This window comes from Nostoc linckia z4, from assembly GCF_002608075.1.
Classification (GTDB): domain Bacteria; phylum Cyanobacteriota; class Cyanobacteriia; order Cyanobacteriales; family Nostocaceae; genus Nostoc; species Nostoc linckia.
In genome coordinates this window covers 57,672-263,600 of record NZ_LAHA01000011.1, presented here as the reverse complement: position 1 = coordinate 263,600, position 205,929 = coordinate 57,672, and the positions used below count along the sequence as shown (strand labels likewise).

The window sequence follows — 205,929 nt, the reverse complement described above, 5'->3', positions numbered from 1 at the left end:
AGTAGATGCTATTTCTGAACGCAACAAGGAGCTAGTTGAATGGCGATCGTTACTGTTTCTAATAAATCACTGACGGTTAATCCTCTCAAGCAAAGCCAAGCTTTGGGCGCGTCTTTAGCTTTTTTGGGATTGAAGGGGACGATGCCTTTATTCCACGGTTCTCAAGGTTGTACTGCTTTCGCTAAAGTTGTGTTGGTGCGGCATTTTCGGGAAGCGATTCCTTTGGCTACCACGGCGATGACGGAAGTCACTACGATTTTGGGTGGCGAAGAAAATGTGGAACAGGCAATTCTGACTTTGGTGGAAAAGGCGAAACCAGAAATTATCGGTTTATGTACCACTGGGTTGACGGAAACTAGAGGAGATGACATTGAAGGTTTTCTCAAGGAAATCCGCGATCGCCATCCAGAATTGAATGATTTGGCGATTATTTTTGCCCCAACTCCCGATTTTAAAGGCGCGTTGCAAGATGGTTTCGCCGTGGCTGTGGAAAGCATAGTTAAGGAAATTCCCCGCGCAGGTGGAATTAAAACCGAACAAGTAACGATTTTACCGAGTGCGGCTTTTACGCCAGGGGATGTCCAGGAAATTAAAGAGATGGTAACAGCTTTTGGCTTAGTGCCTATCTTTGTACCTGATATTGGCGCTTCCCTTGATGGACATTTAGAAGATAATTACAGCGCGGTTACAGTTAGCGGAACTACCTTAAAACAGCTGCGAGAAGTTGGTTGTTCTGCTTTCACCTTGGCTTTGGGCGAGAGTATGCGCGGTGCAGCCAAGATTTTGGAAGAAAGATTTGGTACTCCTTACGAAGTGTTTGGGGAAGTGACTGGATTAGAACCGGTAGACGAATTTCTCCAAGCATTGGCAATTCTCAGTGGTAACAGCGTTCCGGAAAAATACCGCCGCCAACGCCGCCAGTTGCAAGATGCAATGTTAGACACGCACTTTTATTTTGGTGCAAAGCGAATTTCTTTAGCACTGGAACCCGATTTGTTGTGGTCAACAGTCCATTTTCTGCAATCAATGGGAGCGCAGATTCATGCTGCGGTGACAACGACGCGATCGCCTTTACTCGAAAAACTCCCAGTTAAAAGCATTACCATCGGCGATTTAGAAGACTTTGAGAGTTTAGCAGCAGGTTCAGATTTGCTAGTTGGTAACTCAAACGTCGGTGCGATCGCCAAACGCCTTAATGTTCCTCTTTATCGCTTGGGATTGCCCATTTACGACCGCTTAGGTAACGGTCAATTTACCAAAGTTGGTTACAGAGGCACAATGGAACTTCTGTATGGCATGGGCAACCTGTTATTAGAGGCAGAAGAAACAAGAGTTAAGAAGTTACAAGAATTAGGAATTGTGGGCGCGGATTTTTGAAATCAGAATTCAGAATTCAGAATTCAGAATTCAGAAGTTAGAAGACAGAATGTGACCGCACGAATTTAGTCTTAGTTTTTCTAAAAGTTATACCACTAAAGTGTGAGCTTTTAGCTTTATTATTCACCACAATTAACTCCTGAATTCTGACTCCTGACTCCTGAATTCTGAATTCTGACTCCTGAATTCTGGACTTAAAGAGGAGAAATACGATGAAAATTGCCTTCACTACGAGCGACCGAGTTCATATTAATGCTCATTTTGGATGGGCGAGATTAATTGATGTTTATGAAATTTCCGATGAGGGATATCATTTTGTAGAAACCCTCAACTTTGAAGGTGAACTCAAAGAAGATGGAAATGAAGATAAAATCACACCCAAACTTGATGCGTTAGCTGATTGTACTATTGTTTATGTCACAGCCATTGGCGGTAGTGCTGCGGCTCGGTTAATCAAAAAAGGTGTTACCCCGGTGAAGGCGCGATCGGAAGAAGAAGAAATTAGTGAAGTGCTAAATAAATTAGTACAAACCCTCAAGGGTAATCCTCCACCTTGGTTGCGTAAAGCTTTACAACAAAAACCTGCAACCTTTACAGATGAAGTTGGAGATGAAGCCACAGTATGACTATCAATAATAGTGTGAACGGAACTGCTGCCGCTGAAGTCTTGAACTCGCCTTTTATTAAGGTATTAATCAAACAGATTCGGGGTCAAGACAGCTATGGAGTTTATCGTAGTTGGTCAGATGAGCTAATTCTCAAACCCTTTATTGTTACCAAACAAAAGAAACGGGAAATTTCCGTGGAAGGTGAAGTAGATCCAATAACTCAAGCTCGGATTATGGCATTTTTTCGGGCTGTAGCTGCCGGAATTGAACAAGAAACAGGTTTGATTTCTCAAGTTGTGATTGATTTGAGTCATGAGGGATTTGGCTGGGCGTTGGTATTTTCTGGTCGTCTTTTGTTAGCTGTCAAAACTTTACGCGATGCCCAAAGATTTGGCTTTGATTCCCTAGAAAAATTAGCCCAAGAAGGAGAAAGCTACGTCCAAAAAGGTATTAATTTGGCGAAGCGGTTTCCGGAAGTCGGCAAGTTGTAAAAATTTTAGATTTTAGATTTTGGATTTTGGATTGAATATCAAATTCATGTTGCGAACGTGGATTTTTATCACGCAGAGAGGAAAGCTGAGAGAAATATTGAGTGTTTGCAAAGCAATATTATCCAATCCAAAATCGAAAATCTAAAATCGAAAATCCAAAATTGATTGTGGGGTTGTTGATGGTGCAAGCCAAAGAAACACAAATTGAAGAATTAAAGGGACAAATTAGACGGCTAAATAGTAAAGCAGGTCAAATGAAGATGGATCTGCATGATTTAGCGGAAGGTTTGCCCACAGATTACAAACAACTTATGGATGTTGCAGCTGCAACTTATGAAATCTTTCGTCAGTTAGATGAACTTAAGCAACAGCTGAAAGAATTGGAGAACGCTAAATGACTGGAACTTTGGAAGAATTCAAGAAACTTGTAGATGCAGAAGAATTTTTGCAGTTCTTTAATTTGCCCTACGACCAACAATTTGTGAATGTAAATCGTCTACATATATTGAAAAAATTTTCTCAATATATTCGGGAAGTGGATGATAATTCTCCGGATTTGAGTCCTGAAGAAAAACTAAATCAATATTCTTTGGCTTTGCAAAAGGCTTATCAGGTATTTATCGAGTCAACACCCCACGAACAAAAGTTGTTCAAAGTGTTTAACGACAAGCCGAAAAATGTAGTCACACTGACAGAACTCACTTCTGATTAGGAGGTATAAATTGGTAAACCTAACGCCTACCGAATTAGAACGCTATCATCGCCAAATGATGCTGCCTAATTTTGGCGAAGCAGCCCAGAAGCGTCTAAAGTCAGCAACAGTTTTGGTTACGGGTGTAGGGGGATTGGGCGGTACGGCGGCGCTTTACTTAGCAGTAGCGGGCGTTGGGCGGCTAATCTTAGTCCGGGGTGGTGACTTGCGGCTGGATGATATGAATCGTCAGGTTTTGATGACGGACGATTGGGTAGGTAAGCCAAGGGTATTTAAAGCTAAGGAAACTCTGGATGCAATCAATCCTGATGTCCAGGTGGAAGCAGTTCATGAATATATCACCCCGGAAAATGTGGACGCGCTGGTGCAATCCGCTGATATGGCTCTTGATTGCGCCCATAATTTCACCGAGCGCAATTTATTAAATGAAGCTTGCGTGCGTTGGCGTAAGCCAATGGTGGAAGCTGCAATGGATGGGATGGAAGCTTACCTGACAACGATTATTCCTGGTGTGACTCCTTGTTTGTCCTGTTTGTTTCCAGAAAAGCCTGATTGGGATCGGCGCGGCTTTTCGGTTGTCGGTGCTGTTTCTGGGACGCTGGCTTGTTTAACCGCACTGGAGGCGATTAAGTTAATCACTGGTTTTAGTCAGCCTTTATTGTCGCAATTGCTGACTATGGACTTGAATCGGTTGGAATTTGCTAAACGCCGTTCTTATCGCGATCGCTCTTGTCCAGTATGCGGTAATAGTGCGCCCTGGAGATACGCTCAACCCAATTCAATGGAAGCCAGCAGTATTGCACACAATGGCTAATATTTTAGATTTTTAATTTTGCGAAAAGTTTGAGCGCCGGCTTCCGGCGATCAAAGCTTTTCAAGACGGATTTTGGATTGAAAGAGAAATCCAAAATCTAAAATCTAAAATCCAAAATTCCCAGAGGACGAACAAAAAATTAGGAGATCTAATGTCTGTAACTTTATCAGAAAAAGCAGAATTTCATCTGTGGGCATTTCTTAGAGGTTCCGCACCGGAAGCTAATGGCGCAACTAAAGGTGTCCGTTTCTCTGTCAAAGATGGTGGTTGCAGTGGCTACGAATATGCAATGGATATCACTAGCAAACCCCAACCAGACGATTTGGTAATCCAGCAAGGGAAAGTACTGGTTTACGTTGACGCCAAAAGTGCGCCGTTATTGGAAGGAGTAATAGTTGATTTTGTTGAGGGTGTGATGGAAAGCGGCTTTAAGTTCATCAACCCCAATGCAACTGAAAACTGCGGTTGCGGAAAGTCTTTCAAAACAGGTGACTGTACGCCTAACGGTGTACCTTGCAGCTAACACCATTGTGTTGAGCGATCGCATTGCACAGCGATAACTAACCTAATCCTATAACGTTTGAGGAGAACCGGAAAATGGCTACCTACCAAGTTAGATTAATCAACAAAAAAGAAGACATCGACGCCACAATCGAAGTTGATGAAGATACTACTATCTTAGAAGCAGCAGAAGAAAATGGTATTGAATTGCCTTTTTCTTGTCATGCAGGTTCTTGCTCTAGCTGTGTTGGTAAAGTTGTTGAAGGTGAAATTAACCAAGACGATCAAAACTTCTTAGATGATGACCAAGTTTCTAAAGGATACGCTTTACTTTGTGTAACCTATCCTCGTTCTAATTGCACAATTAAAACACACCAAGAAGCATATTTGGTCTAAATTTCTACTTTGATTGCTGTTATTAGCAATTAAATAAAAATGAAGGATGGAGTATATTTTCATCCTTCATTTTTTATAATTCATAATTTATAATTCATTTATGTTTACACCTTTTAATGTAACTGGCTGTTCGTTAGAATTGTTGAAAATAGGGGAACAAGGAATTATTATTTTCTGTAAAAATAAGGATAAAAAAAGTCTCAATCAATTGCTATCAAAGGGCATAACACCAGGAAAATATATTACTGTACAACAAAAGTTTCCCTCGTTAATTATTCAAGTAGAAAATACATCTCTATCAGTAGATATAGAGACTGCCCGTGCTATTTATGTTAGGATAATTCATGATTAAATTATTTATAAAAATTAAATAGACGTTGGTAATTTAATGTATAAAAACGATTGTGCATGATATGAAAATGTAGAGACGTTGCAATGCAACGTCTCTACACGTGTATTCATGTTGCAATTCAGTAATAAAAATACGAAAAATTGTAGGGTGCGTTATGCCGTAGGCTAACGCACCGCCAACACCAACAATTTAAGGTGCGTTGCGCTGGGCGACAACACACCCTACATCTAAAAATAAGCTCTAATAAATTTTCGACCTCACTCCTTTGTTAACTAATTTTAGGAGTGAGGTCACTAATTTATAGATGATGAATGTAATTCGATATCAGAAGTGAATTGGCTATTTTTTAATCAACAGCGACTATCACATCTGATGATTTAATCACTGCATAAGCCTCTTTACCTTCTGCAAGTCCCAGCTTTTCTGCTGAGGATTTTGTGATGATTGACACTAGCTCTACTCCTGGTGCTAGTTCTAGGGTTACTTCAGTGTTAACTGAACCATGTACAACTTTTTTAACGGTACCTTTAAGAGAATTACGAGCGCTAATTTCCATTTTATTTGTGTTTATTTTATTATGGATACCCAGATAATGTAGCAAATGATGTTTGAAAAATCAAATTTTTTGGTGTTTCTTAATAAGGTATAAGAAAAATACACAAAAATCCATCAGCATATCTCTGTGGCATATTGATTTTTATTTTTTTACTATTGACATCAACGTGTTTAATTGCTAGATACTACTTGCCTACAATATATAGTTATATCACCTATCTGCTAATAATCTAATTTCTAAAATAAGACTATTAAAAATACTCAACCTTTCTGTATTTTCACAATTTTTTAAGCTTTTCCTTTCAATATGTCTGGGGATCTTTATAAATGATTCATAATTCAAACTTATCATAGTGATAATATATAGATAAGCTAAATTGTTGCTAGTCAACCTAGACTTCAATCAAAGCGATTACAGGGTGATTTCAGACATCCCTGCCTTAATTCTGGTAAAGCTTGAAAATGGTAGTAAGTAACATTTACTCAACAGGAAAACAACGGGAAAAGCGTAAGTCAATTCGCAGAAACTAGCCAGATTTATTAAGGTATCAAATAGGTTCAATACATCTAAATAGGTATGTCTAATTTCCCTAACCGCTTTTGACGGCGGCAAATATAATTCCTCACAATTCAACTTGAATTTGAGTTAAGCATCTTTGCGTTCCGCGCAGACTAAGCAATGCAGTTTGGGAAGAATTGCAGCAGTTTAGAACAAATTCGCTTACTTGCAACAACGAATTTAAGGAGCAGCAATTATGAGAGCCAAACAGATCATGACTCAAGATGTAGCTACTATTCGCGGTTCCGCTAGTGTAGCTGAAGCAGTTAGATTATTAAGGCTCAAGCAATTACGGGCGTTGGTTGTAGAACCCCGTCACAGTGGCGATGCTTACGGTATGGTTACTGAGATGGATATAGCCAGCAAGGTTGTTGCTTATGGAAAAGACCCCGAAAAGGTGCATGTCTACGAAATAATGAGTAAACCCTGCATTGTTGTAAATCCTGACCTCGATGTGGAATATGTTGCGCGGTTATTTGCTAATACTGGTGTGTGGCGTGCGCCTGTGATTCAAGGTGAATTACTTGGGATTATTTCTGTAACTGATATTATCACTAAAGGTGACTTTGTAGAGAAACCAAAACTAACATTCTTACACAAAGAACTCCAAAAAGCTATTTCTAATGCTCGCTCAATTTCTGCTAATTATGGTTCAATGTCTAAACGAGCGATCGAAGCTTGGGATTTTGTAGATGAACTAGAAGCAGAAGCTGGTTTCTATGGCGCACCAAAACCTGAAAAATCAGCAAGAGAATTATTCTCTGATAAAGAAGAGTTAGTTGCTATTGCTTAGCAGAATTCAGGAGTCAGAATTCAGGAGTCAGAATTCAGGAGTCAGAATTCAGGAGTCAGAATTCAGGAGTCAGAATTCAGAATTCAGAATTCAGGAGTCAGGAGTTATTTCACTTTTGTGGAAATCTGCTGTCTTAGGCAATTAGCACAAATTAGAGCATTGATTTACTAATCACAAAGCTCAAGTTTAGGCTATTACATAGCTTGTGAAATGATGGTGGGCATTGCCCACCATTACGTTTTGCAAGCAAATTTTTGCTTGTTAATTAATGAAAGTTGTGGGATTTGAAGGGTAATTATGAGTCAAGGTTTGAGTGAAGGAATAACCCAATGGTTAATAGCAAAAGGCTACAATCCTGAAGAGTTAAATCAAGCAGGTGAAAATGGCGATACAGCTTTAATGAAGGCTACGAGAGAGGGAGAGTATGCTGTCGTTAAAGAACTGATTGATGCTGGTGCGGATGTCAATGCTAGAAACAGCGATAGCAATAATGCTTTATGGTTCGCTTGTTTTGGCAACCACTACGATTTAATTCATTTACTGCTGGCTCACAACATTAACATTAACAACCAAAATGATAACGGTGCAACTGTTTTAATGTATGCAGCATCAGCAGGAAAGACAGAAGTTGTTCAGTTGCTCTTACAATACCATCCTAACTTAAATTTACAAAACTTAGACGATTATAAAGCAATTGATTTCGCCAGTAACGTAGAAGTTCTAAGGATACTCAAAAATGCCACAAAATAAAATATCGAGCAATGCCTATCATGAGGCTACCAAGCATTCTTACTTATCGGTACAGATAGATCCAAATTATGTGGATGCTTCAACTCAACCATCTGCATTTAAATTCTATCCAAAATTCTATCGAAGAGTGAAATTAAATGTCAATAATCCCGTTCACTCTTTTATATCTTTAACTAGTGCGATAACACTAGAAAAAATGTATAAAGATAGTCTCGATAAATTGCGGGTGAATCCATCAGCAGGCGCTCTATATCCTACGGAAGTTTACGTACAGCTTCGCAAAATTCCGGGAATACTAGATGGAATTTATCACTTAGAAGTTGAGAATAATTGTCTAACACTTATCTATGAATTAATAGATGATGGGCTAGAGAGTTATATTATACCGGATAAAAGTATCAACGGATTCATATTTTTAATTAGTTGTGTTTATTATAGGTCTAGCTGGAAATATCAAAATAGAAGCGCGAGATATTGCTTTTTAGATAGCGGACACCATTTAGGTGCAATCGCAGCTTCGGCTTATCTCCATGAAAAAGATATACAAGTAATTTTTGATTTTGATAAACTTGGTCTCAATTTAGCTTTGGGATTTGAGAATAAAGAGTTTATCACAGCTTGTGCGGTGTCGGGAGAATTACAGAAAAAGCAAGTCAGACCGTTAAGGATGAAAGTTCCTTTTGTTTGCGGTACTGATTACTTTGAAGCTAATCAATTCATTGAAGATACTTATCAAGCTACGGCTGTAGAAAAGAGTAATCAGCAAATACTCAAACAGCCTCACTTTAGCTTTGACAAGGATAAATTTCTTCACACTATTTTGCATAGGCGTTCTATTCGACGTTTCCGGAAAAAATCTATTTCTCAAGAAGATTATCTATATATAATGCAGCAACTTCAGCAGCCAATACCAACAGAAAATCATGAGGAAATAGATATTTACTCGGTGGTACATCGAGTAGAAGAAATGCCATGCGGATTATATAAAGGTACATATTTGATTAAGACGGGTGATTTTAGCGAGCAGACTGGTTACTTATGTATTAATCAAGCTATTGCCAGAGATAGCGCTGTAACTTTATTTTTTGTTTCTGATTATTTAAACTACCAAACTGCTATGCAAATAGCTGGTTTTCTAGGACAGAGACTTTATTTAGCTAGTAATTATTTGGGAATTGGATGTAGCGGAATTGGTGCTTTCTACGATGACGAAACCCAAGAATTATTAGAGACAAATAAAGATGTACTTTACGCAATGGTAATTGGAATATAAGCAAGGAAGGAAAAAGATATGGCTAGAAATATGTATTACTTAAATGGTGATGATTCGCATCCAGTACAACCGACATCGGCAGATATTATATTACGGCAACAACTAGAGTATTCTATTAGTAGATACTTTTACGATGGTTGCGATCGCACAATTCAAAGTCTGTTATCTAATTGCCGGTGGTACGTAACAACCCACGCCAGCGCCATGACATTAGTAATTGAATGTCCCGACCAAGTTACCAACTGGCGCATCTTACAAAAAATCGTCCCAATGGGAACATTACTTCACCAAATTATCAGCAGCGCCAAAATTCGCGTTTGTCCCCCAGAAGGACAAGGCGTACCTTTTGAAATGAGGGTAGATGAGTTGTCTGTGTACCGTGATATGGCGGGATGAGGGAGTGGGGAGACGCGGGGACGCGGGGATGCGGGGATGCGGGGACGCGGGGACGCGGAGACGCGGGGACGCGGAGAATAACCAATGCCCTATGCCCTATGCCCCATGCCCTATGCCCTATGCCCTATGCCCACATTTTTAATCAGTGCAGCTACCTCTTCAAAGACCAAATCAGCTGAATGTTTCACAACAGGACTTAATTCTAGTCCTAAATCAAGATTTGCTGCTTCAATTAAATAAACTGTCACATCTTCAGGAAAATCATTTTGAAAGATTTTCCGTCCGGCGGCTAAAGCATTATCCCAACGAAAATCATGCAAATTATAACTAGGTTCTGGTAAAGCTTCTAGTTCTTTTCCTGGAACTTTAAATACAGCACCAGGCTCAGAATTAGTTGAACTGGCATCAATAATTATTAATTGTTTACTACCTCTAGCTTGAAACATGACTTCCATTCCTGCTGTGCCACAGTCATAAACTCGCACATCCGAATGAGGGTTTTGAGCTAGATATTTTTGTAGGCGTTGAGCGATAATTACGCCTACTGCATCGTCACTGCGATTGAGATTTCCACAACCAATAATAGTGAGCATGAGATAATATTTTATATTTTTTGGTTCTTATTCTAATTCTCGATTCTAAACTTCTTGGCGCGGGTCAGAACGGGGAGGGTGAAAACCACCTTTTACCCAAAGTTGCCGAGATTTTTGTATGAAGCGATCGCTCCGGCGTTCATCATTTAAATCAATTCGGTTGCAAGTAGCTCGGCCTGTAGGTGTGATACCGATAATTTTTGTACCATCCGCCGACCAGATAAAGTGGTCAGCCCACTGCTGCTGACGAGGATTAAATAAGGAGACTTCTTGTTCTGTTTCTGGGTCGATTCCTGCTGTAAAATTATAGTGACGTTCATTGCACCGACGACAAGCTGAAGCCAAATTATCTACATCATCCGAACCCCCCAAAGATTGCGGCTTGATATGGTCGATTGTCAGGGGAGACGTACTGAGAAATTCTGGATAATGGCAGTATTCGCACCTAAAATTAGCACGATTTCTTACAAATTCTTGGATACTGTTAGGAATTGTCACGACCCAGATGCAATAGTGGCATTTATGTAGCTAAAAATTGTATCTAATTCTCCAATAGCTTCTAGTTCAATAGCTTCTTCTGATGTCAGTGAATCAGCTTTTTTCTTATCCAGAAGTTCTTGCAAACGCGAACCTAATTCTTCAGTAAATTTGAAAAGATTGAGATTATTGACTTTTTCGACTCGGATACCAGTCGTTAATAAAGATGAGGGTTTAATTACTACTTGATTCATAGCGTTATTATGATTCAATATAATAGTATTGTACTTACTTTAAAAGAGTTAGCAGCATATCCAGATTATAATATAATGTCCGCTATCAACTAGAAATTTTGCTGTTACAGCATATACATCTCGATCTAGTAATAATCTCATGCTCAAATGGATACTAGGCGAATGTCTTCAGCCGCCACTAGTGCGATCGCATATTGTAAGCAAGCACGAATATCCTCTATTTGTAGCTCTGGATAGTAGTCTCGGATAATTTCTTCAAAAGAAAGTCCTTCGTTAAGGAGTTCAAGAATACTTTGTACTGTGATGCGTGTTCCTGCTATACAAGGTTTACCGAAATGAATTTGTGAGTTAACTATGATTTTATCCATATAACTATAAAGTTAAATCTGTTTTCTCAATTTTAAGATAAATAATCGAATCGCCTTGCTTAATCACTAGGATGTGTTTTCAAATTTTGTTTTTGTTTCAGCTAATTTGGCAAAGCTGGAGGAAAGGGTTGTGAAATAATTTAGGTGACTCCAATGCTAGCAAACTGCTAGCATAAAGGTAATAATCCACTAGTCGCATTAGCAAAACAGGCAGTATGGCAACAATTACCATTCGCAATATATCTGATGAGTTAGTCGATCGCATTAAACGCTTGGCCGAACAAAAGGGGATTTCGATGGAGCAAGAAGTCCGCGATTTGTTGCAAAAACGCTATGGACAACGCGATGAAGTGCTTGCTCGGATTCGCGAACGGGCAAAGGCGTTACCGATGGAATCAGAAAGCCAAGTGCAGAGTTGGAAATCAGAGGGGCGACTCTGATGGTGATTGATACGATGGTATTTGCCTATGCACTATTACATGTAGAGGATAAGTTTGAACAGGCGATCGCTGCTTTAGAAAGCGTAAATCAAATTATAGTGCCTGATTCATTGTTTGCCGAGTTGGGTAATGTTGTTTGGCAATGGATACAATTTCGGCAACTTCCATTGCAAATAGGTTTAGATGTGCTGCAAGATGCTGAGGCATTGGTTGATATAATGATTTCTAGTTCTCAAATTCGAGATGTTGCTCTACAACTGGCAGTAGAAGCGAGTCATTCGTTCTACGATACGTTATTCGTAGCAGCAGCAATTCAATCTGATACTCAGGTGCTAACTTACGATCGCATACTAGCGGCTAAGTTTGGCGATCGCGTTGTATTGCTGGAATAGGGAATTTAGGTAAATAGAAATGACTAAAACAGAGGCTCTGAGTAATAGTACAGACAAAGCCTCTGAAAAATAATTTATCAGCAGTAAACTAAAACTCTACACCATGTTTTTTGGCAATTTCAGTGAGTTTTTCGTACTGATGTTGTGATGCTTTAGTTAATATTGTTTGTGCATCTTCTGGAGTTGTGCCTTCTTTAGGAATTAAATATTTTACATAAAGGGACACAAAATCAGCTACGACAGCCATACCAGATAAACCATGTTTGTCAGCTTCCTTACCAGCGATCGCTGCTACTAAACCTGCTTTAATTGGATCTGGTTTAACTTTCATAAACTGATCCACAAGCTTGGGAATATAATCTGCTGGTGGCAAATTAGCTAACTTAGTTTTATCTGGAGTAAAGTTACATTCTGCGGCTTTTGCCTGTTCTAAAACACACCACTCTATGAATTCTTGCAATGCTGCATCGGGAACGCGAGGGAGATAATTATGTAGCGCTAAATCAGACACAAGCTTACCGTGTAAATTTATGTTTTATGCAAGTGCATTAAAGCAAGCCTAACGCACTGTTTCTATAAGTTTTAGTATGTTATGCTACGAGTTTTGAATAATTAGTTATTAGTCATTAGTTATTGGTCATTAGTCATTAGTTATTCCCCATGTCCTTGCGTTTCCGTCACTCCCGGCTTCATAATTCTTAAGATGTTCTTGTCCCCAGTCGCAAAGAGCTTTCAAGACTGGTATAAGAGTTTTGCCATATTCTGTGAATGAATATTCTACTTTTGGAGGTATATCTGAGTAAACTTTTCGGTTAACAATTCCATCGTTTTCTAGTTCGCGCAGTTGTTGAATGAGCATTTTTTCTGTAATTTCTGGAATCAATTTTTTCAATTGACTGTATCGCTTAACTTCATCTTTCAAGTGCCAGAGAATTAAAATCTTCCATTTGCCACCTAAAATTTTGAGCGTTGTTTGCACAAATAATGTGCCTTCAGTTTGCTGTTCGGGCATGTAATTTGCGGAATTCTGGCTTATACGTACTTACAAAAAAGTAAGTACTTTTCAAAAATTAAGTATAAGTATACTTTTGGATTGGAGTAATTTCTATCTCAATGTTGTAGAGGAAAATCATGGAAGTTTCAGGTGCAATTGCTTTGGTAACTGGCGCAAATGGAGGTTTAGGTAAGTACTTTGTAGAAGGGTTGAAAGCGCAAGGTGCAGCTAAAATTTATGCTGGTGCTCGCAAGGTGGAAGCGCTCAAAGAACTGGTTGCAACTGACCCGGAGCGAATTATCCCGATTCAGTTGGAAATTACTGATGAAGAATCTGTGCGCCAAGCTGCATCAAAATGTCAGGATGTCAACTTATTAATTAATAATGCTGGTGTGGGCTTGAACAAAGGATTGATTGCTGCACCTGATTTATCGTCTGCTAGAGCAGAGATGGAAGTTAACTATTTTGGGACGTTGATTATGTGCCGTGCCTTTGCCCCGATTTTAAAACAAAATGGAGGTGGAGCGATCGCCAACATGGTGTCAATGGTGGCGCGGGTAAATCTTCCTTTTAATGGTAGCTATGGCGCTTCTAAAGCAGCAGTTTTGTCCATGACTCAGGCGATTCGCGCAGAGTTAGCGGCTCAGAAAACGCTGGTAGTGGCAGTTTTACCAGGAGCGATAGATATTGGCATGGGTAAATCTTTCCCCGACCCGAAAGTACCTCCTCAAGAAGTGGTTCGGGATACACTGCAAGCTGTGATTGATGGTACAGAAGATGTTTATCCAGGCGAACAAGCTAAGCAACTTAACCAGCAGCTACTACAAGACCCCAAAGCAGTTGAAAAGATGATTGCAACATTTTTACCAGATTAAAACAGTTAGTGGGGCAGTTGGCGTAGCCCGCCCCAGGCATCGCCAAAATAGCAAATGTAGTCGTCGAAGTCGAAATTGTAGTGCCAAAAGTCGAAATTGTAGTACCAAAAGTCAAAATTGTAGTACCAAAAGTCAAAATTGTAGTACCAAAAGTCGCAATTGTAGTGCCAAAAGTCAAAATTGTAGTACCAAAAATCGCAATTGTAGTGCCAAAAGTCAAAATTGTAGTACCAAAAGTCGCAATTGTAGTGCCAAAAGTCGCAATTGTAGTGCCAAAAGTCGCAATTGTAGTGCCAAAAGTCAAAATTGTAGTGCCCAAAATAGCAAATGCTTGGCTGTAAGCAACTGTAGGCATCACTGAAACAGCATAAGTGGCATGATAAAAGTAGACGAAAAAATTATCAATGACAATCCTATAATATTTTTCAGGATGGAGAAATATTAGATAAAATTAAACGATATTTTGATTTTCAATAAAAATCCACTTAGACGGGTATTCATCACGCAGCCATGGCCACAGCGCCCCACAATGGTGCATCATCACCCAACGCCGCCGGTACAACTTCAAAATCCACTTCCGGTAAAGCCGTTTCCCGCGCCACTCGTCGCACCACACGCCAAAAATCTTCCCCCGCCTTCGTGACACCACCCCCCAATACAAAGCGCTGTGGATTTATTAAATTCGCCACATTCCCAATACCCACACCAAGCGCCCAAGCAGCTTTATACAAAACTTCTTTAGCCACATCATCCCCAGCCGTCGCCGCCTCACTCACTAACTGTCCAGTCAGTAGCGTTAAATCATCCGCGACTAAATTTCTCAATACTTTCCCAACTTTGTGAGGTTGATTTTCCAAAACTTCCCTGGCGTTTTGCGCCATATAAGGCCCTGAAGCCAACCGTTCTACACATCCCCGCTTTCCACACAAACATATCGGCCCAGTAGGATCTACAACCACATGTCCAATTTCACCAGCCATCCCGCCTACACCCCGCCAAGGCTGGCCGTTGAGTATCCAACCACCACCCACGCCGGTACTAACAGTTATGTAAAACAAACTATCGTAACCTTGTCCTGCACCAAAGCGATGTTCTCCCAAAGCAGCAACGTTAGCATCGTTATCGACACCAACACTCACGCCAAACTCCTCTTCCAATAGGTTTTTCAGGGGAATATTTTCCCAGCCAGGGACATGATGAGATAGTCGCACTGTGCCGGTGGAAGCATCTACAGGGCCGCCGAAACTGACACCGATGGCACTTGGTTTTGTATCTTCTAGTAAAGAGTAAATTAGCGATCGCATTATTTCCAAGTCAGTACTAGCATCTGCATTCCCTGGCGACAGGTGGCGTTGGTAACGCAACCAGTTTCTCGAACCGATGTTTACTAATGCAGCCGCTAGTTTAGTTCCGCCAAAATCGAGAGCTAAAATTAATGACATTCATTCACCTGTTTTGAATTGAGTACTCCATCAATAAACTGTTGCAATCGTTCATAATGCGAACCTTTCCAATAAATGCGCTGACAACTTTGGCAACGTTGGAATTTATCAACCTGCGACCGCACATTTTCTGGTAGTTGTTCAATAATCAATTGCTTATCTACAGATTCTAATAATCCATTGCAGCGCAAACACCTTTTAAATGGCGAAACTAATTTAAATAAGTCGAAGCGCTGTAATACTTCCAGGATTTGTTTTTCGGGGTTAGTATTTCTCACATAATACCCATAGGTTACCAAACTACGCATCAATAAACCTTTATCACGAGTTAAGAGAATCCGTGTTTGGTTGTAAGATATCTTTGCTAATTCCTCATCCTCGTAATCATTGCGATATAAAGTATCAAACCCTAAAAGTCGTAGAGATGTTGCTAGTTTACCTAAATGAATATCTAAAACAAAGCGAATATTACTGAGGGGTTCTGGTAACAAATAAATACTTGATGTAATATTACTCCTACTAGAAATTGGATAAACATCGATAATATCTCCATCTGTAACGATGTAAGAAAAATCTACATACTCATCATTAACTTTAATAAAATCAACTTCTGGGTGAGGAACGCCCAATGACTCGATGGTGTCCTTAATCGAGGCTCTCTCCTCAAAAGCATGGGAAATTCTGACTTGTTTTTGATGCCGTGGTAAAAAATGATTCAATTCTGCGTGAAAGTAGAAGTATGCGATCGCCATAGCTAGAAATTTTAGGATTAGTCAAATAAATAGCTGATTGTTGGCTTTAAACTATCAAAGAAGCAATATCTGGGGACAAGAAGCGTAGCACTCTTGATGATGGGGTTGATTTGGGCGATCGGCTGCCAATACGGTTCGGATAAGCAGTATGAACTTCCCTTGTGGTCTGGGAAAAGCTTAAGAGGTAAGGGGTAAAGGATGTATTTGAAACCTTTCCCCTTTCCCCTTTAACCGAACGTATTGGATCGCCTCTAGTTAGTATTAGTGTTTATATCATCCCGCTATCAACTCTATTGTGTTAGAGTATCAAGTTTAGCTAATATTCTTAAACCTTCTTCTGGGTTGCCAGTTGTAGCCATTGCTTTAAATCTTGTATGGGTATCAAATTCTGCCAAAGCTATGGTAGAAAGTTCTTCAATCAATTTATTAACACTGATACCTTTGGCTTGAGCAAGTTCTTTCAATCTATTATGCTTATCGTCTGGTAAACGAATAGTTAAAGTTGCCATTTTTGTTTAACTCCTAATAATTTCTTCGGGTTTTAATATTGATAAGTTAGGAAATAACAATTCAGCATTGTAGAAATCTCTGACATTGTGAGTGGCAATAATCTGAGCATTTCCCGCAACTGCTAATTCAATTAAGTGATTATCAGCTTCGTCTTTTAAATTCGGTCGCCATAAATAGTAGATATAAACCCATTGGCTTATGCTCATGAATGATGCTAGTAAAACCGAAATTTCTTCACTCGTTAATGGGCATTTGGCGAGAATCTCTGAGCGTTGAATGACTGATTCATATTCGGAAAATAAAGCATTTCCCATCAAAGGCTGATATTCTCTTTTCAAGCAGCGTCGAATGAGTTCTCGACTGGAGCCTTTAGAGCTAATCAGCGCACTAATAAAAACGCTGGTATCAACTACAATTTTAATCGCCATGTATGCATGGTAGCATATACGCTGTCATAAAAGTCTTTGATATAACTAAACAACGATTCTTTGCGCGGCAGTCGCTCATGGGAGAGACCCCAAGACCGCGCTGCCTTGCCTTTGCGCGAGACTAATTCATACTTTCAATCAGTAACGCCTAATTCTTGGATGTCCCCAAAGAATCATTGCTCCTTAGTTACGTTCGTAGGGATACAGAGCTATACACTCTGAACCCAGTTGCCACAATTGAGAAAGATTATCTATTATTAAAGAGGATTAATCCTCCCTCTAGTAACACTTCCCTAAGATGAATTGCCAATTTACCTTAATTTCAGCAACCTGCTGGAGACTAATAACTGTAAAGAAAATATAATAATTGTCAAGTGCTTACATTTATTATTGACTTCAGTTTAGAGTCAAGGCATATACCTAAAATCAAATCCTGATGTGATTTTCAGGAAGTTAGATTAGGTAACAGGGTAAATACTAGTGGTCTGCCAACCCAAAAATGCGCTTGTGAAGGCTGGGGAAGGGGTAAAGGGTAAGGGATTTAAAACCTTTCCCCTTTTCCCGACTTCTCTTAGAAGTCTATTGTGTTGGCGAAGGCTACCCAATCTATCGCTCCTAGTCGGCTGACTAGTCCAAGGCTAATTACTTTTCTTTTTCTAAAAATATTGAGAATAATTCGCAATATGTATACCTAGATAGATACATTAGAATATTTGATTTTGCTAGAAAAAATGAACTTGACAATAGCTGAGTTTCAGTAAGGGAAAACAAATGAAATACCAAATAACAATAAAACTAAATACAAAATTAACGTTGCTCCTACGGAAAAATGTCTCTTGACACTGTTTATCTCTATTGGAGAGAATTGATTAATTGCCACCACATTAATCAACAATGATGTTATGAAGTGGCTACCTAGTTAAAACTAGGAAATACATATTGTTCTTTTTTATTTCCTGAAATCAAGGATATTGTAGCGAAGAACACAACTGTAGTGACCAACACATTTTGTCCATAAAATACACTAATGAGTATAGTTAGATGAATACCTTTTTTTGTTCTGATTATTCACGGCAAGCGGGAGAAGATATTATTGGTAGCGCCACCAATTACCAAACTTATATTTTAGTAGAGTGTCCTCCGCCTTGGACATCAGAAGCGTTTAATTCTAAATGGGTGCCTGAGAATTTGAGGATATTAATAGAGGAAGTCAAACGTGCGAAACTGCCAATTAGATTCCTCTTAATTGCCAATGATTTATCACATAAAGTTAATCAGACTACCCTTTTGATTTACCAAAAAAAAGAGGGTTTAAGCAATGGATATCATAAACAAGAGTTTATACTACAAAATATTGAACAGGTAGCAGCCGTTGTACAAAAATGGTTATGGGGTATCGGCTCTAATTCGGAAGTTGAAACTACTGCAACTAGAGATATTTTAGTGTGTACCCACGGTAGTCATGATAAGTGCTGTGCCAGATACGGAAATCCCTTTTATTTTCACGCTACAGCAACTATTTCCAATTTAGATTTAGACAATGTGCGGATTTGGAGATCCTCACACTTTGGCGGACATAGATTTGCGCCAACACTTATAGACATGCCAGAAGGAAGATACTATGGAGCTGTCGATGGAGATTCATTCACATCGATTTTGACTCGTACTGGTGATATTCAATGCTTGCAAAAAGTCTATCGGGGTTGGGGAATTTTACCTGCTGCACTTCAGATTTTGGAAAGAGAATTAATCCTGAGTCAAGGATGGGATTGGTTTAACTACAAAGTTGCAGGTAAAGTTTTAGAACAAAGTTTAGATAATAATACAATTCTAGCTGAACTAAGTTTTGAAAAAACCTCTGGTTCTCTCTACACTTACCAGGCGAAACTTGTAAAAGATATCACCAAGACTCAAAAACTTAAAAGTTCATGCAATGCTGCACAAGAGACAGTGATTAGTAAATACACTGTAGCGAGTCTTTGGCTGACTTCAACTAAGGTAATGAGTTATAGTGCATAAAAAGGAGTCAGAATTCAGGAGTCAGAATTCAGGAGTCAGAATTCAGGAGTCAGAATTCAGGAGTCAGAATTCAGGAGTCAGAATTCAGAAGTCAGAATTCAGGAGTCAGAATTCAGGAGTCAGAATTCAGGAGTTAGGAGTTAGGAGTTAGGAGTCAGGAGTCAGAATTCAGAATTCAGGAGTCAGGAATGCTGGAAGCAGGAAATTTAGATTTACCAGCTAGAAGCACCACCAAATTTTTGATTTGGTGTGATATTTCAGCTGTTATTTATCCACAAGTCACACAAAATTTATTCTGAATTCAGAATTCTGACTCCTGAATTCTTCTCCTTAACCCATATTCAAGACTTTTCGCAATAGTGCTTGGTCTTCTAATTTGGCTTTTAAACGACCATTTTCGATATCTCGAATCCAGCTTTGGCTTTTACCTGCTAGTTTGGCTAATTCTCTTTGGGAGAGATTCAAATTTTTTCGCGCTTCTAAAATTTGTTCCCCCAACAAATCGCCTGTAACTGGGGACTTTCTTTTATTCTTAACACCTCGTCGCTGCTTTTTGTGTGATTCTGAGATTTGTTGTTCCCATTCTGATGGAAGTTCAAAAGCCAAAATCCGCGCATTCATGAGTAGATTCCACTTCCCACGAGGGCCTGTGTCTGTGAGGCGAGTTTCAGCACCACCGTCATTTGTCCAAAATTCTAACGCTTCATCTGGATCTTCGGGAATATCCATTAACTTGGCCCACAAAGGTTGAATTTCTGGCGGGTAAGTAATTGGATCGAAAATTGGTTTCATTCCATAATGATTGAGGATTTCCAAATCGCTTTCAAAAGTTCGTAGTAGGCGTTTGCGTTCTTCGCGTTGTCTGGATGCAACGGCGATTTTTTCTTCACCGTAAGCAATACGCATTAATGTCGGAACGGTGATGCGTTGTTCTTTACCCATTTTGGTTTTGAACAACAACCACAACATGAGTCGCACTGCTCCTTCATGTTGTTGCCAAATGCTCATGACTGTGGTTAGCAGAGTTTTAGGAAGACTACCATATTGATAGAATGCGGTTCGTTCAGTAAGTGCTTGTTTGTTTAAGAAATATTGCGCCCAAATACCCGCTTTGACTTTAAAAGTTAGTCCAATGAGATATTTGCATCCCAGAGCATCTTCTTGAAAGTGGTGTTGAATGTCCACTAAGTGCCATAAACGACTTTGTGTGATAGAGAATCCGTTAACTCGGCCTTGTTGAGGCCAGTCGATGGAGATAATCAACGAGCAAGCTTGCTGTACAAGATTTTTCATTAAAGCCAGCTTGGCAGCTTTGTTTAAATCTTTGCGTTTCTCCATCCCCAAATACTTCTCGATTTGGCGTTCATCGATGGTAAATTCTTGTTCCCAAGGTTTATCTAAAGCTGTGGCATAAGCCGCAAAAATTAGATGTATGCAAGCGGCTCTAATATCTAGTCCCTCAATTGCAGCTAAATCTGTGGCTTTGTCATTCACTTTAAAGGGATCTTGGATATGAAAAGCGATCGCTCCTTTGCCTTGGTTGACTAGTCTGTTGTAGGATAAGTAACCTTGTTCGTCGATTTCCCAATTTAAGGATGTACGCTGCGCCAATACATTGCAAGCTTCCCAAATGGCGATCGCTGAAGCAAATGGATTATTCTTGCCATTAGAAAACAAATCTAAGCTGCTAGCTTCTCTCGGCTCAACTTTACATCTCCCCTTTTTTGCCTGCCAAGGAATGGGAGAATTAGTGGGACAGGCAATTACACATTGTGGCTTTGGATAATAACCCTCACAATTGTTACAAAGATAAGGATCGATCCAATATTCATCGTCCTCTATTTTGATTGCACCCGTAGGACATTGGGGGCGGCAGTTGTCACATCCAACGCAACTGTTGTTAGGAATCGTGTAAGGCATAATGGCTCTGTTCCCACTCTAATCGTTGAGATGTCTGGCTCAGGTCTCCCCTGGATGAGTCCTGTTTATCAAGAAGGGGAAGGGGAAAGGTAAAAACCTCGCTCCTTTTGTGGATTAGCGCTAGTGTCTCGTAAGAGAAGAGTTCATTCCTTTTCCCTTTTCCCTTTAACCTTTTCCCCTCTTGTTTTATCAGTCGCTACCAATTATCTTGATGGCGAGAATAATCTTTTCTCACCACACTAAATTCCCCACATCCATATTTGACTTTGCATCCAATTGAAAGCTATGTAAGGCTTTCAAGCCGAGCCTAAGATTACTTCTTTATTAACTATACATTTCATAAATAAAATAATTAAGTTGTTCGTAATGAGCTTAGAAAAAATCTTAACAATTATGGAAATATGTACCAAACGAACATATTATCTTTAACCATAAAACCTTAACCAAAATCTTTTTAGTCATCATTTCAATTTGCGGCAGTTCCTTTGCGACTGATTTATTAATAATTTTAATATTTATTGCTTCATAAAATTCTGCCATCAACTTTACAGTTTCTTTATGATAATCTCTATTTCTGCTAGATAACTATGGAACACAAGTAATCTTTACTTTGTCAGCATTCATCTAAATATTCAATAAAAAGATAAATCCAAAATTGTTGCTTTTAAAAATACATATTCTACATATCAAAATGTAACTCATAAACATTAGATTTTGTATATGTTGATACGAAATATATATATTTTATTGCTTGAATATCAAAATATTTGCAAATAAATATCATCGCTTTTACACTCAAATTTTTCTATCTAGTAAACAATAAATATCTGTGAGCCAGACTCAACAGATATTTAACTCATAAATATAGGTGAATAATTATTGGTAATAAATTGCATTTATGAAAATGCAAACAAAAGCAATGTGTTTTTGTATTTAAAAGTCATCAAATATTGATGGAATAAATCATTATTGAATATCAAAAAAACAAAATATTAGGATAATATAATGATTAAAGTAGGAACAAATTTTCAGGCACAATTGCCGAGGATTAATTCATGGCACAACTAACAGGATTGACATTTGGTGGTAACAGTTGGACACCGAAATTTGCTCAAGAAATTGACAAAGATAAATGTATCGGCTGTGGCAGATGTATTAAAGTATGCGGTTACAATGTACTAGGTTTGAAAGCACTCAACGAAGAAGGTGAATTTGTAGAAGACGAAGATGATGAAGAAATTGAACGGAAAGTAATGACAGTTACTTATCCAGAAAACTGTATTGGTTGTGAAGCTTGTTCGCGGATTTGTCCTAAGAATTGCTACACCCATGTTGCATTAAACAATTAAGGTTTTTGGGATTAGTAAATATTGTTGTTCGTTTTAGGAGGTACTGTTTGTAGAAAGGGCAAATATACTCAGCAAGGTAACTAGAGGGTAATGTATATATTTACTTGGACTAGATAAAAAGTTCATAGTAGACAAATGCGTAAATCGTAATATGTTAGTTATTGACAAATTTAAACTTGCTAGTAGTATGACCCCATTGATATGAAGACAAACAGTGTCCTCTCGAACAACTAGCTGTTTGTAAAGCTGCGAGCCTTCTTTGTCATAGAAGTTGAAATATAATTGAAAATTTTCTGGGGGAAAGATATGAAAAAAATCTGGAAGTTTCCCCCATTTTTTATAGCTACACGTTAGAAAGTTAATTAAGTGAAAACAAAAAACACTGCCCTGTGAAAGGGAATCGGGAAATGTAGCTTTAGCTTCTCTTTGGAAGACGCTAGCGCGAACCCGCAGGGTGGGAGTAAGGGAGACGCGGGGACACGGGGACGCGGGGACGCGGAGAATAATTAATGCCCCATGCCCGATGCCCAATGCCCAATGCCCAATGCTCAATACCCAGAAAATCACACCTTGAAAGACGGTTTACAGAGCAGGTAGTATGTATGCAACAAGTTCCTGTTTCACTATGGACTCTGGTTGCTGGGATAGTAGTCACAGCAATTAGCATTTGGATTGGTCAAAACCACACTCTACTACCGGTACAAGCATCACAACAAGCGCCTTTGGTAGATGGTTTTTTCAATGTCATGTTTACCATCGCCATTGCTTTGTTTTTGGTGGTAGAAGGAACAATTGTGATTTTTTTGGTTAAGTATCGTCGGCGCAAAGGAGATGACACCGATGGCTTACCAGTGGAAGGCAATTTGCCTTTAGAAGTTTTTTGGACAGCAATTCCCACAATTATTGTCGTGTGTTTGGGCATCTACAGTGTAGATGTTTTTAACCGCATGGGAGGTTTTGAGCCTGCGGGTCATCCCCATTCAGTAGCTCATGTTCATCAGATGAGTGGAAGTGCCATTGCAGCTACCCTCAATGATACCCCCGAAGCCACAACAGCCCCAACAATTGGTTTTGGCGCGTCTCCTTCTGCTGAAGGTAAACCAGCTGACTTAGTTGTTGATGTCCAAGGTATGCAGTACGCTTGGATTTTTAACTATCCAAAAAGTGGCATTACTTCGGGAGAATTGCACATTCCCGTGGGTGCTGACGTGCAACTCAACTTATCAGCAACTGATGTAATTCACTCATTCTGGGTGCCAAACTTCCGCATCAAACAAGATGCGCTTCCTGGAATTCCCACCGAATTACGATTTGTCGCCACCAAACCAGGCACATATCCCGTAGTTTGTGCTGAATTGTGCGGTGGTTACCACGGCTCAATGCGGACACAGGTAATTGTCCACACACCAGAAGAATATCAAACCTGGTTGACAGAAAACCAAGTTGCTCAAAAGCAAAACCCACATCAAGTAGTTGCTGTTAAGCCTGCTGAGTTATCAACATCAGAGTTTCTTGCTCCTCATGTACATGATATGGGGATTAGTGCTGCAACTCTAGAGTCAGTTGTTATGGCAGGCAATAAGCAATAGTCAACAGTTAACAGTCAACAGTCAACAGTCAACACTTTGGACATTTGACCGTGAACTCTGCATAGCAGGAAAAAATATGACACAGGTAGAATTTCCACCGAACACTCCACCAGAGGAAAAGAAATCGGAAACTCTGGCCATGGCCCACACCTCTCATCAACAGGCGTGGAAATGGCAAGACTATTTTACATTTAATATCGATCACAAGGTTATTGGTATTCAATACCTGGTGACGGCGTTTGTGTTTTACCTCATCGGCGGACTGATGGCGATGGCTATCCGCGTCGAATTAGCAACACCTGATGCAGATTTACTCGATCCCAATCTGTATAACGCTTTCATGACCAACCACGGGACAATTATGATTTTCCTGTGGATTGTGCCTAGCGCCATTGGGGGTTTTGGTAACTTCTTAGTACCGCTGATGGTTGGTGCTAGGGATATGGCTTTCCCGAAGCTAAATGCCATCGCCTTTTGGTTAAACCCACCAGCCGGATTACTGTTATTAGGTAGTTTTCTGTTTGGCGGTTCGCAATCGGGTTGGACAGCTTACCCTCCTTTGAGCTTGGTGACAGCACCCATCGCCCAAACCATGTGGATATTGGCGATCGTTTTGGTGGGAACTTCTTCAATTTTGGGTTCGCTGAACTTTACGATCACCATTTTGATGATGAAGGTTCCCAGCATGAAATGGGATCAAGTACCTTTGTTTTGCTGGGCAATCTTAGCAACCTCCATCCTCGCACTACTTTCCACACCTGTGTTAGCAGCAGGTTTAATTCTGCTATTGTTTGACCTCAACTTTGGTACTTCCTTTTTTAAACCAGATGCAGGCGGTAATGTAGTAATTTACCAACACTTATTCTGGTTTTATTCCCACCCGGCAGTATATTTAATGATTCTGCCCATCTTCGGTATTATGTCCGAAGTGATTCCAGTTCACGCCCGCAAGCCGATTTTTGGTTATAAAGCGATCGCTTATTCCAGTGTGGCAATTTGCGTCGTTGGTTTATTTGTCTGGGTACACCACATGTTTACCAGTGGTACACCCGGTTGGATGCGGATGTTCTTCACCATTTCCACCTTACTGGTTGCCGTTCCCACTGGCGTCAAGATTTTCGGCTGGGTTGCTACCCTCTGGGGCGGCAAAATTCGCTTCACCAGCGCGATGCTTTTCGCCATTGGCTTGTTGTCGATGTTTGTGATGGGCGGCTTAAGCGGCGTCACAATGGGCACAGCCCCCTTTGACGTTCACGTCCACGACACCTATTATGTAGTCGCGCACTTCCACTATGTTCTCTTTGGCGGTTCCGTGTTTGGCATTTACGCCGGTATTTATCACTGGTTCCCCAAAATGACCGGGCGGATGTTGAATGAAACCTGGGGACGCATTCACTTTTTCCTTACCTTCATCGGCACGAATTTAACTTTCCTACCGATGCATGAATTGGGTTTACAAGGAATGCCCCGCAGAGTCGCAATGTACGACCCCCAATTTATCGACCTCAATCAAATTTGTACCTTTGGTTCATTTGTTTTAGGGATATCAGTGATTCCCTTCACCATCAATATTATTCAAAGTTGGATTAAAGGACAGCCAGCAGGGGATAATCCTTGGAATGGTTTGACTTTGGAATGGACAACTACTTCGCCACCTGCCATTGAAAACTGGGAAGTGTTGCCAGTTGTGACTCATGGCCCTTATGACTACGGTAATGGTCATAGTCATGAAGTAGAACCAGCAGCGACACCGGAAGCTAGTGTTTAAGCTTTTGTGGTGAATTGAGGGTTGAAATTTAAACGCAAAGGGGCGCTGAGGTAAGCGCAGAGGTACGCAGAGTCATTTGAGAAGTTGGAGTTTCAAGCTTAGGGATTTGCAAATCAAAAAAAATTCAACTTTTCTTGTGGGGTGGGCGTCTCGCCCGCCTGTAAGGAGGGGCGGACAAGATGTTTATCTCACAAGATTGGGTAATTTATTTGTTGGTAATCCCTTAGAAGTGGAAGGTTCTCGTTTCAAACCGGAAGGTTCTCGTTTCAAACCGGAAGGTTCTCGTTTCAAACCAGAATGTTCTCGCTTCAAACTAGAAGGTTTTCGTTTCAAACCAGAATGTTCTCGTTTAGAACTTGGAACTCCAAGCTTAAAACTCGGAACTCCAGCTTTAAAACTCGCAACCCCTGATTTATTTCTGGGTGGGCTAGTTAAAAATCATGGAAGATATTAGCCCAATTCCCAGTCCCCAGTCCCCAATACTTTTTTGCCAACAAATCTATGACTATAGCGACAACAGAACATGAAAGTGCAGGACATCACGAGGAACATCCAGATTTAAGAGTTTGGGGACTGTTGACATTCCTCGTCTCTGAATCTCTAATGTTCGGAGGATTTTTTGCCACCTATTTGTTTTTCCGCAGCACTACGGCGGTTTGGCCGCCGGAAGGAACGGAAGTTGAGTTATTTGTGCCGACGATTAACACCATTATTCTGGTGTCTAGTAGTTTCGTGATTCACTTCGGTGATACAGCGATTAAAAAGAATAATGTCAAGGGAATGCAACTGTGGTACACAATTACTGCCATCATGGGAGCAATTTTCTTGATTGGTCAGGCTTATGAGTACGCAACTTTAGGATACGGCCTGACTACCAATGTGTTCGCCAACTGCTTTTATTTAATGACAGGCTTCCACGGTTTGCACGTATTTGTGGGACTGTTGTTAATTTTAGCTGTGTTGTGGCGATCGCGTATTCCCGGTCTATACACTGCCAAAAATCACACCTTCATCGAAATGGCAGAAATTTACTGGCACTTCGTAGACATTATTTGGATTGTGCTGTTCACTTTAGTGTACATTCTGACACTGTTTTAAATAGGGCATGGGGCATGGGGCAAAGGGCAAAGGTGAAAAGAAAGATCCCTCTCTTTTCCCTTTCCCCTTGGCGAAGCCATCTTCCTCATCTCCCCATCTCCCCACCTCCCCACCTCTCCATAATCCAATATGCAACTCAATACAAACAAATTCTCATGGTTTCAGGTTCCTGATGATGTCAAAAATTTATTAATTCTAGCTGCACAAAGTTGGGAAAATACATCAGAATCGGAAAAATATATTCAACAAGCCTTGGCTAAAACTGGTGACAATACAGATGTTTTAGTAGCAGCGTATAGATTTTTTTACTATAAAAATAATTATTCTCTCGCACTGCAAACAACAACGAAATTATTAGATAAAATTAAAGAACTAGAAAAATTCCCTGACGACTGGGAGCAACTTAAGCCCATATTAGTCAATCGCAAAGAAGATCCACAAATTCGATTGTACTTAAATGCTTATGCTGCTTCTGGATTAGTTCTAGCAAAGTTAGGAGCAATAGACCAAGCAAAAGAAATCAGCACTAGAGTCAAAGAGATAGACGAAAAGCATGATTTCGGAGCCGGAATTCTCCTGGATATTTTGACTCGTCCAGCAGAAGAGGATTAATTAATGTGTGGGGAGATGGGGAGATGGGGAGATGGGGCAGTGAAAATAACTCCTAACTCCTAACTCCTAACTCTTAACTCTTAATTCCCCAATGCCCTTTTCCAATCAAGGTGAACATTCATGAACAATTGGTTTTCTACTTCATCTTCGTCTTTTCCTCTTTTAGGAAATGCGAGTAATAATAATCCAATATTTCCTCCGATTTACATACCTACTACGCCAGCGATAGGTACTCTTCCCAATGTTTCGCCGATTATTATCATCCAATCTTCTCAGATGAGATTTTAAAAGTTATGCAAGGTAGGGATTGGCTATTAACGGGAGACGGTCGGTATCAAGCTTGTAAATCTGTGAGGGCATGGGATTTATTGAGAGATAATTACCGCGTTTATCGGTTTTTAACTGAGGTGGAAGATGTTCTCAATAATGTAGAAGATGAATCTAGTTGTTTGCCAGAAATTCGGATGCTCGTTAGGCGCTTGATCGTCAATTCCTACTGGGTGCGGAGTCAGTATTTAGAACCTTCTCCCAAAACTGGAACCTCTGTTTTACTCCTATACGATGAATTGGGTTTTCCGTTGACGGTGCAAACAGTAACATTTGCACCAGGAACCAAATCAACTATTCATAATCATGGAACGTGGGGAGTAGTGGCGGTGTTAAAAGGTGAGGAAAAAAATACTTTTTGGCAACGCACTCATAGTTCAGAATCTCAAGACAAAATTGAATATACGGGAGAAGTAACTCTGTTTCCAGGAGATATTATTAGCTTTACTCCCGATGCAATTCACTGTGTAGAAGCGTTAGGTGACGAACCTACTGTAACTTTTAACATTTACGGTGAAACCGATCCAAAAGAAAGATTTGAGTTTGACCCGGTTACCAATAACGCGAGGAAATTTTAAAAGAGAATTCTGAATCTAGAATTCAGAATTCAGAATCCCTTGTAGAGACGCGATGAATCGCGTCTTCTTCGCCCAAATTGCGAATTGATATCAGAGGTAGTAGCATGGCAAGAGTAATTTTTTATAGTAAACCAGGCTGTAAAGGTGGTACTAAGCAAAAAGTTTTGCTCACTGCTGCTGGTCATGAAGTGGTAGCATACGATTTGCTAACAGAACCTTGGACAGTTGAGAGGTTGCGTTCATTTTTTGGCGATCGCCCCGTTGCCGACTGGTTTAATCGTTCCTCTCCACGGGTAAAATCTGGTGAGATAGTTCCGGAAAAAATTGATGCTGACACTGCTGTAATACTAATGCTGAGAGATCCGCTGTTGATTCGCCGTCCTTTATTAGAAGTAGGCGATCGCCGTGAGGTAGGATTTGATGTTGAAAAGATTGATGCTTGGATTGGCTTGAAGCCTGTGGATGAATCTTTCCGAGAAATGAGCGAAAATCTCATGAGTCAGGATTTACAAGGCTGCGCCCACAATGCTAAGCACGGTCATCACCATCATCACGAACAAGGTGGTTGTAAGCATCATGGTGAAGAACAGCAAAAGCAAGGTAGTTGTAGTCATTAGACCTCTTGCTTTCATTGCTTTTTGCAAGAGATGGGAAAAGGGGTGCATCTTTATTGGGGAAAGGGCAAAGGGGAAAGGGGAAAGGTTTTAAATCCCTTACCCTTTACCCCTTTACCTTTCCCCAGTCCTCACAAGCGCATTTTTGAGTTGTCAGACTACTAGCCTTTATTATTTTTAACGGGCGGTGGCTGTTTCTAAGGATAAATCTTGAAACATGGGGGTGCTGAGGTAGCGTTCGCCGAAGGAAGGTTGAATCATCACGATTAATTTATCGGCGTTTTCTTTGCGTTTACCTACTTGAATTGCAGCACACAAGGCTGCACCAGAGGAGATTCCAGATAATAGGCCTTCTTCTTTTGCTAAGCGTCGCCCAAATGCGATCGCCTGATCGTCGCTGACTCTAATTACTTCGTCAATCAATTCTAGACGAAGAACATCTGGAACAAATCCGGCTCCAATGCCTTGAATTCTATGGGGGCCTGGTTCACCACCTGAGAGAACTGGGCTGTTGCTGGGTTCAACTGCGATCGCTTGAAAACTCGGTTTGCGGCTTTTAATTACCTCTGCAATCCCAGTAATCGTCCCACCAGTACCTACTCCCGCAATCAGAATATCTACCTGTCCGTCTGTGTCAGCCCAAATTTCTTCAGCGGTGGTTTCGCGGTGAATTTTGGGGTTGGCAGGGTTGCGGAATTGTTGCAGCATATAAGCATTGGGGGTATTAGCTACAATTTCTTCGGCTTTTCTGATTGCTCCTCGCATTCCCTCAGCACCCGGTGTCAACTCTAAAGATGCCCCATAAGCTCTGAGCATAGCCCTTCGTTCGCTGCTCATGGTTTCTGGCATTGTCAAAATTAAATTGTAGCCCCGCGCAGCTGCCACCATTGCTAAAGCAATTCCTGTGTTACCAGAGGTAGGCTCTACTAAAATGGTTTTTCCTGGCTGAATGAAACCCTCTGCTTCTGCCGCGAGTACCATATTTAAGCCAATACGGTCTTTCACTGAAGCCGCTGGGTTCATACCTTCGAGTTTGACAACTATTCTTGCTAAGACTCCCTCGGCTTGGGGAATTTTGTTCAGTTCAACTAAAGGAGTTCGTCCGATGAGTTCTGTTACGTCTTTAGCAATCCGCATTATTTAACTCCTAAAATCCTAAATCCTAGTGCAAAGTATCTATTTATAACAATAAGCTTTTGTGTATTGGTTTTGTAGTTTAGTGCAAGTGAGTGTATATGCTATGTATTTTAACTAAAACACACAATATATAAGTTTCAGAAGAACTTTTCCAAGATGTTTAGTCAAGATAATTCAGTTTGTTATGAAAATATAAATTAATCTCAAAAATTTTAATTGTTTTTTTGATTGATTGAGTTTATCCTTATCAACAGACATTAATCTTTTGTTTTGAGTACAAATTTAATTCACTCAAAATGTCAAAAAAAAAGCCTGAAATCCTTATCTACATTGCTTTACCATTGAGTACTCCACACACCAGCACCCCACCTCGAAAATACTAGAACCCCATCCCAAAAACACTAGCACCCATACCCCAATGAATTTTTAAAATTACCATCAGGCAATCGTTACAGGCGTTGAGTACTATTTTAATGAATTTAATAATCTTAACGAGGCTGGGATAAACTATTTTATGGGAAGGTGGCTGATATAAATCGTATAGGATTTACGCAGAGATTCCCCTCTACCCCCCAACATTCCTAAGCGAAAGCTTAGCGAACTAGGGGGGACTTCTTAATCTCTTCTTTGAGAGGAAGATAAAAACACATTCCAGGATATGAGGGTGTTATTTCTCAGTAAAAATTCCTATTTTTTGTGAAAAGTTTGGTAGTTTCTCAATGGTTAATGGTCAGCGATAATTAGACAAATAACTGACAATTAATAATTATAAAATTACCTTCTACACATATTTTAGCATCAGAATTGTTTGAAAAGTAGAAATATAACAGATTACAGGTAAACAAGATACAAACTTTAAAAACAAAGTCATAATCTCAAGAGACTTTTAATTCTGTTCCCTGTTCCCTGTTCCCTGCTTGATAAAGATATTTTCTTACTGGGTGCATACTACCTAGCAAGGGAGAGCCAAAATGAAAGCCAAATTTTTAAACTTTCTTACAGTTTGTGTAGTTACTTTAGCGGTGCTTTCTCCAGAACTAGTAGTATTTGGCATTATTTGGGAGCGACATATTGAGTTATTAGAATCACAGAATAAGACATGTGAAGTGAGTAAAACTGATGTAGCTACCCAAACAAAAAATATACCATTACCTCAGACTAAAGTACAAACTTCTGAGCCAAATCTAGTTAATAAAATGCTAACTGTTACTGAGCAATATAAACTTGGCACAATCCTACAATGGTTCTTCGTGTTAACCCCCATTTGTGTTGGGTTAGCTATTATCTTTTATGACAGATATCTTGTTTATCGCGCTGCTGTTTTAAAAGAACAAGTTGAAATGTTGGAAAGACTGTGGCAGCAAAGTATTGAACAGTAGTTTGGGCATTATTAGATTTATGTAAATATTTCTAATTCTCTGGCAAAGCTTCAATTTTTTCCCTTCCAATCTAGAAAATTATCATGACAGAACAACGCCAAAACTTGTATTTTAACCTAATCGATGAATTACTAAGATGCCCTAATGGTCAAGAACCAGAAATTTTAGAAACTCAGCCAGAATTAATAGATGCTGGTTTAGTAGAAACAATGCTACAAGTAGCAACGATGTTCGCCCATGAAGGCAATCAAGATGGTGCAAAATTTTTATTTTTTGTAGCCCGCGAACTAGCGAAACAATTAGGTTTATATCCTGAAGTTCCCAACTCGGAAGTTGCTAATAAGGAGTAAAAATGCTGTTGACTTCAACTGATGCCGGACAAATAGCTTTAGAGCTACTTATGGCAGATTGGAACATTTCAGAAGAAAATAGAGAGTGGTTTACAATCTTTAACTCTCGTCTCATGGGCGAGAGTTGGTACATTGTAGAACTAGGTGTAGAAGGATTTCCCGATCGCTGGTTTATTCAAGTGTATGACAATGGAGTTTGCGATCCAAACTATACCTTTATTTCACCAATTCATGGCTCTGAAGGATTTACAGATTTAGTAAATCTGCCGGATATTGTCGCTGAAGTTTTAGTTTGCGAACGCAATGCCAGATAATAACAATTAAAAATTAAAAAGAAGAATTCAGAATTCAGAATTCAGAATCCAGAATTCAACAATCAGAATTAAAAAGAGGTGTACCACATCGGTATATCTCTTTTTGTTTAATATGCAACAAAATTTAGAATTTAGCACCCAGAAAATTGAAGCCGCGTTAGTATACCGGAGGCTAACGCACATCAATAAATACTCATCACAAAACACAACCTAAATTATGAATTCTGAGTTCTGAATTCTGAATTCTGAATTCTCATTTAATATTTTTTTCCATTACATAACGTAAATTGTCATATTTAATTGACAAGATTATGTTATATTAAATTAGAGTGACCGACGCTACAGAAATATCAGTTGAAATGATTGCTGAAGACATCTTAGCTAAAGAATTCACAAGAGTCGTCAACCACTACTATCCCAAAGTTGGAGAATTACTAGACGGGTGTTATGTGAAAGTGATTACCTGTTTTTGGGGACGACCTGCAAGACGTTTGCAATATATAGGAATTTATTGCTCAGATCAAATGATTCCTTATGTGCAAGCTCAAAAAGAAATACTGCGAGAAGTAGCAGACAACATGGGTCTAGTGCAAGTAGTTTGCATCAATAGCAAGCGATTATTACGCGACCCAATGTCGAAACTCAAAGAAAATAATCCACGCCTATGGTTAGAGTTGCAGTGGGTTGCTACTTAACAGAAGTTGACGCTCTGACAAGGGAGAGATTTGAATCACAAGTGATTAGTTGGACATGAAATCAGAATTTACTAGGAGTCCAATACGATATTCTAACTCCTGAATTCTGACTCCTGACTCCTCAATTCTGAATTCTGACTAGACTACTAAAACAGCCAGCACACACGGTGGGTAAAAAGTATCAACGCAAGTAATGAAAACTGGAATTTTCTGCAATTACGACAATCATCACCAAAATGCTCATCGTGCCATTTTTGAGCAAGTAACGCTGATAAAACAGGCAGAAAGCTTAGGTTTTGAAGAAGCCTGGGTGAGCGAACATCATTTTAGTGAATCCAATCTTAGCCCATCTATGTTAGTGTTAATGGCACACTTGGCGGGATTGACTTCAAGTATCAAATTAGGCACGGCGGCGGTGTTATTGCCATTTCATAACCCAATTCGGGTAGCAGAGGACATCGCCACTTTAGATAACTTGTGCAATGGACGATTATTATTTGGAGTTGCGAAAGGAGGGCCTTTCCCTCAACAAAATAAGCATTTTGCAACGCCAACTAATGAATCGCGTCCGAAAATGTTAGAGGCAATGGCATTGATTGAAAAGCTTTTATATGAAACTAACGTATCATTTAACGGGCAATATTATCAATGCGATCGCCTAACAATTTATCCCAAACCATTGCAACAAAAAATTCCCGTCTACGTTGCCACTGGTGGTGATGATGGTATTGAGTTTGCCGCCAAACATTCCTTCAGTTTGATGGGTGGCCCGCCGTTTTCCCTACAGAGATTAAAAAGTACCATTGCCAAATATCAAGCGTTAAATGCTAGGGGTGCAGAAAATTTTGTGCTGGCACGCTTTTTTTATGTTGGCAAAACTAATGATGAGGCAGTGAGTGAAGCGTTACCTTTCATTCGCAAATTCAGCCAAAAAATGAAAGCTAATTCGGCCGAAGTCATGCAAAATAGTGCGAATCCCAACCAAAAAGCATTCGATCGCACTAACATTTGTTTCGATGAAGATTATTTGATTGAGAATTCAATTATTGGTGATGTGGAGACTTGTCGAGACAAAATCAAGAAATTTCAGGACGAATTAAACTTAGGTACGTTAGCACTCAAACCCTCATCTTTAGATGTGCAAAAAAACCTAGAGAGTTTGACGCGCTACAACCAAGAGGTGCGAAATTATGTCTTCTAAATTACACCTGCTACCTCCCGATGATTTGCCTCCAACTGAGGTGACAAGGGAGGATGGAATGTTGCAGATGGAATTAGAACAGTCCGTAGGCAAATGCTTTTATTTAGCCTGCGATCGCATTACGCGAGTACTGTTATCTAATTGTCAGTGGTATCTGACAACAAACGCTAACATTCTCACATTAATTATTGATTGTCCTGACATAGTATCCTACTGGCATATTGTTAGCAATATTCCCCAGTTAGGTAATCGCTTAGAGAGGTTTTCTACTAACGCCAAAATTCGCGTTTATCCACCATTTGGTAAAGGAATGCCCTTTGAAATTGGTGTCAATGAAATCTCTGCTTATCGAGATTGGCTTTAGGTCAATAGACCTCTTGCAATCAATTGCTTTTTGCACTCTTGTGGGAAAAGGTTAAAGGGGAAAGGGAAAATAACAAACCTTTCCCCCTTTTCCCGACTTTTGTAAGAAGTCTAATAAACATCATATTGTCTCACACCCTGTACTCTTAGAGTGCAGGGTGTTGCTATTTTAAAATAATTATTTACTTTGATATTTTGACCTTTCCAAGTTATAAAATTTTTTTGTGCGTCTACTTTCTTTATAACTGGCTTATGTCCAAACCTGCTGACATCAGTACTAAACGCCTAATTAGTCTTGCACCCGATAATTGGGTAAAATGGGTAACACAAATACCCGACGTTATCGTAGGCGAAATTCTCAATTCAGAATTTCAATGGCTGAGTAGACAAAGCGATGTACTTATCCGTGTGGAAAATCCGCAGTATGGCAAGTTTCTTGTTATCAATGAATTACAACTGCGTTATAAACCTGAAATGCCACGACGGATGCGTGCTTATACAGCACTGGCTGAAGAAAAATATAATTTACCTACCTATCCAGTATTAATTAACATTCTTAAAGGAACTAACGCAGAAATACCGACAACATATACATCAAATTTCGCAGGCTTGAAAGCAACTCAAGATTATCGAGTAATTAACCTTTGGGAAGTTGATGTAAATACTGTATTTGATACACCATTACCATCCTTACTTCCCTTTGTACCCATCCTCAAAGGTGGCGAAAACGAAGTTATAATTCGAGAAGCTTTACAAGTTCTCCGTGGCGACGAACAACTAAATCAATTAGAAACGGTTTTGGCGTTTTTTGCTACGTTTGTAATAGAAAGTGCCCTAGTCCAAGAAATCATGAGGTGGGATATGACAGTCTTACGTGAGTCGCCTTGGTATCAAGAAATTTTACGTGAAGGAGAAGCGCGAGGAGAAGCGCGGGGAGAAGCACGCGGAGAAGCGCGGGGACGACGAGAGGAATTATATTCAGGTATTGAATTAGCACTGGAAATTAAATTTGGGAATACTGGCTTAGATTTAATGCCAATGATTTACCAAATTACAGATTTACAGCGATTAAAAGAAATTCAGCAGGCTATTAAAACCGTGAGTACAGTGGAAGAATTACAGCGAATTTGTGAGTAATTTGCTAGTGAACAACACTGGCGGCTATTTTTGTAGTTTCATCAAAAGTGTGTAGCCCCAGTTGACAAATTTGCGAATTTTTCAGTCAGCCATTTATACCAATTATCTAACCCCGCCCCAGTAGTTGCAGAAATTTGAAAAATTTGAACTTTCGGATTAACTTGCTTGGCGTATTTTATGCACTTTTGCACATCAAATTCTACGTAAGGTAGCAAATCAATTTTTGTGAGAATCATGATGTCACTAGCGCGGAACATGTGAGGATATTTTATCGGCTTATCTTCGCCTTCCGTGACGGAGAGAATTACGACTTTAGCAAATTCTCCCAAATCAAATAAAGCTGGACAAACTAAATTTCCCACATTTTCAATCATCACAACGGAATTTAGTGGTGGATTTAGTTGTTGCAAACCCCTGTCTATCATTGATGCATCTAAATGACAGCCTGTTCCGGTGTTTATTTGGATGACTTTACAACCTGTTTCTTGAATTTTTTGAGCATCATTAGTAGTTTCTTGGTCGCCTTCAATGACACTAATAGATAGCTGATGTTTTAAATCATTGATGGTGCGAGTTAAAAGAGTTGTTTTCCCAGCGCCAGGAGAACTCATTAAATTTAAAGCGAGAATATTGCGACCTTTAAACCAGCCACGATTTTGGGCTGCAATTAAATTATTTTTTGCTAATATATCTTGTTCTAATGAGATAGTTGTGCCATGTATTTTAGCATGAATTTGAGATGCTTCTGTGTGAGTATCGTGACTGTGGGAATGAGTAATCACAGTGCCATCAGCTAAAGTATGAGTGTGAGTATGGTGATGATTGTGTTCGGTTTCACTTACTTCTAAATTTGTAATTTTGCTTTCGCCGTCATCAGAACAACCGCAGGTTACACACATAATTCCTCTATTTCGATTTCTTTAATTTTAAGTTCTTCACCAGATATTAAATCTAATTCCACGCTACCGCAGTTACAGATACCAAATGGTTTATCTAGATAAATTTCTGCATTGCATTGGCGACATTTCGCTAAACCAGGAATTTCCAAAATTTCTAATGTCGCCCCTTCTAAAACTGTACCTTGAGTACAAATATCAAAACAAAATCGAATAGCATCGGGCATAATAGCTGAAAGTTTGCCAATTTCTAAGGAAACTCGTTGTACTTTTGCACCTTTGGCGTGTTCGGCTACAATTGCTACGATATTTTGGGTAATTCCTAGTTCATGCATATAAAAAAGTATCTTAAATATTAACAAATTCGTGGTAACTGGTCGCCTACTAACATATCAACAATACGTTCAGCACCAAAAATTGTTTTTAACAATACAATACCTGGGTGTGAAGTTATTACTTCTCCAATCACACAAGCATCTTTTCCTGCTGGATGGGATTTCATAGCTGATACAATAGATTCAGCATATTCTTTTTTTGCCACTACAACTAACTTACCTTCATTAGCTAAATAAAATGGATCTAAACCTAAAATTTCGCAAAAACCTTTGACTTCTTCACGCACTGGAATAGATTCTTCATAAAGGCGAATGCCTACATTTGAAGTGGTAGCAAATTCATTTAAAACTGTAACTAAACCTCCACGTGTTGCATCCCGCATTGCATGAATTTGGGGACAGATATTGAGGATATGTTGTACTAAATCATGCAAGGGTTGACAGTCACTTTTAATATTAGTTTCTAAAGCTAATTCTCCACGGGCAATTAAAATTGCTGCCCCATGATTACCTAATTCACCATTAATAATTACAGCATCTCCTGGTTGAATATTGTGGGCAGAGATGTTAATTCCTCTTGGAATGATCCCAATACCAGCAGTATTAATAAATAGTTTATCAGCAGCGCCACGATGTACAACTTTTGTGTCGCCGGTGACAATTTGAACGCCAGATTTTATTGCGGCTGCTTTCATACTAGTTGCAACACGTCGCAATGTTTCTACTGGTAATCCTTCTTCTAAAATAACGCTACAAGTTAGATATAAAGGTTTAGCGCCGCTGACGGCTAAATCATTAATTGTGCCGTTGATGGCTAATTCTCCGATATCGCTACCGGGAAAAAATAAAGGATCTACAGTATATGAATCTGTGGTAAAAGCGAGTCTATCTCCTTGTTGTAAAAGTGGGGCTAAATTGAAGGTTGCTTGGTCTTCTAATTGGGAGAGAATTGGGTTATTAAAGGTATTAACAAAGATGTCATCAATTAAATCGCGCATGGCTTTACCACCGCTACCATGTGCGAGGGTTATGTGAGTGTCTTGGATTTTATGGCGATGGGGGAAAAGATTCATGTTAAAGTGGGTGATTTTTTAAACGCAAAGTAACGCAAAGGAAAGCGCAGAGGTTCGCAGAGGATTTGTCTGAGGTGTTAGTCTAGAGAGAAGCCACAGGCGGGGAGAGGTTCTTGGGTGATGGTTACTTTTGGTTTTTCAGCTATTAATTTTTTAGACATTGTAGAGAGGCGTCCATATTTGTAATAGGCTGCACAAGCACCTTCAGAAGATACCATACAAGTACCAATTGGTGTTTCAGGAGTGCAGGCTGTACCAAATACTTTGCATTCCCAAGGTTTTAATATTCCTTTGAGAATTTCTCCACATTTACATGCTTTATGGTCGGGTACTTTGAGGTTAGGAATGGTAAATTTAAGTTCGGCATCAAATTGAGCGTATTCAGGTTGAATTTTTAATCCTGAATCAGGAATATTGCCCAAACCACGCCACTCGAAAGTATCTCTTACAGCAAATACTTTGTTGATGGCTTGGAGTGCTACTTTATTGCCGGCTTTTTGGACAATTCGATTATATTGGTTTTCAACTTGGCAACGATTTTCTACTAGCTGTTGCAACAGCATCCAAATTGATTGGAGAATATCTAATGGTTCAAATCCGGAGACAACAATTGGCTTATGATATTGTTGGGAAATAAATTCATAAGGGTCAGTACCAATTACCATGCTGACATGGCCAGGCCCGACAAATCCATCGAGTTGTAAATCAGGGTTATCTAATAATGCTTTGAGGGCGGGAATCACAAGAACGTGATTGCAAAACATACTGAAGTTAGCAATTCCTTCAGCTGCGGCTTGCAAAATGGTGAAGGCGGTACTGGGGGCGGTGGTTTCAAAACCTAAGGCGAAGAAAACTATTTGTTTGTTGGGGTTATCTTTGGCAATTTGCAGGCTATCTAGGGGAGAATACACCATCCGAATGTCTGCGCCTTGTGCCCTGGCTTGGAGTAAACTTGTTTTGGAACCAGGAACTCGCATGGCATCGCCAAATGTGGTGAAGATGACGTTAGAATTTTGAGAGATAGCGATCGCATCATCTAACCTCCCCTTTGGCATCACGCATACTGGACAACCAGGCCCGTGAATTAATTCAATGCGATCGGGTAAAATTTCTTCAATGCCATATTTAAATATAGAGTGAGTATGCCCCCCACATACTTCCATAATTTTGAGAGGTTTTTCTATTTCTTCGCACAATTTTGCAATTTCCCGACGTAAAGCTGAAGCTTTTTCTTTTTCACGGAATTCATCAACATATTTCATAGGAATAGAACCATAGTTTTTTGAAAGGAAACACAAACAAGGCAAAAGATTATTAGACTTATTGTCAAAATTCTCTCTTTCCTCTCTGCGCCTCTGCGCCTCTGCGTGAAAAAAATTCTTCCCCTCAATTACTAATCTCCACCTGTGCTGCTGCTAACTCTTTCAACAACTCTAACGTTTCTGCTGCTTCTTGTTCGTTAATTCGATTCATCGCAAAGCCAACATGCACTAACACCCAATCTCCAATACAAGCTTCAGGTGGATGTTCTTCATCAACGATACAAGCAATATTTACTTGTCGCTTCACCCCACCAACATCAACAATTGCTAACTTATGATTAACATTGGTAATTTCGATAATTTGCCCAGGAATTCCTAAACACATTTTTATCTTCTTCGCGCCTTTGCGTGAGTAAATTTATCCTATTAATTGTGCTGCTGTAATCACTGCTTGCCCTAAAGATAACCCACCATCATTTGCTGGAACTAAACTGTGAGTCAATACTTTTATACCCAACATTTCTAATGCTTGACTAATTAGCTCTAACAATACACAATTTTGAAATACTCCTCCTGTTAAAACAACCTGATGAATTACATTTTTTTGACACAGACGTTTCACCATCACAACAATTATATGAGCTAAACTTTTGTGAAATTTAGCAGCTATAACTTCTTTAGGAATCTGTTGCTGCAAGTCATCAAGTAAACCTTGCCACATTGGACGCGGGTCTATACAATAAATACTATCTAAAAAGCTAAATTCAAAAGGATATATTAGCATTTCTTTATCATTATTTAAGCTGTTAACATTGACTAGAGCTTCCATTGCGATCGCTGCTTGTCCTTCATAGCTACATTCATCTCTATAAATACCGATAGCCGCCGCCACCGCATCGAACAATCTCCCTACTGAAGACGCTGGAGGAGAGTTAATTCTTTTCTCAATCAGTTGATTAAGTAATTTGATTGGCTTATTTTTCAGAAATTTAATTATTTCTAAATCGGCATATTTTTCTTCACATTCATTCCAGAGATTAGCAGTCATTAATTGGGCATAAGTATTGCGCCACGGCTGATATATTGCTTGTTCGCCACCAATCATTGCCACTGGTTGAAATGTTGCAAGTCTCTGGAATTTGCAATAATCTGCTAACAAAAATTCTCCACCCCACAGATTACCATCTTCGCCATAACCCAAACCATCTAAAGCAATACCTAATACTGGAGGCGAATCTAGAGGAATATTATTTTCCGCCATACAAGCGGCAATGTGGGCGTGATGATGTTGAATTGCATTAATTTTAATTTGATTTTTATCAGCAATTTCTTTACCAATTTTACTGGAAAGATATTCAGGATGTTTATCAATGGCAATTACTTCTGGTTTGTGTTCAAATAAATTAAAGTATAAATTCAAAGCTTTTTGATATCCGTCAAAAGCCGCACCATTTTCTAAATCTCCCAGATGTTGCGAAAGAATTGCTTCTTTTCCTCGCAACAAACAAAAGGTATTTTTTAACTCACTACCCATTGCTAAAATTGGCGACACATTTTCAAATCCAGGCGGTAAATTAATCCCTGCTGGTGCGTATCCTCTTGCACGCCGAATTGTTTGCACTTTATCGCCAACAACCCGTACCACCGAATCATCTACCCGATTAATAATGTCTCGATTATGAAAAAGAAAATAATCAACTATTGTCCCTAATTTTTCTCTGGCTTCGTCATTATCAATACATTGCGGTTCATCACTAATATTGCCACTAGTTAAAACAATTGGACGATTCATCCGCCGTAAAATTAAATGATGTAACGGCGTATAAGGTAACATAAAACCAAGACGATTTTGCCCCGGTGCAACCGAAATAGCAATCTGACAATTCTGAGAAACATTTTTCCCCGCGTCCCCGCGTCCCGGCGTCCCCGCGTCCCTTTCCAGTCCCTTTTTCTCCAATAAAACAATCGGTGCAGCAGGACTTTTTAATAATTCTTTTTCCTTAGGGTTTACAGTACAATATTGTTCAATTACTTCAATATCTCGTGCCATTAAAGCAAAAGGTTTATGATAACGTCTTTTACGATATCGCAATTTTTCTACAACAGCTTCTTGAGTTGCATCACAAGCTAAATGAAAACCACCCAAACCTTTAATTGCGACAATTTCACCTCTTTGTAATAGGGTACAAACCGCATCAACATCATCTAACATCGAGAACATAGAAGCAGTAACCGCTTTTCCATCAGCGCGTTCTAACCAAGCTGAAGCACCGCAAGTATGACAAGCTACAGGTTGGGCGTGAAAACGGCGATTTTCGACATCATTGTATTCCTTTGCACATTCCGAACACATGACAAACGCAGACATACTGGTATTGCATCTGTCATAGGGAATGGCACGAATAATACTCAGGCGAGGGCCACAATGAGTACAGTTAGTAAAAGGGTAACGGTAAAAGCGGCTAAAAGGATCGAAAATTTCTTTTTGACATTCTTGACAAGTTGCTGCATCAGGAGCAATTTCTGTTTTAATTGCAGTATTGACGCTACTAGAAATCACGAAATTATCAGCATTCAAATCACCTGTGTAAGGAGTTCTGATAAGTTGATTAATTTTTGCCAACGGCGGACATTCTGTTTGTAATTTAGTAACAAATTCTGTTATCGCTTCTTCACTACCAGATACGCGAATTAAAACACCTCCGCCATCATTACAAACATCTCCACCCAAACCGCAAATTTTAGCCAGACGATATACAGTAGGACGAAATCCCACTCCTTGAACAATACCACGAACTCTAATTTCTTCAGCCACCATATAAATCTGACTTTTAAAAATTACGAATTATTAATTATCAAATTGCCACAGCAAAATTCGATTATTTCCAGAATCAGCTATAACTCCCGTTTTGCCAGAAATTTTTATGCCGTAACACCAATTTAAACTATCTCGTTTTGGTAATCCAAAATCACGATTTTCACTTTTACTTTGAAAACTAATTTGTCCGGTAATGGCATCTGCTGTTGCACCTTGCAGTGATAAAATTGACTCTGGCTTTCTCCATCCTAACAATCGAGAATTTGCAGTATCCGCAACTACTAACCACTCTCCAGCTACACCGACACCATAAGGCATACTCAAACTACTAGCATTAGGATAATAAACCCCTTGATTCATTTCCACACAATCAAAGTTTTTTTGCCCTAAAACCACTGCACAAGGAGTATTATTTTCTGTTGGTATTCCTTGCCAAATCATGACGCGGTTATTCCCCGCGTCGCTGACAACTAAATTTTCTCCCCAAAAAGTAATATCATGACACCAACGCATACTCGCTGCGGTGGGAGAACCGCCGTTGTTTTCATTGCGAGATATCATATCTGGCTGTCCCAAAACTATATCAGCAGGTTGGCCGTTTTCTGTGGGTAATTGCTGCCAAATTAATATCCTGCGATTTCCTGTATCAGCAACAAATAACCATCCTTGATGATAGAAAACACCATAAGGCCAGTGCATTGTACTGGCAGATGCTTGTTGACTTCCTCTATTTGGTTCGTTGTCGATAAAATTACCTTGTCCTAATACTAAATCCGCTGGTACATTGCTATCTTCTGGTAAATTTTTCCAAATTAAAATTCGATGGTTCCAAGCATCTGCTACAGCTAAACCTTTGCCGCAACTACAAATTCCAGTTGGTACGTTTAAAGTAGTTCTTCCAATTGCACCTTTAGCATTTTGTCCTTCATGATAAAAGTCAGGTTGCCCAATTACCCAATCAGCTGGTTGACTATCTTTAGTCGGTAAATTCCGCCATCCCAATAATCGATGATGTCCTGTATCTGACACCCATAATGTCCCATTTGCGAACAAACAAGCGCCACGGGGCCCAAACATTGTAGTCGGACTTGGCGCTACAGGTATTACTAATTGTTCTGCTTGAATAATATTCCCTAAAATTACCTCTGCACCCTGAGATGAAAAAGGTAGCTTTTGAAGAGTTTTTGTTGCTTCTGGCGGTAATTGTGATATGGGATGAATTATAATTGGGATATCCATGAACCGCAAATAAAGGCTGATAAATATTTAAAAACATTAATGTTTAACAGCATGTAACAACAGTAACATTTTGATATTTCTGATATAAAATAATCAACAAACTTATTGTCCAATTTTTTCTTTTCGTCCTCTTTTCTGGGCCTTTATCTTGAAAAGTTATGATTGCGGCGGGCTGCGCCAATGGAGGAAACCTTTGCTCATACTTTTCACTGCGCTTCTGGGTGAGACAAAAAAATATTGTAGCCTAATACGGTTCGGTTAAAGGGGAAAGAGGAAAGGTTTCAAATACATCATTTACCCTTTAAACTTTTCCCAGACTACAAGGAAAGTTTATACTGCTTATCCCAACCGTATTGTATTGTAGCCGATCAATTTTTATTCAAATTTTTGCAATCTTACAAAAATATTATCACCTTTGATTTTCACTGGATATGACTGAAGTGAAATATCCGGTACAATCAAACATTTCCCTGTCTCTAAATTATACTCAAATCCGTGGAAAGGGCAAGTAATAATACCATTTTCAACTTTACCATCTTCTAAAGGATTTCCTAGATGAGCGCAAGCATTACGATAACATTTAAACGTAACACCTTGGCGATATAAAATTAGCGAAGTACCAGCAAGTTGTACTGCTAACACACCCAATTCGGGAACTTGTTCGATAGTTGCTACTTTTACCCAACTAGAAGTTAACTGCGAAGAAAATGGACTGATAAAACTAGAAATTTTAGTGTTAATACTAGAGTTTTGATTGACAGCAACAACATTGGTAATTTCAGGACAATGGTTTTTAATTGCTTGTTCTACTCCCTGAGATAAGGTTAGAGTAGAAGCCGGACAACTGCTGCAAGTTCCTATTAACTTAACTTCTACTGTATCTGGTGGTTTAATTGCCACTAATTCTATGTCTCCGTTATGACTTTTTAAACCTGGGCGAACTTCTTCAAAGGCGGTTTGAATGCGTTGTTCTAGTGATGCTTTTGGTGGTTTAACTAATTCGTGATAAAGCAACACTGCATATACTACTTCATCGCAAGCAGCATGACGTAAAGCCGGCATTGACTCTTCTTTTAAACTTTTAATCAAATTAGTCAATGCTACTTTGTGCAAAGCTTCAATTGCTCTTTTTAAGCCTACTGCTACACACCTTTGGCTTTCATCCCACTCGGATATAATTGCCTCAAAGCGGTTAATTTCCTGAACTAATTCTTCAAGGTTAGACATAGAATATGGGCATGGGGCATTGATTATTTACAAATGTCTAATGACCAATGACAAATAACAATTTACTTGGTTTTGAAATCTTTGAGAAGAAATGGCATCATCATGCCTGTTACGAAGCTAGATATTGTTACTGGTAAGCAGAAAGGGATTTCAGCCTGGGCAAATAACACTAATAGTAAAGAACCTACAGTAGTAGCAATAGCAGTTCGCTGAACAAAATATATGGGGTCGCGCAGTAACTTTCCTTTGAAAAATAATTTAACAGAATACCAGCCAAGTTCTAACATTTTTGCTCCTAATAATTAGTTAAGAAATTTAGTATGACTAGACCTAGAATAATGGCGGGAATTACACCAGCAGGAGCAAATAAAGCACCAAGTATTGCTGAAAATTCATAGCCTATATCTTTTCCTGCTAATAGCATCCCGCCGATAGCACCGCCAATCATAGATAAAACTATACCTGTGATTAGCCAGATAAATTCTGTCGTAATATTGAGTTCGCCTGCTGCTAAATTGGTGAGAAAATCTCCCGTAAACAGGGTTAGTAAAATGTGTTGCATTCTCTGTTTTCTCCTTAATTGAGATGGAAATACGGAGAGGTAGCGGTCACAGTAAACACTGATAAAATAATCAATGCCCTATGCCCTATGCCCTATTTCTAATTGTACGTCTTGTAACGCTTTAGCTACTATTTCTGCTTGTTCCATCTGTTGATATTTGGTAAATATTTCTAAAGCTTGTTGATAGTATGCATGTGCTTGTAAAAGATTTTTAAGATTACCATTTTCTGGTTTTTCTGGGTCATCGGGTAAGTTGAATAAAGCGTTAGCTTTGTTTGAAATTGTGTTAGCATACTCTAGGGGTGTATCTTTGGAATTACGCACTTTTAAAGCTTCGTCATAAGCGACGATCGCTCTTAAGTTATTCTCCACAGCATGAGAACTCACTAAATATTGCAAAGCATTACCCAAATTATTTTGCAACATTGCATATTCTCTGGGATGCTCAATTAAATTAATATGCTTTAGCGCAGTTTCAAATGATTGCACTGCTAATCCTTGACGCAAGTATTCCCGTTCCGATGCTAAAGGCATGGAAAGATAAGCGATCGCAATATTATTGTATAAAATTGCATATTCTTGTGGGTAATCCTGCCAAATAAATACCCGCAAAGCCTCATGATAAGCTTGGATACTATCAGTTATCCGCGCTAAATTATACGGCACAAGTGACTGTAACACCAGCCCAAAATTCATTTGTGCTTCTGCCACTTCAGAGGGCGAAGCTAATCGTTGTAAAGTTGGTAGTGCTTCTTCATAACCGACTTTTGCTTGTATTAGCAGTTGCGTGCTAACATCTGGTATTGCCTGTAACGTCCCTGACATCCCCACTTGTGCCCTAGCTTTCAACAGGGGATACTCCTCACCACACATCTGGTAAGCCTGGTAATATAAGCTAACTGCATTCCGTAAATCTTGGGCTGTTTTGGGCTTTTTTTGAAAGCCTTGGGCTATTTCAATCAGCATTTGAATTTTTTCATCTGCTGAAGCTGACTCCGATACAACAGCTGCGATCGCAGCCTTCACTGCTGAATCTGTAATGCTAGGGGTCATAACTCTGCCATACTCTAGCCAATTGAAATTTGAGTTTCTTGACACCCACGAATGATGAAGACACGATGAATCGCATCTCATCACGGGCCATACTGATTTACGCAGGCTTCGAGTCCTTTTGGCGGAATTCCCCTTCAGATTAGGGACTGGGGAGATGGGGAGATAGGGAGATGGAGGGAAAGAGGTAATTTTTCATTCTTCCTCATACCCAATGCCCAATGCCCTCTTTGCCCAATGCCCAATCTCTAAAATATAAAACACCCTATTTCTCAAATTCTAGGGGGGAATTGCCAATATTAATGTCTGTTTTAAACACCTGAGATTTAGAAAATATTGTTTGTATCACAAGTACACAAAATAGCGTTGAAAAGATATCAAAAATTACAATCAGCCTAAGCCTACCCAAATAAACCAGAAGGGAAAAGGTTAAAGGGAAAAGGGCAAACTGCCTGAACAGGTCGCCTACAATTCCACTCGCTTTTTACCTTTCCCCCTTCCCCTTCTCGATGAACACCGCAGTGTAAAAGCCGATCGTTGAACCCGAATCAACTGCGACAACAAAGGCTCTAGAAATAGTCAACACTGCTAGAGAGCAAATTTTAGATGTCACTGCTGTTAGTGAAATTATACAATTAATAGAGACGATATTAATCTATAAGTTGCCGAGATTGAGTCAGGAGGACATAGGAAAAATGTTTGGATTAAATGAGTTAAGGCAAACTAGATTTTACCAAGATGTTTTTGCTGAAGGTAAAGAAGAAGGTAAAGAACAAGGTAGACAAGAAGCTAAGTTAGAAACCATACCTCAGTTATTAGCATTGGGTTTAAGTATTGAGCAGATAGCTCAAGCTTTAGGTTTGGATGAACAAGTTGTTAGGGAAATTACACAACTAAAATCTTAAAATAATCAGGTGGTAGGTTGGGGTACAATCTGTTGTGCCCCTACATTTTGCTGTGTTCAATTTACTGATTGCACAATACAGTTAAATTAAGTATTTATTCCTGATTTTTACATCCTTAGAATTATTACACTTCTGAGTAAATAAAGCTACCTTTTAAACAATCACAAGTCTTGATTGGTGAACTTTTTAACTTTCGCGTAGCGGTATTAGACTATTAATTAAACTCATGCACATCTAAATTAGATAACTACTCATGGTATTCATTGACTGTCAACAGGTGCTGACGAGTCAATGTGCAATTTTTATGTAAGTAAAACGACTTAAAAAACAAACTATGTAAACTAATGTAAAAAGCTTGACATTTAGTTCGTAGTGATAACTTTAGTCCTCTAGTAAGGACTAAAGTTATCACTACAAACCTTTAATTTACACCGTTCTACTTAGAACAGGTGATTGCTAATAATTAATTTTTTTTTAATAAAACAGAGTTGAATCGAAAAATACTTTATGTTTAAAAATAAACAGCAATAAGGAAACTCCCAAAAATAAATTATTCAGCTTCAAATTGTTTACTGTCAACTATCAACCGTCAACAGTCAACAATAGCAATGGAATATTTTTTTACTTGGAAGTCCCTCAAATAGGTGATACTCTACAAGCTTTATCGCCTAAATCGTGCATGGTAAAAATTAGAAAAAGACATAGCCGATGACTAACGTACTGTGGCTACAAGGTGGTGCTTGTTCCGGTAACACCATGTCATTTCTCAACGCCGAAGAACCGACAGTCTGCGATTTAATTGCTGACTTTGGCATCAAGGTACTTTGGCATCCATCCTTAGGATTAGAACTAGGTGATAATTTACAAACACTGCTACGGGATTGTATTTCTGGCATAATTCCCCTAGACATTTTGGTCTTTGAAGGCAGTGTTGTCAACGCTCCCAACGGTACTGGGGAATGGAATCGGTTTGCCGATCGCCCCATGAAAGATTGGTTAGCAGATCTGGCCAAAGCTGCTAAATTTATCGTCGCTGTGGGAGATTGTGCCACTTGGGGAGGAATTCCCGCCATGTCGCCCAACCCAAGCGAATCGGAAGGTTTGCAATTTCTCAAGCGTCAAGAAGGTGGCTTTTTAGGTAAAGATTTCGTTTCCCAAGCCGGATTACCTGTAATTAATATTCCCGGATGTCCCGCACATCCCGATTGGATTACGCAGATATTAGTGGCGATCGCTACTGGACGCATAGCAGACATCGCCCTGGATGAATTGCATCGTCCGCAAACGTTCTTCAACACCTATACCCAAACAGGTTGTACTCGCAACGTCCACTTTGCTTACAAAGCATCAACCGCCGAATTTGGTCAGCGTAAAGGCTGCCTATTTTATGACTTGGGTTGTCGCGGCCCCATGACCCATTCCTCCTGCAACCGCATCCTATGGAATCGTGTCTCCTCCAAAACCCGCGCCGGAATGCCTTGTTTGGGTTGCACCGAACCAGAATTTCCCTTCTTTGACCTCAAACCAGGAACCGTATTTAAAACCCAAACAGTTATGGGGGTTCCCAAAGAATTACCGCCAGGAGTCAACAAAAAAGACTACGCCATACTCACAATGGTGGCAAAAGACGCAGCACCACCTTGGGCGGAAGAAGACTTTTTTACAGTTTAAGGAATGGGGCATTGGGCATGGGGCATCGGGCATTGGTTATTCCCCGCGTTTCCCTATCTCCCCATCTCCCTACTCCCCTTACCAATTATTAAAGGAGAAGAGAATGGGAATTCAAACATTAGATATATCGCCTGTTGGTAGAGTTGAAGGCGATTTAGATGTCCGAGTTGATATCGAACACGGAAGAGTAGTCAACGCTTGGACACATGCCGAATTATTTCGCGGATTTGAAATTATTCTACGCGGTAAAGACCCCCAAGCCGGATTAATTGTCACGCCTCGAATTTGCGGAATTTGTGGCGGTTCTCACTTAACTTCTGCATCTTGGGCATTAGATACAGCTTGGGAAACAGAAGTTCCACGCAATGCAATTTTGGCAAGAAATCTCGGTCAAATTGTGGAAACAATCCAAAGTATTCCTCGTTATTTTTATGGATTGTTTGCCATTGATTTGACTAATAAAAAATATCGCAGTAGTCGCTTTTATGACGAAGCTACCAGACGCTTTGCCGCTTTCACTGGTAAATCTTACGAATTAGGCATAACAATTTCCGCCAAACCTGTAGAAATTTATGCGCTATTAGGCGGCCAATGGCCCCACAGCAGTTATATGGTGCCTGGTGGTGTGATGTGCGCCCCCACCCTCACGGATATTACCCGCGCTTGGGCAATTCTGGAATATTTCCGCACCAATTGGTTAGAACCAGTTTGGTTGGGTTGTTCTTTAGAACGTTACGAACAAATCCAAAGTTATGATGACTTTTTGGATTGGTTAGATGAAAACCGCAATCATCGAGAATCGGATTTGGGTTTTTATTGGCGCATGGGTTTAGACATCGGTTTAGATAGATATGGCGCTGGTGTTGGTAAATATGTTACTTGGGGATATTTAGCCCACGAGGATAAATACCAAAAACCGACCATCGAAGGACGAAATGCAGCGATGATTATGAAAAGTGGAGTTTATGACAGCTTCACTGATACTCATGTCTTAATGGATCAGTCCTTTACCCGCGAGAATACAACTCACTCCTGGTACGATGAAGGGAGTGCGGATATTCATCCTGGCGATCGCACCACTAAACCCATCGCCAATAATACCAAAGACTTCGATAACGCCTATTCTTGGGCAAGTGCCGTTCTACACAAAGACTTCGGACGTTTAGAAGCCGGCCCCTTAGCGCGTCAGTTAGTCGCAGGTGGCAAACATGGCGAATCTTGGCAACACTATGACCCCTTCATCCTCGATGTCTTCAAACGCATGGGTGGTGCTAGTATTCATGTCCGTCAGTTAGCACGACTTCACGAAATTGTCAAGTTATATCGTCAAGCCGAACATTGTTTGCGCGAATTCAAATTAAACGACCCTTGGTATATCAAACCCAAAGAAAAAGATGGCAAGGGTTGGGGTGCAACGGAAGCAGCGCGGGGTTCTTTGTGTCACTGGGTGGAAATAGAAGGCGGTAAAATTAAGAATTACCAAGTGATTGCCCCTGGTACCTGGAATATAGGCCCCCGTGACGGTGAAGGAATGCGCGGCCCCATTGAAGAAGCTTTAATTGGCACACCCATTTACGATTCTAGCGACCCGGTGGAAGTTGGTCATGTGGCGCGATCGTTTGATTCATGTTTGGTGTGTACAGTCCACGCCCACGATGCGAAAACGGGTGAAGAGTTGGCGCGTTTTCGGACTGCTTAATTTAGTTATTTATCAGGTGCGTTAGTCGTAGGTAGAACTTACGCAAAAACTCTCTCTTGCTCTTATTTCTCCGTGCCCTCTGTCTTGAAAAGTTCAGATGCCTGCGGCAACCCCTTCGGTGTACGCCGGAAGCCGGCGCTCCGACTTTTCGCTGCGTCCTCTGTGGTAGCCTGCGGCAAGCCGCTGACGCTCCTTCTCTGCGAGACGCTGCGCGAACGTCGCTACCGCGTCTACGATTCTCCGTTACCTGTGCGTAAGTCCTGCTTAAGTTAAGCTAATCGTCATTCAAATTGCATCTCCGTGTCCCCGCGTCTTTCTAACGAGTTGAGTTATGCAATTTAAAAGCGCATCAGCTTAGTAGCCACTAAATTTTTATCCTAAGTCAAAACCAAATTATCCCGATGAATCACAGTTTCCGCACCGGCGTAGCCTAAAATTGTAGCAATTTCTCGTGAATGATAGCCACGAATTTTTTGCAGTTCATTGCTGTTGTAATTCACAAGTCCTCTGGCAATTTCGTTACCGTTGCTGTCACACAATTGCACTGCATCTTGTGTATCAAATTCTCCTTCTATTGCTTTAATTCCAGCTGCTAATAACGATTTTCCGGCCAAAGAAATTGCAGCGATCGCACCTTCATCTAAATATAATTTTCCTGTTGGTACAAGTCCGTAAGCTATCCAACGTTTACGTGCAGAAGTTGGTTCTGGTTGCGGCTCAAAATGTGTGCCAATCAATTCACCCTGGATAATTTTTTCTATATTCTGGGGAAATCGTCCTTGGGTAATTACAGTGCGGACTCCAGCTGCAATGGCAATTCTCGCAGCGGAAATTTTTGTTACCATACCGCCAGTACCCCATTGAGAACCTTGGGAACTTGTTTGGATTTGTGATTTAACTAGTTCTTGAATGTTACTAACTAAAGCGATGGGCCGTGCATCTGGTACGGAACGGGGGTCGGCTGAGTAGAGGCGATCGACATCAGTGAGTAAAAATAACCAATCGGCTTCTACTAAACTTGCAACCAAGGCCGAAAGAGTATCGTTGTCACCAAATTTTAATTCTTCTACCGCTACAGTATCATTTTCATTGACTATGGGAATCACTCCCAATCCCAATAATTCTTGAAAAGTATTGTAAACATTGAGATAGCGGCTACGTTGTACTAAATCACTGCGAGTCAATAATACTTGAGCGATCGGCTGTTGTAGCGTATTAAATAAATCATCATATACACGTATTAATCGCCCTTGACCAACAGCTGCTACAGCCTGTTTGAGGGCGATGGCTTTAGGACGTTCTGTTAACCCTAACCGCGCACAACCCACCCCAACAGCACCAGAAGAAACTAAAATTACCCGATGTCCCTGGCGTCTTAAATGACAGAGTGTCTCCGCCAAGGTGGCGATGGTAGAAAGTGCTAATTGTGCCGTTTCTGGTTGGGTGAGGCTAGAAGTGCCAATTTTGACAACAATCGTTAGTGACATCAAAAAAGTTAGGAGTTACGAGGCATTGAATTTTAGATGTGAGATTTTTTCTTTAATCCCAAATCCAAAGTTGTCATCATAACTCATTATGGTACTGCAATATACTTCCCTTCTTTTACCTCTAATAAAACTGGCTCAATTTCCCGTTCTCCTTCAGAACTAAATTTGAGTGGATAGCCTGAAGTTTGTTTGACCAAAAAATTGGCATTTTCTAAACTGGCGAGGATTGTTTTGCGACTGGAATCAACAGACAAATCTTGAATCAAAGCTTGTGTAGCATCATAGCTACTAGCAGTACGCCAACTGACATCAATTGTCCATAATTTTTTAGCTGTTTGAGCGTATTTTTTTGCTTTTTCGGCGTCTCTAAACCAAGGAACCACTGTAATTAAACCTTCTACCGCCTTTCCACCTTGCGTTAAGGTTTCGTCGCTATAAAGAGGATTAGTACTTAATAATTTTAGTTTGCGTTGTTTTTGATTTTGATAATTATGAATTGTATTATTATTTGCTTTAGCAATGTCTAAAGCAACATTACTATATTGTTGATCTGTAATTAAAACTGCTCCTTGTGCTTGCTTATCTAAACTTAGATTAACTTCTTTTTGGGCATTGAGCGTGCTTTGTGTTAAGTCTACCTGACGAGTAATTTTACCTCCTAGCTTTTGAAATTTATTTTGAAATTCTTCCGTCATACTTTGACTAAATAAACTTGTAGATTTAAAGATAACTACTCTTGTTAAATGCAAATTCTTTATAGCATATTTAGCTAATTTATCTCCCATTGCTGCATTTGAAGGTATAGTCCTAAAGAAATTCTTATTCTCCTGCAATGAAGTAGTACTACTAGCAGGAGAAATCAGCGGTATTCTTCCCTTTTTATATTCTGTTAAAGCTGCTTGTGTTGCTTCGCTAAAATTATGTCCAATCACTCCTAATATAGATTTAGTTTTGACTAATTCAGCAGCAATTTGTTTTGCTTTTTCTCGTTGCTTACCATCACCATCGTTAGCAATAATAATAGAAAGTAGCCTACCATTTAAGCCGTTTTTTTGATTAAACTCTTGTTGTGCGTGTGCCACACCGCGCAATATTTCTTCAGCAAAGTTAGTATTATCTACTGGTACAACTACTGCTAAGGTAAAATAATTTTTTCTTTGCTTAGCAAGAGCATTATTATAGTATATTAATACCTCTGGATCTGTGCGATCGCTTTTTCTTGCTTGTTCAAATAATTCAGTAGCAGTTGAATAATTAGCAAGTCTAAAACTTTCAATTGCTTGGTCTCGATATGTGTTATTTTTAATAGGAAAAAAAGTGCGATCGCCACTACTGAAATTACTACTGGGATTGTCTACACAAAAAACACCTAATATTTTATTTTCGCTTCCGCTTGCCAAACATCGTGTTGACATACCAATGAATGTACCTATTACGGCCGCAGAAAACGTCATTCCTCCTGCTATTACAAGGTAACGAATACCTTTAGATAACCTCGATTTAGCTGGAGAAACTATTTCTATATTCGAGATACTTACAGCTTTTTTTGATTCTTGTATAATTTCAATTTCTTCTGTCTTTTTTGGTCTGGAAAATCTCTGTAAAGGCAAAGATTTTTCAGTTACATTTAAAGTAAAACTAGGCTTTTGATCGTTAGCTATGCTATTGTGTTTTTTTTCCTCTGATAAAAACTTTTTTCTATCTTCATCAGTGAAATAATTTTCGGCTTCCTTGAATTTTTGTAATTCTTTAATTTCTTGTCGCAATGGATGACGTTGCAGTAACCAACGACCTACTAATTCAATTTTTATTTTATTACCTTCTGCATCTAAAAACTTATGGTCAACAAGTTCTTTGATAGCTTTTTCTATAACTTCCCTCTTAAATACTCCATATTTTTGCAATATTTGAAATGGAGTTTCTCCAACTGCACCTATTTTCTGAGACTCTGCAATTGCAGAAAATACAATTTTTTCTGTAAAACTCAAACCATCCCAAAACCATGCTAGTCCTGCTTCTGCATTTTCAATTGCTTTATCAACAATATTATCTATATCTTCACGACCGATATGTGATTCGTCTAATTCTCTAGCTCTGACAAAAATCGCAAAACAGATGACTTGGATAAAATAAGGATGTCCTGCTGATAGTTCAATAATGGCTTTAATCGCTTCCTGGCTATACTCTAAAATTCCCTGAGCAGGCTGAGTAATTAGCTGTGTTGCACTATGTTCATCTAAAAAATCAATTTCATGAATATAAGCATCTTGAAAAGAATTGAGTAAATTTGGTATGTTTGCTGATTGCCTACCAGTAAATATAATTAAAAATAGCTTTTGTTCTACTTCAATTAAAGAATGTAAGTAAATGAAAAAGTTCTCCAAAAATGAAGCAGAATATTGATCGCTTAATGCTTCAAATTCATCTAATAAAAAAACTAATTTTTTACCATCTAATTGGTTGATAACTTTTGCCAAAAATTGACTATAAAAAATATATGGTTCATTGTCTAAATCTTGAATACTAGGCGGCTTAATTTTTTGGTTATTTATTTCCAGTTGTTCAATAATTTCTTGAGCCAAGTCTGCTAATATCTTACAAAGATTCTCACGAGTGTAATCTTCTAAATTGAAAGCAATAAAAACAAAGTCTTCTAATTCAACAGATTTTGCAATGTTACGAATGATTGACGACTTACCGATACGTCTTTGACCATGCAACAAAGTAACTTTTATATCTTGGCTGAGATTATCTTTCAGAACATGAAACAAATCTTGCCGTCCAAAAAGTAGTTTTGGGTCATCGATTGGACGACCGATTATATAAGGGTTTCTCCGAGATACTAACTTTGCCATGATCTTAAGAGTATATTACTAGATTACTGTATTTTATTTTACACTAGAGCGAAGCCCGATCGCTGTATCCTACCTCACTTTTCACCTTGTATTTGAACTCAGATTGGCTCTGTTTGTCGTTCTCCTTCAGGACTAAGTTGAATTAAATCTCCAGAAATATTTGTATGATTTACGACAAAATTAATATTTCTTAACTTTTAGATAACTGTTATGCGACCAGAAATATTATTCGTTCAAGAGGAAAGGCGATCTGGTCAAGCTATGGCTGCGATCGCCTTAATTAATCGCTATTTAGCTGGTGGGCAAGCCTCCTTTTTGAGTTGGAATTCATTAATAGAGAATGACAGTCTAAAGTTTAATGAACCTCCGCAGTTAGACGAGCCTATGACCCACATGGCCATAAAAGCAACTAACCCGCCAACAATGACAACAGCAGGCGTTGATTTCAAAGCTTTTGCCAAACTACTTTTCATCCCTTTGACTATTGACTTATCATTAGATTGTCTGGAGTTGGTTGCTTTAACCATAAAACTAGCTCCTTTCATTGTTTTATCTTGAACAGCTGGTCTGGTCGTTTCTCAGGCCACCAGACTGGCTTTAACTAAACATACTAGCTTGCAACTAACTTGTAACTAAGTTTACAGAGACAGCATAGATTTAGATTATTATTGCGGTAGCATAACCCACCTCCCACCTTGTATTTGAACTAAAACTGGCTCTGTTTGCCGTTCTCCCTGAGAATTAAATTGGAGTGTATCTCCAGAAGTTTTTGTATTATTTACAACAAAACTACTATTTCTTAAATTATCGATAACTGTTGTCCTTGTAGAATTCGCAGACAAAGCATGAATAAGCGCTTGGGTAGCATCGTAGCTGGTTGCAGTTCGCCAACTCACTTCTCCTCGCCATTGCTCTTTTGCTTTTTTGCCAAAGTCCTTTGCTTGCTGAGCTTCACGAAACCAAGGAACGACTACAGTTAGTCCTTCTACAGTTACACCTTTACTTAAAGTTTCATAGCTGTAAAGCGTATCTCCGCCTAAAAGCTTCATTCCTGATATGTTTCTGTTTTGATTTCTGATTCTACTAACTACATCGTAGTTAAACTTAGCAATTTCCAGAGCAGTATTAATGCGTTCTCTATCTGGAATTAATACCGCTGCTTGTGCTTTGTGTCTAAAAAGACTTCTAGAAACTTGTGCATCCATATCCAGTGATTTATCTGCTAAGTTAATTTCTGGTTTAAGCACTTTACCTCCCAGATTTTCAAATGTCTTGCTAAATTCCTCTCTCATGCTGTCGCTGTATGAACTCTCAGGATTAGAAAAAATAGCTACTGTTTTTACCTTCAAGATATTGAAGGCATATTCCGCTAATTTCTTACCTCCAGCAGCATCAGAAGGTAAACTTCTAAAAAAATTCTTTTTACCCAATAATTGTGTGCTGGTGCTAGTGGGAGAAATCACAGGTATTTCTGTTTTGCTATATTCTTGCAAGGCTGCTTTGGTAGAGTCAGAGCTATTGTGACCAATAATTCCCAAAATAGATAAATCTTTCACCAACTGTGCAGCTACTTCTGTGGCTTGTTCCGATTGATTTGCATCGTTGGCAATTTTAATCTCCAGCAACCGACCGCTTAAACCATTATTTTGATTGAATTCATGCTGTGCTTGTGCTACGCCACGCAATATTTCTTGAGCTAAATTATCATTATTTGCTGGAACAGCTACCGCTAAGGTGAAAGGATTTCCTTGTTGTTTAGCACGAGCGTTGTTATGGTAAATTAATACTTCTGGATCTTTGCGATCGATTTTTACAGCTTCTGCAAATAGATTGCTAGCTTCTTGATATTTTTGTTGTTTAAAGGCTTGAATTCCTTGGTCGCGGTAGCTATTTTTAATAGTAGGAAATAAAGTGCGATCGCCATTACTAATTTTAGTGTCATCATCTATACACAAAACCCCAAACTGTTTCTGCTTCCCTGAAGGACACTCAGATGAAAAGCGGTAAGCACCATAACCTACACTTACCACAAGCAAAGATGTAATTACTGCTAGTATTTTTTTTAAATTTGAATTTTTTGGATTTCTTTTTCTCTGATTACTAAGAGAATCATTTACTTCTGGGGTCGTAATTTGATTTTCATAAGTCTCAATTTCTAAAATTTTCTGTATTGCTACTTTTGTGTTAGGTTCAATTTCTAAAATTTTGTTATATTTTTCCTTGGCTAGTGAGTATTCACGTTGAATAATTAAATTATGCCCATATTCTGACAAAGCATCTAAATATCCTTCTTTATAAGAATTATCATCTGCTTGAAAAAGTTCCTTGTGAAGTTCTAGAGATTTTTCAAAATCTTTTGCTTTCAAATACTCTTTAGCCAAAGATGCTGCAATATTATAATTACTGGAATCTCTTTCTAAAGCCTGCTCATAATGCTGTATTGCCAGGTCGTGTTTTCCCTGTTCAGACCAAAAGTTTGCTACTTCAGTCAGGTATTTAACAATCTCTTGAACGTTTTCATTTTCTTGGGTTTTTAATTTCTGTGTTGTTAAATTTTGTATTTCATTTTGTAGTGAATGATATTCTAGTAACCATTGACGAATTAATTCTACGGTGATTTTACGTCCGTCATCAGATAAATAATGGTTTTCTATTAACCTCTCCCAAGATTCAGATAACTCCTCTGTCTGATTTATACCATTTCTACCAAGCATATCTAATGGTTCTTCTGGAAATCTTTTTCCTTGCTTAATAGCTATCTTTTGAGCTTCAGCTACAGCTGACATAATGATTCTTTCTTCTACCGTAAGTACCTGCCAAAAACTTAGTAAGAAAGAATCAGCTTTTTCAATTGCTTTTTTTAAAATGTCTTCTACATCAGCACGTTCAACAATCCACTTTTCATTTTCTCTTGCTTGTTCAAAAATAGTAAAGCAAATAACTTGAGTAAAACATGGATGCCCTGCTGAGAATTGCAAAATTTCTTTTATTGCTTCATTTCGATATGTTAAAATATTTTTAGCAGGTTCAACGATCATTCGTTCAGCACTACTCTCATCTAGCAAACCAATATTTTGGTGTGGTGCATCCTTAAATAAATTCAATAAACTTGGTAAGTCGTTAAGATACCTTCCAATTACTGGAATAATAAATAATTTATCTTGATCTTTTAAAAGTTTTTTTAAGTAGGGGAATAATGTTTGTTGCTCAACAATATTTATCTCACCGTTATCATTACTTGCAACATCGAATTCATCAAGTAGTAATACTATTTTTCGATCCTGTATTTCTTGATAAACATTCAGTAAAAAAACTTCAGAAAATAAATTGATATTTTCTTCCAATTGTGCATTTGTTGGTGTTTGTAATTTATCTGCATCTATGCCAAGTTTATCGATAATCGTCATAGCCAAGTCATAGATAATATTACTTAGACTTGACTGACTTTGGTGTTGCAGGTCAAATTGAACAAAAATAAAGTCATTAGATTGAATAAAATTTGAAACTTGTTTCAGTACAGAAGACTTACCAATGCGTCTTTGACCATGTAGCAAGATAACTTTTACACCTTGGCTGAGATTATCTTCAATAAAATGGAATAGACTGTCACGACCAAAAAATCTGTGGCGCTCATGTATTGCACGACCAATAATGTAAGGATTTCTTTTAGCGTTTGTCATTTTATTTACCCATATTAATTACTTGGTAAAATAAGTCCTTTGGGTAAAGCAGCCATTAACTTTCCAAACCACTCCATAATCTGTGGAATTTTGTCTTTGTTTTTCCATAGCCACTTCACGGCTGTAATGAATTTATCCATTTGTTGCCTACTCATTAAATTGAGAAAAACTTTTTCTCGTGCTTGCAACCACTTTTCATCTGTTTGCCAAAGTTGTTGAATTACCCAACGCTCCATTGTCGATGAAGTGAAAGAATATATATTTTTCTCTTCATGAACAGTATGAGTTACTACACCTTGTTCTTCCAGTTTGATTAATTCTGCTTCTCTTTGACTAAAAATTAATTCAATACCACTCACATCAAATTGTTTTTGTTTGTGTAGGCGACCCTTTAAACTAGAAAGAGCCATGAGCATCAATAAAGTTTGTTCGACTTCACTACATCTTTCCCAAATATTTTGAAAAATTTGTTGCGTCACACTTTCAAAATCACTAACAAATTTATCTGCATTTGGCGCATTAGCAGTAATTAAATCTCTATGTAGAAGAAAGCCAGATATTTGTAACAAAGATGGATGTCCGCCTGTGATTTCTTTAATTGCTTCCCGTAAATCTGGTATTCTTAAACTTTTAAATATGTCGTCAATTTCCGTATTATTAAATGTTTTCAGCCGTAAAAATAAATAATGATTGTACCACGGTGAAGCGTTGGGATTGAGCTTGGGCCCTAGTTCGTTGAGACGCTTTAGGGAAGTAACAATCATCGACATATTTTGTCCTTCCGCAGAGTGAACAGCCAAATTACGGCACTCACTCAAAAACTTTTGCATCGCATCTTCATCGTATTCCTGGTTAGTATCGAGTGCTACATGAAAGTCATCTATTAGCAACACGAGATATTTATCTTGTACTTTCAGCTTTTTTAATATTTGTCGCAGGCTATCTTTAGTCATCGGCTTTACTGCTTGGAGAATTGTATCAATTTCAGCTTCCAATGCAGATTGACCTGCTACTTTTTCTTTCACAAGAGTGAGTATTTCTTGCCAAAAATCTGAGGGAGTGAAAGGAGTAATATTCTCGCAACTGAAACGAACAATTACAGCTTGGGATGAGTCCATCCCGTGTTCTTCCCAAGCTTGCGATGATTCTAGTTTCTGCAAAAATGAGGTTTTTCCCATCCCTGGCCCTCCCCAAATCGCTAGATGGCTGCGGTTATAAATTTGATCGAAAGCTGCGGCAATTTCTGATGCTCGTCCTGCGAAATGCTCTGGACGTACTGGTTTTCCTATAATAAAAGGATTTTGTTGTAACATTATTTAATACGAGTTTCAGTAAAATCTAGTAATCATACTATCACTCTTATGTAGCATAATGAAATAATTGCGCTGTTTGATGTAATATGCTCGTGTATAGACGGAGTTCATCGTGTCTTTAGGCGCTTCTTACTTTGTGCAAACAGAAAGTTACGATTTAGGGAACTGCAAAAATCAATTATTTCGTTTCAAGTCGTTGACTGTTGACTATGAACCGTCAATAGTTAATAGTAGTATTTATACTCACTAATTCATAAGTGTTGCAATATGTAAAGCGCCAGACATCCTATAGGTGAACGCTGACGCTTTACGAGTTTATATTTATTTACTATGCGCTAGAGTCTTTTTTAGCTGACTCCATGTTATTAATACTTATGATCCCCGATTTTTAGATTCCAGCAAGATTCCTTAATCATTTCTTTAGATTTACTTTCCTGATGATTTCTCAAGTTTTGTGAATTTTAGTTTTCTTTGGGGTGATAGACGCTCCAAGGATTTCAGATACCCAAACTTCAAAATTTCGCACTGGATGAGAGCGCAAAGCAGCGTCTGGATGAATAATCGGTTCCACTAAAATGGTAAACATTCCCAAGCGATTACCTGCTAAAACATCAGTAAACAAGCGATCGCCTACCATTCCTACTTGATGCACTGGTAAATTCATTGCTTGCAATGCGGCTCTAATTTTACGTCGGGAAGGCTTAGCTGCACCCAAATAATAAGGTAAATTGAGCGATCGCGCAATTCCACCAATTCGCGCTTCACTCAAGTTATTGCTCACCAACCACAATGCAGTACAAGTACGAATTTCCTCTACCCAACTTTGTAGTTCTGGGGAAGCCATCCCCACACTAAAGGGTACTAAAGTTTCGTCTACATCCAACACCAGCCCCTTGAGACCATACTGTTGGATGATATCCGGTGTCAGATTTAATACTGAACCTTCTAAAATTAAATCAGGCTGTAAAAGATTGTTCCAGGTCATAGTCAACAGGCAAAATATAAATAGCTCCAGACAAAAGAGCGTAACCCAATATAGTTTAGTTAGTCGAACTCCATCCTGGAATATCTCCACGAACACTTTGAGATAAAATCCCTAAAATTTTATCTATCTCTGTAATATAAGAATTATTCAAATTAATAAATATCTCGTTTGCTTCTAAGTTCAAAAACTCCCAAATATCTCCAGTAGTCACAGCATCAAAAAATTTTTTAATTTCATTTTTCTCTTGTTGATTAAACAATTGTGCTGCTAAAATTGCTGCTGCACATTGGTCTAATCCACCTTTAATATTTTCATTTTTTGCTTCAATAATAATCACCACAGGCGCATTAACCGTTAGTTTTTCTTTAGAAGGACTGATAATAAAATCACAATAAGCATTCAGACTTCTTGCTTCATCTACATTAAAATCTACACCTGAAAATAAACTAATTGGATAATTATCCCTACGTCTTACCTCCAATAATATCGGTGTAATAATCATTTCTGAGCGAGCTTTTTCAGTGTTAATTGCTAAAGCCAGTTCCGTAGTTTCTTCTAAAGTATTTGTGAGTTTTTCACTAAGCTGTAGAGGTTCTACATCCGCACACAAATCAGCTTCTTCATCAATAGTGATGGGAAATGACTTTTTAAATTTACTTAATGCAAAATCGCTATAAGCCATTTTCAGTATCTCATAGCAATTTGGGATTATAAATCGCCCAATGTCCTATTTTAAAGCTAGACGGTGATATGACAAATCACACACAAAAGACAGAAAAATATTTCTTTCCCAGTCATCAGTCATCAGTCAACATCCAACCTTATTTTTCAGACAGGTTGAAAATTGGATTTTACTCTACTTCATTAAAAAGATGTTCTTCAAGGAGTGGTTGTACTTGACGAAACTCTTCTGGAGAAAGTAATTCCGGTTCGCCTGTTTTCGATATGCGTGCAAAAAACAATAGCGGATCTAAAGGTGTATAGATTGCATATTCTTGATGTTCATCATAGAAGCTAGCCAATAGCTGTAATTGCTCTGGTTCTAAATCTGCTTCTTCGTCTTCAATTTCTAAAGTAAAAAGTTCTGATTCTTCAACAGGTGGTAAATCACCTGCAACTGTCAGAGCATAAGCTGTATTTTTCAGTGTTAAGTTTTGCTCAGATAATACAGCCTGAGCAGTGCTAAAAATTTGCTCAATAATGGCGTCATCTTCTACGAGAACTGCTTCTTCTTCCTCGTCTTCACCTTGCCAAGAGAAGATTTCTACAGGTGAGTCTACAGGAAGCAGTAAAACATATTCTTGCCCATCTACTTCCAAGGTATGCTCTATGTAACATTCGAGCGATCGCCCTTTTTCATCAGTCAAAGTGATGGAACCGGCATGAGCGTTATCATTTTCTTCAGGAAATTCAGAGGAAAACATGGTCAAAATTTACAAACTCAATAAATACCAGCAACTTTGTAAATCGTTAAGCTATCAAATAGCTTTACACGTAAATCCAAATGCTGGCTAATAGTTTTCAGAATATCATGTTAAAAGGTATCAATACTCGATAGTTGCCACTGAAGTGTGAGAATTAGCACGCTTCATATCCAGCCATTGTTGCAAAATTAAAGAAGCTGCCTTGCGGTCAATTAAACCTTTGTGGCGTGATGGAGAGCGATTCTCAGCTATTAGCAGTTGTTCTGCTTGAAATGACGTTAACCGTTCATCTACGTATTCCACAGGCAAATTCAGCGCTTTAGCAAGTCTTTTGGCAAATTTTTGGACTTGACGCGCTTGAAATCCTAACGAGCCATCCATTGAATAAGGTAAACCTATAACCAGGACTTGCACCCGGCGTTCATTAATTATTTGCCGGATTTGCTCTACATCTTGTTCAAAAAATGTACGTTCAATTGTAGTGAGACCCGTAGCAATTAAACCAGTGCCATCGCATCCTGCAACACCAATGCGTTTGCTACCGCAATCTAATCCCAAAGCTGAAATAAATGGTTTTGCTTGCTCTTGGGGTATCACACTACTTCTCCTGCTGTGCATCTGCTGATTCGGAAATCGGTGATGCTTCCATGTTATTGTTTTTTACCGAAAAATTAATCGGTTCTGACTTGCTTGGCTGTGGTCTATCTGGGGATGGTGATTTTCCTGGCTGTATCCAAGACATTCCCCCTGGTATAGGTTTTCGAGCCGGTTGTAGACCTTGTAGCATATCAGTCCACTGAATTCCTTCTAAGGAGACGAATTTTGACTCCCGTAGCTTGTGCCACACAGAGCGAGACATGATTAGTGTATGTTCTACGCGTTTTGCCCCAATTCGCTCCAAATATTCTTCTCGCTCTGCCTGATAATCTGAGGAAGCTAATTGTAAGCCTTGCTGAGGAAAATCTTGGGCAATACGAGCTAGTTGAGATAGTAATTCTGGATACAGCCAAGTATAGGCTGGGTGAACGGTTAGTGTAGCAACGTGGGGGACTTCCCCTTTGCGGTCAAGTTGCACCTGAAAATAGCCGATGGCCGCTTTGCGTTGCGGTTCAAACACGTAACCGCTGACTACTTCTGTTTTAGTTACCCATTGTTTGACGGCATCCATTAAAGCACCGAACAAACTGGTTTTAAAGTCGCGGGTATTCCGGTCAAAAACTTGACGCACCAAAGGTGGCATCGATGCCGTATCTAATTGATATAACAACTGAGCATCAGCATTGCTTACTGGTAACAGGTTGGGCAAATCTGGCTCTGCTTGCGCCAATTCAACCAGTAATTCCGGCTCGATTTCCCAGTATGTCATTTCTGCCAAACGCTGAAATCCATTTTGCCGATACAGTGCCAGCGCTTCTATGTCATTGATATTAACTTCCAATAGCCAAGTGCGAGCTTCCAAAATCGATTCAAAGCAATGACGTAAAAGCTGTGAGCCAATTCCTTGTTTATCAGCACCACCTTCTAGTAGCACTCGGTCGATGCGCCAAGTGCTGCGCGTGCGGTTAAAAGGTGACACTTGAATCATCCCTAGAAGCATCCGCCCTTGCTCTGCTACATAAGCACAGAGGCGATACTGTAGCGGGTTAGGAAACCAACTCAAAAATTTGAGTAATCCATACCAGCGACGTAACCACTGCATCTGGCTGATGGCAAAATTTGCTCCCTTGGGAGTCAGGGCTGCGAATGACTCTTGAGTTATGCGCTCAACTCCGTCCAGATCCCGGTATTGGAGTGGTCGGATAACAACGCTGAGATTTCGGGGAAGTAATGAAGTCATTTTAATTCGAGCCGCCATTTAGCCTTAACTAACTGCTCTTTGTCAGAACTGCTGCAATCATCTTAACTACTTTCTGCTCTTGACTATTGCGTCAAAAGGGTGATTTCAGTAACTTAATACTTAAAAAAGCAGAAAAAGCAGATTTTGTGAGAACGCCAATGGCGTTAACTCGACAACATCTGCCTTTATTTTATTTGAAATTTGATTAAAGTATGTGTATATTTATAAGCCTTGTCGAGAAACTAGCTTTTCATAGTTAGCTTGGCTTTGAAGGAGTAGTTGCTGGCGGCTATCGAAGAGTGTTTGTTTCAGGGGTGGAACAAGATTACGAGCTTGCAGAGTCATGTGTAATTGTAGATTAGCGACATATTCACTGAAATCTTGATTCATTTCATCTGCGATCGCATCTGTTAACAAGTTTGATTCCATTGCCACTGTGTTCTCCTGTGTTAATCCTTTGCTGTCTCTGGACACCATCAAAAATTATCACGTTGCGTGGACTAACTTTTTAATTTGCAATGAACTTTAACGCTTCTTTAGAGATACCGATGTCTAGCTTGAAAAGTTCGCAGCTGCGCCGCCGCTACCAAACCAGAAGATTCCGACGCAAGGCAACAGCATCACACCGACTCGACTTTTCGCTACAAGCAGCTACACCAACGCCAACCCATCAAAATCTTAAACCAATGCCACCTTGCACAGAAATAGCTGTACCACCACTATCACGGTAAGCATCAAAAGCGATGATCGCGTTACCAAAAAGCACAGTATTGCTATTGGGAATCACATAATCAATTCCCGGCTGTAAAGCAAAACTAATCTTGTCGCCCACAGGAGAATCATCACCAGCTAACACCAACCCAGCACCCAAATAGGCATCAGCTTGCCAATTCAGGGGTACATCATAAGAAACCGTTGGTACAACTGCCGTACCATTACCAATTAAAACTTGGGCACGCAGAGAAATTGGCGCTTCCAAAAGCTTGTAACGCCCAGCTATCACCCCCCCAATTTGGACACCATCAGTAATACCGATGCTTGGGCCGATACCAATATAACTGCCATACGCTACTTGAGCCTGTGCTGGTTTAGCACTCAAAGCTAAACTCAACACCAAACCAGCCCCCAAAACAGAAAGCGAATATGGAACATATTTCATAGCCCAATTCCTCACACCATTTTTTTGTAATTTGTCGTCGGGCATAGGGCATAGAGCATGGGAAGAGGACAAGGGAACAAGGGTAAAAAATTGTTGCAATTTGTCTACTTGTCTCCTTGTCTCCTTGTCTCCTTGTCTGTCTCATCTCCCCACTCCTCATTCCATTCTACGGGCAACGGGGATGAATGCCACCTTGTGTACAAATATACGCTAGCTGTTTGGAATCTAAATTTTTGGCTTGAGAAAAATCAACGCCTTGGACTACGGCGGATACCGAGCCTAAGTCTGGGGTTTGGACAAATTGATCGGCTGGATCTTGTTTGGTGGGAGCAAGAATTGTTCCTTGAAAATTAGCTCCTGCTACATTCGCTCCCCGTAAATCTGCAAGACTAAGGTCGGCATTTTGCAAGTTAGCGTTTTCCATCTGGGCAGAACGCAAAACAGCACCAGTCAAACGAGTAGCACTCAGGTTGGCATTGCTAAGATTAGCTCGATCCAAATATGCCCCTGATAAATCTGCCCCTTCCCAATCGGTGTTAGTTAAATTAGCAAAGGATAATTGTGTTCCTATGGCACTGACGCGACCTAAGCGCGCAGCGTACAAATTTGCTTCGTTCAACTTGGCGTCACCTAAATCTGCTCCGGTTAAGCTGGCTTGTTCCAAAACTGCATTTCGCAAATCGGCTCCCACTAATTGGGTGCTGTTGAGCCTAGCTTCATACAAACGGGCATTGGATAAATTAGCTCTGTTGAGGGTAGCGCGGCTTAAATCAGTACGATTCATCATCACCCGGCTGAGGTTGGCATCAGTGAGATTAGCTTGCTGCAACTGAGCTTGACTTAAATCAGCCATCACATCGTCGAAGGTATCCCAGCGGCCATCCTCTCCCATACCCCGAAAACGGGCACCCTTGAGATTGGCTTGGTTCAAATTTGCAGATTTTAATTTCACTCCTGACAAATCAATACCATCTAGAGCCAAGTTGAATAAGGAAGTACCTGGAGTACCGCTTTGACCTAATTGGATGCGACTCAGGTCAACGCCCTCGATTTTCCCAGTGTAAACAGATAGTATTTTATTGATTGTCCGCTGATTTCTTTGTAGCCGTCCTTGGCGCAGTTCTCGTTCTTGAGTTGCGCTGCTGCTCAAAGACTCTAATTCACTCACTAGAAACTGATTCTTATTTTTTAATTCGGGAATGGCTTTCGGGCCGACACTTGTCAAGGCTTGTTGAATGGTATCCACCAAACTGGGATTGGTTTCCTTCACCAAAAGATCCGCAAGAAATTGAATTGATTGCGGGTCTTTGAGACCACCCAATGCTAAAATTGCGCTTTGACGTTGCTCAGTGGTAGCTCCAGAGTCGGGACTCAGTTGTTTGACAAGTTCTAGGAACTGTTGACCGTTGATTTGTTTGGTTGTTCGCTGGGATTGTTGGATTTGGATATAGACTTGAGTACCTATTAAAGTTGCTAACACCGCAGTCATACTTGTTAGCCCTACACCAAACAAAGTCAGATTGGGATTTTGCTGTATCCGTCGCCATAAACGAGATATCTGAGTTGGTGCGGCGGAGGCTAGTTCTTCATTTCCCTGTGGCCATTCCTGTGCTTGTTGGTCGCTATCCCCAACAGACTGGGCTTGTCTGTTAGTTAACAATGGAGAAGGGCGAGTTGCATCTATAGTATAAGTACCTGCTAGTCGATTGTGGAGGGCGCGACGCCTTCCCCGACGGGACGGTAAAGCTACTCCTTCACCTAGCACCATTAACACAGCCAAAAAAGTGAATAGTCCTAAATTCGGAAAAGCGAAACTGTAACGCCACAACAGATAAGCAATGGAAACGGGTACAGTCCAACGACCAATTCCTTCTCTGATCACAACCGCTCCCAAACCAGGGGGCGCTCCTTGCGCGTTGACAACCCGTATTCCTAACCAACGTTTGGGAATTGTGCTACCAGTCTTAGCCAGTAAATACAATTGCCACCAGGAAAGGGTTACAGGCGCTAATAAGGCTATTGTCCACAAAAAATTAGTCGGCCAGGCTACGTTACGGATACCATAGCTAACAGGTAAAGCCAATGGTCTGGCGATCGCTCTTTCTGTTGTTACCAGCACAGGATTGAGCGGCACTCGATTGAAATCACTCCTGGAATTGAGATAGACACCAATGCCAAAGGGAATCAACCCACTGGTAACCACTAGTGTGATTTCAGCCGCCCAAGCAGCAAAACGCCTGCTAGCTAGCATTAGCGAATTGGCTTTTTCCGGTTCTTGTGACTGACCAGATTGATTACTTCTCCTCACAGTTGGTGTCGTCATTGCATAATTCCCTTTGACATTATTTCTAGGTCTGGATTGGCAAAATTAAAATAGACTATTGCTTACGTTGAAAGCTACTAGATACAAAAAATTTGTATCCAAGATACACTAACACTGCTAAAAGTGCCAGACTGATTACAGATGCAACCAGTTTAAATACCACTTGCACTATCGCCAAGCCCAACAGCACTGCTACACCCGAAAATACCAGCTTTTTTGTAGCTGATAAACCGCTAAACCAAATGCGAAATCGCTCCAGTTGCAAGTTGAAGTTAGCAAAGCTAAACTCAAATGTCTGTTTTTGCTCTTCTGGTGATTGAGGAACCACCTGTGGTGAAGCATTAATTTCTGCCTCTAGCTTATCGAGGCGACGTTGCAAGTCTTCTTCTCTTTGAGGATTCATAAATTTTTCTACCCCACCTAGGACACTTATTCAACAACATACCAACCAAATTTTATTTTGGTGCTTGTGTTAGTGATTTTAGCTAATGTCTGTGCCTGCAAGACCTTTATCAGTGGGGAGAAATTATGTTTTTTTCTTCTTATTTTTCAGTCTGCTTTCTGCACACAGTATTATTACTATTAAAATGTAATAAACATTACTTATTAAACATTATGTCAACGATGAAGTCCTAATTTTCCATATTAATAGTGATTGATTAAATCAATTCATTAACTATACGTTTATACTTCAAATTTTTCTCAATTCTATAAATAATCCTTTATTTGGGAGTATTAAAAGATACGATAGCTTAGGGAACAAAATAGAAATTACTGTTGTCTATTATGTCAGTGTATATATAACTATATTGCTCTAGAAAAATCTGGAGCATTGATTAAAATGAAGACTTTTAGTCTATTGACAATTATTCCTATAGCTTTAGTGATGAGTTTAACGATCGCTGAGGTGAATTTAGCACAGACACCCAAGATAGAAATTAATCGGAATCTGCAACCAGATCCGGTAATTTTGAACGGAAAATCTGGGGGGTCTGTCAAAAGTAATTGTGGTAATATTACCACTACACCCAATCAAATTATCCAAGTTACCGAGTCGCTGCCTTACTTACGATTATCAGTGGAGAGCCAAGGTCAGCCAACACTGTTGATTGATGGCCCTGGAGGAAAGTTTTGCGTACAACCAGATAGTTACTCTGGGGGCAAGCCAGAACTTTCTGGTTACTGGCAGGCAGGAAGGTATTCACTGTATGTAGGCGAACTCTCTGGGCAACAGTATAACTACATCCTTTCAATTTCGCAACAAAAGAAATAGTCATTTGTCCTTTGTGAGTTCACAGCAACTAATAACCAATGACCAATGACTAATGACTAATCTTCCAATGATTGAGTTGGTACTTCCACTGCTTTGACATCAATAGTACCTGCTGGTGTGAAGCGCTGAAAATGACTATTTTGTACTAACAACGACTCACCACAGTTAGGACACTGCACTTGGCTGTTGTTTAAACCTGTAAATTCATATTTACAGACGGGACACTGGTCAGCAACCAAGTTTCGTTGCAACCACCAACGAAAACCAAAAAAAGCGACAACGGGTGCTACCAACAGCAACCCAAAAATAATTAGCAACGAATTAACCAACCAACCCAAGCCCAGTGATGCTAACAACCAAAAAACTGCTAGCAGAGTCAGCCAAGGTCGGAGATTTAAAAGATTCAATTGAAATGACTTAAAGCTCATTTTTGAAATTTCGTCCTGCTCTCCCTCTAGGATAGCGATTTTGGCCATTAGTCATTAGTGATTTGTCACTGGGACTGAGAACTGGCGATGAAAGCAGGTGTTGTAACTTTTGTTGGAACGCATCCAAGCCAAACAAAGCGATCGCTTGTTCTCTTAGCCATTGTCCATTACACCGCTGGTCGTTACCTTGCAGCATTTCTATACAAGCTGCTGCAACAGCATCAGGATTGCGGTGTGGTACTCGCCATCCCAGTTTACCATCCTGCAAGGGGTCAGCTGACCCATCATCATCACCAGATAATACAGGTACTTGACAAGCCATTGCCTCTAAATAAACGATGCCGAAGCCTTCTTGGGAAGGCATAATATAGGCATCAGCAAGGCGATAATGTTCCATTAATTCTTCTGTGGCAACGAAACCAGCAAATACAACGCGATCGCTTACACCTAAATCTTGGGCAAGTTGAGCTAATCGCGGTTGGTCGTCACCACGACCAATTACCAAATATTTGACTTGTGGGAAAACCTCGGTAATTTTTGGTAAAGCCCGAATCGTGACATCTACGCCTTTGTAAATATCCCCTGACCACAACCGCGCCACTGTCATTAAGACTTTAGCGCCAGTTAAACCATACTTTTCGACTAATTCTGGCTGTTTGTCGCCAGGGGTGAATTTATCCCCATCAATGGCACAAGGCATCATCTGGATGATTTTGGGGTCTAGACCATTGGTAAGACAAGCGCGATCGCGGCTATAGCGACTAATTGCCCAAATTCCAGCCGCTGATGCTAAAGCACGGCGTTCTTGATTTTTCAGTGGTTCCCAAACTTCTTTACCATAAGTTAGCACCGTGTAGGGAATCCCCAAGGGCTGGCAAAGGGTTTGGATTAATACTGCTAAGTTAATGTGACCGCAGAAAACTTGTTGCGGACGATTTTGCAACAGACACTTCAGTAAAGCCACTGCCATTTTGACTCTCCCCAGTTGGGGGGATTTATTTTGAAAGTAATGAAATTTTAAATTTTCGTCTTCAAAAGAATTTAGGCAATTGGGACTATCCCGCAGCAAAAACACTTCTGCTTTATAGCCTGGATTTAATTTCAAATAAGCTCGAAAAATATCTTTTATATATGATTGAATACCGCCTTCGCGAGCAAAAATTTCTAAGAACACGAAGACGTGGTGAGTTTTTTTGTTAACTTTATTACTTAATTTTCGATTTTCTGTCACTGTAGTAATGAGCATGTTTGGTTATTTACACTCTTGGCAATGGGGCGATGGCACCGCTTTCTAATCGTTCTAAATCTGTTTTCACCATCGTTTCTAAAAGTTCTTCAAAGCTTAATTGCGGTTCCCAGCCAAGGTTTTTTTGCGCTTTACTAGGATTGGCAACTAGTTGAAAATGCTCATCTTGCCGCAATAAATCAGTATTTATAATTACATGATTTTTCCAATTTAATCCCACAGACTCAAAAGCTGTAGCCACTAAGTCTCTGACGCTGTGTAGCTTACCTGTACCAATCACGTATTCTTCTGGTTCGTCTACTTGCAACATCCGCCACATTGCTTGTACGTAATCGCCTGCGAAACCCCAATCGCGTTTGGCATCTAGGTTACCCATTTCTAAAGTGTCAGCTAAACCCAATTTAATCGATGCAACTGCTAATGAAACTTTGCGTGTGACAAATTGAGGCGCGCGTAGGGGAGACTCGTGATTATATAAAATTCCGCTACAGGCAAATAATCCATAGCGTTGTCTGTGATGCACCATTGTCCAATGGGCGTGCATCTTAGCCGCAGCATAGGGATTTTTGGGACGGAAAGGAGTTTCCTCATCTTGGGGTGAAGAGAAAACATCGCCAAACATTTCTGAACTACTGGCTTGATAAAATCTGGTAGACAAACCAACGTGTCGCACTGCTTCTAAAAGTCTGGTAGCAGTACCAGTGATCAAATCTAAAGTCCCCAAGGGATTGTTCCAGGAATCTGGGACGAAACTCGGAGCTGCCAAATTATAAATCTCTTGGGGACGCAGCTGTTCAACGGCCGTTAATAGCGCCGTACTATCCCTCAAGTCTACTGTAAAAATTTCTACTTGAGTTGCTAGGGTTCCTAATTTTGTCAAATTAGGCTGTCGATGCGGGGGTACTAATCCTACAACTCGGTAACCCTGATTAAGGAGCAAATGGCTGAGATAGTAGCCATCTTGACCAGTGATTCCTGTAATTAGGGCTGTCTTAGTCATATTTTCTCCCCTATGTATTCTATCTCTCTATTAAGCACCAGATGGCAGTTGTTGGAGAACAAAAACAAGACTCTCAACACTGCTGACAAATCTTAACAAGGGAGCTTCTACAACTCGAATGCTATCTTTACTACATTCAATAATTCTTTTTATACAAGAATACTCTTTTTTCTTTCATCAAAAAATCATAATAGTTAGGCAATTTTACCTAAAAAATACATGAAGTTGATTTACATATTCTTGAAAAAGTAGTATATTTATGTCAATCAAATAAGCATTTGCTTAAGCAATTATTGGCTATGATAATCCAGTTAAAGACGCATCTTGGCGTCAGCGCTGCTCATAGCTCTGTAAAAAGAAAAAAGTAAAACGGCGGTTAGTTCTTCACTTTTGCAACACGTGAAGGCTAAGCGATTACTACGTACTTTCCACAAAATCTCAAATTGGCATCGATAAGTATTTTTGCTTTAGCTTACCCTTAAAAAGGCTTCACTTTGACTTTAGTACTTTTGTAGAATATTTGACAATTAGCAGACAATTTCTACCATCTGTACCGCGTTCGTACACCACACGGTCAGCCAAGCGCCTGAGGAGAAACCATCCATATCCGCCTACGATCAGACTACCTGGCTTTGGCTCTGGGATAGCATCTGGATTGAAAGGTTTTCCATGATCCCAAATTCTAATCTCTAGCCTATCGACCCACAGATAAACGTCAATGTCAATGGTTGTTTCCGGTGGCAAAGCATGATGGGCATGACGAACAGCGTTGGTAAAGCCTTCTGCTAATGCTAAATTCAGGCGTTCGAGTTGAGTTTGTGGCCAGCCAAGTTGAGACAAATGTTGAAGAAAAAATTGCTCAAACCATTCTTGCACATCGTCTAGGAGGCTGAGTTCGCTCCTGACCGTCAGATGGTCTTGCTGCACTACGGTAAGCATTAACTGTGACTTGAATGAAAGTAAACCCAAGTTGCTAGCGATCAAATTTTGCAGTTTTTGCAAAATTTTTCTGACATCTATTAATCTAAATTGACATATTCTGCGTAAAAAAATACAAAACATGAACAATTTTGGCATTCAAGGGTTAAACTGGCAACTTAACATTGGAGCTAAATGAAAAGTATTTGTATTGTTGACGATGCCAATTTTAGATTTTAGATTTTAGATTTTAGATTAAAAATTATTTTGGTAGTCCTGCAAATCAGCAGGTTACATACCATGCCACTAGCCAGCTAAACCAATCCTTCGATCCAAAATTTAAAACTTCCAAGCCCCTATCCAGAGTACTTGGGGTTAATCCAAAATAGGCAATCCTAAATTTAATGATTGATTTTTAGTGATTTGACATTTTGGAAGTTCCACCTCAGCTTTTTAGCTGAAAACTTCAAAGGGAATGTAGACAAAAGTAGCAGTCATTTGAAGTTCCAGAATCAAAAGAAGATTGTGATGAATGACTATATCAATCATACAAAATTCCTTATAAATTCGGAATTTTGACTGTTTTATATTTAATTTTGACGCTTTTCCACCTCAAAGGTCAAATCCAAAATTCAAGTCGGATTATTAAAATTGACGCCTGTTTATTTTTTCAAAAGCACATCTGCATATGCTCTAAAAATTCACAGGCGTCAAAGCACTTTCTGGTGACTAATTTTAGAATAGTCCCAAGGTCAAAGATTTATCCAAGGGGAAGGCAGCACCAATACCTAGCCACAGGGTAACAAGGGTGCCAAAGAGGAACACTGTGGTTGCAACTGGACGGCGGAAAGGGTTTTGGAACTTATTGACGTTCTCAATAAAGGGAACGAGGATTAGTCCCAAGGGTACAGCTGCCATTGCTAACACTCCTAAAAGTTTGTTAGGAAGCGATCGCAAAATTTGGAAAACTGGATATAAATACCACTCTGGTAAAATTTCCAATGGAGTGGCAAAAGGATTTGCTGGTTCGCCCGTCATTGCTGGGTCGAGGACAGCTAGAGCCACAATTGCTGCGAAGGAACCCATAATTACGATGGGAAACACGTAAAGTAGGTCATTAGGCCAAGCTGGTTCACCATAGTAGTTGTGACCCATGCCTTTAGCTAGTTTGGCTCTCAACTTGGGATCGCTGAGGTCAGGTTTTTTCTGTGTTGCCATTTTTAAATGTGCTCTCCTGCTTAAGTTGAATTAAAGCATTTGTGAAAGCTATGAGGTACTAGACAACCCTAGCAAGCGGTAGGCGGCGATGTATCTTTTTGCGGTCAGCCGCTTCCAGGGCGTCTAAAGCTTTCGCCTAAGGATGCAAGTGTTTGTTTTTTGTAACTTATGTAGAATTATTTTCTTGTGTTCCATAAGTTTAAAACAAACAACTTCATCTGGAAACTGACAAATGTTGCCTTTTGCTAATTTTTGGAATTACAAAGGCCCAGAAATACCTTGTTTGCGGATCATCAAGAAGTGAAACAGCATGAAGACTGCAATTAACCAAGGCAAAACAAAGGTGTGTGCGCTATAGTAACGAGTCAATGTTGCTTGACCAACGCTAGAACCACCACGCAATAGGTCGGAGATTAAAACACCAACCACCGGAATTGCTTCTGGTACACCACTAACGATTTTCACAGCCCAGTAGCCTACTTGATCCCAAGGTAGGGAGTAGCCAGTAACTCCAAAGGAAACAGTGATTACAGCCAGGATGACACCACTTACCCAGGTCAATTCGCGGGGTTTTTTAAAGCCACCAGTCAGATAAACCCGGAAGACGTGCAAAATCATCATCAATACCATCATGCTGGCAGACCAGCGATGGATGGAGCGAATTAGCCAACCGAAATTCACTTCATTCATGATGTATTGAACTGAGGAGAAAGCTTCAGCGACTGTTGGCTTGTAGTAAAACGTCATGGCAAATCCAGTGGCAAACTGGATTAAAAAGCAAGTTAGGGTAATTCCACCCAGGCAGTAAAAGATGTTGACGTGGGGAGGGACGTACTTGCTAGTAACGTCTTCGGCGATCGCTTGAATCTCCAGGCGTTCCTCAAACCAGTCGTAAACGTTGGCCATACAATCTCAAGTTCCTAAGAATCGGTTGCGTTTGATAAATTCCGAAGTTCTAAATCGGCGACGAAAGTTTTTAGGGTTTCTAGCCTCGGCATTTTACGAGTTCAGCTTTAGGCTCTCCCCCACCACATGCCACAGTCTAGAGTAGCAGCATAACCCTTTGTGGACTTTCCAGAAGCCGCCGAGTCGTGACTTCTCTCCCAATTAGCAATTTTGGGATTTTAGTAAAGGGGACTTTTTTGTTTGTCAGCTTTCAGAGTGCTAAAAGTTTTTAGAAACTTTACACTCTGTAAAGATGGAATGTATTGCGATCCCTTTATGCTCCAACACGGAAAATGGTGGACACAAAGTAGATTTTATCGTTTGCTGAGTGGGATGAACTGCATCAGTTGAGTAAACAACTTGATGAGAATAATGCACCACTTCTATAAAAAAAGTAACATAATCGAGAGATAGATTTCATCAACAACGAGACAACAGGGCATTTCTAGGCAATTTGGGTTGAGGTGGAATTGATAATGGGGTTCATGAACAAACAGTTTTTTCGAGTTGGATTTTCACTGCTAATGGCCTTTTGCTTGGCTTTGAGTATAATTACTCAGCCTGCAATGGCTTTGACAGCACAACAAAAGCTGGTTTCTGAAGTTTGGCGAATCGTCAATCGTACTTACCTAGATGAGACGTTTAACCATCAAAATTGGGCGTTAGTCCGGCAACAAGTTCTCGAAAAGCCGCTGAGCGATTCCAATGCGGCTTATGGTGCGATTCAGACTATGCTCAAGAGCCTGGACGATCCTTTTACCCGTTTTTTAGACCCAGAACAGTACCGCAGCTTACAGGTAAACACTTCTGGGGAATTGACGGGGGTGGGATTGCAAATTGCTCTGAATGCTGAAACAGGGAAGTTGGAAGTCGTGGCTCCCATAGCCGGTTCACCGGCGGAGAAAGCGGGGATTCGACCACGCGATCGCATTCTCAAAATTGAAGGTATTCCCACGGAAAATTTGACTTTGGATGAAGCTGCGACGAAAATGCGCGGGCCCAGTGGCAGCCTTGTGACTCTCCTCATCGAACGAGACGGAGAAGCAGAAACGGAAATTCGATTGACGCGCGATCGCATTACTCTTAATCCTGTGATTTCCCAATTGCGTGTTTCAGAGCAGGGTACGCCCATTGGCTATCTTCGTCTTACTCAATTCAATGCAAACGCCTCCACGGAATTGGCAAACGCTATTTCTAGTCTAGAAAAAAAAGGAGCTGCTGCCTACATTCTAGATTTGCGAAATAATCCTGGAGGACTATTGCAAGCCGGAATTGAAATCGCCCGTTTGTGGTTAGACTCTGGCACTATTGTCTACACAGTGAATCGACAAGGCATTCAAGGTAGTTTTGAAGCCTATGGCCCAGCCCTCACGGACGATCCTTTGGTAATTTTGGTGAATCAAGGAACTGCCAGCGCTAGTGAGATTCTTGCTGGTGCCCTCCAAGACAATGGGCGTGCCAAACTTGTAGGAGAAACAACTTTTGGCAAAGGCTTAATTCAATCTTTGTTTGAATTATCAGATGGTTCTGGTTTGGCAGTGACAATTGCTAAGTATGAAACTCCTCAACATCGGGATATTAACAAACTGGGTATTAAGCCAGATAAAGTAATTTCCCAAGCACCCCTGAATCGCGAACAAATTGGCACAACTGCCGATGTGCAATATCAAGCAGCCCTGGAAATATTGAATGAAAACTCCGTTGTGGCTGGAAAAACTTAAAAATATGGGCAATAGGCAATAGGTAATAGGCAATAGGCAATAGGCAATAGGCAATAGGCAATAGGCAATAGAAACTACCAGAATCTTCGGACTGTTTGCCGTAATTTGAATTAGGGAGAAAATTACACATTTGAAATCTGATGGTTAACAGTTAACTGTTAATCATCTAAGCTGAATAGTTTTATCTATTGCCTATTGCTTTAAAACATAATTTAGAACAACAACAATTTATTTTTCTCAGAAACATAAATTGTTGATTTCTAGTTGTTGCCCACACATGGTAACTGAATTATAAATTCAGTTCCTTCACCAAGTTGAGAATTGACACTGATGGAGCCGCCGTGTTTTTCTAAAATAATTTGACGGGCGATGGCTAATCCTAAACCAGTACCTTTACCAACGCCTTTAGTAGTAAATAAATTATCAAAAATCTTTTGTTTGACTTCTTCTGTCATTCCCTTACCATTATCACTAATGATAACTTTGACGGAGTTATTTTCTAGAAAGGTTTTAATTTTAATTAAATTGCGATTGAGTTTAATTTCCTCAAAACTACGTCCATTATTGGCATCTTCTAAGGCATCAATAGCATTGGCTAAAATATTCATAAACACTTGATTTAATTGACCAGGAAAACATTCAATTTGTGGTATTTTTCCATATTCAGTCAATACTTCAATGGCAGGACGTTGTTCGTTAGCTTTGAGACGATGTTTCAAAATTAAAATTGTGCTGTCAATGCCTTGGTGGATATTAAAAGAAACTTTGTAATCTCGATCGCCACGGGAAAATGTGCAGAGACTAGTGCTAATATTTTTCAATCTCTCACAGGCCATCGTCATGGAGTCAATTGCTTTAGGCAAGTCTTCTAGGATGTAATCCAAGTCAATTTCTTGGGCATGGTCAAGGATTTTTTCACTCTTGTGGGATAGACTTTCTTGATATAGTCTCAGATGTTCAACAAAATCAGCAAAAGTGGGTTTAGCTTGTTTGAGAGTGGCAGCAATAAAACCAAGGGGATTATTCATTTCGTGAGCGACACCAGCCACTAAATTGCCCAAAGCAGACATTTTTTCACTTTGAATAATTTGTAATTGGGCGTTTTGCAAATTAATTAAAGCTTGTTCTAAATCTTGTGATTTTTGCTGCAAAGCAATTTCAGTCAGTTTGCGATCGCTAATATCTCGCATCACAACTACTGCACCGAGTTTGTTACCCTGACTATCAAATATCGCTTGTCCGCTGGATAATAAAATTCTCCTCAAACCATGCTTCGGTGCAATTACTATTTCGAGATTTTCCACAATTTCTCCTTGAAAGGCGCGAACCAAAGGAATTTCTGTGGTAGACAAAGGGGTTTTAGCATCAGGTTGATAGAGATCGAAATGTTCTGCCCATGCTTCTGGTGGTAATGACTGTATTGGTAAGCCATGAAATTCACAAGTTGCTTTATTAAATAAAGTCAGGTTGCCAGTAGCATCACAAACAACAATGCCATCAGTAATATTGTGAATTATGGCATTTAAAAACTCTCGTTCTTTGGCTAGGGATGCTTCGATTTGTTTGCGATCGCTAATATCAATTACTACCCCATCCCATACAATTGCACCATCGGCTTGTCGCTCTGGACGAGCAGCAGATTGAATCCATTTGATGCTTCCTGAAGGTAAGATAATCCGCCATTCTTGTTTAAAAGGTGTCAAAGTTTGGGCAGAGTAGATCATTGCTTTGGCGATAGCTGTGTCGTCTTCAGGATGATGCATAGCATAAAGACTATGCTTTCCGGCCATCACGGATTCTGGTTCCAAACCATACAAATCCAAACAGCCAGAACTGACGTAGGGTGTTGAATTTGAACCATCTGCCGCTAGACGGAATTGATACACCATACCAGGAATATTATTTGCCAAATTTTGAAAGCGGGTTTCACTAGCCTGCAATTTTGCTAAAGATTGTGCCAATTGTTGGGCGTAGTTCTGGGAATTGGCATAAAGTCGAGCATTTTCCAGAGAAATGGCAGCTTGGGCGCAAAGTAAGTTGAGCAGCTTGACGCGATCGCTGGTAAAGGCTCCAGTCACAAGATTATTTTCTAGGTACAATACACCAAGCAATTGACCCTGATGCAAAATCGGGCTGCACAAGATACTCTTGGGCTGTTGTCGCTGGATGTAAGGATCGTTAGTTAATTGCCGATTTACTCTAGCATCAATAATTACCGCAGGTTCTAGGGTGCGTTTGACGGTATTAATCAAACTTATGGGCACATCCTCGCTGTCTTCAAGAAATTGTGGTTTGTGCAGCATCGGGCAAAAATCACTACCAGTGACGGATTGCACCATCAACTGTTGTTCGTGGGATAGCAGCAACACGCATTTCTCGGCTCCAGAATTTTCAATCAAAATATCCAGCAATGTTGAGAGCAATTTTTCCAGTTCGATTTCGCCAGAAAGGATTTGAGAAGCTTTGAGAACCGCAGCTAAATCTAAAGCCACAGAGACGTTGCTACTACTGGAACTGGCGGAATTGGTGGAGGTGATAGTTCCTAAGTTGAAGATGGTTTCAGACGTGGAGAGGAGAGAGTGGGTTTGCTGGAGGATGGGGGCGAGTAGTTGGGGATAGCGTTTTTCTAAGTCGGCGACTTTGGCTTTGGCACCCCAATGAGCATAGCCATAATAAGCTTCGGTGATGTATTCTTGGGCGATGCGCTGTTTACCCCAATCTAGGTAGAATTTAGCAGCTAGTTCGTTGGCTAGTGCTTGTTCTTGGATGTAGCCGTGTTCTTTGGCTAGAGTTATGGCGCGATCGTAATAGTCAATTGCGTCAGCTTTGTTGCCTAGAATCCGATACTGTTCTGCTGCAACCAAATCAAATTTATGTTGAAAATTCATTGGTGCATCGCTAGCCCATTGTTGCATTTTTTCCTGATTATTCCTAACTCGATTCAGGAGGTTTTCTCTTTGCGAATCTGCTACGGATGGGTAAATTGCTAAGTGCGCCAAAGAATCATAAAAATAAGACACTGGTACAACCACAAGACCTGGCACTCCATCTAAATATTCTTCAGCTTGTAGTGCATTTGTCTGTGCTTGTGAATAGTCTCCAAACAAGTAGTAAAGAATCAATTTATTAAAATAAAAGTGATGCAATCCTGTTCTATCATGAGCATTTATAAGCTTTGGTAAACCTATTTCCTCGTTGTAAACTTCACCTTGCAAGATGCATGGATTTTCTGAGATATTCAGTAAATTTAAGACTGATTGTTGAAAGATTTGATGAAAGTTTAAAGCATTTTCTTGCTTGAGCCGAGTTAGGACATGACTCATGGTTGCCATTTCTTGGGCAACTATTGTTAGCTCTTGTCCCATTAGGTAAGTGTGCTGGTATTTATGGATGGCAGCATGGGTAGCAAATACAAAATTTCCGCCTTCCAAACCACTTTGGTAAGCATCCCAGAGAATTGGTAAAGTTTCTTTCAGATGGACTTTGGCATGAAGTATACAAACTCCCACCACAAAAAATGTAGAGCCTTTGATATCTGGAACATTGAAATTTTCTGCTAAATTTAAAGCTAATTTTCCAATTTGATAAGCTGATTTAATATTTTTAAATATTGCATTTAAAAGGATACCGTAACAAGCGTAGCCATAACTTGAAAAAGGAGAATTACCATAGGTGATTGATAAGTTTACCAATTCAGATATCACCAATGGAAATAGTATCGGTGCAGCTTGATAGGTAGCAGGGCCGATAGTGGCTAACATTCTGGCAGCAGATAAATGTTCGATATCTGTCATTAATGGTAAGTTAGTCAATTCTTCAATATTCTTCGTCTCCAAATTACTTGCAACTTGACTCAGTGCTTGTTGAATATCTGAAGGCTGCGGTGATTCTGGTATGGTTACTCCTACAAGTTTTAGAGCTTCTAATCCAATTTTGACTGCTTCTAGCTTTTTAACTTGGGCCATAGAAGCTTGGATTTTGACACCATAAACTTTCATTTTGTCAACAGCGGTTTTTGCCTGTTGGATGACAACATCTGCCCATTGCTCCATCTGCCTAAAATCACCGCTTAAGTATGCAGTTTCCGCTGCTAATTCGTGCAATTCCAAGGTGGGGTCGTAGTGTGTTTGCCAGCAGTTATCATCTAGAGATGGAGAAAAATTGAGTAAAGCAAGACCTGTAGTTGAGTACTGATAAGCAGCTGCATAAGCTGTGGCAGCTTTAGCTTTTTTTCCTGCTTGTAAATTGAGTGCAGCGATTTCGATTTGTGGCAATCGCTCAATAATCAAGGATTTACCAATGTTGAGTTGATTGACAATCTCAAACAAATTTGCATCTAGTTCTGTAATTGGTGTGTTGTTAAGCAACAGTTGTCCAATTTGCAAGTGTGTTGCTTGTTTTTGCTCCTCAGGTATCAGAGAATAAGCCGCTTGTTGGATGCGATCGTGCAAAAATTTATAAACTGTTTTTTGTCCGTTATCATGAGTTGTTGGTAATGATGCATCTTGATAAAATTTGTAAACTTCATTGATGGGAATTACAAATCCTTCTTGCAATGCTTTCCATAAATCCGCCGCAGTTTCTGTCTGGGATTTTTGATAAATAATTGCCAATGTATTTAAATCAAATTGATTCCCAATACAAGCTGCTAGTTGCAAAACTTCCTGAGTTTTGGGCGACAACTTTAAAAGTTGAATTGCCATAAACTCAACAACATCATCAGTGAGAGCCAGCGATCGCACTTGTGCCACGTCACACTGCCAAAAACCGGCATCCCAATTAAAGTTAATTAGCCCCTCCTCGTGTAATGCCTTGAGAAACTGAGTTGTAAAGAACGGATTGCCTTTGGTTTTTTGATAAACTAGTCCAGCCAATGGTAGGGCAATTTCTGTGGAACAACTCAATGTATCTGCAATCAAATAGTTGACATCTCTTTGACTCAAGTTCATCAACGTCAGAGTGTTAACCGTCGCCACCTTCCGAATATCTTCCAAGATCAGCAGTAACGGATGAGCCGCAAACACTTCGTTATCCCGGTACGCACCAATAATAAATAAGTAGCCGTTTACAGTTTCATCCATCAGCAGTTTCAGTAAATTCAGTGATGCTGAATCTGCCCATTGCAAATCATCTAGGAACACAACCAAAGGATGTTCTCTTGTGGCAAATACCTGAATAAACTTGACAAACAGCAAATTAAAGCGGTTTTGGGCAGCACTACCTGATAGTTCTGGTGTAGGTGGTTGTTTGCCAATAATCTGTTCTAATTCCGGAATCACCTCAATTATTACCTGTCCGCTTTCACCCAAAGCAGACAGAATTTTAGTTCGCCATTGTTCGAGTTGACTGTCGCTCTGGCCGAGTAATTGTGTCATCAAATCGCGGCAAGCTCGAACAAAAGCAGACAGGGGAATGTTGCGGTTGAATTGGTCATACTTACCTTTGATGAAATACCCACTCCAACGGACAATTGGCTTATGTACTTCATTCACCACCGCAGTTTTGCCAATACCGGAGAAACCAGCCACCAACATCAACTCAGCTCCTCCATTGGCAATTCGCCCAAATGCTTCTAGTAAAGTTTGGACTTCTTGCTCTCGTCCGTAGAGTTTTTCTCTGATGAGAAAGCGAGAACTAATATCGTGCTGTGCCAAATCAAACCAGGTATGTTTGCCTGTTGCTTGCCATTCCCGGCAACATTTTTCTAAGTCATATTTCAGTCCCAATGTACTCTGATAGCGGTCTTCAGCGTTTTTGGCCATCAGCTTGCCAACAATCTCTCCAAGCATTAAAGGCATTTTGGGGTTGAGGTCACAGATGGAGGGGGGCTGTTTAGCGATATGAAAATACACTAATTCCATTGGCTCATCGGATGTAAAAGGCAGTTGTCCGCTCAGTAACTCAAAAAATGTCACACCCAATGAATAAAAGTCGCTGCGGTAGTCAATACCTCGGTTCATCCGCCCAGTTTGCTCTGGGGATAAATACGCTAGAGTGCCCTGGAGTCCATTGATGCTCTGAATTTCCTGAGTTTCTCTTGGTAAGAGCGAGGCAATACTGAAGTCAATTAGTTTGACTTGTTTGCTGTCAGGGTGAATTAGAATGTTGGCTGGTTTAATGTCCTTATGAATGACGCGCTGTTGGTGCAACTGGTGTAAAGTGTCTAGCAGTTGCAGGGCAATGGGTAGAAATTCTTCTAATGGCAGTGGTTTTGCACAAGTAAATTCCCGTAGGGAAACACCGCCAAAGTCTTCCATTACCAAGGCATAGCCATTATTATAGGCTTCGAGACTGTAGGGTTTGATGATGCCAGGAATATCGAGATTTTTGGCGATCGCATATTGGTTGCGAAACTGTAGTAATTCGCCCAAAGTCGGGTATTCTCGTTTTAAAAGCTTGATGACAACTGGCTGGCAATTGCATTCTCGTATTGCCCGATATACTTTGGTGCGAGAACCTGAATAAAGTTGTTCCACAATCTCGTAGCTAGCGATCTTTACAGTTTCAACAACTTTCCCGCTCATAAATTTTTACCAGAATTCCTTGTCTCAGGCTTAGAGTTCCCCAGCCAGTGTCCTGGTTAACAAATATGAGAAAATTTCAATTGAGAATGTTGGCTGTTGACTGTTAATAGTTGACCAAAGTCAGTCCCGATGAAAACATTTTTCATCACTATGCATGTAAGTAGTTATTATGTGTTTTCTGTTCCCCCGACCCTGTTCTCTACTTACAAGTCAGTAGGCAGTCGGGAGTAGGGAAAGAGATAGTCTATTACAGTAGGGGCTGTAACCGCAGCAAAGCTTGTAAATCAAGAGAGGCCAGATGTTGGTAAGCTCCATCTATGGTAAAGTTTCCTCTCAAAAAACCTATATTCGCCCCAGGGCAAATGTAGTGAAGAGTTTCTGGTGCAAAACGTTCTAATAACAATCGCAGACTATTAATTTGTCGCGGCCAGTGAAAAGTTTTGGCTGTCCGTAATGGTACTGGTTGACCTTGCTGATTCGGGACTAAATGGCGACCAGAAAACAAAATACCTCCAAGTTGACTGTAGTATAGGCAAGATGAACCGGGAGAATGACCTGGTGTCCAAATCAGTTGTATTTCTCCATCGAGAGTAAATTCTTGGCTAAAAGTAGTTACGGTTAAGCCTGGTAACAAATAAGCTTCTTGTTCTTGAATCAGGATTTTGCAACCAAAAATCTGCTGAAATTCAGCGGTCTTGCCAATAGCGCCTCGATGGGTGAGAAATAACCAATCCACGCCCCCATGTGCTGCAATAAAATCTTGATTTGTTTGCTCTAGGCTGGGGCAGTCTATGAGGATATTGCTTTCATTTCTTACAATAAAATAAGAAGTTCCCCCTAATGTGTCCCGATTGGGTGGGAAAGCAAAAATGCTCTCTTGGGCGAAGTCCATTTTTGGAGAATCTTTGCTAGGAATTTCGTTCGGGAACACAACCCGTGGTGGGTTGGTTGTGCGACTCGGCTGTTGAGGTGAAGGGGACATAATGTAAAGAACCGAAACTGAGGAGTTGTGGATAATCTGGTTACAGTGTAAAAATTCTCAAGGATTGAAACTTCAGCGTTAACTAGCACTGTTAACCGTTGGTTAAAAATTGGGGTTTAATGTCTACCTTGTAGTTAAGGCCATGGTGCTAGAGCTACTGGTGGGGCGTTTTGTCAAAATTACTGAAAATAATATGGAATTTTGGTTTTTGTTTCTCCTCCTGCTGGGGCTAGCTACTTATCTAATGGTGCAGCATAGCGTCGCTCAGATCACCCGGACGCCAGTATGGTTGTTGTGGTTGGTTTTAATGACACCAGCATTGCTGTTGATTGGATGGATGCTGATGTACGGAGCGAAACAACCTCTGCCACTAGAGTTGTTCATGTGGTCTTTATTTATCTGCATAATGTTTTACTGGATATTATTTCAATGGGGGCGTCGAGTACCACCAGATATACAAACCGATGAAACCCAAGCCCAAGCCTCAGAATCACAACCAATTACACAGCCTACCCCAGAAACAATAGTCCGTCCAATTGAACCAACAGAAGAAACTCAACTGCGAAATTGTTTTCCCTGGTCTGTATACTATGTGCAAAATATTGAGTATCGGCCGCAAGCGGTAATTTGTCGCGGTCAGTTGCGAACTAAAGCTAACAATGCTTATCAACAGATTAAGGCTAATATTGAAGCACAATTTGGCGATCGCTTTTTGCTCATCTTTCAAGAAGGTTTCAATGGCAAACCTTTCTTTGTACTAGTTCCCAATACTCAAGCTGCAAAACAAGCAAATACACCACAACGCGACCAACAACAGTTAACTAGACCAGGTTTAGCACTTTTTTTACTGCTGGCTACTTTAGTCACTACTACTTTAGTGGGAGTGGAAATTGCTGGTGTTGCTATCCCACGAACATCGGAAATAGGATCTTTGCTGAAAACTGTATTTAGCGCTGATGTTCTACTCAAAGGTTTGCCCTACGCTTTAGGATTAATGGCAATTTTAGGCACTCACGAACTTGGACATTATTTAACAGCAAGATTCTACAATATTCGCTCCACGTTGCCTTATTTTATTCCCGTGCCTTTCTTCTTGGGAACCTTTGGTGCGTTCATTCAAATGCGTAGTCCCATTCCTAACCGCAAAGCTTTATTTGATATTAGTATTGCTGGGCCCTTGGCGGGTTTTGTCGTTACATTGCCCATACTAATTTGGGGATTGGCTCATTCTGATGTGGTTACTCTGACTGAAAAAACCCGACTTTTGAATCCTGATGCTCTCAATCCCAAGTATTCTATTTTATTAGCACTCCTGTCCAAGTTAGCTTTGGGAAGTCAATTAACAGCAAAATCGGCTCTTGACTTGCATCCAGTAGCAGTGGCAGGTTTTCTGGGATTAGTTGTCACCGCTTTAAATTTAATGCCCGTGGGACAATTAGATGGAGGTCACATTGTCCATGCAATGTTTGGACAAAGAACTGCAATTGTCATAGGTCAAATTGCCCGCATTTTGTTACTACTACTTTCTTTAGTCCGAGAAGAATTTTTGTTGTGGGCAATTATTTTATTATTTATGCCATTAGTTGATGAACCTGCCTTGAATGATGTCACGGAATTGGATAATAAACGTGACGTTTGGGGATTATTATCAATGGCTTTGTTGATTATTATTGTTTTGCCACTACCGCAGGCTATGGCCAATTTTTTGCAAATTTAAAAATTTCATCCCCCAGAAGAAGGGGGAGGATTTTGTATTAAAACTAACTCGATACTGAGGTAGCCGTCTCGGAAGCTTTCGCCGCAGGTGGAAAGCCTCCCAGGCGAATCTCAGAAGTAAAAGAAGTAATACTAAACCCGCCAGAACGCTTTAAGACATTCACCCGCATTCGCAAATTGGGGCTAGCAAACCACAGACGCTCCTCAGATTTCATGGTTTCATCTTCTGTTGTTAGAGTTAAAGCACCATCGCTATCTAGCTGATAGCGTCCGGGAACTAGAGGTTTTTGGGCATCAACTATTTGCCTGAGTAACTTACCCTGACTGGGGTTATCTGTATCGGGTACTGAAACTAAGACGGTTGAACCACTGTGTTTTACTTGCTCCCGTTCCATTGTGCCGTTCCAGGTGACTTTGAGACCACAGGAGGCCAAACTAGGATTAATTTGGTATTGTTGACACAATTTACTTACTTCTGGATGGTCTGCTGGTAGTGTCTCAATAATGGTGTCTGACTTGCCATGTTCGGATTGATTCAAAGCTAAATGATGAATAGTACGATGAGAAAACCATTTACCAGCACTTAACTGAAAAAATTCTTCAATATTCATGAATGAAATTACCCTGCATCAAAATGCAAAAATTCCCACTTAATTATTATTAAAAGGTAGTAGCAGGCTTGAATATTAAGCTTGATTACCTGTTTCCTCAAGTTTCTTGAGGCTAATTCTTGCTGCCTCAGCAACGTTGTAATGATTGTCCTTTTCTAGGTATTTCAAGGCTGAGACGCTCTTGGGAGTGGGAAGATTGCCCAAAGCTTCTGCTAGACGTTGCCTAACTAACCAATCATCAGATTGGGCAAATCGCAAGATACTATCGACAGACTCAATATCTCGAATTTCTCCAAGGGCAGAGATCGCAGCTTCTTGCAAGACCTTTTCTTTGCTATCGAGAGCTTGCAGGAGAATTTGACGGGCACGAGGGTCTTTTAGGTTACCGAGAGATACGGCTGCACTAAAGCGCACTAACCAATCAGTATCTTCATAAAACGCCCGTGAAAGTACCTCAAAAGCTCTGACATCGCCCAAATACCCTAAAGCACCAGCAGCATCAGCACGAATGCCGTAATCTGGGTCATTTTCGAGAATCTTCACCAAAATTGGATAACATTCTGGGGTAGACTTAACTCCAAGGGCAAATATAGCCATCGATCGCAATTGCAAAGATTCGTCGTCTAGTACTTTTTTAATCAAAGGCACTGCATCCTCAGGGGAAACGTGACGCAGATTCGCAAGGGCTACCATGCGATCGCGTAAATCTGGACTTTCTAACTGAGTAGAAATTTCTTCTAAGCTTAAAGCTGTCATGTTCTTCAAAACATTTTCTTTACTTATCTTAATTTACCCGATCCCTTCATCAGGCTGTCGCTGTCATTAAGTAGGAGTTTGGCGACTTTACAAAATGACTCAATTATGAGTCAAACATAAATAAATGTTAATTCCTATGAGATTGTGTATGGAATTTAGCAGTCAGATTTAACACTTAGCTGTGTCTGAGGTATGAAGAGAAGACTTTGTCAGGGACGTAGGTTAGGGGTGTGACTGTGAAATACACCATTAACCTCTGGGAGAATCACAATGGTTCAACTTAGCGAACGTCCAGGCACTAAAAAAATTGCAAATTTGCGTGATAAGTTCCTCTACGAACTTGGTGGAATCTACGATGCTGAACATCGCTTTTTAGAAGCTCAGCAGCTAATGTGGCAGTGTAGTCAACACAATCAATTAAAGTCCTTGCTGGAAACCCATATTCGGGAAACCGAGCAGCAAATTAGAAATCTAGAACAAGCATTCAGCAACTTGGGACAGCAACCACAGCGCGTAACTTGTGATGCTGCGGCTGGTTTGATTAGCGATGCCCAAAAATTAACACTACTGACTGCTGATAGTCCTAAAATTCTGGAACTAGGAGTAGCAGGAGCGCAGGCTAAGGTAGAACAATTGGAAATTGCTTGTTATCGCGGCTTGATTAAAGTTGCCCAAGAAATTGGGCAGAATGAAGTTGTCAAACTGCTACAACAAAACTTGCAGCAGGAAGAACAGACAGCTCAAAAGATTGAACAACATATGCCGCAGTTACTTCAAGAAGCGAAATCTGCCCAAAGTTCAAGTGGCAATAAATCTCGCTAATCTTTTGCAGGATTAATGTAATAACGTCACCTAAAACAAAAGCAAGGTCACAAGTACCTTGCTTTTATTATTGTCATATTATCACTGTCAAGAAAGATGATAATATCTTGTTCAATCTTAGTCAGAAATCAAGGTAAATCTACAGCAGATAATAAAGCTTTAGATGGTGATGTAATTTTGGCATCTCAATCTCTTTTAGTTGCTAATTATGGACATGAGGTTATTATCGCCACAAGTAATAAAAAGCATCTGTCTATGTTTATTGATGCTAGAGAGTGGCAAGAAATTTAGAATGTAAAGTTGGCGATGCCTGCGGCTGGCTTTGCCTACGCTTTTTTTTATCTCACGTAAAGACCTAAAGAAGGAAAAGAGCGATCGCTTTTTTGTCTCACGCAGAGGCGCACAGAAGGCAGAGGAAAGAGAGAAGAAGCAATACCTGTGGTAAGCTAAGCTAACGTACACTCTAAACTTCATATTTTGATTAGGATGAATAATAGACTGACTCTATAAAGTTATATGCAAATCAAAGAAATTCTCCAAGCACTTCCAAGTTTGAGCATAAGCGATCGCTTAAAGATAGCTGAATCAGCCCTGCAATTGGTTCTTCAAGAAAAACACTCTCTTACCAAAGATGATCAAAAACACCAATTAACGCTAGCGGCAATGACAGCTATTGAAGATTATGCGCCTGATGGTGAATTAAATATATTCTCAGACTTAGAGGGAGAAGACTTTTCCGATTATCCAGATGAAGACTTCTAGAATTCAGAGACTTATGTACAGAGGTGAAGTCTGGCTAGTTAACTTAGATCCAACTGTCGGGACGGAAATTAGCAAAAAACGTCCTTGTATCATAGTAAATGATGATGCTATTGGAATTTTACCTTTGAAGGTTATTGTCCCAATTACGGATTGGAAAGAAAGATATGCAATCAGACCTTGGATGGTGCGGTTGGAACCAAGCATAGAAAACAGTTTAGCCAAAGTTTCTGGTGTCGATACTTTTCAAATACGTTCAGTTTCAGAAATAAGATTAGTTAGAAAATTAGGTCAACTCTCTGACTCAGAAATGCAGCTTGTGTCTCAAGCATTAGCTATTGTCTTAAATATTTCTCACCCAATATCTTAGCGATCGCACTTTATAGATTTTGCAGGCGATCGCTTTTTATCTCACGCACCAAACAAGGAGACGTAGAGAGAAAGCGATAATTATTTTTACTCTGCTAATTTCTCAGCGATTGATATACCAATTTTATGAAAATATTCATTTGTTAAACCTTTAGTGGCTGGATGTTTAGCTATCACAAATACAGTTTGAGCATTTTTACCAATGAAGAAACCTTCTGACCTCCATAAAAAATCAATATCCCCTATTTTTTTAGTTATTTCTCTCCAAGAATATTCATATCCTATTCCGTAGTAAATAACTGCTTTAAGTTGATGACATTCTTTTATTCTCTCGCTGATATGATTAATTCGAGTTTCAAGAAAATGCTCTTCATAAGTCTCCCTATTGCATAAATAAGACAACCGGGAACGCTCACTATATATCCAATGCTTAAGAGATGCTGACGCTAAAGGCAATAATTCTAACAAACAAGTCTCTTTATTTCTTCTACCTAATTCGTTTATTTGATATTTACGAACATCTTCTATATCAATATTTTCTTGTCCTTTAGCACTTAATAAAATACGAATAACTTTATTCCAAACTGGCACATCCAATCTGGCATTTGCTTCAAAACTTGCTCCATATCCGATAGCTTCATGAAATTCTGCAATATCTTCTATTTCCTGTTCTCCTCTATCTGACCATATATTTATTCTATTATTAATCTCTTGAAAATCTCCTCCTGCTTCTTCCATACCAATAAACCAATAATTTCCTTGATAATTACCATATCCATAAAATCTATTAACTATTTTTTCGAGAATTTTATCATCAAAAAAATCTTGAGATATCATAAATCTGCAATTTTATTTATGAAATTAAATTTGGCTAGTCAAAAATAATTGAGTATACGCAGAATGTCAAGTAAAGGAATAAAAATTTATGTATAATTTTCGGAAATAAATTTTCTAATCTTTGTACATTTGTGTGGAGTAGCTCCCCAACAAAAAAACTAGCCTTGGAATTATCACACTCCCAAGGCTAGCCAACTCTCTAAATTCTTTCTTTACATTGCGCCCTTTGGACTTCGTTTACAGTTGCTTCACTTCTGAAACCAACTTCGACACCATATCTTTCGCGCTACCAAAGAGCATCGTAGTTTTATCCTTGTAGAACAACTCATTATCTACACCGGCAAAACCAGTACTCATCCCGCGCTTAATCACAATTGTCTGCTTCGCCCGATCTACTTCCAAAATCGGCATACCATAAATCGGGCTATTTGTATCACTCCGCGCCGCTGGATTTACTACGTCATTTGCCCCAATTACTAAAGCCACATCAGCTTGTTCAAACTGGGGATTAATATCATCCATGTCGTACAACTGCGTATAAGGCACATTCGCCTCAGCCAATAACACGTTCATGTGCCCTGGCATTCTTCCAGCTACGGGGTGAATAGCATACTTGACATCTACGCCCATCCGTTCTAATTGATCTGACAATTCCCGGACGCTATGTTGTGCTTGGGCAACTGCCATCCCATAACCAGGTACAATTACCACAGAACGGGCATATCCCAACATCATCGCCCCTTCTTCGGGATCGATACTGCGGACAGTTTGATCTATTGCACTACCACCAGCACCACCACCAGCACCACCAGCTGAACCAAAAGCGCTGAACAGCACGCTGAAGAGGGAGCGGTTCATTGCTTTACACATAATTTCGGTCAGGATAATACCAGATGCTCCCACCAGTGCGCCAGCGATGATTAACATGTTGTTCATCACCACGAACCCAGCGGCGGCGGCTGCAATACCTGACAAGGAGTTCAACAGCGAAATTACCACGGGCATATCGCCACCACCAATGGGGATGACGAACATCACACCTAACACCAAGGAAACAGCAACTACTCCCAAGAAGATGGGTAGGCTATCCGGTGTCATGATTAAATAGATACTGCCGGTTACGTAAGCAGCTAGCAGCACCAGGTTAAATTGTTGCTGTAAGGGAAATGTAATCGGGGAACCACTGATTAAACCTTGCAATTTGGCAAAGGCGAGAAAACTACCCGTGAAGGTAACACCACCGATTAACACATCCAACAGCATGGAAATGTTCACATCTAGAGGTACGGGTGCGCCAGAATCTAATAACCGCCAGAATTCAGCAACAGCCACCAATGCCGAAGCCGCACCGCCCAAACCGTTGAGCAAACCCACCATTTGGGGCATTTCTGTCATTTGGACTTTGTAGGCTGCGATCGCACCAATCCCAGATCCAATTGCCAAGCCTAACAAAATCATTTCATAGTTCAACACATGTTGATCTAGCATTGTGGCTACAATTGCCAGCAACATCCCCACCGCTGCAATGACGTTACCATTCCGTGCTGTAGCTGGCGAACCCAGCTTTTTCAAACCAAAAATGAATAAGGATGCAGCGACTAAATATGTCAGCTGAATGCCAGTTGGTAAAAAGTCGCTCACGCCTTAATCTCCTTTTTCTTGAACATTTGGAGCATTCTGTCTGTGACAAGGAAACCACCAACAACGTTCACAGTTGCCAATACCACAGCAATTAAACCGAGAATCACTGACACACTTGTTTCTCTAGCACCAGAGGCCACAATTGCCCCCAGTACTGCAATGCCAGAAATTGCGTTTGAGCCTGACATTAAAGGGGTGTGTAACGTCGGAGGTACTTTGTTGATGACTTCAAAGCCAATAAAAGACGCCAAAACAAACACAAACAAAGCAGCGAGTAATGCCTCTGTCATGAAATAAAACTCCTTTTGTAAATGGGAATAGGGCAATTCAATTTTGGATTTTGGATTGACGATTTTGGATTAAATTTCAATCTAAAATCCAAAATCTAAAATCTAAAATTCCTACTCCCCATTCCCTATTCCCTAACTAACCGCCGGTTCTTGAGTATTCAAAGCCTGTAGCGCCTCACGCACTCGTTGATTGCGAATTTCACCTGCGTGGGTAACACAAGCTGCATCAACGATGTCGTCGCCAAAGTCAACTTGCAAAGCTTTTTCTTTGTTAATCAACAGTTGGATTAACGATGTCAAATTCTTGGAATACAATTGGCTGGCGTGGACTGGCATTGAAGATGGTAAATTGATGGGGCCGATTATTGTGACGCCATTCCAGACAATATCTTTGCCGGGTTCGGTGCAGGCGCAGTTACCACCTTGTTCGGCGGCTAAATCTACAATCACTGAACCGGGTTTCATTTGTGCCACCATTTCTTCTGTCACCAGTCGTGGGGCTTTTTTACCTGGTACTTGGGCGGTGGTAATCACCACATCAGCATTTTTCACGTGTTCGGTGACAACTTCTTGAGTTCGTTGTTTGCTAGCTTCAGAAATTTCTTTAGCATAGCCACCAGCGGCGGTTGTTTCTTCTTCGAGTTTTACTTCGACGAATTTTGCCCCTAAGCTTTGCACTTCTTCTTTCACAGCCGGACGAATATCAAAGGCTTCTACCACTGCTCCCAGGCGTCTAGCGGTGGCGATCGCTTGCAATCCAGCCACCCCAGCACCCATAATAAATACTTTCGCTGGAGCGATTGTGCCTGCGGCTGTTGTCAGCATCGGGAAATATTTTGGTAATGCAGCTGCGGCAATCAATACTGCCTTGTAACCTGCCAATGAAGCTTGCGAGGACAAAGCATCCATACTTTGCGCCCTGGTGGTACGGGGTATCAATTCCATACTCAAGGACGTGACTTTGCGATTTGCTAATTGCTGTGCCACCACCGGATTTCCTAAAGGATTTAGGAAGCTAATTAATACAGCTCCTTCCTTTAATAAATCAATTTCTGAACGTCCATCTTCTCGTTCTTGGGGTGGGCTAACTTTCAGCAGAATGTCTGCTTCGCTCCATAATTTGACAGAATCGCTAATAATTGTGGCTCCTGCTGCTTCATAAGCAGGATCGCTAAAAAAGGATCGCTCTCCTGCTCCCGATTCCACCCAAACTTCTAAACCTTGCTTTACTAATCGGGCAACAACGTCAGGAATTAATGCCACACGACGTTCGCAAACTTCAATTTCTTTAGCAACTGCTATTCTCATGAAATCTCCTGAAGATAAATACTTAATCTCTGCCAAGTAGGCGATCGCTCAGATGAGAGATATTTCGCACTTTTAATACTGAGGCAGGAACATCAGTCATGACTTTTACTAGTAGATTGAACCTTGAATTTTTCCTCTCCACTCTTTCGTTCTCCGCACAAAGCCTGACTTTGTGACTTGCAGATGTTACATTTTCAGATATTTGCAAATAGGGGTTACGTATTGCACATGCTATGTTAATTCCCAAATTTTGCATCTTTATCTTCAGCTTATTTTCGGGATTGAGAAATTGTCTATATCCATTCTTATAGAGTAATATTGACCAAATTTTTCCAGCTTGATAACTATTCAAATCAAATTTTAATAATTCCAAGTTCCAATCAAGCTTATTTTAATCAATTTATCTCAATTTAACTGGCGATCGCTAATCATACGGCTCAATTTTTATAACAAAAATCTTAAATTTAGATACACTTATACATATTCAGAAACACAATCTCATCTCAACTGTGTTTTCATTTAGTTCCAAATTTGACCAATCTAGCAATTAAACCAAGACTATGTAAGGATAATGAAGTGAATTGATTTCAAGTTAATTATCTGACTAAGCAAAATTACTTTTAGCCAAAAGTCACCAAAAATGGCACTTTTTTTGCTAATCAACGTCTATTGTTAGGAAGTCCGTAGTAAAGTTTAGTAAAGAATACTAACATACAGTTATTTAGATAAGAGAGTTGATATTTTGGTGGAGGGAGCCTAACTATGCGACGTTTATTTTCTGCTTTAGCCGTAACTAGCTTTTTGCTGGCTGGACTTCCAGTCATGACTTCAGCACAAAGCTTACCTGGATTTACGCTCTTTAGCGGTGTTAAAGGCGAAAATCAATTGCCCTTCCGGTTAGATTTTGGTGGACAAACCAATGGTTGGGATCGCTATAGATTGAGAATTCCAGGCCAAAGAATGAAACTGGCAGTTGCTCAATTTGCCATTACCTACCCTAATTATTACGAAGGAATCTTTGACCCCAAAAAAATTGAGGTAAGAGTCAAAGGTAAATCAGTTAAGCTGTCTGAGGTGAAGTGGGACAAAGAAGGTAAACTTATTAGTATTTTTCCTGAAGAACCTGTACCAGCAGGTAGTGGAGTTGAGTTAGTTTTCTCTAATGTTAAAAACCCCTCCTTTGGTGGGATGTATTATTTCAACTGCCAAGTTCTCTCCCCTGGCGACGTGCCCCTACTGCGTTACATGGGTACATGGATTTTGAGTATTAGTTAATTTTGGGCAGTAGTGATTGGTAAGGGTGAGCAGGGGAAAAGGTTAAAGGTTAAAGGGAAAAGGAATAAATTTAATCTTTCCCCTTTTCCCCTTGCCCTTTTCCCCTTGCCCCCTTTCCCCTTGCCCCTTTCCCTTTCCCCATGCCCAATGCCCTACTCCCCATTCCCCATTCCCTGTTAAAGTGATAAAATTAGAGATTGTGAGTTTTTCTAAAAATCACCTAACAGGAGGATGATATGCAAAGAACACTAGGCGGCACTAGCCGTAAAAGAAAAAGAACCTCTGGTTTTCGCGCTCGGATGCGGACACCAGATGGCAGAAATGTAATCAAAGCTAGAAGAAAAAAAGGACGTTACCGTCTGAGCGTTTAGGGCACATATATCAAGCTAAAAGGTAACTGTGGCTTTGCCCAAAGCAAATCGGCTAAAATCCCGAAAAGATTTCCAGGCAGTTTTTCGGGAAGGAATTCGGCGTCATGGCTCTTATTTAACATTGAGAGCCTTAAAACCTTTACATTCAATAAATCCTTCTGTGAACGCTGCCACTGAGAAGACACAACCAACCAACTCAAGACATCTTAGCAGCACAAAAATTGGCATTTCCATTAGCACAAAAGTCAGCAAAAGAGCAGTGGTTCGCAACCGGATAAAACGGCAAATAACTGCTGCTTTGTATGACTTACTGCCAAAATTATCACTAGGATGGCGGCTGGTAGTGGTTGTCAAACCTACGGCAGCACAATCTCAGTGCGTAAGCCCACAATTTCTGCAAGAATTAAAGCAGTTGTTGGCACAAGCCGAGGTGTTCGATGGGCATTCGTGAAGAAGTTTATTATGAAGGCGGCCCCCACGTTGGGGACTTAATTATAAACCTGCTAATTGGGCTAACCGTTGTTGGTATACCCTTGACAGTGGGGGCAATTGTCAGAGCATTATGGCTGCGCTTCCGCATCACCGATCGCCGAGTTACTGTAACAGGAGGTTGGCAAGGACGCGATCGCACTGACGTAATTTACTCAGAAATTGTCAAAGTTGTCAAAGTCCCACGAGGCATAGGTCTTTGGGGAGATATGGTGCTAACCCTGAAAAACGGCAGTCGTCTGGAATTGCGTGCTATTCCCAATTTCCGGGAAGTTTATGACTACATTAACGAAAAAATTGCTGCGAAAAACCCCCAGTATAGCGCTGCTGCTAACCAGTAATGGGGAGATGGGGAGATGGGGAGATGGGAAGCAGGGGAGAGTTGTTGTACAAGTTTTTTCTCCTCTGCCTCTTGTGCCCAATGCACAATGCCCAATGCCCAATGCCCAATGCCCAAAAAAAATTGTGCGGCTATCCGTAGCAAAGGACAGTCGCACATCAATCATGATTTAGATAAATTAGATTCAGTCAGTTTACAGTAACTCAGGTTAAATTCAGAATAATGGATTTTGGTATCGGCTTTCTCTCGAACAACGTGATGCTGCCAATCATAGATTTTTTCTATGGGATTTTTCCGAGCTATGGATTGGCGATCGTTGCTTTGACACTGATAGTCCGCTTTGCGCTCTATCCCCTGAGTGCTGGCTCAATTCGCAATATGCGGAAAATGCGAATTGTACAACCTCTGATGCAAAAGCGGATGGCAGAAATCAAAGAGCGCTTTAAAGACGATCCGCAAAAGCAGCAGGAAGAAATGGTCAATGTCCAAAAAGAATTTGGCAATCCTTTGGCGGGCTGTTTTCCCTTGCTGATACAAATGCCCGTTTTATTAGCGCTGTTCGCCACTTTGCGGGGTTCGCCTTTTGCCGGTGTGAACTACAGCGTTAACTTGCAAATCTTTCCCGCAGAGCAAATCGAACAAATTCAACCGCAAGCCTTTGCCACTCCTCCTCAAAATATCTACATTGCTGATGGGGAACACGTTAAGGTCACTGCAATCCTTCCTAGTGGTAATAAACTAGCGGTGGGAGAACAAACCAAAATACAATATCAAACCCTTGAGGGCAAACCATTTCAGGTACTTTTAGCAGAACACCCAGATACTAAGCTAATTCCTGAATGGAAAATCACCAAAGGAGAAGATAAGGTTAAAATTGACACCCAAGGTAATTTAGAAGCCTTACAGCCTGGAGAAGTGACTATTCAAGGAACAATTCCTGGACTAGCAGCTGATAAAGGCTTTTTATTTATTGATGCCTTAGGCAGAGTTGGCGCACAAGATCCAGATGGCACAATCCACTGGGATATTGTTGCCATGATTGTCTTCTTTGGCATCAGTCTTTATGTTAGCCAAATGCTTTCTGGGCAAAATTCCAGCGGTGGCAATCCCAACCAAGATACAGTTAACAAAATTACCCCAGTCATTTTTTCTGGGATGTTTTTGTTCTTCCCCCTACCAGCTGGGGTATTGATGTATATGGTGATTGGTAATATTTTCCAGACACTGCAAACCTACATTCTTTCCCGCGAACCATTACCAGAAGAACTGCAAAAAATCGTAGACGCTCAAGATAAAGAAGCAGCCAAAGAACAAAAAGTATTGCCATTTGAGCCTACAAGTTCCAAGAAAACTGAGGCGACAAGTTCCAAGAAAACTGAAGCGACAAGTTCCAAAAAAACTGAGCCAGCAAGTTCTAAAAAAACTGAGCCGAAAAGTTCTAAGAAAAAGGCTACAGGGGGTTCATGAGCAATATTCCCATACAGCGAGGTCAGCAGTGGTTAAAAACACTGCTGGAACTCAGTGGGATATCTACTGAGATTCACACTAGTTTAGAAACTGCCCAACCTCAAGATGACGATTCTCTAGAATCAGATAACTACTGGTTAACAATTGATGAAACCAATTTGACACCAGAACAAATCCAAGTGTTAATTGGTACTGATGGTTCTGTGCTTGATGCCATTCAGTATCTGGCAAACTCCGTTCTCAACTTGAGCCAATCCCATGAAGGACAAGCTTCCTACACCATTGAGTTGAATGGCTACCGCATTAAAAGACAAGCCGAAATTCGCGCATTAGCAGAAGCAGCAGCTGATGAAGTGCGCTTTTCTGGTAGAGAAGTGGAAATTAAATCCCTCAGTTCTGCGGAACGCCGTCAAGTCCATACTTTCTTAAAAGACTTTGGAGATTTGGAAACCTTCAGTCGGGGAAAAGAACCACATCGTCATTTGGTCGTGCGTCCGGCGGCGTTGGAGTAAATTAGGAGTTGGGAGTTGGGAGTTAGGAGTTAGGAGTTAGGAGTTAATTTAAAACTCGTAACTATAGTAATTTCAAAATTTCTATTATCCCTAAGAGATAAAATAAAAAATGTATTATCAGTCAAAGAATTGCTGATAATCAAGATAAATTTTCGTGAGGATGTCTCACAAATCCTATGGACGCAATTTATATTCCGCAGCTAACTAGAGCATCGGAGCGGACAGAGGAAGTTCAAGTTAAGGAATTTCTGCCTGGTTTGGAAACTTTGACACCAGTTCGCGGCCGTGTGCGCGTGCAGCATCATGGAAATTATCTGGAAGTGTCGGCTCAGGCAGAAGCAATTATTACTTGTACCTGCAACCGCTGTTTGCAGCAATATAATCAACGCTTGGGGATTGATACAAAAGAAATCATCTGGTTAGATGAAACCGCCAATCAACTAAAAGACTTGCCTTTAGAAAGGGAAGTAGCTATGGAAGATTTGGTAGAAAGTTTACCACCAGATGGTTATTTCTATCCTAGTGAATGGCTGTACGAGCAGATGTGCCTAGCAATACCTCAGCGCCAACTGTGCGATCGCAATTGTCTAGGTATTGCTCCAATTAATGCTGATAGTTCCCAAAAGTCAATTGAAAAGCCAGTTGACAACCGCTGGGCTGGTTTGGAAGCACTGAAAAAGCAACTTCCAGGACAGTAATTTGATAATTCTGTCAGACTGAATGCGGCTACACGAACTAAGCCTGTCCATACAGGCTTATTGTTTTGTATTTTATTAAATACTTCCTTTAAATTCAAAATTTATCAGTTCATACTATTAAAACTTGTTTTGTTAAACTACTGATTAATTAACTTTTAATAAAAAGATTTTATAATGAAGACTTTTGACTGGGAAAGTCGTATTAGAGAATGGAGCCGTCAGCGAATAGAAGCGCTCGAAGAGTATGAGCAGGAAGAGTTGCCTTCAGAAGTTATTGAATCTGGATCTCTAGGCTATACAGGTGCAAATGAAGAAGAAATTTATGCTACCGAAGCTAGATTAAGTGTAACTTTGCCGCCTTCTTACAGAGATTTTCTCAAAGTTTCTAATGGGTTGCATTCTACTTCAAAGTATGGCATCAGATTTTATTCAGTTGATGAAATTGAGTGGTATATTATAGGCAAAGAAATCTATATAGATGATTTGATAGAACTGCACCAGGATTTGGAACCAGTACCAGATGAAGAATACTTTCTTTACGGTGATGAACAATCTTATAGTCGTGTAGAACATCTACAAACGTGTCTAGAAATTAGTACTGAAGACTATCAGATGATTTTTTTACTTAATCCTCAAGTTATTACAAGTGATGGTGAGTGGGAAGCTTGGTATTATGATTCTAAATATGGAGACGCAACAAGATATCCATCTTTTGGTCAAATGATGGAGGAAATATTAAACGATCCAGAATTTTTACCATAAACTACACGAAACCCAACCCCCCAAACCACAATAAAAGAGGTTTTCTAAAGATCGTGAAAAGTCAGACCTATTATTCAGGTTGGTTAATTTCTTCTTTCATTTGTTCTAATAATGGACGAAATGAAGAATACGAAGTATAACCATTTATATTTATTGCCCTTACTTTTAACGTCTCCAATAGTTTCAAACGAGTGTTAAATTCTGCTGTTTTATCTATATGAATTAAAGCGTCAATTATCTCTTTATTCCACTTACCAAGTTTTGTAAAAGCATCAACGCATAAGTAGTGAGTATATTCATCGGAACTTTTATATATTAAATCAATTAGAGCATTAATAGCCTCTTTATTACCTTTTGCAATAAGTCCTAAACTATGAGCAATATACTGGCGAGTATGTTCTTCTTCAGTTATTTGTGCCAAACTTATTAGACTAGTAATTGCATATTGATTACCAACAGCAATTTTTGCCAAATTCTGAGCTGCTATCCTGCGGGTAGGTATACGAGCAGTGTTAAGTTGCTCAATCAAAGCTTGGATAACATCATTATTATCAGTACCAATTTCGCTCAAACTTTGAATTACTGTCCAGCGTGTTGGTTCATCAATTGTAGTGCGTATTACATGAATCAAGGCAGCTATGACATCCGGGTTATTAGCACCAAGAAACGCCAAATGTTTAGCAGTCTGTTTGAGAACAGCATTATCTTGACTTGTGCGTAGTTGCTGAACGAGAAAATCAATATTGTATTGTTCTTGCTGGTTACTCATTGGCTTTCTGAACCAAGAAAGTTGTACATTGCGTTCAAGATAAACTAACCAATAACAGCTAAATATGAACTTCCGTGACGAGTTTAAACTACTGCTACGCGCCCGCTACCCTTTGATTTATATTCCCACCTACGAAGAAGAACGAGTAGAAGCAGCTATCCGAGAAGAAGCAGCAAATCAAGGCAATCGGCCTGTGTATACTTGGGATTTTGTCGATGGTTATCAGGGAAATCCGAATGATGCGGGGTTTGGGCGGCGTAACCCACTGCAAGCTTTGGAATTCGTGGAAAAATTACCAGCCTCAGCGCCAGCTGTATTGATTTTACGAGATTATCATCGGTTTTTAGAAGATGTAGCGATCGCTCGCAAACTCCGCAACCTCGCCCGACTCCTCAAGTCGCAACCCAAAAATATTGTACTGCTGTCCCCGCGCATCGCCATTCCTGACGATTTAACGGAAGTGCTGACAGTTGTCGAGTTTCCCTTACCCAGCGCCCCAGAAATTAAAACCGAAGTGGAACGCTTACTACAAGCTACTGGTAACTCGCTTTCTGGCAAAATTTTGGATGACTTGGTGCGCTCTTGTCAAGGGCTTTCGATGGAACGGATTCGGCGGGTTTTGGCAAGAGCGATCGCTAGCCACGGCGAATTGCAGCCAGAAGACGTGGATTTAGTTTTGGAAGAAAAGCGCCAAACTATCCGCCAAACCCAAATCCTGGACTTCTACCCAGCCACTGAGCAAATTTCTGATATCGGCGGACTCGATAATTTGAAAGATTGGCTGATTCGTCGGGGAGGCTCATTTAGCGATCGGGCCAGGCAGTACGGATTACCACACCCCCGTGGTTTAATGTTGGTGGGTATTCAGGGAACTGGTAAATCGTTAACGGCAAAAGCGATCGCTCATCATTGGCATTTACCCCTGCTACGTTTGGATGTCGGGCGGTTATTTGGTGGTTTGGTGGGCGAATCCGAATCTCGCACCCGCCAAATGATTCAAGTAGCCGAAGCCCTCGCCCCTTGTATTTTATGGATTGATGAAATAGACAAAGCTTTTTCCGGACTTGGTAGCAAAGGTGATGCGGGTACAACTAGCCGGGTGTTTGGCACATTTATTAACTGGTTAGCTGAAAAAACCTCACCCGTGTTTGTTGTCGCCACCGCCAACGATATCCAAGCCCTACCACCAGAAATGCTGCGTAAAGGGCGATTTGATGAAATTTTCTTTGTGGGTTTACCCACCCAAGAAGAAAGAAAAGCAATTTTTAACGTTCATTTATCCCGACTGCGCCCCCACAACTTAAAAAGTTATGACATCGACAGGCTTGCTTATGAAACACCAGATTTTTCTGGGGCAGAAATCGAGCAAACTTTAATTGAAGCGATGCACATTGGATTTAGCCAGAACCGCGATTTTACCAAAGACGACATTTTAGAGGCTGCTAGTCAAATTATTCCTTTAGCACGAACAGCCGTAGAGCAAATTCAGCAACTCCAAGAATGGGCTGCGGCGGGGAGGGCGCGTTTAGCATCGAAACACAGCCCTTTAAGCGATAGCTTCGGTAAGCTACGCTGATGGAATTTTGGATTTTAAATTTTGCGAAAAGTTAGAGCGTCGGCTTCCGGCGTAGACCCGAAGGGGCTTGCCGCAGGCATCTAAACTTTTCAAGACGGATTTTGGATTGGGAATTTCTATGTTTCCAAGGGTTCTATGAATCCATCTGTTGCATTCATTTTGCAAATTGGTATAACAGAATGGCAGTTACAATAATCGATTGGAACAGACCACACTGCTTTCTTTGTGGTCAGTGTACAATCCAAAATCCAAAATCCAAAATCTAAAATCTAAAATTGATTGCCCCGTTGATAATCAGGTATTAATTATGTTGTCTGGCTTATTAAAGTATATACTTGGGATTTTCTTAGCGATCGCTGTATTAGTTGGTGGCGGTGTTGCAGTTGCACTTTATTTCATGAATCGCACCGGCATACCCCCTGCCAAACCGATTTTCTCCAATGATAGCCCCTCCGTGAAAGCCCAAGCTCCAAAAGCAACTGACCCCACCCCCACACCCACCTCCACTAAATCACCTTCTGGCGCAACCCCTACACCCACCCCCACTGAATCACCCCAAGCTACCCCATCCCCAACACCATTGCCATCAGGAGCTTACCGAGGGCGTGTTACTTGGGCTGAAGGCTTAAGTTTGCGGGCACAACCCAATCAAGATGGCGAACGTATTGGTGGCGTTGGTTTTAATCAGAAAATTATTGTCTTGGAAGAAAGCGAAGATAAAGCTTGGCAAAAAATCCGTTTAGAAGATAGCGGACAAGAAGGTTGGGTGAAAGCAGGTAATACTGAAAAAACAGATGGACAATAAGTATTGGGCATTGGGCATGGGGCATTGGGCATGGGGCACAAAAGGCTCCAGGGGCAGAGGGGAGATGAGTTTTTCGCCAGCTCCCCAGCCTCCCCAGCCTCCTCACCTCCCCATACAAATTAGTTGTAAAGAATCATACAAAAAATAAATATTATACAGAGATAATGGTATAATTTTGTATGGTCATAACTTGAGAAAAACAAGTGGAAGTAGGGGTAGATGGCTCTTTAAGTGAGCTAGCCTCAGCCTTTGAGGCATCCGAAAGTATCAAGGTTGTTCGTCTGCCAGTTATTTTAAAATTTTTAAATTGGGAAAATTTACCTAGTTCTGCTGCAATGCATCTGTTGTCTGTGGCGTTGACTATGGGAATTCTTAGTGTTGCCGGGGAAGTTTTAGCACTTCAGAAAATTGGCACTAACGGTTCCCAAGTGGCTAATAGCCAAAGATGTTTAAAAAAGTTAGGCTACTTTAAAGGGCCCGTCACGGGCAAGTTTGCTACTTTGACTGAAAATGCTGTCATCAAATTTCAGCAAGCTAATAGATTACCTGCGGTTGGGTTTATAGGCCCTAGTACTCAAAAAGCGTTGCAAAGAGCGTGTCAGAGTCAAGCTTCTAGTAGGAATGTTAATGGAAATTCAGCATCGGCAGTAAATCAATATCCTACCCTTTCTCAAGGTAGCACTGGTGCAGCGGTGACCAAGTTGCAACAGCGTCTCCAACAGCGCGGTTATTTTAATGCTAATCCTACAGGAAATTTTGGGCGCATCACTAAAGATGCTGTGATTGCATTCCAGCGTAATGCAGGGATATCTACCACTGGAATTGTCGGTGGCCAAACTTGGAGAGCGTTACTAGGTTCTTCTCAGGCTCCAGCTAAATCGAGTTTTTCCACTCAACAAATCAGAGAACTACAACAGGGTTTACGACAATTAGGTTATTTTAAAGCTAATCCCACTGGAACTAGTGGCCCAATTACTAGAGAAGCCATTACCAAATTCCAACAAGACTATAAACTACCTGTAAACGGCCAAGCCAATACCCAAGCTTTAGTAGCAGTACGTAGAGCCTTGGCTGGAGGATATGCTACTCAACAACCAGCAAGAAATTATCTCACGGTTGGCGATCGCTCAGATAATGTCAGATTAGTGCAAAATCGTTTATGGCAACTGGGCTTTTTTAATGCCAATGCTGATGGCTATTTCAGCGATTACACCAGAAACTCTGTAATGGCATTCCAGCAATCTTTTGGACTCAATTCCACTGGAAATGTAGATTGGCAAACTTGGGAAGCATTAGGATTGAATAATGCAAATGCCAGCAATTATACTGAAACTAATCGCTATTTAGTACCCGTGACTAATGGCTATTTATCACCTGAAACTCACAGCAACATCTTAGCTGGCAACAATGGCTATAAAGTTATCGTGCCAATATTCAGTAATGATACTTTAAGTAAAGTGCAACAGTATATACCTCATGCTGTGACAGAGCAATCGAGTTTGGGGGATTATGTGAATGCTGGAGCATTTAGCGATCGCGCCGAAGCAGAAAGGGTGACGAAAATGCTCCGCTCCTACGGTGTAGATGCAAGAGTAAAATACAATTGAGCAAGAATTCAGAATTCACAATCAAGGGCATAGGGAGTCAACCAATTAAATTGACAAACTCAATTGTGAACCTTGCTGAGTTTTATTCACCTCAATCCTAGCTTGGAAAGCTTCTTTGAGTTGGGGCATATGGGTGACCGTGAGAATGCATTTAAAATCAGAAGCGATGGCATTAATGGCTGCAACTAAGCGATCGCATCCTTCAGCATCCTGTGTACCAAAACCTTCATCCACAATTAACAACTGTAACGCCGCTCCCGCCCGTTGGGCTAATAATTTCGCCAAAGCTAAACGAATAGCAAAGTTAATTCTAAAAGCTTCCCCACCAGAATAAGTTTCATAAGCCCGCGTTCCTCTGGAATCGGCGATTAAAATATCCAAGGTGTCTATTAACTTGGCATTTTTCTTAGTTGATTTACCGTTGCGTCCAGCTTTTTGAGTAATAAATTGTACGTGAAATTGATTGGCGCTCAAACGCGAAAGTAATTGATTTGTCTCGGCTTCCAGTTGCGGTAAGACATTTTCAATCATCAGTGTTTGGATGCCATTTTTACCAAAAGCCTGGGCTAACTCCTGATAAACACGCTGTTCGCGTTTGCAAGATTGTAATTGTTTGTGCTGTTGTTCGTGTTGAATTTGCAGGGTTTCCAGGTGATGTGCCAACTGTTCTAAACGTCCCAACTTAGAAATTTGTTCGTCTAGTTGGCGTCTGCGTATTGCTAGTTGCTGCTCTAGGGCTTGAATTTGGATAGATGGGTTGGCTGTTGCTTGTAGTTGTTCGATGATACTTTCGATTTGAGTGGCAAGTTTTTGTCGCTCGGTAATTCTAACGCCTCTGGAGTCTTCTAATTCTTGCAATCTCGTCTGGAGTTGGGGATATTGTTGCTGGGCTGCTAAAAGTTGTTGATAGCGCAAATGCCAAGATTGAGCTTGCTTGACAGCCAGACGGATGTTGTTATGCACCTCCAAACTGTAGCCAATTTCAATGATGTGACGTTCTAAAGCCGCAATTTGTTTGGCACATTCAGAATTAATTTGTTCTTGGTGAATTCTGGCTTGCAATTCGGCAATGGTAGCTAGCAGTTCTGGTTTTCGGGCTGCTAGCTGGGCTTGTCGCTTGATGGCGTCTTTAATCTGGCTTTGTTTAATTTCTGCCCAGCGCCAACGCTCGACTTCGCTGCGAGCTAGGGCGTGGTCTTGCTCATTATAATTGGCTTGTTGCAGATATTGGTCTAATTTTTGCAGTTGGGCTTGTTGTGCGGGAGCGTAATCACCAGCTTGTAGCGATCGCTCTAGATGTTGTTTTTCAGCAGCAATTTGTTCTAATTGCTCTTGAACATCAACTGTGGCTTCTAATTGTGCTGCTAATTGTCCTCTTTGTTCGCGCAAACCGTCATAAATCGCTAATTGCTGGGATATTTCCCGATATTCTTGCCTTAATACTTGAATTTCTCTATCTGACACAGCCATTTGTTCCCGCACCACCCAAAACTGTCCTTGAGTATCATCCAACTCAGTTTGGGTTTTTTCTACTACACGGCTCCAATGATGTTCGTCTAAAGGACGTTCGCATAACGGACAAAGAGCATTGGGATTTTGCAGCATTTGGAGTTTTTGCTCTAATTCTCCCAGCAGTTTTTCATAATCCCGTTGGTGAGCTTGCAGACGTTCAATAAAGTGACGCCTTTCTTGGCCTTTTTCCTGGACTCGTTGCAGATAAACCCGCTTTTTATCCAGTTCTTCAATTTGGATTGCCACATCCATCACCGCTTGTTGTAATTGCGGTTGGCGTCGTTGCTGGCGTTGCAATTGGTTTTCTGTATTTTGCAGTTGTTCGAGGCGCGCTACCAAGCCGGCATGAGTCCTATCTAATTGGCTTTGTAAAGCTGCACGTTGTTGCAACAAAGGAGTCACCTGCATTTGCAATTCATCTAAATGAGCGAGATGGTGACGTGCTGCGCCCAGTTGCGACAAAGCAGCTTCAACTTCACCTGATTTGGTGAGAGTTTGCTGAATTTCTCGCTCTTGTTGTTGCAAAGCTTCGAGTTGGGCTTGGGCTTGTTGCAGTTGGCGTTCGATTTCCTGAATTTGTTTAGTAAGTTGTTGTTGCTTTTGTTGGCGAGTCTGCCCAGCGCGGGTGTATTGTTCAAATTTGGCGCTCATCGCTTCTTCTTGAGATTGCAAGCTTTGATATTGAGCGTATCCACCTCTAATTTCGGCTTCTTGATGCAAAATTGTTTCGATGTCTGATAGCTGACTTCCAACTGTTAACTGTTCTTGTTGGAGGCGATCGCAGTCTTGGTTAAGATTTTGATATTGCTGCTTGACAAAGTTCAGTTGTTGTTCCCAGTTTTGCCGCTGGTGCTGGATAACTTGCAGACTTTGTAATTGAATATTATCAAAAGCTTGTACTTGTTGTAGTTGATTGAGTTCAGCCTCTAACTGTTCTCTTTGGGCTTCGGTTGTTTTTTGTTGTTGCAGTTGAATTTTGATTGCATCCAAAGAACGCTCTAGTTCCTCCGCCCGTGCTTTAAACTGACGAGAAGATTCCTTTGCCCGTTCTTCTAAATCATTATACTGATTGAGTTTCAACAACTCGGCTAAAATTTCTTTGCGTTCAGTAGGCCGTTTGAGCATGAATTCATCTGCACGACCTTGACGCAGATAGGCAGAATTAATAAAAGTATCGTAATCGAGTTTAATGTGTTCTAAAATTGAATCTTGGGTTGCCCTTACCCCTTTGCCTGTGAGTGGGCGAAACCCGGAAGGCGTTTCTATTTGAAATTCCAGGACGCTACTAGCTCCCCGAATTCGGGTACGAATCACCCGATATGTTTGCTGGTTACTTTGGAAAGTCAAATCAACCCGGACTTCTTTTGCACCAGAATAAATCACATCATCTTCAGCACTGGCGCGGCTTTCACCCCAAACAGCCCAAGTGATTGCTTCTAAAAGAGAAGATTTACCCGCACCGTTAGAACCAGAAATACAAGCCGTATGCAAACCACGAAAATCTAAAGTTGCATCACGGTAACTAAGGAAGTTTTTGAGGATAAGTTGTACTGGGATCATTCACGCTATAGCGCCACATCTACTTTTAATCATTAAGAGTACAGATGCACTGTTTGTTAGTTTAGCTATCTGAATATCAGGTTTCTAGTCCTGAAGACATCAATTTTACAAAAATTTACATTTTCATGAGTGATTTTTTCTTGTTGCATGAAAAATTTTTGCTCTATGCAGAAAAAATTAAACAGTCTTGGAGATTGATAAGGAGATATTATTTCTCGACGTTAGTCCCACGCCACTTGCTTCAATCGAGGGAAACCCGGCAACGCAGAAATTTCTCAAGTCGGGAAACCCGCCCACCGCGCTGCCTTTGCTATGCGTCTCGAAACAAATGTTTTTACCTGCTTCCATAAATAAATAATGCTACGCGATCGCTCTAAGTTCAAAACCCCGAATTTTTAGTTAGATTTTTCGTTGTTCACAATCTATAAATATCTCTACGATGCTTTACTTTGACCACCGTCACTAATAATAAACTATCTTGTATTTCGTAAATGATTCGATATTTTTCTAATCTGACTCTGTATAAATTCTCCGAACCTTCTAATTTTTTCACCCCATCAGGACGAGGCTCAAAAACAAGTTCTTCCAATTTAGCAACCAGTTTTTGTTGAACATCACGGGGTAATTTTTTTATCTGTCTTTTGGCAGCCGGAGCAATTTCTACTTCGTAACTCACAAACCTAATTCTCTTTTGAGTTCACCCAAGGAAATCGTACCAACCTCTTGTGCTTCTTTTAATGCCGCCTTTGCATCTTCTAAATCTTCTTTATCTTCTTTGGCTTTCAAAAAAAGTAAAAAGTCCAGAACCTCGTATATAATTTCTTCTGGTACGTTTTCTATTTCTTCAATTATTTTCTGTTTGGCATTCATAAATTCCGCTTTATGCTTGTTGACTCTATTGTACGATGATGATATTAAAGTCTTGCTAACTCAAGTTAGAAATTGCAATACCTGTGGCGGGCTGCGCCAGCGCACTTCATCATGGAGAACATGCCACTGTAGGTAATGACAAAGACTTACGCAGTTGATCGTGTATGAAAATGGGAAAGCAGTACAAGTCGGGCATTGCCCGCCCAACACATTGGCTTGTGTACACAAACAAACCCGTGAACCTGGGTTAAATTCCGTTAGTCTGCAAAGGCAGACTTCACCTGTATAGGCAAGCCACTGCCCCCTTGCGGTTCAGAAACTTGTACCCCTCCTCTTAAGCAAGCTACGTGCAGCGTTTCCCTTAGGAGAAGCAAGTGCCGCAAATTCTATTCGCCCTGGGTTGCCTGCCCAGTTCACAGGACGGGCGAGATGCCGATTCTACAAGAAATATTGAGATATTTGATTACTTGGAAGTCTCTTACTTGACGAGGTATCAACAGTCCAATATATTTACCTAGAGCAATGAGGAAGTTTAGTATGCGATGGCGATCAATCGCTTAGATAGCAGTAAAAATCAGCACAAATATAGTGCTGAAATGATATCCTGGCGATCGCTTTGTTATTCTCCAAGTTGCTAAACCAGCCATATCATCAGTACCGCTTTGGGTAATTGGTAATTTCTATACCGCAAGCGTTTGCTTTTCGAGAAGCTGGTAAAGTTCTGTTGCGTAAAAATCCAAAAATTTCAAATGCTCAGGCAGTAATCCGATGATTGAAAAAATAGTAAAAGTGATAAAAGGCGAATTATTGCCAGAGGGAGATTATGTTTCACCAGGATTTTCCATTATTCAGCCAGATTCATGTTTTCCGAATATGATTTTAGGAAATCCATATAATAGTTTTTGGTTTTACCTACGGCGGGATATTCCTCACAATTGGTATGTAGACCAACGACAAACTGGTACAGGATTTGTCAGCAGAGATGAAGCCCACATTTTGTATAATACAGCCTTAAAATTTCAAGGTAAAAAAGCTTTAGAAATAGGCTGTTGGATGGGTTGGTCAGCTTGTCATTTAGCTTTGGGAGGAGTGGAATTAGATGTAATCGATCCCATGCTATCCACAGAATTGTTTTACGAAAGCGTCACCGATTCACTCAAGTCAGCCGATGTCAAAGAATCTGTAAATCTCGTACCAGGATATAGCCCCCAAGCAGTAGAAGAGTTAGCAAATAAATATCAATGCAAATGGTCGTTGATATTTATAGATGGCCATCACGAAGCACCAGCGCCACTGGATGATGTCATGATTTGCGAACAATTTGCCGAACCAGATGCTTTAATTTTATTTCATGATTTAGCTTCCCCTGATGTTGGTGAAGGATTGGACTACTTAAAAAACAAAGGGTGGAACACAATGGTGTATCAAACTATGCAAATCATGGGAGTTGCATGGCGGGGGAATGTTGAACCAGTGATACATCAACCAGATCCTAAAATTAACTGGCGCTTACCTCCACATTTACGACACTATTCTGTTAGCGGTTCAGCCCCGACTGTGGCAACAAATAAATTTGGTAAAATCCTCAAATCAATTCGTCCATATACTTTATTGAATCAACCAAAATTATTGTCATTGTATAGTCATGTAGACCAGCTATATTATTATCTTTCTTGGCTGCCACAAATGTTAAAACAAGCGATGACCACAAAGAAATTCCAGGAACCGTACTAAATATCAAATTCCTAGAAAATCTTCATCGGATGGGCACAATTGCCCGTCCTATTATTGTGAAATGGTTAATGAAGATGGCTAGTAATAAACGTAGGTTGGGTTGAATGAAGTGAAACCTAACACTGCGATGTTGGGTTGAGCAACGCGAAACCCAACCTACACTAATGTTGCCATATCTGTCACCTATCTACTTTTATTCCACTTGCTTTTTATCTAATGCTAAATTCTCAGGTAACTGCCAAGAACGCCCTTGACAATAAACATAACCATTGGCTATAGAGATACCAAACATTTGTCGCATGATTCTAGTTGCTTCTTTCCTCTCTTCATCTGTCAAGTAATCCTGACCTTTGAAACCTGCTCGATAATGTCTAGGATTACCACCAGCTTCTACATAACGCTGCTTACCATTTTCTAAAATTTCTTGGAACCTTGCATACTTTTGTTTTTGATCTTCAGTCCAATTTGCCATAATTACAAGTCCCAACTAGTCGGAACAATATCACCATTTTGCAAAATCATAGCAATCGGCAAGACTGGGCTAGGCGTATTTATATACCAATTGCCACTATCTTCATCATAGAACGTATTACCAAGTAAATCTAGGGTAGTCAGTGCGTTAATAATTAAATATTGCGCTTCACTCGGTTCCATCAGGAATTACTCTACAAATTGGCTCTCGCAATTCTAAAGGAAAGAGAAAGTATTTTCCAAGCCCTGGTAAATAATATATAGGAATCTGCTTTGATGTTTGAGCTTACTTGGCTTAGTAGCGAGTAAGTCGTAGGAAATAGGGAATGGAAAAGAAGCTTTTCGAGTTAGAAAAAAGCAAATACAAGTCTTATATAATGGAAGTAATAGTTCGCAATGGCGTTAAGTATCTGGACGTAAGCAATAAAACAAAGTCAGGAAACAATTAAACTAATTTAGCGTCATTAAGAGTATCTTGCCTCCTATTTAGTAACGCAGATTAGGAGAGTAAAAATTCTGACAAGCTCTATCTCCGAACGGCTAAGCCTACGTACATACTTACAGTAAAATAAGTACCATTCCTTTCGGAATATGACTAAAGTAATGTTCAAGAGTCATTTGAAACAAACTCAGTAAACCCTCGTCATTACACATATCACATCACATAAAGGTCAACTCACCTATGACTCGTCTACATCGATGGAAATCTGGAACTGCTGCCCTCATGGCAATGGCCGTGACCACCACTGTTGTTACCCCGATGATTCCTTTTGCCCCTGCTAATGCACAATACAATGTTGGGCAATATGGAGGTGTAACAATTCCTTCTGGAGTAAATCTTCCTGTTAACTACGAAAAAGAAACAATAACTATCGTTCCAGGGGAAAGTAAATCCATAACCTTGAGAATTGCCAGTAACATCACTGATAGAAATAGAAATGTCTTAATTCCCGCTGGTACTAAAGTCATTGGACGCCTAGAACCTGTGGATCTAGATGGTTATTCAAGAGATGATGAGAACAAAGGAAAAGGCGTGCGGTTTGTAGCCCAAGAATTAGAATTTTCTAATGGTCGCCGTCAGTCAATTAATGCTACTTCTCGGACATACACCACAACCCAAAAAGTCACACAAGGGCCTAGCACCGGTCAAGTTTTAACTGATGCAGGTATTGGTGCAGGTGCTGGTCTTTTGGGTTCGCTAATTACTGGAAATAGCAAAGTTGATGATTTAAAACCTGTGATTGGTGCGGCTGCGGGTGCAGGAGCAAGTGTCCTGTTGCGGAAAAAAGAAGTTAATGCCTTCGTTATCAGACCCACACAAGATTTGAGACTGACTCTAAATTCTAACTTAACCGTATACCGCTAATAGGTTTAAGTTGATTTAAGTCGTGAATTTAATCATCACTCAATAGGCGATCGCCACTTTCAATATAGTGTGCGATCGCCTTCATTTTTAACCTCAAAAAATCTATTTCTGTGCAACTATTCTATCTCTGCATCGTCTTAAAAGATATCTAGAGTTTTGGTAATCATTACAGCATAATTCAGCCTCTAGAGCTAAAACCAGCTTTATACCTACCCATCAGACGCATCTTTGTGTAGTTCACCTTCGTTGAAATCTGCTTTATTGAGTAGAGCTAATCAGCAAAAGGCTAATTACTCTATTATCTATTGCTGAGAAATTTGGGTAGGGATTTTTTAATTTTAGTTGTATTTTTCAAATGAATATTTCTGAGAAAAGTTTCAATTAATGGGAACATAAAACTTCACCAATTGTCTAATTAAGTAACAGTAGAAAAAATAAATTTAACGGAGTAAAAAAGCAATGTTTAGTTTAAATCGTTGGCAATCTGGAACAGCTGCACTTATGGCTTTAAGCGTTACAGTTGGAACTGTAGCACCTTTTGTGACAGCTGCACCTTCTTTTGCTCAAACTACTTTTTCTGATGTTTCATCTAATTATTGGGCAGCACCATTTATTCAAGAATTATCACAACGAGGTGTGATTGCGGGATTTCCTGATGGTAGTTTCCGCCCTGAAGAAGCAGTAACACGCGCTCAATTTGCCGCTATGGTGAACAAAGCTTTTCAAAAAGCACAACAGCGATCGCCAATTAGTTTTATTGACGTACCTAGCAACTATTGGGCATACAGCGCCATTGGGCAAGCATATACCATTGGTTTCTTATCAGGATATCCCGGCAATCGCTTTGAACCTAACCAAGCTATTCCCCGCCAACAGGTTTTAGTTGCCCTGGCTAATGGTCTGGAATATACTGCGAGTAGTAATACGGAAAGCACTCTGCAATACTTCAACGATGCTTATAATATTGCTAGCTATGCCCGTAGTCCCATTGCAGCGGCCACCGAGAAGCAAATTGTGGTCAATTATCCAAATGTGAAGTTCCTCAATCCCACTGCAACCGCCACTCGCGCCCAAGTAGCAGCTTTTATTTACCAAGCCTTAGTTAGTACTAATCAAGCCTCAGCAATTAACTCGCCCTACGTCGTAGCTCTTGGGAATACTACCCCCACACCTGTATCTGTGACAATTCCCCAAGGAACTGCTATTCCTGTGAAGTATGACAAGGCAGAAAAAATTCTGGTGACCAAGGATGAAACAGCACCCTTGACACTAACAGTATCGCAAAACGTAGTTACCCAAGAAGGATCTGTGGTGATTCCTGCTGGTAGTCAAGTTATTGGTCAACTCAAACCTGCCACAGGCGGTTCTCAGTTCATTGCTGAAAAACTGGTTTTGACCACAGGTCAAGAATATCAACTAAACGCTACTTCTGAAGTCATTACTAAGACTGAAACCGTAAAAAAGGGTGCTAGTACCGGATCGATTATTCAGAACACTGTCTTGGGCGCAGGAGCCGCCGCTGCGGTGTCTGCTGTCACAGGCGATCGCGCCATTGCCACAGAAGAAGTCTTGGGTGGTGCTGGTATCGGTGCGTTGATTGGTCTATTCTTCGGTAGAAATAGCGTTGACTTAATTGCAATTGACCCAAATACCGATTTACAAATGACCATTAATCAAAACTTGTTGGTTTCACTAAAATAGTGAGGAGTGATGAATTGAAGATAGTTCAAAGTTAAGAGTTAGGAGTGATGAATAACTAATTAAAGCAAGTTTTTAATTGTGAACTTCTAATTCTCAACTCTCAACTCCCAACTCCCAACTCCTAACTCCTAACTCCTAACTCTCAACTTCCGGTAACCAAATAATAAACGTAGTTCCCGGTCTATTGGGTGAAGTTAATTTAGAGTTGATTGCAGGGCTGAAAACTTCGATTTCGCCCTGCATTTGTTCTATTAACTGTTTAGCGATCGCCAACCCCAAACCCGTACCAGGAATTTCTGTTTGCGCTTGCACGCCCCGATAATGACGTTCTCCAAGATGCTTTAAATCTTCGGTTGGAATACCAGGGCCGTTGTCACTGATGACAATTCCTTGAAAATTAGCTTTTTGTTCTCCAGCCTGAATGAGGATTTTACCACCATTAGGAGTGTATTTCAATGCATTATCGATGATGTTATTTAAGACTTCTCTTAATGCCTTGATGTTGGCACGCACTAAGGGTAAATTCTGTTTTAATTCAGTTATTAGTTTTAGCTTACGCTCTTGTGCTATGGCTTTAGCTGATATTAATAATGGTTCTAATATATCTGCTAAGGAGCAGTCTACTGCTTTATCTCCGGTTCCCGGCAATAATAGGGGCGGCTTAGCATCTTTTTGCACAGTTGCTTCTACAAATACTTCATTTTCGGGTAGATGTATTGCTGTTAAATCTGGCTCTGTGAAGTCAATTACTTGCTCAAATTGTTGGAGTAATTCTTGCAGGCGATCGCTTTCTCGCACGATGCTACTTGCTACATCCCGATTAGTATCTCCCGGTCGCAATCGCTTTAATAAAAGTTTACCAAAAGTCCGTAATGCTGTTAATGGATTACGGAACTGATGCAATAAGTTATCTAACAAATCCTGCTGTTTTTCTTGAAGAATTTGTTGTTCGTGGAGTTGGTGTTGTAACCATGCTCGTCGCTGATCTAAAATGCAAGCGATGGCCAGTGTTTGGGCTATGTGTTGAATCTGGCTTTGCTCGTGTTCATTCCATTCTCGGTCTTTTCTAGCAGTTACTAGTAACCCCATCATCACACCTTCATAGACCAAAGGTAAAACAATTTCGTTACCACTGAGTAGATATTCCTCTTGTAAATGAGGTTGAGATGTATCCGGTATTTCAGCTTTTGATCCCGGTGTTAATAGTTTTTGCTGATGATTGGGTAATACATTAGTATTACCAACTTGAAGCTGCTTCGGTAATGTGATGGTGCTTTCTTCTGCTTGCGGTAATAAAGCTGTTTCCGGATAAATCATCACAGGAATCAGTTTTGCCTCACCAGAAGGAGTCTCTACCAATTCTTGTGTTAGGTACACAATACTTAACGTTGCTCCTAGCCCTTGGGCCAGCAGTGCTATTTGCTCTCGGCACAGAGCAAGAAAATCAGAACTGGCAGACATTAACATTTTTAGTTCTTGCTCAAGATTACAAATTTTAAGGCATGATTAAATAAGGATAGTTAGTTTTTACCTCATTCTTTTAATACAGCTTAACTGAAATCTTCTGAGTGATGTTTTCTACCAGCAGATTATTCTCGTTAGCAAGCTTTGTTCGATCCATACCTCCAAAGATATTAATTTTATTGGATCAAAAGTTAAAAAACTATTGATTTTTTGAACTAGAACTTCTATAATGACGACGGATTTTGTAGCTATCACTACAATCTATAGCTTGAAAGAGGAGGACAATAGGTTGGCAAGGAGACGCAAAAGAAAAAGTCGTCGTCGTCAGGAAGGACGGCGTATTCTAGAGCATGTGCCTCAATATAGCATCGAAAGTGGTGAAGAAAAACCTGTGACAGCAGCGAGAAGGTTCATTCAAGCTGAAGGTATTTTGCCACCGGCACTGCTACTCGTAAAGCGAAACGAACACACTACAGACCGATATTTCTGGGCAGAAAAGGGACTGTTTGGTGCCCAATACGTAGAGGAAAACCATTTCTTGTTTCCCAGCCTCAGGACTTTAGAAGCTCCTACAGGTCAAGAAACCCTTGCTTTAACTGCTCGATAAAAAAATGGTCATCTCACGCATTGAATGTGCCCCCTGACTATTAATTAACTGGCAAAGTTGCTAAGTTTATGCAAAATTTAATTTTTTTTTAGTTTGTAGGTGATTTGCCAGTACGCCTACTCTCAGTACTTGAAAAGTAAATATGTGTCAAACCACGCTAGTTTGCATGGCTTGGTACTTGTGTCTAAAAATGCACAAAGGAGTGGATACAGAGCCAAGCGCATTTAAAAGCGCTAGAGGAGTTATGCTCTTATCCGGATAAATTGGAAGATCAGCTCTGTCAAGGAATTGAAATCAATTCAGATTTTTCCGACAACAAAAGTTATCGATAAAATTGGCAAAGCAATAGTTTTGATTTCCTCCTTAGTACTTTTCATTACTTGAAGACTAGGTGATATGGAAAAGGGAACACCTCATAAGTTAAGAGATGGTCATAACAAGCAACAGTTATTTATTCACCAGCCTTTAACTGTAGAGTCCTCCGTAACTCAGTGAGTTCATCTCGATGGGCAACTACAGTAACCTTACTTGAGGAGGTTTGTTCGCTCTGAGTTGTTTCCACCTTGAGCAGCACCTTCTCAAGTCTTCCAGATTTTTTCCAATAAAACACACCACTCAAAGGTGATAGCAGCACCATAGCTAGAATCAACCTACTCAGGCTAGGAAAAAGTAGGTAAACCACCAATGACAGACAAACTATACCAGTAGCTGCCAGTAGGGTGAGGAATATAGCTAAGAACCAGCTAGGACGAACATAACCTTCAAAAGTCACTTGGTTTTGTTCTCGGTCTACCGCTGCCACTCGGTAAGACCGCGATCGAAAATACTCTCTTAATTGAGACATAAAAGTTGCTTCATCTTGTGCGGATACCAAGTGTGCTGTTTCTGTGCGGTCTTTAGTCGAAGCACGAATAAAGAAAAACAGCCCCACCGATAACAACAAGGTGAGTAGCAACGTAGATGGCAGAATAGGAGTATCCATAAGTGATTGTTATTGTTTAACTGGAGGAGACTTATTCATTATCAATGATTTATGACTTTGCTCGTTTGTTGATGTAGTCTTGCCAAAGAAAAGCTAAATTCTGTGCTTGAACTTGCCATTCTGGAGAAACTTGGTACATCCGCCTGGGGCGTCCTCGTCCTTCGAGTTTTTTCCAATATCCATTAATTGCCCTTTCATCTTCCAGAAACTTGATTGCACTGTAAAGTACGGTATCCGAAAGTCGATAGGTAGGATATTCAGTTTCTAATCTTTGGATTAACTCAGTGCCGTAGGATTCACCTTCTAACAAAATAGACAGTATGTAACAAACTGCTAATTCCTGACAAAGGTAAGTTGGCGGAGGATTTTCAAAGAATTGATATATATCCTCAAGTTTCATGGTTGGGGAATGGCTAAAAAAATGCCTTAGGGTAAGGTCTACAATTCTCGTAGTCAGTATATAGTGCTACTCTTAAACGAGTAATATATAAAGCTACTTAAGCTAGATTTGCAAAGCAAAAACACCAAATGATTACCCACGCTTTTGGAGTTGTGGGAGTAGTTCGTGAGTTTTAGGGTTCAGGATATTATGCTCCTACCCAAACTAAATCAGGAATAATGAGGAGGGAACAGACAGTGCCAAAGTCACTGTTTTGGTGTTATCAATGCCGAGTTGATTAGAACTGCTTAAGCAATAAGATGCCATCGAAGAAATTTTACAAGTAAAATGCTATTTTGTCTGTAGAACTTAATAAACACTTTTTTTTACAGTGATTTTCCCAATGTAAATTTTAAAAATTTAAGCTAAAGGATATGTTGAAGTTCAAACTGGCACGTTTGTAAACACACCTGGGTAGTAATTATTAATAATTTTTTAGGCTTGAGATCCTCTTGTACTATCTGGTAAATGTGATAGTAAATTTCTCAAAAAAATTAGGGCATTGGGCATGGGGCATTGGGCATTGGTTTATTCCCCGCGTCCTTGCATCTCCCCATCTCCCTATCTCCCTTAAAAGCACCTAGCACATTGGTGATTTAGTATGTCACAAACTCCCGATGCCCCATCGTCCTCTAATCTCCGGGCAATTGCCCAAACCTTTCGCCTTACAGGTTGGATTAGCTTTTGGATTCAGCTAGTACTAGGTGTTGTTTCTGGCATAATTGTGCTGTTATTTGGCATCTTTAGTCAAAGAGCTGGTAGCCCCAGTAATAATCCTGGCACTGGCTTTGGCGTATTTTTAGCAGTTTGTGGACTGGTGATTTTAGGTGTGGGGATTTACTTAGCTTACCGTTACACTAGAATTGGTAGACAGCTGGAATCCTCCAATCCCAGCAACCGCCCTCGTAAAAGCGAGACTGTAAAAGTATTACGCTTAGGACTGTGGGTGAATTTAGGCGGAACCTTGGTGACTCTTTTGGGGGCGCAGGCCATTGTTGGTACGCTGGTAGCAAGATCCATATCTCCCCAAGCGATAACTACACAATTTTTTGACCCAACTCGAATTATTAGCGGTCTAGATATGCTTGTAGTCCAGGCAAACACTAACACTGTTTCAGCGCATTTTGCAGGACTTGTGGCGTCCCTTTGGCTACTTAATCGCATTAATAGGCCATAGTAAAGATGAGATAAATGCAAAAAATAAGCCAAAAATCTATACTTCTTTTGATGGATTTTGTGAGTAAATTCAAATCTCTTCTTTGTGCTTTTGCGAAATTTTTTAAATACTCAATTTGGATTTGAGATTGGGGATTTTAAATTTGGGATTTTGCTTTTAAATATTTCTCACCCTAGCCAGATTGGCAGGACAAAATTTTTATGTTTGCTTTTCTGTTCATGGCAAGGCAAAATCAGTATATGCTGGGGTGTTGGCAGGAAGATAATAGGCTAAAAACTGAGAAAAATCTGTGCTGGATATCAAGCAAATACGGGAAAATCCGCAATTAGTTCAAGAACGATTGAACAGTCGTAGTGGTAAATACGACATTGAACCGATATTACAGTTAGACCGACAACAACGGGAATTAGAGGGGACACGGAGTCAACTCCAAGCCCGTAGCAATGAAATTGGTAAAATAGTCGGGCAAAAGCTGAAATCTGGTATCAATGCTCAAGACCCAGAAATCCAAGCTTTGCGGGATGAAGGCAATTCTGTCAAAGCTAAATTGAGCGAACTCGAACCCCAGGAAAAAGACCTCAAAGCTGAAATTGCTCAGCTTGTTTTAGCACTTCCCAACTTACCAAGCGACTCTACACCCATTGGCAAGAGTGAAGAAGATAACGTAGAAGTGCGGCGTTGGGGTGATGAGTATATTTCCCAAAATCCGGATATTGTGCCTCATTGGGAAATAGCTGAAAAGCTAGGTATTCTAAATGTTGAGCGAGCTGTGAAAGTTGCTCAAAGTCGGTTTGTGACATTGATAGGTGCTGGCGCTGCACTGGAGAGGGCATTAATTCAATTTATGCTGAGTGTTCATACTCAAGCTGGATATGTGGAAATTAGTCCACCACTGTTGGTGAATACCGACTCCTTGACGGCCACCGGTCAGTTACCCAAGTTTGCCGAAGAAAGCTTTAAATGCGCTGATGACGACTTGTGGCTAATTCCCACAGCCGAAGTTCCAGTTACTAACCTCTATCGGGGCGAAATTCTCACCGCTGAAGATTTGCCTATCTACCACTGTGCTTATACCCCTTGTTTTCGTAGAGAAGCTGGTAGCTATGGGCGCGATATGCGGGGTTTGATTCGCCTGCATCAATTCAATAAAGTGGAACTGGTGAAATTTGTCGAACCCAGCAGTTCTTTTGATGAACTAGAAAAATTGGTGGGGAGTGCAGAATCGATTTTACAGGCTTTGCAACTGCCTTATCGAGTGATGAATCTCAGCACTGGGGATTTGGGATTTGCTTCTGCTAAAACATATGATTTAGAGGTGTGGTTGCCTTCTGCTGGCAAGTATCGTGAAATTTCCAGCTGCTCTAATACTGTAGACTTTCAGGCACGACGGGCGGATATTCGTTTCAAAGAAGTGGGGAAAAAAGGCACCCAATTTGTGCATACTCTCAACGGTTCGGGCTTGGCAGTGGGACGAACGATGGCAGCAATTTTGGAAAATTATCAACAACCTAATGGAACAGTGAAGATACCAAAAGCGCTGCAACCATACTTGGGGCGGGAAGTGCTGTAATTGGGTATGGGGAAAGGGAAAGGGGTAAGGGGAAAAGGGGAGAGATTAAATTTATTCCTTTTCCCTTTTCCCTTTAACCTTTTCCCCTGCCTCAAGAGCCTCCCCTGCTCCCCATGCGCCATGCCCTATGCCCAATGCCCAATTAGAATGGAGATAACCATAGCTTAATATCTTCACTAATTTGCTTTATGTCAGTTTTAGCAGCGATCGCAGTCTTGGCTGTTCTGATCTTGGTACACGAGTTGGGACATTTTGTTGCAGCACGTTCTCAAGGCATTCTCGTTAACCGTTTTTCTTTGGGTTTTGGCCCAGTTCTTTGGAAGTATCAAGGATCGCAAACTGAATATGCTATCCGCGCTTTTCCCTTGGGGGGCTTTGTGGGCTTCCCGGATGATGACCCTGATAGCGATATTCCACCCAATGACCCAAATCTGCTGCGTAACCGTCCAATTTTAGACAGGGCGATCGTTATCAGTGCTGGAGTGATAGCGAATTTAATATTTGCCTACTTAGTACTGGCTCTGCAATTGGGTATTGTGGGTATTCCTGAGAAGTTAAACTATAAACCTGGTGTCATCGTACAACCTATTAATCAAGAATCCATTGCTTACCAAGCAGGTATTCGGGAAGGAGATATTATCACCGCCATCAACGGTCAGGAACTCTCCGCTTCTGATAAATCAACTGCTTTGCTGACAAAGGAAATTCAAACTCATCCCAATCAGCAAATCGAACTCAAAATTCAACGCCAAAATCAACAACAATCCCTGAAATTAACACCAAAACTAGGAGCCGATGGCAAAGGTGTAGTAGGTGTGGCACTTAGCCCAAATGCTACAGCAGTTTATCGTCGTCCTAATAGTCCTTTTGAAATTTTTGGCATTGCCGCTAACAGGTTTCAACAATTATTTGTGGGAACACTCAGCGGTTTTGGCCAGTTAATTACCAATTTTCAACAAACTGTAGGACAAGTTTCGGGCCCAGTTAATATTGTCAAAATCGGGGCACAATTGGCTGCTGATAATAGCACAAATTTGTTATCTTTCGCGGCAATTATTAGCATTAATTTGGCAATTATTAACATTTTGCCTTTACCTGCTTTGGATGGCGGACAACTGGCTTTTCTGTTAATTGAAGGTCTGCGCGGTAGACCTGTGCCTGCTCGAATTCAAGAAGGCGTAATGCAAACGGGTTTAGTGCTACTCTTAGGACTAGGGATTTTTCTGATTGTCAAAGAAACTACCCAATTAACTAGTCAATTAGAGTGGGTACAAAAGTTACTCCAGTAAAAGTAGAAAGTGGAGAATTGGCAGTGGGGAGTAGCAAAAAGCAAGTTTTATCTTTAAAGCAACGGGCGGTAGAAATTCTGTTGCGTTTGAAGCGTCTTTATCCAGATGCAACTTGCTCTTTGAACTACTCAACACCAGTGCAGTTGTTGGTGGCCACAATTCTCTCCGCTCAGTGTACTGACGAGCGAGTAAATAAAGTGACACCAGCATTATTTAGTCGGTTTCCTGATGCTGAGAGTTTAGCGATCGCCGACTTAGAAGAGTTAGAAAATTTAGTGCGTTCCACAGGATTTTATCGCAATAAAGCCAAGAACATTCAAGCGGCCTGTCGGATGATTGTCACTGAATTTAACTCTGTTGTTCCCAACCAAATGGAACAGTTATTAAAACTTCCAGGCGTGGCGCGGAAAACAGCAAATGTAGTCCTCGCTCACGCTTATGGCATTAATGCTGGCGTGACCGTAGATACTCACGTTAGTCGCCTCAGTCAACGTTTGGGTTTAACTGAGCATACAGACCCCATCCGCATTGAAAAAGATTTAATGCTTTTATTACCGCAACCAGATTGGGAAAATTGGTCAATTCGGCTAATCTATCACGGTCGTGCTATTTGCAAAGCCCGTTCTCCTGTCTGCGTTGCTTGTGAACTTGCCGATTTATGTCCTGCTGCAAATAAGCCAGTGGTTGTAGGGTAAGGAAAGACGTGGGGACGCGGGGAAGGAGAGACGCGGGGATGTTAAGCAAAAATTCCTTTTGCGCGTTCTTACCTCCTCTTTTGTTTGTATTCAAAATCCAAAATGGTATAACCTAGAATTGAAAACAAGACGGTAGAATGGAAAATGCTGTCTTTAAATTAAGTTAGAGAATATATGGCAAAAAAGAGCATGATTGAGCGCGAGAAAAAACGCGCTAAATTGGTAGAAAAGTATGCCCAAAAGCGGGAAGCTCTCTTGGAAGAGTTCAAAAGCACAGAATCTCCCCTTGATAAGCTAGAAATCCATCGGAAAATTCAACAGTTACCCCGTAATAGTGCGCCCAGCCGTCGCCGTAACCGTTGCTGGTTGACTGGTCGTCCTAGAGGTGTTTACCGTGATTTTGGACTGTCTCGGAATGTGCTGCGGGAATGGGCGCATGAAGGTCTTTTACCTGGAGTAGTGAAGTCCAGTTGGTAAAAAGTTATGAGTGATGAGTTATGAGTTATGAATAAAGACAAGCTTAACTTCTAACTTTTAACTCCTAACTACTAACTGTCAGCTGTTATTGACCGCAACACTTATCAATACCCAGACTTTCTAAGAGTAGATCGCTAACGGCGTTGGCGATCGCAAACTCTCCATAAAAACTATTGGAAAAATCATAGGACTGCATCTCTGTGACTATGGCGATAACCAGAGAACCAAGGTCGTTTTCTCCTTCCATTCGTTGGCGCACAAAAATCTGTGCGGCTCGTTGAGCAATTTTTTGGTTAACTGCTTCTGGGATAAATTCTGTATCTAGCCACCGCAACAGACGTTCTCGCAACCATTCACCTTCGAGTTGCGGATTTTGAGGGCGTGGTAGGGTAATTGCTGGAATTGGTTCAGTCATATTTTTTAAACGCAAAGGAACGCTAAGGAAATCGCAGAGGAACGCAGAGAATGACTGCTAGTATCAAATTGCGTTCTTTTTGTATTTTTGATATTTATGCAATATGATATCCCTGCTATTGTTCAAGGTTATGCTCAAGGCTATTTTCTCATGGCTGATGAGAGCGATCGCCTGAATTGGTACGGAAGTCGCGATCGGACTTTCATACCCTTGGATGAGAGGTTTCGCTACCCCAAATCTTTGCAGCGCGTTCTCAATCAAGAACGTTTTAGTGTAGCGGTTAATCGCGATTTTCAAGCTGTGGTGGCTGGCTGTGCTAACCGCGAAGTCACTTGGATTTCACCAGAATTGCAAGAGATTTACTGGCTACTTTACCAGAGTGGTTATGCTTATAGTTTTGAAACTTGGCAAGGTGACGAACTAGCCGGGGGAATTTTGGGAATTGTGATTGGTGGTGCTTTTATTGGCGAGTCGATGTTTTATCGGATTCCTGATGGTTCCAAGGTAGCGATGGTTAAGTTGGTAGAAAGATTGCGCCAGAGGAAATTTGTCTTTTTTGATGCCCAAATGATGAATCCCCATTTGGAAAGATTTGGTGCTTATCGAGTTGGGGATGAAGAATATCAAGGTTTACTTAAACAAGCATTGCATTGTCGTTGTTTATTAGTATAAAAAGTAACGTTTTTATAATTTTTTATTGAAGTACATAACTATACTAAAAATTTACGTATAATAATTAGTCAACCTCTATTAACTACCAGGGGAAAGAGCAGTTGTATCATTAAGCCTGGGCTAATAGAATGCAGCAAATTGGATTTAGCTTGAAAAGCTCTGTCAAAGATCATTGGAGATGTCAAATGTTTTTAGTGAGTACTAGAGTCTGATGATGGAGCAAATTTCGGAGAATCAAATTGAAAGCTCTAATAGTCAAGCTGAGGAAAATGAAACCTTCAGCAAGAAAAAGCAAGTTTTACTGACACAAGTGCAAGAGTTTCGGAATACAAAAATCAGTAAACTGCGTGGCATCAATCATTGGTGGAATATCGGCTTAACAGTCGCTGGTATAACACTAACTTCACTCACTACAGTTTTGGGTGTGATTGACAATGAAGCCCTCAAAGTTTGGATAAAAATTGGCGTAGCTTTATCTGGTTCAGTTGCCGTTGCAGCGCAGTCAGCAAATAGAGAATTTAAAGTTAAAGGAAAAGCAGGTGAATATACTTTGATTGAGGCTGAATTGAAAATCCTTGTAGATAAAGTGTCCAACATCGAAAATCAAACCGATTTTAAGACACTAGAAGGTGAATATCATAATTTATTGAGGAGAGCAGCAAAAGCAGAAGCTCAAGTTTCTGAAAAAGACTAGAAAAACAAAGTATCAAAACGTCAATTTACAAAAATTAAAGTATGAAAAAATTGCAAAAAATATGTTTAATGTTTCATCATTTGAAATAAATTTATACATATTATCCTTAGTTCCGTTGATAGGTCAAAGTGTTGCTCTATCTTGGATGGAGTTCACATTTATAGGAGGTTTGATAGGTTTATTTATTGGAATAGCTCTTAACAAACCATTGATGTATCTTTTTTTCAGCTTTGGTGGTTCTCACGGAAATATTTTTTCGAGAAATGCAGGAGATTTTATGTTTCTGCTGATGAGCATTATGCCGATAGTATCCCCCATTTTAGGAATCGGAGTCGGTGTATCTGTGTCTCAAAGCATTTTTCTCACTCAACTTGGCATTGCCAGAGATATCTCTTGGATTTTAATCACCAGCTTTGCACATTTTATTCCTACGATTCTATACTCAGCCTTATTCCATGTCCCTACGCTTCTTAACTTTGCTCCGGGAAATTCCAGCATCCTTAAAAAAAGGATTGAAAGGGGAGTAAGTATACTGATATTTGTTGTCTGGGGAAGTTTAATTGGATTAGCTCAATGGTTATTAATCAGAGAGCATTTTAGTGATTCACTTCTATGGTTTTTCTTAAGTGCATTAGGCATTTCAGTAGGTATTTTTATTGGTAATTTCGTATATTTATTTTTAGTTATAATTTTTGGTAGAGGAAGTGTTATGGGAGTATTTTATTCTATTGGTTTAATTGCTCTACTTCCATATAGCTTATTGACAGGAATGCTACTAGAGTTTCTTGTGAAACGTAGCTGATAAACTGAATCAAAGCATATTATGACGGATAGTATTTTCGTAATTAGCTATACTTTACTAGCCTTATCTTTGATAATAATAATTATAATTATAGCTTTATTTATTTTTCAACCTAGATGGCTATTTTTGATTATCACTTCAACATTTACAGATGTGGTTTACTTTACTGAAACCACTCAAAAAATTATTGCACTTACAATAGATGATAGTCCTGAATCCAATACAACACCCAAAATTCTTGAGGTTTTGCAACACTACCAAGCACGAGCGACTTTTTTTATTATTACTGATAAAATTAAAACAAATGAGTCTATTGTTTCACAGATAGTTGACCAAGGTCATGAGCTAGGAAATCATCTTACCAAAGATGAACCAAGTATTAAGTACTCACCACAGGAATTTGAAGCAAACTTACTTGAAGCTCACAACATACTTGCTCAATTCACTATGCCTCATTGGTTGCGACCTGCATCTGGATGGTATAATCACACGATGGTTAATATAGCGCATAAGTATGGATATAGAGTTGCTTTAGGCTCTATATTTCCACTTGATACTCATATTCACTCATCTTGGTTTGCATCAAATCACATTTTATTGAATGCTCGTCCAGGTTCAATAATTATTTTGCATGACAATGGTCAACGAGGTGAAAGAACAGCATTAACCTTGAAAAGAATTTTACCTGAACTTTCTAGAAGAGGCTATCGCCTTGTTACACTTTCAGAACTTCTTTCTTAAGAATTGATAATAGTTGTTGCATAATCAAGCAATCTAACAAGTCATTGCAGCATAATAGTGCGAGATTATCTGTTAAGTGTCGAAAATTGTTTGTGATGGCTCCAGTTTACCGTTACCCTGCTGAAATTGTTGATGAGGCTAACAGTTAAAAAGTTGTCTATCTTCATCTTCACTTTTCATTAACAGGTAGCTGAATTATGCAGAAGACATTACTCTCACACGGATAGGGCGATCGCCAACTTATGTCTGATAATATTAATCAGGAAACAGCATAACTACAATCACTCCAGCAACCAGCTAAATAAACCTTCTACTGTTAAGCTGAAATCTTGAGCAAACTCTGGGACTGGTAACTTTGCTTCTAATTCTTCGTAAACATTAGTTGCTTGGTTTGGCAAGTAAACAAACACAGATTTTTCTTTAGGATCTATCAACCATCCCATCTGAGTTCCATACTTGAGACAATGCAAAATATTTTTGATAACTTTAGTTTGACTTTGGTCGGGAGATAAAATTTCAATTGTCCAATCTGGGGCAATTGAGAAGACGTTAGCAATTCCACCATTTTCTTGACGAGGAATTCTCTCCCACATAAATACAGAAATGTCAGGCACAATCGAGCGATTTCCAAATGTACAGCGAAGTTCGCAGAAAGCGCGTGCAATTTTTTGGGGCTTTACGATTAAATTAATTGCTGGTGCTAACTCAGTTTGAATTGCGCTGTGTTCTCCTTGTGGCCTTGGTTTTTGGATGATACGCTCATCAATATATTCACTTGCAGGTTTTGTCTCTGGCAAATTTAGGAATTCTTGGAGGGTAAGAAGTTTAGTAGGGATTTGTACCATTTAAGGTTTCCTTACACCCTTTGTTCGGTAACTAATGTCAGGCTAACCCATTCGCCTTTGTCGTTATAGCTGCGAATCATTCGCTGGCGGAGATTTGGCTGGATTAACCAACCGGCTTCTAAAAATAAAGGTTGACGCAGTTGCACTTTGAGTGGTGAAGTTGCAGAACTGCCATCAGGTAGGAATAATACTTGTATCTGCTTTTCGGGATTTTCATCAAAGAGAACTATGGAATCTTTGATGGTAGCAGTTGAAGTAATTGTGCGTTCTGCAAAAGAAGTACTTTGAATTAATCGTCCAGCGTTATCTAATTGTAATTTGAGAGTTGTAGAGTAAGTATCAGGCGATCGCAAATCTCGATATATTGTCACTGCCTCACCTTGCCATTCTCCCAGCAAATCATTTAACTGCAAAGGTGGACGTTCTGCTGCTGGGGTTCCGGCTAGATGTTCTCGAATTAGAGTTAATCCACTGAGATTACCTGTTCTATCAAATAATTGCACCAGACGCAAGCGGCGATTTTCATGGACAAAAGCCAGTTCCCCACCAAATTCAGAAAACGGCCCAATCTGAATTAAACCTTCAGAAAACGAACCATTTTCAAAAAACAGCAAACCTCCCCCCACAGAATTAAATTCTCTAACTAAATCTCGTCCAGAACGAGTTAGAGTCAGGCGCACTGTTTGGCTACCGTTTAATTTTTCCAGACAAAGACGGCTAGGAGTATCGTTAACAAGCGTACCTTGGGGAGAAAAATTCGTGAATGAACCTTCCCAAACACCAAGATTTTCTAAAAAACATTCCCATTGCGATTTCATAGCAATTTCACCCTTTCTCCTTTACCCATGCCCCATGCCTATCTTTTCGCAAAACATCTGACAGCAAATAAGCTTCCCATTAATCCTACCGTGCCACCGAAGCTCAAGAGAATTAGGGGCAATAATAAAATTTGGGCTGGAGTGAGTTGTATGCCGTTGGTGATTACTTGGATAAACTCTGGTTGATTGGCTAGCAATTTACCGAGAAACTGTTGAATTAGAGAAATGAAACTCCAAGCGATCGCACCACCAACGAAACCAAAGGTAATTCCTTGTAAAATGAACGGCAGGTAAATCCAAACAGAAGTTGCTCCCACAAGTTGCATAATTTCAATTTCCTGGCGTCGCGCCATGACAATCAAGCGAATTGTGGTAGTAGTCACAGCGATCGCTGTTACAGTCAAAATAATCGTAATTGTTAATGTAATCCAGTTCAAACCCCGGTGCAGCTGGGCAATGCGTTTAACTGCTTCATCGATATACTGCACCGTATCAACTCCCTGTAACTTAGCCAGTTGGGTTGCTAAAGTTGGCACAACTTGAGAGTTACGTGCTTTCACTTTAATCTCATCAACCAAAGGATTCTCCCCTAGCTGCTGGGTAACACCTTCAATATCAGAAATTTTCATTTCCTTAACTAACTTAGTCCAGGCTTCCTCCTTAGTAATAGTTTGTATCGCTGCTACCTCTGGGATTTTTGCTATCAACGGCTCAATGCTTTGGCCTTGCATATCCGGTTCGAGATAAACTGATACTTCTAGCTGGCTACCGAACTGATAGAGAAGCTTTTCTACTTGCCAAGAGGTTTGCAAACTCAAACCGAATAAAAATAACAATACCGTCACAGTACTGACAGCTGCCCAATTCATCCAACCCCCCCGGAGTAAGCCGAGAAAAGTTTCTTTGAGCAGATAGTCAAGTTTCGTGAGAGATTTCAACACAAATTACCCCAGGCAAAAATTCAGAATTCAGAATTCAGAATTCAGGAGTCAGAATAGGGTTTTCTACGAGATGCTACCGCGTAGCTTGCTTCCCCGTAGGGGTACGCCCCCCTGCGCTTACAGAATTCAGAATTTATAATTGATAACTCACAATTCAGAATTCAGCACTCCCCACCTCCCCATCTCCCCACCTCCCCATCTATCTCCCCACCTCCCCATCTATCTCCCCACTCCCCACTCCCCAGCTTGATAGAATTAAGGTAGTAGGAATTTTCACCATCTAGCCATCAAGACTCATGCCTTCTGAAATTGCTGTCGAGAAAAAAAAATTAAAAAATCCGCCTTTGGAGCTTCATTATTTAGGCGATCGCGTGCTGCGTCAAGCTGCAAAGCGCATTTCTAAAGTTGATGACGAACTCCGCCAAATAGTGCGCGAAATGCTGCAAACTATGTACAGTAAAGATGGTATTGGTTTGGCTGCACCCCAAGTGGGAATTCACAAACAATTAATTGTCATTGACCTGGAACCAGATAACGCAGCGAATCAACCCTTGGTGTTGATTAACCCCGTAATCAAACAGGTGAGCCGTGACATCTCCGTTGCCCAAGAAGGGTGTTTAAGTATTCCCAATGTATATCTGGATGTAAAGCGCCCTGAAGTGGTGGAAATCGCCTATAAAGACGAGTATGGTCGTCCCCAAACTTTAAAAGCCAATGACCTCCTTGGACGCTGCATTCAGCATGAAATGGATCACCTCAATGGAGTAGTATTTGTAGACCGTGTGGAAAACTCCTTGACTTTGGCCCAAGAGCTGTCTAAGAATGGCTTCTCGTATCAAGCGGTGAAACCAGTAGCATAGGGGGCTAGTAGTGTATTTAACTCCAAAAAGCGGTTTGTTTCTGGGTGGTTGTTGCATAAGTGCGATCGCGGCGGTGGGTTCGATTTTTGAACTCAGTTACGGACAACCAGATTTCGGTGTCACAACCACAGCAATTATCCTCGCATTAAGCATTCCACTCACAGGTTTATTTTTCTTTGCCGCAGTGAGGGACGCAAGGGCTAACATGAAATAAGCATCAGGTACATAAAAAAGGTAAACGGATGAACTAAGAATACTCAATTCATCCTTTTACCTTTTATTTTTGTTCTGTATCTTCTACTGCTCCTAAGGCTTTGAGCGTCATTAACTGTGGTGGGGTTAAGCCTGTGACTCCAAAATTTTTGCGACGCTAAAAACCTTGGATTCTTGCATCTAGTGGTCTGCCAACCCAAAAATGTTAGGTGGAGGTTGGGTAAAGGTTAAAGGGAAAAGGCTAAGGGATAAAAAACCTTTTCCCTTTCCCCCTTCCCCTTTGCCCTTTAAAGAGCCAAGTCACGAAAGCGAACTTGGTGGTCTGCTAACCCAAAAATGCGCTTCTTTCGGGCTATTTAAAGGTGAAGGGGTAAAGGATAAGGGATTTAAAACCTTTCCCCTTTCCCCTTTAAAGAGCGAACTACTAGTTAACTACGAGGTACAATCGAACAGAGATAGCTGCACATACTCTGCTCTCCTTGGAACTGCATTCATCAAGTTTGGGAGGCTTGCCAATGACCCCACCCGACATATAGAAGGATGCTATCAACTACCACTCAACTACTACGACTCTCTCAAGGACAACTCAACTTACTAGAAGCTTGTCCGCGTAAATTCCAACACACTTACTTAGAACAACTCAATTCCCCTGCAAATCCCGAACACGAGGAACGGCAAACTTTGGGTAGCCGCTTTCACCTGCTGATGCAGCAGCGAGAAATGGGCTTACCAATTGATAGTATTCTCCAAGCAGATCCTCAATTGCAAAGGTGGATGGCTGGTTTTACAGATGCAGCCCCAGAAATTTTAATGTCTGCAACAGACAATCAAACTTTTCGTGAAAGCGAACATTACCGCACTCTGCAAATTCAAAACTATTTGTTGACGGTTGTCTATGATTTATTGATTGCAGATAACCAACAAGCACAAATTCTCGATTGGAAGACTTATCCGAAACCACTTCATAAGCGCAAGTTAGAATCTAATTGGCAAACACGCCTTTATATGTATGTTTTGGCTGAAACTAGCGCTTATTCACCGGAAAATATTTCCATGACTTACTGGTTTGTTCAATCTGAAGGCAAACCGCAAAATATTAAATTTACTTACAATACTGCTCAACATCTAAAAACAGCAAAGAAGCTTAAGCAGCTGTTAAATCAGTTAACTGATTGGTTGGAGGATTATCAAAATAACATACAGTTTCCCCAAGTGCCGGAGGGCAGTAAAATTTGTGATTATTGTACCTTTGCCAAGAGGTGCGATCGCACAACAGTCACTGAAGAAACTGCGAATGAATCTTTGCTGAATCTTGAGAGCATTCAAGAAGTTTCACTTTGATTTTATCCACACCCAAGGGATTTAGTCATCCGATAGATGTAGATTTACGAGAAATATTGAATGCTATTTTCTATGTGCAATGTACCGGATATCGGTCTACATACAACTGTCTATAGCTACTTTCCCAAATAGCATTTAATCCTGCTGGTGAGCAAATTTATAAGCACCCCAAACAGAAAGAGCGATGGCGGCTGCTAACAAAATCGGTATGCTATACCAAGGAAACTGAGACAAGGGTAAATGAGCAGCCGCACGTAGTCCGATGCTGGCGTAGGTTAAGGGTAACAAGTAAACTACTACTTTCAGGGCTGCTGGTAATGTACCAGGGTCAAAAAAGGTCGCTCCTAAAAAAGACATGGGGATAATTATAAAGTTATTGTAGAGTCCTACTGATTCGAGCGATCGCACACTCAATCCTACAATCACTCCCAACCCTGCAAATACAGCACAATTGAGTACAAGTAAAACTAAAAATAGCGGATTCAAAAAATTCCAATTTCCAGTCAACAGTACCGCTACTAAAATCACCGAACCTGATGTCATCAACCCCCGCACTACTCCCGCCAACATTTTGCCGATGTGTAATGCTAACGGATGTATAGGAGTTAACAATAATTCCTCGAAAGTTTTACTAAATAATCTGTCTCCACAAATGGAAAATGTCGTCCCCCCAAAGCTAATGGTCATTGACGACAGCGCTACCATACCTGGTAATATAAATTCCAAATAGTTGTCATAGTTACCACTAATTCCTGAGCCTGGTTTGATGGAACTACCCAAACCTAAACCAAAAGCTAAAATATATATCAGTGGAGATATTAACCCTGATGCAGCAACTTGCACAACTCTAGCACGTAAATCTAGCCAATCTCCCCAAAAAATAGTTAGACTATCAGCTAGGAGAATTTGAAATTGCGAAGTTTTGAAGCTCTTGCCCGATAGTAAGGCTTTTTGAAATTTCACTTGCTTTGAGTTAGGTATTGAAATTGTATTCAAAGTTAATTTACATTGTTTGAGACATCAAATACTAGGGGTGATAAAAATATCTGCATAGAAAAATATGTCATGAAAATAATTTATCCAAATTTATAGATAAGATGACTAGCTAGTTAATGTAAATTAGAACTGTCACCAACTAACCTTGAAATTGCATTCAGAAATTTAAATAAGACTTACGCAAAATCATGAAAAAACTAACCGCAAAGGACGCATTCGCGCAGCGTCTCGTCAGAGAAGGACACAAAGGGATAAGAATTTCAGAGAGTTATTGCGTAAGTCCTGTTAAATAATCTGCTATTGTTGTCATTTAAGAAGAAAATTTTCACAAACTCCCACACAATTACAGTTAAAACTAGGCATACTGAAAGAGGTAGAAAAATTTAGACTACTCCTGCTCAATTGACGTGAAGGTGATTAAGCAACAATGAGACGTAAATCGACTGGTAGATCGGCTACTACTTCTAGACCCTCTAATTTTCAATCCCCGATGTTTAACCTCTTCACTATCGCAATTATGGGAGGGGTATTGATTTTGGGAATTGGAATCGGCATTGCTTTTAGTTCTACAACCACATTGGCACCATCAAATGTCGCTTCTCGTGAATTTATTGATACCAAAGCACCGAACCCTGAGATCTGCGTGCAGTATGGAGCCAGTGCTATGGTGATGGACGCTAGGTTGTTCGTAACTCTCAACCCCTTCAATGTCTATGTTTCTCAGCCGAGTATGCGTCCTGGATGTGTTATCAGACAAAATAACTGGGCAATTTTAGAGCAGCGTCGCTTGGTGACATCTGAACAGGTAAGGGATTGTAAGAATCGCTTAAATACCTTTGGTTTTACAGGTAATTTGGATAGTGATAACCCTGATATTAGATGCATATATCAAAATGAAGCTGCTCAAAACTTCTTCACAGCTCAACCAGGGGCAGTGGGAACACCCCAGGAAACCGATAGATTTTAGATTTGGGTATGGGGAGTGTTGACTGGAAGCAAAGGCTTGAAATCCAAAATTTATATCATCTTCCCGTTTCCTACCTACCCTTGGGAAGGGGTTGCCCAAACTCAATAACTTGGGGGTTGGGAACGTTAGGGGTTGTGGGGAGTGGGAATTCAGACATACCGAAATTAGGAATACTATTCAACGTACTGGGTTGATTTGGGAAAGAAGGAGGGGGAAGAATAAAACTTGGTTGTTGAGGGGGTGTATTGGGGGTGAGAGGAGGTACGGTTACAAAGGGTTGATTTGAGTTAGTAGTGCTTGTTGAGGGTAGCTGATTCGATATAGGCTCAATTGTGAGTAAAGGTGGTTGTGAGTCGGGAGTAAGTACGGGTAAGTTATTAGGAGATTGAGAGTTAGTAGTAAGTACGGGTAGGTTATTAAGGGATTGTGAGTTAGTAGTAAGTACGGGCGGCTCAGTAGGCGGCTTTTGGGGTGGTTTTTTGGCTGGAGGTGCTGAATTTGCTGGTTTTACAGCAGTACTTTTACCAGAAATAACAGGACGTAATACCCAGCGAGTGGGGTTTTTTCGAGAAACTGGTTGCAGTTGTACCTTATTGGCATTTAAAACAGTTCCCGGTGCTAAATCTAGAACAATGCGTGTAGCGTTTTCATTGAGTTGAGAAACACGAATACTTTTGATGACTCCAGAGTAACTTTGTTGGGTGGTAACATCACCTAACTTAGTATTAGGTAAATCTACAACCAACCGGGGTGGTTGGGCAAGGTAGAAATAACGAGGTGTTGTGGGTGTTGAAAGAGTGATTTCGAGTTGCTGTGTTTTCGGTGAAAAGCGCCAATTATCTAGTTTTGCCACTGCTGTTACAGCAATGGAGGAAGTTTCAAAGGCGATCGCTGCATAAAAACCGAATACACTGAAACTCAGTAACTTTTTGCTCCAGTGGCAATGCCAGGTCTTTAATCTGTGAGCCATTGTTAATTATGCCTTTAATATTAAGTTCTGAGGAATTTCTAGTATAAGCTCAGAATTAAATTATACTTTTGCCTTTTTATTCCTCAGTTGCCACTATAAATATATACACTCGATGGGCTGGGTAGGTTAAAAAAGTGAGTGGGGGATGAGGGAGACAAGGGAGACAAGGGAGACAAGGGAGCAGGGGAGATGAGTTTTTCCCCTCTACTCCTCTGCCCCTGGAGTCCCTGGAGCCTCTTCTGCCCAATGCCCCATGCCCAATGCCCTTTTAATGACTGTTAGACTTTTGAGATTTTTCCTCAACTTTTTCTGGCACGGCAGTAAATTTTAGAGGTTGTGGGATGTCATTGAAAGTTAATTGCCCTGGTATACTGGCTCCTTCGATTAGTTGCATTTGAATTTTGACTGAGTTGAGAGGATCTTTCTGGGATTGAGGGATATTGCAAAGAATCGATGTGTTAACTTTGCCGGATAAATTCAACTGTTGATTTTTCAAGATGCCGATGAGGGGATGCTTTTGGTTAATATCGGCGTTGGCGTTTGCCGATAATACAGAGGCATTTAAGTAAATACCTGACTGCTCAACGTTTAATGTCAAGGTGTCTGATTTTCCACAGTTGGGCAAATTTTCAGCTAGTGTTAGACGATAGCGATCGCTCAGTAAAAAAGGAGCTTTGAGATTTTTTTCTCCATAGGCAGTTACGGTTTTAAACAGTATTAGTACTGAACTGATGGCTACTCCGTAAAAAGCTAAGGATTTGAAGTTGAAGTGATTCATAATTTCAATTCCTGAGTTGTTGGCTGTTGACTACTAACTTCAGGAAGCACGGAAGCTAGATGAGCTGTGACTTGGCTGTAGCGCCTGGTAATCAGCAGGGAAGAACGGCATTGAATGGCTAATTGGTCTGTATATCTTCCCAAGGTTTGCCGCTCAATACCCCAAGTGCGACTGGTACCAGCGATGGTCAAGTCTACATTTTTTGAAGCTTCCACCACGGCTTGGATAGGATCTGCGGCTTGGACAAATTTGATTTCTATGCGATCGCGTACACTAGTTGGCAATTGCTCCATCATGATGTCCAATTCGTAGCTCAATTCTTCCTGGAGGCGATTTTCTGGTAAAACGTGTAAAACTTGCAACATGCAAGTTTCATGGTTGATCAGCAGTCTCAAAGCAAGTATTAATGCTAAATCGTCGTGGATGTTTGCAGAATAAGGTACTAACAAGCTTTCTAATCGCTCGCTTCCCCGGTCTACAAATACTGCTACATCCACTGGCGCAGTGGTAAGAATTTGACCGACTCTTCCCCCTAAACGGTTGCTACTAAAGGCTGGGCGATGCCATCCTACAAGAATTAAATCTACTTGGTCTAGTGCAGCAATTTGGGCTGTTTCCCGTGCAACATTGCTAGATGTGCGAACAATGGGATGCACGTAGGAGCGTGTTTGTGGGGGTTCGAGAGTATTAATTAATTCTTCTAGTTGCTGGCGGCGCTGGGCAATTAATCGGTCTGCTTCAACTGGGGTACTTTCAAAGGCATAGTCTTCTTCAAATTCAATTAAGCTGAGGGGATGCACAACAGCAGATTGTTGATGGTTAAGAGCAATTGCCACTGCCAACTGTACTAAGCCCTTTTGAGTATTGGGATTAGCCACTGGTACTAAAATCCGGTAGGGACGAGTGTAAGTTAAATCTTCAACAGTGGTATCTTCTCTACCTAAATGTGTTTCGGTCTCTGTTTGCAACTCTGGTTCTACAACATCTAACCGGATGAGTTTTTTCGGATATGTCCATTCCAACAATGGCGAGGTCATAAATGTAGTTACCAGCGCCATAATTACTAGCATGGTAAATACTAAAGGGGAAATTACTCCTAATTCCAGACCAATATTTAGCACGATCAACTCGGTTAAACCGCGAGTATTCATTAACCAACCGAGTGCCGAGGCTTCTCGTTTATTAATGCCACTAACACGAGCTGCAATGTAAGTACCAAAATATTTACCTGCGATCGCTACTGCCAAAACCAATGCACACAACAGCCATAATTCTGGACGATTTAGCAAGCCAATCTGTGTCCGCAAACCACTGTAAGCAAAAAATATTGGCAGCAAGAATATCAGCACGAAATCTTCGGTTTTTACTGCCAATTCCCGTACTAAATCTTCATTTTTGGGCATTGCTGCTCCCAGTAAAAATGCTCCAAAAATGAAATGAATGCCTATTAATTCAGTGATTAATGCGGATGCAACCACCCCCATATAAATCCCAGCCAACAGCAATTGGCTGAGGCGTCCCGCACGTTGGTAATGTTTGGCAAGACCTTCGAGAAACCAACGCCCCAGGGTTAGCATGAAGCCGATATAAACTATGCTCTCAATAATGGTCGGTACTGCACCAGCAAAATTGCCAGTACGAGCAACAGCTATAGCTACTGCTAATAAACACCAAGCTGTGACATCATCCACCGCTGCACAAGTTAACGCTAAGGTTCCTAATCGCGTTCCTTGTAAATTACTCTCAGTTATTATTCGCGCCAATACTGGAAAGGCAGTAATGGACATTGCCGCACCCAAAAATAAAGCGAAGGCAGTAAACGACACACTAGCGTTGGAAACCAGAGGATAAAGCACCACCGCTAGTAATGTTCCCAAGGAAAAAGGCACCAAAATACTGACATGAGAAGTTAAAACTGCCACTTCTAGCTGGCCGCTGAGGTATTTTGGATTTAGTTCTAATCCAATCAGAAACATGAAAAATATTAGTCCCACTTGAGACAAAACATTTAGAAAAGGAATAGTTTCTGGTGGAAATAAGGTAACTGCTACATGGGGAGCTACTAAACCAAATAAAGATGGCCCAAGCATAATCCCAGCGACAATTTCACCAATTACCAGTGGTTGCTTAATAGAACGAAATCCTAGCCCTACTAGCCGTGAAAGTCCAATAACAATCAGTACCTCAACCAGAACGAGAATAACTGTGTGCATGGTTTCCTCAAAAGTAACTATCTGGTTTCCCTAAGATAATTGTTTAAAAGATTGGAAAATGTCAACCCCTATTCTTACTGAGAGATTCCACAAACTCCAAATTTTAAATTGCAAATTCAGGGATTAATCGCTGTCTCAATCAATTTATAAGCTTGTAAGTTTAATTATGAATTAAGAACTATCCGTCAAATTTATCAGATACACTGAAGACTAATTTTCTCTGATTTGTGATGTAAGTTACTGTTAATCCAAGATAACAATATGAGTTCTTGAGGTCACAATACAAGGAAGAAACGAAGAGAATAACTCCCAATACGGTTGGGTTAAAGGGGAAAGGTTTCAAATACATCCTTTACCCCTTAACCTTTTCCCAGACCACAAGGGAAGTTTATACTGCTGATCCCAACCGTATTGGAATAAACCCCAAATCTTCTAAAGACAAGGGTTATTCTCAGTCAACAATCAACAGTTAACAGTCAACACTCAGTAATTTGCTACAGTTACTATCAGGAATTAATTCTTTATAGATGTGCTTAAACGGTAAATTTTTCATAACTTGTACCGTGCAACAAAAAGGCCACTAAGGGCGATGCCATCAGTGTAGTGACTATCGCCATAATAACCATGATAGTGAATAAAGTGGGGGTAATTATACCTTGTTCAAGACCAATATTCAGGATGATTAACTCCATTAAACCGCGAGCATTCATCAGAGTACCGATAATTGCTGATTCCCGCCAATTTTCTCCTGCTAATTTTGCGGCTAACATACAAGCAATGCCTTTACCGATAACTGCGATCGCTACAATTAATATGGTAATTCCCCATAATGCAGGGGTGTTTACTAATCCAATTTGTGTATTCAATCCAGAAAAAACAAAAAATATCGGTAGCAAAAAAGAAGTGGTGAAAAATTCTGTATATTGGCGAATTTGTTGGGCGAATTCCCCCCGTGGCGTGACTGCTCCCAACACAAATGCACCGAATATTGCATAGATACCTGTGATATCAGTAAACCACGCACAAAACATCAAAACTATCAAAAACAAAGTTAATGTTTGTCTGCTCACACCTGCATCACGTTTTGTGATGTTTGTGAAGACTTTAAGTAAACGTTGCCCGATAAAAATTGCAAATAGAATGTAGCAAATACCACCACCAATTGCTAAAATGGCGATATTGATGGAATTTTTCACGCTAGCAAGGACGATGGCCAGCAAACACCAAGCAACTCCATCATCCACCGATGCTGCACCTAAAGCCAAAGTCCCAAAGCGAGTTTGCGCGAGTCCGCGTTCGTAAAGAATGCGAGCTAACATCGGAAAAGCGGTGATTGTCATCGATGCACCCAAATATAAAGCTGCTGACCAAGGCACTACTTTTGGTTGAAAGAAATTGCCATTTTGATATAAGAAAAAAGAAGCGATCGCTCCTAAAATAAAAGGAGTAATAATCCCAGAAGCGGATAATAAACCAGCACTTTTGATATGATGTTTTAAAAGTTTTGTATTAAACTCTAAACCAATCAAAAACATATAAATTGCCAATCCAATTTGACTGATAGCATATAAAATCGACATCGATGGATTGGGTATTTTATCTCCTAAAGCAGTGATAATTGGCAGCTTAGGAAATAACCATTGTTGAAAATTTGGTGCAATCAAACCTAAAAGCGACGGACCTAACATCACACCTGCAATCATTTCGCAAACAACATCAGTTTGTCCCAGATAGCGGCGTCCTAAAATCGTAACTATGCGACAAGTCACTAAAATTACTGTCAGTTGCAGAAATAGCTGAATAACCAAATCAAAATTTGACATTGTACTTTATTGAGCAGAAATTAAATCTGAGTCAGGTAGATAATAATACAGATATATTTTTTTAGCACAGTAATGCTCATAAGTGCCAAATACAATACAAAATAGGGTAGCAACACTGTGCTACCCTATTATTATCTGTATTCTATTATGTTAAAAATTGCTTCAAGACACTGCTACAGACATAAGTATTTAGAAACGTAGATAAAATGTAACTATTAACAATTAAAAATTACAACCACTCTCCACCCCGGAAACGCCAACGAAGAAATACGATTCGCATTAAGCTTTGGGAAGTAATAAAAACTGCTAACCAGACAATGCTATAGTGCAATAAAAAATCTGTTGGTGAGAGTTCTTCTTTAGGCAAAGGTATTGGTAAAAAGCCAAAAACTTTGATTCCACAAAACACAAACAATAATTCCCAAATACCAGCTAACAGTTGATATACTGCTGGCCAATCTCTGTCCCAACGGAATTTTTGCAGATAGTTATAAACTACATCCCAACCCAAGCCAAAGATGGCGATGTAACCAAGTATCCAAAAATAAACTGAATTAGCACCAGAACCAATCAAACCCATTGCAAAGGGTAAAGATACCAGTATGCCTACAGTTGCAAGTAATAATAATCGAGTTTGCCAGCGACCTAGTAAAGTTGGTGTCATAAGAGTAATTTTAGATTTTAGATTTTAGATTTTGGATTTTGGATTGAAGCTAAAATCCAAAATTCAAAATCTAAAATTAGCATGGTTTTAAGTGGTAACCAAACTTAGAGAATGATAACTTGCAAGAGCATCCCAATTGATGACATCTTCTAACAAAGCTTGATAACCTAGTGTGTTGGGATGAAGTCCGTCATCACTCAAGCGTTTGAGTCGCCAAGCTTCACTGCGTTCCATCCACATATCAAAAATATCTAAATAGGGAATTTGTCGTTTCTCACAAGCAATGCGAGTTGCTTCTTTGTAGCGGTACTGATCGCTATGATTATAGTAAAAGCAATCTAAAAATGGCATTTTAGCTTCATCCACTGGCACCATGCCGACAAACAACACAGGACACAGTTGTTGTGCTAAATCCAACAGAGAAGCGATTTCTTTTTCAAATACAGCAAAATCTGTGTAACTTCGTCCATCAGGACGCGCCAAACGAGCTGAATCATTGACCCCTACTGATAAAATAATCAAATCGGGAACGCGATTTCGTAGCTCACCGCGATGGCGAAATTCAACTTCTAGCCTTTGGGCTACTTGTTGCGTGCGATCGCCCCTGACCCCTAAATTATAGAGAACGTGACCCGCACTATCCGGCAACATCCACCATCGCCGTAGTTGCTCAATCCATCCCCCTTTTTCCGGGTCGCCAAATCCATATATTAAGCTGTCCCCCAGTGCGACAATCTTCATAGGCTGCAAGTGTTTTGGTGGTACAGACAGCTGCATTGAGGAAGATACTGAAAAAGTTTGCATTTAAGAACTATATTTTATATCTTTTCAAGATTCTATACATTTCTATACCATACACGGCTATCTTTAAATATCCAAGCATCTATATGGTTGCAAGGTTATACCCATTAGAAAAAAGCCATTGCTGAACAAGGGGATGATTGAGGCTGACACGGGGATACGCGGACACAAAGAGAAGTCCGTACACCGAAAGGGTTGCCGCAGGCATCTGAACTTCTCCTGTGGTCGCCGCTAGGCGTAGCTTGCTTCCCGTTCGCGTAGCGTCTCGTAGAGAAGAGAAGGGTACGGGGGACGCGGGGATTATGGATGAGTGGATTGAATATTTAAAGCGACAAAAGATAGATAAAGACATTTGTTACAGCATCTACCATGCTAGTTTTCTGTAGTTGGGGATTCTTCAGGTAAAGTGCGTTTTTTACGTTTTGAAGGAATGGCAGGGGAATAAAGAAAGAAGTAATTTTATCTGCCAAAGATTTCATCAACAGTAATGCTGACATCAGAGAAACTTGGAATTGATAAAGTTTGACCGCTAGCTAACTTTTGAAGATGATGATATCCTGCGGTTGTTGGTTGTTGATAAACTTCGACAATTTCCTCGTTAATATCTACTAACCAAACTTCAATAATGTTAGCTTCTGCATATAAAGGAATTTTCGCTTCCCGGTCATACAAAATAGTCGAATCAGCCACTTCAATTAATAAAAAAATATCCTTGGGTTGGGGGTGTGCAGTGGCGTAGAAATCATCACGGGGTTTGACTAATGCCACATCTGGCTGAGGTTCTGAGTTATTGTTCAACACAACTGGATTTTGAGCAGCAACTATAGCGCGTTTCCCCAATAGCTGCACCAACAAATTAACTAGTCGATTTACACAAGCAGCGTGTTTTGTCCCAATTGGCGACATTTCAATAATTTCTCCCCGAACCAATTCCACTCGGTCATCTTCTTTGAGAATCCCCGAATCAACCATTTTATGATATTGCTCAACTGTGAATTTCCGTCTTAGCAATTGCACAGACATCGCTACCTCAACTACTACTTATTTAATTATTCTTCAAAAAAAGACTAGAAAATAATATGATGCAATTCTTTTTTTAACCAGAATAATATAAAGAGCGATCGCCTTCACACTAAAGAGCGATCGCTTATCATCAGTCAACAGTCAACTTTCCACCTAACACTGTAGAAATAGCTCTGCAAAACTTTTCGGTGCTGCTTCAGGTTTCGCTACAATCTCCACAACTTTATTGCGTGCAGCTGGTTCCAGCAGCGCCTCGACGCTAACTTGAGCGACTTTTTGTCGAGGAATGCTACCGTCAAACAGCGTATCAGCACCCTGCATCACAATGGAGTCGGTATTATCTTCATTCTTTAATCCGCCAGGACGCACAATGGTATAAGTCAGACCACTTTTTTGAATGTATTCTTCCGCTTGCTTTTTCCACACCAAAATCAGCCAAAACAAGTTCAGTGGATGGAACAACAAAGATGTACACAAAGAAGAAACTAAGACAAAATGCTCGATTCCCTTGGCTTTAGCAGCATCCACTAAATTTTTCGTACCTTCAAAATCCACTTTATAGGGGCCAGTGGGGTCAAAGCTAGGTTTTGCCCCAGTCGCAACCAACACAACTGTGCTATCTCCCAGCGCAGCAGTCAGAGTTTCTGGTTGTAAGACATCGCCTACCACCAATTCAGCTTCCGGAGATACAATACCCTTTGCTTTTTCTATATCCCTCACTAAAGCCCGCACGGGAATATTCCGCGCTACCAATTCTTGCACGATGCGGCGACCTGTTTCACCCGTTGCCCCTGCTACAAATGCTTTCATGAGAAATGCTATCCTGGGAAACTATTGTGTGCTTGTTCAGTTCTTTATTTTAGTGATTCTATGGAGCTGATGGCAGATTCTTGAGGTTTCTGTCAAAATAGGATACTTGTGCGAAACGACGCAAATCAACAGGGAATTATTAATATAGACAAACGCCCAAGTATACAGTCACGTATTTATGCTTTTAAGAGACGGCGAATATCAATCCTTGGAAATAACAGAAGCACTTTTACCAGTTGCATCCAGCCAAGAAGAAGCAAACCAGACATTAACACAAGGAAATTTAGAAACGTTCACAAAATTTCATGGTCGTTATCAAGACTGTATGGAAATGTTTGCTCCAGCAGTCAAGGTTGCTGAGTACCTGAATTCTCACAGTTCGTGGTTTTCGCGCTGTGCTGAACCCATGAAGGTGCAACCGTTGGGGGAAAATGGCTATGCTCTGGTAATTGGTCGTTTTGGTTCTTTTGGTTATGAAGTAGAACCAAAAATTGGTTTAGAACTATTACCTCCAGACGAGGGTATTTACCGCATCCGTACAATTCCGATTCCTGACTACCAACCGCCTGGTTATGACGTAGATTACCGCGCATCTCTTAGATTAACAGAAAACGTGGTCAGTGATATTTGTACTGATATTGCTAACGTGACCAAAGTTGAATGGGAGTTGGATTTGGTAGTTTACATACACTTTCCGAGATTTATTCAGCGATTACCCAAATCTTTAATTCAATCTACAGGCGATCGCTTACTCAATCAAATTGTTCGCCAAGTCTCCCGCCGCTTAACTCGCAAAGTCCAAGAAGATTTTCACCGATCTTTGCAAATACCCTTTCCTAATAATTCCAAGAAAAAGCGGTGAGTCAACTGATTTTAGATTTTAGATTTGTTTCACCCCTCGTGCGTGAAACAAATCCAAACAATTTGTTAACAGTTGTTCGTTTTTTGTCATTGGTTTATAACAAATGACAAATCACGAATCACAAATGATTATGCTTTAGTAAGAATTCTTTGGATAATTTGTACTCCAGTTACAGCCTGCCAAGCAAAAAGTCCTAAAAGCGTGAAATTCAACAAAATGTGAGTTGCACGCGCCCAATTTGCTCCTTTTTGCATGTAGGGAGACAAAGCCGCTGAAAATGCAATCAGACCAGTCATCCCCAACCCTGCTAGCAGGTGAGGCCCTACAAATAACTTGCCATTATTGATGTAAGTGACAGCCATCCCTCCAATTGCACCTGTCACCATCAAAGCTAGGAGTATAGACCCGATTTGATAATGTCTAACGTTATATCTACCTTTAATTAGTTCTTTCTTTTCTTCGCCTTGAGCATTTCTGGTACGCTGTACTTGTAAGCCCAAGTAGGCAGCATAAATTGAGACTGCTAATAGCGCCCACATAATTAGCGGATGAAAGAAGTTCAGCCAATATTTAACCGACGGAGAAAGTTGCAGACTCATCGTGCCCTCGCCCAAGTATTAAATCTTCATAAAAATTAGCATAACTCTATTTTCTGTACATTGAGCATTGGGTATGGGGAAAGGGAAAGGGGTAAGGGGGTAAGGGGAAAGATTAAATTTATTCCTTTTCCCTTTTCCCTTTTCCCTTTAACCTTTTCCCCTGCCTACCAGCTTCCTCATCCCCCCTTGCCAAAGTGGATAAAGAATCTCAGACTAAATTTTGAGGCCAGACGAATCAAACTTCCCTGTGTGGGATTTCATCGATGATTGAAAACAACGATACTTTGCTGCTAAAGGCTGCTAAAAGTGGTGATATTAAGGGGCTGCGTGGACTGCTGGCTGCTGGTGCTTTGGTAGATGGGTGCGATCGCCAAGGCACTACGGCGTTAATGTTTGCTGCTAATTTGGGCTACACGGAAATTGTGCGATCGCTCCTGGATGCTGGGGCAAATATCAACCTCAAAAGAAAACTTTATGGTTTGACGGCTTTGATGTTGGCAGCTAGCGCCAAACAACTTGACATTGTGCAACTTTTAATATCCAGAGGTGCGGATGTGAACGCCACCAATGAAGATGGCAGCACAGCTTTAATGGCAGCAGTAGTTAAAGGTTATGTGGATGTAGTACGAGTTTTGTTGGCTGCTGGTGCAGGAGTAGATATCACCGATAAAGATGATGATACGGCTTTGAAGTTGGCAGTTAAGCACGGACGCGTAGAAGTTATAAAAGCGATTCTGGAAACTGGTATAGATGTTAATGTCCCAGATGAAGAGGGTGAGACACCCTTGATGTTAGCGGCAGATTTGGGACATTTAGAGGTTGTCCAAGCACTGTTGGCGGCGGGGGCTGATGTCAAGGCAAAAAACGCTGCTGGTGGAAGTGCATTATCGGCGGCGGCGGCTGCGGGACATAGTGCGATCGTATCCGCTTTACTAGATGGAGATGCCGAAATTAATCTCCAAGATGGAGATGGTGAAACAGCTTTACACCTGGCTGCTGTGGAAGGCTACGTTGATGTGGTGGAAGTGTTGCTTAACAAAGGTGCAGATGTCCAAATTAGAAACCACCTTGGTGACACACCATTGCTAGTGGCAGCATTACAAGGACACAGCGATATTGTGGAAGCTTTGTTACGTTCTGGGGCAGATATTTCTGGAAAAAACCTCGGTGAATTACCTTTGACGTTGGCTGCATTACAAGGACACACCCAAACGGTGAAAGTGTTGCTAGACTATGGTGCTGACGCCAATATTCCAGCAGATGATGGCAAAAGCGCTTTAACTAAAGCAACCGAACGCCAGCATACACAAGTAATAAAAATGCTCTTAACAAAGGGCGCAGATGTAAATTTTCAAGACTCAGCCAAAGCAACAGCATTGATGTGGGCTGCTTCAGCAGGTGATGGAAATATTGTGCAGTTATTAATCCAAGCCGGGGCAGATTTGAATTTGAAAAACCGAGGCGGTTACACTGCTTTGATGATTGCAGAATTTAATGGTTACCAAAATATAGTGCGGAGTTTACAAAAAGCCGGGGCACAGGAATAAGGGCGAGGGGGACAGTAGACTTCTAAGAGAAGTAAGGAAAAGGGGAAGGGAAAGGGGGAAAGGTTTGGTATTTTCCCTTTTCCCACAACAAAGAGTGTAAAAAGCACTTTTGCAAAAGGTCTAGTAGACAAGGGGGACAAGGTAGCTATTTTTCTCCACCCTCTCCCCATACCCTAAATTTTGATACCTTTATTCTCTGTTTATAAAAAATTGTTATAAACGTCTTGACAAAATATGAAATCAAAGTTATTTACTTAAATACCAACAGCGGTTTACAAAAACCAAAAGTTGCAACTTAATATCGCGTTTAGCTAGAGCGCGAGATTTGTTTACTGACGGATAGCGGATTTCATGCGTCTTGTGAAGTCAAACATCAATTCCTAGATTCTTCTGGGATTTAGATGGCAGAAACTAAAAAAAGCAAAAATCCGTCGCAGCTGTTGTGAGCTTGCTGCAACGGATGAAGGAAAAATCAAAACGCCGAGATGGAGCAGGGGAAATGCTTGCGCCACAAGGATAGAAAGCGGGCAAAAATGAAGAAGGGAATTTACCTTGATTACTTTGTAGCTTTTACCTTGTACCTTTTACCCAGTCTCCCCCTCGGCGTTTCCTACTGTGCTAGATGTGCAAAATATATAGTTTTTATTTCACCAGAAAAGTATTCAAAACATCATTTTTAATGTATTCTGTGACACTAGCAAGACAAGTAATTAATTAAAAAAGCTTGATTTATAAGTATTTGGGCAATCGCTACGGAAATCTCAAAGAATATAAATAAAATATTAAATTTAGTATAATCACTGTAATCAATTTCCAATTATCGGTAATTTGATGAGTATCGAAATTTAAACCAAGTTGAAAAAGGGGGTAGGTAATGGGGAGTGGAGGGTAGTACATTTTTATTACTTTTTACCTGTCAAGAGTTCGCCGTTCCCCCAACCCTGTTTGTACGAGTAGTTCAGGAATTAATTAAATCGGATTGCGATATATTAGTTTTGGGTTATTTAGATCTAATAGCAGCATAGTTAGTTTTATAAATAGGCAGCGTTTCTTTAGCTTGTGCAGAAACAGAGCTATTTTCTGGAATAGCTTCTAATAAATTAATAGCTTGTTCCCATTTATCTTTTGCTTGCTGGCGAGTTATTGCTGAATGAGGCGAATTATGAACAAAGAAGGTAGCTTCTATTGCTAACTTTTGTGCTGATTTTAAGTTATTGATTGCTGTTTTTTCAGTTAATACTATTTTACTGATAGCGGCATAGTTAGCTTGATAACGAGTTAATTTATTTTTGGCTTGATTAGCAACTGACGTTTGAGGAGGAATACTATTTAATAGCTTGATTGCTCGATGCCATTTAGTTTCTGCTTGTTGCCATACTTGTAAAGAATGTGGTGGTTTTTGGACTAGAGAAGCAGCTTCTAAACCGAGTTTTTGAGCAGATTTAAAATTAGCGATCGCTCTTTCTTCTGGATTTAAATTTCGACTTTCTAATTGAAGGTTTTGATTTGGCATTTGCCGACTACAAAAACCTAATAATAATATGGTTGAGACTATAAAAAAAGCGGAATTTAATATTTTTGATGTGGTAATTTTTATGGGTTTTTCTAATTCATTATTATGAATTATTTTTTTAGTACTTTGTTGCTCTATTTTTTTTAGAGCTTGTTCTGCTTGTTTTTTTAAAGAGTCACTGTGAATAATTAAACTTGCAGTCTGTTCTTGAAAAATATCACAATCATTCAAAATATTTGTGAGTTCTTGGATTTTTCCATCAGTTGTGATAATTAATTCGTGGTCATCATCCAACCACTCTAAAGTAAATCCAGATTTTCCACAAAAAGCAGAAATTCCTAATAAAATAGTAAGCAAACTATGACTAGTTTTGACAGTATTAAAAATATAATTTAATTTTTGTTCTAACTGTAATAATTCATGTTGATACTTACTGAGTTGTTGCAGTTGAAATTCTAATTTTTTGGGGTTATTAAACATTAAATTGATTTTTAATTTTTCGGCAATTTCTTGAAAATTAACAGGTAAGCTGATATGGTAACTATCAGAATTGAATTGATTTACCAATTGAACATCACTGAGAATATCAGCAGCTAACGCCTGCAAAAAATAACCCCATTCAATCCAGGCATCGATTTTTTTCTCTAAATCAATTAATGAAAGTTTAGTTTCCCTATTACCAAATTTTGCTGCTAATACTGTATTTATTAATCCAACATCAGATACAAATAAACTGGCTGATGTATTAATTCGAGGAAGTGTGGCGATGGCGGAATTATTGATATTGCCAAATTTTAATTCCTGAGTAATTAACTTTTGAATATTCCTGAGTTCTTCCTGAGCATTATTAATTAGGATAATTTGTTGCATGATTTCATGAGAATCGCCGATGGTGAGCTTCAAGCTTTGAATCAATTTTGGCAATTCACTGACCAGTAATTCGAGGTTAGCCATAAATACCCCTTAGGGATTTGTCGAAAATATATGCGAAACAATTAAAATGGCTGGAGTAAGAACATAACCACCTCTATTGCCTCTGAGCATCCTAAATGAATCACAAATTTCAGGAACTATTGAATATATAGTTCCCCAAAATCCTACTAAAGTAACAATTTGAGTTTAAAAATCCCAAAATAAAGACGAAACTACCTATTCACTAAGCTATGAATGAAGTTGATTTAGCATTTACCCCAGCACTAGAGTTAGCCCAATTAATCCGTCGCCGGGAAGTATCACCGCTAGAGTTGGTAGAAATATATTTAGAACGTATTGGACAGTTAAATCCCCAATTAGGAAGTTATTTTACACTCACAGCACAAACGGCCATCGAAGATGCCAAAGCTAAAACAGAATTACTAACAACTACCTCAGAACTACCACCATTTTTTGGTGTGCCGATTTCCATTAAAGACCTGAATGCTGTAGCTGGCGTTACTTGTACCTATGGAAATCCGGCATTAATTAACAATATCGCTAGCTATGATGATGTAGTGGTAACCAAGATTAAACAGGCTGGTTTTATTATTCTCGGTAAAACAGCCACATCCGAATTAGGTTCATTGCCTTACAGCGAACCTACGGGTTTTCCCCCAGCAAGAAATCCGTGGAATTTAGAATACACCCCTGGCGGTTCTAGTGGTGGTGCGGCGGCGGCGGTAGCAGCAGGATTATGTGCCGTAGCCCAAGGTTCTGATGGCGGTGGTTCCATTCGGGGGCCTGCGGCTTGTTGTGGTTTGGTGGGACTAAAACCATCACGGGGTAGGGTGAGTAAGGCACCCGTGGGCGAACGCCTCGCTGGAATTGCCACCAACGGCCCAATAGCGCGGACTGTAGCTGATGCGGCTGCGCTTTTAGATGTGATGTCTGGGTATGTCACAGGGGATCCTTACTGGTTACCAAATCCTGAAACATCTTTTTTCACCGCCAGCCAAACAAAACCCAGTTCTTTGCGAATAGCTTTTGACACTAGCATTATTCCTTTGGGAGAAGCTGACACCAACTGTCAGCAAGGTGTCCGAGAAACAGTGAAGTTATTAGAAGAACTCGGCCATCAAGTGGAACAAAAATCTCCAGATTTTAGCGGTTTAGTTGAACCATTTCAAATCGTTTGGCAAGCTGGGGTAGCAGCGTCAGGACTTCCTGTGGAAGCTTTGCAGCCATTAAATCGCTGGCTATTTGCCCGCACTGGTTCCGTAGCTGAGTATCTACAAGCAGTCGCCCAAATGCAGGTAGTAGCACGGCAAATTGTGGCGTTTTTCGATAGCGTGGATGTGCTGATATTGCCAGTTTATTTGCATTCACCCATCCGTGTTGGGGAATGGGCTAATTTGAGTCCAGAAGAGACATTCCAAAATATTGTTCAATGGGTTGCACCTTGTCCACCTGCCAACGCAACTGGACAACCAGCGATCGCCATTCCTGTAGGATTTGATAGTAAGGGTTTACCCATCAGCGTACAGCTCATTGGCAAACCGGCAGCAGAAGCCACACTCATCAGCCTAGCAGCACAAATCGAAGCAGCTAAACCTTGGATTAGGCATCGTCCATCCTTTGCAATTTAGTCATTGGTCATTAGTGTTTTTAAAGACAAAGCGCAAAGTCGAACCACTACGTTCCTGTCGCCTTGCGTCGCAAAGCAAGTGACGTTGAGCCAAGGCTTCCTTGGCTCAGAACTTTGTAAGACAGGTCTAATATGCAATTTCAATGCGTAACAGTTTAATAACTTTTGAATCGATATTTCTCTAATAATTCCTTTACTTGGGCGGCTACTAGAGGATGTGGATCGTTTTGTAATTGGGGCAGGATTTGGAAGAGGACGCGCTGTGAAACCATATTCAAGTATGCAATGGCGGCTTCTCGAACAAAGCCAGTGGGATGGCGTAAACTAGCTAAAATCTCAGAACTTGTGAGTCGGATACGAGCAACTTGAGCAAAATGAAAACAGCAAGCGAGACACCAGTCTGAGAGCAAATTACCTAACAGTAGCAATCTGTGGAGGCGATCGCTAACAAACATACTTTCATATTCCACAATTTTTGCTTCTACTAAATGTTGTAATTTTTCCGGCTCTGTTCGCCGATCTAAAATATTCAACAATAGCGACTTGGAAGGCAAAGTTACGGTGTGTTCTAGGATTTCTAACCCCCGCGCTAAGTTGACCACTGAAAGCGATCGCAAATTAAACGCTGCTGCTTGCATCTTTTCTGGGGAATAAAGCAGTCTTAGTAAAAGTAACAACCGTTCTCTGACATCTAATTCTAATTCTCTCAGAGAGCGTTGCAATAATTCACAGACAATCAAAATCCTTTCGCTGGATTGATAATCTTCTTGTTTGTCTATATTTTGAAAGTCTATATAAGCACCGTAAATTTCACCTAAAAATCGTAATTCCTGCTCGATTAATTTTTCTACCCGACTTTCATAAAAGCGATCGCCTAAACCTGTAATTCCCGGTTGTTTGTGTATTTTGAGTAAGCTGTGAAGAATATGATCCCTGGTAGTACCCCAACAGGTTTCTAAGTTTTCCCATAAAGCCTCCATTGCTTCTTGAGTACCAATTTGAGCAATGGTACGCCAAGCATACATCCGCACTACTTCTGGTTTGTAAATATCCGTAGCCAACTGCAAGAGCATATTTAGGGCTTCATTTTCCAGCCGCGTTAGGGCTAACATTGCGGTGCTACGGGTTGATTTGTAGTAAAGTGCAGCAATCAGCGCACAATAGTACTCTTCTGAGTGAGTTGCGCCAATCATTTCTAAGACAGCACAACGCACTCGTAAAGATTCGTCTTGTAACAAATTTGGAATGTGAATTCGTAACGCTTGCAAATAAACTGCTTCTCTGAGTGCCCTAACTCCATTTATCCGTTCCCGTTCTTGCTTATGAGTCAACATTCGGCGCATGGTTTTGGTAGCTGCTACCTTTTGTATGGGAGTTCCTTGGCGTAAAACTAAAGCAGCGGCGGTGGCGCGGATCAGTGAGTTATGTCGGGGATTGAGGTATTCTTCCAGGAGGCTTAAATTGGGATTTGGGTCAGCTAGCCAAATGTAGCGCAGCGCCAGGGCAAAAACTTCGGGGTTAGTTTCTTGGGATTGTTCCAACAAAGGACGGATAGCAGGTACATAGACTGGATTTGCACCCCCCATCAGCATCACTTCCAAACTTTGGCACTGCAAATCCGGGGTTAACTTCACTAATAAAGGTGCTAAAACTTCCGCAGCACCTTGGGAATCAATTTGAGCTAAAAGTTCAATGCAAGAGTGTTTATCTGCCTCATTGCCTTTTTCAGCCAATGCTTTGACTACGCCTTGTTTAAAGAATTTGAGACCGACATTGGTTGCACTTAGTTGACCTCGTGCCACACTTAAAACTAACAAATCAACGTAACGCGATCGCAATTGACAAACTACTTTTAAACAGGTGCCGGCTATCAGCATTGTTTCTGCTACTAACACCCATTTTTGTAGCGGCTCAGGTACAAAATGCTTAGAAATTAATAAGGTGACAAAAATTACCAATCCTGTCAACCCTGTGGCGATGGCTTCCGCAGTTCCCCCAGATAAAGTTTGCATCTGGCTGCGAATTGCTTCTGGAATTGGTTGATAGAGTATGGGGCCGCTACTCATCACAAAGGTGTAGCGTAGAAGTTCATCGCAGAATTTGACAATTACTAAACCCCAGAAAAAACTCTGCGATTGCATTCCTGGGATTAAATGCAAAAATACCAACACTCCTGGAAGTAAAAAGCCTATAGCGATTGGTAAAAGCGTGGCAGTAAAAAATACTCCCATTCGTTCAATCAGTCGGCTAGAAATAAACCACTGGATTAACAACTCACACAAGCCCAACATCCCACCAAACAGACCCAAGAAGCTAGCCAGTTCCTGGTCGTTTAAACTTGATTGGAGTTCGCGCAAATACTGAAAATCCACTAACAACCCAATCACCTGCAACAAACCCACAAAAGCAAATAAATGCCAAACATACCGTTTCAAAGGACTTTTGAGGAAACGCTGTCGTGAAACTTGTTCCCCAGGAATTGTGATTTGTGGAGTTTCCGGAAACGCTGCTCGATACTGATGAGTTAAATAAAATAAAATCGCCGATCCCAATAAAATCACCGCACAGGCGATGAGGATCACCTTATTCAGTCTGGCGTACTGCACTAACCAAGGCAAACTAAAACCACTAATGACATCTGCTACCAAAAGACCGCTACTCACCAGTGGATAAGTGCGCTTAATTTCTCGAATGTTAAATATTTGGTTGGCAACAATGGACGTGTTGAGGTCATTGAGTACATAAAGTGCGTCTACCCACAACCGCAACAGAAACACCAAAATCACCGCCAGGTAGGAAACATTAGTTCCCCAACGTAATAAAACCAATAAAACTAATGGCGTCACCATACAAGGTGCAATGGCCACAATTACCTGACGTAAAGGAAAAACCTTTTGCAACCAAGAATATAAAAAAACCAGTCCCGTACTCACAACAGCACTAGCAACATACATCCAAGGTAGTAGATTAGTCTCATATTCGCCCAAAAACAGTGCTACTGTACTATCCTCTGCCCACCGCAATCCTACAGATACAACAGTGTAAAATACGAACATTAATTGAGTGCGTTCGCTCTCCTCTGGCCGGAGATTCACCCACTGTAGCAATCGTGGTAAAGCAACTTTATTTACAGCCAACCAGTGATTTTTCATTTTGGGGCATTGGGCATGGGGCATGGGGCATTGGGGAATGAGCAAGGGGATGGGGCATTAGAAGTATGGAGACATGGGGTGGTGGGCGTGGTTTCACCCCATTTCACTCATCCCCCATCTTCCTGACTTCCTTATCCCTTGGAGCAACTGAGTATTATCTTTCCCACTTAGTCTTCAGGACTATCCATTTGAGATAAATTTATTACTGAAAATTGGGATTTCATAGGCAAAAAATTACCAATGCCTAATGCCTAATGCAATACTTGTCGGTTAACGGGAAAAGGGGAAGGGGAAAGGGGAAAGAAAAAACCTTTACCCTTTACCCTTTAACCCCTTCGGGGTTCGCCAGTCGCTCATGGGGGAAACCCCCAAGACCGCGCTGGCTCACCTTTTCCCAAAACCAAATTCCGAGTTGAAAATGCACAAAGCGAACCAATGCCCAATGCCCAATGCCCAATGCCCAATGCCCAATGCCCAATGCCCAATGCCCAAAATGAAAAAATCCCCTGGCTTCTAACCAAGGGATTTTGTTCGCTTATTTATTAAAAAATTAGAAGATTATTTTTTGGGTGAGAGAAGCATCATCATGTTTCGCCCTTCTTTTTTGGGCGCTTGCTGGACTTCACCAAACGGCTCTAAGTCCGTTGCCATGCGTTTGAGTAAATCTTCAGCGAGGTCACTGTGTTGAATTTCTCGACCCCGAAACATCACAGTCGCTTTGACTTTATCACCATCTTTTAAAAAGCGCTCTGCTTGCTTGACACGGACGTTGTAGTCGTGTTCTTCTATTTTGTAGCGCATTTTAACTTCTTTGACATCAGCCGTGTGCTGTTTTTTACGGGCTTCCCGCGCCTTTTTCTCCTGTTCAAACTTGTATTTCCCGTAGTCCATAATCCGACAAACTGGCGGGTCAGCTTTGTCACTTAGTAGCACTAAATCTAGTTCTTTTTCCTCTGCTAGTTGTAGTGCTTCTTGGGGGGGCATAATCCCCAATTGACCGCCATCAGTGTCAATGACCCGAATTTTCGGGAAGCGAATTCTTTCGTTAATTTGGGGCAGATCGCGAGTTCTTTTTTTCTCAATCACAGGCATTATGATTTGTGGGAGCTCTGAATGAAGGATTTGGTGTGGTTTTGACTGGTATGCCTCTGAGGCAAAACACTGAAATAAGTCAGGACTGAAAACATAAGTCTACAGTTCTAGGGTAACTAATTCATGAAATAGTTGCGTCGCTGTATTTGTCATTCTACTCAATTGTGAGAGAATTTCTTTGGAATAGTTAATCTCAATGACACATCTTTGCAAATTGTTAAGTATTGTCAATTTTTTTTGTCAACACTGTAAAACTTCAGATTACACAGATAATCTCCACAATAGCAAGATACAGATACAAAGCATCTATCAAATACTAATGTAACACATTATCATACATAAAGTATTGTTAATAACATTATTTATTAAAAATATTGTTAAATTTACTTAGATAAATGAAGTAAGCTAATAGGCGCTAAAAAAGTATAACCACTTGTGGTGGTTGTTGACTGTTAACTGTTGAAAGTCAACAGTTAAAAGTATGGAGATGTTTTTCTTAGGTGGGTAAGATTGCCCACACCTTAACTGGTGGGAAAATTTTGTTTTTAGAAGGACGTTATCGTTTAATTCACCGAATTGGTAAAGGGGGATTCTGCAAAACCTTCCTGGCTGTGGATGAAGGTCAGTTTCCGCCAACTCCCTGCGTGGTTCAAGAATTATCGCTAGAGTGGGAAACATCTACAGGTTTTGAGCAAAAAGCGCGTCAACTTGAAGAATTAGGAAAGCATCCCCAGATTCCGGCTTTATTAGCTTATTTTCAGCACAAACAGCACTTTTATTTAGTACAAGAGTTGATTTTAGGTAAAAATTTAGCTCAGGTGGTTGAAGAGGAAGGGGCTTTAAATGAAACTCAGATTTGGGAAATTTTAGAAGAACTATTACCAGTTTTGCAGTTTATTAGCGATCGCCACATCATCCACCGCAATATTAAACCCGAAAATATTATCCGTAGAACCCCCTCTGACTCTAAAGATAAAGCAAATCTGGTGATAGTTGATTTTAGCGCTGCCAAAATTGTTACAAAAATTGATTGCTTTACCACTGAAAATAATATTGGTAGTCCAGAATATGCTGCGCCAGAACAAATAAAAGGAAAAGCTGTTTTTGCTAGCGATCTTTATAGTCTCGGTGTCACTTGCATTTATCTACTTACCCAAATTTCTCCCTTTGATTTATTCGATGTTGCCAATGATTGTTGGGTTTGGCGAGATTATTTGACTACTAAAAGTGATATTTGGCAACAAGACGAAAAAAATTTACGTTTAGCAAAAATCCTAGATAAATTACTACAAAATCTTGTGAGTCAGCGGTTTCAATCACCTGGGGAAGTCATGCAAGCAATGGGTATGGAATGTAAACCCCAAGATTTGAAATTACCAAAGCCCCAGTGGTTCTACTCATCTACTTTAATTGAAAATTCCACTGTTTTGAGTAGTGTGAATGCTCTGGCATTCAGTCCTGAAGGTAAAATTTTAGCCAGTACTTCTGATGATAAAAACATTAAATTATGGGATTTAAAGACTAAAAAAGTTTTAGCGAGCTTATCAGGACATTTGCAACCAGTAAAGTCTATTGCTTTCAGTCCTAATGGCAAAATCTTGGCAAGTGCTAGCGACGATAAAACTATCAAATTGTGGGATATCAACACATTAAAAGAAATCTGTACTTTATTGGGACACTCCCACATTGTAAAATCAGTTGCTTTCAGTCCAGACGGCGAGATTCTTGCTAGTGGTAGCTGGGATAAAACAGTCAAACTCTGGAATGTAAGTACTGGAGGCGAAATTTGTACCTTTACTGGACATCAATTACAGGTGAATTCAGTGGCCTTCAGTCCCCAAGGAAAAATGATAGCCAGCGCTAGTTATGACAGAACAATTCGCCTGTGGCAGATAAATGACCCAAAAGAATTTCAAAACTGCCCGTGCATCCTTTCGGGTCATGCATGGGCAGTTTTGACAGTCGCTTTTAGTCCCGATGGCAAAATTCTGGCCACGGGTAGCGATGATAAAACTATTAAATTGTGGGAAGTGGACACTGGTCAGCTAGTTACCACACTTTCAGGCCATTCCTGGTCTGTAATCAGTGTAGCTTTCACTGCCGATGCCAAAACCCTAGTTAGCGCAAGTTGGGACAAAACAGTTAAACTTTGGACAGTGAGTACAGCCCAAGAGATTGGGACTCTTTGTGGTCATACAGACTCAATATCTGCCATTGCTGTGAACCAAGTAACACAACTAATTGCAAGTGGCAGCAAAGACAAGACTATTCAACTCTGGCAGCTTGTAGAATAGCGAGGGTTAACAAGAAAGAATTCAGGAGTCAGAAGTCACAATTCAGAATCAATCATATATGACTGGTGGATGAATAACTTCTTTTTAGTACCCTACAAAACAAGAAAAATTGGCCATCTACAATCAGCGCTTGCTCTAGCAGCATCAGTTTCCGGTGTCGATGCTTGAAGGGCGGCTTACTGTAGGCATCTAAACTTTGTTCTTAGTGGCAAGTTTAAATCCCCAGTATATTGATTCTGATTCGGTGAATTCTGGATTCTGAATTATTCTTGTTAATTTTGGAATATCAAGCGCTACCGGTGAAGGCAACTTCGGGAAATTTCAACTGAGCTTCTGCCATTGGGCGATTTCTGCCTTCTTCTTGCCAGTAGTTAATCACTTCAGTTGCTTTGTTGAGCAACTCAACGCGATCGAGGTCACTAATCCAGTGTTTGGATTCGAGTTCCTTCTTTAACTCTTCCCAAGCATCATTTCTTGGCCAGAAAAAGTATTTGGTCAAAGGACTTGTGCCTTTACCGACAACTTGATCGACTGCTAGAGCGACGTTTTCGTCTAACCACAGAATTTTCAAAATAAACTTGGTCAATCACACCTCCCTTGATTTCCGGGCATTACTTAACTAGGATAGCGATCGCTTATTCTAACGCAATACCCCATCAATGACCAAATAGTAATGGGGAACGGGCATCGGGCATGGGGAGATGGGGGAGATGGGGGAGATGAGGGAGATGAGGGAGATGAGGGGGACGCAAAGAAAAACTAATGACAAATGACAAATCAATGAATGAAAATGGGCTAGCATCAAGTGTAGTCGGCGCTAAATACAGATGCTTATGACTGCTCAACTGCCCCATTCTCCAATCACATCTGGTTCAGATTTGTATGAACAAGATTTTTACTTGTGGATTCAAACCACGGCAGAACTGCTCAAGCAAAAGAATTTCACACAACTGGATTTAGAGAATTTAATTGAAGAAATTCAAACAATGGGTAGGAGTGAAAAGAAAGCACTCAGAAGCAATTTGGAAGTGGTGCTAATGCATCTATTAAAGTATAAGTATCAAAGCGAGAAACGTTCTGGTAGTTGGCGAGCAACAATTCGGGAGCATCGTAAACGCCTTAAAGAAGCTCTAGAAGAAAGTCCTAGTTTGAAACCCTATTTTGATGAAGTTTTGCGGCAGTGTTATGACCATGCTAGACTGTTGGCTGCTGATGAAACTGAATTAGCTGTAGCTATTTTTCCTGAACAATCTCCCTTTACACCAGAGCAAGTTCTCGACCCCGATTTTTTACCTGAGTCGAGATAATTCGTCAGATTTAGACCCATTAGCATAATTATCGAAGGGTGCGATTAAGATCGGGATGCAGTCTGAAGCATTAATAACGAGGTAAGCTTGCTTATGGGTGTTTCTGTAATTTATAGCGCAATTCCTCCCAGCAGTACGCTGTACGCACGCCTTCAACATGAAAAGGCACTCACCATCCTTGTAGTTTCTCTTTTTTCCTATGGTTGCGGTATTTACCGCTTTTTTGAGATTGAGCCTGAAGAGATTAATGAAATCCTTGAAGATGCGATCGAAACACACCAACAGACTTTTGGATCTGAGCTAGAAGCACATCAAGTAATCGCCCAATTGCAGTCTGAGTTAAGGCGTACTTGTCAAGCTTATCCAGGAATTGAAGATAGAACAGCATTACTAGAAAAATCATCTGCTGAAATCCAGGAACGTTTGTCGCAGGAGCTATCGAGAAGACAGATTAGTAATGCTAATGAGATTGTTCAAAAACTCATCTTCGGAGATCGAACTCTTGCTCCTACTCTGTTACCACCGGAGGAGTCATTGGGACTTATATCGCGTGAGCTAGTCAGTCAAGGAGCCAGCATCCTTGGACAGATCGATCCTGAAGCACTGTTTGTAAGAGATCAAAGTTGGGAAGGATGGTGTCTTAACGGCTTAGAGCATTGGAAGAATTTGTATCTTTCAGCAGCCGAAAACAATGAGGAGATATTGGTTGGAGTTGCTTGAGGCAACAGCGAGCTAACAAGTCAATCCAGCGAATTGAACCAGCATGTTGTTGTCCTAATTGCTGACATTGCCATTGGTAGGTTTCCGGAAGAATTACCTCGACCCCAATTTTTTACCTGAGTAGTAATCGGAAGCTCTACTATGATATAAAACTGTTTTGCTTCCTACCCCATGACTCAAGAAATTTCCACGAAAGCAGCCGTTGTTTTCGATATTGATGGTGTTGTGCGTGATGTGAGTAATTCCTATCGCCGAGCGATCGCAGATACCGTAGAATACTTCACAAAGGCTGCATATCGTCCCACACCCTTAGATATTGACCAGCTAAAATCAGAAGGTGTATGGAATAACGACTGGGAAGCATCCCAAGAATTAATTTACCGCTACTTTAGCGTTCAAGGGCAGAGCCGTGAAGAATTGCAACTAGATTACAATGCCATAGTGGCTTTTTTCCAATCGCGTTATCGAGGCCCAGACCCCAACAATTTGACGGGTTATATCTGTGATGAACCGTTATTATTACAACCGAGCTACTTAGACCAACTTACACAAGCCGGGATTGCTTGGGGATTTTTCAGTGGCGCTACTCGTGTTTCGGCTAACTATGTCCTAGAAAAACGTTTGGGTTTGCAATCTCCAGTGTTGATTGCGATGGAGGATGCACCGGGTAAACCCGACCCCAGTGGACTTTTTGCTACAGTTAGTCAAATAGAAAATGGCATTGAGCAAAAATCAGCGATCGTGTATGTGGGGGATACCGTAGCAGATATGTATACTGTGGAGAAAGCACGGAGTTTAGATTCTGCTCGCACTTGGATTGGTGTAGGAGTTCTACCACCCCACGTCCAAGAAACAGCGACACGGAGTGAGGCATACAGTGAAACACTCCTAAGAGCCGGAGCTGCGATGGTTTTGTCTAATGTGCAACAATTAACGCCAATCCAGATTCAGAAATTAATTAGCAGAGTGTGTGCTTAAAAATAAGCTAATTTAGATATAGATATTATTTCTCAATTAATCTAGAAAAGCATTGACACCCAAGCTGTAAAGCGCCAGTAATTATTATCTCTCATGAACATTTTCAGTAACTTACTTTCTCAACCAACTCAGCCTGCACCTGCAAAAAAACAACGTCGAGGAATTGAAATTAAATCCCCGCGTGAAATTGAAATCATGCGGCAATCGGCGACAATTGTAGCAACTGTGCTAAAAGAAATTTCTGAGTTAGTAAAACCAGGAATGACCACAGCTGACTTGGATGCTTATGCGGAAAAACGCATCCGCGAAATGGGTGCAACACCAAGTTTCAAAGGATATCACGGATTTCCAGGTTCTATTTGCTCCAGTATTAATAATGAAGTAGTACATGGTATTCCTAGTGCCAAGAAAGTAATCCGTCCTGGGGATGTCTTAAAAGTAGATACAGGCGCTTATTATCAAGGCTTTCATGGTGATTCTTGCATTACGATCGCTGTTGGAGAGGTCACTCCATTAGCAGCTAAGTTAATTCGCGTTGCAGAAGAAGCTTTATTTAAGGGCATTGAACAAGTTAAGGCTGGTGTGTACTTGCTTGATTTAGCTGGCCCCATTGAAGACCATGTCAAAGCTAACGGCTTTAGTATCGTGGAAGAATTTACCGGACACGGTGTCGGTCGTAACTTGCATGAAGAACCTTCTGTGTTTAACTTCCGTACCCGCGAATTGCCAAATGTGAAACTTCGTGCGGGGATGACGCTGGCAATTGAGCCAATTGTAAATGCGGGTTCTAGACATACACGGACATTATCTGACCGTTGGACGGCTGTAACTGTGGATAATGCTTTGTCTGCTCAGTTCGAGCATACTGTCTTGGTAACGGAAACTGGTTATGAGATTTTAACTGACCGTTCTAAAGTTTAATTATTAGTTCAACTTAAATGTGATTGAGAGAGGCGAAACGTCAAAAGCAGCCGATTTGCCTCTTCATTTTTTTATGCAAAGCTTTGTGGAGATTTTATAGCAGGCAATGGGCAATAGACAACAGGAAAGAAAGTCTCTTGTTGTCAGGCTTTTACCATCAGTTTATGTCCTAACTTAGCTGCAAAAAACTACAAAGCGATCGCCACTACTGTCCCGATGTCCAAGATTTGAGTTTGGTTAGTAGGGGTTTAGAAGGTGTGGACAAATTCAGCCGATATTGGAATATTGGCACATAGGAACCATTCCCCTCGCGGACGGTGACAAGAAAGGCTGTTTGATTGCGTGGGTCTTTGGTAATTTTATCAATGTAGCCAGATTGGATTTTTTCTATGTTTAAAGGTTTTGCTTGTTTGAATCCTGGTTGTGAAATACAAATAATAGTGCTTCCATCTTGATACCTACCTGAGTAAAACCAATAAGTTTGTCCTTTGGTTTTAAATTCAGATTTATAGAAAATAGTAAACCTGTCAGATTCATCTAATTGCTGATTTTGTTTGCAGTTATCGTTAATGTAAATTTCTTGGGCAGTAATTGGAGTGTTAAAAAATAAACTCAGTATGGAACCAATCGCTAAGCCTGTTATCAGCGTTTTCTGAGCAATGCGGTTAAAAATCATACTTTCTCACTGTTGACTCGATTATTCGATGATAAGGGAAAAATAGTTGACAGTTGACTGTAAATCGTCAACTGTCAACTGTCAACAGTCTTCTATGAAATATTTTTACTTTATAAATAGCCTTTTAAGCTTTATCTGTTGATGTGATACCAATTTGAAAAAAGAATGCTACAGATGGATTTCCAGAATAGAGATGCACAAAGCAATTCCTAATCCAAAAGTTTATAACACTTGTGATTTTGAATAAGTTATTGACAGCGAAACTGATGCGGCAACAATTGAGAAATTAACCAAAATTTACAATCTCAAAATTTGCTTATGAGTGAACTTTTCCTTTAATAAAACGGTGAAGCAGGCGGCAAGGCCAGAAAAAAGCTGCACAGATACTTACTGAAGTAATAACAGCGACAATTCGCCAATTTAAATTAGGCGAATTCTCAGACTCCAAGGACTGAGTTTGTGTGCTTTTAACTAGTTCTGGCGCAGAATCAGAGAGCTGACTGGCTGTACTCACCCCTTCAATTGCCGCTCCAATGAGATAAGCTACCAGGGCAATTATTAGCCAGTGATTCATTCTGTTGGACTATTTGAACTGTGAGCGTATGCTTGGGGGTAAACAATCATTTGGTTTCTTGTCCTAATGATTGCCGCCTTGTTCTAACGATAATCGACCTTCAGCCGTATCGCGAATTAGAGGCAGTTTAGATTTTATGTAAGTATTGAGTGTGCTATCTACTTGAGCATCAAGCCCTTGCTTAGCTTGTAACTGCTGGAGGATTAGTTGTACTAATGCCGCATCATCAAACTGGAGCAGCGTGTTGACCTGGGTAGACTCGATTACAGCCCAGAGCTGTTGCATCATTTTGGGAGCGATCATGAGCTTGTAACTTTTAATATTTTCTTTATATTTGCACGAATTTATAATTTATGGTTGGTTTTTTTCTGAATATTTGTAACGATTTAGGTTAAGAGTTGATAGTTGACAGTTGACGGTTGATTGGGGCAATAATACCAATTTTGGATTTTAGATTTGGGATTTTAGATTAAAAGCCTTTGTTACAAAAACTTCAAACAATACTTCCTATGCCAATTTGATATAATACCAATTCCAAATTACAGGGTAAGGGGTAAAGGGGAAAGGGCAAATAAAAACCCTTTTCCCGGTTGGTGAGCTTGTCGAACCATTAACCTTTTCCCTTTCCCCCTATGAGCAAAAGTAACTTTTGCTCATAGGTCTACTCTATTGTTGTGGTTCTACTGCACAAGAGGGTTGTCGAGCAGAAGGCGGATCGGGATAAATAGCTAGAGTGTGATAGTCTGGAGCATTTTCGACATACAATACTCGAAAAGTATACAGTTTGTTTCTACCTTGGCTTTCAGTAACAACTGTTAAAAGTGTATTGCTAGTTTTCGGAAGTCCGGGAATATTTAATCTGGGAATTCGCCTAAGTTGAATTACGTTGGCTGCTGAGTTTTTACAATCTCCGGTAGTGGTGTTTGGTTTTTGACCAAACTGCATACACACTGGGCCATCAAAATCTATAGTTACTTGCGATGGATCGTTTAACCACACTTTTTTAATGACTTCCCCAGCGGGAATAAAACTTAAGTTTGTTCCTTGTTGATAAGAAACATGGAGGGTGGGTAACAATCCTCCTAAACCCTGTCCTTGACAGGAAAATATGGAGCGGAGAACGGCATTATTAGCTACGGCACGACCTACCAATAACAGCATAGTAACCGAGAAAATTAAGGAAGCTATTGGTAGGAAATAGGAATTCTTGAGGATATTTCCTGGTAACTTAGTATTATTTTTCATGGTTGCACAAGGGGATATTGGTAGACACAACAGGGAACTAAAAAGCTTATCCCAACCGTATTGGAAGATAGGGAAGAAAAATAATTACTAAATTATTACCTAATTCCAAATTGCGAATTCCTATGCCTTATAAGCCAGGATTCAGTGTTAAGTGAGAGCCGAAAATTGGGATAGATATTATCTTTTAAAATTGGGTTGCTTGGTTGACATAGATTTCAACATTTGTGCCTGCTGGCAAAAACCAAACGTTTGTTTGTTGTGACATTTGGGCGATGGCCTGTTGATTGCGTTGGGCAATTTGCGGTACTACGGAGTTCAAACCACCTTCAACGATGCCAGCTGGGATATTTTCTCCAGTGTTGGTGTTGCTCACAACTGTACTTCCACCATTGATGGTGACGACTTGGCCGTCGGTGCGATTTAATAACTCTGCGGCTTTGCCAATACCTCCTAAAACAAATAGTCCCAAATCCATTGATGCTACAGAGGAACTTTGACCAGGAAATTTATTACCTATTAAAGGTCTGCCTTTGTTGCCGCGAATAATAATCGAATTGTTGGGTAAGTTTCGTTCTGTGAGGTTACCGTCATTTTGTGAGATAACTTTGGTTATGTTCATCTGCACAAGACCTTGTTCGGAAATAGAACGAATTTCAGTGAGAAATTCGGTGTTGGCGGGTAAAGCGACCTCTCCATTGGCGGCTTTTAGCGGTTCTTTCAATCGAACTACAAATACGTTTTTATCTGTTTGTTCTCCGTTATTACCGCCTCTGGTAGTTTCGCCAAATATCGCCGTTGCCAATACGGCTTTGGCACTAGTACCGATGGCTACAGTATTCTGTCCTTGTGGTTGTGCTTGGCTAACTACGGCAGGCCCCTGTTCTGGGGGTTGTTCGCTGGGATTGGGGTTTGGTGTTTCTTGGGGTGGCTGCTGAGGCTGCTGCATTTCGTTTGTAGGTTGGGGAGCAGCTGCGATGTTATTTGGTTGTTCGGTGACATTGACCTGGCCGTAGCTACCTAATTTTGCTAGTTTTGTCCACTCATCAAATGGGTTTGGTGGGGCTGGTGGGGTAATGGTAACTACGGGTTGAGTGTTTGGTCTGAGAACTGGTAGTTGGGGTGTTAGTAAAGGTTGGGGAGCTGGTACTCTGACGATGCGCTCAATGGTCACTGGCTGAGGAACGTAAGCTGTTGGTGGGGGTGTGGGTATCACTTGCTGTCTCCTGGTGGAAGAAACTGATGGTTGTGCCAAGGCTACTGTGGAAGTTGGTTTTGGCGTTCTCAGCTTTTCTTGGGCGGCTTTTACTGACTGTGCTTGTTCGGTTAGGGCTAATTTTGTTTTCAGAGTTTCGATTTCGCTTTGCAGCTGTTCAGAAGTTGTTTGATTTGTGGGTTGCGATCGCACTGGTGGAGTGACAAGATTATTTCTGGGCTTTTGACTACTACCACTCATCAATTGCGACAAAAACACACCAGCCACCAAAACTACTGCTAAGGTAGCTGCACCTACTAGACCTAATTTGGCAAAAGGATTAGATGAGAGGGGCTGCTGTGTTTTAAGTTCTTCTGGTTCGGATGACGGTTCGGATATTGCAGCTTCTTCTAATGTTGTTTGGCCTAGACCTTGTCTATGAAAGGCATCGCTAGCAGGTTCTTCTTCAAAACCAACCAACCTAGCCATCCGTGATTCCCAATCGTCATATTCTATTTCTAGTTGGCGATCGTCGGTGTCTAAAGTTAATAAATTTGGTGGAGAGGTTTCTGTCGGAATTGAATATTGAGTCATGGTAAAGCTTAGTTGGAATTTCCAGAACAATTTTTATCTTGAATTTCACAGACATTATAAATTTCTAGTCTGGCTTCACCAAGGCGGTAAACCGCAAAGTGCGACGGTAGCGGCGCATTTGGTAGTGAAGTTGCTGGCTCATTTATTGCTCTAACTAAAATTTGTTTATTAAAGGAAGTTGATTTTCCCAATTTATCATAACTGCTAAAAGTCAATTGATTGGCAAATATCTCGACTTTCCATTGACCATTACCTATTTTTGTAGGTTGAGATATTTTTTGGATTACTAATACATTTTCAGTGCCTCGATTGACATTTTCAAATTGGCTATCTGGGTTTAAGTTAATTACTTGTGATTTCATTTTTTGCTTAAAATCATCAGCCACCAATTGAGAACTAATTTCCCAGACTGTTGTTGGTGGTTGTTGCTGCGACCAGGTAAGCATTAGATTCATACTTTCAGCTACAAAGCGCCGAATAGTTTCTGGTTGTCGCTCTAAATTCTCTTGGGGGTCTGCTGTAATCACGCGACCATCAACGAGTTGTACTAAACTTTGAGGCGTGAGTTGCCGACGTAACTGTTGTAACATAGACCCGTGAAATATCAATAGCAGTAAGGTAAATACATGTAACCCAAATGTTCCTACTGCCAACAGTGGTAAGGCGTTACTTTTTTTATTTTCTGATTTAAATATCTGCATTAATAATTTGTTGTTATCGTGTGTCAGGAGTCAGGAGTCAGGGGTCAGAATTCAGGAGTCAGAATTCAGAAGTCAAGAGAAGGTTTTAGCAATGGATATACAGTATATTTGAATTTAGTGAAGTACACTATTTCGTTCTCGAAGCTCAACAAAGATTCTATAATAATTTTTAATTTTACTATACTACTAAGTATACTAGACCTTTTATAAATTCTGAATTCTGGATTCTGAATTCTGAATTCTGGATTCTGAATTTTTATCTGATAAAATTATCTGTTTTTTGTTGAATTTTGCATTCTTTTAATTGAGCTTCATTCAGGTTACTGTAGTTATCTAACAAACATAAATCTCGAATTTCATAAATCTCTAGTCTATCAGCGCGGACGCTATAAATTGCTTTTTGCAGGTCAGTGCTACTTTCCATTTGGGGATTAGGAAAATAATCTGTGGCACGCACGAGAAAATCTTTGTTAAAAGGAGTTATGACTCTTCTATCATCACCGCGATTTTTTTGAACTAAATCAGCTACCATACCTACTCGCCATTGACCTGGGGCAATTTCTTTTGGCGGGTAAATCCGTTTAATTACTAACTCTGATGTCATTCCTTGTTTGGGATTTTCAGAAAACACTTCCGGTGGTGTGATTTCGGCAATTGTGCTTAAGAAACCTTTGCGAAAGTCTTCTGATAAAGCAAAACTAGCTATCCAACTAGTGGTACTAATTTTTTGACTACCGCCTTGGGGTGTTCTAACTAATATTCCCAAATCTGCTTTAGGATTTGCGACTTCTTCAATTTTTTGTGGGGGTAAGGTTCCTGACCACTTAAACATTGCAATCATGGTTTTGCTGATGAATTGACGAATTGCTTCTGGATCTCTTTTTAAATCATCAATTTCATCTACTTTTTTCCCATCTATTAATTGGACGAAATTTGGAGGTCTTCTCAAACTCAGTTGACGAATAGTTATGCCTTGAAATAAAAATAATAGTAAGATGAATAAATGCAAACTAAAGGTGGCGATCGCAAAAATTGTTAAGACACTGACCGTTTTTTTTCTTTTCTCTAGTAAACGTACCATGCTATCACCTCCTGCGATAAAAATTTTTGGTTGTTATATATGATGATAGGCGATATATTTTTTTGAACAAATGATTTAATATTGTTATATATTGTCATATTTTTATCATGATTCTTTAATTATTCTGACTCCTAAATTCTGACTTCTCAATTCTGAATTCTGAATTCTTAACTATATTCTCTCCTTGACTAAAGAAGCTGCATTATTGATAGCACTGAACACTGCAAACCCCCCAGCAGCAGCCACAACTAAGGATAAAATCGGTGCTAGAACTCCCAGAAAAATCATGAACCACATTAAGTCTGGGTCAACATTAGCATCTTGACCGGGGCCATTAACAATAACTGCCGAAGTTAACACAGCAATAATATTAAATGAAATCTTGGCAATTCCAATGGATAAAAATCCAGTCAGCCATGCAAAAATTGGTTTACCGACTACAGGTAATAAAGAAGCACCCAGAGCAACAGGCCCTAAAGCTGCTATCAGCAACATCGTTGCTTCTATTAAATTTTGAAAGGCGTATTGTAAGGAAACTAAAAAGTTTTTGATGCTAGTTTGTACTGTAGAACCTAATAAAGAATTAAATGCGGCTTCCGATACAATACCCGTGCCATATCTAATATTATCTACCTTCGTTTGTAGTCTGGATATCCAGTTTTTATTCCCGTAGGAATCTCGATATTTTTGCCAGAGAATATTTACTTTTTCCGCAGCTTTGGCAAAACATTGACTTTGCTGTTCTCCAGTTAGGGACTGACAAGGACGCAGGAAAGAACCCGCTACCTCTTCAGCAACACTCATACTCAAAGCTTGTTGGTACATTTTATCTGCATCTGCTGTGGTCAATACTTGCTGATTTGCAGTATCTATAAAATTACGCACCCCCAGTGTCAAATTAGAAAGTATACTGCCGTTGCCTGAATTATTTAAGAGTATTACTACTACAAAGGGCCAAATTAATGCTGATATGGGACGAGTATATTCATAAGTTAATAAATCCCTGAGGAATTGTACCATAAAAAATAATAGGGTTCCCACTGCAAAGAAAATACCTACATTCGTCAAGGTTCCATACAGGTTATTATTGGTGTTATTTTGTAATAAATCTAGCCATTGTTTGTCCCAACCTTCGGCAATACTTTGGGAAGTGGCGACACCATTATCAAGAATTTCATCAATGCCTACTTGGGCAAAAATTCGTGGAATAGCAAGTTGCATTATTTTGAGCTTACGGCGATTTTTTATGATTTTTATACTAAAACACCAGACTAAACTGAAAATTTGACGCTGCTTCGTCAAAAGTTAAAATTTCAAATTCAATTCATTGATAACTCACTCCTACAATGTCCAGAAATGTCTGAATTCTGAATCCTGATTTCTGAATTCTGAATTCTTCTTAATTATCTTTTCTGCCAAATAAATCTATTTGAGAAGTCGCTCGTAAAAGTCGCGCTGCTTCGCTTGATGTTTCAACTCTGCGAGCGCGATTTGCTTCTTCTGTTTGTTCGGAAATGTTGGCTAAATTTAAATTTGAGTATTGCAAAGATTGATTAGTTTGTATTGTCTGGGCAAATGTTTCACCGATAATTTTTGATTGTTCCTGTTGAATTTTAATGCTTTGTGATTGATTGGCATTCAGTAATTGCGCTAATATTGCTGTTGCTGGATCGAGTTTACTTGCATCAAAAACTGGGATAGGAATTTTACTTAATAAACTTTGGGTTTGTTCTTCGGCTGCTTCAGCAAAGCCGGAAATATTTTGTAAACTTCTTTCTGTATCGATTAACTTGATTTTTGAGCGAATTTGTCCATTTTCCCCTAGTAAACTTGCTGCGGCTCCACGGGTAATTACACGATTAAGTTCATTACTAACTAAATTTCCCCTCACAGCTGCATTATTTTCAAAGCGATCCGATCTAGAGTAGAGAATTAAATCATCGCGAACTTTATCCCCTGCACTCACGGGGTTTGGTATATTCAATTCTCCTTTGGCATTATTTAGAGCATTCCTACTTTGGAGTTCTACAGGTTTTAAGTTATCGTTTAAATTGTATTGAAAGTAGTTTTGTAAATCTGTGGAATATGATTGAAAATCATTCCAAACTTGGCCTAATTGTGATTTGTTTGTGGTAAACTGGGCTGCTACAGGTAGAATTCCCAGAAATACGAAAGTCAATGTCAAAATGGTAGTTTTTCGCATATATCTGTACCTGAAAAAGGTAGACGAAATTATCTAGTTAGTCAGAAATTTATTCAGCTGAAGTATTATTCAGTTTTTTTCAAGATTAAATTATTATTCTTTGGTGGTTGACATCTTGCCCACCTTCGTTTTTCAGCGGGCAAGATGCCCACTCCACAGTGGATTTTGCAATATTTTTTTGTTTGGTAGTTTTAGATAATTTTTGGAATTTCTATCAACCAGTCATAGATATCCTCCCTGATTAATTACTACGTAGTGTAGCTACTAACTGACGTGCAAATGCGGAAATTGCTTCATATTTATCCTTATGAATTTGCATCATTTGACTGCGTGCAGTTTGTTCGTAGGGGTTGTTGGCCACCGCTGCCAATTGTTCGTAACCTGGATAGTAACGACAGAATGTATAAACGCCGTTATCATCTAGCAGCCATTGGCTATAAATGCCTTCTTTGCGTGGGAAAAAGCTTTCTGAGGCATTACGAGCGATAATTTTACGGGGATATTTTAATATGTCTGCAAAACTATCCACTGCAACTGGTTGAATACGTCCAATTAATCGAGTTGTTAAGTTTTGCAGAATTTTTGAGGCGGCTTTAGATTTGGCGATGGTGTCAGGGTCTTGTGCTGATAGTATAACTCTGATACCGGCTTTGGCTCCGTTGGCACAAATTCGACCCACTAAGTCGGAAATTTGCTCGAATTCAAATAAAATCGGGGCTTCATCGATAAAGAATATAGAAGCGGGGCTACTTAATGCGCGTCTGAGTGCTGCTGAATAAGCACTTAAGGATAGTACAGCCGCATCTTCACTATCTGAAAGGTTTCTGAGAGCAAAAACTAAAAGTTGGGCGTCGGTGGGAAAACTGGATGGTGCAGAAATGGCTTGTCCAACGCGGCTAGAAAGCCAGAAACGTAAGCGTAGCTGAATTTGACTGAGGGCATCTTCTACTCTGCCACTTAAGGAGCTGAGCTGTAAATGTTCTGGGGAACAGAAAAACAGAAAATCCTTTAAAGTCGGGGTTTTTTGCCAAGCTGGAGAACCGAAGCCTCCCGCCATTGCTTTGCGATATCGCTCTTTGATACCTTCATCAGCAAAGAAGACTTCTAAGGCTAAGTTGAGAATCGATCGCACCGTTTGAGATAAAATTTGACTTTCGGTAGATGAGCCTAAAACCATTGTCATTAAAGCTGATTCTAGGAACGAGGTATAATCTACCATGCGATCGCGTTGTTGTTCTGGATCTAACGCTCTTAAATCTGGCTGTTCAAATAAGTTATTCGATTGTTTGGAAATATCAAAATAAGCTCCATTCCCCTCCATAAACTGTGTATAGTCGGTAAAAGTAGACGTACCATCAGGTTTAGGAAAATCTAGAGCCACTACGGGAATGCCATAGGCTAAAGCTTGAGTTAAAATTCCCGATACTAACACCGATTTACCAGCACGAGTGGTGGCAAATAAAGCTAAATTTTTGTGTTGATTAAATAAATCTAAATGTACTGGCGTTCCACCTTCTTCTGCAATCAATTCAAAGCCTTGTCTATCGCCTCTTTTAGTTAAAACTAAAGGCATTAATCCCGGAACTTCACTGGTTAAATATAACTGACGACGATTGAATGGTGTTGCTAATAAACCTTCCCAAACTATGGGGAGAGTTTGCAACCAAATTTTCCAGGCGTACTCGGTTTCTCGAATTACCCTAGCTGGACGTTGGAAACAGTTTTCAATATATCTTGTGGCTTCGTCTAATTTCTCCACAGTTGGCCGATGTACCAAAATGACAACGCTTGTATAAATCGGCACTGCCCCTTCATATAATTGTTCTTGTGCTGCTACCGATTTTTTTAACTTTAATTGGGCGTTGACATCAATGGTTTTACTTTTTTCTTGAGCTAAAATTGTGGTCATATTTGACTGCTTCAGCACTCGTTGGAGAGTAGTTTTCACTAATGCTGGATTTGCCGCAGTCAATTCACAAAAAATTTCTGTATCTACTACTGTTTCTCTGGCTAACAGTTCCCATAAATACCGCAGTTGAGCCGATTTATTTGGCCAGCCACCGGGTTTTTCCAGAAATGACATAGTGCCAGTAAAACGATTGTTCACATGTACCCAACGGCGATCGGCACGGGGTACGCTAGACTCCATGAGCAAAGTTGTACCGTGGATATTATCTATCAACAATTTGCTACTAGCTAAATCGGAATTAACTTCTTCGTGGAGTCCCTCTTCATCCAAGGTAATAAGTTGGGGAATATCTATAGGCTGGGTATCATTAAATCTTCTCCAGATGTCTTGCCAAAGTTCCACTGCACTCAAAGCTCTAACATCCAATCCCATTTTGTTAGATAAAATTTGTTCCCAACGGGAAAAACCTTGTTTGTAAGCATTGCTAATTACCGTTTCTAGGCGTTGGTTTTCGGCTTCTGAAAGTTCGCCTTTAAATTTCAACCACCATGCCTCGGCTTTGACTAAAAACCTTTCTATCCAATCATCTGCATTTTTTGAGGTTGTTTCCACTGTGTAGGTGACATAAATCCGTAAAAATTTCGGCTTTCGTACACCAGCTTTAGTCAGTTCTTTAATTCTCGCTCTCTCGGCCATCAGCAAATATTTAATATCTTTTGATGGCGCATTTCTAATGAGTGATGCTAATTCTTTTTGCCGTTCTGTATCTGAACTAAAAGACCCCAAATGCAGTGTCATTCTTTCACCGCTGGGAATATCTTTTAACCCGGCTTCAATGTTATTAAAAAGTGTATCTATTTGTTCTGGTCTTAAAGTGGTATGAATTCCCTTACAATCAAAGCCAAAAACAAAGCAGAACCGATCCTTTTGAATGCCTTTTGTTAACAAATAAGCACCAATATCACGTCCATTCATGGAGACGCGCAACATTGTCGCCAAGTGCAAGGCATCTTCAAAGGGTGTTAATCTAGTTTCATTTCCGGCGCTGCCGACGCTTTGTTTTCCGATTTTTTGCTTCATGGTTAACTTCCAGTAAGCTTTGATAACGAGCAAAGCCTCTTGTCCAAGCGGGAACGCCAATAAATTTACTTAAAAAGCTCCAACTTCTCCCACCAGTTAATATCCACCAGGTGGCAATTCCCCAACCAGTCATTAATAGCGTCCACAGCCATTTTTGAAATTCTTCTTGGAAAAGCCCGCCAAAAATCCCATTAATAATTAAGTAGGATGATAAAGCGATTACTGTCCAAGGAAGAATTTGATCTGCCGGAATTGGCCCTAATGAAGGTTGGCTTCCTAGAACTTGGTTAACTGGACGAAATTCTTGTTCCCGCTCTTCAGACATTTCTCAAATCTTAATTAATTACTGCTATTGTTATTGCCAATTACAAACCGCGTGAGTACATCAGCAATGGTAACAGCTACAACCACTAATAGGGGAGTTCTGGCGATACTTTGCCAATCTTCATCTTTACGAACTGCATTAATTACACCAACCAAAGAAATTGCAATATATAGCAAGAAAAGTGCCCGCAATATATTAAATATTAAACTGACTGCGGTGTCGCTACCACCTGCATTATTTCCTGTGGAACCATCATTTAAGGTTTTTTTGAAAAACTTTTCTGCTTCGCCAAAAAACTGTGCTTGTGCGGGACTAGCAAACTGATCTAACCAAAACAAACTCAGAACGATCGCTGCTGCTAAAATTTGTATGATTATTAGCGATCGCCTTGGTAAATTTACCTGCTGTCCAATTTTATGAGTGATGACTGCAATTAAACTACCAACTAATAAACAAAATAGCAGGATAGGACTTTTGAAGCTGATAACTGTTAAAAATACAGCACAAGCAATCAAAAAAGGTACAGATTCAACCAAAATACTCAAACTGGATTTCAACGCCAGTCTTGATTTATGACCTAATGTGGCTACACTACCAGTTAAAGCTTGGAAAAAGTTTCTCTGGTGAGAACTTTGTCTAAACATTTGCTAATTTTCCTATGGTTTACTATGGGCGTTGGTGTTTCAAATTTTACAGATGAGACAATCTTACATGATTCAACATTTATTTTTCCCAAAATTATAAAGTTCAGCAAAGTTATACATCATAATACGATTTTTTATTAATTTTAGTTAACAAAATATTAAGGGAACTCCAAAAAATAAATTATTTTGCTTCAAGTCGCTGACTGTTGAGTGTTAACTGTTAACTGGGAACCGTCAACGAATTCCTTGTTCAAAGCTAGTTTTGCTCCTTAGACTTGAGTACTGAAGTGCTACACCTCCTTACTTGCTACAGACTTGGCAAACAAATCAAGCAAGCGGCTGCTGTATCCCATTTGCCAAGACTTTTGGGAATACTTTTAGAGATTATACTAGCACTACCATTTACACCCGTGTTAATCAGTCTACCGTCACTAGCACTAAGTAGGCCGCCTTTGAAATACAGGATTTCTATTTGATTGCAGAAAAAAACTCGCCCTTAACTCGCAAAGCCTCCAGCCTTATTCTCTACTCTCACACAAATGCTATTCATCGCATCTGTACTCAGTTGCGTCCTGAGTAAATAAATTCAAAAATCAAAGACAATTCTGATATTCCAAATGTTTAAAAATTGGTTAATGTTGGATAAAAAATAGTAAAAATTATCTATTTATACTAAGTTGTAGCCAAAGATAGTAACTTGGGCTGGGAGTGGGTAAATTTAGTTGAAGAAGAATTATGAAAAGAGGTAAAAAAATTTTTAAGGGAACACGTAGTGCAAGAAAAAATACATCCGTCGTTAACAAATACCCTATTTAATTAGGTGTATCGAACTGTTTTTTGTTGTCCGTTCCCTGTTCACTTTTAAAGAAATCAAATATGAGTCCTATATCTTAAATTGTTGCTTTTCCCGTTGTATCAGAACTGTTTGTGGAAAATTTCTCATTAGTACCCAATAAATGATGTATCTCGCTTAAGGAATCTGGGTTAGTAGATTCTTGTGGAGAGTCGTTGACAAATTCAATCAACTCTTCTACTTGGCAATTCAAGGCTTTGCAAAATCGAATAATTCTTTCAATATGATCTGTCCCAGTTCTACCACTTTCCCAGTTTTGAATAGTGCTTTCAGTCACACCAACAAGACGCGATAACTCAAGCTGGGTTAGCCCTGCTTTTTCACGAAGCAAAGCAATCCTTGGTTTTGGCTTTTGTTTCACAGGTACAGCACTTTTTTTGATCTATAGTCTTATATCCTAGCATTCAAAAAAATATTATCTGGCAAATTACTAAAAATTTTTATTAACTATCATTGGTGAATTCAAAAGTCAGAATTCAGAAATCAAATAATCTCTGTGCCAAGGGTTTGAGACTTAGATTACGTAGTTTAATTTCGTTAAAATACTGTGTGATTAGTAAAAATAAATCATGTATAAGCTTGATTACCAATAGTAATTTTAACGAGATAATAGATAAAGACAAAACATAAGTTATGTTTAATATGAATGGGTTACGGTACGAGTAAAGCAGATAACTAAATCATTTAAACCTCCTCTTAATTTACATCAGCCGTAACTTTTAAATTCTGAATTCAGGGCGAACAGCCGTTCGCCCCTACAGGTTATTGTATGTGTATCAATATTTTGGTGAATTGGTATGACTTCTGAATTCTGACTTCTGAATTCTGAATTCTGAATTCTGACTTCTACTTCAGTAATAGATAAAACAATTGTCCATTACTAACTGTCACGCCAGCACGATCGCCTGCAATTTTACCAGTACCTAAAAAATAATCCACTCTACCTGCACCTTTAATTGCGCCGCCGGTATCTTGGTCGAGAACATAGCGGCTAATAATGCGTTGTTCCATGTTTCCAGTAGAATTAACTAAGGGAAAAGGGGCGCGAATTAATGCTAAAGCACCGGGGGGCATGAGAGATTTATCTGTAGCAATAGAACGCTCTGCTGTTAGTGGTACATTGATAGAACCTTGGGCTGGTTCGCCGTGGTTTTCTTGAAAAAAAACAAAGCTGCGATCGCGGGGAATATAAATATCTAATTCTTGGGGATGTTTTTGGAAATAATCGAGAATCATGGGCATAGTTACACCTTCTTGCGGTAATTTGCCATCATTAATTAATTCTCGCCCAATGCTTTGGTAATTATAAGCAGTATTACCTGCATAACCTATACTTGTTTGAGTGCCATCAGTTAGTTTAAGTTTCGCTGAACCTTGAATTTGAATCATATATGGTTCGAGGCGATCGCGAAACCAAAACAATTCTAAGCCTCGTAATTTACACTTTGCACCTTGTAAGCCGTCTGCTCCTTCTAATTGTAGGCGTGTAGGATGAGGTTTAGGCCAGGAGTTGATATCAGGAGGTAATCGATAAACAGGATAGCGATATTCTGCTGTGGGGACGCGACTCGCTGCGTAAAGTGGTTCGTAATAAGCAGTGAATAAAACAGCGCCTTTGTTATCTTTACCAACTGATTGATAATAAATAAATTCTTTTTCTATGGCTTGATGTAACTCCGTTGGGGAATTAGTTTTTAAGAGAATTTCGCGGAATCTTTGTAAACTTTTGAAGATGCGATCGCGGCTAATTCCACTCACTTGATAATTTTGGTAAGCATTTGCAGCTGCTTTTGTTTGTAGGTATTGTAAACTGCGATCGATAGCTGTTAATAATGCCTTTTTATCTGGTATTTCTCCATAAATAGCCTCATCTAAACAAGAAGCATCACTCTGACAACAAGTAACTGGTGTCCTGGGAATTAATATTGGTTTTTGTTGTTGAACAGATGCATTTTCTTTTTCACTCGTCAACGACACTGGTATATCCCACTTTTTCACCCGACATTCTGGCGGACTGAGTTTTGGATTTGCCAAAGATTGCATCCTCAACAAAGAAATTAATAAAACTACAAGCCCACTGATAGCAATAAAGTTGTGAAACTTGCCTAATTCCGAAAATATCTTTTTCATCGCAATTAAAAATGTTATTTCTGGAGACGTTGCATTGCAACGTCTCTACATCAAGGATTTGCTAACAGTGGCATTTTAAAATTCCAAAATCTGCATAATCCATCAAAATTAATCGCATCAATTATTAGTCTTGACAGCTTCCAAAACTTTGTATTTACCACATTAACCAATGCCCCATGCCCCATGCCCCATGCCCATTATTTATTCATTCATATTCCGGTAAGTAGCTACTGCTGAAGGTGATATTCTGTTTAAATATCGGAATATCCAGTATTTGAAAATGGTATCCAAAATCACTGGGAATGTGGCAATAAATAAGAAGATAAAATCTCGATTTGCTGGTAATCCCCAATGGCGAGACACACCTTCTAAAAGTACTTCCCAACCGTGGGGGGAGTGGAAACCGACAAATATATCGGTAAACAAAATGATAATGAATGCCTTAGCGCTGTCGCTGAGTCCATAAACAATATGATCGAAGAAATCTTTCAGCACAGCAATGGAAGACTTGCTAGTCACCATCAACCAGATAAAAGCAACCACAGAAAACATATCAGCAAAAACATTTTTAATGGAATTAGAGCTTTCTCGACGAAATTCTTCAGCAATTTCTGTTGCTTTATCTTTTAGCTCAAGTTCTATATTCTCAACTGATAATGGCGGTGCATTACTAACCAAATTTTCAAACTTGATTCTTTCTTCAAATCTTTGTAGTTCTCCTAAAGCTTCCTCTTCCATCTCCGAGTTGAGAAATACCTGCGCTTCTTCAGTGGTTCTGAATCTATCAACAGCAGGGCCGACTACAAAAGCTTTTGCTATTTGATGCGTTAAAAGTGGTACTATAATTAATAGCAAAATAAATCTGATAGATATTATTGTTCTTCTTTGAGCTTGACGAAAACTCTGAATTACTTCTTCTTCGGAATTTGGGTCTAATTCAACTTGCAGCCGACTAATAGTACTTAAAATTGAGCGGGGTAAAACACCCATTGTATCGGTTTTGCCCTTTGGCTTTTTATCCGATTTATTCTCCATATCCTTAGTTGCTATCTTCGGCGGTAACACTGGAGTAATTGGAGAGTCAATTTGTGGAGTTGGAGATTTGACTGCTACAACTTTAGAAGTCATTTCTTCGGTAACAGTTGTGTATTTCGATATCACTCCATCGATAAAATTCAGCCTTTCTAGAACAAAAGCAGGACTGAGAAATTCTATACCTGCTTTATCAGCAGCTTTTTGATTTTCTTCATTGAGAAACCAGCGGCTGGCCCTAAACTCTGTCAGCCGCATTCTGGCAGTTTTTAATAGTTTGTTTAAGTCTGACTCGAAATAATCCATGACGCTGTTACTGTACATGGCTGAGCCAGTGTCTATTTTATTACCATTGAAATGCTTATCTTCTATTTCCTTGATCTTTAATGCTGCATCATACGCTTGATGTAAAGAACGTTCGGGAGTCTGTAAGTACCATCGATAAGCAGCAAGCAAGAAAGAATAGATTTTTTGGCTAAAAACAAAGTTTTTCATTGCAGACAATCATCCAGGATTATTTGGTGATTCTTAACCTTAAGTTAACGCACGAGGTATACTAGCAAATCTACAAGGAGAAAATTTGTGATTTCTCATTCGATTTGGATTGTTGGCACTAGCCGCAGTGGTAAGACAACTCGCTTAGTAGAGGAATTTTGTAGTTGGGTAAAACCTAAAAATACGTATATTGATTCATTTTATACTAAAAGCCAAGGACATGAAAAAGGTGATAATGTCTCTAAATTTTTATATCTTAAGCCAACAGAACCAGGAGTTTTAGTCTTAGCTGCTAATGATGATAATCGTCGAGAATTAGGAGATAAAATTGTTACATCAACATCAGGAAAATATCCGGTTCGTGGTAAGACACCGTTGGGTTTTTTTCAGGATGAGATTATTTTATTTTGGCCGTTGCTAATTAATTCATTGAACCTTAAGGCACAGTTTCCAGTGAGATTGCGGCCGGAAACCGAACAAGAGTTGGCGACTAAACTATGGCGTTCCCAATTAGACGCAGAAATTTTACGTCTTGCGGGTGTGAATGAGTCTCGTTTAGTGCGTCGCATCTTAGACTTATTTCAATTAGCAGCTTATAGCGGTGTACCTTGTGAAGAAATCGCCCAGATTTTAGCTAGGGGTCTGGGGGAAAATAGTACAAACTTAGAGCCGGAATTTTTGGCCTCATTGCTGTTAGATTGGCGTAACTGGTGTTTAGAGAGGGGATTACTAACTTATGGGATTATTACTGAACTTTATAGCCAGCATTTATTAAGCGATCGCAATTACCAAAAGCACTTAACAAAACGCTATCAAGCAGTACTAGCGGATGATGTCGATGATTATCCTGGTGTAGCGCGTCTGTTGTTTGAGTTACTTCTAGACCAAGGTGCAGTGGGGGCCTTTAGCTATAATCCCGATGGTGCAGTGCGATTGGGATTGGGAGCAGATCCAAACTACCTTGAAGGTTTAGCAGACCGTTGTCGGGTAGAAACCTTAACGGGGCCGCCTCCAGAGTCACTAGGACAACAATTAGCGACACAAATGGTGGAATTAGTCACACATTCCATAATGCCATTGAGCTTACCCGAAATTGTCCACTCAATTCAAACCACCTCCCGCGCCCAATTATTGCGGCTAACAGCACAAGTAATTGCCAATGCCATCCAATCGAGGCAAGTGGAACCAGAAGAAGTAGCAATTATAGCACCGGGTTTGGATGCCATCGCTCGTTATACCTTAGTAGAAATCCTCGTCAAGCAAAACATCCAAATAGAATCCCTCAACGACCAACGTCCGTTAATTAGTTCGCCAGTAATTCGGGCATTACTCACCATGCTGGCACTAGTTTATCCCGGCTTGGGACGCCTTGTAGACAGGGATGCCGTAGCAGAAATGTTGGTTGTCTTGAGCAGAAAACAAAAACCATCAGAAAACTCGCCACTCACCACTCCTAACTCCTCACTCCTAACTCTTCACTCAGCACTCATTACTGACATTGACCCGGTACGCGCTGGTTTAATCGCAGATTACTGCTTTGTACCCCATCCCGACCGCCCCAACTTGTTACCAGTATCAGCCTTCGAGCGCTGGGATAGAATCGGCTATGCAGCCAGCACAGCTTATAACGAGATATTACAGTGGTTAGAACAACAGCGATCGCAACAAGAACAGCGTTTAATTCCCAGCCCCATTTCCCTGTTAGATAGAGCAATTGTGCGTTTTTTGTGGAATGGTAGCAATCTCCCCTACGAACAACTAGCAGCACTGCGGGAATTACTGGAAACTGCCCAACACTACTGGGAAATTGATACAAGGTTGCGACAAACATCTTCTGGAAGAATAGGGGAAGAGGACGCGGGGACATGGGGACGCGGGGACGCGGAGAGTTCTTTCCCCGCGTCAGTGCGTCTCCCCCTCTCCCTGTCTTCTTCATCTGCGTCAGCAGCCACTATCACCGAATTCATTCAACTACTGCGACGCGGTACCATCACCGCCAACCCTTACCCAGTGCGTCCCATTGGTGGAGCCAGAAAAGCTGTAACTTTAGCAACTATATTTCAATATCGGTCTAGTAGGCGATCGCATCGCTGGCATTTTTGGCTCGACGCTGGTTCGCCTCTATGGGCTAAAGGTGGAGCCGCAACATTGTTTGGTGCGCCGTTTTTCCTTCAAGACAGATTAGGCGAACCTTGGACAGCAGAAAATGAAAAAGTAGCAGAACAACAAAGATTGCGCCGCATTTTGGCAGATTTGCTCTCTCGTGTCTCCAAAAGAGTTTATTTGTGTCACAGTGATTTAGCCGTCAATGGACAAGAGCAACTAGGGCCGCTCTTACCCCTAGTAAATGCCTGTGTCACAGTGATTTCTGAAACTAGTCAAGAATTAGGGACTTCCACGTAAAAAAATATTCTATAGAAGACTGTTCATTATTGACTGTTGACGGTTGACAGTTAATAGTTAATTAGTCGTGAAAAATAAATTATTTAGGCAAGGGAATAGGGAACAGGGTTACTTATTGGCTTATTCATCACTTTTAATTATTAATTTAACAAACAAAAGTGTTTGTTTCTCTGAGCGAAACTTCCTAAAATATTCGCGGGTGAAATCAACCAAGCAACAGATGAGGTTGAGTTTCGCTTTCTAGTCTCAAGCAAAAAGTTTGTGGCGGGGGAAGCAATTTGAACATCCTAGAATTTTCTTTATTAGTATGGTTAGGCTCATTTTTGGCTGGATTTTTAGGAGCGCTAACAGGGTTAGGCGGTGGAGTTGTAATTGTCCCCTTTTTAACATTGGTATTTGGAGTTGATATTCATTATGCCATCGGTGCTTCACTAGTATCTGTAATTGCTACATCTAGTGGAGCCGCATCCGCTTACGTTAAAGAAGGCTACACAAATGTGCGGCTAGGAATGTTTCTAGAAGTCGCAACCACCTTTGGCGCAATAGTCGGAGCAATTGTAGCAGCTAAAATTTCTACAGGTTTCCTTGCTGTTGTGTTTGGAATCGTTTTACTTTACTCTGCCTATTTGTCCCGCCAAAATCCACCCGAACACCTCAACAATTTGCCGCCAAATTCTTTAGCAGTTCGTCTCCAACTCAATGGTACTTATCCCACTCCCACCGGAGAACAATCTTATAACGTGCGTGGAGTGCCCTACGGATTTGGATTAATGTTTATAGCTGGCGTACTTTCAGGGTTGCTTGGTATTGGTTCTGGAGCACTCAAGGTGCTGGCAATGGATCGAATTATGCATATTCCCTTTAAAGTGTCAACCACCACCAGCAATTTCATGATTGGAGTGACGGCGGCGGCTAGCGCTGGCATATATCTAAACCGTGGTTACATCGATCCTGGATTAGCAATGCCTGTGATGTTAGGAGTGTTATTTGGTGCTTTACTGGGAGCGCGGATATTAGTCAGAGCTAAAGTTAAGCTTTTGCGAAATATTTTCAGCGTTGTCATTTTAGTGTTAGCGGTGGAAATGATTTACAAAGGGCTAACAGGGAGACTTTAAAAATGGTGAAAAGTAGGCGTAGTAAATCAGAGCAACGTTTTGAGCAATTTTTGGGCAACCTATTAAGAATTGGAGTAATTATTGCCACTGCTTTAGTTTTAATAGGTGGAACTTTGTATTTAATTCGCCACGGTACTGAGGCTCCCAATTATCAATTTTTTCGCGGAGAATTACCAGAATTTCGTAGTCCATCAGGTGTAGTCAAATCTGTTGAATCCGGTCGTCGCCGTGGGATTATTCAACTGGGATTGTTAGTATTAATTGCCACTCCAGTTATCAGAGTAGCCTGTTCGTTATTCGCCTATGTACGTCAAAGAGATTTTACTTATATTATTGTGACTTTAATTGTACTGTTTGGACTGTTATATAGTTTGATTGGAGGATACATATAGCAATTCTATTTTAGTTGTGAAAAATATTGGTTTTGACTGTTGACTGTTGACTTTACTTAATGTAAATTTCGGGACTGTGGTTGAATTGGAGTAGGAGAACGAGGAGGTATTTTGTTACGCCACAAAATCAAAGGAATACAGAATAGCCCTAAAACAATTACGATTCCAGTCATAATCCAAACAATTAATCTACTTGGTTTATAATTTCCGCGTTCAATTTGCCAAAAAACTTGATTGTATCGCCACACAGCTAACACAATTGTCAAAATTCCAGAAATTACCAAAGCCAAACCCAAATTTTCGGAATTAGTTAATGGATTTACCTTAGCTTCTTGTTGAGTAATAGCAACATTAAGCTGGCGCAAAAATATCCCAAATCGAGCAATAGCAATTCCAAAACTAATTAAGGCAATAGAAGTGCGTAGCCAAGCTAAAAAAGTTCGTTCGTTGGCTTGATGCTCCCTTTGTCGGTCAATTTTCGGTGTTTTATCCATAATTCCGTTTGGGATTTTAGATTTTAGATTTTAGATTTTAGATTTTAGATTATGAGTTGGGAGTTGGGAATTAGGAGTTAGGAGTTAGGATTTGGGAGTTAAAAATTATTCTCAGTGTCCCCGCGTCCCCGCGTCTCCGCGTCTCCCTCATCCCCACTTCACCACTACACCTCTGGTGAGGATTCTACGAAAATGCCAAGCGATCGCCAAAATCTTTACAGCGTTAAAATATTAAATAAGGTAAAGATATATATTCAGAGTCAAAATCAATGGCACTATTCGGATTTGGCAAAAAACAAAATATGCCCACACCTGAGGAAGCTTTACCAGGAAGGGCGCAGTCTATGTCAGTACCAGCTCATCATTATGTCAATAAAAATCCTCTAAAACCTCCTTACCCTGATGGATTAGAAAAAGCATTATTTGGTTTGGGCTGTTTTTGGGGCGCAGAACGCAAATTCTGGCAACTCAAAGGAGTTTACACTACCGCAGTGGGTTACGCTGCCGGTTTCACACCAAATCCCACCTATGAAGAAGTGTGTAGTGGAAGAACCGGTCACAACGAAGTGGTTTTGGTTGTATTCGATCCCAAAGTAATTAGTTACTCAGAATTACTGAAAGTCTTCTGGGAAAGCCACAATCCCACCCAAGGTATGCGCCAAGGTAACGATGTTGGCACTCAGTACCGTTCGGGAATTTATGTATACTCGGAAAATCAAAAACAGCAAGCACAAGCATCGCTGGAAGCTTATCAGCAAGCCCTCAATAAAGCAGGCTACGGCAAGATAACCACAGAAATCTTAGATGCACCAGAATTCTACTATGCCGAAGCCTACCATCAGCAATACTTAGCGAAAAATCCCAATGGCTACTGCGGTTTAGGAGGAACAAATGTTTCTTGTCCCATTGGTGTAGTTGAATCCCAAGTGACTGGTTAATAAAGACTGGGGAGATGGGGAGATGGGGAGATGGGGAGATGGGGAGATGGGGAGATGGGGAGAAATTACACCCCATGCCCAATGCCCCATGCCCCATGCCCCATGCCCACTAAAATGCAGATTTAATTAAAGCGATCGCTCTCAGCCACAACATAATACTAATGGGCGCACCAATTAAAATGCCAGCGATCGCCCAGCCTCTTTGGTGCGCTTTGAAGTGTTCAATATTCCGCCACTGTCTACTTTTCCAAGCCCATTCATTGCCTTTGGCACCAAGAGCTATGGCCATTACCCACCAACCGTGAGGTATAAAACAGAATAATCCGTACCACACTTGGTTAGTCCACATCCATAACCAAGGCATGAGAAACGCTCCCCAATTCCAACCGAGAATTTCCTCTGGCACTGTTTCATTGTGATTGTTGATACCGCATCCAGAGTTGTTAATAATTTCTTTTGGCGGCAAAAGCTGATACTTGTTTGCAGATTTGACAACCAAACCAGATTTGAGAGCTTTTAGGGCTTGGCGAGAACTAGTAAATCGTTGTTCTGGTGCGGGTTCTACCAATTTTTCTAGCCAACTGATAAAACTGGGACTGAGGTTAACACGATTTGCAAATTGCAATCGTAAATCCTGTTGGGGTAAATCAGATGGGGGAATTCCAGTTAGCAAATGAATTAAAGTCGCCCCCAATGCATAAAGATCGGAAGCTGCTACCGCACGTCCGCCAAATTGTTCCATTGGCGCATAGCCATAAGTACCAACAACAGTAAAAGTAACGCCTTCTTTTGCTGCTTTATCTTGAACTGCGCCAAAATCAACTAAATAAATTCGATTATCTTCGCCCCAAATTAAATTACTTGGTTTAATATCTCGATGCAATACTCCTGGATTCAACTCATGCAAATACGTAAGAATATTTAATACTTCAACGGCAATTTTTTTAGCTCGTTTTTCACTAAACCTTTTACCACTGGCAAGTTTATCCTTGAGTGATTCACCAGGGATATACTGTTGTATTAAGCCAAACCAGAGAGTGCGATCGTCAATACAAAAATAATCTATATATTGAGGGATGCGCGGATGATTTAGCTGTTTGAGAATTTGCGCTTCCCTCTCAAAAAGTTTCAAATCATCCCACTGCACAGTACCACCAAAGGCCAAAAGTTTGACCACAACAGTGGAATTCTCTTCAGTCTCAGCTTGTAAATCCAATGCTTGCCAAGTTTGGCGAATTCCATTGTTACCGAGTTGGCGTTGAATTTGATAACGCCCTTGTAATATCTGTTCTACTTGCAGCATCTGACACCTGCTGGCAATTTACGCTAATCTCTTCCCTTACTATTCAAGGATAGTCATTATCTAGAGAAACTGTGCGAAACTGATAATTTATTGAAAGCACTTGAAGATTCCGTTCAGGACATTGAAGACGCAAAACTTTACTGGAAGGAGTACCTCAGCCGTGAGAAAATTTAGAACACTCGATGAATTTGAAGAAGAGTATTTCGGCAATCACCCCGAAGAAATCTACGATTATTTGACTGAGATATTTGAAGAATATTCAGAAGACAATGATTCCGGCGCATTGTTAGCATCCTTGCGTGTCATTGTGCGTGTACAGAGAATCAGTGAGATAGCCGAACAAATAGGTATGACACGCTGGGGATTGCAAAAAGCCTTATCCAGCAATGGCAACCCTCGCCTTGAAAACGTCAATTCAATTATGAGGGCACTCGGATATTGCCTGACACCACAAAAAATTATCCATCCACCCGCAGAGTGAATCACATCAATCAAGTATCGACTTTATCTTGTGGTAAGATAAAAACTTAAGATTATTATTCGTCAAAATTAACCCACTTTTAGGTCATTTTACAGAATAATTTTTACGATAATAAGCTTGGTATTCCGCAGATAATAAAGGTTCCCACCAATCACGATGAGTGAGATACCACTCAACAGTTAAACGTAGACCTTCGGCAATTGTAACTGAAGGCGTCCAACCAAGTTGAGTTTTAATTTTATTGGCGTTAATTGCATATCTTCTATCGTGTCCTGGTCTATCCTTCACAAAAGTAATTAACTGTTTGGCTGGATGCACTGGTAAATTGGGTGCTAATTCATCCATCATTTGGCATAAAAGTTCCACGAGGGTGATATTTTCCACCTCATTATTGCCACCAATATTGTATGTTTCCCCTGGTTTACCAGAATTTATTACTACATCTAAGGCCCGACAATGATCGCCTACATAAAGCCAATCTCTGACATTTTTACCATCGCCATAAACAGGTAATGGTTTACCAATTAAGGTGTTGATACACATTAAGGGAATCAGCTTTTCTGGAAATTGATAGGAACCATAATTATTAGAACAATTTGTAATAATTGTCGGCAGTTTATATGTATGATAATAAGCACGGACTAAGTGGTCGCTACCAGCTTTAGAAGCAGAATAGGGGCTGTTGGGAGCGTAGGGCGTAGTTTCAGAAAAAGCTGCATCATCTGGGCCTAAACTACCGTAGACTTCATCAGTAGAAACGTGCAAGAAACGATAATTTGATGGCTGTGCTTTTGCTTGCCAATGTTGGCGAAAAGCTTCGAGAAGAGTGAAAGTTCCTACCACATTAGTTTGCACAAAAGCACCAGGGCCGAGAATCGAGCGATCGACATGGGATTCAGCCGCAAAATGAGCGATGGTGTCAATATTTTCCGTTGATAATAAATTATCTATGAGGGGGCGATCGCAAATATCTCCCTGCACAAACCGAAAATTTTCCCTTCCCTCAACAGGTTTCAAATTCAAAGGATTTCCTGCATAAGTTAGAGCATCCAACACCACCACTTGGTCATCTGGATAAGCTTGACACCAATGATGTACAAAATTCGCTCCAATAAACCCCGCACCCCCCGTCACCAATAATCGTCGACTCATCCAGTTTCCTCTCTTCTTTAGTTGCGGTTAGCTTATTTAAACTTTAAATATTGTTTTTTCAGCTTACCATATATCCTCTGTGCCCGTAATTTAGTCAGACGAATTTTGGTCAAGCTCTTAATATTAGATGGCTGCTGTATTTTGTGGTCAAAAAATACATTTAATTCATCCAAAATTACTTGCAGACGCTTAATAATATTTTCATTTCGATACTCAGCAAAAAATTCTTGATTCAATGTAACTGCTACTGACGAATCAAGTATTTTGAGAATACGTTGCACATCATATTCTAGTGAATATCCAGCGATTTTATAGCAATTAAATCCAGGATCTAAATAATCTGACAATCCACCATTCACACTAGAAAATACCTGACATCCACAGGCAAGAGCTTCCATTGGTTGTAGTCCAAATCCTTCACTAACACCTTGCTGTGCCCAGTATTCAGCAGAATCATAAAGGTAAACCTTTGCTCGGTTAAATAATCCAGGTAAATCTTCGACATAGGAATCGACAAGGAAAACATTACAATGCTTTTGTAATTCTGGAATCAATTCTTTGATTAAATACTCAGAAGATTTTCGAGCCTGAACTAAAACATCAATATCTCGTGCTTGAGCTAAATTTTTAAATTCATCAGAAATTTGATTTGGCAAATAATAAATCAAAGAATGAGGTGATTTTTCTCCCCAATATCCCATTGTATAGCGACTAACAGCAACAATCGGAATACTTGCGGGTAGCTTAAATGGATAACCTGGGCTATGTGCGTGGTAAACAACATTGTATTGCTTCAGTTTAGAAACAAGTAGAGGTACATCAAATCCCCAATTGATTACAAAAATCGCATCATTGAGATTTTTTTGTTGAAGCAAATCATCAATGAATTGCTTACCTGTTTCCCGTTGACGATAAGTGACAACATCTGCACTACAAATTTGCTGAACCAAATTAACTGTTTTCAATTCTGCCCAAAGACCACCGCAGGCAAATTTGCCATCTGTACCAGGAAGTAAGAAGTAAAGTTTTCTCATAATTTATTTTTCTAGGGAAGTGGGGAGGTGAGGAGATGAGGAGGCAGGGGAGCAGGGGAGATGAGTTTTTCCCCTCTGCCCCTCTGCCCAATGCCCAATGCCCCATACCCTTCACTCTCTTCATTCTTGCCATTTCACTTTGACAAAATGCGCTTCACGTCCCCAGAGGTCGCGTGTACGGATAATGTTTTCAATTGTGAGGTTAAAAGGAATAGCGGTTGTTAAGTAACGCTGTACCATAGAACCTAAATCAGGTGCGATTTCAGCGGCTGTTGTTGCGGCTAACCCCAAACCTATAATTTGCTCTACAGGTCGGAATGGTAGCAATAAATGTACACCCATAGCTAATCCGGCGGTTAAGACCATTGCTACTGATAAATTTGTGCCACAACGGGGATGTACAGCTAAATCCCACTCTCCACTGGTAATGCGATGTCGGGCAAGTGCCACTGCACGCCGTAAATCACTGATGTTCACTTCACCATAGAGGTAGAATCCCTGTTCCGTAGACAAACCACCTAACAGTTCGTTATCTAGTTGAACTTTATTGGGTTCTCCTGTGGTGTGGTATGCACTATTTGATTCACTGAGAACCCAAACAGTGGCATGTTCTAGTGCGTGAACTTGCCGCAACATTAAAATTTCTTTTAACCCTGGAATAAACGACAGTTGCCTAAGTAAGTCCGTATCTTGCGTAGGATACGGAAAGTCTGAAGGTTGTGATTCTGAGGTTGGAACTTTTCCTGACAGAGGTGTTGTCAAATCAAAATTCCAAAATTCAAAGGGAAAAGAACCACCTTGAAAAGAAGCAGAAGTATTCATCGGAACACTACTCTCCAAGCCGATAGAGCAATACAGATTTCTTTCAAATGTAGCGCTTGCACCATTAAATTGTTGCTAATTTTTGTTATTGGGCCGGTATGGGATATGGGGTATGGGGCATGGGGCATGGGGGATTGGCCTAACAGGGAGTATTGACTGGTGACTGGTGACTGGGGAGTGGTAACTGTTGACTGTTGACTTTTATTCTCCTTGTCTCCCTTGTCTCCCTTGTCTCCCCATCTCCCCTGTAATTAATGTGCGAGGAGAGGAATAATTAGTAAAACTCCATATCAGCGTTTTAGCATACTACATCCGAGAAATCGTGTTACCACGAGTCAATTGTTTATTCGATCTGATTCGGCAGAGGACAACAATTGACATCATTCAAACAGACTTTGCCCCACTGTAAAGCCCAGCGGACAAGAGCTACTCGATTTTCTGTCTCGGTTTTGGTGAGAATGTTACTGATATGGTTATCAACTGTACGCTTGCTAATTTCCAGTTTCACTGCAATCTCTTGGTTAGTTAAGCCAGCGGCCACTAAGTCGATAATTTGCAGCTCTCTGTCTGACAGACTAACAGGGGTCTCAGACTTGCCACCAGCCATGACTATTTCTTTCCTCCCTTGGTATATGTACTTAATCACTCTTTCTAATTCTAGAAGATTCTTTTGTTGGCAGGGGTTTCAAGTGTTAGCAGTAATACGATTATCAATATTTTTTTTGGATTTGAAGTTGCTCGGAATTTAACTATTAATTTAACTTGTCAAAAACATGTAACATATTTATCTAAATCAATATGGTTTAAATACTGAGAAAAGTAAGTATGTCTTAGGGGCATATATTTATTATTAGAGTAGTAAAAATTGCTATTGAATTCTATGAAGGACTGGCGACAGATAGCAACAATTATTGTAGATTTTATACTGGAAATTCGTAATCCAAAATCGAAACCTAAAATCTAAAATGAAATGAGCAATCCCCGTGTTTTGTGTCTTGGTGAAATTTTGTTTGATTGTTTAGCCGATCAATTGGGGCTAAAGCTGGAAGAAGTGAAATCTTGGACTCCCTACCCAGGAGGGGCACCAGCTAATGTGGCCTGCGCTTTAGTCAAGTTGGGGACGCCAACGGCCTTTATTGGTGCTGTTGGTGAAGATGAACCAGGAAATGCACTGGTGAAGCTATTAGAGGATGTGGGTGTAGAGACAACAGGGGTGCAGCGTCATCCCACAGCACCAACACGGCAAGTATATGTGACACGGGATCTGGCTGGCGATCGCACTTTTGCTGGATTTGGTCAATACGATACCTCTGAATTTGCTGATACTCGCCTGTCTGCCAAACACTTACCTTCTTCACTGTTTCAAGAGGCAGATTTTCTAGTTTTGGGCACTTTGGAATTAGCTTATCCCGAAAGCGAACAGGCAGTTTACCGCGCCCTAGAACTAGCAGAACAATACGATCTGAAGATTGTGCTGGATGTCAACTGGCGTCCTGTATTTTGGCACGATCCAAACATCGCTCATCAAAAAATTCCAGAATTATTTAATAAAGTTGATTTCCTGAAACTTTCCAAAGAAGAAGCCGAATGGCTATTTGAAACCGCAGATCCGGGAGCCATAACTTACCGTCTGGCTTCCATTGAGGGAGTATTAGTCACAGATGGAGAAAATGGTTGCACTTACTGTTTGGGTGAAAACGAAGGCAAATTACCTTCATTTTCCATTCCTGTAGTTGACACAACTGGTGCAGGGGATAGCTTTTTAGCAGGATTTGTCCACCAGCTGAGGCAGTATGGTATCCACAGCTTGCGGGATGCAGAAACGGCAAAACGGATTGTTACCTACGCTAGTGCTGTTGGGGCACTGACTACCATTAAAGCAGGTGCGATCGCTTCTCAACCCACAGCTGCCGAAGTCGAAGCTTTTTTAGCCACAAATCAACTTTAGGAATTAATAAAAGGGAACAGGGAACAGGGAATGGCTAACAGAATCAGAAGTCGCCCACGAGGGGCGGGGTTTTCACCTTCCACGGTATACAAAGATTTTTTCACCCACGTTCGCGTAGCGTCTTCCAGAGAGGGGCGAGGTTTTAAATCAACATCTGGGGCTAGTTCCTCTCCTGTTGCGTGTTCTTGCCCCGTTGGCGTAGCCTCTCCTAGAGAAGGGGCTTGGTAAAATTAGCGGGAATATTAGCTACTAAAAGCTGATATCCCCGGCTAGAAAATAGATTTCAATTTGAATTTGGAATTGATTTATGGTAGCCCAAATCAGTGAAAGCAAAGCATCAAATCAACTGATAATAACCTGGGAACCCTTACCCAAAGATTTTCAACTAGAGGATGAGCCAGTGGAGAATACAGGTCAGCCAATATTAGCTGGTGCTTTGCGTGAAAGTTTAGAAATTAGTGGCTTCATCCAACCCCAAATGTTAATCGCCTCTAACTTGGGATTATGTGCAACTATTAACGAACAACTGGTAATTAAAGCACCAGATTGGGTGTATGTACCAACAGTGAAAGAAATTATTAGTAATCGCAAAAGTTACACACCAATTTTAGAAGGTGAAATCCCATTAATTGTGATGGAATTTGTTTCTGATACTGACGGTGGAGAATATTCTGTTAAGCGTTCTTACCCACCAGGTAGATGGTTTTTTTACGAACAAATACTGCAAGTTCCTATTTATATAATTTTTGAACCTAATGGGGGATTATTGGAATGTTATCAATTGGAAAATGGACATTATGAATTGAAATTACCAGATGAAAGTGGTCATCATTTCATAGAAGCAATGAACTTATTTTTGGGAACATGGCAAGGAACAAAAGAAGCTCATAGTGGTTATTGGTTACGTTGGTGGGATCGAGATGGCAACTTGTTACCTTGGGCAGTGGAAAAAATTGAACAAGAACGTCAACGTGCAGAACAAGAACGTCAACGTGCAGAACAAGAACGTCAACAAAAAGAAAGATTAATTGCTTATTTACAGTCGCAAGGAATTGACCCCAATAATTTGCCCGGTTTTGAATAGAAATGTTGTTGGGTTGTTAACCGTTGATTGTTGATTGTTGACAGTTGACGGTTAACCGTTCCCTGTTTGCTCTGAACGCTGCCATAGGGCATCAACAGTTACAAATTCATAGCCTTGTTGTAGCAATTGAGGAATGAGAATTTTGATTGTGGCAGCAACGTCTTGTCCGCCACAGACACCATCATGTAAAACAATCAAAGAACCATTTTTAACTTGCTGCATAACTCGCCTCACCACAGTGTTTACTCCTGGTCGCACCCAATCTTCTGGTACAACACTCCACATTACTGGGCGATAATTCCACTCAAGAAATAATTTTAAAGTAGCAGGTGTAAATAAACCATTAGGGGGACGGACATCCCGCACTTGTTCGGGTTGCAGATTGCAAGCATCATAGATAGCAACTTGGGTTTTTTCTAAACTCAGCTTGAGTTCATTGGGGGAAAGCATGGGAAAAGAGCGATGATCGTAACCATGCAATCCGATCCAGTGTCGGCGATCGCTAACAGCTTTGGCAATGTCTGGCGAACGGTTGACACAAACACCCAACCAAAAAAAACTCGCTGTAATTTTATACTGGTCTAAAACTGCTAACACTTCCGGTGTATGTTGCGGATGAGGGCCATCATCAAATGTCAAAGCGATGGCTTTACTATGGGGATTGCCCATCCAAAGGCAATTGGGAAAACTTGGCTGGAGAATGCGGTAAAAAATCGGGAACAGGGGAGCTAGTTGCATTTTGCGTTTTTTTGCTGCTGAAAAGTTTTTGTAGGTGTTGCTGGCGAAATTGCGATCCTACCCCAATACAATGCCTCAATATTCTACCCAAATTGGATGCCTTGGTAAGCGATTGCCACAGGAGGGGCAAGGAAGTACAGGATATCTTTCAGCAGCTTTCATAAGAGTGAAATGATCTTGATTGATACCATCTCCAAAATATGGATCGATAACCATAGGATTAGCTGTTTTTCCTCGCCAATTACAAGAATTACAGGTTAACGTTTCCAAGTGGATTCTTTGGAAGTTTGATTCTATTTCAACAAAAATATATGGCATCCATTTCTTCTTCTTCATCGATATTTTTCCAAGTCCCAAGTGAAGCTCAGGGTATTTATGAGTAAACTCAAGTGCTGGCCAAAGCAAATCTAAAATAGCCAGTGGCATATTATCAATGAAGGCGTTTAATCGCAAAGTTTCCCAATATTCTTGGCTGGGGAATAAAATTTTTTGACCGTCAATACAAGTGTGTTTGATGCTGGTCTGATTTGAGTTCACGAACTTGTGACATACTTCTATACTAAACATCTCTCCGTTTTACCAATAAGATGCAGAGAGTAGGAATGCTTTGTAACAAAATCTGTAACAGCAATGCTATTTGAGCTAACACTCGTCTAAATTGATGAAAAATCTACGGGGAATCCCTGAATTAACGGGTAATGTTGCTCAAAGATATACGAGACTATCAAATTTTATTTCTCGGCTTGTTCCTAGTCTTGGGAATCGGTACGCGAGACTGGACGCTGCGGCCAGAATTGATTGCAGTAGCGATCGCCACAAGTCTTTCAACTCAATTGGTATTGTCATTTGTCATTGGTCGTTGGTCATTGGTCATTTGCAAAGGACAAACGACTAACGACAAAGGACAAAGCTTAAATCTTCGCAGTGCTTTAATTACTGCTTTAGGATTGAGCTTGCTGTTGCGGGCTGACCATTGGACAACAATGGCAATAGCTGTAGCAAGTGCGATCGCCAGCAAATTTTTCTTGCGAGTCGGTGAGAAGCATTTCTTTAATCCTGGGAATTTTGGCATTATTTGTGTCTTAATTTTCACCAGCGACGCTTGGGTATCACCGGGACAGTGGGGTGAAGAGTGGTGGTATGGGCTAGTATTTGCTGGTACTGGCGGTATGGTTTTGCAACGAATTGGACGTTGGGACACCACAGCAGCTTTTTTGGGTGCCTACTCCCTACTAGAGGCGATTCGTAATTTATGGCTTGGTTGGACTTGGGATGTTTACTGGCACAGATTGATGAGCGGATCTTTACTGTTATTTGCTCTATTTATGATTACCGATCCGCGATCGATGCCCAATTCTCGCATCGGGCGCGTAATTTGGGCAATGTGCATCGCCGGATTAACTTTTATCCTGCGAAATTATTTCTTTCTTTCCACCGCAGTTTTCTGGGCACTGTTTATCCTTGCACCATTGACCATCTTGATAGATTTTCTTTGGTCAGCGCCAAGGTTTTCTTGGCAAAGGGGAGATGAGGAGACAAGGGAGTACACAGAAGTCCGAGCGGAGGCTTCCTTTGATCGGAACTTTGGAGGGAACAGCAAAGAAGAGTTTTTCCCCTCTGCCCCTGGAGCCTCTTCTGTCCAATGACCAATACTTCTCTGCGAGAGGCTGCGCCAACGACTACGCTCAGTACAAGTGCCCCATGCCCCAGTCACCATTAAATATTGAGGTATAACAATGAAACTTTTTCGATTTTTGAGACCATTATTATTAGCAATTGTAATTGTTTTGTGCTTTGCGCCGAGAGCTTGGGCATTTTGTGGATTTTATGTTGCCAAGGCTGATACAAAGCTGTATAACAAAGCGTCTCAGGTGGTAATAGCACGGAATGGCGATCGCACTGTCCTCACGATGGCAAATGATTTTCAAGGTGAAGTCAAAGATTTTGCAATGGTGGTACCAGTGCCAACGGTACTGCAAAAAGAGCAAGTCCGCGTCACTGAACCCAAAATTATTGAACGTTTGGACGCTTTTAGCGCACCGCGATTAGTGGAATATTTCGATTCAGATCCTTGTGCCCCGCTTTATGAGTATGACCGACCACTAGCATTACCAGCACCAGCAGCAAGCAATGAATCAGCAGGTGCAAGAGGCCGTGATGCTAGTTTGGGTGTGACTGTAGAAGCACGTTTTAATGTCGGTGAATATGACATCGTGATTCTCAGTGCTAAAGAATCAGGTGGATTGGAAACTTGGCTGCAACGCAATGGTTATAAAATTCCCAGAGGAGCAAAACAGTTACTTAAACCCTACGTCCGCTCCTCGATGAAATTCTTTGTTGCTAAAGTCAATTTAGATAAATTCGAGAAATCTGGCTACCAATTTCTTCGCCCGCTACAAATTTCCTATCAGTCACCCAGATTCATGTTGCCAATTCGTTTGGGCATGATTAACGCCACCACCGAACAGGATTTAATTGTTTACATCCTTTCCGCCGAAGGACAGGCAGAAATCACTAATTACCGCACGGTGAAAATTCCCTCCGATGCCAACATTCCTGTATTTGTGAAAAACGAATTTGGTGAATTTTACAAATCCATGTTTCAAACTGTCTACACCAAAGAAGACAAGAAAGTTGGTTTTTTGGAATACGCTTGGGACATGAGTAATTGCGATCCCTGTTCTGCCGATCCCCTAACCCCAGAAGAACTCAAGCAAGCAGGCGTATTTTGGCTAGACGATAATTCTCCAAATAATGTAACAGTGCCGCCCAACTTTCGTCGTCCGTTGCCTAGAAGTGATGTATTCATCTCCCGGTTGCATGTACGCTACACCCGCGACAAATTCCCCGAAGACTTGATATTTCAACAAACAGGGAATCGTGAATCTTTCCAAGGACGTTATGTTTTGCAACATCCCTTCCAAGGAGAACTCAAGTGCCAAGCAGGTAGAGAATATAAACGTTCTTTACCCAAGCGTTTTGAACAAGAAGCCCAAACCCTAGCCAAACTCACCAACTGGAATATCCAAGACATTCGTAACAAAATGAAACTGAGTCTCAGTAATTTGAGATTGTCTTGGTGGGAAAACTTTCTGTCTTGGTTTGGATTGTATTAATTAGGATTGGGCATGGGGCATGGGGCATTGGGCATTGGGCATTGGGCATTGGGCATTGGGCATTGGGAGTTAGGAGTTGGGAGTTAGGAGTTAGGAGTTAGGAGTTAGGAGTTGGGAGTTAGGAGTTAGGAGTTGGGAGTTATTCTTCCCCTGCTCCCCTGCTCCCCCATCTCCCCATCTCCCCATCTCCCCATCTCCCCCATCTCCCCATCTCCCCATACCCCAATTTCTTGATGAAAGGTAATTTTCTAACGCGTTGTTATAGGCAATACTAAGATATTCTTGCTTTGTTCCTCAAGATTGTCATGGTTCAATTCGATGAACAGCTACGCCGCTTAGTTACCGAAGCCTGTGGATACCCACCTGGAAGCCCTCAGCGTCAGAAGCTGCTCACACAGATTATTCGTTTGACAGCAAGTAGACTCTGGAGGGAAAGTACTCCCTATTATCAAGACGCATTACAACAAACTTGGTTGTATTTCTGTCGTAATGTTTGTGAAGGTTTGACAGGCCAAAAATATGACCCTGCTTATGGTACTGTAATCACCTGGCTGAATGCTTACTTAAAACGGAGACTACAAGACTTTTACCTGAATCAAAACCGGGAACAAGCCACAACAGTCCCTCTTAAAATTCGTCAGTCTAAATTTGGTGGAACAAGTGAAACTATCGATCCTGTAGATAACCTACCGGCTGTTCCTGAAGCACCTCCAATTCTAGAGGAATTGGAAAACTGGGCGAAGGCAGACTTTGATGGAGAACTCCGTAGTATTTATATCAAAGGGCGTCCAGATGTGAATTGTCAGGTGTTAATCCTCAAACGCCTACCTCCAGAAGTTAGTTGGAGAGAGTTATCTGAGGAATTCGGGCTGTCAATTCCGACATTGAGCAGTTTTTATCAACGTCAGTGTCTACCGCGTTTACGTAAATTCGCAGAATCGGAGGGATTGTTAAGCTAATGCACGCTAAAAAAGCATAACTAACAAAAGTAGTTGTTGACTGTTAGTTGTTGAGTGTTAACTATCAACGGTGAGCCAGCGCCCAGAACAGGGGGTTCTCCCTATGAGCGACTGGCTTTAGTGACTGTGCCTAGCTTCACTTTGAAGGAGTGAACAGCCTTCTTGAATCAATAGACTTCTAAGATAAGTCGGGAAAAGGGGGTGCATGTTTGATATTTTCCCTTTCCCCAATAAAGATGCATCCCTTTGACCACAAGAGTGCAAAAAGCAATTGATTGCACTCTTGTCGAAATTACATGATTTTTGTATAAGTCCTGTCTTTATTGAAAACTGGGAAAAATCGAATAAAACCCGATCCTACTGCTGATAAATAAGATTGTAGAAGCTCGCAGATTGTTGATGGATGCAAGTGGTAACATTACCCTGGTAGTCCAAGCACCTAGAGTTAGTCCTGTACAATTCCCAGTTATCATCTACCATTTGCCATGCCCATAACTCAAGCAACTAAACCTAGTGGTGGAAATTCTCTAAAAGTGAAAAGGCAAAAAGCAATATGTTTGTTTTTATGCTTTTTAATGGGTTTGTTATGTATTCTCAGTTCACCTGTACTGGCAAAAGTTCCTAACTCATTCAATTCTTTAGCGCAAGTGCCTGTTAACAGTACTACCTCTGTGGTTGGAACTACTGACGCCGCTTCACTCGTGGAACAAGGCAAAGTTTTATATGATACTGGCAACTATACTCAAGCCGCCGAAGTTTTGCAAAAAGCTGTGGAGGCTTATCAGCAGCAAGGGGAGAATCTCAGATTAGCAGTGACATTGAGTAATCTCTCCTTAGCTTATCAGCAACTCGGTAAATGGAGTCAGGCACAACAGGCAATTACACAAAGCCTAAATTTGCTTAAAGCCGAGGAGCAAAACCCAAATCTGCAAATATTAGCCCAATCCTTAGACATCCAAGGTCGTTTGCAATTGGCAACGGGACGACCGGAGGCGGCTTTAGCAACTTGGCAGCAGACAGAAGAAATTTATCAGCAAGCAGATAAAAAAAATGGTGTAGTCCGATCGCTAATCAATCAAGCACAAGCTTGGCAAACTCAAGGATTTTACCCGCGCGCAATCAAGACTCTAGATAAACTTCGTCAAAAGCTAAAATCTGAACGCGATTCTATAGAAAAGACAGTGAGTTTGCGATCGCTTGGTGATGCCCTGATGCTAATAGGCAATTTCAAAGACTCACAGGAAGTCTTAGAAGAAAGTCTCACAATTGCTCGTAACTTGCAATCACAGGCAGATATTAGCGCCAGTCTGTTCAGCTTGGGAAATAATGCCCTCAAACAAAACGATAAACTAAAAGCCATCGCCTATTATCAACAAACAGTTGCAATATCTCCCTCACCGCTCACAAAAGTCCAAGCTCAACTCAATCACCTGAGTTTACTTATTGAAGACCAACAATGGGCAGAAGTTAAAACTCTTTTACCAGCGATTCAATCTCAACTCGATCGACTCCCACTCAGTCGTGCTAGTATCTACGCTCTGGTTAACTACTCACAAAGTTTATCAAAAGTCAAGAATAATGTTGATTTCCCAACCCAAACATTAACTAAAAATTTTTCCTCCCTATTTCCCATTCAACAGGAGTTAAACGCGCCGCTACGGCAAACAGCATTCCTACTCGCCAGTGCCATTGAGAAATCCCGGAGTTTAGGAGATAAGCGAGCAGAGGCCTACGCCTTCAAAAATTTAGGTGGTTTGTACGAACAAACCAAACAGTTGTCAGAGGCGCAAAGTCTGACTATGCAAGGATTAGGTTTAGCACAGAGCAGTAATGCACCTGAAATTACCTATGCATTGGAATGGCAGTTAGGTAGATTACTCTGGGCAAAAAATGATATTAATGGTGCGATCGCCGCTTATGATGCTGCTGTGGAAACTCTCCAATCTCTCCGCAGAGATTTAGTAGTAAATAACGACGTAGTTAATCAAGATGTACAATTCAACTTTCGGGACAGCGTGGAACCCGTTTACCGACAGTCAGTACAATTATTGCTGCAATCTCAACATGGAAAAACAGACGAGAAAATATTAGAAAAAGCACGTCTGCGAATTGAAGCACTCCAGCTAGCAGAATTAGACGACTTCTTTCGGGAAGCTTGTCTGCAAGGTCAGAGAATAACCCTCGACCAAGTGGTAGACAAAGGAGATCGTTCCGACGCTGCCATTATCTATCCAATCATTCTTCCCGAACAACTCCAGGTAATTGTCAAAATTCCTAACCAACCCCTGAAAAACTACGGTAACAAGATTTCCCAAACCAAAGTAGAAGAACTTTTAGTAGAACTGCGAAGAAATCTTGTTAATCCCACTGCTACCAAAACTGTTCAAGCCCAATCACAACAAGTTTATAACTGGCTGCTCCAACCCATTGAATCAGAATTACAAAAAAGTGGGGTAAAGACCCTAGTATTTGTGCTGGACGGAGTATTACGTAATATACCAATGTCCGCGCTGTACGATGGCAAGCAATACTTAGTAGAGAAATACGCAGTTGCCCTCAGTGTCGGTCTGCAACTCCTAGACCCGAAACCGCTGCTAAAACAGAAATTAGTAGCTCTCACCGCAGGATTAACTCAGCCCCCACCTGGATTTCCCAAGTTTGCCCCATTACTGGGGATTAAATCTGAATTCGACAGTATTGCCAAAGCAGGAGTTTCCACAACTCGTCTGTTAGATGGGGATTTTAAGAAAAAGAATTTAGAAACTGAAATTTCAGAAACTTCATTCAACATAGTACATTTGGCAACCCACGGCCAGTTCAGTTCTCGTTTTGAGGACACTTTTATTTTGGATTTTGATGGTCAGATTAACGTCAAAGATTTCGATACTCTTTTTCGCAATCAAAATAAAAGCATAGTGGAACTATTAGTTTTGAGTGCTTGCCAAACAGCAACAGGAGACACTCGTGCAGCCCTTGGCCTAGCAGGTGCAGCTGTACGAGCTGGCGCACGCAGCACCATTGCCTCACTCTGGCAAATTGATGACAAATCAACTGCAATGTTTGTTAGTAGCTTTTATCAAGAACTCAAAAGTGGCAACATCACCAAAGCTGAAGCTGTTCACCGTGCCCAGCTAAAACTCTTGAAACATCCTAACTATAAAGCACCAAGCTTTTGGTCTTCCTATGTGTTAATTGGCAATTGGTTGTGATTTCGACATAGAAAATATACTTTCAACCCTGTTCTCTGGGACATAACAAAACGACCATTGGACAACCAGACTTAGCAATTTCTGATAGCCTGAATAAATTCCTGTACAGCATCGTACTGGTCAGGCATAGCAATATAACGCAGTAGTAGGGCGGGGTCTAAATCAGGGAAAAATCCACTCCGGTCTATTTCTGAATATTCGCCCCCCTCATTAAGACGAAATATTTTTATAGAGTTAGATTTCCAAAACCAGACCTCAGGGACTTTTTTGGGTTTATATAACTCCTTCCTATTGATAGTTCCACTGGTGACAATAACTTCAATAACGATGTCAGGAACTTCTTTTTTTGTGCCAATGCTGTAAGACTCATCTGGTGTACCAGAAGCATACCCCGGTTCTTCCAAGGTATACCCACCACGACCGTAAAACCGGATACCCAACTCTCTCATGTAAGCTTCTAGCAAATAACCGAGAGTTCTTTTCACGAATTCATGTTCTTCACCAATCGGAGACATAATTTCTAGCATTCCTGACAAATAAGACAATCGGACATTGTGGTTGTCTAATAGCTGGGCTTCAATCCCTTTGAATTGCTGCCAAGAAATATCTTTAAGAGTTACGAGTTTTTCTTCTATCGGCTGGTCTAAAAGTGGAATGCTCATATCAACACTTCCTTAAAAAACCAAAGTAGAAATTGCATTTTCTTTTTTGCTGAAGCGATTGATTTTCATAGAGAATATCTTATACCAATTTGAAAAATGATTGCGACAGATGTATAGTCAAAAGCGATTACTACTAACTGTTTCACAATCCAAAATCTAAAATCCAAAATGGTATTACCCTAGCAAATCATTTTTTGAGGACTTCTGTTTACCTCCCTTAATCCCCCCTTGTCAAGGGGGAAAAAAGAAATTCAGTCCCTTCCCTTGACAAGGTGGGGTAAAACTTTGCTTAATCAGCTGATTTGTGTGTATACCGTAACTTGGCAAGGGGAGGGGTAACTGTCGCAAGCCCTATTTATGCACCACTACTAAAGTTCCCGTTGCAGCCCAGTTGTAAAGATTGCGAGCTTGCTTAACAGGTAAATTCACGCAACCGTGGCTGACTGGAGTTCCAAAACGGTTATGCCAGTATGCACCGTGAATGGCATAGCCTCTATAGAAATACATTGTGTAAGGAACATCAGGGATGTTGTAGCCCCTGCCTCGCATCCGGTGAGTGCGATACTTAGAATTAATCCGGAATTTACCTATGGGTGTAGGAGTCGATCGCTTACCTGCGGAAATTCGATATGAGTAAACGAGTTTTTTACCTTCCCATCCACGTAACCGTTGTTCTGACAAGTCAATTTCAATCCAGCGAGGTTGGGACGTTTGGCTGATACTAGATACAGTGATGCTGTTTTCATTAGCTGACGTGGCTTTAGCTGTAGCAAAATTGGGATTACCCGCTAACGGCGGCGACCAAGAAAATAAAGTCGCCACTGTTAACACCACGCCTGTACAAAAAGTTTTTGAGGAACGAATTCCACCACTGCGAATCCAGGATTGCATTATGCCTCACCTTCTAATTAGTCATTAGTCAGTAGTCATTAGTCATTAGTTATTTATCCTTAGTTAAACGAGCGGTTTTAACTAATGATGAATAATTAATCGATAATGAGCAAAAATCTGTAATTTCAAGATGAAATGCAAACTCTCCCCGGATTATTATTTGCATTTTTTCTGAGAGATAAATTGTCAGGATTTACGCTTATTAGACTTCTGACAGAAGTGGGAAAAGGGGAAGGGGAAAGGTTTGGTATTTTCTCTTTCCCCAATAAAGATGCATCCCTTTGACCACAACAGTGCAAAAAGCACTTTTGCAAGAGGTCTATTGATTTTAGGCAAATACTTGCATCACAAATTGGCATAGATAGGATTTTGGAGATTTATGAAACACGCTCTCAATCCAAAATCTCAACTCTAAAATCCAACATTTGTATTAATGCCTTACCCTACATTTTACTTGAAGTTGAATAATTCCGATTCCGAAGATTCCCAGCATAAAATGTTGCTGGAAATCTTCTAATTGTCTTGATTTCCTGTTATTTATAAATTTTTTACCGAAATAAGCTTGGAGTGGCTTCACTTACTATTTATGGATGACTATTGGTGTCCCCACTGATGCCCAGCCAAATAGCCATTTAGCATGTTTAGGTGCAAGATTTACGCAGCCGTGGCTTACTGGAGTACCAAATCTCTTATGCCAGTAAGCACCGTGAATACCGTAGTTACCTTGGTAAAACATGGCATAGGGAACGTTAGGAACATCGTAGCCTGTTCCCCTCATCCTTGTAGTTTTAAACTTGGATTGAATATTAAAAGTACCAACTAAGGTGGGAGTGGATTTTTTACCAGAAGAAATGGCACTCCCATAAACAACTCTGTCGCCTTCCCAAGCTATTAATCGTTGTTTTGTAAGATTAATTTGAATCCAACGTTTATCCGATTTTTGTAATTTCTGCATTGTTTGGGTAAAGCTTGGATTTTGAGAATTTGCCCAAACTTCACTGGTTTCAGTAGTAGTAAAAACACTTAAAGATAGTGCTGTACCAGCGAGGAGGATTTTAAAATTACGCACCCAGTTAGGATAAATCTGCCTTTTCATACTAGATACACTCACACTCAAATTATCTGGTTTTAGGAAAGTTACCAGTTTTCACTTTTCTTTCCATATCTATTAGTTTAATAGACATAAATTTTTGATGATTTGATTCTAAATTAACTCAAATGTTGCATTAGTTTTGCTGCCTTAGTTGCGATCGCCTCCCAATTACCCTGGCTAACAAGGTTTTTGGGAAATAATTCACTGCTCAAACCCACGGCCATCGCCCCTGCTTGTAAAAATTCTTTGGCATTTTCTACGCTGACACCGCCAGTGGGAATTAAGGGAATCTCACCCAGGGGGCCTTGTAAACTTTTAATATAATCAGCCCCGCCCACTGCTTGCACGGGAAATACTTTTACACAACTAGCACCATGACTCCAAGCGGTAACAATTTCTGTGGGCGTTAGCGCTCCTGGGATAATGGGCACATGTTGTTCTCGTGCGGCTTGAATCATTGCTAAGTCAACGTGGGGTGTAAATAAAAATTGCGCCCCAGAAGTGATGGCTTCCTTGAGCTGCTGCATATTGAACAGCGTACCAGTGCCAATAGTACACCCTGGTAATTCCGAACGTAGTTCACTGATTAATTCCTCAGCACCATCACTATTCCAGGTAATTTCAATTAGCTGCATTCCCCCAGACGCCACAGCCATAGCCATTTCTCGTCCCCATTCTTTTTTAGCAGCGCGAATAACTGCGATCGCTTTATGTTTTTGTAACTGTGATAACCAAATTTGATTAGGCATAGGATTGGGCATTGGGCATGGGGCACTTGTACTGAGCGTAGTCGAAGTATTGGGCATTGAAAGCTAGGATTTGGCAGTCTCAACTAGTTTTCTAATACCTAATTTTCAATACTAATATGCCCTATGCCCTATGCCCCATTCCCACACTTGCTTATTGCATCAAGCTATGAGATATTGCATATAATAAAATAACGGTAAACCGATAGATTTATCGTAGTTATAAGAAAATAACTTCAATGCTTGGGACTCAAGGAGTGATTACAATGACAATTGCGCGAGAAAACACAGTAGCATCGTTTCACGATTCCAATAGCGTTAATGTAGTGAATTGGCTGAAGTTTGTACGGTTAGGTACAACACAAGCCAAGGTCTTTTGGTGGCATATTCACGCATATAAGACGATTTTGACTGTAATGTTATTGACTTTGAGTAGTTTGATTTACTTGATAATCCATTGGTCTTTAAGTAACTTGTTACGAGTTCCTATGCATCAAGAACGATGGAAGATTAGTAGTAGTAAATGAAAGTAATTATCATAGGTTATTAGTCATTAGGGAACAACAAAGTTGGCTGAGTGCGGCGTATGTTAAGCCGAGTCCGCTAGCTTTTGACTTTGCTATCCCTTATGGGTAAACAAGCTAACAACAGCATTTTTACCAGGAAAATTTCAAAGACAAATAGCTAATGACTGATAACTAATAACCAATGACTAATGATAAATGACACTTCTAGTAGAGGAGATAGCCCATTGAAAATCAATATACTGTTATTACCAAGCAATAGTTTGATAGCTTCTAGTTAAAGACCAACTAGGAGCTTTTTTTTCTGGATTATCTACCCCAATAGGAGGATATATGAAATCAATTAACACTTATTTAAGTACTACTTGTGGATATTAATAATTAATTCGGATGATGGATGGAGTACTAATACTCAGATTGCTAATATTAATTTGTAAGTAAAAAACCTTTACCAAATTAATAATCATGAATATTCTTGCTTGGATTGTTTTAGGTTTAATTGCTGGTGCCATCGCCAAAGCCATCTACCCCGGTCATCAAGGCGGCGGAATTCTCGGAACAATCTTGTTAGGAATTATCGGTGCTTTTGTTGGTGGTAGCTTGGGTATCTTTTTTAGTACGGGAACGTTAACTCTAGCAGCTCCCACTCTCAGCATACCCGGTGTCGTAGTAGCAGTTTTAGGCGCACTTGTAGCAGTTTTCTTGTGGAACTTGTTAACTCGTCGCAGTGCTGTATAGGAGCAAGATTGCAACCAATCAACCAAGAAGATTTAGCAAAGTCATTTAAATATTTTATTTTTGAATTAAATCAAAATAATAGCGTTATCTTCAAGGGAAGGTAGCGCTAATTTTTTATTACAAGAGTTTGAGCTTAAGTTGACACCAATGACAGCTGTACACCCCTACCCATCCATCTGTATCAGGTATTTCGTGAAATGGTATGACGCTGGGATTGTTTCCCTACACTACGTTCCAGTCGCAATGACAAAATATTCCTTGCGTAAGTCCTAGTATAAATACGCCACAATCTCTAGTTTTCATGAAATTTTCAACAAGTTCTATTGGTTCCTACACACAATTCGGCGATGTTCAGCTAAGCTATAAGCTCTATGATTATGGTTTATTGAACGTCTTATGCATTGGTTGTTATCTGGGCCGTTGAGTACAGAGAAATTGACGGTTAAGATTGCAGGATTGCCTGCATCATTACAGGGTAAGAAGTTGGTGCAGTTATCAGATTTTCATTACGATGGTTTGCGGCTGTCGGAAGGTATGCTAGAGAAGGCGATCGCAGTTAGCAATGAAGCTGAACCAGACTTAGTTTTATTGACAGGCGACTATGTAACTGACGATCCCGAACCAATTCACCAATTAATACTTCGACTCAAGCATCTGGAAAGCCGTTTTGGAATATGTGGTATTCTTGGCAACCATGATATTCATTATAAACACGCAAAAACAGAAATCACAAAGGCATTAACTAGCATTGGAATTCACGTGCTTTGGAATGAAATTGCCTATCCTTTAGGAAAAGAATTACCAATTGTTGGACTAGCCGACACTTGGTCGCGGGAATTCAATCCTAAGTTGGTTATGAACCAGCTAGACCCAAACACACCCTGCATTGTTTTATCTCATAACCCAGATACTGCGGAGATATTGCAAAACTGGCGAGTGGATTTACAACTATCTGGTCATACTCACGGCGGTCAAATTGTGATTCCCAAAATTGGCCCAGCAGCCTTGGTTTACAGCAAAATTGCCAAAAAAATACCCCACAAACTACGACGGAAAGCGCGATTTTTGGAAGAAAATGTTTCTGTAGTAACTCATTGGGAATGGGCCCAAGGTTTCCATCGCTTAGGAAAAAATCAGCTATACGTCAATCGTGGCTTGGGAACTTACCTCCCTGGACGCTTATTTTGCCGTCCAGAAGTTACTATAATTACGCTAGAAAGTGAGTGAGAAATTCTCAATTCAACATCAAACGTGGCAATTCTAGTCACTATCCTAACTCGCCACTAGCGACAAATTAAATCTAAAAGCGCTTTAGTTGAGCTTGATAATCGAAAACAATTAATTACAGCGCTTTTCCACTAATTTAACTACACCACTCTCCACTCGCTATTTCCCTATTTCCCTTACTAATCAGGTCTAAATAGCTGAAAACTGCTGTAATTATATTTGGAGTAGATGACATAAATTATTGCAATTTATCAAGTTGCATTTTGATTTTTGGTAAGCTGTAAGCGCTGGTATGAGGAGTATCGGTTAGCTTATGCATTGGTTATTTACAGGACATTTAAGAGTAGATAAAGTCACGGTTAAGATTGCGGAACTTCCCACATCTTTAGAAGGTATCAAACTGGTACAGCTGTCAGATTTTCATTACGATGGTTTGCGGCTATCGGAAGATATGTTAGCAAAGGCCATCGCACTTACTAACGAAGCTGAACCAGATTTAATAGTATTAACTGGTGATTACGTAACTGATGACCCAACGCCGATTCATCAATTGGTGCTGCGATTAAAACATCTGCAAAGTCGTTGTGGTATTTACGCGGTCTTGGGTAATCATGATATTTATTACAGCCACTCCCAAGCAGAAGTGACAAAGGCGTTAAATAGCATTGGCGTACATGTGCTTTGGAATGAAATCGCTTATCCACTAGGAAAACAATTACCCCTAGTAGGACTAGCTGACTATTGGTCGCGGGAATTTCATCCAGCACCAGTAATGAATCAATTAGATTCTGTTACACCCCGTATCGTTTTATCCCATAACCCAGATACAGCTAAGATATTGCAACAATGGCGGGTAGATTTGCAATTATCTGGCCATACCCACGGTGGTCACATCGTAATCCCCGGCATTGGGCCTTTGGTATTTTATTATAAAAAGCTTCTCAAAAAAATTCCCAAAAAATTACGGCGTTGGGTAACACTTTTACTCGGAGACTGCTCGAAAGTCGTGCGATATTGGGAATGGGCGCAAGGATTTCACAATGTGGAAGAAAATCAATTATATGTCAATCGTGGTTTAGGAACTTATAAACCAGGACGCCTATTTTGTCCGCCGGAAGTGACTGTAATTACGTTAATTGGTGATTAAAAAGAATTCAGAATTCAGAATCCAGAATTCAGAATTGATTGGCAGTTTAGTATCCTTGATATACTCATTCATCAAATATTTTCACGATTTTTTAGTTTCTCTGACTCCTGAATTCTGACTCCTGAATTCTGACTCCTGAATTCTGACTCCTGAATTCTGACTCCTGAATTCTGACTCCTAAATTCTGACTCCTGAATTCTGACTCCTGAATTCTGACCTTAAAACAGAAACCGCCTGAAGCTACGATGGATAGATATCGGTAGCTTGGGCGGTTTCTTGAAGATTGGATAATTCAGAGGTAACTAATTCAACTAAAGGTGGACACTACTCGCGATCGCTTTACACAAATGTTGACATCCTTACATAATATATTCCAACTAGGCAGGCATTTTCTGGCTGTGCGTTCTAAAACCTCCAAATAACTCGATGAACACAAGGCTAAAACACATTCAACGGATGCCACAACTAATTGAGCGATCGCCCTAAAATTAGAGCAGGAGGTACAGGCTCTAACTTAAAAGTTTCACTTAACTTTTAACCTGTTTGTACCTTGTTCTTAATCTAGCACCACAGTTATTGAACTAGATTACATATTTACCAATATTTATTACCATTAATTTATTGCAATAATTCTGAAATATTCCTTAAAAATTAGCCCACTTGTTGTTGGTGTGAATACCAACATTAGCAAGTGGGCTGAAAAATTCACCGAATAGCCAATAGTTCAGAAGCCCCGTCCCAAGGGGGCGATCGCATTGGGCGTGGTTGAAATCCCCTTACTAGTAGCTTTTACTATTCCCTATTCCCTGTTGCCTTTAAAACTGCTATTGAGCAGAATTCCCTGTAGAACTGCTATTAGACGTAGTATTTGGCTGTTCTATACCTTGAGGTGTAGTAACTTTAGAGTTGTCGCCTTGGGTATCTGGAGTAGCAGTATTAGTAGAACTATCGTTCTGGGAAGTGGGAGTATTGGTACTTGGACTAGTAGTTTGGCCTTGGGTAGCATTGGGTGTTGGCTGGGTTCCAGAAGGCGCTGTTTGCTGGGGTGGAACTGTAATATTAATATCCGGTTGGGGTGGGGCAGATGGAGGTACAGCCTGTTGTTGTGGAACGGGAACAGGAACAGGTACTTCTCTAGTTCTTTCGATAATTGTCGTTTGTGGTTGAGGAGATTCCGTAGGTGTTGCGGTGCTATTACTCGGTGCAGGGGTTGTAACAGGCGCACTATTGTCAACTGCTGCGTTATTAGCCTGGTTAAAATACCATAGGCCACCAACAATTAAGCCAGCCAAGGACGTAATGATAATACCCATCAGCAAACCATTACTAGTATTATTGTCATCCCGTTCGGCTAAATTAACTTCTTGGTATCTACGCTCAGCATTTCGACCTTGTACGTAACCGTTTTGGTAAGAGTTGGGGTTAGTTGCGTTGTTGTTAACTGTTTCTGTGGTTCGTGTCAGGTGGGTATGAGTATTACCATTAGTGCCAGTGTAAGTTTCTTGTCTAACTTCACTGTTTTTGATTTCGCGTTCATTGGGAATAGACATAGCTTTTGATTTCACTCCTCGATACGATATTTAGAAACTAAAGTTTATAAAAACAAAGGATTTTGATGATGTGAAAAATGTGTGTTGCTGATAAAAATTGAGTTTTATTTAGCTACCCAACCGTTGGTAATTTTGAGAATAACCTCTGCGATTAAAAAAGTGGCTCTATCTCTAGTGAGTTAATACTTCATCAAAAGAAAGAGTATCCTAGCGATAGACGTTATTATGCTGTTAGCTGATATTCGAGTGTGATTTTATTTATCAACTTTGCTCTATAGACAACGAGAATAACTTTTGATTCCTGACTTTTATCTCTGTGAAAAATCGATTTTTGCAAAAAGTCTATTGATGTCATGTCCGGCTAATCACTTATGATTAAAATCTCTTTGCGTCCCCGTGTCTGGTGTATCCCCGCGTCACTGTCAATGATAAATTTTTAAACGCACAGGATCTGACTCATGGAGGCTGTTCGCCGTTGACACTCAACAGTCAACAACCACCACGAGTGCTTATATCCAACGCCGATTTAGCCGCAGTAAAGATTTGATTCCCTGACAAAATCTTGTTAGCAGAGGCTTAGGCTTTGATACGCGTCTTGGTGATGAGGAACTACGCGCAAAACCTGGATTTGTTATCTCTTGTTCTAACTCTCTAGCTTTATTTAAATCTGAAGAGGCTCTATATTCATATCCCAATTGAGAGCAAATTAGTCCACGATATTTATATGCATCGATATATTGAGGATTAAGCCGAATTGCATGGGTAAAATCTGCGATCGCATCTTCATATCTTCCATTAGTAGCATTCTCTACTCCTAAAGTATAAAAAGCTTCTGCATCCCAACGTTTGACAGATACTTTTGTGGGATTTTTTGGTGAAGATGAGGATGGATTTACAGTAGTGGGAGGCTCGGATGACAATTCAGACTTGAGCTTGTTGTAAGCTGCGTTGATTTTTTTGATTTTTTCTTCTGCTTTTTGTTTTTCCGTTTCATCGAAAAAGCGATCGGGATGCCAAACTTTCACCAGTTTACGGTAAGCTCGCTTCAGCTGTGCCGGCGATGCACCAGGTTCCAACTGCAAAATTTCATAAGCATGATTAATGTCGAAATCGTCGCGCATACTGAAAAAATCAGCAACTATGTAAATCCATGTTAACTATTCCTCTAAATTTCCTTTCGTCAACCCAAACACCCC

At 40.4% G+C, this 205,929-nt stretch carries 209 protein-coding genes and 1 pseudogene (1 of these 210 cut by a window edge); 99 read left to right on the top strand and 111 right to left on the bottom strand.

The features are described 5' to 3' along the window. The first annotated feature begins 39 nt into the window (after positions 1–39). The 9 genes from nifN to VF06_RS12290 all read left to right on the top strand — a co-directional run bounded on the left by nifN (position 40) and on the right by VF06_RS12290 (position 5,251). On the top strand, positions 40–1,377 hold the full coding sequence (gene nifN, locus VF06_RS12330) for a nitrogenase iron-molybdenum cofactor biosynthesis protein NifN (RefSeq protein ID WP_099066355.1): 1,338 nt from the start codon (positions 40–42) through the stop codon (positions 1,375–1,377). A gap of 212 nt (positions 1,378–1,589) precedes the next feature. Further along, positions 1,590–2,003 carry a nitrogen fixation protein NifX gene (nifX, locus tag VF06_RS12325; protein ID WP_099066356.1) on the top strand — a complete coding sequence of 138 codons (414 nt, stop codon included), beginning with the start codon at positions 1,590–1,592 and terminating at the stop codon, positions 2,001–2,003. Next, positions 2,000–2,476 (top strand): NifX-associated nitrogen fixation protein, encoded by a 477-nt coding sequence (locus VF06_RS12320; protein WP_099066357.1) that lies wholly within the window; start codon positions 2,000–2,002, stop codon positions 2,474–2,476. Before nifX ends, VF06_RS12320 begins: the two co-directional genes overlap by 4 nt. 179 nt (positions 2,477–2,655) lie before the next feature. After that, a complete protein-coding gene (locus tag VF06_RS12315; RefSeq protein WP_099066473.1) occupies positions 2,656–2,874 on the top strand; it encodes a CCE_0567 family metalloprotein in 219 nt (72 codons plus the stop codon). Next, positions 2,871–3,188, top strand: coding sequence for a nitrogenase-stabilizing/protective protein NifW (gene nifW / locus VF06_RS12310; protein ID WP_099066358.1), 318 nt, complete (start codon positions 2,871–2,873; stop codon positions 3,186–3,188). The genes VF06_RS12315 and nifW overlap by 4 nt, the downstream gene beginning before the upstream one ends. A 10-nt stretch (positions 3,189–3,198) precedes the next feature. Further along, on the top strand, positions 3,199–4,002 hold the full coding sequence (locus tag VF06_RS12305; RefSeq protein ID WP_099066359.1) for a HesA/MoeB/ThiF family protein: 804 nt from the start codon (positions 3,199–3,201) through the stop codon (positions 4,000–4,002). Positions 4,003–4,153: 151 nt separating this feature from the next. Next, positions 4,154–4,525 carry a HesB/IscA family protein gene (locus tag VF06_RS12300; RefSeq protein ID WP_099066360.1) on the top strand — a complete coding sequence of 124 codons (372 nt, stop codon included), beginning with the start codon at positions 4,154–4,156 and terminating at the stop codon, positions 4,523–4,525. Positions 4,526–4,599: 74 nt separating this feature from the next. Next, on the top strand, positions 4,600–4,899 hold the full coding sequence (locus VF06_RS12295; RefSeq protein ID WP_099066361.1) for a 2Fe-2S iron-sulfur cluster-binding protein: 300 nt from the start codon (positions 4,600–4,602) through the stop codon (positions 4,897–4,899). Positions 4,900–4,999: 100 nt separating this feature from the next. Beyond that, positions 5,000–5,251 (top strand): FeoA family protein, encoded by a 252-nt coding sequence (locus VF06_RS12290; RefSeq protein ID WP_099066362.1) that lies wholly within the window; start codon positions 5,000–5,002, stop codon positions 5,249–5,251. A gap of 346 nt (positions 5,252–5,597) precedes the next feature. Here the strand turns inward: VF06_RS12290 and VF06_RS12285 are convergent, their stop codons facing one another. Beyond that, entirely contained in the window at positions 5,598–5,807 is a 210-nt protein-coding gene (locus VF06_RS12285) for a TOBE domain-containing protein (protein WP_099066363.1), read from the bottom strand. Between the two features lie 754 nt (positions 5,808–6,561). Between VF06_RS12285 and VF06_RS12280 the strand changes: the two genes are divergently transcribed. From VF06_RS12280 to VF06_RS39115, 5 genes are all read left to right on the top strand, one after another. Continuing rightward, the gene (locus VF06_RS12280) at positions 6,562–7,158 is read left to right on the top strand and encodes a CBS domain-containing protein (protein WP_180267270.1); all 597 of its coding nucleotides are present in this window, start codon (positions 6,562–6,564) and stop codon (positions 7,156–7,158) included. Between the two features lie 297 nt (positions 7,159–7,455). Beyond that, positions 7,456–7,908: an ankyrin repeat domain-containing protein gene (locus VF06_RS12275; RefSeq protein WP_099066364.1), complete on the top strand. Its 453-nt coding sequence runs from the start codon at positions 7,456–7,458 to the stop codon at positions 7,906–7,908. Then, positions 7,895–9,181: a nitroreductase family protein gene (locus tag VF06_RS12270; protein WP_099066365.1), complete on the top strand. Its 1,287-nt coding sequence runs from the start codon at positions 7,895–7,897 to the stop codon at positions 9,179–9,181. Before VF06_RS12275 ends, VF06_RS12270 begins: the two co-directional genes overlap by 14 nt. 18 nt (positions 9,182–9,199) lie before the next feature. Next, positions 9,200–9,577 (top strand): hypothetical protein, encoded by a 378-nt coding sequence (locus tag VF06_RS12265; protein WP_099066366.1) that lies wholly within the window; start codon positions 9,200–9,202, stop codon positions 9,575–9,577. A gap of 4 nt (positions 9,578–9,581) precedes the next feature. Continuing rightward, positions 9,582–9,719 carry a histidine kinase gene (locus VF06_RS39115; protein ID WP_143861663.1) on the top strand — a complete coding sequence of 46 codons (138 nt, stop codon included), beginning with the start codon at positions 9,582–9,584 and terminating at the stop codon, positions 9,717–9,719. Here VF06_RS39115 and VF06_RS12260 read toward each other — a convergent pair. From VF06_RS12260 to VF06_RS12245, 4 genes are all read right to left on the bottom strand, one after another. Then, on the bottom strand, positions 9,688–10,170 hold the full coding sequence (locus tag VF06_RS12260) for a hydrogenase maturation protease (RefSeq protein WP_099066367.1): 483 nt from the start codon (positions 10,168–10,170) through the stop codon (positions 9,688–9,690). The two genes, VF06_RS39115 and VF06_RS12260, sit on opposite strands and share 32 nt — an antisense overlap. Before the next feature lie 45 nt (positions 10,171–10,215). Next, positions 10,216–10,668, bottom strand: coding sequence for an HNH endonuclease (locus tag VF06_RS12255; protein WP_099066368.1), 453 nt, complete (start codon positions 10,666–10,668; stop codon positions 10,216–10,218). Further along, positions 10,665–10,901: a hypothetical protein gene (locus tag VF06_RS12250; protein WP_099066369.1), complete on the bottom strand. Its 237-nt coding sequence runs from the start codon at positions 10,899–10,901 to the stop codon at positions 10,665–10,667. The genes VF06_RS12255 and VF06_RS12250 overlap by 4 nt, the downstream gene beginning before the upstream one ends. A 143-nt stretch (positions 10,902–11,044) precedes the next feature. Beyond that, positions 11,045–11,269, bottom strand: coding sequence for a DUF433 domain-containing protein (locus VF06_RS12245; RefSeq protein WP_099066370.1), 225 nt, complete (start codon positions 11,267–11,269; stop codon positions 11,045–11,047). Between the two features lie 215 nt (positions 11,270–11,484). Here VF06_RS12245 and VF06_RS12240 point away from each other — a divergent pair, with 215 nt between their 5' ends. Together VF06_RS12240 and VF06_RS12235 are read left to right on the top strand one after the other, a co-directional pair. Continuing rightward, on the top strand, positions 11,485–11,709 hold the full coding sequence (locus VF06_RS12240) for a FitA-like ribbon-helix-helix domain-containing protein (protein ID WP_099066371.1): 225 nt from the start codon (positions 11,485–11,487) through the stop codon (positions 11,707–11,709). Continuing rightward, positions 11,709–12,101 (top strand): type II toxin-antitoxin system VapC family toxin, encoded by a 393-nt coding sequence (locus VF06_RS12235; RefSeq protein WP_099066372.1) that lies wholly within the window; start codon positions 11,709–11,711, stop codon positions 12,099–12,101. Before VF06_RS12240 ends, VF06_RS12235 begins: the two co-directional genes overlap by 1 nt. An 88-nt stretch (positions 12,102–12,189) precedes the next feature. Here VF06_RS12235 and VF06_RS12230 read toward each other — a convergent pair whose 3' ends face one another. Then, a complete protein-coding gene (locus VF06_RS12230; RefSeq protein ID WP_099066373.1) occupies positions 12,190–12,612 on the bottom strand; it encodes a hypothetical protein in 423 nt (140 codons plus the stop codon). A 129-nt stretch (positions 12,613–12,741) separates the two neighbouring features. Further along, the gene (locus VF06_RS12225) at positions 12,742–13,113 is read right to left on the bottom strand and encodes a winged helix-turn-helix transcriptional regulator (RefSeq protein WP_099066374.1); all 372 of its coding nucleotides are present in this window, start codon (positions 13,111–13,113) and stop codon (positions 12,742–12,744) included. 119 nt (positions 13,114–13,232) lie between these two features. Between VF06_RS12225 and VF06_RS12220 the strand changes: the two genes are divergently transcribed. Continuing rightward, positions 13,233–13,970, top strand: a complete 738-nt coding sequence (locus tag VF06_RS12220) for an SDR family oxidoreductase (protein WP_099066375.1) — start codon at positions 13,233–13,235, stop codon at positions 13,968–13,970. Here VF06_RS12220 and VF06_RS12215 read toward each other — a convergent pair. The 5 genes from VF06_RS12215 to VF06_RS12195 form a co-directional block, all read right to left on the bottom strand. After that, positions 13,903–14,325: a hypothetical protein gene (locus tag VF06_RS12215; RefSeq protein ID WP_099073020.1), complete on the bottom strand. Its 423-nt coding sequence runs from the start codon at positions 14,323–14,325 to the stop codon at positions 13,903–13,905. The two genes, VF06_RS12220 and VF06_RS12215, sit on opposite strands and share 68 nt — an antisense overlap. A 145-nt stretch (positions 14,326–14,470) precedes the next feature. Continuing rightward, positions 14,471–15,412 carry an ROK family protein gene (locus VF06_RS12210; RefSeq protein WP_099066377.1) on the bottom strand — a complete coding sequence of 314 codons (942 nt, stop codon included), beginning with the start codon at positions 15,410–15,412 and terminating at the stop codon, positions 14,471–14,473. Continuing rightward, positions 15,403–16,164, bottom strand: a complete 762-nt coding sequence (locus VF06_RS12205; RefSeq protein ID WP_099066378.1) for a Mut7-C RNAse domain-containing protein — start codon at positions 16,162–16,164, stop codon at positions 15,403–15,405. Before VF06_RS12205 ends, VF06_RS12210 begins: the two co-directional genes overlap by 10 nt. A gap of 290 nt (positions 16,165–16,454) precedes the next feature. Beyond that, entirely contained in the window at positions 16,455–16,673 is a 219-nt protein-coding gene (locus tag VF06_RS12200; RefSeq protein WP_099066379.1) for a toxin-antitoxin system HicB family antitoxin, read from the bottom strand. Positions 16,674–16,679: 6 nt separating this feature from the next. Then, the gene (locus VF06_RS12195) at positions 16,680–17,102 is read right to left on the bottom strand and encodes a putative toxin-antitoxin system toxin component, PIN family (RefSeq protein WP_099066380.1); all 423 of its coding nucleotides are present in this window, start codon (positions 17,100–17,102) and stop codon (positions 16,680–16,682) included. Positions 17,103–18,143: 1,041 nt separating this feature from the next. Between VF06_RS12195 and VF06_RS12190 the strand changes: the two genes are divergently transcribed. Then, a complete protein-coding gene (locus VF06_RS12190; RefSeq protein ID WP_099066381.1) occupies positions 18,144–19,121 on the top strand; it encodes a ferredoxin family protein in 978 nt (325 codons plus the stop codon). A gap of 330 nt (positions 19,122–19,451) precedes the next feature. Here the strand turns inward: VF06_RS12190 and VF06_RS12185 are convergent, their stop codons facing one another. Continuing rightward, positions 19,452–21,041, bottom strand: a complete 1,590-nt coding sequence (locus tag VF06_RS12185) for a helix-turn-helix domain-containing protein (protein WP_099066382.1) — start codon at positions 21,039–21,041, stop codon at positions 19,452–19,454. Positions 21,042–22,096: 1,055 nt separating this feature from the next. Here VF06_RS12185 and fdxB point away from each other — a divergent pair. The 5 genes from fdxB (at position 22,097) to VF06_RS12160 (ending at position 26,845) form a co-directional block, all read left to right on the top strand. Continuing rightward, positions 22,097–22,390, top strand: coding sequence for a ferredoxin III, nif-specific (gene fdxB / locus VF06_RS12180; protein WP_099066383.1), 294 nt, complete (start codon positions 22,097–22,099; stop codon positions 22,388–22,390). A 602-nt stretch (positions 22,391–22,992) separates the two neighbouring features. Continuing rightward, positions 22,993–23,979, top strand: a complete 987-nt coding sequence (locus VF06_RS12175; protein WP_099066384.1) for a cytochrome c oxidase subunit II — start codon at positions 22,993–22,995, stop codon at positions 23,977–23,979. A gap of 76 nt (positions 23,980–24,055) precedes the next feature. Further along, a complete protein-coding gene (gene ctaD / locus VF06_RS12170; RefSeq protein WP_099066385.1) occupies positions 24,056–25,747 on the top strand; it encodes a cytochrome c oxidase subunit I in 1,692 nt (563 codons plus the stop codon). Positions 25,748–25,853: 106 nt separating this feature from the next. After that, a complete protein-coding gene (locus VF06_RS12165; RefSeq protein ID WP_099066386.1) occupies positions 25,854–26,201 on the top strand; it encodes a hypothetical protein in 348 nt (115 codons plus the stop codon). A gap of 47 nt (positions 26,202–26,248) precedes the next feature. Next, entirely contained in the window at positions 26,249–26,845 is a 597-nt protein-coding gene (locus tag VF06_RS12160) for a cytochrome c oxidase subunit 3 (RefSeq protein WP_099066387.1), read from the top strand. On the opposite strand, the gene VF06_RS42595 is transcribed toward VF06_RS12160, so the two are convergent. Continuing rightward, positions 26,819–26,950 (bottom strand): hypothetical protein, encoded by a 132-nt coding sequence (locus VF06_RS42595; RefSeq protein ID WP_257207471.1) that lies wholly within the window; start codon positions 26,948–26,950, stop codon positions 26,819–26,821. The genes VF06_RS12160 and VF06_RS42595 overlap by 27 nt on opposite strands. Positions 26,951–26,974: 24 nt before the next feature. On the opposite strand from VF06_RS42595, the gene VF06_RS12155 reads away from it, so the two are divergent. The 3 genes from VF06_RS12155 (at position 26,975) to VF06_RS12145 (ending at position 28,979) form a co-directional block, all read left to right on the top strand. Beyond that, positions 26,975–27,457, top strand: coding sequence for a hypothetical protein (locus tag VF06_RS12155; protein WP_099066388.1), 483 nt, complete (start codon positions 26,975–26,977; stop codon positions 27,455–27,457). A gap of 293 nt (positions 27,458–27,750) precedes the next feature. After that, positions 27,751–28,362: a cysteine dioxygenase family protein gene (locus VF06_RS12150; protein ID WP_099066389.1), complete on the top strand. Its 612-nt coding sequence runs from the start codon at positions 27,751–27,753 to the stop codon at positions 28,360–28,362. Between the two features lie 104 nt (positions 28,363–28,466). Further along, positions 28,467–28,979 (top strand): ArsC/Spx/MgsR family protein, encoded by a 513-nt coding sequence (locus VF06_RS12145; protein WP_099066390.1) that lies wholly within the window; start codon positions 28,467–28,469, stop codon positions 28,977–28,979. Positions 28,980–29,153: 174 nt separating this feature from the next. Here VF06_RS12145 and cysK read toward each other — a convergent pair whose 3' ends face one another. Continuing rightward, positions 29,154–30,113: a cysteine synthase A gene (cysK, locus tag VF06_RS12140; RefSeq protein ID WP_099066391.1), complete on the bottom strand. Its 960-nt coding sequence runs from the start codon at positions 30,111–30,113 to the stop codon at positions 29,154–29,156. Between the two features lie 971 nt (positions 30,114–31,084). On the opposite strand from cysK, the gene VF06_RS12135 reads away from it, so the two are divergent. From VF06_RS12135 to VF06_RS12105, 7 genes are all read left to right on the top strand, one after another. After that, positions 31,085–31,492, top strand: coding sequence for a hypothetical protein (locus tag VF06_RS12135; RefSeq protein WP_099066392.1), 408 nt, complete (start codon positions 31,085–31,087; stop codon positions 31,490–31,492). Positions 31,493–31,575: 83 nt separating this feature from the next. Beyond that, positions 31,576–31,842, top strand: coding sequence for a hypothetical protein (locus VF06_RS12130; protein ID WP_099066393.1), 267 nt, complete (start codon positions 31,576–31,578; stop codon positions 31,840–31,842). Between the two features lie 2 nt (positions 31,843–31,844). Beyond that, complete coding sequence (locus VF06_RS12125) at positions 31,845–32,156, top strand: hypothetical protein (RefSeq protein ID WP_099066394.1); 312 nt, start codon at positions 31,845–31,847, stop codon at positions 32,154–32,156. A 359-nt stretch (positions 32,157–32,515) separates the two neighbouring features. Further along, entirely contained in the window at positions 32,516–32,851 is a 336-nt protein-coding gene (locus tag VF06_RS12120; protein ID WP_099066475.1) for a hypothetical protein, read from the top strand. A 193-nt stretch (positions 32,852–33,044) separates the two neighbouring features. Then, a complete protein-coding gene (locus VF06_RS12115) occupies positions 33,045–34,052 on the top strand; it encodes an LLM class flavin-dependent oxidoreductase (protein WP_099066395.1) in 1,008 nt (335 codons plus the stop codon). Further along, complete coding sequence (locus tag VF06_RS12110) at positions 34,042–34,416, top strand: hypothetical protein (RefSeq protein WP_099066396.1); 375 nt, start codon at positions 34,042–34,044, stop codon at positions 34,414–34,416. The genes VF06_RS12115 and VF06_RS12110 overlap by 11 nt, the downstream gene beginning before the upstream one ends. Before the next feature lie 251 nt (positions 34,417–34,667). After that, entirely contained in the window at positions 34,668–35,552 is an 885-nt protein-coding gene (locus VF06_RS12105; RefSeq protein WP_099066397.1) for an RpnC/YadD family protein, read from the top strand. A 41-nt stretch (positions 35,553–35,593) separates the two neighbouring features. Here the strand turns inward: VF06_RS12105 and hypB are convergent, their stop codons facing one another. The 11 genes from hypB to VF06_RS12050 all read right to left on the bottom strand — a co-directional run bounded on the left by hypB (position 35,594) and on the right by VF06_RS12050 (position 46,017). Then, positions 35,594–36,451: a hydrogenase nickel incorporation protein HypB gene (gene hypB, locus VF06_RS12100; RefSeq protein WP_099066398.1), complete on the bottom strand. Its 858-nt coding sequence runs from the start codon at positions 36,449–36,451 to the stop codon at positions 35,594–35,596. After that, the gene (hypA, locus tag VF06_RS12095; protein WP_099066399.1) at positions 36,442–36,783 is read right to left on the bottom strand and encodes a hydrogenase maturation nickel metallochaperone HypA; all 342 of its coding nucleotides are present in this window, start codon (positions 36,781–36,783) and stop codon (positions 36,442–36,444) included. Before hypA ends, hypB begins: the two co-directional genes overlap by 10 nt. Positions 36,784–36,803: 20 nt before the next feature. Continuing rightward, a complete protein-coding gene (gene hypE / locus VF06_RS12090) occupies positions 36,804–37,856 on the bottom strand; it encodes a hydrogenase expression/formation protein HypE (RefSeq protein WP_099066400.1) in 1,053 nt (350 codons plus the stop codon). Between the two features lie 77 nt (positions 37,857–37,933). Further along, a complete protein-coding gene (gene hypD / locus VF06_RS12085) occupies positions 37,934–39,118 on the bottom strand; it encodes a hydrogenase formation protein HypD (RefSeq protein WP_099066401.1) in 1,185 nt (394 codons plus the stop codon). A 124-nt stretch (positions 39,119–39,242) separates the two neighbouring features. Next, complete coding sequence (locus VF06_RS12080; protein WP_099066402.1) at positions 39,243–39,503, bottom strand: HypC/HybG/HupF family hydrogenase formation chaperone; 261 nt, start codon at positions 39,501–39,503, stop codon at positions 39,243–39,245. Between the two features lie 33 nt (positions 39,504–39,536). Next, on the bottom strand, positions 39,537–41,936 hold the full coding sequence (gene hypF / locus VF06_RS12075; protein WP_099066403.1) for a carbamoyltransferase HypF: 2,400 nt from the start codon (positions 41,934–41,936) through the stop codon (positions 39,537–39,539). Between the two features lie 30 nt (positions 41,937–41,966). Further along, positions 41,967–43,175 carry an NHL repeat-containing protein gene (locus VF06_RS12070; protein ID WP_143861662.1) on the bottom strand — a complete coding sequence of 403 codons (1,209 nt, stop codon included), beginning with the start codon at positions 43,173–43,175 and terminating at the stop codon, positions 41,967–41,969. Between the two features lie 375 nt (positions 43,176–43,550). After that, positions 43,551–44,402, bottom strand: a complete 852-nt coding sequence (locus VF06_RS12065; protein ID WP_099066404.1) for a NifU family protein — start codon at positions 44,400–44,402, stop codon at positions 43,551–43,553. Between the two features lie 62 nt (positions 44,403–44,464). After that, complete coding sequence (locus VF06_RS12060; RefSeq protein ID WP_099066405.1) at positions 44,465–44,689, bottom strand: hypothetical protein; 225 nt, start codon at positions 44,687–44,689, stop codon at positions 44,465–44,467. Positions 44,690–44,697: 8 nt separating this feature from the next. Further along, positions 44,698–44,964 (bottom strand): asr0689 family protein, encoded by a 267-nt coding sequence (locus VF06_RS12055; protein ID WP_099066406.1) that lies wholly within the window; start codon positions 44,962–44,964, stop codon positions 44,698–44,700. Positions 44,965–45,042: 78 nt separating this feature from the next. Beyond that, the gene (locus VF06_RS12050) at positions 45,043–46,017 is read right to left on the bottom strand and encodes a tetratricopeptide repeat protein (RefSeq protein ID WP_099066407.1); all 975 of its coding nucleotides are present in this window, start codon (positions 46,015–46,017) and stop codon (positions 45,043–45,045) included. Positions 46,018–46,547: 530 nt separating this feature from the next. Between VF06_RS12050 and VF06_RS12045 the strand changes: the two genes are divergently transcribed. From VF06_RS12045 to VF06_RS12035, 3 genes are all read left to right on the top strand, one after another. Then, positions 46,548–46,919, top strand: coding sequence for an Rpn family recombination-promoting nuclease/putative transposase (locus VF06_RS12045; protein ID WP_257207472.1), 372 nt, complete (start codon positions 46,548–46,550; stop codon positions 46,917–46,919). A 708-nt stretch (positions 46,920–47,627) separates the two neighbouring features. Continuing rightward, a complete protein-coding gene (locus tag VF06_RS12040; protein ID WP_099066408.1) occupies positions 47,628–48,590 on the top strand; it encodes a hydrogenase small subunit in 963 nt (320 codons plus the stop codon). A 103-nt stretch (positions 48,591–48,693) separates the two neighbouring features. After that, positions 48,694–50,289: a nickel-dependent hydrogenase large subunit gene (locus VF06_RS12035; RefSeq protein ID WP_099066409.1), complete on the top strand. Its 1,596-nt coding sequence runs from the start codon at positions 48,694–48,696 to the stop codon at positions 50,287–50,289. Positions 50,290–50,666: 377 nt separating this feature from the next. Here the strand turns inward: VF06_RS12035 and proB are convergent, their stop codons facing one another. Together proB and VF06_RS12025 are read right to left on the bottom strand one after the other, a co-directional pair. After that, positions 50,667–51,776: a glutamate 5-kinase gene (gene proB / locus VF06_RS12030; protein ID WP_099066410.1), complete on the bottom strand. Its 1,110-nt coding sequence runs from the start codon at positions 51,774–51,776 to the stop codon at positions 50,667–50,669. A gap of 86 nt (positions 51,777–51,862) precedes the next feature. Further along, complete coding sequence (locus VF06_RS12025; RefSeq protein WP_099066411.1) at positions 51,863–54,631, bottom strand: ABC transporter substrate-binding protein; 2,769 nt, start codon at positions 54,629–54,631, stop codon at positions 51,863–51,865. A gap of 210 nt (positions 54,632–54,841) precedes the next feature. Here VF06_RS12025 and VF06_RS12020 point away from each other — a divergent pair, with 210 nt between their 5' ends. Beyond that, entirely contained in the window at positions 54,842–55,189 is a 348-nt protein-coding gene (locus VF06_RS12020; protein ID WP_099066412.1) for a hypothetical protein, read from the top strand. Positions 55,190–55,296: 107 nt separating this feature from the next. Here VF06_RS12020 and VF06_RS12015 read toward each other — a convergent pair whose 3' ends face one another. The 11 genes from VF06_RS12015 to VF06_RS11965 all read right to left on the bottom strand — a co-directional run bounded on the left by VF06_RS12015 (position 55,297) and on the right by VF06_RS11965 (position 67,755). Next, positions 55,297–58,311 carry an ABC transporter substrate-binding protein gene (locus VF06_RS12015; protein ID WP_099066413.1) on the bottom strand — a complete coding sequence of 1,005 codons (3,015 nt, stop codon included), beginning with the start codon at positions 58,309–58,311 and terminating at the stop codon, positions 55,297–55,299. 14 nt (positions 58,312–58,325) lie between these two features. Then, positions 58,326–59,624 (bottom strand): ATP-binding protein, encoded by a 1,299-nt coding sequence (locus VF06_RS12010; RefSeq protein WP_099066414.1) that lies wholly within the window; start codon positions 59,622–59,624, stop codon positions 58,326–58,328. A 445-nt stretch (positions 59,625–60,069) separates the two neighbouring features. Beyond that, on the bottom strand, positions 60,070–60,609 hold the full coding sequence (locus tag VF06_RS12005) for a YqeG family HAD IIIA-type phosphatase (RefSeq protein WP_099066415.1): 540 nt from the start codon (positions 60,607–60,609) through the stop codon (positions 60,070–60,072). A 55-nt stretch (positions 60,610–60,664) separates the two neighbouring features. After that, on the bottom strand, positions 60,665–61,291 hold the full coding sequence (locus VF06_RS12000) for a hypothetical protein (RefSeq protein ID WP_099066416.1): 627 nt from the start codon (positions 61,289–61,291) through the stop codon (positions 60,665–60,667). Positions 61,292–61,460: 169 nt separating this feature from the next. After that, positions 61,461–62,033, bottom strand: coding sequence for a DUF3727 domain-containing protein (locus VF06_RS11995; protein ID WP_099066417.1), 573 nt, complete (start codon positions 62,031–62,033; stop codon positions 61,461–61,463). Positions 62,034–62,153: 120 nt separating this feature from the next. Then, positions 62,154–62,651, bottom strand: coding sequence for a Holliday junction resolvase RuvX (gene ruvX, locus VF06_RS11990; RefSeq protein WP_371411451.1), 498 nt, complete (start codon positions 62,649–62,651; stop codon positions 62,154–62,156). Further along, entirely contained in the window at positions 62,632–63,888 is a 1,257-nt protein-coding gene (locus VF06_RS11985) for a GNAT family N-acetyltransferase (protein ID WP_099066419.1), read from the bottom strand. The genes ruvX and VF06_RS11985 overlap by 20 nt, the downstream gene beginning before the upstream one ends. A 204-nt stretch (positions 63,889–64,092) precedes the next feature. Further along, entirely contained in the window at positions 64,093–64,299 is a 207-nt protein-coding gene (locus tag VF06_RS11980) for a hypothetical protein (RefSeq protein ID WP_099066420.1), read from the bottom strand. A 241-nt stretch (positions 64,300–64,540) separates the two neighbouring features. Beyond that, on the bottom strand, positions 64,541–65,029 hold the full coding sequence (locus tag VF06_RS11975) for a hypothetical protein (protein ID WP_099066477.1): 489 nt from the start codon (positions 65,027–65,029) through the stop codon (positions 64,541–64,543). Between the two features lie 166 nt (positions 65,030–65,195). Beyond that, positions 65,196–67,352: a pentapeptide repeat-containing protein gene (locus VF06_RS11970; RefSeq protein WP_099066421.1), complete on the bottom strand. Its 2,157-nt coding sequence runs from the start codon at positions 67,350–67,352 to the stop codon at positions 65,196–65,198. A 55-nt stretch (positions 67,353–67,407) separates the two neighbouring features. After that, entirely contained in the window at positions 67,408–67,755 is a 348-nt protein-coding gene (locus tag VF06_RS11965; RefSeq protein WP_099066422.1) for a hypothetical protein, read from the bottom strand. A gap of 438 nt (positions 67,756–68,193) precedes the next feature. On the opposite strand from VF06_RS11965, the gene VF06_RS11960 reads away from it, so the two are divergent. Further along, a complete protein-coding gene (locus VF06_RS11960) occupies positions 68,194–68,625 on the top strand; it encodes a hypothetical protein (RefSeq protein WP_099066423.1) in 432 nt (143 codons plus the stop codon). Between the two features lie 56 nt (positions 68,626–68,681). Here VF06_RS11960 and VF06_RS11955 read toward each other — a convergent pair whose 3' ends face one another. The 6 genes from VF06_RS11955 to petB all read right to left on the bottom strand — a co-directional run bounded on the left by VF06_RS11955 (position 68,682) and on the right by petB (position 74,341). After that, complete coding sequence (locus tag VF06_RS11955; RefSeq protein ID WP_099066424.1) at positions 68,682–69,053, bottom strand: hypothetical protein; 372 nt, start codon at positions 69,051–69,053, stop codon at positions 68,682–68,684. Then, a complete protein-coding gene (locus VF06_RS11950) occupies positions 69,043–70,299 on the bottom strand; it encodes a glycosyltransferase (RefSeq protein ID WP_099066425.1) in 1,257 nt (418 codons plus the stop codon). The genes VF06_RS11955 and VF06_RS11950 overlap by 11 nt, the downstream gene beginning before the upstream one ends. Positions 70,300–70,309: 10 nt before the next feature. Then, entirely contained in the window at positions 70,310–71,299 is a 990-nt protein-coding gene (locus VF06_RS11945) for a GDP-mannose 4,6-dehydratase (RefSeq protein ID WP_099066426.1), read from the bottom strand. Positions 71,300–71,788: 489 nt separating this feature from the next. After that, the gene (locus VF06_RS11940) at positions 71,789–72,238 is read right to left on the bottom strand and encodes an ATP-binding protein (protein WP_099066478.1); all 450 of its coding nucleotides are present in this window, start codon (positions 72,236–72,238) and stop codon (positions 71,789–71,791) included. A gap of 714 nt (positions 72,239–72,952) precedes the next feature. Further along, the gene (gene petD / locus VF06_RS11935; RefSeq protein WP_099066427.1) at positions 72,953–73,435 is read right to left on the bottom strand and encodes a cytochrome b6-f complex subunit IV; all 483 of its coding nucleotides are present in this window, start codon (positions 73,433–73,435) and stop codon (positions 72,953–72,955) included. Between the two features lie 258 nt (positions 73,436–73,693). Then, a complete protein-coding gene (gene petB, locus VF06_RS11930) occupies positions 73,694–74,341 on the bottom strand; it encodes a cytochrome b6 (RefSeq protein ID WP_096534690.1) in 648 nt (215 codons plus the stop codon). Positions 74,342–74,856: 515 nt separating this feature from the next. Between petB and ctpA the strand changes: the two genes are divergently transcribed. Beyond that, the gene (ctpA, locus tag VF06_RS11925; RefSeq protein WP_099066428.1) at positions 74,857–76,101 is read left to right on the top strand and encodes a carboxyl-terminal processing protease CtpA; all 1,245 of its coding nucleotides are present in this window, start codon (positions 74,857–74,859) and stop codon (positions 76,099–76,101) included. A 260-nt stretch (positions 76,102–76,361) separates the two neighbouring features. On the opposite strand, the gene VF06_RS11920 is transcribed toward ctpA, so the two are convergent. Both VF06_RS11920 and VF06_RS11915 read right to left on the bottom strand, forming a co-directional pair. Continuing rightward, complete coding sequence (locus tag VF06_RS11920) at positions 76,362–82,625, bottom strand: ATP-binding sensor histidine kinase (protein ID WP_099066429.1); 6,264 nt, start codon at positions 82,623–82,625, stop codon at positions 76,362–76,364. A gap of 247 nt (positions 82,626–82,872) precedes the next feature. After that, positions 82,873–83,607, bottom strand: a complete 735-nt coding sequence (locus VF06_RS11915; RefSeq protein ID WP_180267269.1) for an MBL fold metallo-hydrolase — start codon at positions 83,605–83,607, stop codon at positions 82,873–82,875. Positions 83,608–83,800: 193 nt separating this feature from the next. Between VF06_RS11915 and VF06_RS11910 the strand changes: the two genes are divergently transcribed. Further along, the gene (locus VF06_RS11910; RefSeq protein WP_099066480.1) at positions 83,801–85,324 is read left to right on the top strand and encodes a site-2 protease family protein; all 1,524 of its coding nucleotides are present in this window, start codon (positions 83,801–83,803) and stop codon (positions 85,322–85,324) included. Between the two features lie 43 nt (positions 85,325–85,367). On the opposite strand, the gene VF06_RS11905 is transcribed toward VF06_RS11910, so the two are convergent. Beyond that, positions 85,368–85,934 (bottom strand): phycobiliprotein lyase, encoded by a 567-nt coding sequence (locus VF06_RS11905; protein WP_099066430.1) that lies wholly within the window; start codon positions 85,932–85,934, stop codon positions 85,368–85,370. A 75-nt stretch (positions 85,935–86,009) separates the two neighbouring features. Beyond that, complete coding sequence (locus VF06_RS11900) at positions 86,010–86,690, bottom strand: HEAT repeat domain-containing protein (protein WP_099066431.1); 681 nt, start codon at positions 86,688–86,690, stop codon at positions 86,010–86,012. A 270-nt stretch (positions 86,691–86,960) separates the two neighbouring features. Here VF06_RS11900 and VF06_RS11895 point away from each other — a divergent pair, with 270 nt between their 5' ends. From VF06_RS11895 to VF06_RS11880, 4 genes are all read left to right on the top strand, one after another. Continuing rightward, complete coding sequence (locus tag VF06_RS11895) at positions 86,961–87,512, top strand: YciE/YciF ferroxidase family protein (protein ID WP_099066432.1); 552 nt, start codon at positions 86,961–86,963, stop codon at positions 87,510–87,512. A gap of 96 nt (positions 87,513–87,608) precedes the next feature. Continuing rightward, complete coding sequence (locus VF06_RS11890; RefSeq protein ID WP_099066433.1) at positions 87,609–87,803, top strand: hypothetical protein; 195 nt, start codon at positions 87,609–87,611, stop codon at positions 87,801–87,803. 225 nt (positions 87,804–88,028) lie between these two features. After that, the gene (locus VF06_RS11885; RefSeq protein ID WP_099066434.1) at positions 88,029–88,274 is read left to right on the top strand and encodes a hypothetical protein; all 246 of its coding nucleotides are present in this window, start codon (positions 88,029–88,031) and stop codon (positions 88,272–88,274) included. A 13-nt stretch (positions 88,275–88,287) separates the two neighbouring features. Beyond that, on the top strand, positions 88,288–88,641 hold the full coding sequence (locus VF06_RS11880; protein WP_099066435.1) for a type II toxin-antitoxin system PemK/MazF family toxin: 354 nt from the start codon (positions 88,288–88,290) through the stop codon (positions 88,639–88,641). Between the two features lie 86 nt (positions 88,642–88,727). On the opposite strand, the gene VF06_RS11875 is transcribed toward VF06_RS11880, so the two are convergent. The 4 genes from VF06_RS11875 to VF06_RS11860 all read right to left on the bottom strand — a co-directional run bounded on the left by VF06_RS11875 (position 88,728) and on the right by VF06_RS11860 (position 92,716). Further along, on the bottom strand, positions 88,728–89,477 hold the full coding sequence (locus tag VF06_RS11875; RefSeq protein ID WP_099066436.1) for a hypothetical protein: 750 nt from the start codon (positions 89,475–89,477) through the stop codon (positions 88,728–88,730). 237 nt (positions 89,478–89,714) lie between these two features. Then, a complete protein-coding gene (locus VF06_RS11870) occupies positions 89,715–91,118 on the bottom strand; it encodes an NAD(P)(+) transhydrogenase (Re/Si-specific) subunit beta (RefSeq protein WP_099066437.1) in 1,404 nt (467 codons plus the stop codon). Continuing rightward, positions 91,115–91,408 (bottom strand): NAD(P) transhydrogenase subunit alpha part 2, encoded by a 294-nt coding sequence (locus VF06_RS11865; protein WP_096643021.1) that lies wholly within the window; start codon positions 91,406–91,408, stop codon positions 91,115–91,117. Before VF06_RS11865 ends, VF06_RS11870 begins: the two co-directional genes overlap by 4 nt. A 132-nt stretch (positions 91,409–91,540) precedes the next feature. Further along, the gene (locus VF06_RS11860) at positions 91,541–92,716 is read right to left on the bottom strand and encodes a Re/Si-specific NAD(P)(+) transhydrogenase subunit alpha (protein ID WP_099066438.1); all 1,176 of its coding nucleotides are present in this window, start codon (positions 92,714–92,716) and stop codon (positions 91,541–91,543) included. Positions 92,717–93,478: 762 nt separating this feature from the next. Between VF06_RS11860 and VF06_RS11850 the strand changes: the two genes are divergently transcribed. From VF06_RS11850 to VF06_RS11815, 9 genes are all read left to right on the top strand, one after another. Next, positions 93,479–93,991, top strand: coding sequence for a DUF2808 domain-containing protein (locus tag VF06_RS11850; RefSeq protein ID WP_099066440.1), 513 nt, complete (start codon positions 93,479–93,481; stop codon positions 93,989–93,991). Between the two features lie 236 nt (positions 93,992–94,227). Next, positions 94,228–94,362 carry a 50S ribosomal protein L34 gene (gene rpmH, locus VF06_RS11845; protein WP_099066441.1) on the top strand — a complete coding sequence of 45 codons (135 nt, stop codon included), beginning with the start codon at positions 94,228–94,230 and terminating at the stop codon, positions 94,360–94,362. Positions 94,363–94,390: 28 nt separating this feature from the next. Further along, positions 94,391–94,813, top strand: coding sequence for a ribonuclease P protein component (gene rnpA, locus VF06_RS11840; protein WP_099066442.1), 423 nt, complete (start codon positions 94,391–94,393; stop codon positions 94,811–94,813). Then, entirely contained in the window at positions 94,800–95,192 is a 393-nt protein-coding gene (locus VF06_RS11835; protein ID WP_099066443.1) for a PH domain-containing protein, read from the top strand. Before rnpA ends, VF06_RS11835 begins: the two co-directional genes overlap by 14 nt. Positions 95,193–95,199: 7 nt before the next feature. Continuing rightward, positions 95,200–95,364 (top strand): hypothetical protein, encoded by a 165-nt coding sequence (locus VF06_RS40625; RefSeq protein WP_180267268.1) that lies wholly within the window; start codon positions 95,200–95,202, stop codon positions 95,362–95,364. Positions 95,365–95,413: 49 nt separating this feature from the next. Next, complete coding sequence (gene yidC, locus VF06_RS11830) at positions 95,414–96,658, top strand: membrane protein insertase YidC (RefSeq protein WP_099066444.1); 1,245 nt, start codon at positions 95,414–95,416, stop codon at positions 96,656–96,658. Next, positions 96,655–97,170 carry a Jag family protein gene (locus VF06_RS11825; protein ID WP_099066445.1) on the top strand — a complete coding sequence of 172 codons (516 nt, stop codon included), beginning with the start codon at positions 96,655–96,657 and terminating at the stop codon, positions 97,168–97,170. Before yidC ends, VF06_RS11825 begins: the two co-directional genes overlap by 4 nt. Positions 97,171–97,346: 176 nt before the next feature. Next, on the top strand, positions 97,347–97,868 hold the full coding sequence (locus VF06_RS11820) for a YceD family protein (protein ID WP_099066446.1): 522 nt from the start codon (positions 97,347–97,349) through the stop codon (positions 97,866–97,868). Between the two features lie 174 nt (positions 97,869–98,042). Then, positions 98,043–98,630: an SMI1/KNR4 family protein gene (locus VF06_RS11815; RefSeq protein ID WP_099066447.1), complete on the top strand. Its 588-nt coding sequence runs from the start codon at positions 98,043–98,045 to the stop codon at positions 98,628–98,630. 70 nt (positions 98,631–98,700) lie between these two features. Here VF06_RS11815 and VF06_RS11810 read toward each other — a convergent pair whose 3' ends face one another. Continuing rightward, the gene (locus VF06_RS11810; RefSeq protein WP_099066448.1) at positions 98,701–99,399 is read right to left on the bottom strand and encodes a HEAT repeat domain-containing protein; all 699 of its coding nucleotides are present in this window, start codon (positions 99,397–99,399) and stop codon (positions 98,701–98,703) included. A 64-nt stretch (positions 99,400–99,463) separates the two neighbouring features. On the opposite strand from VF06_RS11810, the gene VF06_RS11805 reads away from it, so the two are divergent. The 3 genes from VF06_RS11805 to VF06_RS11795 all read left to right on the top strand — a co-directional run bounded on the left by VF06_RS11805 (position 99,464) and on the right by VF06_RS11795 (position 103,387). Continuing rightward, positions 99,464–100,975 carry a Ycf46 family AAA ATPase gene (locus VF06_RS11805; protein WP_099066449.1) on the top strand — a complete coding sequence of 504 codons (1,512 nt, stop codon included), beginning with the start codon at positions 99,464–99,466 and terminating at the stop codon, positions 100,973–100,975. A 307-nt stretch (positions 100,976–101,282) separates the two neighbouring features. Next, positions 101,283–101,780 carry an SH3 domain-containing protein gene (locus VF06_RS11800; RefSeq protein ID WP_099066481.1) on the top strand — a complete coding sequence of 166 codons (498 nt, stop codon included), beginning with the start codon at positions 101,283–101,285 and terminating at the stop codon, positions 101,778–101,780. A 203-nt stretch (positions 101,781–101,983) separates the two neighbouring features. After that, a complete protein-coding gene (locus VF06_RS11795) occupies positions 101,984–103,387 on the top strand; it encodes a peptidoglycan-binding domain-containing protein (RefSeq protein WP_099066450.1) in 1,404 nt (467 codons plus the stop codon). Between the two features lie 45 nt (positions 103,388–103,432). Here VF06_RS11795 and sbcC read toward each other — a convergent pair whose 3' ends face one another. The 3 genes from sbcC to VF06_RS11780 all read right to left on the bottom strand — a co-directional run bounded on the left by sbcC (position 103,433) and on the right by VF06_RS11780 (position 107,329). Continuing rightward, on the bottom strand, positions 103,433–106,459 hold the full coding sequence (gene sbcC / locus VF06_RS11790; RefSeq protein ID WP_099066451.1) for an exonuclease subunit SbcC: 3,027 nt from the start codon (positions 106,457–106,459) through the stop codon (positions 103,433–103,435). A 415-nt stretch (positions 106,460–106,874) separates the two neighbouring features. Beyond that, positions 106,875–107,135 (bottom strand): type II toxin-antitoxin system RelE family toxin, encoded by a 261-nt coding sequence (locus VF06_RS11785; RefSeq protein ID WP_099066452.1) that lies wholly within the window; start codon positions 107,133–107,135, stop codon positions 106,875–106,877. Continuing rightward, positions 107,132–107,329: a DUF2281 domain-containing protein gene (locus VF06_RS11780; protein ID WP_099066453.1), complete on the bottom strand. Its 198-nt coding sequence runs from the start codon at positions 107,327–107,329 to the stop codon at positions 107,132–107,134. The genes VF06_RS11785 and VF06_RS11780 overlap by 4 nt, the downstream gene beginning before the upstream one ends. 768 nt (positions 107,330–108,097) lie before the next feature. Between VF06_RS11780 and VF06_RS11775 the strand changes: the two genes are divergently transcribed. Further along, positions 108,098–109,063, top strand: a complete 966-nt coding sequence (locus VF06_RS11775) for a class I SAM-dependent methyltransferase (protein ID WP_099066454.1) — start codon at positions 108,098–108,100, stop codon at positions 109,061–109,063. 193 nt (positions 109,064–109,256) lie between these two features. On the opposite strand, the gene VF06_RS11770 is transcribed toward VF06_RS11775, so the two are convergent. After that, entirely contained in the window at positions 109,257–109,535 is a 279-nt protein-coding gene (locus tag VF06_RS11770; RefSeq protein WP_099066455.1) for a hypothetical protein, read from the bottom strand. A gap of 2 nt (positions 109,536–109,537) precedes the next feature. Continuing rightward, positions 109,538–109,717, bottom strand: coding sequence for a hypothetical protein (locus tag VF06_RS11765; RefSeq protein WP_096534951.1), 180 nt, complete (start codon positions 109,715–109,717; stop codon positions 109,538–109,540). A 499-nt stretch (positions 109,718–110,216) separates the two neighbouring features. On the opposite strand from VF06_RS11765, the gene VF06_RS11760 reads away from it, so the two are divergent. Both VF06_RS11760 and VF06_RS11755 read left to right on the top strand, forming a co-directional pair. Beyond that, on the top strand, positions 110,217–110,900 hold the full coding sequence (locus tag VF06_RS11760; RefSeq protein ID WP_099066456.1) for a conjugal transfer protein TrbI: 684 nt from the start codon (positions 110,217–110,219) through the stop codon (positions 110,898–110,900). Between the two features lie 459 nt (positions 110,901–111,359). Next, positions 111,360–112,601 (top strand): S-layer homology domain-containing protein, encoded by a 1,242-nt coding sequence (locus VF06_RS11755; protein WP_099066457.1) that lies wholly within the window; start codon positions 111,360–111,362, stop codon positions 112,599–112,601. A gap of 135 nt (positions 112,602–112,736) precedes the next feature. Here VF06_RS11755 and VF06_RS11750 read toward each other — a convergent pair whose 3' ends face one another. Then, positions 112,737–114,068 (bottom strand): GAF domain-containing sensor histidine kinase, encoded by a 1,332-nt coding sequence (locus VF06_RS11750; protein WP_099066458.1) that lies wholly within the window; start codon positions 114,066–114,068, stop codon positions 112,737–112,739. Positions 114,069–114,354: 286 nt separating this feature from the next. On the opposite strand from VF06_RS11750, the gene VF06_RS11745 reads away from it, so the two are divergent. After that, positions 114,355–114,672 carry a DUF3155 domain-containing protein gene (locus tag VF06_RS11745; protein ID WP_096534956.1) on the top strand — a complete coding sequence of 106 codons (318 nt, stop codon included), beginning with the start codon at positions 114,355–114,357 and terminating at the stop codon, positions 114,670–114,672. A gap of 451 nt (positions 114,673–115,123) precedes the next feature. Here the strand turns inward: VF06_RS11745 and VF06_RS11740 are convergent, their stop codons facing one another. Then, a complete protein-coding gene (locus VF06_RS11740) occupies positions 115,124–115,654 on the bottom strand; it encodes a cofactor assembly of complex C subunit B (RefSeq protein ID WP_099066459.1) in 531 nt (176 codons plus the stop codon). 49 nt (positions 115,655–115,703) lie between these two features. Beyond that, positions 115,704–116,054: a PadR family transcriptional regulator gene (locus VF06_RS11735; protein WP_099066460.1), complete on the bottom strand. Its 351-nt coding sequence runs from the start codon at positions 116,052–116,054 to the stop codon at positions 115,704–115,706. Positions 116,055–116,694: 640 nt separating this feature from the next. On the opposite strand from VF06_RS11735, the gene VF06_RS11730 reads away from it, so the two are divergent. The 5 genes from VF06_RS11730 to rpsN all read left to right on the top strand — a co-directional run bounded on the left by VF06_RS11730 (position 116,695) and on the right by rpsN (position 121,301). Then, positions 116,695–117,270, top strand: coding sequence for a DUF3611 family protein (locus VF06_RS11730; RefSeq protein WP_099066461.1), 576 nt, complete (start codon positions 116,695–116,697; stop codon positions 117,268–117,270). 289 nt (positions 117,271–117,559) lie between these two features. Next, positions 117,560–118,840, top strand: coding sequence for a serine--tRNA ligase (serS, locus tag VF06_RS11725; protein ID WP_099066462.1), 1,281 nt, complete (start codon positions 117,560–117,562; stop codon positions 118,838–118,840). Positions 118,841–119,028: 188 nt separating this feature from the next. After that, entirely contained in the window at positions 119,029–120,129 is a 1,101-nt protein-coding gene (rseP, locus tag VF06_RS11720) for an RIP metalloprotease RseP (protein WP_099066463.1), read from the top strand. Positions 120,130–120,152: 23 nt separating this feature from the next. Further along, positions 120,153–120,824 (top strand): endonuclease III, encoded by a 672-nt coding sequence (gene nth, locus VF06_RS11715; protein ID WP_099066482.1) that lies wholly within the window; start codon positions 120,153–120,155, stop codon positions 120,822–120,824. A gap of 174 nt (positions 120,825–120,998) precedes the next feature. After that, the gene (rpsN, locus tag VF06_RS11710) at positions 120,999–121,301 is read left to right on the top strand and encodes a 30S ribosomal protein S14 (protein WP_099066464.1); all 303 of its coding nucleotides are present in this window, start codon (positions 120,999–121,001) and stop codon (positions 121,299–121,301) included. Between the two features lie 85 nt (positions 121,302–121,386). On the opposite strand, the gene VF06_RS11705 is transcribed toward rpsN, so the two are convergent. Further along, positions 121,387–121,716: a DUF8822 family protein gene (locus tag VF06_RS11705; RefSeq protein WP_099066465.1), complete on the bottom strand. Its 330-nt coding sequence runs from the start codon at positions 121,714–121,716 to the stop codon at positions 121,387–121,389. A gap of 96 nt (positions 121,717–121,812) precedes the next feature. On the opposite strand from VF06_RS11705, the gene aat reads away from it, so the two are divergent. The 4 genes from aat (at position 121,813) to VF06_RS11685 (ending at position 124,625) form a co-directional block, all read left to right on the top strand. Continuing rightward, entirely contained in the window at positions 121,813–122,388 is a 576-nt protein-coding gene (gene aat / locus VF06_RS11700) for a leucyl/phenylalanyl-tRNA--protein transferase (protein WP_099066466.1), read from the top strand. Between the two features lie 211 nt (positions 122,389–122,599). Further along, positions 122,600–123,082 carry a hypothetical protein gene (locus VF06_RS11695; RefSeq protein WP_143861659.1) on the top strand — a complete coding sequence of 161 codons (483 nt, stop codon included), beginning with the start codon at positions 122,600–122,602 and terminating at the stop codon, positions 123,080–123,082. Between the two features lie 61 nt (positions 123,083–123,143). Then, positions 123,144–123,884 carry a hypothetical protein gene (locus VF06_RS11690; RefSeq protein ID WP_099066468.1) on the top strand — a complete coding sequence of 247 codons (741 nt, stop codon included), beginning with the start codon at positions 123,144–123,146 and terminating at the stop codon, positions 123,882–123,884. 21 nt (positions 123,885–123,905) lie between these two features. Then, the gene (locus tag VF06_RS11685; RefSeq protein WP_099066469.1) at positions 123,906–124,625 is read left to right on the top strand and encodes a chitin deacetylase family protein; all 720 of its coding nucleotides are present in this window, start codon (positions 123,906–123,908) and stop codon (positions 124,623–124,625) included. Between the two features lie 281 nt (positions 124,626–124,906). Here the strand turns inward: VF06_RS11685 and VF06_RS11680 are convergent, their stop codons facing one another. Genes VF06_RS11680 through VF06_RS11670 form a run of 3 tightly spaced genes read right to left on the bottom strand, consistent with a single transcriptional unit; the run spans position 124,907 to position 127,229 of the window. Beyond that, positions 124,907–125,470, bottom strand: coding sequence for a Uma2 family endonuclease (locus VF06_RS11680; RefSeq protein ID WP_099066470.1), 564 nt, complete (start codon positions 125,468–125,470; stop codon positions 124,907–124,909). Between the two features lie 11 nt (positions 125,471–125,481). Beyond that, positions 125,482–126,288 (bottom strand): DUF3598 family protein, encoded by an 807-nt coding sequence (locus VF06_RS11675; protein WP_099066471.1) that lies wholly within the window; start codon positions 126,286–126,288, stop codon positions 125,482–125,484. Positions 126,289–126,326: 38 nt separating this feature from the next. After that, a complete protein-coding gene (locus VF06_RS11670) occupies positions 126,327–127,229 on the bottom strand; it encodes a cell division protein FtsX (protein WP_099066472.1) in 903 nt (300 codons plus the stop codon). Between the two features lie 296 nt (positions 127,230–127,525). On the opposite strand from VF06_RS11670, the gene def reads away from it, so the two are divergent. From def to VF06_RS39110, 4 genes and pseudogenes are all read left to right on the top strand, one after another. Next, a complete protein-coding gene (gene def / locus VF06_RS11665) occupies positions 127,526–128,089 on the top strand; it encodes a peptide deformylase (RefSeq protein WP_099071858.1) in 564 nt (187 codons plus the stop codon). Between the two features lie 10 nt (positions 128,090–128,099). Continuing rightward, complete coding sequence (locus VF06_RS11660) at positions 128,100–128,303, top strand: hypothetical protein (RefSeq protein WP_099071859.1); 204 nt, start codon at positions 128,100–128,102, stop codon at positions 128,301–128,303. A 539-nt stretch (positions 128,304–128,842) separates the two neighbouring features. Next, entirely contained in the window at positions 128,843–129,643 is an 801-nt protein-coding gene (locus VF06_RS11650) for a PD-(D/E)XK nuclease family protein (RefSeq protein WP_099071861.1), read from the top strand. Then, positions 129,643–129,732, top strand: a pseudogene (locus tag VF06_RS39110) (IS5/IS1182 family transposase); the annotation flags it as partial. The gene VF06_RS11650 and the pseudogene VF06_RS39110, both read left to right, overlap by 1 nt. 46 nt (positions 129,733–129,778) lie before the next feature. Here the strand turns inward: VF06_RS39110 and VF06_RS11645 are convergent. Continuing rightward, on the bottom strand, positions 129,779–130,606 hold the full coding sequence (locus tag VF06_RS11645) for an ABC transporter permease (RefSeq protein WP_099071862.1): 828 nt from the start codon (positions 130,604–130,606) through the stop codon (positions 129,779–129,781). Between the two features lie 460 nt (positions 130,607–131,066). On the opposite strand from VF06_RS11645, the gene VF06_RS11640 reads away from it, so the two are divergent. Beyond that, positions 131,067–131,606, top strand: coding sequence for a DUF3172 domain-containing protein (locus VF06_RS11640; RefSeq protein ID WP_099071863.1), 540 nt, complete (start codon positions 131,067–131,069; stop codon positions 131,604–131,606). A 70-nt stretch (positions 131,607–131,676) separates the two neighbouring features. Here the strand turns inward: VF06_RS11640 and VF06_RS11635 are convergent, their stop codons facing one another. From VF06_RS11635 to VF06_RS11600, 8 genes are all read right to left on the bottom strand, one after another. Continuing rightward, complete coding sequence (locus VF06_RS11635) at positions 131,677–132,576, bottom strand: AMIN domain-containing protein (RefSeq protein WP_099071864.1); 900 nt, start codon at positions 132,574–132,576, stop codon at positions 131,677–131,679. 268 nt (positions 132,577–132,844) lie between these two features. Further along, the gene (locus VF06_RS11630; RefSeq protein WP_099071865.1) at positions 132,845–133,354 is read right to left on the bottom strand and encodes a hypothetical protein; all 510 of its coding nucleotides are present in this window, start codon (positions 133,352–133,354) and stop codon (positions 132,845–132,847) included. Continuing rightward, complete coding sequence (locus VF06_RS11625; protein WP_099071866.1) at positions 133,351–135,567, bottom strand: cation:proton antiporter; 2,217 nt, start codon at positions 135,565–135,567, stop codon at positions 133,351–133,353. Before VF06_RS11625 ends, VF06_RS11630 begins: the two co-directional genes overlap by 4 nt. A gap of 533 nt (positions 135,568–136,100) precedes the next feature. Next, positions 136,101–137,390 (bottom strand): cation:proton antiporter, encoded by a 1,290-nt coding sequence (locus tag VF06_RS11620; protein WP_099071867.1) that lies wholly within the window; start codon positions 137,388–137,390, stop codon positions 136,101–136,103. 229 nt (positions 137,391–137,619) lie between these two features. Beyond that, a complete protein-coding gene (locus tag VF06_RS11615; protein ID WP_099071868.1) occupies positions 137,620–138,054 on the bottom strand; it encodes a hypothetical protein in 435 nt (144 codons plus the stop codon). Between the two features lie 87 nt (positions 138,055–138,141). Then, positions 138,142–138,858, bottom strand: a complete 717-nt coding sequence (locus VF06_RS11610) for a GDSL-type esterase/lipase family protein (protein ID WP_180267588.1) — start codon at positions 138,856–138,858, stop codon at positions 138,142–138,144. Between the two features lie 456 nt (positions 138,859–139,314). Continuing rightward, positions 139,315–139,878 carry a Uma2 family endonuclease gene (locus VF06_RS11605; protein WP_099071869.1) on the bottom strand — a complete coding sequence of 188 codons (564 nt, stop codon included), beginning with the start codon at positions 139,876–139,878 and terminating at the stop codon, positions 139,315–139,317. A 153-nt stretch (positions 139,879–140,031) separates the two neighbouring features. Further along, complete coding sequence (locus VF06_RS11600; RefSeq protein ID WP_099071870.1) at positions 140,032–140,688, bottom strand: NAD(P)H-binding protein; 657 nt, start codon at positions 140,686–140,688, stop codon at positions 140,032–140,034. A gap of 178 nt (positions 140,689–140,866) precedes the next feature. Here VF06_RS11600 and VF06_RS11595 point away from each other — a divergent pair, with 178 nt between their 5' ends. Continuing rightward, positions 140,867–141,550, top strand: a complete 684-nt coding sequence (locus VF06_RS11595; protein WP_099071871.1) for a DUF1997 domain-containing protein — start codon at positions 140,867–140,869, stop codon at positions 141,548–141,550. Positions 141,551–141,678: 128 nt separating this feature from the next. On the opposite strand, the gene VF06_RS11590 is transcribed toward VF06_RS11595, so the two are convergent. After that, positions 141,679–142,149, bottom strand: a complete 471-nt coding sequence (locus VF06_RS11590; RefSeq protein ID WP_099071872.1) for a DUF4079 domain-containing protein — start codon at positions 142,147–142,149, stop codon at positions 141,679–141,681. 263 nt (positions 142,150–142,412) lie between these two features. Between VF06_RS11590 and VF06_RS11585 the strand changes: the two genes are divergently transcribed. Further along, a complete protein-coding gene (locus VF06_RS11585; RefSeq protein ID WP_180267587.1) occupies positions 142,413–143,696 on the top strand; it encodes an ankyrin repeat domain-containing protein in 1,284 nt (427 codons plus the stop codon). 1,000 nt (positions 143,697–144,696) lie between these two features. Here VF06_RS11585 and VF06_RS11580 read toward each other — a convergent pair. Further along, positions 144,697–146,163, bottom strand: a complete 1,467-nt coding sequence (locus tag VF06_RS11580; protein WP_099071873.1) for a hypothetical protein — start codon at positions 146,161–146,163, stop codon at positions 144,697–144,699. Between the two features lie 209 nt (positions 146,164–146,372). On the opposite strand from VF06_RS11580, the gene VF06_RS11575 reads away from it, so the two are divergent. Then, positions 146,373–147,770 carry an amidase gene (locus VF06_RS11575; protein WP_099071874.1) on the top strand — a complete coding sequence of 466 codons (1,398 nt, stop codon included), beginning with the start codon at positions 146,373–146,375 and terminating at the stop codon, positions 147,768–147,770. A 154-nt stretch (positions 147,771–147,924) separates the two neighbouring features. Here the strand turns inward: VF06_RS11575 and VF06_RS11570 are convergent, their stop codons facing one another. The 3 genes from VF06_RS11570 to infC form a co-directional block, all read right to left on the bottom strand. Next, the gene (locus VF06_RS11570) at positions 147,925–150,921 is read right to left on the bottom strand and encodes an MFS transporter (protein ID WP_244917957.1); all 2,997 of its coding nucleotides are present in this window, start codon (positions 150,919–150,921) and stop codon (positions 147,925–147,927) included. Then, positions 150,893–151,018: a hypothetical protein gene (locus VF06_RS42590; RefSeq protein ID WP_257208123.1), complete on the bottom strand. Its 126-nt coding sequence runs from the start codon at positions 151,016–151,018 to the stop codon at positions 150,893–150,895. Before VF06_RS42590 ends, VF06_RS11570 begins: the two co-directional genes overlap by 29 nt. A 461-nt stretch (positions 151,019–151,479) precedes the next feature. Next, complete coding sequence (infC, locus tag VF06_RS11565; RefSeq protein WP_099069477.1) at positions 151,480–152,013, bottom strand: translation initiation factor IF-3; 534 nt, start codon at positions 152,011–152,013, stop codon at positions 151,480–151,482. A gap of 500 nt (positions 152,014–152,513) precedes the next feature. Between infC and VF06_RS11560 the strand changes: the two genes are divergently transcribed. Then, entirely contained in the window at positions 152,514–154,307 is a 1,794-nt protein-coding gene (locus VF06_RS11560) for a serine/threonine-protein kinase (protein WP_244917958.1), read from the top strand. A gap of 286 nt (positions 154,308–154,593) precedes the next feature. On the opposite strand, the gene VF06_RS11555 is transcribed toward VF06_RS11560, so the two are convergent. After that, positions 154,594–154,893: a 30S ribosomal protein PSRP-3 gene (locus VF06_RS11555; RefSeq protein ID WP_045870192.1), complete on the bottom strand. Its 300-nt coding sequence runs from the start codon at positions 154,891–154,893 to the stop codon at positions 154,594–154,596. A 247-nt stretch (positions 154,894–155,140) separates the two neighbouring features. Between VF06_RS11555 and VF06_RS11550 the strand changes: the two genes are divergently transcribed. From VF06_RS11550 to map, 4 genes are all read left to right on the top strand, one after another. Next, positions 155,141–155,614 carry a DUF29 domain-containing protein gene (locus VF06_RS11550; RefSeq protein WP_099069476.1) on the top strand — a complete coding sequence of 158 codons (474 nt, stop codon included), beginning with the start codon at positions 155,141–155,143 and terminating at the stop codon, positions 155,612–155,614. A gap of 93 nt (positions 155,615–155,707) precedes the next feature. Beyond that, positions 155,708–156,334, top strand: a complete 627-nt coding sequence (locus tag VF06_RS11545) for a hypothetical protein (protein ID WP_099069475.1) — start codon at positions 155,708–155,710, stop codon at positions 156,332–156,334. 171 nt (positions 156,335–156,505) lie between these two features. Next, on the top strand, positions 156,506–157,312 hold the full coding sequence (locus VF06_RS11540) for a TIGR01548 family HAD-type hydrolase (RefSeq protein ID WP_099069474.1): 807 nt from the start codon (positions 156,506–156,508) through the stop codon (positions 157,310–157,312). Between the two features lie 93 nt (positions 157,313–157,405). Continuing rightward, the gene (gene map, locus VF06_RS11535) at positions 157,406–158,233 is read left to right on the top strand and encodes a type I methionyl aminopeptidase (protein ID WP_099069473.1); all 828 of its coding nucleotides are present in this window, start codon (positions 157,406–157,408) and stop codon (positions 158,231–158,233) included. A gap of 205 nt (positions 158,234–158,438) precedes the next feature. Here map and VF06_RS11530 read toward each other — a convergent pair whose 3' ends face one another. The 15 genes from VF06_RS11530 to VF06_RS11460 form a co-directional block, all read right to left on the bottom strand. Then, complete coding sequence (locus tag VF06_RS11530; protein WP_244917959.1) at positions 158,439–158,909, bottom strand: hypothetical protein; 471 nt, start codon at positions 158,907–158,909, stop codon at positions 158,439–158,441. A 316-nt stretch (positions 158,910–159,225) separates the two neighbouring features. Further along, positions 159,226–159,483 carry a hypothetical protein gene (locus VF06_RS11525; RefSeq protein ID WP_099069472.1) on the bottom strand — a complete coding sequence of 86 codons (258 nt, stop codon included), beginning with the start codon at positions 159,481–159,483 and terminating at the stop codon, positions 159,226–159,228. Positions 159,484–159,546: 63 nt separating this feature from the next. Further along, positions 159,547–159,786 (bottom strand): hypothetical protein, encoded by a 240-nt coding sequence (locus tag VF06_RS11520; RefSeq protein WP_099069471.1) that lies wholly within the window; start codon positions 159,784–159,786, stop codon positions 159,547–159,549. A gap of 363 nt (positions 159,787–160,149) precedes the next feature. Continuing rightward, positions 160,150–160,728 carry a hypothetical protein gene (locus VF06_RS11515; protein WP_099069470.1) on the bottom strand — a complete coding sequence of 193 codons (579 nt, stop codon included), beginning with the start codon at positions 160,726–160,728 and terminating at the stop codon, positions 160,150–160,152. A 184-nt stretch (positions 160,729–160,912) separates the two neighbouring features. Beyond that, positions 160,913–162,514, bottom strand: coding sequence for a TrbI/VirB10 family protein (locus VF06_RS11510; RefSeq protein ID WP_099069469.1), 1,602 nt, complete (start codon positions 162,512–162,514; stop codon positions 160,913–160,915). Between the two features lie 8 nt (positions 162,515–162,522). Next, entirely contained in the window at positions 162,523–163,215 is a 693-nt protein-coding gene (locus VF06_RS11505) for a hypothetical protein (RefSeq protein WP_099069468.1), read from the bottom strand. Positions 163,216–163,471: 256 nt separating this feature from the next. Then, positions 163,472–164,296 (bottom strand): hypothetical protein, encoded by an 825-nt coding sequence (locus tag VF06_RS11500; protein WP_099069467.1) that lies wholly within the window; start codon positions 164,294–164,296, stop codon positions 163,472–163,474. 171 nt (positions 164,297–164,467) lie between these two features. Beyond that, on the bottom strand, positions 164,468–165,517 hold the full coding sequence (locus tag VF06_RS11495; protein WP_099069466.1) for a hypothetical protein: 1,050 nt from the start codon (positions 165,515–165,517) through the stop codon (positions 164,468–164,470). Between the two features lie 178 nt (positions 165,518–165,695). Next, the gene (locus VF06_RS11490) at positions 165,696–166,499 is read right to left on the bottom strand and encodes a hypothetical protein (protein WP_099069465.1); all 804 of its coding nucleotides are present in this window, start codon (positions 166,497–166,499) and stop codon (positions 165,696–165,698) included. A 241-nt stretch (positions 166,500–166,740) separates the two neighbouring features. Continuing rightward, positions 166,741–169,488 (bottom strand): putative type IV secretion/conjugal transfer ATPase, encoded by a 2,748-nt coding sequence (locus tag VF06_RS11485; RefSeq protein WP_099069464.1) that lies wholly within the window; start codon positions 169,486–169,488, stop codon positions 166,741–166,743. Continuing rightward, a complete protein-coding gene (locus tag VF06_RS11480) occupies positions 169,442–169,813 on the bottom strand; it encodes a hypothetical protein (protein ID WP_099069463.1) in 372 nt (123 codons plus the stop codon). The genes VF06_RS11485 and VF06_RS11480 overlap by 47 nt, the downstream gene beginning before the upstream one ends. Positions 169,814–169,827: 14 nt before the next feature. Continuing rightward, positions 169,828–170,457 carry a hypothetical protein gene (locus tag VF06_RS11475; RefSeq protein WP_099069462.1) on the bottom strand — a complete coding sequence of 210 codons (630 nt, stop codon included), beginning with the start codon at positions 170,455–170,457 and terminating at the stop codon, positions 169,828–169,830. Positions 170,458–171,347: 890 nt separating this feature from the next. Next, complete coding sequence (locus VF06_RS11470; RefSeq protein ID WP_099069461.1) at positions 171,348–171,671, bottom strand: helix-turn-helix transcriptional regulator; 324 nt, start codon at positions 171,669–171,671, stop codon at positions 171,348–171,350. A gap of 485 nt (positions 171,672–172,156) precedes the next feature. Further along, a complete protein-coding gene (gene mltA / locus VF06_RS11465; RefSeq protein ID WP_099069460.1) occupies positions 172,157–173,440 on the bottom strand; it encodes a murein transglycosylase A in 1,284 nt (427 codons plus the stop codon). Positions 173,441–173,641: 201 nt separating this feature from the next. Continuing rightward, positions 173,642–174,967, bottom strand: coding sequence for a proton extrusion protein PcxA (locus VF06_RS11460; RefSeq protein ID WP_099069459.1), 1,326 nt, complete (start codon positions 174,965–174,967; stop codon positions 173,642–173,644). 87 nt (positions 174,968–175,054) lie between these two features. Between VF06_RS11460 and VF06_RS11455 the strand changes: the two genes are divergently transcribed. From VF06_RS11455 to VF06_RS11445, 3 genes are all read left to right on the top strand, one after another. Next, entirely contained in the window at positions 175,055–177,370 is a 2,316-nt protein-coding gene (locus tag VF06_RS11455) for a PD-(D/E)XK nuclease family protein (protein WP_099069458.1), read from the top strand. A 278-nt stretch (positions 177,371–177,648) separates the two neighbouring features. Then, positions 177,649–178,485 carry a sulfite exporter TauE/SafE family protein gene (locus VF06_RS11450; RefSeq protein ID WP_099069457.1) on the top strand — a complete coding sequence of 279 codons (837 nt, stop codon included), beginning with the start codon at positions 177,649–177,651 and terminating at the stop codon, positions 178,483–178,485. A 2-nt stretch (positions 178,486–178,487) separates the two neighbouring features. Next, positions 178,488–178,877: a DUF1634 domain-containing protein gene (locus tag VF06_RS11445; protein ID WP_099069456.1), complete on the top strand. Its 390-nt coding sequence runs from the start codon at positions 178,488–178,490 to the stop codon at positions 178,875–178,877. A 56-nt stretch (positions 178,878–178,933) separates the two neighbouring features. Here the strand turns inward: VF06_RS11445 and VF06_RS11440 are convergent, their stop codons facing one another. Then, the gene (locus VF06_RS11440) at positions 178,934–179,371 is read right to left on the bottom strand and encodes a YidH family protein (RefSeq protein WP_099069455.1); all 438 of its coding nucleotides are present in this window, start codon (positions 179,369–179,371) and stop codon (positions 178,934–178,936) included. A gap of 91 nt (positions 179,372–179,462) precedes the next feature. On the opposite strand from VF06_RS11440, the gene VF06_RS40615 reads away from it, so the two are divergent. Further along, on the top strand, positions 179,463–179,606 hold the full coding sequence (locus VF06_RS40615; protein WP_180267407.1) for a hypothetical protein: 144 nt from the start codon (positions 179,463–179,465) through the stop codon (positions 179,604–179,606). Between the two features lie 34 nt (positions 179,607–179,640). Next, entirely contained in the window at positions 179,641–180,309 is a 669-nt protein-coding gene (gene msrA / locus VF06_RS11435; RefSeq protein WP_099069454.1) for a peptide-methionine (S)-S-oxide reductase MsrA, read from the top strand. Positions 180,310–180,418: 109 nt separating this feature from the next. On the opposite strand, the gene VF06_RS11430 is transcribed toward msrA, so the two are convergent. Beyond that, on the bottom strand, positions 180,419–181,612 hold the full coding sequence (locus VF06_RS11430) for a serine/threonine protein kinase (protein WP_099069453.1): 1,194 nt from the start codon (positions 181,610–181,612) through the stop codon (positions 180,419–180,421). A 160-nt stretch (positions 181,613–181,772) separates the two neighbouring features. On the opposite strand from VF06_RS11430, the gene VF06_RS11425 reads away from it, so the two are divergent. Then, positions 181,773–182,093 (top strand): addiction module antidote protein, encoded by a 321-nt coding sequence (locus tag VF06_RS11425; RefSeq protein WP_099069452.1) that lies wholly within the window; start codon positions 181,773–181,775, stop codon positions 182,091–182,093. An 84-nt stretch (positions 182,094–182,177) separates the two neighbouring features. Here the strand turns inward: VF06_RS11425 and rfbB are convergent, their stop codons facing one another. The 4 genes from rfbB to pedR form a co-directional block, all read right to left on the bottom strand. Beyond that, positions 182,178–183,245, bottom strand: coding sequence for a dTDP-glucose 4,6-dehydratase (gene rfbB / locus VF06_RS11420; RefSeq protein WP_099069451.1), 1,068 nt, complete (start codon positions 183,243–183,245; stop codon positions 182,178–182,180). 32 nt (positions 183,246–183,277) lie between these two features. Then, entirely contained in the window at positions 183,278–184,279 is a 1,002-nt protein-coding gene (locus VF06_RS11415; protein WP_099069450.1) for a glycosyltransferase, read from the bottom strand. 120 nt (positions 184,280–184,399) lie between these two features. Next, positions 184,400–185,101: a DUF6391 domain-containing protein gene (locus tag VF06_RS11410; RefSeq protein WP_099069449.1), complete on the bottom strand. Its 702-nt coding sequence runs from the start codon at positions 185,099–185,101 to the stop codon at positions 184,400–184,402. Between the two features lie 343 nt (positions 185,102–185,444). Further along, a complete protein-coding gene (pedR, locus tag VF06_RS11405; RefSeq protein ID WP_096535280.1) occupies positions 185,445–185,708 on the bottom strand; it encodes a photosynthetic electron transport-dependent transcriptional regulator PedR in 264 nt (87 codons plus the stop codon). Positions 185,709–186,071: 363 nt separating this feature from the next. On the opposite strand from pedR, the gene VF06_RS11400 reads away from it, so the two are divergent. Together VF06_RS11400 and VF06_RS11395 are read left to right on the top strand one after the other, a co-directional pair. Next, entirely contained in the window at positions 186,072–187,049 is a 978-nt protein-coding gene (locus VF06_RS11400) for a carbohydrate kinase family protein (RefSeq protein WP_099069448.1), read from the top strand. 307 nt (positions 187,050–187,356) lie between these two features. Then, positions 187,357–188,133, top strand: coding sequence for a Uma2 family endonuclease (locus VF06_RS11395; RefSeq protein WP_099069447.1), 777 nt, complete (start codon positions 187,357–187,359; stop codon positions 188,131–188,133). 51 nt (positions 188,134–188,184) lie between these two features. Here VF06_RS11395 and VF06_RS11390 read toward each other — a convergent pair whose 3' ends face one another. Both VF06_RS11390 and VF06_RS11385 read right to left on the bottom strand, forming a co-directional pair. Further along, the gene (locus VF06_RS11390) at positions 188,185–188,871 is read right to left on the bottom strand and encodes a polysaccharide deacetylase family protein (protein ID WP_099069446.1); all 687 of its coding nucleotides are present in this window, start codon (positions 188,869–188,871) and stop codon (positions 188,185–188,187) included. A 75-nt stretch (positions 188,872–188,946) separates the two neighbouring features. Then, positions 188,947–189,438 (bottom strand): hypothetical protein, encoded by a 492-nt coding sequence (locus VF06_RS11385; RefSeq protein WP_099073033.1) that lies wholly within the window; start codon positions 189,436–189,438, stop codon positions 188,947–188,949. A 131-nt stretch (positions 189,439–189,569) separates the two neighbouring features. Here VF06_RS11385 and VF06_RS11380 point away from each other — a divergent pair, with 131 nt between their 5' ends. Next, complete coding sequence (locus tag VF06_RS11380) at positions 189,570–190,517, top strand: RnfABCDGE type electron transport complex subunit D (protein ID WP_099069444.1); 948 nt, start codon at positions 189,570–189,572, stop codon at positions 190,515–190,517. 90 nt (positions 190,518–190,607) lie between these two features. Beyond that, on the top strand, positions 190,608–191,987 hold the full coding sequence (locus VF06_RS11375) for a DUF2330 domain-containing protein (RefSeq protein ID WP_099069443.1): 1,380 nt from the start codon (positions 190,608–190,610) through the stop codon (positions 191,985–191,987). Positions 191,988–192,077: 90 nt separating this feature from the next. On the opposite strand, the gene VF06_RS42585 is transcribed toward VF06_RS11375, so the two are convergent. Next, positions 192,078–192,206, bottom strand: a complete 129-nt coding sequence (locus tag VF06_RS42585; RefSeq protein ID WP_257207595.1) for a hypothetical protein — start codon at positions 192,204–192,206, stop codon at positions 192,078–192,080. Positions 192,207–192,292: 86 nt separating this feature from the next. Here VF06_RS42585 and VF06_RS11370 point away from each other — a divergent pair, with 86 nt between their 5' ends. Further along, positions 192,293–192,946 carry a hypothetical protein gene (locus tag VF06_RS11370; protein ID WP_099069442.1) on the top strand — a complete coding sequence of 218 codons (654 nt, stop codon included), beginning with the start codon at positions 192,293–192,295 and terminating at the stop codon, positions 192,944–192,946. Between the two features lie 485 nt (positions 192,947–193,431). Next, entirely contained in the window at positions 193,432–196,155 is a 2,724-nt protein-coding gene (locus VF06_RS11365; protein ID WP_099069441.1) for a CHAT domain-containing protein, read from the top strand. Positions 196,156–196,226: 71 nt separating this feature from the next. On the opposite strand, the gene VF06_RS11360 is transcribed toward VF06_RS11365, so the two are convergent. The 4 genes from VF06_RS11360 to VF06_RS11345 form a co-directional block, all read right to left on the bottom strand. Beyond that, a complete protein-coding gene (locus VF06_RS11360; protein ID WP_099069440.1) occupies positions 196,227–196,817 on the bottom strand; it encodes a Uma2 family endonuclease in 591 nt (196 codons plus the stop codon). Between the two features lie 351 nt (positions 196,818–197,168). Then, positions 197,169–197,708, bottom strand: a complete 540-nt coding sequence (locus tag VF06_RS11355) for a L,D-transpeptidase (RefSeq protein WP_180267408.1) — start codon at positions 197,706–197,708, stop codon at positions 197,169–197,171. 580 nt (positions 197,709–198,288) lie between these two features. After that, positions 198,289–198,804 carry a L,D-transpeptidase gene (locus VF06_RS11350; protein ID WP_099069439.1) on the bottom strand — a complete coding sequence of 172 codons (516 nt, stop codon included), beginning with the start codon at positions 198,802–198,804 and terminating at the stop codon, positions 198,289–198,291. A gap of 113 nt (positions 198,805–198,917) precedes the next feature. Continuing rightward, complete coding sequence (locus tag VF06_RS11345; protein WP_099069479.1) at positions 198,918–199,550, bottom strand: bifunctional 4-hydroxy-2-oxoglutarate aldolase/2-dehydro-3-deoxy-phosphogluconate aldolase; 633 nt, start codon at positions 199,548–199,550, stop codon at positions 198,918–198,920. Between the two features lie 263 nt (positions 199,551–199,813). Here VF06_RS11345 and VF06_RS11340 point away from each other — a divergent pair, with 263 nt between their 5' ends. From VF06_RS11340 to VF06_RS11325, 4 genes are all read left to right on the top strand, one after another. Beyond that, the gene (locus VF06_RS11340) at positions 199,814–200,074 is read left to right on the top strand and encodes a hypothetical protein (protein ID WP_099073523.1); all 261 of its coding nucleotides are present in this window, start codon (positions 199,814–199,816) and stop codon (positions 200,072–200,074) included. A gap of 462 nt (positions 200,075–200,536) precedes the next feature. Further along, the gene (locus tag VF06_RS11335; protein WP_099069437.1) at positions 200,537–200,809 is read left to right on the top strand and encodes a GlsB/YeaQ/YmgE family stress response membrane protein; all 273 of its coding nucleotides are present in this window, start codon (positions 200,537–200,539) and stop codon (positions 200,807–200,809) included. A 396-nt stretch (positions 200,810–201,205) separates the two neighbouring features. After that, positions 201,206–202,036 carry a metallophosphoesterase gene (locus VF06_RS11330; RefSeq protein ID WP_099069436.1) on the top strand — a complete coding sequence of 277 codons (831 nt, stop codon included), beginning with the start codon at positions 201,206–201,208 and terminating at the stop codon, positions 202,034–202,036. A gap of 313 nt (positions 202,037–202,349) precedes the next feature. Further along, positions 202,350–203,183 carry a metallophosphoesterase gene (locus VF06_RS11325; RefSeq protein WP_099069435.1) on the top strand — a complete coding sequence of 278 codons (834 nt, stop codon included), beginning with the start codon at positions 202,350–202,352 and terminating at the stop codon, positions 203,181–203,183. A gap of 824 nt (positions 203,184–204,007) precedes the next feature. Here the strand turns inward: VF06_RS11325 and VF06_RS11320 are convergent. Both VF06_RS11320 and VF06_RS11315 read right to left on the bottom strand, forming a co-directional pair. Continuing rightward, positions 204,008–204,733: a hypothetical protein gene (locus VF06_RS11320; protein ID WP_099069434.1), complete on the bottom strand. Its 726-nt coding sequence runs from the start codon at positions 204,731–204,733 to the stop codon at positions 204,008–204,010. 509 nt (positions 204,734–205,242) lie between these two features. Further along, positions 205,243–205,854 (bottom strand): J domain-containing protein, encoded by a 612-nt coding sequence (locus VF06_RS11315; RefSeq protein WP_099069433.1) that lies wholly within the window; start codon positions 205,852–205,854, stop codon positions 205,243–205,245. Between the two features lie 29 nt (positions 205,855–205,883). Here VF06_RS11315 and VF06_RS11310 point away from each other — a divergent pair, with 29 nt between their 5' ends. Beyond that, positions 205,884–205,929 carry the 5' end (the start) of a tocopherol cyclase family protein gene (locus VF06_RS11310; RefSeq protein ID WP_099069432.1) on the top strand. Its footprint extends 1,052 nt past the window's final position, so the window shows 46 of its 1,098 coding nt (coding positions 1–46); the start codon lies at positions 205,884–205,886; its stop codon lies off the right edge, out of view.

Excerpts from the sequence above, each read along its gene's own strand:
- VF06_RS12125 (WP_099066394.1), top strand. The coding sequence starts at position 31,845 with ATGCTGTTGACTTCAACTGATGCCGGACAAATAGCTTTAGAGCTACTT.
- VF06_RS11460 (WP_099069459.1), bottom strand. The coding sequence starts at position 174,967 with ATGAAAAACTTTGTTTTTAGCCAAAAAATCTATTCTTTCTTGCTTGCT.
- VF06_RS11850 (WP_099066440.1), top strand. The coding sequence starts at position 93,479 with ATGCGACGTTTATTTTCTGCTTTAGCCGTAACTAGCTTTTTGCTGGCT.
- hypD (WP_099066401.1), bottom strand. The coding sequence starts at position 39,118 with ATGAAATATGTTGATGAATTCCGTGAAAAAGAAAAAGCTTCAGCTTTA.
- VF06_RS11985 (WP_099066419.1), bottom strand. The coding sequence starts at position 63,888 with ATGGCGGCTCGAATTAAAATGACTTCATTACTTCCCCGAAATCTCAGC.
- VF06_RS11395 (WP_099069447.1), top strand. The coding sequence starts at position 187,357 with ATGGTAGCCCAAATCAGTGAAAGCAAAGCATCAAATCAACTGATAATA.
- VF06_RS12280 (WP_180267270.1), top strand. The coding sequence starts at position 6,562 with ATGAGAGCCAAACAGATCATGACTCAAGATGTAGCTACTATTCGCGGT.
- VF06_RS11995 (WP_099066417.1), bottom strand. The coding sequence starts at position 62,033 with ATGTTTTCCTCTGAATTTCCTGAAGAAAATGATAACGCTCATGCCGGT.
- VF06_RS12300 (WP_099066360.1), top strand. The coding sequence starts at position 4,154 with ATGTCTGTAACTTTATCAGAAAAAGCAGAATTTCATCTGTGGGCATTT.
- VF06_RS11690 (WP_099066468.1), top strand. The coding sequence starts at position 123,144 with ATGTTTAATGTTTCATCATTTGAAATAAATTTATACATATTATCCTTA.
- VF06_RS12205 (WP_099066378.1), bottom strand. The coding sequence starts at position 16,164 with ATGGCGATCGCATACTTCTACTTTCACGCAGAATTGAATCATTTTTTA.
- VF06_RS11415 (WP_099069450.1), bottom strand. The coding sequence starts at position 184,279 with ATGAGAAAACTTTACTTCTTACTTCCTGGTACAGATGGCAAATTTGCC.
- VF06_RS11675 (WP_099066471.1), bottom strand. The coding sequence starts at position 126,288 with ATGAAATCGCAATGGGAATGTTTTTTAGAAAATCTTGGTGTTTGGGAA.
- VF06_RS11485 (WP_099069464.1), bottom strand. The coding sequence starts at position 169,488 with ATGAAGCAAAAAATCGGAAAACAAAGCGTCGGCAGCGCCGGAAATGAA.
- rpsN (WP_099066464.1), top strand. The coding sequence starts at position 120,999 with ATGGCAAAAAAGAGCATGATTGAGCGCGAGAAAAAACGCGCTAAATTG.
- VF06_RS11410 (WP_099069449.1), bottom strand. The coding sequence starts at position 185,101 with ATGAATACTTCTGCTTCTTTTCAAGGTGGTTCTTTTCCCTTTGAATTT.
- VF06_RS12120 (WP_099066475.1), top strand. The coding sequence starts at position 32,516 with ATGATTGCTGAAGACATCTTAGCTAAAGAATTCACAAGAGTCGTCAAC.
- VF06_RS11895 (WP_099066432.1), top strand. The coding sequence starts at position 86,961 with ATGGTTCAACTTAGCGAACGTCCAGGCACTAAAAAAATTGCAAATTTG.
- VF06_RS11515 (WP_099069470.1), bottom strand. The coding sequence starts at position 160,728 with ATGAAAAATAATACTAAGTTACCAGGAAATATCCTCAAGAATTCCTAT.
- VF06_RS11735 (WP_099066460.1), bottom strand. The coding sequence starts at position 116,054 with ATGAAACTTGAGGATATATATCAATTCTTTGAAAATCCTCCGCCAACT.
- VF06_RS12050 (WP_099066407.1), bottom strand. The coding sequence starts at position 46,017 with ATGACCCCTAGCATTACAGATTCAGCAGTGAAGGCTGCGATCGCAGCT.
- ruvX (WP_371411451.1), bottom strand. The coding sequence starts at position 62,651 with ATGCACAGCAGGAGAAGTAGTGTGATACCCCAAGAGCAAGCAAAACCA.
- VF06_RS12055 (WP_099066406.1), bottom strand. The coding sequence starts at position 44,964 with ATGCAACACATTTTACTAACCCTGTTTACGGGAGATTTTCTCACCAAT.
- nifW (WP_099066358.1), top strand. The coding sequence starts at position 2,871 with ATGACTGGAACTTTGGAAGAATTCAAGAAACTTGTAGATGCAGAAGAA.
- VF06_RS11835 (WP_099066443.1), top strand. The coding sequence starts at position 94,800 with ATGGGCATTCGTGAAGAAGTTTATTATGAAGGCGGCCCCCACGTTGGG.
- VF06_RS11585 (WP_180267587.1), top strand. The coding sequence starts at position 142,413 with ATGATTGAAAACAACGATACTTTGCTGCTAAAGGCTGCTAAAAGTGGT.
- VF06_RS12265 (WP_099066366.1), top strand. The coding sequence starts at position 9,200 with ATGGCTAGAAATATGTATTACTTAAATGGTGATGATTCGCATCCAGTA.
- VF06_RS11445 (WP_099069456.1), top strand. The coding sequence starts at position 178,488 with ATGGTGAAAAGTAGGCGTAGTAAATCAGAGCAACGTTTTGAGCAATTT.
- VF06_RS12000 (WP_099066416.1), bottom strand. The coding sequence starts at position 61,291 with ATGGCTTATAGCGATTTTGCATTAAGTAAATTTAAAAAGTCATTTCCC.
- VF06_RS11380 (WP_099069444.1), top strand. The coding sequence starts at position 189,570 with ATGTTGCTCAAAGATATACGAGACTATCAAATTTTATTTCTCGGCTTG.
- cysK (WP_099066391.1), bottom strand. The coding sequence starts at position 30,113 with ATGCGGATTGCTAAAGACGTAACAGAACTCATCGGACGAACTCCTTTA.
- VF06_RS11495 (WP_099069466.1), bottom strand. The coding sequence starts at position 165,517 with ATGCAACTTGCTATTCCACGAATTTTTGCCCAAGTAGGCATTGATGAA.
- VF06_RS12295 (WP_099066361.1), top strand. The coding sequence starts at position 4,600 with ATGGCTACCTACCAAGTTAGATTAATCAACAAAAAAGAAGACATCGAC.
- VF06_RS11980 (WP_099066420.1), bottom strand. The coding sequence starts at position 64,299 with ATGGAATCAAACTTGTTAACAGATGCGATCGCAGATGAAATGAATCAA.
- rpmH (WP_099066441.1), top strand. The coding sequence starts at position 94,228 with ATGCAAAGAACACTAGGCGGCACTAGCCGTAAAAGAAAAAGAACCTCT.
- VF06_RS11880 (WP_099066435.1), top strand. The coding sequence starts at position 88,288 with ATGTACAGAGGTGAAGTCTGGCTAGTTAACTTAGATCCAACTGTCGGG.
- VF06_RS11530 (WP_244917959.1), bottom strand. The coding sequence starts at position 158,909 with ATGATTTTTAACCGCATTGCTCAGAAAACGCTGATAACAGGCTTAGCG.
- VF06_RS11890 (WP_099066433.1), top strand. The coding sequence starts at position 87,609 with ATGATAATATCTTGTTCAATCTTAGTCAGAAATCAAGGTAAATCTACA.
- VF06_RS11865 (WP_096643021.1), bottom strand. The coding sequence starts at position 91,408 with ATGACAGAGGCATTACTCGCTGCTTTGTTTGTGTTTGTTTTGGCGTCT.
- VF06_RS11320 (WP_099069434.1), bottom strand. The coding sequence starts at position 204,733 with ATGTCTATTCCCAATGAACGCGAAATCAAAAACAGTGAAGTTAGACAA.
- VF06_RS11965 (WP_099066422.1), bottom strand. The coding sequence starts at position 67,755 with ATGAATCCTCAAAGAGAAGAAGACTTGCAACGTCGCCTCGATAAGCTA.
- VF06_RS11375 (WP_099069443.1), top strand. The coding sequence starts at position 190,608 with ATGAAACTTTTTCGATTTTTGAGACCATTATTATTAGCAATTGTAATT.
- mltA (WP_099069460.1), bottom strand. The coding sequence starts at position 173,440 with ATGAAAAAGATATTTTCGGAATTAGGCAAGTTTCACAACTTTATTGCT.
- VF06_RS11355 (WP_180267408.1), bottom strand. The coding sequence starts at position 197,708 with ATGCAATCCTGGATTCGCAGTGGTGGAATTCGTTCCTCAAAAACTTTT.
- hypE (WP_099066400.1), bottom strand. The coding sequence starts at position 37,856 with ATGAATCTTTTCCCCCATCGCCATAAAATCCAAGACACTCACATAACC.
- VF06_RS11505 (WP_099069468.1), bottom strand. The coding sequence starts at position 163,215 with ATGCAGATATTTAAATCAGAAAATAAAAAAAGTAACGCCTTACCACTG.
- VF06_RS11820 (WP_099066446.1), top strand. The coding sequence starts at position 97,347 with ATGGACGCAATTTATATTCCGCAGCTAACTAGAGCATCGGAGCGGACA.
- VF06_RS11480 (WP_099069463.1), bottom strand. The coding sequence starts at position 169,813 with ATGTCTGAAGAGCGGGAACAAGAATTTCGTCCAGTTAACCAAGTTCTA.
- VF06_RS12285 (WP_099066363.1), bottom strand. The coding sequence starts at position 5,807 with ATGGAAATTAGCGCTCGTAATTCTCTTAAAGGTACCGTTAAAAAAGTT.
- VF06_RS11970 (WP_099066421.1), bottom strand. The coding sequence starts at position 67,352 with ATGACGACACCAACTGTGAGGAGAAGTAATCAATCTGGTCAGTCACAA.
- VF06_RS11625 (WP_099071866.1), bottom strand. The coding sequence starts at position 135,567 with ATGCACACAGTTATTCTCGTTCTGGTTGAGGTACTGATTGTTATTGGA.
- VF06_RS12130 (WP_099066393.1), top strand. The coding sequence starts at position 31,576 with ATGACAGAACAACGCCAAAACTTGTATTTTAACCTAATCGATGAATTA.
- VF06_RS11575 (WP_099071874.1), top strand. The coding sequence starts at position 146,373 with ATGAATGAAGTTGATTTAGCATTTACCCCAGCACTAGAGTTAGCCCAA.
- nifX (WP_099066356.1), top strand. The coding sequence starts at position 1,590 with ATGAAAATTGCCTTCACTACGAGCGACCGAGTTCATATTAATGCTCAT.
- msrA (WP_099069454.1), top strand. The coding sequence starts at position 179,641 with ATGGCACTATTCGGATTTGGCAAAAAACAAAATATGCCCACACCTGAG.
- VF06_RS12020 (WP_099066412.1), top strand. The coding sequence starts at position 54,842 with ATGCGACCAGAAATATTATTCGTTCAAGAGGAAAGGCGATCTGGTCAA.
- VF06_RS11945 (WP_099066426.1), bottom strand. The coding sequence starts at position 71,299 with ATGACTAAGACAGCCCTAATTACAGGAATCACTGGTCAAGATGGCTAC.
- VF06_RS12135 (WP_099066392.1), top strand. The coding sequence starts at position 31,085 with ATGAAAGCCAAATTTTTAAACTTTCTTACAGTTTGTGTAGTTACTTTA.
- VF06_RS12145 (WP_099066390.1), top strand. The coding sequence starts at position 28,467 with ATGGCAAGAGTAATTTTTTATAGTAAACCAGGCTGTAAAGGTGGTACT.
- VF06_RS12200 (WP_099066379.1), bottom strand. The coding sequence starts at position 16,673 with ATGGCAACTTTAACTATTCGTTTACCAGACGATAAGCATAATAGATTG.
- VF06_RS12005 (WP_099066415.1), bottom strand. The coding sequence starts at position 60,609 with ATGACCTGGAACAATCTTTTACAGCCTGATTTAATTTTAGAAGGTTCA.
- VF06_RS12215 (WP_099073020.1), bottom strand. The coding sequence starts at position 14,325 with ATGCCTACAGTTGCTTACAGCCAAGCATTTGCTATTTTGGGCACTACA.
- VF06_RS11630 (WP_099071865.1), bottom strand. The coding sequence starts at position 133,354 with ATGAATCACTTCAACTTCAAATCCTTAGCTTTTTACGGAGTAGCCATC.
- VF06_RS11390 (WP_099069446.1), bottom strand. The coding sequence starts at position 188,871 with ATGCAACTAGCTCCCCTGTTCCCGATTTTTTACCGCATTCTCCAGCCA.
- VF06_RS11520 (WP_099069471.1), bottom strand. The coding sequence starts at position 159,786 with ATGATCGCTCCCAAAATGATGCAACAGCTCTGGGCTGTAATCGAGTCT.
- VF06_RS12040 (WP_099066408.1), top strand. The coding sequence starts at position 47,628 with ATGACTAACGTACTGTGGCTACAAGGTGGTGCTTGTTCCGGTAACACC.
- hypB (WP_099066398.1), bottom strand. The coding sequence starts at position 36,451 with ATGTGTGTAACCTGCGGTTGTTCTGATGACGGCGAAAGCAAAATTACA.
- VF06_RS11755 (WP_099066457.1), top strand. The coding sequence starts at position 111,360 with ATGTTTAGTTTAAATCGTTGGCAATCTGGAACAGCTGCACTTATGGCT.
- VF06_RS12010 (WP_099066414.1), bottom strand. The coding sequence starts at position 59,624 with ATGTTACAACAAAATCCTTTTATTATAGGAAAACCAGTACGTCCAGAG.
- VF06_RS11800 (WP_099066481.1), top strand. The coding sequence starts at position 101,283 with ATGTTGTCTGGCTTATTAAAGTATATACTTGGGATTTTCTTAGCGATC.
- petD (WP_099066427.1), bottom strand. The coding sequence starts at position 73,435 with ATGGCAACACAGAAAAAACCTGACCTCAGCGATCCCAAGTTGAGAGCC.
- pedR (WP_096535280.1), bottom strand. The coding sequence starts at position 185,708 with ATGGCTGGTGGCAAGTCTGAGACCCCTGTTAGTCTGTCAGACAGAGAG.
- VF06_RS11330 (WP_099069436.1), top strand. The coding sequence starts at position 201,206 with ATGCATTGGTTGTTATCTGGGCCGTTGAGTACAGAGAAATTGACGGTT.
- VF06_RS12190 (WP_099066381.1), top strand. The coding sequence starts at position 18,144 with ATGAATACCTTTTTTTGTTCTGATTATTCACGGCAAGCGGGAGAAGAT.
- VF06_RS11910 (WP_099066480.1), top strand. The coding sequence starts at position 83,801 with ATGGAATTTTGGTTTTTGTTTCTCCTCCTGCTGGGGCTAGCTACTTAT.
- VF06_RS11635 (WP_099071864.1), bottom strand. The coding sequence starts at position 132,576 with ATGGCTCACAGATTAAAGACCTGGCATTGCCACTGGAGCAAAAAGTTA.
- VF06_RS12245 (WP_099066370.1), bottom strand. The coding sequence starts at position 11,269 with ATGGATAAAATCATAGTTAACTCACAAATTCATTTCGGTAAACCTTGT.
- VF06_RS12225 (WP_099066374.1), bottom strand. The coding sequence starts at position 13,113 with ATGCCCGAACAGCAAACTGAAGGCACATTATTTGTGCAAACAACGCTC.
- VF06_RS11955 (WP_099066424.1), bottom strand. The coding sequence starts at position 69,053 with ATGAGCTTTAAGTCATTTCAATTGAATCTTTTAAATCTCCGACCTTGG.
- VF06_RS11510 (WP_099069469.1), bottom strand. The coding sequence starts at position 162,514 with ATGACTCAATATTCAATTCCGACAGAAACCTCTCCACCAAATTTATTA.
- VF06_RS11615 (WP_099071868.1), bottom strand. The coding sequence starts at position 138,054 with ATGACACCAACTTTACTAGGTCGCTGGCAAACTCGATTATTATTACTT.
- map (WP_099069473.1), top strand. The coding sequence starts at position 157,406 with ATGAACATTTTCAGTAACTTACTTTCTCAACCAACTCAGCCTGCACCT.
- VF06_RS11775 (WP_099066454.1), top strand. The coding sequence starts at position 108,098 with ATGATTGAAAAAATAGTAAAAGTGATAAAAGGCGAATTATTGCCAGAG.
- VF06_RS12260 (WP_099066367.1), bottom strand. The coding sequence starts at position 10,170 with ATGCTCACTATTATTGGTTGTGGAAATCTCAATCGCAGTGACGATGCA.
- VF06_RS11590 (WP_099071872.1), bottom strand. The coding sequence starts at position 142,149 with ATGAGTCTGCAACTTTCTCCGTCGGTTAAATATTGGCTGAACTTCTTT.
- VF06_RS11860 (WP_099066438.1), bottom strand. The coding sequence starts at position 92,716 with ATGAGAATAGCAGTTGCTAAAGAAATTGAAGTTTGCGAACGTCGTGTG.
- VF06_RS11610 (WP_180267588.1), bottom strand. The coding sequence starts at position 138,858 with ATGCAAACTTTTTCAGTATCTTCCTCAATGCAGCTGTCTGTACCACCA.
- VF06_RS11815 (WP_099066447.1), top strand. The coding sequence starts at position 98,043 with ATGAAGACTTTTGACTGGGAAAGTCGTATTAGAGAATGGAGCCGTCAG.
- VF06_RS12105 (WP_099066397.1), top strand. The coding sequence starts at position 34,668 with ATGTCCAAACCTGCTGACATCAGTACTAAACGCCTAATTAGTCTTGCA.
- VF06_RS11940 (WP_099066478.1), bottom strand. The coding sequence starts at position 72,238 with ATGCTTACCGTAGTGCAGCAAGACCATCTGACGGTCAGGAGCGAACTC.
- VF06_RS11805 (WP_099066449.1), top strand. The coding sequence starts at position 99,464 with ATGAACTTCCGTGACGAGTTTAAACTACTGCTACGCGCCCGCTACCCT.
- VF06_RS11620 (WP_099071867.1), bottom strand. The coding sequence starts at position 137,390 with ATGTCAAATTTTGATTTGGTTATTCAGCTATTTCTGCAACTGACAGTA.
- VF06_RS12080 (WP_099066402.1), bottom strand. The coding sequence starts at position 39,503 with ATGTGTTTAGGAATTCCTGGGCAAATTATCGAAATTACCAATGTTAAT.
- VF06_RS11570 (WP_244917957.1), bottom strand. The coding sequence starts at position 150,921 with ATGAAAAATCACTGGTTGGCTGTAAATAAAGTTGCTTTACCACGATTG.
- hypF (WP_099066403.1), bottom strand. The coding sequence starts at position 41,936 with ATGGTGGCTGAAGAAATTAGAGTTCGTGGTATTGTTCAAGGAGTGGGA.
- ctaD (WP_099066385.1), top strand. The coding sequence starts at position 24,056 with ATGACACAGGTAGAATTTCCACCGAACACTCCACCAGAGGAAAAGAAA.
- sbcC (WP_099066451.1), bottom strand. The coding sequence starts at position 106,459 with ATGATCCCAGTACAACTTATCCTCAAAAACTTCCTTAGTTACCGTGAT.
- fdxB (WP_099066383.1), top strand. The coding sequence starts at position 22,097 with ATGGCACAACTAACAGGATTGACATTTGGTGGTAACAGTTGGACACCG.
- VF06_RS11705 (WP_099066465.1), bottom strand. The coding sequence starts at position 121,716 with ATGACTGAACCAATTCCAGCAATTACCCTACCACGCCCTCAAAATCCG.
- VF06_RS11540 (WP_099069474.1), top strand. The coding sequence starts at position 156,506 with ATGACTCAAGAAATTTCCACGAAAGCAGCCGTTGTTTTCGATATTGAT.
- VF06_RS12115 (WP_099066395.1), top strand. The coding sequence starts at position 33,045 with ATGAAAACTGGAATTTTCTGCAATTACGACAATCATCACCAAAATGCT.
- VF06_RS12195 (WP_099066380.1), bottom strand. The coding sequence starts at position 17,102 with ATGGCGATTAAAATTGTAGTTGATACCAGCGTTTTTATTAGTGCGCTG.
- VF06_RS12175 (WP_099066384.1), top strand. The coding sequence starts at position 22,993 with ATGCAACAAGTTCCTGTTTCACTATGGACTCTGGTTGCTGGGATAGTA.
- VF06_RS11385 (WP_099073033.1), bottom strand. The coding sequence starts at position 189,438 with ATGTTTAGTATAGAAGTATGTCACAAGTTCGTGAACTCAAATCAGACC.
- yidC (WP_099066444.1), top strand. The coding sequence starts at position 95,414 with ATGGATTTTGGTATCGGCTTTCTCTCGAACAACGTGATGCTGCCAATC.
- VF06_RS11920 (WP_099066429.1), bottom strand. The coding sequence starts at position 82,625 with ATGAGCGGGAAAGTTGTTGAAACTGTAAAGATCGCTAGCTACGAGATT.
- nifN (WP_099066355.1), top strand. The coding sequence starts at position 40 with ATGGCGATCGTTACTGTTTCTAATAAATCACTGACGGTTAATCCTCTC.
- VF06_RS12220 (WP_099066375.1), top strand. The coding sequence starts at position 13,233 with ATGGAAGTTTCAGGTGCAATTGCTTTGGTAACTGGCGCAAATGGAGGT.
- infC (WP_099069477.1), bottom strand. The coding sequence starts at position 152,013 with ATGCCTGTGATTGAGAAAAAAAGAACTCGCGATCTGCCCCAAATTAAC.
- VF06_RS11730 (WP_099066461.1), top strand. The coding sequence starts at position 116,695 with ATGTCACAAACTCCCGATGCCCCATCGTCCTCTAATCTCCGGGCAATT.
- VF06_RS11400 (WP_099069448.1), top strand. The coding sequence starts at position 186,072 with ATGAGCAATCCCCGTGTTTTGTGTCTTGGTGAAATTTTGTTTGATTGT.
- hypA (WP_099066399.1), bottom strand. The coding sequence starts at position 36,783 with ATGCATGAACTAGGAATTACCCAAAATATCGTAGCAATTGTAGCCGAA.
- rfbB (WP_099069451.1), bottom strand. The coding sequence starts at position 183,245 with ATGAGTCGACGATTATTGGTGACGGGGGGTGCGGGGTTTATTGGAGCG.
- VF06_RS11500 (WP_099069467.1), bottom strand. The coding sequence starts at position 164,296 with ATGGTACGTTTACTAGAGAAAAGAAAAAAAACGGTCAGTGTCTTAACA.
- VF06_RS12240 (WP_099066371.1), top strand. The coding sequence starts at position 11,485 with ATGGCAACAATTACCATTCGCAATATATCTGATGAGTTAGTCGATCGC.
- VF06_RS12250 (WP_099066369.1), bottom strand. The coding sequence starts at position 10,901 with ATGAATCAAGTAGTAATTAAACCCTCATCTTTATTAACGACTGGTATC.
- VF06_RS11900 (WP_099066431.1), bottom strand. The coding sequence starts at position 86,690 with ATGACAGCTTTAAGCTTAGAAGAAATTTCTACTCAGTTAGAAAGTCCA.
- VF06_RS11740 (WP_099066459.1), bottom strand. The coding sequence starts at position 115,654 with ATGGATACTCCTATTCTGCCATCTACGTTGCTACTCACCTTGTTGTTA.
- VF06_RS11765 (WP_096534951.1), bottom strand. The coding sequence starts at position 109,717 with ATGGAACCGAGTGAAGCGCAATATTTAATTATTAACGCACTGACTACC.
- VF06_RS12060 (WP_099066405.1), bottom strand. The coding sequence starts at position 44,689 with ATGTTAGAACTTGGCTGGTATTCTGTTAAATTATTTTTCAAAGGAAAG.
- VF06_RS11825 (WP_099066445.1), top strand. The coding sequence starts at position 96,655 with ATGAGCAATATTCCCATACAGCGAGGTCAGCAGTGGTTAAAAACACTG.
- VF06_RS11650 (WP_099071861.1), top strand. The coding sequence starts at position 128,843 with ATGCTATCAACTACCACTCAACTACTACGACTCTCTCAAGGACAACTC.
- VF06_RS12070 (WP_143861662.1), bottom strand. The coding sequence starts at position 43,175 with ATGGATATCCCAATTATAATTCATCCCATATCACAATTACCGCCAGAA.
- VF06_RS11760 (WP_099066456.1), top strand. The coding sequence starts at position 110,217 with ATGACTCGTCTACATCGATGGAAATCTGGAACTGCTGCCCTCATGGCA.
- VF06_RS12150 (WP_099066389.1), top strand. The coding sequence starts at position 27,751 with ATGCAAGGTAGGGATTGGCTATTAACGGGAGACGGTCGGTATCAAGCT.
- VF06_RS11600 (WP_099071870.1), bottom strand. The coding sequence starts at position 140,688 with ATGAAAGCATTTGTAGCAGGGGCAACGGGTGAAACAGGTCGCCGCATC.
- VF06_RS11360 (WP_099069440.1), bottom strand. The coding sequence starts at position 196,817 with ATGAGCATTCCACTTTTAGACCAGCCGATAGAAGAAAAACTCGTAACT.
- VF06_RS11595 (WP_099071871.1), top strand. The coding sequence starts at position 140,867 with ATGCTTTTAAGAGACGGCGAATATCAATCCTTGGAAATAACAGAAGCA.
- rseP (WP_099066463.1), top strand. The coding sequence starts at position 119,029 with ATGTCAGTTTTAGCAGCGATCGCAGTCTTGGCTGTTCTGATCTTGGTA.
- VF06_RS11960 (WP_099066423.1), top strand. The coding sequence starts at position 68,194 with ATGAAGACTTTTAGTCTATTGACAATTATTCCTATAGCTTTAGTGATG.
- VF06_RS11640 (WP_099071863.1), top strand. The coding sequence starts at position 131,067 with ATGAGACGTAAATCGACTGGTAGATCGGCTACTACTTCTAGACCCTCT.
- VF06_RS11550 (WP_099069476.1), top strand. The coding sequence starts at position 155,141 with ATGACTGCTCAACTGCCCCATTCTCCAATCACATCTGGTTCAGATTTG.
- VF06_RS12110 (WP_099066396.1), top strand. The coding sequence starts at position 34,042 with ATGTCTTCTAAATTACACCTGCTACCTCCCGATGATTTGCCTCCAACT.
- aat (WP_099066466.1), top strand. The coding sequence starts at position 121,813 with ATGCAATATGATATCCCTGCTATTGTTCAAGGTTATGCTCAAGGCTAT.
- VF06_RS12025 (WP_099066411.1), bottom strand. The coding sequence starts at position 54,631 with ATGGCAAAGTTAGTATCTCGGAGAAACCCTTATATAATCGGTCGTCCA.
- VF06_RS11780 (WP_099066453.1), bottom strand. The coding sequence starts at position 107,329 with ATGAATGCCAAACAGAAAATAATTGAAGAAATAGAAAACGTACCAGAA.
- VF06_RS42585 (WP_257207595.1), bottom strand. The coding sequence starts at position 192,206 with ATGGGGAGATGGGGAGATGGGGGAGATGGGGAGATGGGGAGATGGGGA.
- VF06_RS11365 (WP_099069441.1), top strand. The coding sequence starts at position 193,432 with ATGCCCATAACTCAAGCAACTAAACCTAGTGGTGGAAATTCTCTAAAA.
- VF06_RS11915 (WP_180267269.1), bottom strand. The coding sequence starts at position 83,607 with ATGTCCCCTTCACCTCAACAGCCGAGTCGCACAACCAACCCACCACGG.
- VF06_RS11490 (WP_099069465.1), bottom strand. The coding sequence starts at position 166,499 with ATGCGAAAAACTACCATTTTGACATTGACTTTCGTATTTCTGGGAATT.
- VF06_RS12275 (WP_099066364.1), top strand. The coding sequence starts at position 7,456 with ATGAGTCAAGGTTTGAGTGAAGGAATAACCCAATGGTTAATAGCAAAA.
- VF06_RS12160 (WP_099066387.1), top strand. The coding sequence starts at position 26,249 with ATGACTATAGCGACAACAGAACATGAAAGTGCAGGACATCACGAGGAA.
- VF06_RS11580 (WP_099071873.1), bottom strand. The coding sequence starts at position 146,163 with ATGGCTAACCTCGAATTACTGGTCAGTGAATTGCCAAAATTGATTCAA.
- VF06_RS11440 (WP_099069455.1), bottom strand. The coding sequence starts at position 179,371 with ATGGATAAAACACCGAAAATTGACCGACAAAGGGAGCATCAAGCCAAC.
- VF06_RS11905 (WP_099066430.1), bottom strand. The coding sequence starts at position 85,934 with ATGAATATTGAAGAATTTTTTCAGTTAAGTGCTGGTAAATGGTTTTCT.
- ctpA (WP_099066428.1), top strand. The coding sequence starts at position 74,857 with ATGGGGTTCATGAACAAACAGTTTTTTCGAGTTGGATTTTCACTGCTA.
- proB (WP_099066410.1), bottom strand. The coding sequence starts at position 51,776 with ATGTCACTAACGATTGTTGTCAAAATTGGCACTTCTAGCCTCACCCAA.
- VF06_RS12320 (WP_099066357.1), top strand. The coding sequence starts at position 2,000 with ATGACTATCAATAATAGTGTGAACGGAACTGCTGCCGCTGAAGTCTTG.
- VF06_RS12065 (WP_099066404.1), bottom strand. The coding sequence starts at position 44,402 with ATGTCTAACCTTGAAGAATTAGTTCAGGAAATTAACCGCTTTGAGGCA.
- VF06_RS12155 (WP_099066388.1), top strand. The coding sequence starts at position 26,975 with ATGCAACTCAATACAAACAAATTCTCATGGTTTCAGGTTCCTGATGAT.
- VF06_RS12270 (WP_099066365.1), top strand. The coding sequence starts at position 7,895 with ATGCCACAAAATAAAATATCGAGCAATGCCTATCATGAGGCTACCAAG.
- VF06_RS40625 (WP_180267268.1), top strand. The coding sequence starts at position 95,200 with ATGGGGAGATGGGGAGATGGGAAGCAGGGGAGAGTTGTTGTACAAGTT.
- VF06_RS12315 (WP_099066473.1), top strand. The coding sequence starts at position 2,656 with ATGGTGCAAGCCAAAGAAACACAAATTGAAGAATTAAAGGGACAAATT.
- VF06_RS11685 (WP_099066469.1), top strand. The coding sequence starts at position 123,906 with ATGACGGATAGTATTTTCGTAATTAGCTATACTTTACTAGCCTTATCT.
- VF06_RS11875 (WP_099066436.1), bottom strand. The coding sequence starts at position 89,477 with ATGATATCTCAAGATTTTTTTGATGATAAAATTCTCGAAAAAATAGTT.
- VF06_RS12185 (WP_099066382.1), bottom strand. The coding sequence starts at position 21,041 with ATGCCTTACACGATTCCTAACAACAGTTGCGTTGGATGTGACAACTGC.
- VF06_RS12210 (WP_099066377.1), bottom strand. The coding sequence starts at position 15,412 with ATGTCATTAATTTTAGCTCTCGATTTTGGCGGAACTAAACTAGCGGCT.
- VF06_RS11810 (WP_099066448.1), bottom strand. The coding sequence starts at position 99,399 with ATGAGTAACCAGCAAGAACAATACAATATTGATTTTCTCGTTCAGCAA.
- VF06_RS12035 (WP_099066409.1), top strand. The coding sequence starts at position 48,694 with ATGGGAATTCAAACATTAGATATATCGCCTGTTGGTAGAGTTGAAGGC.
- VF06_RS11315 (WP_099069433.1), bottom strand. The coding sequence starts at position 205,854 with ATGCGCGACGATTTCGACATTAATCATGCTTATGAAATTTTGCAGTTG.
- VF06_RS11525 (WP_099069472.1), bottom strand. The coding sequence starts at position 159,483 with ATGAATCACTGGCTAATAATTGCCCTGGTAGCTTATCTCATTGGAGCG.
- VF06_RS11545 (WP_099069475.1), top strand. The coding sequence starts at position 155,708 with ATGGGTGTTTCTGTAATTTATAGCGCAATTCCTCCCAGCAGTACGCTG.
- VF06_RS11885 (WP_099066434.1), top strand. The coding sequence starts at position 88,029 with ATGCAAATCAAAGAAATTCTCCAAGCACTTCCAAGTTTGAGCATAAGC.
- VF06_RS11430 (WP_099069453.1), bottom strand. The coding sequence starts at position 181,612 with ATGCTGCAAGTAGAACAGATATTACAAGGGCGTTATCAAATTCAACGC.
- VF06_RS11975 (WP_099066477.1), bottom strand. The coding sequence starts at position 65,029 with ATGAAATATGTTCCATATTCGCTTTCTGTTTTGGGGGCTGGTTTGGTG.
- VF06_RS11475 (WP_099069462.1), bottom strand. The coding sequence starts at position 170,457 with ATGTTTAGACAAAGTTCTCACCAGAGAAACTTTTTCCAAGCTTTAACT.
- VF06_RS11370 (WP_099069442.1), top strand. The coding sequence starts at position 192,293 with ATGGTTCAATTCGATGAACAGCTACGCCGCTTAGTTACCGAAGCCTGT.
- VF06_RS12015 (WP_099066413.1), bottom strand. The coding sequence starts at position 58,311 with ATGACAAACGCTAAAAGAAATCCTTACATTATTGGTCGTGCAATACAT.
- VF06_RS11750 (WP_099066458.1), bottom strand. The coding sequence starts at position 114,068 with ATGTTAATGTCTGCCAGTTCTGATTTTCTTGCTCTGTGCCGAGAGCAA.
- VF06_RS11770 (WP_099066455.1), bottom strand. The coding sequence starts at position 109,535 with ATGGCAAATTGGACTGAAGATCAAAAACAAAAGTATGCAAGGTTCCAA.
- VF06_RS11340 (WP_099073523.1), top strand. The coding sequence starts at position 199,814 with ATGACAATTGCGCGAGAAAACACAGTAGCATCGTTTCACGATTCCAAT.
- def (WP_099071858.1), top strand. The coding sequence starts at position 127,526 with ATGCCTTCTGAAATTGCTGTCGAGAAAAAAAAATTAAAAAATCCGCCT.
- VF06_RS11345 (WP_099069479.1), bottom strand. The coding sequence starts at position 199,550 with ATGCCTAATCAAATTTGGTTATCACAGTTACAAAAACATAAAGCGATC.
- VF06_RS11350 (WP_099069439.1), bottom strand. The coding sequence starts at position 198,804 with ATGAAAAGGCAGATTTATCCTAACTGGGTGCGTAATTTTAAAATCCTC.
- VF06_RS12290 (WP_099066362.1), top strand. The coding sequence starts at position 5,000 with ATGTTTACACCTTTTAATGTAACTGGCTGTTCGTTAGAATTGTTGAAA.
- VF06_RS11695 (WP_143861659.1), top strand. The coding sequence starts at position 122,600 with ATGATGGAGCAAATTTCGGAGAATCAAATTGAAAGCTCTAATAGTCAA.
- VF06_RS11335 (WP_099069437.1), top strand. The coding sequence starts at position 200,537 with ATGAATATTCTTGCTTGGATTGTTTTAGGTTTAATTGCTGGTGCCATC.
- VF06_RS11950 (WP_099066425.1), bottom strand. The coding sequence starts at position 70,299 with ATGCTCATTACTACAGTGACAGAAAATCGAAAATTAAGTAATAAAGTT.
- petB (WP_096534690.1), bottom strand. The coding sequence starts at position 74,341 with ATGGCCAACGTTTACGACTGGTTTGAGGAACGCCTGGAGATTCAAGCG.
- VF06_RS11325 (WP_099069435.1), top strand. The coding sequence starts at position 202,350 with ATGCATTGGTTATTTACAGGACATTTAAGAGTAGATAAAGTCACGGTT.
- VF06_RS12235 (WP_099066372.1), top strand. The coding sequence starts at position 11,709 with ATGGTGATTGATACGATGGTATTTGCCTATGCACTATTACATGTAGAG.
- VF06_RS11605 (WP_099071869.1), bottom strand. The coding sequence starts at position 139,878 with ATGTCTGTGCAATTGCTAAGACGGAAATTCACAGTTGAGCAATATCAT.
- VF06_RS11680 (WP_099066470.1), bottom strand. The coding sequence starts at position 125,470 with ATGGTACAAATCCCTACTAAACTTCTTACCCTCCAAGAATTCCTAAAT.